Source organism: Cecembia calidifontis (assembly GCF_004216715.1).
GTDB classification, from domain to species: domain Bacteria; phylum Bacteroidota; class Bacteroidia; order Cytophagales; family Cyclobacteriaceae; genus Cecembia_A; species Cecembia_A calidifontis.
The window spans coordinates 2,460,172-2,690,857 of the sequence record NZ_SGXG01000001.1 but is presented as its reverse complement, the minus strand read 5'-3'; the positions used below and the strand labels follow the sequence as shown (position 1 = coordinate 2,690,857).

The 230,686-nt window shown below is 40.7% G+C and carries 188 protein-coding genes, 1 tRNA gene, 1 other RNA gene and 3 pseudogenes (2 of these 193 running past the window's edge); 100 read left to right on the top strand and 93 right to left on the bottom strand.

The window, feature by feature from the left end; genetic code table 11:
- The 6 genes from BC751_RS11615 to BC751_RS11595 form a co-directional block, all read right to left on the bottom strand.
- Window positions 1-192, bottom strand: the beginning of a protein-coding gene (locus BC751_RS11615; RefSeq protein ID WP_130275679.1) for a hypothetical protein. It extends 243 nt beyond the left edge of the window; only the first 192 of its 435 coding nucleotides appear in the window; the start codon lies at window positions 190-192; its stop codon lies beyond the left edge, outside the window.
- An 8-nt stretch (window positions 193-200) separates the two neighbouring features.
- Window positions 201-710, bottom strand: coding sequence for a molybdopterin-dependent oxidoreductase (locus BC751_RS11610; RefSeq protein ID WP_130275678.1), 510 nt, complete (start codon window positions 708-710; stop codon window positions 201-203).
- 8 nt (window positions 711-718) lie between these two features.
- The gene (locus BC751_RS11605; RefSeq protein WP_130275677.1) at window positions 719-1,825 is read right to left on the bottom strand and encodes a cytochrome-c peroxidase; all 1,107 of its coding nucleotides are present in this window, start codon (window positions 1,823-1,825) and stop codon (window positions 719-721) included.
- Between the two features lie 10 nt (window positions 1,826-1,835).
- Window positions 1,836-1,997 (bottom strand): hypothetical protein, encoded by a 162-nt coding sequence (locus BC751_RS21925; RefSeq protein WP_165389828.1) that lies wholly within the window; start codon window positions 1,995-1,997, stop codon window positions 1,836-1,838.
- Between the two features lie 236 nt (window positions 1,998-2,233).
- A complete protein-coding gene (locus BC751_RS11600) occupies window positions 2,234-4,390 on the bottom strand; it encodes an outer membrane protein assembly factor BamB family protein (protein WP_130275676.1) in 2,157 nt (718 codons plus the stop codon).
- 11 nt (window positions 4,391-4,401) lie between these two features.
- Window positions 4,402-5,304 carry a helix-turn-helix domain-containing protein gene (locus BC751_RS11595; protein WP_130275675.1) on the bottom strand — a complete coding sequence of 301 codons (903 nt, stop codon included), beginning with the start codon at window positions 5,302-5,304 and terminating at the stop codon, window positions 4,402-4,404.
- Window positions 5,305-5,456: 152 nt separating this feature from the next.
- Between BC751_RS11595 and BC751_RS11590 the strand changes: the two genes are divergently transcribed.
- The 4 genes and pseudogenes from BC751_RS11590 to BC751_RS22725 all read left to right on the top strand — a co-directional run.
- Window positions 5,457-6,170: a carboxymuconolactone decarboxylase family protein gene (locus BC751_RS11590; protein ID WP_130275674.1), complete on the top strand. Its 714-nt coding sequence runs from the start codon at window positions 5,457-5,459 to the stop codon at window positions 6,168-6,170.
- Between the two features lie 12 nt (window positions 6,171-6,182).
- Complete coding sequence (locus BC751_RS11585; RefSeq protein ID WP_130275673.1) at window positions 6,183-6,659, top strand: cupin domain-containing protein; 477 nt, start codon at window positions 6,183-6,185, stop codon at window positions 6,657-6,659.
- Between the two features lie 394 nt (window positions 6,660-7,053).
- Window positions 7,054-7,533: a nuclear transport factor 2 family protein gene (locus tag BC751_RS11580; protein WP_130275672.1), complete on the top strand. Its 480-nt coding sequence runs from the start codon at window positions 7,054-7,056 to the stop codon at window positions 7,531-7,533.
- Window positions 7,534-7,811: 278 nt separating this feature from the next.
- A pseudogene (locus BC751_RS22725) lies at window positions 7,812-8,182 on the top strand (IS1634 family transposase); the annotation flags it as partial.
- Between the two features lie 276 nt (window positions 8,183-8,458).
- On the opposite strand, the gene BC751_RS11575 reads toward BC751_RS22725, so the two are convergent.
- The 3 genes from BC751_RS11575 to tnpC form a co-directional block, all read right to left on the bottom strand.
- Window positions 8,459-8,872 carry a hypothetical protein gene (locus BC751_RS11575; protein ID WP_130275671.1) on the bottom strand — a complete coding sequence of 138 codons (414 nt, stop codon included), beginning with the start codon at window positions 8,870-8,872 and terminating at the stop codon, window positions 8,459-8,461.
- 152 nt (window positions 8,873-9,024) lie between these two features.
- Entirely contained in the window at window positions 9,025-11,751 is a 2,727-nt protein-coding gene (locus BC751_RS11570; protein ID WP_130275670.1) for a T9SS type A sorting domain-containing protein, read from the bottom strand.
- A 178-nt stretch (window positions 11,752-11,929) separates the two neighbouring features.
- Complete coding sequence (gene tnpC, locus BC751_RS11565; RefSeq protein ID WP_130275669.1) at window positions 11,930-13,288, bottom strand: IS66 family transposase; 1,359 nt, start codon at window positions 13,286-13,288, stop codon at window positions 11,930-11,932.
- Window positions 13,289-13,685: 397 nt separating this feature from the next.
- Between tnpC and BC751_RS22720 the strand changes: the two are divergent.
- Together BC751_RS22720 and BC751_RS11560 are read left to right on the top strand one after the other, a co-directional pair.
- Window positions 13,686-14,057 (top strand): annotated as a pseudogene (locus BC751_RS22720) (IS1634 family transposase); the annotation flags it as partial.
- A gap of 252 nt (window positions 14,058-14,309) precedes the next feature.
- A complete protein-coding gene (locus BC751_RS11560) occupies window positions 14,310-16,553 on the top strand; it encodes a xanthine dehydrogenase family protein molybdopterin-binding subunit (RefSeq protein WP_130275668.1) in 2,244 nt (747 codons plus the stop codon).
- Window positions 16,554-16,925: 372 nt separating this feature from the next.
- Here the strand turns inward: BC751_RS11560 and BC751_RS11555 are convergent, their stop codons facing one another.
- The 3 genes from BC751_RS11555 to BC751_RS22430 all read right to left on the bottom strand — a co-directional run bounded on the left by BC751_RS11555 (window position 16,926) and on the right by BC751_RS22430 (window position 19,391).
- Window positions 16,926-17,513 (bottom strand): hypothetical protein, encoded by a 588-nt coding sequence (locus tag BC751_RS11555; RefSeq protein ID WP_207226875.1) that lies wholly within the window; start codon window positions 17,511-17,513, stop codon window positions 16,926-16,928.
- A gap of 21 nt (window positions 17,514-17,534) precedes the next feature.
- On the bottom strand, window positions 17,535-18,851 hold the full coding sequence (locus BC751_RS11550; RefSeq protein WP_130275667.1) for a T9SS type A sorting domain-containing protein: 1,317 nt from the start codon (window positions 18,849-18,851) through the stop codon (window positions 17,535-17,537).
- Window positions 18,852-19,217: 366 nt separating this feature from the next.
- Complete coding sequence (locus tag BC751_RS22430; protein ID WP_242617450.1) at window positions 19,218-19,391, bottom strand: transposase; 174 nt, start codon at window positions 19,389-19,391, stop codon at window positions 19,218-19,220.
- Window positions 19,392-20,090: 699 nt separating this feature from the next.
- Between BC751_RS22430 and BC751_RS11540 the strand changes: the two genes are divergently transcribed.
- From BC751_RS11540 to BC751_RS11455, 19 genes are all read left to right on the top strand, one after another.
- Window positions 20,091-20,642 carry a Crp/Fnr family transcriptional regulator gene (locus tag BC751_RS11540; protein ID WP_130275666.1) on the top strand — a complete coding sequence of 184 codons (552 nt, stop codon included), beginning with the start codon at window positions 20,091-20,093 and terminating at the stop codon, window positions 20,640-20,642.
- Window positions 20,643-20,750: 108 nt separating this feature from the next.
- Complete coding sequence (locus BC751_RS11535; RefSeq protein ID WP_130275665.1) at window positions 20,751-21,251, top strand: nuclear transport factor 2 family protein; 501 nt, start codon at window positions 20,751-20,753, stop codon at window positions 21,249-21,251.
- A 123-nt stretch (window positions 21,252-21,374) separates the two neighbouring features.
- Entirely contained in the window at window positions 21,375-22,088 is a 714-nt protein-coding gene (locus tag BC751_RS11530; protein WP_130275664.1) for a 3-keto-alpha-glucoside-1,2-lyase-like domain-containing protein, read from the top strand.
- Window positions 22,089-22,233: 145 nt separating this feature from the next.
- Window positions 22,234-22,929 carry a LamG domain-containing protein gene (locus BC751_RS11525; protein WP_207226874.1) on the top strand — a complete coding sequence of 232 codons (696 nt, stop codon included), beginning with the start codon at window positions 22,234-22,236 and terminating at the stop codon, window positions 22,927-22,929.
- 175 nt (window positions 22,930-23,104) lie between these two features.
- Window positions 23,105-23,902: a hypothetical protein gene (locus BC751_RS11520; RefSeq protein ID WP_130275663.1), complete on the top strand. Its 798-nt coding sequence runs from the start codon at window positions 23,105-23,107 to the stop codon at window positions 23,900-23,902.
- Window positions 23,903-23,928: 26 nt separating this feature from the next.
- Window positions 23,929-24,807 (top strand): helix-turn-helix domain-containing protein, encoded by an 879-nt coding sequence (locus tag BC751_RS11515; RefSeq protein ID WP_130275662.1) that lies wholly within the window; start codon window positions 23,929-23,931, stop codon window positions 24,805-24,807.
- Window positions 24,808-24,893: 86 nt separating this feature from the next.
- Entirely contained in the window at window positions 24,894-25,961 is a 1,068-nt protein-coding gene (locus tag BC751_RS11510; protein ID WP_130275661.1) for an alpha/beta hydrolase, read from the top strand.
- Between the two features lie 5 nt (window positions 25,962-25,966).
- The gene (locus tag BC751_RS11505; RefSeq protein ID WP_130275660.1) at window positions 25,967-26,146 is read left to right on the top strand and encodes a hypothetical protein; all 180 of its coding nucleotides are present in this window, start codon (window positions 25,967-25,969) and stop codon (window positions 26,144-26,146) included.
- A 32-nt stretch (window positions 26,147-26,178) separates the two neighbouring features.
- Complete coding sequence (locus BC751_RS11500) at window positions 26,179-27,615, top strand: PQQ-dependent sugar dehydrogenase (RefSeq protein ID WP_130275659.1); 1,437 nt, start codon at window positions 26,179-26,181, stop codon at window positions 27,613-27,615.
- A 137-nt stretch (window positions 27,616-27,752) separates the two neighbouring features.
- Window positions 27,753-28,148 (top strand): cyclophilin-like fold protein, encoded by a 396-nt coding sequence (locus BC751_RS11495; RefSeq protein WP_207226873.1) that lies wholly within the window; start codon window positions 27,753-27,755, stop codon window positions 28,146-28,148.
- Between the two features lie 88 nt (window positions 28,149-28,236).
- Window positions 28,237-30,045, top strand: coding sequence for a CocE/NonD family hydrolase (locus tag BC751_RS11490; RefSeq protein ID WP_130275658.1), 1,809 nt, complete (start codon window positions 28,237-28,239; stop codon window positions 30,043-30,045).
- Window positions 30,046-30,193: 148 nt separating this feature from the next.
- Entirely contained in the window at window positions 30,194-30,703 is a 510-nt protein-coding gene (locus tag BC751_RS22425) for a hypothetical protein (protein ID WP_242617449.1), read from the top strand.
- Complete coding sequence (locus BC751_RS22420) at window positions 30,678-31,064, top strand: hypothetical protein (RefSeq protein WP_242617448.1); 387 nt, start codon at window positions 30,678-30,680, stop codon at window positions 31,062-31,064. Before BC751_RS22425 ends, BC751_RS22420 begins: the two co-directional genes overlap by 26 nt.
- Window positions 31,065-31,308: 244 nt before the next feature.
- Complete coding sequence (locus BC751_RS11480; RefSeq protein WP_130275657.1) at window positions 31,309-32,205, top strand: helix-turn-helix domain-containing protein; 897 nt, start codon at window positions 31,309-31,311, stop codon at window positions 32,203-32,205.
- 205 nt (window positions 32,206-32,410) lie between these two features.
- Window positions 32,411-33,244 carry a carboxymuconolactone decarboxylase family protein gene (locus tag BC751_RS11475; protein WP_130275656.1) on the top strand — a complete coding sequence of 278 codons (834 nt, stop codon included), beginning with the start codon at window positions 32,411-32,413 and terminating at the stop codon, window positions 33,242-33,244.
- Window positions 33,245-34,063: 819 nt separating this feature from the next.
- Window positions 34,064-34,522, top strand: coding sequence for a hypothetical protein (locus tag BC751_RS11470; protein ID WP_130275655.1), 459 nt, complete (start codon window positions 34,064-34,066; stop codon window positions 34,520-34,522).
- 181 nt (window positions 34,523-34,703) lie between these two features.
- The gene (locus BC751_RS11465) at window positions 34,704-37,220 is read left to right on the top strand and encodes a TonB-dependent receptor plug domain-containing protein (protein WP_242617447.1); all 2,517 of its coding nucleotides are present in this window, start codon (window positions 34,704-34,706) and stop codon (window positions 37,218-37,220) included.
- A 120-nt stretch (window positions 37,221-37,340) separates the two neighbouring features.
- Complete coding sequence (locus BC751_RS11460; RefSeq protein WP_130275653.1) at window positions 37,341-37,796, top strand: (2Fe-2S)-binding protein; 456 nt, start codon at window positions 37,341-37,343, stop codon at window positions 37,794-37,796.
- 17 nt (window positions 37,797-37,813) lie between these two features.
- On the top strand, window positions 37,814-40,078 hold the full coding sequence (locus tag BC751_RS11455) for a molybdopterin cofactor-binding domain-containing protein (RefSeq protein ID WP_130275652.1): 2,265 nt from the start codon (window positions 37,814-37,816) through the stop codon (window positions 40,076-40,078).
- A 67-nt stretch (window positions 40,079-40,145) separates the two neighbouring features.
- On the opposite strand, the gene BC751_RS11450 is transcribed toward BC751_RS11455, so the two are convergent.
- The 5 genes from BC751_RS11450 to BC751_RS11430 all read right to left on the bottom strand — a co-directional run bounded on the left by BC751_RS11450 (window position 40,146) and on the right by BC751_RS11430 (window position 45,557).
- Entirely contained in the window at window positions 40,146-40,892 is a 747-nt protein-coding gene (locus tag BC751_RS11450; protein WP_130275651.1) for a TerC family protein, read from the bottom strand.
- A gap of 114 nt (window positions 40,893-41,006) precedes the next feature.
- A complete protein-coding gene (locus BC751_RS11445; protein ID WP_130275650.1) occupies window positions 41,007-43,541 on the bottom strand; it encodes an ATP-dependent Clp protease ATP-binding subunit in 2,535 nt (844 codons plus the stop codon).
- Window positions 43,542-43,626: 85 nt separating this feature from the next.
- Window positions 43,627-44,244: a WbqC family protein gene (locus tag BC751_RS11440; RefSeq protein ID WP_130275649.1), complete on the bottom strand. Its 618-nt coding sequence runs from the start codon at window positions 44,242-44,244 to the stop codon at window positions 43,627-43,629.
- Window positions 44,245-44,265: 21 nt separating this feature from the next.
- Window positions 44,266-44,895 carry an L-threonylcarbamoyladenylate synthase gene (locus BC751_RS11435; protein WP_130275648.1) on the bottom strand — a complete coding sequence of 210 codons (630 nt, stop codon included), beginning with the start codon at window positions 44,893-44,895 and terminating at the stop codon, window positions 44,266-44,268.
- A gap of 248 nt (window positions 44,896-45,143) precedes the next feature.
- Window positions 45,144-45,557 (bottom strand): (deoxy)nucleoside triphosphate pyrophosphohydrolase, encoded by a 414-nt coding sequence (locus BC751_RS11430; protein WP_130275647.1) that lies wholly within the window; start codon window positions 45,555-45,557, stop codon window positions 45,144-45,146.
- Window positions 45,558-45,632: 75 nt separating this feature from the next.
- On the opposite strand from BC751_RS11430, the gene mltG reads away from it, so the two are divergent.
- From mltG to BC751_RS11405, 5 genes are all read left to right on the top strand, one after another.
- Entirely contained in the window at window positions 45,633-46,673 is a 1,041-nt protein-coding gene (gene mltG / locus BC751_RS11425) for an endolytic transglycosylase MltG (RefSeq protein ID WP_130275646.1), read from the top strand.
- Between the two features lie 2 nt (window positions 46,674-46,675).
- The gene (locus BC751_RS11420; RefSeq protein ID WP_130275645.1) at window positions 46,676-47,083 is read left to right on the top strand and encodes an acyl-CoA thioesterase; all 408 of its coding nucleotides are present in this window, start codon (window positions 46,676-46,678) and stop codon (window positions 47,081-47,083) included.
- A gap of 11 nt (window positions 47,084-47,094) precedes the next feature.
- On the top strand, window positions 47,095-48,048 hold the full coding sequence (locus BC751_RS11415) for a YihY/virulence factor BrkB family protein (RefSeq protein ID WP_130275644.1): 954 nt from the start codon (window positions 47,095-47,097) through the stop codon (window positions 48,046-48,048).
- An 84-nt stretch (window positions 48,049-48,132) separates the two neighbouring features.
- On the top strand, window positions 48,133-50,232 hold the full coding sequence (gene pta / locus BC751_RS11410; RefSeq protein ID WP_130275643.1) for a phosphate acetyltransferase: 2,100 nt from the start codon (window positions 48,133-48,135) through the stop codon (window positions 50,230-50,232).
- Between the two features lie 243 nt (window positions 50,233-50,475).
- Window positions 50,476-51,675, top strand: a complete 1,200-nt coding sequence (locus BC751_RS11405; protein WP_130275642.1) for an acetate/propionate family kinase — start codon at window positions 50,476-50,478, stop codon at window positions 51,673-51,675.
- Here the strand turns inward: BC751_RS11405 and BC751_RS11400 are convergent.
- Window positions 51,665-52,780 (bottom strand): diaminopropionate ammonia-lyase, encoded by a 1,116-nt coding sequence (locus BC751_RS11400; protein WP_130275641.1) that lies wholly within the window; start codon window positions 52,778-52,780, stop codon window positions 51,665-51,667. The two genes, BC751_RS11405 and BC751_RS11400, sit on opposite strands and share 11 nt — an antisense overlap.
- Before the next feature lie 129 nt (window positions 52,781-52,909).
- Between BC751_RS11400 and BC751_RS11395 the strand changes: the two genes are divergently transcribed.
- From BC751_RS11395 to BC751_RS11370, 6 genes are all read left to right on the top strand, one after another.
- Window positions 52,910-53,482 carry an RNA polymerase sigma factor gene (locus tag BC751_RS11395; RefSeq protein WP_130275640.1) on the top strand — a complete coding sequence of 191 codons (573 nt, stop codon included), beginning with the start codon at window positions 52,910-52,912 and terminating at the stop codon, window positions 53,480-53,482.
- The gene (locus BC751_RS11390; RefSeq protein ID WP_130275639.1) at window positions 53,475-54,251 is read left to right on the top strand and encodes a hypothetical protein; all 777 of its coding nucleotides are present in this window, start codon (window positions 53,475-53,477) and stop codon (window positions 54,249-54,251) included. Before BC751_RS11395 ends, BC751_RS11390 begins: the two co-directional genes overlap by 8 nt.
- Window positions 54,252-54,270: 19 nt before the next feature.
- Window positions 54,271-55,299 (top strand): outer membrane beta-barrel protein, encoded by a 1,029-nt coding sequence (locus tag BC751_RS11385; protein ID WP_130275638.1) that lies wholly within the window; start codon window positions 54,271-54,273, stop codon window positions 55,297-55,299.
- Window positions 55,300-55,311: 12 nt separating this feature from the next.
- The gene (locus BC751_RS11380; protein ID WP_130275637.1) at window positions 55,312-56,103 is read left to right on the top strand and encodes a hypothetical protein; all 792 of its coding nucleotides are present in this window, start codon (window positions 55,312-55,314) and stop codon (window positions 56,101-56,103) included.
- 13 nt (window positions 56,104-56,116) lie between these two features.
- Window positions 56,117-57,058 carry a DUF4097 family beta strand repeat-containing protein gene (locus tag BC751_RS11375; RefSeq protein ID WP_130275636.1) on the top strand — a complete coding sequence of 314 codons (942 nt, stop codon included), beginning with the start codon at window positions 56,117-56,119 and terminating at the stop codon, window positions 57,056-57,058.
- 199 nt (window positions 57,059-57,257) lie between these two features.
- Window positions 57,258-58,142 (top strand): dienelactone hydrolase family protein, encoded by an 885-nt coding sequence (locus BC751_RS11370; RefSeq protein WP_130275635.1) that lies wholly within the window; start codon window positions 57,258-57,260, stop codon window positions 58,140-58,142.
- Between the two features lie 15 nt (window positions 58,143-58,157).
- Here BC751_RS11370 and BC751_RS11365 read toward each other — a convergent pair whose 3' ends face one another.
- From BC751_RS11365 to BC751_RS11295, 15 genes are all read right to left on the bottom strand, one after another.
- Entirely contained in the window at window positions 58,158-59,042 is an 885-nt protein-coding gene (locus BC751_RS11365; protein ID WP_130275634.1) for a 3-keto-disaccharide hydrolase, read from the bottom strand.
- A 55-nt stretch (window positions 59,043-59,097) separates the two neighbouring features.
- Window positions 59,098-59,883, bottom strand: coding sequence for an endonuclease/exonuclease/phosphatase family protein (locus tag BC751_RS11360; RefSeq protein ID WP_130275633.1), 786 nt, complete (start codon window positions 59,881-59,883; stop codon window positions 59,098-59,100).
- A 155-nt stretch (window positions 59,884-60,038) separates the two neighbouring features.
- Entirely contained in the window at window positions 60,039-61,421 is a 1,383-nt protein-coding gene (locus BC751_RS11355) for a RagB/SusD family nutrient uptake outer membrane protein (RefSeq protein ID WP_130275632.1), read from the bottom strand.
- Window positions 61,422-61,439: 18 nt separating this feature from the next.
- Window positions 61,440-64,421, bottom strand: a complete 2,982-nt coding sequence (locus BC751_RS11350; RefSeq protein ID WP_130275631.1) for a SusC/RagA family TonB-linked outer membrane protein — start codon at window positions 64,419-64,421, stop codon at window positions 61,440-61,442.
- Between the two features lie 375 nt (window positions 64,422-64,796).
- The gene (locus BC751_RS11345; protein ID WP_130275630.1) at window positions 64,797-66,344 is read right to left on the bottom strand and encodes a M20/M25/M40 family metallo-hydrolase; all 1,548 of its coding nucleotides are present in this window, start codon (window positions 66,342-66,344) and stop codon (window positions 64,797-64,799) included.
- Between the two features lie 336 nt (window positions 66,345-66,680).
- Window positions 66,681-67,691, bottom strand: a complete 1,011-nt coding sequence (locus BC751_RS11340; protein WP_130273814.1) for an IS30 family transposase — start codon at window positions 67,689-67,691, stop codon at window positions 66,681-66,683.
- 197 nt (window positions 67,692-67,888) lie between these two features.
- Window positions 67,889-68,593, bottom strand: coding sequence for an SIMPL domain-containing protein (locus BC751_RS11335; RefSeq protein ID WP_130275629.1), 705 nt, complete (start codon window positions 68,591-68,593; stop codon window positions 67,889-67,891).
- Window positions 68,594-68,664: 71 nt separating this feature from the next.
- Window positions 68,665-69,510, bottom strand: a complete 846-nt coding sequence (locus BC751_RS11330) for a prephenate dehydrogenase (RefSeq protein WP_130277561.1) — start codon at window positions 69,508-69,510, stop codon at window positions 68,665-68,667.
- A 31-nt stretch (window positions 69,511-69,541) separates the two neighbouring features.
- Entirely contained in the window at window positions 69,542-70,684 is a 1,143-nt protein-coding gene (locus tag BC751_RS11325; RefSeq protein WP_130277560.1) for a pyridoxal phosphate-dependent aminotransferase, read from the bottom strand.
- Window positions 70,685-70,695: 11 nt separating this feature from the next.
- Window positions 70,696-71,511, bottom strand: coding sequence for a prephenate dehydratase (locus tag BC751_RS11320; RefSeq protein WP_130275628.1), 816 nt, complete (start codon window positions 71,509-71,511; stop codon window positions 70,696-70,698).
- A 3-nt stretch (window positions 71,512-71,514) separates the two neighbouring features.
- Window positions 71,515-71,883 (bottom strand): DMT family protein, encoded by a 369-nt coding sequence (locus tag BC751_RS11315; RefSeq protein ID WP_130275627.1) that lies wholly within the window; start codon window positions 71,881-71,883, stop codon window positions 71,515-71,517.
- A gap of 12 nt (window positions 71,884-71,895) precedes the next feature.
- Complete coding sequence (gene aroA / locus BC751_RS11310; protein ID WP_130275626.1) at window positions 71,896-73,110, bottom strand: 3-phosphoshikimate 1-carboxyvinyltransferase; 1,215 nt, start codon at window positions 73,108-73,110, stop codon at window positions 71,896-71,898.
- Window positions 73,111-73,127: 17 nt separating this feature from the next.
- A complete protein-coding gene (aroB, locus tag BC751_RS11305) occupies window positions 73,128-74,168 on the bottom strand; it encodes a 3-dehydroquinate synthase (RefSeq protein WP_130275625.1) in 1,041 nt (346 codons plus the stop codon).
- A 175-nt stretch (window positions 74,169-74,343) separates the two neighbouring features.
- Complete coding sequence (locus tag BC751_RS11300) at window positions 74,344-75,444, bottom strand: chorismate mutase (protein ID WP_130275624.1); 1,101 nt, start codon at window positions 75,442-75,444, stop codon at window positions 74,344-74,346.
- Between the two features lie 308 nt (window positions 75,445-75,752).
- Window positions 75,753-76,853: a bifunctional 3-deoxy-7-phosphoheptulonate synthase/chorismate mutase type II gene (locus BC751_RS11295; protein ID WP_242617446.1), complete on the bottom strand. Its 1,101-nt coding sequence runs from the start codon at window positions 76,851-76,853 to the stop codon at window positions 75,753-75,755.
- Window positions 76,854-77,510: 657 nt separating this feature from the next.
- On the opposite strand from BC751_RS11295, the gene BC751_RS11290 reads away from it, so the two are divergent.
- Window positions 77,511-78,698, top strand: a complete 1,188-nt coding sequence (locus BC751_RS11290; protein ID WP_130275623.1) for a proline dehydrogenase family protein — start codon at window positions 77,511-77,513, stop codon at window positions 78,696-78,698.
- 121 nt (window positions 78,699-78,819) lie between these two features.
- Complete coding sequence (gene lysS / locus BC751_RS11285; RefSeq protein ID WP_130275622.1) at window positions 78,820-80,541, top strand: lysine--tRNA ligase; 1,722 nt, start codon at window positions 78,820-78,822, stop codon at window positions 80,539-80,541.
- Between the two features lie 18 nt (window positions 80,542-80,559).
- On the opposite strand, the gene BC751_RS11280 is transcribed toward lysS, so the two are convergent.
- The gene (locus BC751_RS11280; protein ID WP_130275621.1) at window positions 80,560-80,751 is read right to left on the bottom strand and encodes a hypothetical protein; all 192 of its coding nucleotides are present in this window, start codon (window positions 80,749-80,751) and stop codon (window positions 80,560-80,562) included.
- Window positions 80,752-80,946: 195 nt separating this feature from the next.
- Between BC751_RS11280 and BC751_RS11275 the strand changes: the two genes are divergently transcribed.
- Complete coding sequence (locus BC751_RS11275) at window positions 80,947-82,161, top strand: arginine deiminase (RefSeq protein WP_130275620.1); 1,215 nt, start codon at window positions 80,947-80,949, stop codon at window positions 82,159-82,161.
- A gap of 67 nt (window positions 82,162-82,228) precedes the next feature.
- Here BC751_RS11275 and BC751_RS11270 read toward each other — a convergent pair whose 3' ends face one another.
- From BC751_RS11270 to BC751_RS11260, 3 genes are all read right to left on the bottom strand, one after another.
- Complete coding sequence (locus tag BC751_RS11270; protein ID WP_130274032.1) at window positions 82,229-83,434, bottom strand: IS256 family transposase; 1,206 nt, start codon at window positions 83,432-83,434, stop codon at window positions 82,229-82,231.
- A gap of 153 nt (window positions 83,435-83,587) precedes the next feature.
- On the bottom strand, window positions 83,588-84,166 hold the full coding sequence (locus tag BC751_RS11265) for a DUF3109 family protein (RefSeq protein ID WP_130275619.1): 579 nt from the start codon (window positions 84,164-84,166) through the stop codon (window positions 83,588-83,590).
- 179 nt (window positions 84,167-84,345) lie between these two features.
- Window positions 84,346-86,781: a TonB-dependent receptor gene (locus BC751_RS11260; RefSeq protein WP_130275618.1), complete on the bottom strand. Its 2,436-nt coding sequence runs from the start codon at window positions 86,779-86,781 to the stop codon at window positions 84,346-84,348.
- A 239-nt stretch (window positions 86,782-87,020) separates the two neighbouring features.
- Between BC751_RS11260 and rnpB the strand changes: the two genes are divergently transcribed.
- An RNA gene (gene rnpB, locus BC751_RS11255) (RNase P RNA component class A) lies at window positions 87,021-87,426 on the top strand.
- Window positions 87,427-87,445: 19 nt separating this feature from the next.
- Window positions 87,446-88,603 carry a sigma-54-dependent transcriptional regulator gene (locus tag BC751_RS11250; protein WP_130275617.1) on the top strand — a complete coding sequence of 386 codons (1,158 nt, stop codon included), beginning with the start codon at window positions 87,446-87,448 and terminating at the stop codon, window positions 88,601-88,603.
- 185 nt (window positions 88,604-88,788) lie between these two features.
- Here BC751_RS11250 and BC751_RS11245 read toward each other — a convergent pair whose 3' ends face one another.
- The gene (locus tag BC751_RS11245) at window positions 88,789-89,784 is read right to left on the bottom strand and encodes an acyl transferase (protein WP_130275616.1); all 996 of its coding nucleotides are present in this window, start codon (window positions 89,782-89,784) and stop codon (window positions 88,789-88,791) included.
- A gap of 72 nt (window positions 89,785-89,856) precedes the next feature.
- On the opposite strand from BC751_RS11245, the gene BC751_RS11240 reads away from it, so the two are divergent.
- Window positions 89,857-90,531, top strand: coding sequence for a hypothetical protein (locus BC751_RS11240; protein WP_130275615.1), 675 nt, complete (start codon window positions 89,857-89,859; stop codon window positions 90,529-90,531).
- Between the two features lie 116 nt (window positions 90,532-90,647).
- On the opposite strand, the gene BC751_RS11235 is transcribed toward BC751_RS11240, so the two are convergent.
- Window positions 90,648-93,062 carry an alpha-ketoacid dehydrogenase subunit alpha/beta gene (locus BC751_RS11235; protein WP_130275614.1) on the bottom strand — a complete coding sequence of 805 codons (2,415 nt, stop codon included), beginning with the start codon at window positions 93,060-93,062 and terminating at the stop codon, window positions 90,648-90,650.
- Between the two features lie 441 nt (window positions 93,063-93,503).
- Here BC751_RS11235 and ald point away from each other — a divergent pair, with 441 nt between their 5' ends.
- Window positions 93,504-94,619, top strand: coding sequence for an alanine dehydrogenase (gene ald / locus BC751_RS11230; RefSeq protein ID WP_130275613.1), 1,116 nt, complete (start codon window positions 93,504-93,506; stop codon window positions 94,617-94,619).
- Window positions 94,620-94,687: 68 nt separating this feature from the next.
- Here ald and BC751_RS11225 read toward each other — a convergent pair whose 3' ends face one another.
- Both BC751_RS11225 and BC751_RS11220 read right to left on the bottom strand, forming a co-directional pair.
- Window positions 94,688-94,921 carry a (2Fe-2S) ferredoxin domain-containing protein gene (locus tag BC751_RS11225; RefSeq protein WP_130275612.1) on the bottom strand — a complete coding sequence of 78 codons (234 nt, stop codon included), beginning with the start codon at window positions 94,919-94,921 and terminating at the stop codon, window positions 94,688-94,690.
- A 200-nt stretch (window positions 94,922-95,121) separates the two neighbouring features.
- Window positions 95,122-98,499 (bottom strand): methylmalonyl-CoA mutase family protein, encoded by a 3,378-nt coding sequence (locus BC751_RS11220; RefSeq protein WP_130275611.1) that lies wholly within the window; start codon window positions 98,497-98,499, stop codon window positions 95,122-95,124.
- Between the two features lie 393 nt (window positions 98,500-98,892).
- On the opposite strand from BC751_RS11220, the gene BC751_RS11215 reads away from it, so the two are divergent.
- The 7 genes from BC751_RS11215 (at window position 98,893) to BC751_RS22405 (ending at window position 107,560) form a co-directional block, all read left to right on the top strand.
- A complete protein-coding gene (locus BC751_RS11215) occupies window positions 98,893-99,972 on the top strand; it encodes a site-2 protease family protein (protein WP_130275610.1) in 1,080 nt (359 codons plus the stop codon).
- Entirely contained in the window at window positions 99,969-100,796 is an 828-nt protein-coding gene (locus BC751_RS22415; RefSeq protein ID WP_242617445.1) for an HAD-IC family P-type ATPase, read from the top strand. The genes BC751_RS11215 and BC751_RS22415 overlap by 4 nt, the downstream gene beginning before the upstream one ends.
- 83 nt (window positions 100,797-100,879) lie before the next feature.
- Entirely contained in the window at window positions 100,880-102,607 is a 1,728-nt protein-coding gene (locus BC751_RS11210; RefSeq protein WP_242617444.1) for a cation-translocating P-type ATPase, read from the top strand.
- On the top strand, window positions 102,604-103,902 hold the full coding sequence (locus tag BC751_RS11205) for an acetyl-CoA hydrolase/transferase family protein (protein WP_130275609.1): 1,299 nt from the start codon (window positions 102,604-102,606) through the stop codon (window positions 103,900-103,902). Before BC751_RS11210 ends, BC751_RS11205 begins: the two co-directional genes overlap by 4 nt.
- Before the next feature lie 112 nt (window positions 103,903-104,014).
- The gene (locus BC751_RS11200) at window positions 104,015-106,726 is read left to right on the top strand and encodes a cation-translocating P-type ATPase (RefSeq protein ID WP_130275608.1); all 2,712 of its coding nucleotides are present in this window, start codon (window positions 104,015-104,017) and stop codon (window positions 106,724-106,726) included.
- Between the two features lie 158 nt (window positions 106,727-106,884).
- Window positions 106,885-107,133: a glycoside hydrolase family 97 N-terminal domain-containing protein gene (locus BC751_RS22410; RefSeq protein WP_242617443.1), complete on the top strand. Its 249-nt coding sequence runs from the start codon at window positions 106,885-106,887 to the stop codon at window positions 107,131-107,133.
- 211 nt (window positions 107,134-107,344) lie between these two features.
- Entirely contained in the window at window positions 107,345-107,560 is a 216-nt protein-coding gene (locus BC751_RS22405; protein WP_242617442.1) for a hypothetical protein, read from the top strand.
- On the opposite strand, the gene BC751_RS11190 is transcribed toward BC751_RS22405, so the two are convergent.
- Entirely contained in the window at window positions 107,553-108,755 is a 1,203-nt protein-coding gene (locus BC751_RS11190) for an IS4 family transposase (protein ID WP_165389808.1), read from the bottom strand. The two genes, BC751_RS22405 and BC751_RS11190, sit on opposite strands and share 8 nt — an antisense overlap.
- A 181-nt stretch (window positions 108,756-108,936) precedes the next feature.
- On the opposite strand from BC751_RS11190, the gene BC751_RS22400 reads away from it, so the two are divergent.
- The gene (locus BC751_RS22400) at window positions 108,937-109,083 is read left to right on the top strand and encodes a glycoside hydrolase family 97 C-terminal domain-containing protein (protein ID WP_341272837.1); all 147 of its coding nucleotides are present in this window, start codon (window positions 108,937-108,939) and stop codon (window positions 109,081-109,083) included.
- Window positions 109,084-109,240: 157 nt separating this feature from the next.
- Here BC751_RS22400 and BC751_RS11180 read toward each other — a convergent pair whose 3' ends face one another.
- Window positions 109,241-110,065 (bottom strand): aminotransferase class IV, encoded by an 825-nt coding sequence (locus BC751_RS11180; protein ID WP_130275607.1) that lies wholly within the window; start codon window positions 110,063-110,065, stop codon window positions 109,241-109,243.
- 166 nt (window positions 110,066-110,231) lie between these two features.
- On the opposite strand from BC751_RS11180, the gene sdaAB reads away from it, so the two are divergent.
- The 3 genes from sdaAB to BC751_RS11165 are packed head-to-tail and all read left to right on the top strand — an operon-like array spanning window position 110,232 to window position 113,575.
- Window positions 110,232-110,909: an L-serine ammonia-lyase, iron-sulfur-dependent subunit beta gene (gene sdaAB / locus BC751_RS11175; protein ID WP_130275606.1), complete on the top strand. Its 678-nt coding sequence runs from the start codon at window positions 110,232-110,234 to the stop codon at window positions 110,907-110,909.
- A gap of 2 nt (window positions 110,910-110,911) precedes the next feature.
- Window positions 110,912-112,255 carry a TolC family protein gene (locus BC751_RS11170; protein WP_130275605.1) on the top strand — a complete coding sequence of 448 codons (1,344 nt, stop codon included), beginning with the start codon at window positions 110,912-110,914 and terminating at the stop codon, window positions 112,253-112,255.
- A 15-nt stretch (window positions 112,256-112,270) separates the two neighbouring features.
- Window positions 112,271-113,575, top strand: a complete 1,305-nt coding sequence (locus BC751_RS11165) for an efflux RND transporter periplasmic adaptor subunit (protein ID WP_130275604.1) — start codon at window positions 112,271-112,273, stop codon at window positions 113,573-113,575.
- A 276-nt stretch (window positions 113,576-113,851) separates the two neighbouring features.
- On the opposite strand, the gene BC751_RS11160 is transcribed toward BC751_RS11165, so the two are convergent.
- From BC751_RS11160 to accC, 3 genes are read right to left on the bottom strand one after another with little or no spacing between them, the layout of a single operon-like run.
- A complete protein-coding gene (locus BC751_RS11160) occupies window positions 113,852-114,427 on the bottom strand; it encodes a Maf family nucleotide pyrophosphatase (RefSeq protein WP_130275603.1) in 576 nt (191 codons plus the stop codon).
- Window positions 114,424-115,725: a DUF1015 domain-containing protein gene (locus BC751_RS11155; RefSeq protein ID WP_130275602.1), complete on the bottom strand. Its 1,302-nt coding sequence runs from the start codon at window positions 115,723-115,725 to the stop codon at window positions 114,424-114,426. The genes BC751_RS11160 and BC751_RS11155 overlap by 4 nt, the downstream gene beginning before the upstream one ends.
- Window positions 115,725-117,227, bottom strand: coding sequence for an acetyl-CoA carboxylase biotin carboxylase subunit (gene accC, locus BC751_RS11150; RefSeq protein ID WP_130275601.1), 1,503 nt, complete (start codon window positions 117,225-117,227; stop codon window positions 115,725-115,727). The genes BC751_RS11155 and accC overlap by 1 nt, the downstream gene beginning before the upstream one ends.
- A 181-nt stretch (window positions 117,228-117,408) precedes the next feature.
- Here accC and BC751_RS11145 point away from each other — a divergent pair, with 181 nt between their 5' ends.
- Window positions 117,409-118,659: an aminotransferase class I/II-fold pyridoxal phosphate-dependent enzyme gene (locus BC751_RS11145; protein WP_130275600.1), complete on the top strand. Its 1,251-nt coding sequence runs from the start codon at window positions 117,409-117,411 to the stop codon at window positions 118,657-118,659.
- Between the two features lie 101 nt (window positions 118,660-118,760).
- Window positions 118,761-118,937 (top strand): histone H1, encoded by a 177-nt coding sequence (locus BC751_RS11140; RefSeq protein WP_130275599.1) that lies wholly within the window; start codon window positions 118,761-118,763, stop codon window positions 118,935-118,937.
- Between the two features lie 685 nt (window positions 118,938-119,622).
- Here the strand turns inward: BC751_RS11140 and BC751_RS11135 are convergent.
- The 25 genes from BC751_RS11135 to BC751_RS11010 form a co-directional block, all read right to left on the bottom strand.
- A complete protein-coding gene (locus BC751_RS11135) occupies window positions 119,623-119,991 on the bottom strand; it encodes a GxxExxY protein (RefSeq protein WP_130275598.1) in 369 nt (122 codons plus the stop codon).
- Between the two features lie 1,606 nt (window positions 119,992-121,597).
- Complete coding sequence (locus tag BC751_RS11130; protein ID WP_130275597.1) at window positions 121,598-123,460, bottom strand: M1 family metallopeptidase; 1,863 nt, start codon at window positions 123,458-123,460, stop codon at window positions 121,598-121,600.
- Window positions 123,461-123,600: 140 nt separating this feature from the next.
- Window positions 123,601-123,948 (bottom strand): type II toxin-antitoxin system PemK/MazF family toxin, encoded by a 348-nt coding sequence (locus BC751_RS11125; protein ID WP_130275596.1) that lies wholly within the window; start codon window positions 123,946-123,948, stop codon window positions 123,601-123,603.
- Window positions 123,938-124,171 (bottom strand): hypothetical protein, encoded by a 234-nt coding sequence (locus BC751_RS11120; RefSeq protein WP_130275595.1) that lies wholly within the window; start codon window positions 124,169-124,171, stop codon window positions 123,938-123,940. The genes BC751_RS11125 and BC751_RS11120 overlap by 11 nt, the downstream gene beginning before the upstream one ends.
- Before the next feature lie 575 nt (window positions 124,172-124,746).
- Window positions 124,747-125,634, bottom strand: coding sequence for a glucose-1-phosphate thymidylyltransferase RfbA (gene rfbA, locus BC751_RS11115; RefSeq protein WP_130275594.1), 888 nt, complete (start codon window positions 125,632-125,634; stop codon window positions 124,747-124,749).
- 6 nt (window positions 125,635-125,640) lie between these two features.
- The gene (locus BC751_RS11110) at window positions 125,641-126,795 is read right to left on the bottom strand and encodes a glycosyltransferase family 4 protein (protein WP_130275593.1); all 1,155 of its coding nucleotides are present in this window, start codon (window positions 126,793-126,795) and stop codon (window positions 125,641-125,643) included.
- 465 nt (window positions 126,796-127,260) lie between these two features.
- The gene (locus tag BC751_RS11105) at window positions 127,261-128,577 is read right to left on the bottom strand and encodes a UDP-glucose dehydrogenase family protein (RefSeq protein ID WP_130275592.1); all 1,317 of its coding nucleotides are present in this window, start codon (window positions 128,575-128,577) and stop codon (window positions 127,261-127,263) included.
- A gap of 54 nt (window positions 128,578-128,631) precedes the next feature.
- Window positions 128,632-130,350: a capsule assembly Wzi family protein gene (locus BC751_RS11100; protein ID WP_130275591.1), complete on the bottom strand. Its 1,719-nt coding sequence runs from the start codon at window positions 130,348-130,350 to the stop codon at window positions 128,632-128,634.
- Complete coding sequence (locus BC751_RS11095) at window positions 130,337-131,554, bottom strand: glycosyltransferase family 4 protein (RefSeq protein ID WP_130275590.1); 1,218 nt, start codon at window positions 131,552-131,554, stop codon at window positions 130,337-130,339. The genes BC751_RS11100 and BC751_RS11095 overlap by 14 nt, the downstream gene beginning before the upstream one ends.
- Complete coding sequence (locus tag BC751_RS11090) at window positions 131,551-132,648, bottom strand: glycosyltransferase (RefSeq protein ID WP_130275589.1); 1,098 nt, start codon at window positions 132,646-132,648, stop codon at window positions 131,551-131,553. The genes BC751_RS11095 and BC751_RS11090 overlap by 4 nt, the downstream gene beginning before the upstream one ends.
- Complete coding sequence (locus BC751_RS11085) at window positions 132,645-133,739, bottom strand: glycosyltransferase (protein ID WP_207226872.1); 1,095 nt, start codon at window positions 133,737-133,739, stop codon at window positions 132,645-132,647. Before BC751_RS11085 ends, BC751_RS11090 begins: the two co-directional genes overlap by 4 nt.
- A gap of 7 nt (window positions 133,740-133,746) precedes the next feature.
- The gene (locus tag BC751_RS11080; RefSeq protein WP_130275587.1) at window positions 133,747-135,120 is read right to left on the bottom strand and encodes an O-antigen polymerase; all 1,374 of its coding nucleotides are present in this window, start codon (window positions 135,118-135,120) and stop codon (window positions 133,747-133,749) included.
- Window positions 135,121-136,560: a hypothetical protein gene (locus BC751_RS11075; protein WP_130275586.1), complete on the bottom strand. Its 1,440-nt coding sequence runs from the start codon at window positions 136,558-136,560 to the stop codon at window positions 135,121-135,123. It abuts the gene before it with no gap.
- Window positions 136,561-136,564: 4 nt separating this feature from the next.
- A complete protein-coding gene (locus tag BC751_RS11070; protein ID WP_130275585.1) occupies window positions 136,565-137,833 on the bottom strand; it encodes a lipopolysaccharide biosynthesis protein in 1,269 nt (422 codons plus the stop codon).
- 61 nt (window positions 137,834-137,894) lie between these two features.
- Window positions 137,895-138,860, bottom strand: a complete 966-nt coding sequence (locus BC751_RS11065) for a Gfo/Idh/MocA family protein (protein WP_130275584.1) — start codon at window positions 138,858-138,860, stop codon at window positions 137,895-137,897.
- Window position 138,861: 1 nt separating this feature from the next.
- The gene (locus BC751_RS11060; RefSeq protein WP_130275583.1) at window positions 138,862-139,437 is read right to left on the bottom strand and encodes an acyltransferase; all 576 of its coding nucleotides are present in this window, start codon (window positions 139,435-139,437) and stop codon (window positions 138,862-138,864) included.
- Complete coding sequence (locus tag BC751_RS11055; protein WP_242617441.1) at window positions 139,434-140,585, bottom strand: DegT/DnrJ/EryC1/StrS family aminotransferase; 1,152 nt, start codon at window positions 140,583-140,585, stop codon at window positions 139,434-139,436. The genes BC751_RS11060 and BC751_RS11055 overlap by 4 nt, the downstream gene beginning before the upstream one ends.
- A complete protein-coding gene (locus tag BC751_RS11050; RefSeq protein ID WP_130275582.1) occupies window positions 140,572-141,882 on the bottom strand; it encodes a nucleotide sugar dehydrogenase in 1,311 nt (436 codons plus the stop codon). Before BC751_RS11050 ends, BC751_RS11055 begins: the two co-directional genes overlap by 14 nt.
- A 136-nt stretch (window positions 141,883-142,018) precedes the next feature.
- Window positions 142,019-143,134 carry a Wzz/FepE/Etk N-terminal domain-containing protein gene (locus tag BC751_RS11045; protein WP_130275581.1) on the bottom strand — a complete coding sequence of 372 codons (1,116 nt, stop codon included), beginning with the start codon at window positions 143,132-143,134 and terminating at the stop codon, window positions 142,019-142,021.
- A gap of 251 nt (window positions 143,135-143,385) precedes the next feature.
- Window positions 143,386-145,980, bottom strand: a complete 2,595-nt coding sequence (locus BC751_RS11040) for an SLBB domain-containing protein (protein WP_130275580.1) — start codon at window positions 145,978-145,980, stop codon at window positions 143,386-143,388.
- 120 nt (window positions 145,981-146,100) lie between these two features.
- A complete protein-coding gene (locus BC751_RS11035; protein WP_130275579.1) occupies window positions 146,101-146,484 on the bottom strand; it encodes a GxxExxY protein in 384 nt (127 codons plus the stop codon).
- Window positions 146,485-146,672: 188 nt separating this feature from the next.
- Window positions 146,673-147,185 (bottom strand): ArsR family transcriptional regulator, encoded by a 513-nt coding sequence (locus BC751_RS11030; RefSeq protein ID WP_130275578.1) that lies wholly within the window; start codon window positions 147,183-147,185, stop codon window positions 146,673-146,675.
- Between the two features lie 977 nt (window positions 147,186-148,162).
- On the bottom strand, window positions 148,163-148,537 hold the full coding sequence (locus BC751_RS11020; protein ID WP_130275577.1) for a hypothetical protein: 375 nt from the start codon (window positions 148,535-148,537) through the stop codon (window positions 148,163-148,165).
- Between the two features lie 3 nt (window positions 148,538-148,540).
- Complete coding sequence (locus BC751_RS11015; RefSeq protein ID WP_130275576.1) at window positions 148,541-150,967, bottom strand: penicillin acylase family protein; 2,427 nt, start codon at window positions 150,965-150,967, stop codon at window positions 148,541-148,543.
- Between the two features lie 762 nt (window positions 150,968-151,729).
- On the bottom strand, window positions 151,730-152,305 hold the full coding sequence (locus BC751_RS11010; protein ID WP_130275575.1) for a DUF2911 domain-containing protein: 576 nt from the start codon (window positions 152,303-152,305) through the stop codon (window positions 151,730-151,732).
- Window positions 152,306-152,432: 127 nt separating this feature from the next.
- Here BC751_RS11010 and BC751_RS11005 point away from each other — a divergent pair, with 127 nt between their 5' ends.
- Window positions 152,433-153,776 (top strand): M24 family metallopeptidase, encoded by a 1,344-nt coding sequence (locus tag BC751_RS11005; RefSeq protein ID WP_130275574.1) that lies wholly within the window; start codon window positions 152,433-152,435, stop codon window positions 153,774-153,776.
- A gap of 237 nt (window positions 153,777-154,013) precedes the next feature.
- Window positions 154,014-155,084 (top strand): endonuclease/exonuclease/phosphatase family protein, encoded by a 1,071-nt coding sequence (locus BC751_RS11000; RefSeq protein ID WP_130275573.1) that lies wholly within the window; start codon window positions 154,014-154,016, stop codon window positions 155,082-155,084.
- On the opposite strand, the gene BC751_RS10995 is transcribed toward BC751_RS11000, so the two are convergent.
- On the bottom strand, window positions 155,074-157,347 hold the full coding sequence (locus tag BC751_RS10995) for an efflux RND transporter permease subunit (RefSeq protein ID WP_242617440.1): 2,274 nt from the start codon (window positions 157,345-157,347) through the stop codon (window positions 155,074-155,076). The two genes, BC751_RS11000 and BC751_RS10995, sit on opposite strands and share 11 nt — an antisense overlap.
- A 122-nt stretch (window positions 157,348-157,469) precedes the next feature.
- Here BC751_RS10995 and BC751_RS10990 point away from each other — a divergent pair, with 122 nt between their 5' ends.
- The 5 genes from BC751_RS10990 to BC751_RS10970 all read left to right on the top strand — a co-directional run bounded on the left by BC751_RS10990 (window position 157,470) and on the right by BC751_RS10970 (window position 164,126).
- Window positions 157,470-158,264 (top strand): thymidylate synthase, encoded by a 795-nt coding sequence (locus BC751_RS10990; RefSeq protein WP_130275572.1) that lies wholly within the window; start codon window positions 157,470-157,472, stop codon window positions 158,262-158,264.
- A 635-nt stretch (window positions 158,265-158,899) separates the two neighbouring features.
- Window positions 158,900-160,396 (top strand): glycoside hydrolase family 32 protein, encoded by a 1,497-nt coding sequence (locus BC751_RS10985; RefSeq protein ID WP_130275571.1) that lies wholly within the window; start codon window positions 158,900-158,902, stop codon window positions 160,394-160,396.
- A gap of 90 nt (window positions 160,397-160,486) precedes the next feature.
- Window positions 160,487-161,830 carry a sugar porter family MFS transporter gene (locus tag BC751_RS10980; RefSeq protein WP_130275570.1) on the top strand — a complete coding sequence of 448 codons (1,344 nt, stop codon included), beginning with the start codon at window positions 160,487-160,489 and terminating at the stop codon, window positions 161,828-161,830.
- Window positions 161,823-162,734, top strand: coding sequence for a carbohydrate kinase family protein (locus tag BC751_RS10975; RefSeq protein WP_130275569.1), 912 nt, complete (start codon window positions 161,823-161,825; stop codon window positions 162,732-162,734). Before BC751_RS10980 ends, BC751_RS10975 begins: the two co-directional genes overlap by 8 nt.
- Before the next feature lie 171 nt (window positions 162,735-162,905).
- On the top strand, window positions 162,906-164,126 hold the full coding sequence (locus tag BC751_RS10970; protein ID WP_242617437.1) for an IS4 family transposase: 1,221 nt from the start codon (window positions 162,906-162,908) through the stop codon (window positions 164,124-164,126).
- Window positions 164,127-164,446: 320 nt separating this feature from the next.
- On the opposite strand, the gene BC751_RS10965 is transcribed toward BC751_RS10970, so the two are convergent.
- Window positions 164,447-165,937: a xylulokinase gene (locus tag BC751_RS10965; RefSeq protein WP_130275568.1), complete on the bottom strand. Its 1,491-nt coding sequence runs from the start codon at window positions 165,935-165,937 to the stop codon at window positions 164,447-164,449.
- 3 nt (window positions 165,938-165,940) lie between these two features.
- The gene (locus tag BC751_RS10960) at window positions 165,941-167,584 is read right to left on the bottom strand and encodes a sodium/sugar symporter (RefSeq protein WP_130275567.1); all 1,644 of its coding nucleotides are present in this window, start codon (window positions 167,582-167,584) and stop codon (window positions 165,941-165,943) included.
- Between the two features lie 152 nt (window positions 167,585-167,736).
- On the opposite strand from BC751_RS10960, the gene BC751_RS10955 reads away from it, so the two are divergent.
- The 4 genes from BC751_RS10955 (at window position 167,737) to BC751_RS10940 (ending at window position 173,691) form a co-directional block, all read left to right on the top strand.
- On the top strand, window positions 167,737-169,878 hold the full coding sequence (locus BC751_RS10955) for an alpha-glucuronidase family glycosyl hydrolase (RefSeq protein WP_130275566.1): 2,142 nt from the start codon (window positions 167,737-167,739) through the stop codon (window positions 169,876-169,878).
- Between the two features lies 1 nt (window position 169,879).
- Window positions 169,880-171,004 (top strand): endo-1,4-beta-xylanase, encoded by a 1,125-nt coding sequence (locus tag BC751_RS10950; protein ID WP_242617439.1) that lies wholly within the window; start codon window positions 169,880-169,882, stop codon window positions 171,002-171,004.
- A gap of 109 nt (window positions 171,005-171,113) precedes the next feature.
- Complete coding sequence (locus BC751_RS10945; RefSeq protein WP_130275564.1) at window positions 171,114-172,787, top strand: formate--tetrahydrofolate ligase; 1,674 nt, start codon at window positions 171,114-171,116, stop codon at window positions 172,785-172,787.
- A gap of 118 nt (window positions 172,788-172,905) precedes the next feature.
- Complete coding sequence (locus tag BC751_RS10940; protein ID WP_130275563.1) at window positions 172,906-173,691, top strand: copper resistance protein NlpE N-terminal domain-containing protein; 786 nt, start codon at window positions 172,906-172,908, stop codon at window positions 173,689-173,691.
- A 167-nt stretch (window positions 173,692-173,858) separates the two neighbouring features.
- Here the strand turns inward: BC751_RS10940 and BC751_RS10935 are convergent, their stop codons facing one another.
- Window positions 173,859-175,166: an IS1380 family transposase gene (locus tag BC751_RS10935; RefSeq protein WP_130273823.1), complete on the bottom strand. Its 1,308-nt coding sequence runs from the start codon at window positions 175,164-175,166 to the stop codon at window positions 173,859-173,861.
- Window positions 175,167-175,475: 309 nt separating this feature from the next.
- Window positions 175,476-175,745: pseudogene (locus tag BC751_RS10930) on the bottom strand (alpha/beta hydrolase family protein); the annotation flags it as partial.
- A 115-nt stretch (window positions 175,746-175,860) separates the two neighbouring features.
- Here BC751_RS10930 and BC751_RS10925 point away from each other — a divergent pair.
- A complete protein-coding gene (locus BC751_RS10925) occupies window positions 175,861-177,372 on the top strand; it encodes an IS1634 family transposase (protein WP_130273763.1) in 1,512 nt (503 codons plus the stop codon).
- Between the two features lie 113 nt (window positions 177,373-177,485).
- Here BC751_RS10925 and BC751_RS10920 read toward each other — a convergent pair whose 3' ends face one another.
- The 3 genes from BC751_RS10920 to BC751_RS22070 all read right to left on the bottom strand — a co-directional run bounded on the left by BC751_RS10920 (window position 177,486) and on the right by BC751_RS22070 (window position 182,994).
- Entirely contained in the window at window positions 177,486-180,323 is a 2,838-nt protein-coding gene (locus tag BC751_RS10920) for a S9 family peptidase (RefSeq protein WP_130275561.1), read from the bottom strand.
- A 144-nt stretch (window positions 180,324-180,467) separates the two neighbouring features.
- Window positions 180,468-182,390, bottom strand: coding sequence for a M14 family metallopeptidase (locus tag BC751_RS10915; RefSeq protein ID WP_130275560.1), 1,923 nt, complete (start codon window positions 182,388-182,390; stop codon window positions 180,468-180,470).
- 118 nt (window positions 182,391-182,508) lie between these two features.
- Window positions 182,509-182,994, bottom strand: a complete 486-nt coding sequence (locus tag BC751_RS22070) for a hypothetical protein (protein WP_207226871.1) — start codon at window positions 182,992-182,994, stop codon at window positions 182,509-182,511.
- 378 nt (window positions 182,995-183,372) lie between these two features.
- Between BC751_RS22070 and BC751_RS10905 the strand changes: the two genes are divergently transcribed.
- The 15 genes from BC751_RS10905 (at window position 183,373) to BC751_RS10835 (ending at window position 198,150) form a co-directional block, all read left to right on the top strand.
- Window positions 183,373-183,840 (top strand): Lrp/AsnC ligand binding domain-containing protein, encoded by a 468-nt coding sequence (locus BC751_RS10905; protein WP_130275559.1) that lies wholly within the window; start codon window positions 183,373-183,375, stop codon window positions 183,838-183,840.
- A 288-nt stretch (window positions 183,841-184,128) separates the two neighbouring features.
- Window positions 184,129-185,574 (top strand): Fe-S cluster assembly protein SufB, encoded by a 1,446-nt coding sequence (sufB, locus tag BC751_RS10900; protein ID WP_130275558.1) that lies wholly within the window; start codon window positions 184,129-184,131, stop codon window positions 185,572-185,574.
- A gap of 92 nt (window positions 185,575-185,666) precedes the next feature.
- A complete protein-coding gene (gene sufC, locus BC751_RS10895) occupies window positions 185,667-186,428 on the top strand; it encodes a Fe-S cluster assembly ATPase SufC (protein WP_130275557.1) in 762 nt (253 codons plus the stop codon).
- Between the two features lie 32 nt (window positions 186,429-186,460).
- Window positions 186,461-187,738 (top strand): Fe-S cluster assembly protein SufD, encoded by a 1,278-nt coding sequence (sufD, locus tag BC751_RS10890; protein WP_130275556.1) that lies wholly within the window; start codon window positions 186,461-186,463, stop codon window positions 187,736-187,738.
- Between the two features lie 9 nt (window positions 187,739-187,747).
- Window positions 187,748-188,971 carry a cysteine desulfurase gene (locus BC751_RS10885; protein ID WP_130275555.1) on the top strand — a complete coding sequence of 408 codons (1,224 nt, stop codon included), beginning with the start codon at window positions 187,748-187,750 and terminating at the stop codon, window positions 188,969-188,971.
- On the top strand, window positions 188,968-189,399 hold the full coding sequence (locus BC751_RS10880; RefSeq protein WP_130275554.1) for a SufE family protein: 432 nt from the start codon (window positions 188,968-188,970) through the stop codon (window positions 189,397-189,399). Before BC751_RS10885 ends, BC751_RS10880 begins: the two co-directional genes overlap by 4 nt.
- 5 nt (window positions 189,400-189,404) lie before the next feature.
- Window positions 189,405-189,749, top strand: coding sequence for a DUF59 domain-containing protein (locus tag BC751_RS10875; RefSeq protein ID WP_130275553.1), 345 nt, complete (start codon window positions 189,405-189,407; stop codon window positions 189,747-189,749).
- 25 nt (window positions 189,750-189,774) lie between these two features.
- Complete coding sequence (locus tag BC751_RS10870; protein WP_130275552.1) at window positions 189,775-190,194, top strand: BrxA/BrxB family bacilliredoxin; 420 nt, start codon at window positions 189,775-189,777, stop codon at window positions 190,192-190,194.
- Window positions 190,195-190,497: 303 nt separating this feature from the next.
- On the top strand, window positions 190,498-191,787 hold the full coding sequence (locus BC751_RS10865) for a citrate synthase (protein ID WP_130275551.1): 1,290 nt from the start codon (window positions 190,498-190,500) through the stop codon (window positions 191,785-191,787).
- Between the two features lie 143 nt (window positions 191,788-191,930).
- Window positions 191,931-193,151, top strand: coding sequence for an IS4 family transposase (locus BC751_RS10860; RefSeq protein WP_242617437.1), 1,221 nt, complete (start codon window positions 191,931-191,933; stop codon window positions 193,149-193,151).
- A gap of 132 nt (window positions 193,152-193,283) precedes the next feature.
- Window positions 193,284-193,544, top strand: coding sequence for an acyl-CoA-binding protein (locus tag BC751_RS10855; protein ID WP_130277556.1), 261 nt, complete (start codon window positions 193,284-193,286; stop codon window positions 193,542-193,544).
- Between the two features lie 252 nt (window positions 193,545-193,796).
- Entirely contained in the window at window positions 193,797-195,527 is a 1,731-nt protein-coding gene (locus BC751_RS10850) for a DEAD/DEAH box helicase (protein ID WP_130275549.1), read from the top strand.
- A gap of 150 nt (window positions 195,528-195,677) precedes the next feature.
- The gene (locus tag BC751_RS10845) at window positions 195,678-196,394 is read left to right on the top strand and encodes a 16S rRNA (uracil(1498)-N(3))-methyltransferase (RefSeq protein ID WP_130275548.1); all 717 of its coding nucleotides are present in this window, start codon (window positions 195,678-195,680) and stop codon (window positions 196,392-196,394) included.
- On the top strand, window positions 196,391-196,882 hold the full coding sequence (locus BC751_RS10840; protein ID WP_130275547.1) for a hypothetical protein: 492 nt from the start codon (window positions 196,391-196,393) through the stop codon (window positions 196,880-196,882). The genes BC751_RS10845 and BC751_RS10840 overlap by 4 nt, the downstream gene beginning before the upstream one ends.
- A gap of 125 nt (window positions 196,883-197,007) precedes the next feature.
- Window positions 197,008-198,150, top strand: coding sequence for an alpha/beta hydrolase (locus BC751_RS10835; protein WP_130277555.1), 1,143 nt, complete (start codon window positions 197,008-197,010; stop codon window positions 198,148-198,150).
- Between the two features lie 51 nt (window positions 198,151-198,201).
- Here the strand turns inward: BC751_RS10835 and ahcY are convergent, their stop codons facing one another.
- A complete protein-coding gene (gene ahcY / locus BC751_RS10830) occupies window positions 198,202-199,521 on the bottom strand; it encodes an adenosylhomocysteinase (protein WP_130275546.1) in 1,320 nt (439 codons plus the stop codon).
- 82 nt (window positions 199,522-199,603) lie between these two features.
- Window positions 199,604-200,359 carry a biotin--[acetyl-CoA-carboxylase] ligase gene (locus BC751_RS10825; RefSeq protein WP_130275545.1) on the bottom strand — a complete coding sequence of 252 codons (756 nt, stop codon included), beginning with the start codon at window positions 200,357-200,359 and terminating at the stop codon, window positions 199,604-199,606.
- Window positions 200,360-200,449: 90 nt separating this feature from the next.
- Between BC751_RS10825 and rsfS the strand changes: the two genes are divergently transcribed.
- From rsfS to BC751_RS10805, 4 genes are all read left to right on the top strand, one after another.
- Complete coding sequence (rsfS, locus tag BC751_RS10820; RefSeq protein WP_130275544.1) at window positions 200,450-200,800, top strand: ribosome silencing factor; 351 nt, start codon at window positions 200,450-200,452, stop codon at window positions 200,798-200,800.
- Window positions 200,801-200,865: 65 nt separating this feature from the next.
- Window positions 200,866-202,932 carry an ATP-dependent zinc metalloprotease FtsH gene (ftsH, locus tag BC751_RS10815; protein WP_130275543.1) on the top strand — a complete coding sequence of 689 codons (2,067 nt, stop codon included), beginning with the start codon at window positions 200,866-200,868 and terminating at the stop codon, window positions 202,930-202,932.
- A gap of 151 nt (window positions 202,933-203,083) precedes the next feature.
- Window positions 203,084-203,845 carry a UDP-2,3-diacylglucosamine diphosphatase gene (locus tag BC751_RS10810; protein ID WP_130275542.1) on the top strand — a complete coding sequence of 254 codons (762 nt, stop codon included), beginning with the start codon at window positions 203,084-203,086 and terminating at the stop codon, window positions 203,843-203,845.
- Window positions 203,842-204,666 carry a hypothetical protein gene (locus BC751_RS10805; protein ID WP_130275541.1) on the top strand — a complete coding sequence of 275 codons (825 nt, stop codon included), beginning with the start codon at window positions 203,842-203,844 and terminating at the stop codon, window positions 204,664-204,666. The genes BC751_RS10810 and BC751_RS10805 overlap by 4 nt, the downstream gene beginning before the upstream one ends.
- Before the next feature lie 56 nt (window positions 204,667-204,722).
- Here the strand turns inward: BC751_RS10805 and BC751_RS10800 are convergent, their stop codons facing one another.
- Entirely contained in the window at window positions 204,723-205,151 is a 429-nt protein-coding gene (locus tag BC751_RS10800; protein ID WP_130275540.1) for an FKBP-type peptidyl-prolyl cis-trans isomerase, read from the bottom strand.
- A gap of 211 nt (window positions 205,152-205,362) precedes the next feature.
- Here BC751_RS10800 and BC751_RS10795 point away from each other — a divergent pair, with 211 nt between their 5' ends.
- Both BC751_RS10795 and BC751_RS10790 read left to right on the top strand, forming a co-directional pair.
- Window positions 205,363-206,745, top strand: coding sequence for a sigma-54-dependent transcriptional regulator (locus BC751_RS10795; protein ID WP_130275539.1), 1,383 nt, complete (start codon window positions 205,363-205,365; stop codon window positions 206,743-206,745).
- On the top strand, window positions 206,735-208,078 hold the full coding sequence (locus BC751_RS10790) for a sensor histidine kinase (RefSeq protein ID WP_130275538.1): 1,344 nt from the start codon (window positions 206,735-206,737) through the stop codon (window positions 208,076-208,078). Before BC751_RS10795 ends, BC751_RS10790 begins: the two co-directional genes overlap by 11 nt.
- Before the next feature lie 52 nt (window positions 208,079-208,130).
- On the opposite strand, the gene BC751_RS10785 is transcribed toward BC751_RS10790, so the two are convergent.
- Window positions 208,131-208,598 (bottom strand): hypothetical protein, encoded by a 468-nt coding sequence (locus tag BC751_RS10785; RefSeq protein WP_130275537.1) that lies wholly within the window; start codon window positions 208,596-208,598, stop codon window positions 208,131-208,133.
- A gap of 269 nt (window positions 208,599-208,867) precedes the next feature.
- Between BC751_RS10785 and BC751_RS10780 the strand changes: the two genes are divergently transcribed.
- The 4 genes from BC751_RS10780 to BC751_RS10765 all read left to right on the top strand — a co-directional run bounded on the left by BC751_RS10780 (window position 208,868) and on the right by BC751_RS10765 (window position 214,340).
- Window positions 208,868-209,728, top strand: a complete 861-nt coding sequence (locus BC751_RS10780; RefSeq protein ID WP_130275536.1) for a UDP-2,3-diacylglucosamine diphosphatase — start codon at window positions 208,868-208,870, stop codon at window positions 209,726-209,728.
- A complete protein-coding gene (locus BC751_RS10775) occupies window positions 209,729-210,868 on the top strand; it encodes a glycosyltransferase family protein (RefSeq protein ID WP_130275535.1) in 1,140 nt (379 codons plus the stop codon).
- A 225-nt stretch (window positions 210,869-211,093) separates the two neighbouring features.
- The gene (locus BC751_RS10770; protein WP_130275534.1) at window positions 211,094-213,766 is read left to right on the top strand and encodes an MGH1-like glycoside hydrolase domain-containing protein; all 2,673 of its coding nucleotides are present in this window, start codon (window positions 211,094-211,096) and stop codon (window positions 213,764-213,766) included.
- On the top strand, window positions 213,741-214,340 hold the full coding sequence (locus tag BC751_RS10765) for a ribonuclease HII (protein WP_130275533.1): 600 nt from the start codon (window positions 213,741-213,743) through the stop codon (window positions 214,338-214,340). The genes BC751_RS10770 and BC751_RS10765 overlap by 26 nt, the downstream gene beginning before the upstream one ends.
- Here BC751_RS10765 and BC751_RS10760 read toward each other — a convergent pair.
- From BC751_RS10760 to lepA, 4 genes are all read right to left on the bottom strand, one after another.
- Window positions 214,337-214,873 (bottom strand): DsrE family protein, encoded by a 537-nt coding sequence (locus BC751_RS10760; protein WP_130275532.1) that lies wholly within the window; start codon window positions 214,871-214,873, stop codon window positions 214,337-214,339. The two genes, BC751_RS10765 and BC751_RS10760, sit on opposite strands and share 4 nt — an antisense overlap.
- A gap of 408 nt (window positions 214,874-215,281) precedes the next feature.
- Window positions 215,282-215,365, bottom strand: a tRNA-Leu gene (locus BC751_RS10755).
- A 71-nt stretch (window positions 215,366-215,436) separates the two neighbouring features.
- A complete protein-coding gene (locus tag BC751_RS10750; RefSeq protein WP_130275531.1) occupies window positions 215,437-216,321 on the bottom strand; it encodes a bifunctional 5,10-methylenetetrahydrofolate dehydrogenase/5,10-methenyltetrahydrofolate cyclohydrolase in 885 nt (294 codons plus the stop codon).
- Between the two features lie 180 nt (window positions 216,322-216,501).
- A complete protein-coding gene (gene lepA / locus BC751_RS10745; protein WP_278043586.1) occupies window positions 216,502-218,289 on the bottom strand; it encodes a translation elongation factor 4 in 1,788 nt (595 codons plus the stop codon).
- A gap of 238 nt (window positions 218,290-218,527) precedes the next feature.
- Here lepA and BC751_RS10740 point away from each other — a divergent pair, with 238 nt between their 5' ends.
- Complete coding sequence (locus tag BC751_RS10740) at window positions 218,528-219,070, top strand: DUF4924 family protein (RefSeq protein ID WP_130275529.1); 543 nt, start codon at window positions 218,528-218,530, stop codon at window positions 219,068-219,070.
- A 1-nt stretch (window position 219,071) separates the two neighbouring features.
- On the opposite strand, the gene BC751_RS10735 is transcribed toward BC751_RS10740, so the two are convergent.
- The gene (locus BC751_RS10735) at window positions 219,072-221,000 is read right to left on the bottom strand and encodes an AAA domain-containing protein (RefSeq protein WP_130275528.1); all 1,929 of its coding nucleotides are present in this window, start codon (window positions 220,998-221,000) and stop codon (window positions 219,072-219,074) included.
- Window positions 221,001-221,065: 65 nt separating this feature from the next.
- Between BC751_RS10735 and BC751_RS10730 the strand changes: the two genes are divergently transcribed.
- Both BC751_RS10730 and BC751_RS10725 read left to right on the top strand, forming a co-directional pair.
- Entirely contained in the window at window positions 221,066-221,671 is a 606-nt protein-coding gene (locus BC751_RS10730; protein WP_130275527.1) for an acyl carrier protein phosphodiesterase, read from the top strand.
- Window positions 221,668-222,153: a hypothetical protein gene (locus tag BC751_RS10725; RefSeq protein ID WP_130275526.1), complete on the top strand. Its 486-nt coding sequence runs from the start codon at window positions 221,668-221,670 to the stop codon at window positions 222,151-222,153. The genes BC751_RS10730 and BC751_RS10725 overlap by 4 nt, the downstream gene beginning before the upstream one ends.
- Here the strand turns inward: BC751_RS10725 and BC751_RS10720 are convergent.
- Together BC751_RS10720 and BC751_RS10715 are read right to left on the bottom strand one after the other, a co-directional pair.
- On the bottom strand, window positions 222,125-223,171 hold the full coding sequence (locus tag BC751_RS10720) for an outer membrane beta-barrel protein (protein WP_130275525.1): 1,047 nt from the start codon (window positions 223,169-223,171) through the stop codon (window positions 222,125-222,127). The two genes, BC751_RS10725 and BC751_RS10720, sit on opposite strands and share 29 nt — an antisense overlap.
- 51 nt (window positions 223,172-223,222) lie before the next feature.
- Complete coding sequence (locus BC751_RS10715; RefSeq protein ID WP_130275524.1) at window positions 223,223-223,762, bottom strand: inorganic diphosphatase; 540 nt, start codon at window positions 223,760-223,762, stop codon at window positions 223,223-223,225.
- A gap of 392 nt (window positions 223,763-224,154) precedes the next feature.
- On the opposite strand from BC751_RS10715, the gene BC751_RS10710 reads away from it, so the two are divergent.
- Window positions 224,155-224,613 (top strand): response regulator, encoded by a 459-nt coding sequence (locus BC751_RS10710; protein ID WP_130275523.1) that lies wholly within the window; start codon window positions 224,155-224,157, stop codon window positions 224,611-224,613.
- Between the two features lie 131 nt (window positions 224,614-224,744).
- Here BC751_RS10710 and BC751_RS10705 read toward each other — a convergent pair whose 3' ends face one another.
- From BC751_RS10705 to porX, 3 genes are read right to left on the bottom strand one after another with little or no spacing between them, the layout of a single operon-like run.
- Complete coding sequence (locus BC751_RS10705; protein WP_130275522.1) at window positions 224,745-225,947, bottom strand: alanine dehydrogenase; 1,203 nt, start codon at window positions 225,945-225,947, stop codon at window positions 224,745-224,747.
- A complete protein-coding gene (tsaE, locus tag BC751_RS10700) occupies window positions 225,940-226,383 on the bottom strand; it encodes a tRNA (adenosine(37)-N6)-threonylcarbamoyltransferase complex ATPase subunit type 1 TsaE (protein WP_130275521.1) in 444 nt (147 codons plus the stop codon). The genes BC751_RS10705 and tsaE overlap by 8 nt, the downstream gene beginning before the upstream one ends.
- Window positions 226,384-226,387: 4 nt before the next feature.
- Window positions 226,388-227,947 carry a T9SS response regulator signal transducer PorX gene (gene porX / locus BC751_RS10695; RefSeq protein WP_130275520.1) on the bottom strand — a complete coding sequence of 520 codons (1,560 nt, stop codon included), beginning with the start codon at window positions 227,945-227,947 and terminating at the stop codon, window positions 226,388-226,390.
- 51 nt (window positions 227,948-227,998) lie between these two features.
- Between porX and BC751_RS10690 the strand changes: the two genes are divergently transcribed.
- The 3 genes in view from BC751_RS10690 to BC751_RS10680 are tightly spaced (at most 36 nt apart) and all read left to right on the top strand, a layout consistent with a single transcriptional unit that may run on beyond the window.
- Window positions 227,999-229,237 carry an HD domain-containing protein gene (locus tag BC751_RS10690; protein WP_207226870.1) on the top strand — a complete coding sequence of 413 codons (1,239 nt, stop codon included), beginning with the start codon at window positions 227,999-228,001 and terminating at the stop codon, window positions 229,235-229,237.
- Window positions 229,238-229,255: 18 nt separating this feature from the next.
- On the top strand, window positions 229,256-230,278 hold the full coding sequence (gene lpxD / locus BC751_RS10685; RefSeq protein ID WP_130275518.1) for a UDP-3-O-(3-hydroxymyristoyl)glucosamine N-acyltransferase: 1,023 nt from the start codon (window positions 229,256-229,258) through the stop codon (window positions 230,276-230,278).
- Window positions 230,279-230,314: 36 nt separating this feature from the next.
- A protein-coding gene (locus BC751_RS10680) for a bifunctional UDP-3-O-[3-hydroxymyristoyl] N-acetylglucosamine deacetylase/3-hydroxyacyl-ACP dehydratase (protein WP_130275517.1) crosses the window boundary here: on the top strand, window positions 230,315-230,686 show its beginning. 1,023 nt of this gene lie beyond the right edge of the window; only the first 372 of its 1,395 coding nucleotides appear in the window; the start codon lies at window positions 230,315-230,317; its stop codon lies off the right edge, out of view.

The window sequence follows — 230,686 nt, the reverse complement described above, 5'->3', positions numbered from 1 at the left end:
GCTTCTCAGAATCCTGTCGGTTTCAAAAAAAGTAGTATTCGCCCTAACCGAAACCCTTCCTACCATAGCCTCACCTTCAGTTACCACGATTTTCAAAACTTTGTCCTGTGAGGTATGAATAAAATCAAACCATTGCATCACAGGGACAACTAACTTACAACTGCCTGTAGTCAAAGCATCTAAATTTCTCACAAAACCCGTCAATCCTTAGGAAAAAGCACTTTGATAGATTGCAGTTCCCGAATCCAACGGGCAGGTCTTTTGTCACTTGGGGCAATGATACGGAAGGGACCTTCTCCCGTTGGCAACGGTTTCCCCTCTTTTTCATAAGCTAGTATCACCACTTCATCAGTGAACTCCGGGTCAATTTCTGCCAGGGAATACAGCACTTCGTATCCGTCTGCCGCAGCCATTAATAAGGATTTGGTCAGGTTTTCTCCTCGCAGATCTCTTCCTAAAGTTACCCCCGCCTGTTCAAGGACATCAACCAATCTCGCACCTTTGAAAGTCTGTTCAACCCCCTGCATTCCGGCTACGCGCACCTCATGGGCCGGCAGTTGCTTAAGGTCTTCTATTGTCAATTTCAGTGGTCGCAAGACTTCCCCTTCTACCCTGACAAAAGCTGTTTCTGAAGATTGGCCAAAGGTCAGAAAGGAAAGAAACACCAAACAGAAAATGAGGAGGAAATGTGAAATTGGCTTTGAATACATAGTTTTTTTCAATTTTTGATGTGGGGATCAGAGAATTTAGGATTGGTAAGGAAGGTAGAATCTGTCAAGGTATGCAGAAAAGCAATGATGGCATTTTTCTCCATTTTGCTTAATTGTAGTGAAGTACCGCCCATTTCATTGGAAACATTCCTCAAAAATGGACTGAGGGTTTCACTGGGCTGAATATGCTCATTATAGTGGTCCAACACCTCTTCCAACGTTTGAAATCTCCCATCATGCATATAAGGCGCGGTGACGGCAATATTGCGTAAGGTGGGTACACGGAATCTTCCCAGGTCGCTTCCCTGTCCGGTGACTTCCATTCTTCCCGGATCATTCGGGATAATGTCCAAACCATTGTTATGAAAAAGCTCCTTGTAAAGTTTCGGCGTGCCATGACAATGGCCGCAGTTGGCACCACGGACTCCGTTCCTAGGATCAGGATTATTCATAAAAAGATTAAGACCCAGTAACTCCATCGCTGTAAGCTCATGGGTTCCATTTAAGTAACGATCATAGGGCGCATCCGCAGATATCAGTGTCCTCTGAAACTGTGCCAATGCTTGGACAATTCGCTTTTCATTGATCTCAGGACTTCCAAAAGCCCGGTAAAAATAATCTTTGTACTCCATTGATTCCTCAAGTTTTTTGACGGACTCTTCCAGGCTTTGTCCCATCTCATGCGGATCAGTCAAAGGAAAAACGGCTTGTTCTTCAAGACTTTTGGATCTTCCGTCCCAAAACAAATTCCTGACCCAGAGCAAATTGGCCAAAGACATGGAATTGCGTTTGGTTACTCCTCCGTCCACCCCATCACTGAAGGACTTCCCGTCCGTAAAAGCAAGCTTTTGTTGATGGCAAGAGGAGCATGAAATCTGATTGTTTTTGGAGAGTTTGGTTTCGTAAAACAGCATTCTGCCAAGCTCCACACCCTCAATAGTAGTGGGATTATCATCAGGAACAGCAATCCTACCCCCAAAATAAGCCGGATAGACCAATAAATAGGGTTCTGGCTGATGGGGCGAATGGGAATCAAATGAAAAAAGAAACAGAGGAAACAGGAAACCTAAGATTCCCCAAACCAATATCCTGTATTTTTTTTTCTTTCTTGGCATTGGTATCAAATCAATAATGTGTAAAGGCCAGGTTCAGAAAATAATTTCTACCGGCCTCTGGAAAACCTTCCATCAGGGCATAGTTCCTATCCAAAAGATTGTTTACCCCTCCTTGGGCAATTAGTTTGAGCTGGGAAAAAACAAAAACAAGCGATAACATGTAAGGCTTCATAGGTTTCCGTTATATACAAGTAAACATATCGAATGAAATCATTCAAAACAAGTCCTTTTGGACATTAAAATGGGCTTTAATGGAATTACATAAAATTGATTTTAAAATAGATTGTCTTCTGCTTTAAAAAACTCTGTTAGAAAGAGACCTGTCGGGTTTTGAATACCTGACAGGTCTTCTAAATGGTCAAATCAAAGAGTGAATTCTCCTAAATTGGATTTTTTCTGTACTCTAAATCATCTAGGCAAAGCAAAAGCCATTACAGACCCTGAAGGATTTTCTTTGGTGCCGCCCACAGTTAGGGCTACATATTGTTTGCCATTGACCTGATAGGAACAGACATTCGCATTATTGGCGGCAGGCAACGTGTACTCCCATACCATTTTGCCTGTTTTGGCATCAAAGGCCCAGATCTTTTTATCCTCTGCACCACTGATAAACACCAAGCCTCCAGCGGTCACCATCGGACCTGACCGGCCCAACAATCCTGTAAGAGGTCCGCCGGGTTCCTGTAATTTTTCATCATTACCTAAAGGGATCTGCCATTCATATTCTCCTGTTGAAAGATTCAAGGCATTCAATGTGCCCCAAGGACCTTTCATGGCCGGATTTCCACTTGGGCCTGACCAGGTTCTGTAGGCGGTGATATTGCCATATCGCACCGGTTTCTCCTCGTTTGAGTTGTCAACAGCACCGTCAGAAGCTTGGTCCACTTTGTCATATAAATAGGCGATAATGGCACTTTGTTCAGCTTCAGTCAATACCCCCGCATAGCCGGGCATGGCACCTCCTCCTATTCTGATTTTTTCAAGGGCAAGGTTTTCGCTCATTTTGTCTTTCAGGTTTGACACATCAGGAAATGTTGGAGGGATTCCTTTTTTATCCTCCCCATGACAAGTGGCGCAATGCTGCATATAAACCACCCTTCCGGATTCAAAAACTGAGTTGTCCCTGGCTGCAAAATGCTTGTCAATATCCACAATGGTCATGATTTCGGGAAGGTTGTTTCCCCGTATATAGAGGTAAGTGGAATTGGGATCAAAAGCAGCCCCACCCCAATTGGCTCCTCCTCTTGTAGCAGGAAGGGATAAAGTGCCTTTCAGATCAGGCGGCGTAAACAAACCCTCATATCGGACAGATCTGAACTGTTGCAGAATTGCCTGATAGTCTTCTTCGGAATAATAGTTCAGGTCTTCTTCCGTCATAAACTGCTTCACAAAGGGTGCAGGTTTCAGCGGAAAGGGTTGGGTAGGCCAGGTCACTTCCCCCGGAATATTGGATTGGGGAACAGGTCTTTCCTCAACTGGAAAAAGCGGCTGACCGGTATCACGATCCAATACAAAAATAAAACCGTGCTTGGTCACTTGCGCCACTGCATCGACATCCTTTCCATCTTTTTTGATCGTCACCAAATTGGGTGGAGATGGCAGGTCATAATCCCAAAGATCATGGTGAACCGTCTGGAAATGCCATTTGTACTGTCCTGTGGCCGCATCCAATGCCAAAACAGAATTCCCGTACAGGTTTTCGCCGGCTCTATCCGCTCCATAAAAATCATAAGAAGGAGAGCCCAGCGCAATGAACACCATCCCTCTTTCGGTATCCACACTCATTCCTGCCCAGCTGTTTGCTCCACCTGCATATTTGTAGGCATCCGGAGGCCAGGTTTCGTAGCCTGGTTCGCCCGGAAGTGGAATGGTGTGAAAAGTCCAGACCAATTCTCCTGTCTTACAATTGTACGCCCTAATGTAACCAGGAGGCGCACCATAAAAATCCGGTAGCCTTGACCCAATGATGATCAGGTCTTTGTAGATCCTTCCAGGGGTGGTCAGGGTAACAGAAATTTTATCAGGGTCATCCCTTACGCCTTCATTAAGGTTCACCCTTCCCTCTTTTCCAAAAGATGGAATCAGCTTCCCTGTTTTGGCATTTATGGCCATCAGGTCATTGCCGGAGGAGTAAAGGATTCTTTTGTCATCGCCGCTTTCCCAATAAGTAACTCCTCTACTGGCTGCACTCGGCATACCTTCTTTCAGGGATTTGAATGACCAGATTTCTTTGCCCGTAGCCGCATCGATGGCATAAACCGTCTGTTTGCCGGAATTGACATACATGACCCCATCCACAATGATCGGGTTACTTTGGCTTGAAACCGGATCAGCACCAGGTTCCAGATCACTCATCTGAAAGATCCAGACATTTTCCAACTGACTGACATTGGATAGGTTGATCTGGTCCAATGGGGAATAGCTGGTACTTTTTGGATCAGCTTTATAAGCACCCCAACCATTATCTATTGTTTCCTTTTGACCACAGGATATAAAGAAAATCAAGAGGACTATAATTGCTATCTGACTTAAGCCAAGTTTATTTTTTCTTTGAATGTTCTTCATTTTACTATACCTTAATTATTTACCCCTGTTCTATATTCTCCCGGTGTCTGTCCGACCTGCTGCTTAAAAAAGCGGGTAAAATGTTGGGGATATTTGAATCCCAATTCGTATGCCACCTCAGAGACAGACTTTTGCACATCAAAAATTCTTTCTTTGGCTTCAGTGATTATCTTGGCCTGAATATATTCTTGAGCTGATTTTCCCGTTTCCTTTTTGACCAAATCTCCTAAATAATTGGCAGATAGATTCAAGACATCAGCACAGTAAGCAACAGAAGGTAAACCCAATTTCCGGGGCTTTTCTGATCTGAAATAATCATTGATCAGGTTTTCCATACGGTGCATGATGCCCTGATGGACATTTTCTCTGGTGATAAACTGACGGTCATAGAAACGGGTACAGTAGTTCAAAAACAGTTCAATATTGGAAGCAATCAGTTTTTTGCTGTGTTTGTCGATAGCCTGCTCAAGTTCATATTGGATTTTGGCGAAGCAATCCAGCACAATTTTTCTTTCTCTTTCAGACAGGTGCAAAGCCTCATGCGATTCATAGCCGAAGAAAGTGTATTGCTGCATCTGACCTGCTAAGGATGTTCCCTGCAATAAATCCGGATGGAATATCAGCGCGGTCCCTTTGGGTTGATATACCTCCCCTGGATTATCCACACGGATAACCTGACCAGGACCTATAAAAGCCAAAGTCCCTTCTTGGTAGTCGTAGGTATTCCTCCCATATCGCAAGTCCCCACATTTGACTTCCTTCAAAAAAACGGTATAAAAACCAAAATACATATTGGAGGCTGACCTTGGATCGGCCTTGGAAACATCCACCACACTGACCAAAGGGTGGAGCGTCTCATTGTTGTTGAATTCATTGTAATCTTGAATTGTTTCAAACCGACGTAAGTTTTCCATGGCTTGATGAATTGTTTCAATCAAATTTAACGATTAATTGCTACGGCTAAATGACTTAATATCCCAATAAGTAATCTTGGTAGTTAAACCTGTAATCCATATACATCTATCTGTTTATATTCATCGTACATTTGTTTAAATCCAATTTGATCATGAAAATCTCAACAACTCTTTTTTGCTCCCTTTTTATGCTTGTTATACAATCCCTGTCTTTAAGTGCCGAAACCACCCATCTGAATGAGCAGCAAAAAAGTATCATTAGGATTGCTTCTCTTACGGCAAAAGGAGATCTGGAAACTTTAAAGCCTGCACTGAATGCGGGGCTTGAATCAGGCCTGACCGTCAATGAAATCAAGGAAGTGCTGGTCCATCTATACGCTTACTGCGGATTTCCTCGAAGCATTAGAGGCATTCAGACTTTTATGGAAGTCTTGGAGGAAAGGAAGGCAAAGGGCATAGAAGATAAAATAGGCCGGGATGCTTCTCCAATCCCATCGGATGATAAGTACCAAAGAGGGAAAAAGAACCTTGAAGCCCTGACTAAAATTCCTCAAAGTGATCAATTGACAGGTTATGGAGCTTTTGCGCCTGTGATAGATACCTTTCTGAAAGAACACCTGTTTGCGGATATTTTCGACAGGGATGTGCTGACTTTTGACCAAAGGCAGTTGGTGACCATTTCGGTGCTGAGCACCATAGGACGTGCGGAACCCATGCTCCGCAGCCATTTGAATATCTGCCTGAATGTGGGGCTCACTCCGGTCCAATTACAGGAATTTACAGAGGTTATTGCAACAACGATTGGTCAAAATGAAGCAACAGCAGCAAATGCGATTTTTAATGAAGTGCTAAAAAACCAAAAATAATCTGATCTGACAATGAAAAAACATCTCCTTTCTTTTTGCTTCCTTTTAATGGTCTTATCAACAGGTTGTCAGGAGCAAAACCACAATCAAGCTGATGGTTCAACCGAACCCATCATATTTCCAAAAGGGGAAAAAATCACCAACGACAATTTCACAGGTACCGCATACCTTCACATGATGATCCAATCTGAATCAGCGAATCAGACATCTGTGGGAAATGTCATCTTTGAACCGGGGGCGAGAACCAAATGGCACCTTCATCCCGGCGGTCAGATCCTCTTGGCCACTGGAGGTGTGGGTTATTATCAGGAAAAAGGGAAACCCAAACAGATACTCCGAAAAGGAGATTACATCAAATGCCCACCCAATATACCCCATTGGCATGGAGCAAGTGCTGATTCGGCTTTCATACAGGTGGCCATCACCAACAACCAATTTGGCCCAACGGTCTGGCTGGAAGAGGTAACGGATGAGGAGTACCACCATTGAAAGGTTTAAAAGAAGGATTTATTTAAAGACTGGATTGATATGGGTTTTTCTTATGATATGAAAAAATTATGGAGGATAAATGGCTTTCGAAATCGGACTGCCCCCTGAGATTTTAAAATTTGCAACTTACAGATCATCAAATAAAAAAACAGCCTCAAAACTGAATAAAACTAAAAAAATAAAGAAATTAAATGCTTCCCATTAACATGGACTCCTTAAGGCTTACCATCCTTATGTATAGCCTGTTCATGGCCTTAAACGTTGCCAAGGGCCAACACATCACCGAAGACTTGGGGTCTATTGTGTTAAAGGCCCAGGGCTAATTTGCTAAAGGAAAAAGGATTGGATCAATAATCAATTACATGGAATCAATAACTCAAAAATCAATACTATCATGAAAAAAAACCTAATTATAATTGCCCTATTGGTCTTTAGTGCCTCCTTTACCTTTGCCCAATCTTCTTTAGAAAAAGAGGTTTTGCAACTCTCCATGGACAAATGGCAATGGATGGCAGACAAAGACATTGCCAAACTCACTCCCCTATTCCATCCACAGGCCAAGTTTGTCCACATGAGCGGTACCTGGACTACCCCAAGGGAACTCGAAATCATTGAAACAGGTAGCATCTGGTACAAGAAAGCCACTGTTCATGATTCTGCAGTAGAAATTGTGGGTAAAACAGCAATCGTCTGGAATCGGATAACCCTCGAATCAGTAGTCCGTGGCAATGATGCCAAAGTGGAATTCACGGTAACTGAGGTGTACCAAAAAAAGGGAAAAAATTGGCAAATGCTGGCCATGACCTTTACCAGTGTAAGAGATACGCATCAGATTGAGAAAAAATCCGGTGTAATCCTGCTAAGTTTGAGTTAAAGAAAGTGAAAGTTTTAACGGGAGCTTAAAAACCAGGCAGATTTTTCCTGTTTTGTGTGGATTCATTTTAGTTGAAAATTAAGTATTTGAATTTCATTAATTTATATTAATTTATTTTGTGTTTCTGGGTCTCCCTGACAATTTTTAGTTCATGTTTGAGATACACAAAAAGAATTCTAGCCGTGGCTCTTGTGTACTGATTATCCAAAAAGTCGCAAGAATCACTAAAGTTGTCAAGTCATTAGGTAGTTCTTTTGACGAATCAGAGCTAATTATTTTTGAAAGGCTATCTGACAAACACGACCATAAAACCGGCTGAAGTCATTGTAGCATACGCAAACCTGCTGCATTTCGAGAAAGCTTCCCGAATAAGGAAAACGATATCTGTATAAGTCCTATTCATCTTCGCATACCGGAAAGGATAGAAACCATATCTGCATCTGCTTTGTGGTTTTTGCGGTCTTCAAAGATCTGGAACGGCTGTTGAAAATCGTCGAAGCAGAGTTTTCTGTAACAAGAGCAATAGTGCTAAAAAATGAACATTTATCAGATAATAGTATTCCTGCCAGAATCAAAAACTTGCTCAACTATACCGCTAAAACCAACCGAGGAACAACAGAAACTTATCCCTATTATCATGAAAATATAGCATGGGTGTCCTATCGCACAAAACAGGAAAGTTGGTACTGATCACCGACCTGAAGTGCAACGCACCGGCAATCATCGTCATCCACAACCATCTGACAGGGAACACGGTTCCTTACGAACTAACATAAAACTGACTTCGCAATTGGAGTAGGTATGCGACCTGCTTGAAATCAAGTTGCTGGACCACATCATGGTGACGGCGGCCAGCTATTTCTAGGTTTGGGATGAAGGACTTTTGTAGGCCTTTTTTACAAAAGGAATTGTATGGGAATATTACCTAATCGGGTTCAGAAACCCTGATATCGAATTTATAGGTTTTTCCTACTAGGAAATGTTCGCAGTTAAAAGGAGAACAATCCGTTAGTGAGATATCAAAAGGAACGGTTTCAGGCCCGTTGTCTGGTAATACCTGGACAGAGAAATTCCTCAATCCCTCCTGGAATGGCACAACCAACCGAAAGCCACCGTCCTGATCTAAGGGAACCGTGAAATTTATGATTGGGTAAGTATAGATGCTGGCAATTCCATGACCTGTAATGTAAACATATACATCTGTTAACGGTACCGCGTTATCGCGTCTGAGGACCTTCCCCTCGAAAACTGTCTGTCTCGGTTCCTGTTCACAGGAAAGGGCAGAGAGGCAAGACGCTATCAATAATGTTGCAAAAAAAGTTCTTGATTGATTTTCCATATCTTTACCTGATTAAAGTACTTTAAATTACTATGTACACGATTGATTTCAAGGATTATTTTAGGCCGAAAGCAAATGGAATCGAGCAGTTAAGTCAATGCCTGTAGGTTAATAATAAAGCATTTACAAATTCAGGAATTATATCTGTTTTTTTATCGAATAATTACTCGTTTTCTAACCACCTGCGAATCCGTTTGAATTTCGATGATATATAATCCAGGCCTTAGGTGACTTACATCATAGGTACCATCTTCAAATACGCTCGACATACTCCCATCCTTCAAGACCGTCCGGTTACTGTGGCTATGGGCAGCAGGAACTATAGAAATCGTATATCTAGTCCCTTCCCGGGCAGCCATGGCGATCCTAATTGTTTCGAATGCCGGGTTTGGCCAGAAACGGATACTGCCCTCATCTATAAGTGCGGTTCCCTGCAAGCTTTCATTGATTTCCAGAAGACTGATTTCCCGATTTCCATCATCCAAAATCCTTTGGATTGGGCCTCCTCCACCGCCACTGCAATAAACTGGATCCGAAGCAGGAAATACCGTGATTACCCTGCTGCTTATTGTGGAGATATTGGAATATGCTCCTCCGGAGTAGCTCCGGATCAAGGTAATGGTATAAGATCCGGGATTGAGATAGCTCAAGGTAAGGTTATCAGAGTTTAGATTGTAGAAGTAGTTGTTTGGCCCCGTGACCTCCCATCTATGTGAATATAGATTGGAAACGGACGAACCGTTGGTGATCCAAAAATTCAGGCTTTGGTTGGGACACATGTACCATTGTGTTGTATTGAATTGGGGAACTGGAGGAGGGGACATCGTCCCTGGATCTAAGGTGCAAAGGGTAGAGGTTATGCCGAATTCATTGCTTAATAAGCTCACCCATTGGGTTGAGATCGATATATTTCTTACATGCATGGTATTGTTATTCGTTCCATAAATTGTCTGGAACGGTGTCCATCCATTGGACTGAAGTTGTGAAACAGTCCGGTTTAGATGCGCCTGGGAAGTTCGTGGCGCAGTTGAAGCCACAGCACTGAAAAGGGGAACAAAGGAAAATTGGGTCCTCCCAAAGTCCTGAAAACTCCCATATGAGATTAAGGGTGTGAAAATAGTGAGAAAATTTTTCCAAGCCGTAGCCAGTAGGTCAGCACTAAAATAGTCCGTGGTTTCTATGTGCCCTCCCGCAGAAATATCATAATTGAATGCGTTGAAACTGAAGGTACGGTCTTTTATGGTTGTAGGTATGGCACCGACAGTGATCCAAATGGACGAAACGGTCGTGGACGCATTGATATTGTTTGTCCTGAGTTTGATAACCGCATTTGCCAATCCGGTGAATAAATCGACCTTGAACATCATGTCCCCTGGGGCAAAATTGTTTACCGGCGACTGCTGGGTCCCGACTGTACTTCCATTGATAATGGCAATTTTTTTTAGATTGTTTTGGGAAGGAAACCCCATTTGGCCAAGCGTATTTTGAAGTGCCGTGAAATCTGCATGTGGGTTTGGGCCCTTATATCGAAGCATCATTTGCCTAGCGGCTGGACTGTTAAGATAGGTAAGGGCTTTATCCAAGTCCGCCTGGGCAATGTTGAAAAGGTTTCTGATGTCCACATCATATACATCCTCGACAAGTTTTTGAATGCCTACCGGCACATTGGCACCTAAGTGGGGGGAGTCATAACTTATGAATTTGTCTACTCCGTGGACAATGCCCTTGGTTTCCATATTTCCTAGGCAATATCTTGCCACCAGACCACCCATACTTTCTCCAATTACTGTTATCGGGTGGCTCCCCACTTTCTTGGATTTGACATCGATTAAAAGCTGCTCCAGTACTGCTGCATTGGTCTGGATGGATGCGCCGCCATTTGAAAAATTCAGATATATCATGTCATAGCCATTTGCCCTGAACCTGTTTTCAACGGGGGTTACATATTTTGCCCGAAGATTGTTCGCATTGAATTCGTTTAAAGGATCAAACCCTTCAACAATAATAACCGGCTTGTCGAAGATCCTGTCACACCCGTTGTAGAGTACGGCGTGACCTCCCGAAAGGGAGAGGATACGGGTTTTGGACGGGTCTGCACCGTCATCTTCCCCACCTCCCAACTCAAAGATATAATCGGGTTCGGTATCATCAAATACGGTCACCATGAATTTGGAAAACACCGAAACCACATTTTTGCCGTGCGTGAATTTAAAGGTGAGCGCCCTCTCGCCCCCGCCGGCGTAGATTGCGGAGAGCCTGTCTCCTTTGGTGATTTTTCTGAACCCTGAGCCGTCCGACAGATCGATTTCCACTGAAACATCTTTGTTCTCGACTATAAACAGTTCCTCAGGTATCTCAAATTCAATTCTGGTTCCAAGACCCTCATGCTGTAAGGGAGCGGCACCAACCAATGTCACCTGTTTGTATTCCTTCGAATTGCTACTACCGGTTTTTACCGCATTGATGTTCTCTTCGATTTCTTCGGGTTCGAGCCATTCACCCTTAGTGAAGACAATCCCAAGAGTAACCTTATTGGAAGCCTTATCCTCATATTTCTCCAATACCATTTCAGGATTTATCTGTGATCTCTCTTGCCCTATACATGATTTCACCACTCCCATATAGAGTGATCTCCACTGCGGTGAATTCATGAAAAGAATTTTGGAATCTTGGTCATTACCATCTAGACCTTTCATTTTGTCCATGAATTGCCCGAAGAAAAATCCTTTGTTTAAAAAATAGTCGGTTCCTAGTGATTCGACACTGACACTGTCAAGACGCTTATGCGTCCGGATAAGCAACTCCTTGTTTTCGATCTGACCCAAACCTATAGTATGAATAGATATTACAGTGACGATTAACAGTAGAAATTTCTTCATGGCATTTGGAAAAGATGGAAACTGTTATGCTTGGGTAGTAGGTCTCTGAAAACTCTAAACATCCAACATTGTCAAAGATAATAGTTGGTGTCTATAAAAAAAATACCCTGTACAGGGAATTTTTCAATCCACCTGTTTTATACGGATTTATTTTAGTTGAAAATTAAGTATTTGGTAACTACTCAGGTTGTAATCTAGCTATATGATTTAGATTTTCCAGTACTTTTTCCGAACGTTTGATCAGGGTGTCCACGACGGATCTTATAACACAGAAGTTTTCGGCGCCGATATCGGATTTGAACTGTCCCGATATCTTTTGTTTCACTTTGACGTTCCGTACGGCCCTTTCCGAGGCATTGTTGTCAGGCGGCACTTTTGGGTGGTAAAGAAAAGTGAGCAGGGACTGCCTGTATTTGAGCAGCCTTTTTTGAAAAGTCACCGCCTCTTCATGTTCGGGGTGTACAGGTAAGCCTAGGAGTTTATCCATCCTTTCCTCCATTGCGGCAATGTTTTTTCCCAAGTCTGCATCCGGCAGGTTTTTCTTCAACAGGATGGCTTCCCCGAACAGTGCCCTGAGGCTCTCGGCCCATTTTGACCTATACCTTTCCACAATATAGTTGAGATCCCTTAGCAGGTGCGCACAGCAGAGCTGGTGCAGGTTTTCGGAATAACTGAAGTAGGCCCTCCATGCGTCATGGCATAACACTGCGTTTCCGAATCCATCGGGAAAGTGTGCCTTCATCGCCTTGAGTCCACGGGATTCGGATATGGCCAACAGGGTGTGTTCCTCTGTCTGGTAAGTCCAGACCCATTGTTTGACCCCGTCCACTTTTGCTCCGGTCTCGTCAGCTCCTATCACCGGACTTTTGGAGACGGCAGACTTTATCATCGCATAGATCGGGGCTGCTTTACGGGCAAATCTGCCGATGATGTTGTCGATGCTGCCCTCACTCAGACCAATGCCGAAGCAGTCCCCGAGAAGTTCCTTCATCCTTATGTAGGGAACATACTGCCTTGCGTACAGATAGCCCACCATGGTCTCGACCCCGCTTCCGTACTGCACTGGGGCATTGATGCCCGCAGGGAATGCAGCCCTGTTTTTTTCTCCGCAGGGACAGCTTTTGACATAGCTCCGGTGCTCTGTACATACCGGTCTGATGACGGGAAGGTCAAAGACCTGTCTTCTGCAGGAAAGTTCCGCAGGGACTTCCGACAGGTCACGGCCGCAGCAGGTACAGAAGGAAGGGATGTGGTTTTCTGTTTTATCGGGGCGGGATGTCATTTCCAGTGTATGGCCCTTGTGTCCCGGCTGACCGCCGGGTTTGCGATCGGTCTCCTCACGGAGGCTCTGGTTCTTTTTGGGGCGGTTTTCATCTTTGGAAGGGGGGACAGAACTGTTGCGGCTGTTTTTGGGATTACGGTACCGGGCAAGTTCCTTTTCGAGTTCAGCCACCCTTCTCTCCAAAAACCTGACCCGCTCCATGAGCTGGAGGTTAATGTTTATGAGCTGCTCAATCTGTTTGTCCCTATGGTCCAAGGTCTGTCTGGAATGTTTGTTGAATATGGGAACTTAATCAAATAATAACCAATGTTTTGCACAGTTTTTCCCCACAAAAACATGTAGATAAACAGGCAATAAAACTGATTTTTGTACATTCACCCAAAAAGATGCGCAACAATCAAACAAAGGCATATAGCACCCTAAAATCTTGAACATCGTTTAATAAAAAAGTACCTGAGTAGTTACAGTATTTGAATTTCATTAATTTATTTTGTGTTTCTGGGTGTCCCTGACAATTTTTAGTTCATGTTTGAGAGACACAAAAAGAATTCTAGCGGTGGCTCTTTCGTACTGATTATCCAAAAAGTCGCAAGAATCACTAAAGTTGTCAAGTCATTAGGTAGTTCTTTTGACTAATCAGAGCTAATTATTTTTGAAAGGCTATCTGACAAACACGACCATGAAACCGGCTGAAGTCATTGTAGCATACGCAAACCTGCTGCCTTTCGAGAAAGCTTCCCGAATAAGGAAAACCGATATCTGAATAAGTCCTATTCATCTTCGCATATCGGAAAGGATAGAAACCATATCTCCATCTGCTTTGTGATTTATGCGGTGTTCAAAGAGCTGGAACGGCTGTTGAAAATCGTCGAAGCAGAGTTTTCTGTAACAAGAGCAATAGTGCTAAAAAATGAACATTTATCAGATAATTGTATTCCTGCCAGAATCAAAAACTTACTCAACTATACCGCTAAAACCAACCGAGGAACAACAGAAACTTATTTCTGTTATCATGAAAATTTAGCATGGGTGTCCCATTGCACAAAACAGGTAACCTTTAGCAGTGTATGAGATACGTATGAAATTCAAAGGTAAGGATTTAAACCTGACAGGTTTAAGTTATCGAAAGTGAAAGTTTTGAACGTGACCTTAAAAACCCGGCAGATTTTTCTCTTATCAAAATCAAAAATAAAATCCTAAGAACCCTCAATCAAAGCTAACTTGACATTGGGGCCATTCCTTAGTAAATTGAAAAGACATTTTATACACTCACTACATGTCAATATCCAAAACCTCCCTCAACCGCCGTTCTTTTCTCAAAGTATCCGCCCTCGCCGGAGGAGGATTGTTTTTAAGCGTGGGTTGGTTGACAGGCTGTAAACCCGGATCCAAAGAAGCTGCACTTGGAATGCCGGAGGAATGGTTCAGAATCAATGGGTTTATCCAAATCGGTGATAACGGATTGGTAACCATTATGTCGCCGAATCCGGAGGGAGGCCAAAATATAAAAACAGGCATGCCTATGATCGTGGCAGAAGAACTGGATGCAGACTGGTCAAAAGTCCTGGTGGAACAGGCGCCTTTGGATACTGATAATTTTACCCGTCAATTTATCGGAGGCTCACAGGCCATCAGAATAGGTTGGAATGTACTGAGACAAGCCGGAGCAACCGCTCGACAACTATTGGTCAATGCTGCTGCCCAAACCTGGGATGTACCTGCCAATGAAATTACCACCGAATCAGGTTATGTCTTCCACACAGCCTCCAAGAAGAAAGCCCACTTTGGAGAAATGGCTTCTTTGGCAGCAACACTTCCTTTGCCTGAGAATGTGCAATTGAAAGATAAAAAGGACTATAAGATCATAGGAACTGCACGCAAGAATGTAGATGCCAAAAAAATCGTGACAGGTAAACCGCTTTTTGGAGTGGATTACAAAAAAGAGGGTATGCTTTATGCCATGATCATTCACCCTCCTGCCCATGGGCTGAAGTTGAAATCATTCGATGCTTCAGAGGCCACAGGCATGCCGGGAATCAAAGATATTTTCCAGATCAAATCCCATCAGGATGATTACGAACGCACCTTTTTTGACACCACAAGTTTTACGGATACCGTTGCCATTGTCGGGAATTCGACCTGGGAAGTGATGAATGCCAAAAAAACGGTCAAAGTGGAATGGGAAGAATTTTCCACTTATGAGGAAAGCAGGGACTGGAATGGCAGAAAAGAAAAGAGAACGATCCCGGCAGGACTGGAAAGCGAATCCGATCAGCAAAGAAAAATGACTGATGCCGCCAAAAAAGCTAGAACGCTCAGAAAAGATGGAAATCCGGAAGCTGCTTTTGCCAATGCAGCCAAAGTCATTGAACGTACTTTCTACGGCCCTTTTATGGCGCACAACTGTATGGAACCCATGAATTTCTTTGCCCATGTGCAGGGAGACAAAGTTGCATGTGCCGGGCCGCTTCAAAAACCGGAATTGACCGAACAAGCACTTTCGTCCCGACTGGGAATACCCATTGAAAATATCCATATCGACATGACCCGATTGGGCGGTGGCTATGGCCGTCGCTCTTATGCCCATTGGTTGATTGAAGCAGCCGTAATTTCCCAGAAAGTCAATGCGCCGATCAAATTGATGTACACCCGTGAAGATGATATGACAGGAGGAATCTATCGTCCCATGTATCAGGCTACCTATCGGGCCGCTTTGGACAAGGACAACAACCTGATAGGGTTTCATGTCAATTCGGGCGGCTTGGTCGAACCCCCATCCCACCCAAACCGGTTCCCTGCCGGAGCGATTGACAACTACCTGGCAGAAGAATGGATTGTCTCCTCCAACATTACCGTGGGTTCTTTTCGGGCACCAAGATCCAATTTTATCGCTGCTGCTGAACAGTCCTTTTTGGATGAGGTGGCTGAAACCATGAGAAAAGATCCCATAGATTTTCGCTTGGAGCTATTGCAAAAAGCCAAACAGAATCCCGTGGGCGAAAACAATGATTATGATCCGGATCGGTATGCTGGCGTATTGAAATTGGTGAAAGATAAATCCAATTGGGGACAAGTTCCTGCCGGTATTTCACGAGGAGTTTCAGCCTACTTCTGCCACAATAGCTACGCTGCACAGGTAGTTGATTTAAAAATCGAAAATGGACGGGTTAAGGTTGAAAAAGTGGTTCAGGCACTGGATTGTGGCTTGGTCATCAACCCTGATGCTGCTAAAAATCTCAGCGAAGGATGCGTGGTGGACGGTATCGGGACAGCCATGTTCGGGGAACTGAAGTTTGAAAAGGGACAACCTGACCGAAGCAATTTTGACCGCTACCGCATGATCAGGATGGCTGAGGCACCAAAGGAAATTGAAACCTATTTTGTGGAGAATGGAGAAGATCCTACCGGATTGGGAGAACCGGGTTACCCGCCTGTGTTTGCGGCTTTGGCCAATGCCCTGTATCGGGCAACCGGAAAGCGGTTGTATAGGCAGCCTTTCGTTCACCAGCTTTCGAATTAGCTTTTGTAAACGCTGTTCTAGATATGTAATCTTGAACCTTAAATGAAAAGGATTATTAATCCTAATCAATCGGGGATTGCAAATTCTTTTAATCTTTCCTCGTAATAGGAAATTTCGAGAAGCATGAAACGCGATCTTTATAAAAATGTTCTGAGTTGTAATACGGTGGCTCCTTTCAAAAGCTACGCAGGGTATGGGGTAGGAAATGGTTTTCGTCAAGTCGAGGAACGCTGCCCCAATAGTCAATTCCTTTAAGGATTTTCCCAATCAGGAGGAATAAAACGGGATGGGGTATATTTTGTGATTGAGGAAGAAAAGCTAGTGGATGTACAGAGGTAGTTAGAGAAATAGATAAAGGAAAATAGAAGATCATCAAAAACTCTTGCCAAAGCTTACTCCTGCAAAAAAAGGTGTAAAAACCCAATTCTCCCTAACTCCAATAGGTGTACTAAAAAAAGGGGTATAGCCAACCCTAAAAAAGAACCCACCTTCGGGTTTTTGGTATCTATATCCGATTCTTAGAGGGATACCGGTATCAAACACTACTTTATCTTTAAAATCCAATGTCTCTGAATCCAAAAGAGAGACAGCGTCTAAATAGGGAATAACCCCAAATCCCATTTCCAAATGATGGTTTGATTTGCCATAAAGGGCTGTCAGTTCTAAAGGAATTGCGGGAAGCCAATATGTCTTTGAATTTGTTGTTTCTCTTATCAATATTGAAAATCCCGCACTGGCATTCAGCTTGAGCTTTCCTTTTTGATGGAAAATTTTGCTGTAGTTAAATGCATAAACTCCAGAACTACCGCCTACCTCCAGATAAACGGCTTTTTTGGCTGTGAAAGGCACTGCTTTAGATTGGGCCATTGCATCGAAGGGTAACAAAGTAGCGAAGACTAAGACTAGCACATATGGTAATTTTGAGAAGTTTTTCATGATTTCATGAATAAATTTTTTCATTTTTTTGAATTAAACACCAAATCAATTTTTAACAATGATTTGTTTTCTAACTACCTGATCCCCTGCATTTATATGCAGGAAATAAGTACCAGTTTGTAAACCTCTCGTATCTACAAATACCTTATTTTCTTTGGACACGCCAGTCCTTACCAGTTTTTCAGTTCGATCAAAAACATTTACTTTAAATACTAAGGTCCTTGGCTTGTTTACCTTATGCAGAGGTTCCACATCTAGCCGTTCCAATGCTCTGTTGTCGTTAACATCATACTCCACAAATAATTCTCCATCGGAAGGATTGGGATATATGATAAAATCCCCCGAGGAATACATGTAACTACAAGGCATAACTGTAATTCCTGTCAAATGAGTGGCTCCACATCCATTGTTGACAGATACTCGAACTGGACCATAAGTATTATTTGATGAAGGAAGGAAAAATGTTATGGTATTATTCGATGTATTCTGAACGGACCATCCAGATGGGTAAGTCCAATTGTAGGTGTACCCACTTTGGTGCCCGGTAGGAACATTGGCTGTGTAGGTATACGAATTCCCATTACAAACCATACCTGAGCCTGATACAGATACCTGTGTTTGATTGAATGGACCTATCTGAACTGAAAAATTTCTTTTTTGACTATACCAAAAATCACTTGAGCTAGGTTTTGGTATCATACCTTGAACAGAAATTATGTAACTTCCCGAGGGAGTTCCAGCGGGAGCAACTATATTAACTGTTTCATTATGCTCAACTATATTGCCACCTCCATTGATAGACCAGCCTTCCGGCGCTTCCCATCGGTAGGGGTAATGATAATAACAATTTCCCCCGACAGGAAAAATAACATTTAAGGTGGGACTTGAGGTATAGGAATAGGACTGTCCAGAGTTACACATTGCCGGGCCTGAGATTGGGCTTGGAATAGGGACACGTGAAGTTGTCGAAACAATTTTTTCTCCTGAATCAAAAAAAATTCCGCATCCATTGGCTACAACCTTGATTTGATAAAGCCCAACATCGGGAAAAGTATATGTGAAATTCACACCAGTTCCCTGACCAACGACTTCATTTCCCTCAAAAACTTGCCAATGTATGCTACAGGAAAAAATTTCAACTCCAAACGTCTCTTCGAATGTTCTCGCTGAATAAGTCACTGATTTACTTGGACAAACAAAAGTGGAAGTTCCCTCGATAACTACATTTACTGCCTGCGCTCTATGAGAAAAAAAGCTTGAGACGACAAGGATGAAAATAAGTACGAATTTTGGTCGTGTGCAGAAGTTGACCAGAAATACCACACCGTGGATCAAGGAAGCGGGGGCGGGAATTGTATTCATTCTAGTATAGGAATTTTTTCGGAAATCAACTAGATAAATCTAAGAATATCTTATTCAAATAACAACAACTTTAGGTGAAAAAATAAAATTTTTCCATTCACTTTTTATTGTCTTGGTCCAGCCTTTCTGAATCAAGACAAACTTACATTTTCCCCTCAACCCCATAGGGGTTGAATTTTTCACCACTGATTAAAAGGAAACCTACAACAAAAACTTCAGATCAAATTCAATTTCATATTCTTTCAAAAGTACTTGGTATTCTTCCAAAAAAGTGGTCTTATAATGATACTCTTCCTGATTTTTGATATATTTGATAAGTCTATTTTTAGCCTTGATAGTTTCAATAAATGCTCCATAACCATCTTGTCATCCTTTGAAATTTGGGAAAATGTTTTCTCTTTTTATAAAATCACTACTTGCCAACTTGATGTCCTTGATTAATGATGAAGGGGCGATTATTGGATGTACAGCATTCAAAATATGTAAATGATCTTCCACTCCATTGATACGGTATAAATAGCAGTTTTTGTTTGTCAGCAAATGATGGATGTAGGCAAAAGCCTTATTTTTTGGTTTTGATCCATTGTTGGTTCTCGGTGTTTTGTTGAAAAAACAAAATGGTAAAGAATCTGCGTGTAGGTGCTCATAAAAGTTTTGGTTAAAAAGTTTAAAAACGATAATGTAATTTCGGTAAAAATGGATTCAAAGTCAATTTTTTTGGAATTCTTGATTTTGAGACCAACTGTTTCTGATCCATTTGAAAAAGGTAAGTGAGTTCGACCCTTTCAGGGTCGGGTGGGGATTGTTTATGGTCCTTTTTTTCCATGGGTTTCACCCGCGGTTATTGAAAGGGTTGACCCCATTCGGGGTCGGAGCAGGTTTCGAGCTGTAAATATCATCATAAGCACTCTTGGTTACTGAAAGATTTGTCTCTTTAGGGGCAACTAATGATAATCGTAATTTTCCAAAGGCAACTTCACAGAAGTTTTAACCCTTCAAAAGACCACTGGGCCAATATTAAATATCTAAAATGACCACGAAGTGGTCTAACCTGTCAATAACCCCAGGTGAAACCTGGGGCCTTGAGCAACTCTAATACGTTACCCTCAACCCCAAGGGGGTTGAACTTTTCAAAACTGCATTCACAATTCACTTCCAAACCAAGCTTTTTAAGCCAATTTGCTTTATTTTGAGGAATTAAAACAGTAGCTTGACCACTACCAGACTTTGAATAATCAAATGATCGAAACCCTCTTCCTTCACCTAGAAAGTTTTATCCCACTTAGTACCCAGGAAAAAGACCTGATCAAAGACAGGTTCTTCACGGTGAGTGCAAAACGAATGCAAAAAATACTTGTGGCAGGAGAGATCTGTAAAACTTACGCTTTTATTGTTGAGGGCTGTTTCAGGATGTTTGGGATGGATGACAAGGGATTCGAACATAATATACAGTTTGCTGCAGAAAATGACTGGATAGCGGATATTGCAAGTTTTTGCACCGCAAAACCAAGCCTGTTAAATATTGAATCCCTCGAAGCAGCCAAACTCCTGCAGGTCAAACAGCAGGATTTGTTTTTTCTTTTTACAGAGATCCCAAAACTGAACAGGATTTTTAAGGTCATGATCGACCACAAATACATCGAACTCCAAAATCGGGTATTGCAGAATTTCAGTTCCACCGCAGAAGAACGTTATGTCAGTTTTTTGGAGCAGTACCCCCATCTTACCAACCGCTTGCCCAACACCCAGATTGCCTCTTATTTGGGCATCACACCGGAATTTTTAAGCTAGGTCCGTAAGGGGCTCCAATCCAAAGGTTGATTTCTTAACCTAGGTTAAGGGTAGAACCGCAATATTGAAGGGAATTTTGTAGCATAAATTCACTTCAATAAAAAGCTCATGAAATTTCCGACTTCTCTATTTCTCTTTCTAATCCTTTTGACAGGATGTAAACCTGATGGAAAGGAATCAAACCAGACAAACCAGGAGGACCTACTATCTATTCAACAAGTGATTGAAGACTACAAGACATCCATCAACCGATTTGATACGCTATTGGCAAAAAACAATTGGCACACTTCCGAGAAGGTGAGTTTTATCCATCCAAGAGGCCATGAAAAAAGCTGGGAAGGAATCAAGACTGGAATCTATGCAATGTTCGGCTCCCGGTTCAGTAGCCGTGATCTTAAAAGTTATGATGAACATATAACCCTTTACGGAGATATGGCAGTTGTTGAATTTTATTGGGTTTTCGATGCAGTATTTTCAGGTGAGCGCCCGGACGCTATGCAGACCAAAGGAAGGGAAACTCAAGTGCTAAAAAAATTTGGAAAAGACTGGAAGCTAGTACATGTACACTATTCCAGCATGCCTCAAACAGGTGAAAGGGAAGGATTCTAAGCCTTACCTGATCTATCCAAATTTCTTAACCTAGGTTAAAGGTTAATACCTGCAGATCTGGAGAAATTTGTATCCATGAACATTTAAAAACATGAAAATGAAAAATATTATATAATCCTTCTATTGGCAATTTTCACATTTAATGCCCACGCCCAAACACTTAAACTTAAAAACCAGGAGTTTGAGTTACACAATGTCACAGGCGAGATCATCAGATTTGATGGTAAAAAGGTCTTGAAAATTGAAAGAGACCTGAATGCTATTCCTTTTGATTCCACCAATATAGAGGCCACTGTGGATGAGCCACATTATGCCCGGTTGTTGGGTTTGGATGACTTCGAAAACGGGACCATTGAAGTCAAAATGTACAGTCAATTGCAAAACCCTGCTACATACGCGGAAATTGCAGGATTTATTGGGGTATTCTTCAGGGTAAAAGAAGATGATTCTGCTTTTGAGAGCATTTACTTGCGGCCAAAAGTGGGAAGATCAGACAATCAGCTGCATAGGAACCATACGGAACAGTATTTTTCTTATCCACACTTCAAATTTGACACCTTTCGGAAAATCGCTCCTTTCAGATACGAAGGTTCGGCACCGGTGGGATTGAATGAGTGGATTACAATGAGGATTGAGGTCAACGGTGAAACTGCCGAGCTATTTATCAACGACATGAAGTATTCTACTTTTATAGTGGATAAAATGCTGGGAGAGAACAAAAAAGGTTTTGTTGGACTTTATGTGGATATCGGTACTATCGGATATTTCAGGGATCTGAAAGTGACTAAAAGGGCTTTGCAAGTAAGGAAAGCAAGCGAAAGGGTGAGTGATATTTAGTGTAAAAATCAAATCAAGGAATGGGTAAGTTTCCCGACAAACCTAAATTTCTTTCCAACAGCTTTTCTAAAGTTCAAAACTTTGGAAAAGTTTGAACCATTCAACATAGCCCAATAAGGTAGAAGCACATTAAACCAATCTAGACATGAACAACTTGAAACTGACACTACATGGCCTTTTCTCAATGATTTATGGAGCCCAGGCCCAAACTATCCTACTTGAAGGGAAAGAATTTGAAATTTCCCATGTAAATGCTTCAGTGGTTCAGTTGAACGGCGAGGAAGTTCTGAGAGTCGTGCGGGATTTGGAATCCTTGCCTTTTGATCCGGATAGGTTGGGGCAGACTGTTGACGAACCCACCTTTGTTAAACTGGCAGGGCTGGATCTGGAAAATGGAACCGTTGAGGTCAAAGTCCTCAGCCGATTATTGCCTGAGGTCCCTGCCTTTGTCCGTGGGTTTATTGACTTGGCTTTTCGGATTAGTCCAGACAATTCAGCATACGAATCCATTTATATCCGACCCACCAACGGAAGGGCAGATGATCAGGTGCGAAGAAACCATTCGGTCCAATACTATGCCTATCCGGATGACAAATTTGATCGATTGCGGAAGGAATTCCCGGAGCTGTACGAAACCTACGCCGATATGGGATTGGATGAGTGGATCACGATGCGGATCGCGTTCAGGGGCAAATCGGCCAAACTCTACCTTAATGACCAAGAGCAGCCTTCCTTTTTGGTCAAGGAAATGCTGGGATCCACCTCTACCGGTTCGATTGGACTTTGGGTGGACATCGGAACGGAAGGTTACTTCAAGGATATTAAGGTCAATTCCAGATAATTGGTTTTATCTTAGCCCCTACCGGATTCTCTGCCCAGGCTTTTGAAAGTTTTGTATAGGGATTAAATTTGCATAAAAAACTGCTATCATTTGATAATATTCAATAATTGTTTGATTTTCTTAATTTATCTGGTTTGGTATTTCGTAGATTTGCACCTGTACTATTCAGATAATTATGATTATCAAAGCATTAAGAACAATTTATCGGTTTTCCTTGGGGATGCTACTCTGTTTGTTTCCCTTAATCATTCAAGCGCAAGAAGAAAATGGCAATCCCAATTATTTTGGAGGTTCGGTCGGAGTCAATAATAATGGAATTGCCTTACTCCCTACTTTTTCACTGAACAAACCGGCAGGTTTTCTCATGCTCAACATGGGAAACAGGTTCACTTTTGAACCGGAATTTCACTTTTCCTTGGAAGGGAAGCCCTGGACCATACTTTTATGGAGCAGATATAAATTAATCCAAGGGGAAAAATTCAAGTTAAATGTGGGTGCACACCCTGGATTGCTCTTTGTCCCACAAGTGTTATCTATGAATGGGGCACCGCCTGCCGATGTCATCACCACGGAACGATACCTGGCAGGTGAAGTTGTACCCAATTATTTTATCACGCCCAATACCAGTATAGGCCTCTACTACCTCAATGGCAATGGATTTTCCGAGAGTTCCGTCAAAAGAACACATTTTATAACACTCAATGCCAATTTCAGGAAACTGCAACTCAACGAACAATTTTACCTTCGTTTTAACCCGCAGATCTATTACCTGAACATGGATCAAAACGAAGGTGTTTTTGTGTCTTCCATTCTTGCGCTTGCCAAAGAGGACTTTCCTCTGGCGTTTCAGGTGTTGACCAACAAAGCCATCCGGACACAATTTCTGGACACATCAGACTGGATGTTCAGTTTCAGCCTGATCTATTCATTTGGCAAAAACTATACACCCACCGCCACGGTATTTAAAAATTAACGATTTGAATTTCTTAACTTATACCTATGAAAAAATCAACAGAAAGGCAATTGTCCCCGTACAATACCGAACTTAAGCTGAAAGGTTTCAATGCCTTTCAGATCGAAGCAGATGGAGCGGCTACTAAGATGTACAGCCGAAAGGATTTTTATAAAATATGTCTGACTACAGGAAAGAGCAAAATCCACTACGCAGACCGTAGTTTTGAGCATGAAGGTACCATTCTGTTTTTTGGCAATCCACATATACCTTATTCCTGGGAGACAATTTCAAGGACTTATGTGGGCTATACCTGCCTTTTTTCAGAAGAATTCTTCAAGGTTTCCGAAAGGTCTGAAAGCATCCTGCAATCCCCTTTGTTCAAATTGGGTGGAACACCCATTTTTGATATAAATGAACAACAAAGGGACACCCTCAATGAAATATTCCGAAAAATGATTGACGAGCAGGAGTCGGAATATCCCTATAAAGATGAATTGATACGGAATTATATCCAACTCATCATTCATGAAGCCATGAAACTGCAGCCTGCCGAGAATGTGGAGGAACCAAAAAATGCTGCCCACAGGTTGACTGCGGTATTTCTGGAATTGCTTGAAAGGCAGTTTCCGATAGAGAGTGCGGATGCGCCGCTTAGCCTTAGAAGTCCTAAGGATTTTGCAGATGCCCTTTCTGTGCATGTCAACCACCTGAACAGGTCTGTCAAGCAAGTGACCGGAAAATCCACCTCGACCCATATTTCGGAGCGCATCGCCAATGAAGCCAAGGCACTGTTGCAATATACCGACTGGAACATCAGTGAAGTGGGCTATTCCCTGGGATTTGAGTACCCGACCTACTTCAACAACTTTTTCAAACGGATTGCCGGCACTACCCCAAAATCCATTCGGGACTTTACTGCTTGATTTTCATACTTTTTGGTTTGGATTTCATTACCTGGTCAGGAGCTTAAGGAAGTAAATTTGTCTTATTGATCCAACTGTCCAACAAGATGAAAAAGACATTTTATTTCCTGGGAGTAATGGTCCTTTCTATAGGAAATACCTACCCACAATATCAAGATTCTCAATCTATCAAAACCAAAAATGCCATGAATACAACCATTATTGAAGATCACTATACCTTTCCTTTGAGTGACCTCGTTATACGGGAAAAGGTAGAATTCAAAAACAGATTTGGGATCACCCTGGTAGGTGACCTGTACATTCCTAAAAATCTATCAAGCCAAACATTTCCTGCCCTTGCATTGAGCGGACCTTTCGGAGCCGTAAAGGAACAGTCCTCCGGGCTTTATGCCCAGCAAATGGCTGAGCAGGGTTTTATTGCCCTGGCTTTTGACCCTTCTTACACCGGAGAAAGTGGCGGTGAAGTCAGAAACATTGCCTCTCCGGATATCAATACAGAGGATTTCAGTGCAGCCATTGACTTTTTGGGACTTTTAGCCCAAGTGGATAGGGAGCGTATAGGAATTATAGGCATCTGTGGGTTTGGGGGATTTGCCTTGAACGCTGCCATTGCAGACAAGAGAATCAAAGCCGTTGCTACCACAAGCATGTATGACATTACCAGGGTTTCTGCCCATGGTTACAATGACCAAATTACAGCAGAAGACCGTGCAAAAATGTTGGCCATGTTAAGCCAAAAAAGATGGGAAGATGCTGAAAAAGGCAATGCTGACTATGGTGCCCAACCCAACAAAGATAAGCTGACCGGTGATGAACCACAGTTTATCAAAGACTATTTTGATTATTACAAAACCCCCAGAGGTTATCATAACCGGTCCATCAATTCCAACGGGGCTTGGGCTACGACCTCAGCTATTTCCTTGATCAATTCGCCCATTTTGAGCCATTTGAAGGACATTTCTCCAACACCTATATTACTGATTGCCGGGGAAAATGCCCATTCCAGGTACATGAGTGAAGATATTTATGCTATGGCAAACCAACCCAAAGAGTTGCTGATCATACCCGGTGCCAGCCATGTCGATCTGTATGACAGGTTGGATGTTATTCCTTTCGAAAAAATGGCGTCCTTTTTCAAGGCCAAACTCAAGTGATCCCCATGACAGGAATCAATTTCTCTTACAGGCTGACCCGGGTCATTTTGATGGCCCTGGTCGGGTTTGCTTGCCAAAATAAAACAGATTTGACGATGAGGGAGCAAGAACAAGAAAGCATCTTCAAGGTAGGTGAACCTGCCTCAGAAGAATATTTTACTGGAAATGTAAAAGCAGCCAATTAAAATAGTCAGGCAGATTCTTGAACAAATTAGATATGATAAATCTCAAGTGCCCAAAGATTTTAGGGCTGGTGCTAATTACTACTATTTCCCTTTCACTTCATGGCTATTCCCAAGATGGTGCCAAGATATATCAAACCTATTGTATGGGTTGTCATGGAGCGGACTTAAAAGGTACCCCTGCTGGTTCCTCTTTATTGACCGAAAACCTAAAGCAGGGTAATGACATGCGTTCCATCTCCCAAGCTATCGAAAAAGGAGTCCCCAATACCACCATGATTGCATGGGGCAATGCTCTGGGGACAAAAGAAATCAACACCCTGACGGAATATATCCTGAATAAAAGAAAAAGTCCCAGCTACAACTCTGCTGCGGAAAAACCTGCGACGTTTAAGACTCAGGATTATGTTTTGAAAATCGAGAAAGTCGTAACTGAAGGTTTAGAAGTTCCATGGGGGATAGAATTTGTTGATACCAATACAGCATTGATCACGGGAAATAAAGGGAACCTTTACTGGGTGAAAAACGGTAAACTTGACCCGGGAAAGATAGCTGGTCTCCCTTTTGTCTATGGTTCGGACATGTTTGGCGGAATGATGGATTTGGCATTGGATCCAAATTATGAAGAAAACGGTTGGGTGTACATTGCTTTTAGCCATAACCCTAAAAATACGGCTGACCAGACCTCTCCTGCCATGACCAAACTGATCAGAGGAAAAGTCAGGGATTACCATTGGATAAAGGAAGAAACCCTTTTTCAGGCTCCAGATTCCATTTTGGTCAGTGGGGGTTTTAGGTGGGGCAGTCGCTTGCTATTTGACAAAGATGGCTTTTTGTTTTTTACCATAGGGGATATGCAGCAATCCATCCAATCCGGAAACAACCCGCAACTCCTATACCGTGCTGAAGGAAAGATTTTCAGGATCCATCCAGATGGGAGCATTCCCAAAGACAATCCTTATTTTGGTCAAGAAGGAAAATTACAGGGGATATATGCCATAGGCACACGAAACGTGCAAGGAATTTCCCAACACCCTGAAACAGGCGAAATTTATTTTACAGACCATGGACCCAGAGGCGGTGATGAAGTCAATCGCCTGAAAAAAGCCGGAAATTACGGATGGCCTATAATCACATATGGAGTAAATTACGATGGGACCACTATTACGAATCTCACTCACCATGAAGGGATGGAACAGCCACTGACTTATTGGGATCCATCCATAGCTGTATGTGCTTCAGAATTTGTTACCGGAGGTCAATTCCCTAAATGGCAGAATAACCTTCTTGTCACCGCCCTGAAAGATCAGGAAATACGAAGACTTGTGTTAGATGGGGATAAAGTGTTAAGCCAGGAAGTAATTCTTAAAGGAATGGGAAGAGTAAGAGACGTGAAATTTGGACCAGATGGGGCACTATACGTCTTGACGAATTCTCCTGATGCTTTGTTAAGGATTTCACCGTTGGAATAAGTAGAATTTGGCTTCAAAAATGGCAAAAACTAATCCTTGAAAAAATGCAGAACATCTCAAAAACATGTATTTTGGTTCTTTTTCTGATTTTCGGATCCATATTTTGCCTGGGCATATCCTGTGAACGCGTCGATGCAATGGACCAATTACCACAAGAATGGAACGATATGGAAAATCAAGGAATAAAAGTAATTGTCAAGGTTGGCAATAAAGAGTTTACTGCATCTCTGTTAGAAACCGAAACTACTGCCAAACTGGTCAGCATGCTTCCTTTGGAGATGGAAATGACTGAGCTGAACAGCAACGAAAAATATTACCGTCTTCCCCAAAATCTTCCGATAAACACCTTTAGCCCAGGCACCATACGGAACGGTGACATTCTTCTATGGGGATCCAATACTTTGGTAATCTTCTATAAAACGTTCAACTCTTCCTACAGCTATACCCGGATCGGAAAAATCGATAATCCCGAAGGTTTGGAAAATGCATTGGGAAAAGGGAATGTCAGGGTGCTGATGGAACTGGAGAAATAGAGGGATGGTAGGGTATTTAAAAATTTGGTTTCAATCCTGACAGGATTAAGTATCTATATAAGCATTCTTTAAAAAAATAGGTTAAGAAATGAAAGAAACTTCGTACTGTAGCTCAACATATTTCAAGCAACTGATTCCGGGAATCCTGTTGTTTTTCACAATCCTTTTTGGCTGCTCCCCAAGCCACACCCATGGCCAATCTGAAATCATCCAAGAAAAGGACATCATGATGCCTACCCGGGATGGCGCAATGCTGGCTACGGATATCTACAGGCTGAAAGATGCTCCCCCATCCCCTGTTTTGGTGGCCCGGACACCTTACAATAAAAACAATACAAGACTTGATTTCGAACGGTATTTGAATGCCGGATATGTAATCGTCATTCAGGATGTGCGTGGCAGGTACGCATCAGAGGGGGATTTTGAATCTTATGTTTATGAAACCAATGATGCCCTTGACCTGTACGATTGGATCAACCAACAACCCTGGTCCAACGGAAAAATCGGGACTTTCGGAGGGTCTTATTTAGGAGGAACACAAACCTTGCCTGCCCGTGAAAATCATCCCGCCGTAAAGACCATGGTTCCTGAAATCACCTTTTCCAATACCCATGAGGGGACTTCTTACCAAGGAGGGGCCAAAGTACTCCATGATTTGCGATGGATCGTCTCTATTTTGCCTGACCTGATGGAAAGAAGGCGGGCAAGAGGCGAGGATGTAGAACCCAGGGAAAGTATCCCGGATGAAATTTCTGTCCTCAATGGCCTCCCCCTCGCAAACCATCCATACATTGCCAAGTATGCCCCATTTTATATCGAATGGCTCAAAAACCCCAATGCCGGTCCTTATTGGGAAGAAAGATCTCCCAATTCGGGTTACCAAAACATGACCATTCCAGCCATGCATATCAGCGGCTGGTATGACATTTTTGTTCGGGGAACCATTGAAATTTATACCTCCATGCGAGACAAAGCAGGATCGGAAATAGCCCGAAAAAACCAACGCTTGATCATGGGGCCTTGGACACACATGAATTTCAGCGGCGAATTTCCCGAAATTTCTTTTGGTCCGGAATCCAGCAGTTCGGCAATTGACATGGATGGAATCAAACTTCGTTGGTATGACCGTTGGGTTAAGGGAGAGAAAAACGGAATAGAGCAAGAGGATCCGGTGATGATATTCACCATGGGTATAAATAAGTGGAGAACCGAAAAAGACTGGCCTATTCCTGGCACTGAATACAAAAACTTCTACCTGAGGAGTGGTGGAAAAGCCAATTCAGTCAAAGGGGATGGGTATTTATCAGAACAAGCCCCTATCGGGGAAAAGCCTGATGTTTTTGTCTATGATCCGATGAATCCTGTGCCAACTTTGGGAGGGCAGGTCATTCTCCCCGGTCCAAATGCTACAGGACCAAGGGATCAGATGGAAGTGGAATTGAGGGATGATGTGTTGGTCTATTCCACACCTGTTTTGGAAAAAGCGATTGAGGTGACAGGAGACATCACCTTGAAGCTCTTTATTTCCTCTTCGGCTCCGGATACAGATTTCACTGCCAAACTTGTGGACGTATTTCCCGATGGACGTGCCATGTTGCTGACTACCGGTATCAAAAGGGTACGGTACCGCAACTCTCTTGAAAAAGAGGAACTGATGGAGCCCGGAAAAGTCTATGAAGTGGAGATTGACCTACAGGCTACCTCCAATGTTTTCCTACCTGGACATCAGATCAGACTAGAGGTTTCCAGCAGCAATTTTCCTCAATTCAACCGCAACAGCAACACCGGCGGAAGCATTTACTTCGAATCGGCCGAAGAATACCAAAAAGCCACCAACAAGGTGTATCATGAGGATGAGTTTCCTTCCGTATTGATTTTGCCGGTGATCGAACGGTGAAATATGCTTTGAAATATTCTATGTCTTTGTGAATCTTAGATGCTTTGGAAAGCATTTTATTGTTTGATTTTTGTAAATATTGATTTGAAAACGGTTAATACTGCTCCTAAAATTTGTTGTAATTTTACAGCACTAAATAACAAGTAACATGTTGAATTATAAGGTTATAACAGAAAACCTCAAAATCGAAAAATCAATTTCCCGTTTTTGTATGGGAACCAGCAAAGGTAAACTTCGTCTGTATTTTGTAAGTGAGGCCTTGGCATTGTTTTTTGTGATTATATCCAACCAAATATTTGCACAAAACCAAAATTCCACTGAATCCAACCATTTTAGGGGCAATATAAGCATTACCAATAATGGCCTTTCCTTGATCCCAGTCTTTTCGCTTAATCGACCTGCTGCTATTTTCGAGCTTTCTCTAGGCGGGGAGAGACTTAGTTTCGATCCTGAATTACGGTTTGCCCTAGATGGAAAGCCTTGGTCATTTATCTTTTGGTGGCAATACAAAATCATCAAATCTGAAAAATTCAGGCTACATATCGGTGCCCATCCAGCCTTTATATTTGAGGATGTCCTTATGGATGATGGCACCGGAACTATGGTAGAAACCATGGAAGTCAAAAGGTTTTTTGCCGGAGAAATTTCCCCAAGTTAAATTTTTCAGTGAACATGCCAGGGTAAGTTTTTTATACCTCCATGGCAGAAACCTTGGAAATGGCCCAAATGCCATCAATCAATTTGTAGCATTGGGATCACATTTCACAAAAATTTCCCTTTCAGAAAAATTATTCTTCAACGCAAGTCAACAGGCTTTCTTTCTGAAAATGAATGAAAAGGAGGGATATTTTGCCAGTACTTCTATAGTCTTGGGAAAAAAAGATTTCCCGCTTGCCTTAGGTTTCATCATCAGCCGTAAAATCGTCTCAGAAATTGAGGTTGACAACTGGATTTGGAACATCAGCTTGATTTACTCTTTCAACAACCAATTTGTCAGAAGGGCGAATCCATTGCTATAAATGATAATTATTGATATCGGATATTGGGGTTGATATTGATTGAAATTCTATATAAATAAAGTTGAAATAAGGTGGAAATAAGGTGGAAATAAAATTCTTGATTAAAGGTGAATTTTTATCGATTCAGGCTTGATGTCAGCATATAATATCTCCGAAGGCAAATATCCTTTTATATCGCTTAGCCTATATCTGATTGATCTGAAATATTCACTAGTAAACAATGAAAGGATTTAAAACAAAAGTTATGGAACGGAGTGAGAGTTTAGAGGAATTTTACAAAAGAAAATTCAATTGGCTTCCAGAGAATATAAGGAATGACATCGGGTATTTTAACATGTTCCGTTTGGAGCCTTATTCCCATGGCAAACTAACTTCTATTCCCTATCGTCGCAGGGATTTTTACAAAATCATGTTGGTCAAAGGCCATGGCACAGTCTATTATGCCGATCAGGTCATTGAGGTAAAGAAGCAGGCTTTATCTTTTTCCAATCCTCTGATACCCTACAAATGGGAACATCATGAGGAACTTCAGGGACAATATTGCATTTTCAACCAACATTTTATGAGCCATTTTGGCAATATAATGCAGTATGAAATTTTCCAGCCAACGGGAAACCATGTTTTTGAATTGACAGATGAGCAGGTTATTGAAATTGAGGAAGTCTTCCAAAAGATGGAAAAGGATTTCAAATCGGATTACAAATACAAATACGACAGCATACGCAACCACATCTTCGAACTGATCCACTATGGGCTCAAGTTGCAGCCCAATACCTTGAATGACCGGCAGCCATTTAATGCTTCCCACAGAATCACCGCCATGTTTACCGAATTGCTGGAAAGACAATTTCCCATAGAGGATAACCACCCGAAGTTGGATATCCGTACTCCATCCGAATTTGCGGAGCACCTCAATGTCCATGTCAACCATCTTAACCGTGCCCTTAAGGAAGTCACCGGAAAAACCACCTCACAGATCATTCAGGACAGGCTTTTACAGGAATCAAAAGTCCTGCTCAAACACAGCAAATGGAACGTGGGGGAAATTGCCTATGCCCTGGGTTTTACGGAAGTGACCCATTTCAACAACTTTTTCAAAAAGCATGTCGATACCAGTCCGATGAGGTTTAGGGAAGAGTAATGCTTTTGAGGTTTTTATAAAACCAAGTAGGATTGATTTAATTATATTGCATCATTGGGGTTCAATAGATGCTCCTGACTTTTCCCCATTCAATGGGGATCCTGAGGAGCTATATGGAAGAATTAATAATCCTGAGCGAATCCGAATTCTGGCTCCCGGAGAGCCCTTTATCCTAAAAGAAATTGATTAAATTTAAAAGACTCTTATGAATATTCAAATCAGATTTTTCTTAACCTTCTTGCTTATCCCGATTTTAACAAATATCCAGGCACAAATCCCTGAAATCAATTCCAGAAAGGAAAGGGCTGAATTGAAGTTTAAGGAACTATTTGCCGGAGAAATGAGCGAAAGTCCTTCTGATCCTGAATTATTACAAAATTTGCGAAATTTCATCTATGGTGAAGTGTTTTACTTTGGAAATCTCGATGATAAAACCAGGGAACTTATAACCATCACGGCTTTGACTACCATGCAAATGCTTCCACAATTGGAATCCCATGCTCACGCTGCTTTGAATATTGGAGTTTCTCCAATAGAAATTCGGGAATCTGTATATCAATTGGCATCATTTATCGGTTATCCAAAAGTATTAAATGCGGTAAATGCGATCAATAATGTTTTTGAGTCTAGAAGTATTACGCTTCCCCTTTCACCCCAAGGGACTGTAAAAGAATCAGAAAGACTGGAGAAGGGAAGTGAAATACAATTTCCCCTTTATGGAGATGGAATGAAGCAAAATATGAAGGACTTGCCAGAGGAATTCTCGGAATTTATTCCCGATATGCTTACCAAAACCTTGTTTGGAGATTATTACACTAGACAGGGACTTGACTTGCAAACACGGGAATTGTTGATTTTGGCGGCATTGACTACAATGGGGGGCACAGAAAGACAGCTGGCTTCCCATGCCATAGGGAATTTAAAAGCCGGAAACAGTAAAGAAACGATGCTATCAGCCATGGTACAGCTATATCCTTACATTGGATTTCCAAGAATTTCCAATGCAATAAAAGTGATCATGGAAACTCCAAATCCATAGAAGTAACAAGAGGGGTATAATAAAGCAAAGTTGCAGATACTCTTTTATGGTGGAACTAAATAAAGCCAAAGAGACAGTCAATCCAAACCAATTAGGTCATACTAACCACAGAGTAAACCCTGATTTTACATTAACCCATTATTAAGTATAAACTGCGTTAAGATTCTTCTCGTGCAGCGTAGCGGATGAACATTTTTTGCTTTCTGTAAAAAAAGTAAACAGTCCCTCAAAATTTACCTAAGCTACCCAAATGCAACATTAATCGCCAACTATTCAATTCATCGACTCCCTAAATACAATATGGTATTCACCGAAGTTTACCAAAAAAAAGAAAGCGGCTGGAAACTGATTGCCTGACATGCGAGTGCAATGTAAGGATTTGATCCAAGGATAATAAGGGTCGAACTTGCTTTCACGTTCGACATTTTTTTCAGACTAAAAAAGGGATTTGCCCCGCTATCATTGAGTTGAACTGGTTCGATTGCATTTAATCGAACTAGTTTTAAGAAAAACAGACCAATAACTAGGTTCAGGAAAACGTAAAGCAGTATTGATTTTGGGAAAATCAATTTAGGTGGACTTCTCTCGGGTCCACTTTGAATAAATACTTGATTTTCGTAGGTAACTGTTTGAAAAATTTAAGGATTCCGGGATTTTCTATAGCAATTTTAAAGAATAATTAAACCAACTAATACTATTAAAATAATCCATCTAAAAATCCTGATATTCGGAGCCATTGCTCTTGCTTCCCTGAAACCAGTTTCCGCACAGTCAAAAATAGACATCTATGGCAGCCAAGATCCTAGGAAAATCAAAAAGATGGCAAACTATTTTCTGGACAAAATAGGCATAGAGGAGGATTTGCATTTGGCAATTAAATTCACCTCAGATCTCCCGGAATACCTTTTAGGGTTTGTCATTCAGTCAGATACAGGATACACCTCAAATCTTCAAAAATTCAAAATATTTATCCAGTCCAATTTGTCTGAGTTTAAGCTCTCTGAAGTTTTGGCACATGAACTGGTCCATGTCAGGCAATATGTCGAAAGAAAGTTGGAGATTGACCAATCTTCAAATATCTCTTGGATGGGAAGAAGGTATTTTTATAATTCAAATTTTCACCGATTTTCTCCATGGGAGAAAGAAGCTCATTCAGAAGGGTTTAATTTGGCTAGGCAGTTATCAAACGATGATTTGGACATGTCGCATTTCATTATTGGACCGAAAAGTAATATTTGTTCTCAATATAAATCTTGGGAGATATGCAGAAGCAATTAATTGGGTAATAATTATCAAAAAGCGTTGGTTCTTTGAATCCTCGCTTTTTTTCATCCCCATTTAATTGATTTATGAGATTCCTTATTTTGATGGCAATTTAACCTGTATCTTTCATTCGAACTTCTATTACATTTTAGAGGTCTCTTTTCCCTTTATGATTTCGAAACCCAACAGGCTTTTTGTGATATTCTTTTTACTCCATGTTCAGGTTTGGGGTCAGGAAAAAACAGTATCGGACACGCTCCCAACCAGGGACCTAGGCGAACTGGTCGTCACTGCCACCCGGCAGCAGGAAAGTATCCTCAAAGCTCCCGTCAGTGTAGAAAAGTTGAATCTACAAGCCATTCAACAATCTGCCCAACCTGGATTTTTTGAGGCGATTCAAAACCTAAAGGGCGTACAGGTCATCACGCCGAGTTTGGGATTCAGGGTTATCAACGCCCGCGGTTTTGCCCATACCACCAATGTACGGTTTGTCCAGCTCGTGGACGGTGTGGACAATCAGGCACCACATATTGGGGCCCCGATTGCCAATTCACTTGGCCCCAACGATTTGGATATACTCTCGGTAGAAATCATCCCTGGATCTGCCTCGGCCCTGTATGGTATGAACGCCATCAACGGGATCGCCCATTTCATTACCAAAAATCCTTTTGACTTTCCTGGGATTTCCATCAATCAGAAAATTGGTATAAACAACATTAATTCCCCGGATTCGGAAAGTACGCCTTTTTATGAAACCAACCTTCGGATAGCCGAGACCTGGAATGCCAAGTGGGGACTGAAATTCAACGGCTCCTGGATGCAAGGTACCGATTGGCACGCCAACAACCAGCAGGACCTCAACCCATTGGCGAATAGGACGACCGGCTTGTCTGCCGACCAAAACCCAGGAGCAGACCGAGTCAACCAATATGGCGATGAAGCATCCAACAGAAGGACGCTGACCCTCGACGGTATCCGCTATGTGGTGAGCCGCACGGGCTATGCCGAAAAGGAAGTGGCCGACTATGGGCTGAAAAACCTCAAGGGCGATGTTTCCTTGTTTTTTAGGCCAAAAGAGCATCTAGAACTCTCCTACACTTTCCGTGCTGCCCATCAAAACAATATCTACCAGCGGACCAATCGCTTTAGGTTAGAGGACTATCGAATCCAACAGCACTCATTGACCTTTCAGTCCCCAAAAATCCAATTCAGGACCTATCTGACCCAGGAAAACACAGGGGATTCTTACAACATCAGATCGATGGCCGAAAACATAGACCGGAGTTTCAAATCAGACAACCAGTGGTTTTCCGATTTTTCCAGACATTACCTTGAAGCTTCAGGAGCTGGCATGGGAGTTGCAGACGCGATGAATCTGGCAAGATCTCTTGCCGACCAAGGAAGGATTCTTCCCAACACGCCTGAAATGGCTGCAAAAATCGAGGAACTCAGAAACATCAACAATTGGGATATTGGAGCTGCACTAAGGGTACAGGCAAGGCTTTTCCACGCCGAATATCAACAGGATATCAGTTCCTGGCTCTTGCCGAGGAATCCCGACCTCCAGGTCATGTATGGCTTGGACTATAGAACCTACATTATCGTGCCGGATGGGAATTATTTTATCAATCCGGCGGAACCAGGCGAAAACCTGAATTATTGGAAAACGGGTGGGTTTATACAAGGAACAAAGACCTTTTGGCAGGACCGGTTCAAGGTCAATGCAGTGCTCCGTTTGGACAAGTACCTTTATTTCGAGCCAAGGCTCAATCCGAGGTTGGCAGCGGTCTATACCCCTTCACCACAGCAAAGTTTTCGCTTTTCGGTACAGAGTGGCTACCGGTTCCCGAGTATTTTCGAGGGCTTTTCCAACATCAACAGCGGTGGCAGAAAGCGGATTGGCGGCTTGCCGATCATGTCGGCGGGTATTTTTGAAAACAGCTTCACCCAAGCCTCCATCACCCAATACCAGCGTGCTGTCCAATCAGACGTGAATACCAATGGCCTTGATCTTGCTGAGGCAATCCGCCGAAACGAAGGCCTGTTGGCAAAAACAGACTACACCTATCTCGAACCCGAGCAGGCAACCAGCCTGGAGGGCGGCTATCGCGCCGAGTTGCTTGGAGGGAAATTTGCCTTAGATGCCGACCTCTACCTGAACAGGTTCCGTAATCTCATCGCCCAATTGGATGCCAACGTGCCCCAAACCTCCAAAAGTGACAGCATCGGTTACTATTTCCTTCAAAACTCCACCCAAGACCTTTACCGCCTTTGGACCAATTCCAAGACGGTAAGTTTGAATTATGGAGGTAGCCTTGGCCTCAGCTACAACTTTTTTAAGGGATTTCGGCTCGGTGGCAACTTCACCTACGCAAGACTCTCCCGACAAACTAGGGGTGATGGTTTGGAAGATGGATTCAACACGCCGGAATGGAATTACAACCTGTCTTTGGGAAACCCCAATTTGTACAAGTCCCTGGGATTTCAGTTCAACTTCCGGCAGCAGGCAGGCTTTCTCTGGGAATCCGCCTTGGCCACGGGATGGGTAGAGGGCTATTCTACGCTGGATGCACAGCTTACTGTGGGGATATTCAAAAACCTTGGAAGTGTCAAGTTGGGTGCTACAAATGCTCTCAACAGGTATTATTATTCCTTTTTGGGTGGCCCCAAGATTGGAGGGTTTTACTACACGAGTCTGACTTTTGGGTTTTGAATTGATAGGTATCCCAATTACTTACTACCTAAAGAGAATAATCGATTTAAGTAAGGATCTGTTTGATTTTCGTAAGGCATTCCTTTTCAAAAACAGTAACTTTATCAAAAAACTAGAATTATGGCAACATTCAATCTCAATATCAACGGGAAATCCCAATCAGTGGATGTGGATCCTTCAACTCCGATTCTTTGGGTTTTGAGAGACCATTTGGATCTTGTAGGCACCAAATACGGTTGTGGAGTGGCAGCTTGCGGAGCCTGCACCATACTGATGAACAGAAATGCCATCAGATCTTGTGTGACTCCTGTTTCGGCTGCCGAAGGTGCTAAAATCACCACGATAGAAGGTTTGTCCGAAAACGGTGACCATCCGGTACAAAAAGCCTGGCTGGAGCACGATGTGCCACAATGCGGTTATTGTCAGGCAGGACAGATCATGAGTGCAGTGGCTTTACTGGATAGCAATCCCAGTCCAAGTGACGAGGACATTGACAATGCGATGAACGGAAATATCTGCCGTTGCGGCACTTATGTACGGATAAAGAAAGCGATCAAAACTGCTGCAAAATCCTAACCCAAAAGCCAAAGACCATGACAATTGTAAAGACAAAACTCAATAGAAGATCATTTCTCAAGGCCTCTGCCCTGGCAGGTGGCGGCATGATGCTGAGCTTTAGCTGGCTGGCGGGATGTAAGCCTAGCCCCAAGGAAGTTGCCCTTGGTTTGCCTGATGAATGGTTTGAACTGAACAGTTATATCAAAATTGGAGAAAACGGGGCAATTTCTTTGATGTCACCAAATCCCGAATTCGGTTCCAACGTCAAAACCTCCATGCCGATGATCCTGGCAGATGAACTGGATATGGACTGGAAAAATGTATTTGTAGAGCAGGCTGATTTTTATCCGGAACGGTATGACAGGCAGTTTACAGGAGGAAGTCAGGGCATTCGGCAAGGTTGGAAACCACTGCGCACAGCAGGTGCTACTGCCAGATTGATGCTTGTCCAGGCAGCAGCCCAGACATGGGATGTTTCCCCCAATGAAATTACGACCGAAGCGGGAATGATCCATCATAAAGGCAGCGGTAAAAAAGCAGGATATGGAGAAATGGCCTCTTTGGCCGCAACCCTGCCCATCCCGGAAGAAGTGGAACTGAAGGCTATCAAAGACTTTAGCATCATCGGCACCTCCAGGAAAAATGTGGATGCCGGAAAAATTGTAACAGGTAAACCATTGTTTACCATGGATTTCAAAAAGGAGGGCATGCTGATTGCCATGGTAGCGCTGCCTCCGGCTTTTGGCATGAAAGTAAAATCCTTCAATGCCGAATCGGTTAAATCCATGCCGGGTATTAAAGATGTATTCAGCTTTCAAGTCCATAAAGAGGATTACGAACAGAATATGTTTGATACCACCACCCATCCTGAGCTTATTGCCATAGTCGGAAATTCTACTTGGGAAGTGATGCAGGCCAAAAAGCAATTACAGGCGGAATGGGAAAAAGCCCCTGAAAGAAAATTTATCATGAGCGGATGGGGGGGAAATAAATCAACTGTAAGAGTTCCTGCCGGATTGGAAAGTACAGATGGTCACCTGGCGAAAATGGAGGAATACTCCAAAAAGCCCGGAAACATCCTTCGTCGGGATGGCGATCCTGAATCCGCCTTTAAAAAAGCCAGCAAAATCCTGGAACGTAGCTACAATGCTCCCTACCTGGCTCATAACTGTATGGAACCGGTCAATTGCTATGCCCATGTCACGGCAGACCATGCGGAAGTATATGGCCCCATACAGGCACCTGAGTCCATCATGAATGCATTGACCCATAGATTGGGACTACCAAAGGATAAAATCCAGATCAATCTGGCAAGAATGGGAGGCGGATTTGGTCAAAGAGCCTACGGACACCATTTGGTCGAGGCCGCTGTCATATCACAAAAAGTGGGGGCACCCATCAAATTGATGTACACCCGGGAAGATGACATGAGCTATGGTATCTACCGGCCTACCTATACCGCTACTTATAGGGCTGCCTTGGATGAAAACAACAACCTTCTTGCATTCCATGTAAAAGCAGGAGGAATCCCTGAGAGTCCCATTTATCCCAACAGGTTCCCCGCAGGTGCCATTGACAATTACTTAGCGGAGAGTTGGCAAATCGAATCCAATATTACCATTGGGGCATTTAGGGCACCAAGATCCAATTTTATGGCTGCGGCTGAACAAGCATTTCTGGATGAACTTGCGGAAGTGATGGGCAAAGACCCCATTGATTTCAGATTGGAACTCTTAGAAAGGGCCAAAAATAATCCGGTCGGTTCGAATAATGATTACGATCCCGAAAGATATGCCGGTGTCTTGAAATTGGTCAGGGAAAAATCCGACTGGGACAATCCAAAACCAGGAGTTCACCGAGGGGTGTCCGCTTATTTCTGTCACAATTCCTATGTGGCAGAAGTAATTGACCTAAAATTGGAAGGTAATAAACCCATAGTCGAAAATGTATTTGCTGCAGCTGATTGCGGTATTGTCATCAACCCTGATGCTGCTATCAATATGGGGGAAGGCGCCATCGTCGACGGTATTGGAAATGCCTTCTTTGGAGAACTCACCTTCAAAGATGGTGTACCTCAAAAGAACAACTTCACCAATTACCGAATGATCCGCATGCCAGAAGCACCCAAAAAGGTAGAAGTCCATTTTGCAAAAAATGAACATGACCCTACAGGACTAGGGGAACCCTTCTTCCCTCCTGTATTTGCGGCTGTTTCCAATGCGCTTTATAAAGCAACCGGAAGAAGGCTGTACAACCAACCTTATTTGAAGGAACTGGAGTCAGGGATCACCAGGATGTAAGCTAAAAGAGGCTGTCGCATAAGTGGACAGCCTCTTTTTTTTTCTAATATCGGAATAAAAAGAAGTATTATTTCTGCTTGATTCTTGGATTGAGTTTTACTGTCTTTCCCTCCACATTCCGTCTCATCCGCATATTGATAAGTTCCACTCCCAGAGAGAAGAAAACTGCAAAGTAGATATATCCTTTGGGTACTTCAAAATGGAAGCCCTCCACCAACAACATAAATCCGATCAAGATCAGGAAAGATAGCGCTAAGATCTGAAGTGTAGGGTGCTTGTTGATGAATTTGCTGATTTTCCCGGCAAACAACATCATGACTATCATGGAAATAATCACAGCAATGATCATTACGACCACCTCCTTTACCAGACCCACTGCGGTAAGAATACTGTCAAATGAAAATATCACATCCAATAAAATAATCTGAAATATCACTTGGGATAAACTGCTGGCCGAGTTGGATTTGACTTCCTCCGGAATCCCTTCCATCTTGTGATGGATCTCCAAGGTCGATTTGAACAATAAAAACAATCCTCCAAAGGCCAAAATCATATCTTTCCCGCTTAAACTGAAATCAAAAACTGTAACCAGAGGATCATTGAATTTGATAATGTAAGAAATTCCAAGTAATAAGCCCACTCTGAAAAGCATAGCAAAAGCCAAGCCTAATATTCTTGCTTTCTCCTGCTGATCTTCCGGGAGTTTGTTTGATATAATTGAGATAAAGATAATGTTATCAACTCCGAGGACAATTTCCAGGAATGTAAGGGTAGCCAATGCTATCCATGTTTCAGTCGCGAGAAAGATTTCCATAACTTGTTTTTTAGTGCTAAAGGTTTTAATATTTAGGGAAAACGGGCATAATCAAAAAAAGCTGTTACATTTCTGTAACAGCTCTTTGGTATTCATAGGTGATACACAACTTTTTTACTCAGCTTTTTCTTTTTTATTGACTGTGATGGTAAGTTCATCCCCTTCACCGGAATAATCCGCAAGGATAACATCACCTTCACTGAGATCTCCTTTCAATATCTCCTCGGCTAAAGCGTCCTCGAGGTATTTTTGGATGGCCCTGTTCAGGGGTCTTGCACCATATTGCTGGTCGTAACCTTTTTCAGCCAAGAAATCCTTCGCCTTGTCTGTCAATTGAATTTTATAACCCAGATCAGTGATTCGGGTAAAGAGTTTTTTCAGACTGATATCAATGATCTTATGAATATGCTCCTTATCCAGAGAGTTGAATACAACAACATCATCCAATCTATTGAGGAACTCAGGGCTAAAGGCTTTTTTCAGTGCGCTTTGGATGGTAGATTTCATGACGTCATCCATGCTCTGTTGTTTAGCTTTGGAAGCAAACCCGATACCTGCACCAAAATCCTTAAGATCCCTGACTCCGATATTTGAAGTCATGATGATGATGGTATTTCTGAAATCCACTCTTCTGCCCAGACCATCCGTAAGGATTCCATCGTCCAAGACCTGAAGCAGGATATTGAACACATCTGGGTGTGCTTTTTCAATTTCATCCAAAAGCACCACAGAATAAGGCTTTCTTCTTACCTTTTCAGTCAGTTGGCCGCCTTCTTCATATCCGACATAACCTGGAGGCGCTCCAACCAATCTGGACACGCTGAATTTCTCCATGTATTCGGACATATCAATTCTTACCAAGGCATCTTCCTTGTCGAAGAGATAAGTTGCCAAAGTTTTGGCCAACTCAGTTTTACCAACTCCGGTTGGTCCAAGGAAGATAAATGAACCAATGGGTTTTTTAGGATCTTTCAAGCCCACTCTGGTTCTTTGGATAGCCTTGACTAATTTCTTGATGGCTTCATCCTGACCAATTACTTTGCTTTTCAATTCCTCTGCCATATTGAGCAACTTGGCTCCTTCGTTCTGAGCAATACGTTTGGCAGGAATTCCGGTCATCATAGCAATAACTTCTGCTACATTGTCTTCATCGACCACGTAACGCTTCGTCTTGCTTTCCTCTTCCCATTTTAACTTAGCATTCTCCAATTGCTCAAGCAATTTTTTCTCCTTATCCCTCAACTGGGCAGCCTCTTCATACTTTTGGCTTTTCACTACCCTGTTTTTCTCAACCTTGATCTTTTCGACCTCTTCCTCCAGCTTCAGAATTTCTTCCGGAACATGGATATTGTTGATATGCACACGGGCACCGGCCTCATCCAAGATATCTATGGCCTTATCAGGAAGGAATCTATCAGAAATATACCTGTCTGACAATTTCACGCAGGCCTCAATAGCCTCAGGAGTATAAATCACATTGTGGTGATCTTCGTACTTATCCTTAATATTGTTCAGAATCTGAATAGTCTCTTCAGGAGAGGTAGCATCTACCATGACCATCTGGAATCTTCTGGCCAAGGCACCATCTTTTTCGATATATTGCCTGTATTCATCCAAAGTGGTAGCACCAATACATTGGATTTCTCCTCTTGCAAGCGCAGGCTTAAACATGTTGGAAGCATCCAAAGAGCCACTGGCTCCTCCTGCCCCTACAATGGTATGCAGCTCATCTATAAACAGGATAACATTAGGTGATTTTTCCAGCTCGTTCATCACAGCCTTCATTCTCTCCTCGAATTGTCCTCTGTATTTGGTACCTGCTACCAAAGAAGCCAAATCCAGGGTAACTACCCTTTTATTGAACAACACACGGGAAACTTTCTTCTGAACGATTCTCAGGGCCAATCCTTCTGCAATGGCAGTTTTACCTACTCCCGGCTCACCGATCAATATAGGGTTGTTCTTCTTTCTACGGGAAAGAATCTGGGCTACTCGCTCAATTTCCTTTTCCCTACCAATAATGGGATCCAATTTGTCCTCTTCAGCCATTTTAGTAAGATCCCTACCGAAATTATCCAACACGGGTGTCCTGGACTTCTCGGCAGAACCTTTGGATGCAGCACCTGAGGAACCACTACCGGAAGAAGAACCGAATAATTTTGAGCTATCCTCATCCGGATCATCCGCCTCAGCTTTAGATCTTGGTCCGCTGTTGGTCTGGAATTCTAACATTTCCTTAACGGCATCATAATTGGCATCGAACTTATGCAGGATCTGGGTAGCAATATTGTCTTCATCCCTTAAAATGGAAAGGAGTAAATGCTCCGTTCCTATTAGTTGACTTTTGAATATTTTTGCTTCCAGATAAGTAATTTTCAATACCTTTTCGGACTGCCTGGTCAATGGAATATTTGCCAGATTTTTGACATTATGGTTTGCTGTACCCTTTACCGCTCTTTCAATAGAATTTCTGAGTTCATCCAAAGGAACTCCCAACTTTTTCAGTATGGAAACAGCCACTCCTTCCCCCTCACGAATCATTCCCAACAAGAGGTGTTCCGTTCCAATGTAATCATGTCCCAACCGCAGTGCTTCTTCGCGGCTGAGGGAGATCACCTCTTTGACTCTGTTTGAAAATTTTGCTTCCATGTATATCCTTTCTGATCTTATTTTAAATCTGTACTAATGTTACCGAATTTGTTTTAAAAACACAATCCTTTTAACGATTGTTCAATCATTTTTTTTGAGAAGCCTGTAGTACTTTTTTTGACGCCGGACCTTCACAAAAAAGCAGATCAACAACACTTAGGTTAGGGACAAAGTTTACGCCAAATAATTGAGAATATGCCTCAGATTGGTAGAATGATCTGGTCTCAAATCCCTTTTTGGCATTTAAAAGGCCTCTAATATCATTCCCAACGGCTTTTTCACCTATATTTCCCATTACGGAAAGTTTGACATCCAGTTGCAGGAGTTTAAGACAAACTGTCAGTAATTCTAAATTCAGGTCAAAAAGATATGTCAGGTTCTTTTGATAAATATTTTCAAAATACGGATAAAAATACTCAAAAAATGGCGCTTTTCCATACCCCGACTGAATTCCTCTCAAATGAACGTTTTTCCACTTTTGACCATAATCAATTTTAACTTCCTTGTAAGGAAGCCTCTTGTTGCCTCCTAATACAGGAATAGACAAAACCTCCACCTTATTCGCCAGCATAATTGAAGTCCTGTTCCTGTAAGTTTGCTTGTGATACTTCTCCGTATCGTCCAAAATAATCTCTTCACTCCCCAATACCGCCGTGAAATATTCCAGTGAAGGAAGGTAAAATAATTCAGTCAATGCAACCATCCAATAAGCTCTACACGCATACTACAGAATTTCATCCACAGGCCCCAATCCCTCTCTGACTACTTCGATTTCATCTCCAGTACAATCCAAAATTGTGGAAGCCACATTATTGCCATATCCTCCATCAATGACCACATCTACCAGGTCTTTGTACTTTTCATAAATCAACTCAGGATCCGTGCTGTATTCGATGACATCATCCTCATCATGTATGGAAGTGGTCAGGATGGGAGATCCCAACTCCTTAACCAAGAGCCTTGGGATCGAATGGTCAGGAACTCGGATACCCACCGTCTTTTTGTTGCTGTTAAGAATTTTGGGAACTGAATTGTTCGCCTCTAAAATAAAAGTATATGGACCAGGCAGCGCCTTTTTCATCACCTTAAAGACAGGGGTACTCAAGGCCCTAGTATATTCCGAAATATTGCTCAGATCGTAACAAATAAAGGAAAAATTGTGCTTTTTGGGCTTAATACCTTTGATCTGAGCAATTCTTTCTACTGCCCTTTGGTTGTGGATGTCACAACCCATACCATATACTGTATCCGTGGGATAAATGATTACACCCCCATCCCTGAGAATATCCACGATTTTTTGGATTTTTCTCATCTCCGGATTTTCAGCATGTAGTTTAATGAATTCAGCAGCCATTTTTTCAGTATTTTGTCCTAAGAATTCGACCTGTTGTTTACAAGAAACCAATATTCTTAAAGTCTTCGGCATTAAATATGCCCCACTTCTTATTATCGAAGTTAGGTCGACTTAAGCTCAAGTCAAAATTTTAGCTGTTTTTAGTTTGTGTTAAAAAATTAAACACTATTCAATTATTTGAAAATGAATAATATACAGAAATAGAGTTGATGCAATTAAATGGGTAACCCTGTACCAATTTACCCTTCTTAAGCTTGGAATCTATCCAAAAACCACGTAACAAAACCTTCCACAATTGGAATATCGGCCTCTGCCCAATCCAGGCTTCGTAACTCCTCTACTCCTTTCCAAAGTATTTGTGTATGTTCTTTCAAAATCAGATCACCTCCCCGAAGTTTGGCTAAAAATGGAATAAGTTCGACAACTTTTCCATTGCCATAATCATGCTTATTGACTGGAAAAGCCATTACAATTTCAATATCCAAGTTGAGTTCTTCCTTAATTTCTCTCAATAAACATTGCTCTGGGGTCTCTCCTTTTTCAATCTTGCCTCCGGGAAATTCCCACTTCCAGGGAAGAGCCATATTTCCACTTCTTTGAGCACATAAAACTTTTTGATCCTGAAGGATAAGGGCGCATGTTACCTGGATAGATGAGGGCATTGTTTCAATTTTAGATTAGCCTGGTGAACAAAAATCTCTATTTTTGCCGTTATTCTTCTGTTTGAAGCAAAAATTATGTTTGAAGATAAAAAAACAAAAATATACCTCATTGCCATCATCACCTTCTCAGTGATGTTGACTTCTCTGTCTTTCTATTTTTACCAGGCCTTTTTTAGCCCCAATGCCCTGGTAGATAAAGAAGAACCCTATTTATTAAAGATCCCAAGCAACGCCACATTTAAACAGGTTTCTGACAGCTTGTACAACAATGGAGTCATCAATGACATCATCACTTTCAGTTTTGTGGCCAAAGTGATGGATTATCAGGAATCGGTCAAACCAGGTTTATTCACTATCCCTCCCCGAACAAATAACCTCAATTTAATCCGGATTCTCCGTGGAAGCCAAACTCCTGTCAAGGTTACTTTCAATAATATAAGGACAAAAGAAGACCTGGCAGAAAGGTTGACCAAAAACCTTGAAATGGAACCTGAACAGTTTCTGGACCTTTTGAATGATTCCGTGTACATCTCAAAGTTTGGTTTTACTAAAGAAACGGTGATGTCCATGTTCATCCCAAATACTTATGAACTTTGGTGGAATACCAGCCCGGAAAATCTCTTTGACAGGATGTACAGAGAATATGACAAGTTTTGGACAGAAGAAAGGAAGCAAAAAGCCAGAAAGATTGGACTTAGTCCAATAGAAGTATCCACCTTGGCTTCTATTGTTCAAGCAGAAACCCAAAAAGCCGATGAAAGGCCCAGAGTGGCTGGAGTTTACATGAACAGATTAAGAATTAATATGCCCCTTCAGGCTGACCCTACGCTGGTGTTTGCTGCCGGAGACTTTTCTATAAGGAGGGTGTTAAATACCCATAAAGAAATTGATAGCCCGTACAATACCTACAAATACACCGGACTTCCTCCTGGGCCTATCAACCTTCCGGAAATTTCAGCTTTGGATGCCGTGCTAAATTATGAAAACCACGATTACCTCTATTTTTGCGCCAAGGATGATTTCTCAGGCTATCATGCTTTCGCGAAAAATTTCAACGATCACCTGATCAACGCAAGGAAATACCAAGTGGCATTAAACAAAGCAAATATTTACTGATTATGTTCCAGGCAGAGACCCAAGTAAGAGTTAGATATGCGGAAACAGACCAGATGGCCTATGTTTATTATGGGAATTATGCCATGTATTTTGAGGTGGCAAGGGTAGAAGCCCTTCGCTCGGCAGGGTTTTCCTACAGGCAAATGGAGGAGGAGGGCATCATGATGCCTGTTCTGGAACTCCACACCCAATTCCTGAAACCTGGAAAATATGACGAGCTTTTGACCATCAAAACCAGGATTCCGGAAATGCCTGGGATCAGGATAAAATTTGAATATGAGGTTTTTAATGAGGAAAAAGAACTCATTACAAAAGGATGGACCACTTTGACCTTTTTGAAAAAAGACAGCCACAAACCCTGTAGACCTCCACAATATTTGTTAGATTTATTGCAGCCTTATTTTGAATAATCCATTTTTAAGTGAAAAAAAGGATACGTTTATTATCTATTAAGTTTACCCGTAAAGCAAAGCTCCTTAGGAAATTCCATTTGGGAAATCCTGACCAAAACCTGTATGATGTTGGTAGAATATTCCTTGAGCAGCTTAGAAAAGATGACCTCAATGAAAGGGCCGGTGCTATGGCTTTTAGCTTTACGGTTGCCATGTTCCCCTTGCTGCTTTTTCTACTCAACATGATCCCTTACATCGGTTATTTCTTTCCCAATGTAACCACTCAAAATATCCTTTTATTCATCGGAGACCTGATTCCCGCAAGTATCTACCAGGAAGCTGAATCGACCATCATGGATATAGTTAGTAAACCGAGGCAAAGTTTGCTTTCTATCGGTTTTTTTCTGGCCCTATTCCTTTCAACCAACGGGGTTGTCTCCATGATGAATGCCTTTAATGCGGTGTACAGAACAAAAGAAAACCGTTCATTCTTGACCACAAGGCTAATTGCTGTCAGTATTGTGATGGTCTTGGTCCTGGCGATCTGCGGTGCGGTAGTGGTGATGATCCTTGGGAGCAGTATCCTATACAATATCTCAGAGTGGAAAATTGTATCCAGCAACCTTTACTATTACTTATTGACCATTTTCAGGTTTATTGTGTTATTGGGACTTTTTACCCTGGCGACCGCATATATTTTCCGCTTTGCCCCAGCCGTCCATGACAAATGGAAGTTCTTCTCAGCAGGCTCAATCACAGCAGGTTTTCTGATCAACTTCAGTTTTTATTTGTTCACCTTCTATTTGAATAATTTTGGAACCTACAACAAACTTTATGGGTCAATTGGAGCCATGATCGCCGTGATGCTATGGCTTTTTATCACTTCCCTGATCATTTTGATCTGCTTTGAAATTAATGTCAGTTTGGATAAGGCAGCCGAAAGACGGGTAGTTTCTGCTAAACTTGCAAATAATTTAACATGATTTATGTCATGTTTGCTGACCAATTTCATCAAGATTGGGGTTGGGTAACTTTTATAATTTTGTCCATCATTAACTGACAGTACAATGGAAACCAAGAAGAGTATTTTTATAGCTACCGCACAGCCTTATTCTGGCAAATCTACCGTAGCATTGGGAATCGTAGATATGCTTTTAGCCAAAACCCAGAAAGTTGGATACTTCAAGCCCATCATCAATGAAAAACCGGAAGTAAAAAGAGATGCGCAGATTGATACTTTGATCGAGTATTTCAAGCTTCCCATTCAATATGAAAAAGCCTATGCCTACACCAGAGAAGAAGCCAATCTGTTGGCAGAGTCTGGTTTGCAGGGGGAAATTATTGATACCATCATCAGCAAATACAAGAAACTGGAAGAAGCATATGACTTCACTATCATTGAAGGAAGTGATTTTTTAGGCGAGGGCACGGCTTTTGAATTTGATGCCAACGCCACCATCGCAAAGAATTTGGGCACTCCTGTCATGATAGTTACCTCCGGTGCTGGAAAAACTGTGCAACAGATTACCAATGCGGTAAATGTCACCATCAATAATTTTCTGGAAAGAAAAGTAAAGGTTCTTGGCGTGGTGGTCAATAAAGTGGAAGCGGACGAGCTGGAAGTGGTAAAATCACAATTAAAAGCCCATCTTAAAAAAGACATTTTGGTCACTGTCATTCCGAATATCATTGAACTGAAAAGCCCAAGCATGAAAGAAGTGAAAGAATTACTGAATGCCGAAGTGCTGTTTGGCAAAGAATATCTTTCCAACAGGGCAGATCATTTCATTTTCGGTGCCATGCAGATTGGCAACTTCCTCAATCATATCAAGCAAAATGTCCTGATAGTGACACCAGGGGACAGGGCAGACATTATCATGGCTTCACTCCAGGCCAATCTTTCCAAAAATTACCCCAAGATTTCAGGCATCGTCCTGACAGGAGGCTTTGAAATTGCCGATTCCGTGCTCCGTCTAATGGAAGGCTCCAATATTTCAGTCCCTATCCTAAGGGTCGAGGAACCTTCTTTTTATGCCGCCACGAAAGTCGCCGGTATTCATTCCAAGATTACGCCTGACAATCCTGACAAAATCCATGTTGCCATCAATACCTTTCGAAAATTCATGGACATGGAAGCTTTGGAGAAAGAAATTGCCGCCTTCAGACCTGTTGGCATGACCCCCAGGATGTTCCAGTACCAATTGGTCAGTTGGGCAAAAAGTAAGAAAAAGCACATCGTACTTCCAGAAGGTAAAGATGAAAGAATCTTAAAAGCAGCTGACCGATTGGTCAGGCAGGGAATTGTAAATATTACCTTGTTGGGAGATGTCAATGAAATTTCGGAAAGCATAGCCAGACTGGGACTTTGCATCAATCAGGAGAACTGTCAGATTATCAACCCTCAGGAATCTTTCTATTATGATGATTACGTCAATACCTTGTATGAATTAAGGAAAGGGAAAAATATGCCCCTGGAGGTGGCGAGGGATTTAATGACCGATGTGGCTTATTACGGCACCATGATGGTGTACAAAGGCCATGCAGATGGAATGGTTTCAGGTGCCATCCATACCACAGCACATACCATACGTCCTGCTTTACAGTTTATCAAAACAAAACCTGGCATATCCCTCGTTTCCTCTGTTTTCTTCATGTGTCTACCTGACAGGGTAACCATTTTTGGAGACTGCGCCATCAATATCAACCCTACTGCTGAGGAACTCGCGGAGATTGCTATTTCCTCTGCAGATACCAGTACTAAATTTGGCATTGAACCCAGAGTGGCCATGTTGTCCTATTCATCGGGAGATTCAGGGACCGGGGAAGATGTGGAAAAAGTAAGAAAAGCGACCGAAATCGTTAAATCCAGAAGGCCTGACATCAAGGTGGAGGGACCAATTCAATATGATGCAGCAGTAGATCCAGATACCGGAAAACAAAAAATGCCCGGATCTGAAGTAGCAGGCAATGCTTCCGTCCTAATTTTCCCTGATCTCAATACCGGTAATAATACCTATAAAGCTGTGCAAAGGGAAACGGGCGCCATCGCCATCGGGCCTATCCTTCAAGGGCTCAACAAGCCGGTCAATGACCTCAGCAGAGGCTGTACAGTGGACGATATTTTCAATACGGTTGTCATTACGGCGATACAGGCTCAAGAGGACTGAGGTAAGGAGATGGTACAAGGTACCATGTACAATGTCCCAAGTATTATGTACCAAGACGAGAGAAAGGAAATTTCGGAATGGGAAAGTCAAAAATAGGATTTACGGTCGTAACGTTGAGAAATCAGCTCTTTGGCTGCTTAGATTGTCAAGAGTTTTCAATGCAAAACCAATGAATGCTGAGTTGATAAACTCTTTATCCGCAAATTCCGGCCACCATGACCACAGATAAAGCAAAAGAATGCGATGAAAATACTTGTACTGAATTCAGGAAGTAGCTCTTTGAAATACCAGCTTTTTGAGATGCCAAATGAGCAACCGATTTGTTCGGGTTTGGTGGACAGGATAGGTCTTGAGCAATCGACCATTACCCATAAAAACTTTAAATCAGGCAAAGAGGAAAAATTCCTGATCGAAGCTCCCATACCCAATCATGAATCCGGACTCCTTCAGGTCACCGAACTCCTTAAAGACCCTGAAAAAGGGTCGATTTCCGACAATTCCGAAATTGAAGCCATAGGTCACCGGGTAGTCCATGGTGGCGAGCAATTTGCATCTACCACTTTGATAACTGAAGAAGTTAAGGCCAAAATCAAAGAACTTTTTGCGCTGGCTCCTCTTCACAATCCCCCAAATTATTTGGGGATTACTGTAGCTGAACGTGTATTTCCAAAAGCCAAGCAAGTAGCCGTTTTTGATACTGCCTTTCACCAGACAATGCCTCCACTGGCTTACCGATTTGCCTTACCCAAGTCCATGTACACGGAACTTGGTATCAGGGCATATGGATTCCACGGTACCAGTCATCAATACGTCTCCAAAAAGGCCATTTCCTACCTGAACAATCCCAAGGCTAAAATCATCACCATCCACCTCGGAAATGGGTGCAGTATGACTGCCATTGATTCAGGGAAATCTATCGATACCAGTATGGGTCTGGGCCCCATGGCAGGACTGATCATGGGTACAAGGGCAGGTGACATTGACCCTTCCATTATTTTTCACCTTATCAATGAAAGGGGATATACAGCTCAGGAAGTCAATGACATTTTGAATAAGAAAAGCGGACTCTTAGGGCTTTCCGGATTCAGTGACATGAGGGATGTCAAAAATGCAATTAAAGAAGGGAATCAGGACGCTGCCTTGGCCTATGAACTATATGCTTATCGCATTCAAAAATACCTGGGAGCCTATATTGCTGTACTCAAAGGCCTGGATGCCATAGTATTCACAGCAGGAATCGGTGAAAATGATCCGGATATGCGGGAGGCTGTCTGCAGAGGAATGGAATTTTTCGGCATTAACTTAGATCCTGTGCTCAACAGCCAAAAAAGCCAATCCATAAGGGAAGTTAACTTCAAAGATTCACAGGTCAAAATATTTGTCATTCCCACCAATGAAGAATTGGAAATTGGCAAACAAGCCTATGAACTGGTCAGGAAATGATCCTTTTGAATCTTTCCTGATCTGTATCTCCTTCTGTATTGAATACCAATATCCGGCTCTGGGGCCCCAATCTGAGATGCTTTTTGACGGGTTCAAATCGGGAATCCTGCAGGATGGCCAACAATCCGGCAAACCCGGCGGCTCCGGATTCCCCGGAAATAACCCTTTGGTCCTTTCCTTTTGGATGATACAATAAGCGCATGGCCTCTGTAGCCCGTTCATCTGGAATGCTAACAGCTATGCTTACTGCATTTTTCAGAAGACTCCAGCCTGAAATTGAAGGGATTCCACAACTCAGTCCTGCCATGATAGTATGTGCTGGGTTTTCCGGGATTGTTCTTTCCTGTTTTTTAAAGGAATCAAGAAGACCTGAAGAACCCTCTGGTTCTACCGTTACCAAGAGAGGACTTTGGGAACCATATCTCTGCATGTAATAAAAGGCTGCCGCTCCGGCCCAACTGCCCACTCCAACCTGGAGAAAAACAACATCCACTTCAGGCAATCCCAAAGTGTGTACCTCATTTTCCATTTCTCTAAAATGGGTCAGGTATCCAGCCATGATTAATGCCGGGATAGTCTCATATCCCTCCCAAGCAGTATCCTGTACCAATTCCCAATTGTTCAATTTGCTGGCCTCTTCCGCATGGGCACAGGTGTCATCGTAATTTTTATTCAGCTGAATTACGGTGGCTCCTTCTTTCTCTATGGCTTTGATGCGGTTTAAAGTCGTATCTGAGGGAACAAACACCACTGATTTTTTTCCAAATTTTTTGGCGGCCCAGGCCACAGCCTTTCCATGATTGCCGTCTGTTGCTGTACAAAAGACCTCCACTTGAGGGTTTTCCTGAATTATTTGATGGATGGCAAAGGAAGCCCCTAGTCCTTTGAAGGCGTTTAGACCAAACCTCTTGGATTCATCTTTTACATAGACCATTCCAACTCCTAATTGTTGTGCTAAATCCGGCAAAGGAATCAATGGGGTTGGCTGATATTCTTCTAATGACCGGTGGAACCCAAGGGCATCTTTTTCCTTCAAGATGGAAACTGTAGTATTACCAGGAAGGATGAAATCGGGCTGGTTGATGTAAAAGGATTTATTGGACATCGAAATGGGGGACAGAAATGAAGGTTTAATAAAGATAAGTGAGGGAAATAAAAAAAATTAAAATTTTTTATGAAGCCAGTGCAACCTATTTTTATCAGGCTGTATCTACATCAATGAAAGCCAAACCTAATGCTATTTAGAAAAACTTTTACCACGGAACAGGAGATCATCAAAGCCTGCTTGAAAAATGACCGAAAGGCTCAGGAGCAGCTTTATCAAACCTATTCCAGAAAGTTTTTAGCCATCTGTATCCGTTATGTAAAAGACCGGGAGTTGGCGGAAGATGTGCTGATGGAAGGCTTTATGAAGATCTTTGAAAAATTGCCCCAATTCGAGTCCAAGGGGAGTTTTGAAGGATGGATGAAACGGATCATAGTAACCCAATCCCTCTTGACATTAAGGAACTCCCGCCACTTAAACATGGAAGTTGTACAAGTGGAAACCCATTTGGAAGTACAGGAAAACAGTTATGAGCTGAACCATTTGGAAGCTGCTGACTTGATGGAACTGATCCAGGAATTACCGGTAGGGTACAGAACTGTTTTCAACCTTTATGCGGTGGAAGGATATAGTCATTCAGAGATTGGGGATCTGTTGGGAATTACGGAATCAACTTCCAAATCCCAACTCAATAGAGCAAGAAATTTATTGAAACAAAAAATAGCCGATATACAAACCAAAGAAAGGAGGATCAATGGCTAATGAAGAAAATAAACTGGATCAGTATTTCCGTGAAAAACTGTCCGCTCATGAAGAAAAGCCTTCCCAATTGGTCTGGGAAAGACTGGATCAACAATTGTCCGGGAAAAAGCCTGCCTTCAGCCCTTTGCTAAAGGCAGCAGCTGCTGTTCTGATCATAATGGGCTTCGGATTTATCTTATGGCAGATTGCCAATTCAGAATACCCATCCCCTGTTCAATTCGCTGAACAGAGAGAAGTCATCACATCTGAAGAAAGTGAAAAAACTACATTAAATCAGGAACCTGGCGAGATAGCATCCCTTGAAATTGAGGGAACTGGAATTCAGGAGCCGGCGATAGGCAAAGTTTCTGAACAGAGAAACCCTATCCCAATTCAACAACAAAAGACTGGAAAGAAATCAAATGAAACAGCAACTCCTTTATTGGCACTAAATGAACCTGGTATCGACAAAAACAGAATAGATGAAAGTATCCTTCAGGGCTCAGATTTATCACTTCCTGAATTGAAAATAGACCAAACCATTGCTTTGAATTTGGATAATGAAGAAAAAATCGAAGTACAGGAAGAAGCAGTAAGCTATAGGATCATTATCAAATCCAACGGGCTGAAGGATGAGCCAAAGAAACAGAATATCATTGAAGGAATAGAAAATAACGTCAATAAAATCGGGGCATTTTTGGGCAAAGTAGAACAGGGTTTTGCAGACCTGCAGGATGCAAAAGAAAATCTATTTGCCAGCAATACTCCAAGAAAAGAGAGAAGTAAATAAAATTTTAGAAAACAAAACCATGAAAAAATATCTGCTACTGTTTTGCCTGCTGGGTTTTGTTCAGCTGGCTTTTGGAAAAGACTTCGGGAATTACCCTGTAGAAAAAGATACCATTATTGTCGAGTTTGGGAAGTCAGGTAAAATTGTCATGATCGTAGACAACAAAGAGGATTTTGAAAAACTCAAAAACATGAACGTCAACCAGATCATCAGTGAACTCGACCTGAAAGTAGACGAGCAGACCGGGGAATTGGTAGTCGTGGAAGTTGCTGGAAAAAAAGGTTCCAAAGAAATTGTCAAGGTAACAGAAGAATGGAACAAGACAGAGGTGACGGTGGGTGGAGTAAGGATATTGGTAGATGAAACCGATCCACTCAATACAAAAGTGAAAGTAGAAACAGGAGGAAGAAAAAAAAGTGATCCTCCATTCAGAACTTACTTCAACCTTGATCTGGGCATCAACAATTACCTGGATGGAAACGGCAACTTCCCTGGAAGCAGTTCTCCTTACGCAGTCAGGGGCTGGGGAAGCTGGAATGTGGGCTTTAACTGGATGGCCAGCCAAAGAATCAGTAAGGGCTTCAATTGGGATCTTGGACTGGGTGTACAATGGTATAATTTCAAATTCGAAAACCGGGATTTCCAGGCTGTTCGTGGTGACGGGGAAATTGATTTCATCCAAAGATCGGATGTCAATGGATTTAAGAGCAAAATTTCGGCTTCCTACCTTACTGCTATGTCCCTTTTCAGATTGGACTTTGGCAAAATGAATGATCAAGGAAGAAAAGGATTTAGAATAGCAGCGGGTCCCTATGCCGGTTACCGGTTAGGGGGAACCAGTAAATTTGTATACAGACCTTCAGATGGCGGTGGACGAAGAAAAGAGCATCAGAATACAGGAATCTACCTCAACAACTTTAGATATGGTTTACGGGGTGAAGTGGGCGTAGGCAGGTTCAATTTCTTCACCACCTACGATCTCAACACCTTATTCGAAAAAGGTGCAGGCCCTGAATTGAATGCCCTGACTTTTGGCGTGATTTTCTGATCAAGAATTTATATGAAACAACCCACTATTATTTTACTGGCAATGCTGTTTTCCACTTGGTCATTGGGCCAAGTGGAAGAAACAGCGCCCCAAACAAAGACCACTGTTTTTTCGATTTTTGATACCAAAATAGAAAAAACCGACCACGGGGATGGAAGAAAAACCTGGGAGTTCAGTCCCAAAAAGAGAACCTATGAAGAATCTCAAAAAGAGGAAAAAAACAACAAACATTCAGGAGACCTGAGTTTTGACATTGGTATTAATACCTGGGTACCATCTGGCGAGGCCCCAAAAGTAAGACCTTGGGGAAGCTGGAATCCGGCTATCAACCTGAGACATACTTACCAGCCTAATAAAAATTTCGGATTAAGTACTTTACTCGGTGTTTCCTGGTACAATTTCAAATTTGAAGACAGAAATCTTCAGGCGTTGAGGACAAGTCAAGGCATTACCTTTGAAGAGTTTGATGGTCAAGGTATTAAATCAAAAATAACCGCCTCTTATTTAAATCTTGCGATTGTTCCATCCATAGCATCCAACAATGGAAAATTCCGCTTTGGAGCTGGTCCTTATGCAGGCTACAGATTAGGTGGCCGGGGAAAATTTGTATACAATGATGACAATGGCAACAGAAATAAGGTTTTCGAAAGAGCCAATATGTTTGCCAATAATTTCCGGTACGGGGGCAGACTTGAAATCGGTGTAGGTGAAATAGACCTATTTGTGAATTACGACCTCAACAATTATTTCCAAAAAGACAAAGACCCAAAAGTCAATGCTTTAAGCTTTGGGCTGATCCTTTAAAAATCCAAAAACTATGAAAAATACACTTAGATTGTCATTACTTTCCCTTTTTCTACTTTTATTGATTGGTCCTCAACAGGGTTTTGCCCAAATGAAAACCTTGGTTGATGTCAATAAAAAATTCTCGGGTATCACCAAAATTGAAGTCTCAGGTGGATCTCTGGAAGTGGAATATATTGGTAACAAAGGCTCCGAGGTCAATGTAGATGCATTTCTTGAATCCAATCAGCCTAATCAGGACATCGTTTTTGTAACGGTAGGCAATGTTCTGAAAATCAACCATCAGGTAAGTTCTACAAAAGTTACCATTGGTAATATGAGAACCAAAGGGCATATAAAAATCCAGGGGCCTCAAAACATGGAACTTGACATCAAAGGAGGTTCAGGCTCAATCCATGTTGAAAATGTACATTCAGAAAAAACCAAGTTAACCGTAGGTTCCGGCAGAATATCCGGCAGCAATATCCATAGTAACATCCAAGCAAGTGCAGGATCAGGTTCCATCAAACTGTCTGGAATAACGGGAAACATCAAAGGAATGGTAGGTTCGGGCTCATCCGAATTTGAAAAAGTTAAAGGCGATCTGGAATACTCCTCCAGCAGTGGCGGAATGAGGGCAACTTCAATTGACGGAACTGCCCATGTCAGTCTTACTTCAGGAAATGCCAAATTGGAAAACGTCGCAGAACTTGGAGATTTGAAACTCACTTCAGGCAATTTCAATGCGACCAATTCTGGCCTTGGAGAGCAAACAAGAATCAGCGGCACTTCGGGTAATTTTAAAATCCAAACCCCTTCCAATCTCAATGAATTCAATTATTTTCTAAGTGCTACATCAGGTAATATCACTGTGGGAAATTCAAGAGCAGGCCGTAACCTGAATATTGATAACGGATCCTCCAAAACTATCAGAGGCAGCATTACCTCGGGAAACATCACGATAGTCAATCAGTAAAGAAGCAATTATTTTCATTCAAACTCTTGCAAAGCAGGCCAAATGCACATTATTTGGTATGTCTTTACAAGAGTTTTTGTTTTGGTAAACTCTTCCACTTTTACATAAGCGGTACTTCCTTTTGGCCGGATACATTACAAAAAGACGTAATTTAGAAGCTAAAGAAACAGACCAGAACTTATCAGCAAAAATATTCAGCATGGAACCTATCAAAAAAGAAGATCTTGACCAGGAGATTTTTGACATGTATGATTACTATGTACATGGAAAAATCTCCAGAAGGGAATTTACAGACAGACTTTCCAAATATGCAGTTGGTGGTCTGACAGTGGCTGCTTTACTATCTTTTTTAATGCCGAATTACGCCCAAGCCAAAAGGTTTGAAGAAAATGATCCAAGAATAGTCTGTAAATATGTCACTTACAATTCCCCAAAAGGTGCCGGTACCATGAAAGGCTTACTTTGCATGCCCAAAGATAAAAAAGGGAAACTTTCGGGAATTGTGGTGGTTCATGAAAACAGAGGACTTAACCCATATATAGAAGATGTAGCCAAGCAAGCAGCTTTAGATGGATTTATTGCCTTTGCCCCTGATGCACTGACTCCTTTTGGCGGATATCCTGGCACTGATGATGAAGGCAGAACCTTACAGGCCCAAAGGAACAGAGATGAAATGCTCGAAGATTTCATCGCTGCTTATGAATTTCTAAAAACCCATCAGGATTGCAATGGCAAGGTCGGAGTAGTTGGTTTTTGCTTTGGAGGCTGGATATCAAATATGATGGCGGTGAGGATTCCCGATCTTAAAGCTGCTGTTCCCTATTATGGTGGGCAAGCACCTTCCGAAGATGTACCTTCCATCCAAGCGCCCCTCCTCATCCATTACGCCGAATTGGATACACGTGTCAATGAAGGTTGGCCTGCTTATGAAGAGGCCCTAAAAGCAAACCAAAAAACCTATACCACCTATTTCTATCCTGGAGTCAATCATGGTTTCCATAACCATTCCACACCAAGATATGACAAAGATGCTGCTGAACTCTCCTGGAAGCGTACCATTGAGTTTTTCAGGAAATATCTTTAAAAGAAATTTGGGCTTTTATTTCCCATTGGAACTAAAAGCCCCATAACCTTCCTTCCAAAGAATTGAATCCAAATCCTCGGGTGAATTAACCCATTTGGAAAGATCAAGGATTTCCACCTTTCTAAAATCTATGGGATGGCTTTCACTTTGAAGGGAGATATACCCTCCTTTCAGTGGAGTGCCGTCCTTTTTTATTTCAGGGTCATAGTTGGAAACATTTCCTCCACCGATCTGGGGCAGGGAATAGGTAAGTACAGCTTTACCTTCCATGATATGATAAACAATAGAGTCTCCCAACACCAAATATTCAGCAGTAACCCAATCATCCCCATGGTATGTTTTTGAACTTGAGTTGACACAATGTGGGGTAAACAAATCCCCGTTCATGACTACATGCGTGCCAGGAGTACAAAGGTTATTTGTTGTTCTTTCATTGACCCCATCCCCTCCAAGAAGCTGTCCCTCAATGGAGATAGGAAAATCCTGATCTTTAAGCATGGTATAGGGATCTTGTCCATGAAGCATGGCTCCTGAATTTCTGAAAGCCCAGCCTTCTCCCCCGGGAGCCTGATCTCCTACAAAGCGGTATTCAACTTTTAGCAAGTAATGCGAAAAAGGCTTTTTGTAAAAAATATGCCCATATTGATAATCAAAGTTTTCATAGCCATCATACCGAACCTTCATCAGGCCATCTTCTACCCGAAATGTATTCGCAAAATTTTCCCCTGTCTCATGTTTGGCAATTTTTACAATCCAGTCATCCAAGTCCTGACCATTGAACAATTGTTCCCATTGGATTTCCTCTATTTCATTTTGCCTATGCTGGGGCGAACAGGAAAATAAATAGAATCCAAAAAGCGCTTCTAAATAAAAGGCCAAAGTCAAATGATTTGTCTTCATGTGTCGGGAGTTTATTATGGTATATTACAGATATTTTAAGTCTAAAGGAATAAAATTAATTCAAAGTGACAACCGCAAATACAGGTAAATGATCAGAATATTTGATTTCTTCCATTACTTGGAAAAGATCAATTTCCCAAGAACCATTTTTCATTAACCAAACGTAATCAATACGGATTGCCGGAAAATCTGTAGGATATGTATTTCTTGCCTGTCCGGTAACTTTTGCGGCATCCACAAAAGCCTCTTCCATTAAAGAATATCCCTTTTCCGAAGATTCAAAATTAAAATCCCCCACTACAATCACCGGATGGGTAAAATCCTTAAAATGGTCCACAATTGCTTTAACCTGTGCACTTCGGTTTTCTTCAAATTCATGACAGAGATGTGTCCCGGCAAAAGTAATCTTTGCCCCATCATTCAATCGCACATGTGCTATGGCCATGCTTCTCCCCTCCCCTCCTTTTGGCAAAGGCAAGTTCACTGATTCAAATTCAGCCGGAAACCGGGATAAAACGGCCTCCCCATAGCCACCCTCACTGAAATCAATTGCTTTGGCGAAAAATCCCTTCATGCCGGTTTTTTCTGACCAGATTTTTGTCAAATCCAGTTTAAAACCTGCAAAGGATTCTGTCCGAACTGTCATACTATCTACCTCTTGTAGGGCCACCAAATCCGGACTAAGGGAATGGATGAATTCACCAACCTGCTCTGTAATGGATTCTCCTTTGTGGTAGGGATTCTCCCCATGGTAGATATTGTAAGTCAAAATCCTGAATTGATGCTGTGCCATTACCTCAGTAAATTGAATGAATAATAATATCAATAAAAAGTTTCTCATAATTGCACCTACGTTTTTTTTGCTCTTACCAATCGTGGGGTTATTCTAATCTTTGATTCGCCAAAACCGTTACTTCTTTTTCAAATTAACTATTTCCTTTCAAAAAAAAAGAGCTGTCACAGAATTGGACAGCTCCTTTTAGATAAAACCGGAATTTAATTACCTACATAATTATCCCAATTGACTTCAGCTTGAGGATGCGGGAATTGTGTAAAAACAGTCCCCCCATCAAAAGATGTATCTATTTCGTTTAGCTTATTATATCTTCTGGCATCTATCCATCTATGTCCCCAAGGTTCTAACCAAAGTGAATACCTCCTTTGATAGAGTATTTCATTGATCAAAGCATCTTGGGTGGTAGCTCCTGAATAATCACCGATTCCTGCTGCATTTCTGATAATGTTGATGGCCTCAACTGCCTGAGCAGTCTGTCCAAGGTTAGCATGGGCCTCTGCCTTTAGAAGGATCAGCTCTTCGTTTCTGATAAACGGAATTGCCGCAGTATTGGTGGCCCATCTTCTATCCTGATGGGTACCTACCAAAGGTCCAACATCTGTGGTCACAGTAACCGGAGGTGCTGTTCTTTGCAAAAACTTGTTAGTAACCCTTAGGTCTCCAGGAGTGGCATCCCTTAGTACAGATGGATGCACCACAATCATGGTTGTCACCAAGGCATTGGGAACATAGAAGATAGGGTTGAATTGATCAGGTGGCGCACCATAAGGATGGGCAGGCCCTGCATTAAGATCGCCGTTGAGATTCATGAAAGAACCTTCTAGGGCAGATAAGACCCCCGTCCAATCTTTTCTGTAGGCATTTAACCTTGCTGTGATGGCACGGTTAACCTGTCTCAAAGCTGCATTGGTATTAAAACCGGCAAAGCCTGGTGTTAGTCTCAAAGGAAAGTTACCTGCACCAGCTGCAGCAAGGTCCTGATCCCCTTCATCCAAAACAGATTTGATGTGGTCCAAGGCTTGCTCATAAGTCACAAAAGGACCTGGATTGAGCGGATTGCTTATATCTATTCTTATCCCATTTTGATAAACAAAGTTAGCAGGAATCATAAACTGATACCCCTTGATGGTCTTTGCAAATCCGGCAACGGCTCTTTTTTCTGCGTCACTGAGAGTGGCTGCATTTTGTGCCGAAGCAATCAAAACGTCTGCTTGCTTAATGGCCTGAAAAGGTGAAGCCCAAGAGCCTCCTCCCGTTACACCAAATCCAAAATAAGCACGGTCAGGAACTCTTCCCCCTTGTCCCAACCAGTCTGTTTGGAACCGGGGATCAGAAGCATTCAGGTACCAAACTTCCCTTCCGAAAGTACCCCAGGCTGCGGTTACGTTAAAAACATAATCCCTGTGTCTGGATTCTAAGCCGGTCACCAAAAACTGGATCTGCTCCCTGGAAGCATTGTTGCTCACACTTTGAACAGAGGGGTTGTTGGGATCGATAATTTCATCTAATTGAAGCGGATTACAAGCAAACAAACTTATTGCTGCCAAAGCCGCTGTTCCGATATATTTATGTAATTTTTTCATGATTTTCATCTTTGGTGATTAGAAATCAATAGTTATGTGGAAGAATACCCTTCTTGGTGTAGGATACGGCGTGATATCCACGTTGTTAGCCACTGCCTGCGCACCAAAGGTGGACGTTTCAGGATCATATCCCTGATAGTTTGTAAATAAGAAGGCATTGTTCATAGAAGCTCCAACTCTTATATTCTCTACGCTTCTACCAAAGGTTTCGGTAATTGTAGTTTTTGGAATGGAGTAATAAAGACCAATTTCCCTGATTTTCAGGAAGGTAGCATCCTGAACCCACCTTCCGGCATTATTGAAAGGTGCCGGCGGTCTTTGTCTACCATTAGGTATTCCATCCCCATTGTCATCATCAAACCAGCCCTTGGTGGTACCACCGGCGTCAGTTAGGAATTGTGACAAGTTGATGTTATCGCCACCTTTTCTATATTCCATCAGGAAAGAAAATTCAAAATTCTTAGCAAAGGTGAAATTGTTGATCATGGACATATTGAACTTTGGCTGAGCATTACCCCAGATGGTAAATCCTCCCGGGTTATTTGGATCAGCTGGAGTTCCTACAATGGTAGTAGGGGGGAATCCTTGTGCATACAAGAAGGTACCCAAAGCTGCACCGAAACCTCCCGCTACATAGGTAGGTATACCCAACCTTCTCATGTTCAGCCTATTTTGCCAATACATCAACCTTGAATTCCACCTGAAATTAGGCTTATCGATTACTGTACCAAACAAGGCCAATTCAATACCTTTATTCTCCAATTCGGCTTCATTACTTGGCGTAGAAGTCACACCAGTAGATGGGGAAAGGCTAAGACTTTGGATATTGTTCTGCGTATTTTTGATGTAATAGGTTGCTTCCAGGCCCAGTTTATTATTAAAGAAACCGGCATCTATACCAAATTCCAATTCGGTGGCAGTTTCAGGTAGTATTTGTGTGTTACCGATTTGAGTAGAAACAACAGAACCCAAAAGACCACCAATATTTGCTCCACCAAGTGGCGTGAAGGTTGCACCGAAAGCAACCGGACCGGCAGTTTCACCATAAGCGATACGCGGCTTCAAAGCTGAGAAGGTATTCTTGGATCCCCAGAAATCAAAGTTTGCCAAGTTTACGGCAACTGAAGCTCTAGGGAATGCATAAAACTGATTAGGATCCCCATTCAAAGTGGATTTGTCCCATCTCACACCCACTGTACCGATGATTTTGTCATCAAAGTTGGCTTCTTGTTGTAAGAATATACCCGCTTCCTGTACTTCTGAGAAGAACTGCTGGTCAATTTGCTGAACAGTTGCTTGTTGTAAATTAGTTTGGCCCGGAGCTAGACCTCTACCTCTATTGAACAAGGCGTCGTTTTTAAAGTCCAATCTCACTAAACCAGCTTGGGAGTTCATGTTTACCCTTCCAAGGTTCCAGTTGTAGACCAAAACACCTTGAATATTGGTATTGAAACTTTCTTGCTTTCCCCAAAGTGCATCACCAGGGTTAGCCTGACCTCTTTGGAACTGTAGGAATTCTGGCAAATAAACCAAAGTAGTATTTTGTAAGAAGTCCAGACCACCGGCCAATTGGAACCTCAAGAAGCTGTTGGCTGATTTATAAATATCCGCATCCAATGTAAATGACTGGATAAATCTGTTTACTACGGAATTGTTGATACCATGATCGGTAACAGCTACTGGATTCTCGGAGAAGTAAGGGTTGATGGGATAAGTCCCGTCTGCATTCCTTCGCAGGTCATAATAGTTAGGTACATAAGCGATGTTATAACCAATACTTGCACCGGTATTATTTTGGTTACCTGTAAAACCTCTGTCAGTATTGCTTCGGATATAATTGGAAGAAACACCCAATCTGATTACATCAGAAATCTTATGGTCCACATTTGCTCTCAAAGAATACCTTTCAAAACCTGTATTTCTTACAGTACCGTCTTCAGCGGTAATATTACCACTGATAAAGAATTTGGTCTTGTCATTTCCACCATTGACGGTCAATCTGGTGTTGGAAAGGATAGCCCTATTGTTATAGAAGTAATCTTCATAATCTACAAAAGTATTGGTGGCAACTGCCTGCCTGAACCTTTCCAATTCAATTGGCCTCCTGGCCTCCGGGAAGAAGAAGTTGATTTTTTCTTCGCTCCAGTTATCCACTCCTAACAATCTCAAAGGCTCTGCGAATCCGATATCCTGGGAAAGAGAAACTTGGGTTTTGCCTGAGGAACCTCTTTTTGTAGTGATGATGATTACACCGGCATTGGCACGGGTACCATAGATAGCCGCCGCAGAAGGTCCTTTCAATACCTCAATGGACTCAATATCATTAGGGTTCAAGTCTGCTAAGCGGTTGGCACCATCATCTTGGTTAGATGCACCAGCACCTGTTACCGAGGCACGGCCAGTTCTTTGGAAAGAGTTGTTGATATAAACCCCATCTAAGATAATTAGGGGTTGGGATGCTCCGGTCAAACTGGAAATACCACGAAGCTGAATGGAAACACCTCCACCCGGTGCGCCGGAATTCATCCTGATATTAGCCCCTGCGATCTTTCCATACAGGGCGCCATCCGTTGTTTGAATGGTAGTGGTTCCGACGAGCTCCTTACCTGAAACGGAAGAAACTGCATTGGCAAGGTTACTTCTTTTGACATTTGAAGCCAAACCTGTAATTACAACCTCTTCCAGGTTGGTGGCATCTTCCCTTAACCTCACCTGAACTGATGTTAAACTCGGGCTGACATTCACATTTTGGCTGACATAACCCAATGATGACACCACCAATAATGCTGCCTGATTTCCAGGGACAGTAATGCTAAATCTACCATCCAGGTCAGTAACTGCACCTGAAGTGGTGTTCCTGACGAGAATGGTTGCCCCTATCAAAGGCTCTCCTGTCCGCTCATCGGCAACAGTACCTGAAACGGTGTACTGTGCCCAGCTCCATCCTGCCGTAAGCAGAATGAGGATGAGGGTAGTGCTGAATCTGTAAAATTTTTTCATAAATTTTTGTTTATAGAACAGTATTTACTTCTAGATAAATATACTAAAAACCAACTTAATCATTATCCTACAAATCCATAAAAGGCAAAAATAAAATTTGGCTGAAAACCAAATTTTACAAAATAGAAATGCTTCCATTGGATTTCAACCAGATTACTAACTGTTAAACAATTATTTATAGTTATACTTAATAATTGAGACACGACAGTTATTTAATCGGCCCATTTACTAAATCCCAAAAATATCTGATCAATGGCGATTCGTATAAAAAAACACCGTTTCCTCCAGGTTGGGGAAGAATAAAAAAAACCGGCAAAACCTCGTCTTGCCGGTAATATTTTTCCACCTTACTAAGGTTAAAGATCCGATTTAGCTTTATTTTTTGTCTATTTTCAATTCACTCAATGGCTCTGTAAAAATAGCCAAGGCCGTTTTGATACCTTCCTTGAAATTCCCTATCCTGATATTTTCGTTTGGCCCATGTTGGTTGTTGTCAAAATTGACAGTCACCACAGTGACAGCAGGAATATTGTCCAAGGCTTCCACAAACGGAGCTATGGGTAAAGAACCTCCACTGATTCTATTCCGAATAGGTTCATTTCCAAATGCCCTAACATAAGCTTTATTGAGCCAAATCCCTGGTTCGGAATCCATTGGGGTTCTAAAGGCTTGGTAAGAAATACTTCCTTCCCATTTGATCAGTTTGGGATATTTTGCCCTTTCTTCATCAGTGGGATCTTTATCCAAAATATAATAACCCTGATCTTCAATATGCTTTCTGATAAGTGCAAATAATCTTTCTGGGTCAGATTCAGGAACCAAGCGGACATCAATTTCAGCAACTGCTATAGCCGGTACGATAGTCCTTGCCTCATTTCCTACCGAGCCGGAAGACAATCCTCTGATATTGAGAGAAGGATATTGCAAAGATTCCTGGTAGGTTTCACCAACATTATCTGTAATCCCGATACCGATCTTCCTCATAATATCTTCATCATCATCCGGAACCATGGCAAGGATATCTTTCTCAGCCTGGGTCAGCCTGATACCATCATAAAACCCTGGAATGACAACCCTCCCTCTTTCATCTTTCATAGAAGCCAACAATTGGGACATCCTCAATGCAGGATTGGGAGCATAATTCCCATAATGACCACTATGAAGATCTACCCGTGGCCCGTAAGTAGTCAAGGTAATCTGGGAAATACCCCTGGCACCAAAGCTAAGAGTCGGCATATTGCTCACATGTCTTGGACCATCCATAATGAGCATCATATCTGCCTTAAGGTCGTTTTTGTATTTGGTGACGGCAGCTGCCAGGTTTGGAGAACCGATTTCTTCTTCAAAATCTAAAATAACTTTAACATTGTAATCCGGCATCAAACCTTTTGAAACCATGGCATCCCAAGCCGCCAGGAACATGGCAAAAGGTCCCTTATCATCTGAAGCGGAACGTGCAAAAACCCTCCATTCGGGATCATAGTCATTTTGAAGGGTTTCCATGGGAATGATTTCCCACTTTCCATCCTTATTTTTTTTCTTTAATACAGGTTTGAATGGGTCCGGTTGCTCCCATTGCTTTGGATCAACAGACTGACCATCAATATGAAAGTAAAAAAGCACCGTTTTTTTGGCGTTTGGCACTGCTTTCTGACCTAAAACCAAAGGGACACTTGAAGTTTCAAGTCTTTTGGTAAGCCATCCCCTTTCCTTTAAATTGGCTTCACACCATTCTATGTTAAGGATAAGCTGTTCCGGATAATGTGAATCATTGGGAATGGAAAGCAAAGAATTTAAAATATCAACTCCATGCAAAAAGTAGGAATCGGTAACCTCTTCCAGGTCAATTTTTACGCTCCGCTGTGCATAAGACAGGGAAAATAGTAAGGAATATCCTACTACCAATAGGTACAATTTTTTCATAATCATTGGATTTTGGATTAAGAAATTTAACGGAAAGAAAAAAGAAAGAAAAACCAATTTGATGGACGGTGGAAGCACTACGAAAAGGGAAGCAACGGGATGTAGGCACGAAAATTTCAAAAGGATATAAGTACTCACCCATTTTAATCATAAAAAAACAGGGGCAAAAAATTCAAAATTTAAAACCCTGTTTAGTTACAAATGTCTTCGTAAAAAATTGTTTGAAAAGTCGCTTAATCACCCACTTCAAATATAGGAATTTCAGAAATACGAACCTATCCCCTGTACAGGGTATTTTTTGAAATCAAAATGGTATTTTTTAATGCATTGCCATGTTCAAGTCATAAATGCAACGCCTAATTTTTTCATTAGACATTCGATAGGACTAAGATAATTAAACTTTCTTATTGGCCTGTTATTGATTTTGGTTTCTATATTTTGGATCTGTTCCCGAGAGATTTGATTGAGGTCAGTACCCTTTGGCAGGAAAGCCCTGATAAGTCCGATTCTGTTTTCCACTGTTCCTTTATCCTGTGAAGTGTATGGTCTTGTAAAGAATGTTGGGATATTGAATTTATCTCTGATTTTATAATGGTTTGCGAATGCCATATCATTATCGAAAGTGATTGATTTGAAGAACGAAGCACCAATTCTCTGTATTCTCTTTGCTATTTTCTGTTCAATGATATCTGCATTTTTACCATCAAGTTTCTCTATGGTAGTAACCAAGGTTGCCCTGTCCACCAGTACCAAAAGAGCTGATTTGTGGTTTTTCCCCATCATAAGGTCTACTTCAATATCTCCTATCCTTTGTCTTTTTTCAACTACAGGAGGCCTTTGGTCAATTGGAACTCTCTCCCTGATAATTCCTCTGGTATGCCTGTAATTACCTCTCTTACGCTTTCTTTTACCATGCCGGAGATTCTTGTAAAGCTCCCTGTCCCTTCGGTATCTCCAATGGCTACTTTTTTTGGCAGTAAATATCCAGTTGTAGAGTGTCTCATGACAAACCCCTTCTTTACCTTGTTTCTTCCAGGTGACCGATATTAGCTCTGGGCTCAATTTGTCAACAACAAGGAATTTGCGGGCCTCTTCTTTAAGGGACTCGGTAAATTTGATTCGCTTTCTCTTGAGTCTATGTCTTTCGTCTGTACGGTTCTGGGCAACTGCAGCCTTATATTCACCGCTATAACGGCCCCTCTTGCCGGTATTTCTTTGAAGTTCTCTGGATACAGTACTTTTGTTGACACCGATAATCGCAGCGATTTTGGTCTGGGAAGTTCCGTTTCTAAATAAAGCCTCTATTTGGTACCTTTGTTCCTGGCTGAGATGTTTAAATTTATTCATGACAACACTAAATTAATATTTTCAGCCTAAGGGAAGGAACCTAGGTTCCTTCCCTTAAACCCTTAGTGTTGCATTTATGACTTGAATATAGGATTTTTAAACTTTTCTAATTCAAATTAAATTTTTACGATATTTTATTAAACAAAAAATCCCGAAACTTTCATTTCGGGATTTGAATTTTTAAAGGTTTCGGATATTTAATTCACGAAACTAAAAATGACAATTACCTTATCTGTCAGCTTTTGTTCTTCGGGCATGAAGACAGGCGCTTCTCTGATTTCGTTCATATCGGCCATGGCCATTTTGGCTTCCCTCATTATTGGAAAGTACACATTGCCCTGCGGGGTGTATTGGACTTTATGAACTTTAATTTTTTCAATCTTAAGGGCTTTTGCTATGGTTTCGGCTTTTTGCTCGGCGTCCTTAATCGCCATCTCGAGGAGTTTTGTTTGAGACTCTTTCTTTAATTTATCGGAGACCTGCATAGAAAGACTAAAACCCATGTTGCCGGATTGATGGACAGCTTCTGTGATTTTCACCAATTCATTTTCAAGATCAGTAATCCTAACTCTAACATTTTGAGAGGCTACATAACCGCTATCCTTGGCAGTTCCTTTGGTGTAGATCCTATTGACATATACATTATAATTGTCCACATAGAATTCATAATTCTTAGCACCGGATTTTTTTATGGCATCTTCCAAAGCCTTTGTTTTCTTGTTCAGCCTATTAGTGGCATCAGATACTTTAAGGGCTTTTTCTGACAACTGAATAAACAGGATGGCTTCATCAGGCAGGATACTGATTTCACTTACTCCTTCTACTTCAATGCTGGGTATTTGCTGTGCCAACACGGAGAAGTAAAGAAAGAATACTGGCAAGGTAAAGATCAATTTTTTCATCATTTTGGGGTTTAGGTTCAAAAGATCCAATCAAAAAACAGACCGTAAAGCGTTTACTTAAAATAATTTAACTATTCCAGGTCTAAAATATCTCTGATCTTATTGATTTTTTCCATTTCATGGAAAATCCCATCATAATCATCAGCCAGTATTTTATCCCTGAATTTGGAAAGGTTCGCTATATACATGCTCAAGGCCTCAAGAATATTTTTCTTGTTTTCTTTTATAATCGGCGCCCACATCGCCGGTGAACTCTTGGCCAATCTCACCGTTGAGGCAAAACCAGATCCTGCCATATCAAAAATGTTTTTGTCATCTTCCATTTTATCCAATACCGTTTTCCCCAGCATAAAAGAGGAAATGTGCGAAAGGTGGGAAACAAAGGCAAGCTGACTATCATGTTCCTCAGGGTCCATAAAGCGCAGTTTCATATTTAAAGCCTCAAGAACCTCATAAGCTTTGCTTTTTAAATGGAGATCTGTCTTTTCCATTTCGCAAACAATAAAAACTTTCCTGTCCAATAAGTCAGCTTTTGCGGCTTTTGGACCGGAATATTCTGTGCCTGCTATAGGGTGGCCTGCTAGGTAATGGGCCCGCTTCGGGTGTTCTGCTATTTTAGCACATAAATTGGCTTTTGTAGAACCAAAATCCATAACGAGGGTCTCAGCTCCGATTTTATCCAATACATCTTCCAAAAGCAGAGGAAGGGTATCAGCAGGGGTTGCCAATATTATGATATCCGTATCCTGATCTGCTTCGGGTTTGGCCTCATCTATGATGCCTAAAGTAAGGGCATCAATCTGGTTTTGGGGATTAATGTCATATCCGGTAAATTTAATTTCAGGCCTTATCTTTTTCAGGGCCAAGGCAAAGGAACCCCCTAAAAGGCCTAAACCAACAATATGTATCTTTTTCATCATCAATTATTTGAACTCAACTTTAAATATTTTAAATCCTTCCAATTGCTTCTTTAATTTTTTCCTGACTGACGCAAAGTGAAAACCTTACCCACCCTTTACCATTTTGACCAAAAATATCGCCTGGAGTGACGAAAATATTTTTGTCATACAGTAAATCATCTACGAATTTTCTGGCTTCATGCTGAGCGTCTAACTTAGCCCATACAAACATACCCGATGTTTCCTTTTGATAGCTTAACCCCAATTTTTCGACCAATTCCCAAACCAAAGCCCTCCTTTGGGCATATTCCAAATTAAGCTTATCATACCAATTTTTGTCCAATTCCAAGGCGGCTACAGCTCCTTTTTGTAAACCTAAAAACATACCTGAGTCCACATTGCTCTTCACCTTGATGATGGCATCAATAAAGTCCTTTTTCCCAATCACCGCCCCGATCCTCCATCCGGCCATATTTGATGTTTTGCTTAAGGAATTCAATTCCAAAGCAACTTCTTTTGCACCTTCAATCTGGAAAATGCTTTTCGGATGATCCTCCAAAATAAAACTGTATGGATTATCATGGACCAAAAGTATCTGATGCCTCATCGCAAAGTCAACTAAATTCTGAAAAACGGAAAAGTCTGCCTTTGCCCCGGTAGGCATATGGGGATAATTTGTCCACATTATTTTAACCGTTTTCAGATCCATTTTTTCAAGCTGCTCAAAATCAGGCTTCCAATTATTTCCCTCAGTAAGTTCATAAGGAAGACAATGGAGGTCTAACATCTTGCTGACGGAGGTATAAGTAGGATAACCTGGATCAGGTATCAGCACAGAATCTCCGGGATTGGTAAAAGCCATGGAAATAAAAAGAATGCCTTCCTTCGACCCCAAAAGCGGCAACACCTCATCTGACCCAAAACCTCCCACCTGATAATGGTCGAAATAAAATTTCAAAAAGGCCTGCCTCAGTTCCGGAATCCCCTGATAACTTTGATAGCCATGGGCTTCAGGTAGCCTGGCAGTTTCATTCAATGCATTGATTACGGCAGGCGAAGGCGGAAGATCCGGGCTACCTATCCCCATATTGATGACAGGCTTGCCTGCAACTTGCATGCTTTTTACTTCCTTCAGCTTCTGGGAGAAGTAATATTCCTGAATATTGTTTAACCTACGGGAAAAGCTGATCATCATTTTTATTTTTAGCGGCCCTTATGGTATTCTCCAAAAATCCTGACTTCTCCCCCTTTTTCCTCAATCGCTTTTAATGCGATTTTGTATTTCTCATAATCATCAAATTCGGTATCGATGAAGAAAGCATAATTCCAGGGTTTTTCCATTACAGGAATAGACTGGATCTTGGTGAGATTCAAATCAAAATCGCTCATGAGTGTCAGAAGCTTGGCTAAACTCCCTTTCTCGTTACTGATGATTATTTTTAAGGATGCTTTTTCGGGAACCTCTTTCAGTCCTGGAAAATCCTTTTGAAGCAAAATAAACCTTGTAAAGTTGTCCTTTACAGTCTGAATATCTGTGGCCAAAATTTCCAGATGATAAATTTCAGCGGCCGTTTTGCTGGCTATGGCAGCCACTCCTTTTATTTTTTCCTCTGAAATCCGTTTGGCTACACTCGCCGTATCCACATCATCTTGGAGGAGGATACCCGGATATTGCTGAAAAAACTTCTTACACTGAAGAATGGCCATGGGATGGGATCTTACCTCCTTGATGTCTTCAATTTGCTGACCTGGAAGAGCCATAAGATGATGTGATATGGGAAGATAATACTCCGCAAAAATGTACAGCCCATATCGGTCAATCAGCTCATAATTGGGCAGAATAGCTCCTGCAATGGAATTTTCTATGGCCATCACCGCATAATCAACTTTGCCGGAAGCTACAGCTCCTGCCACCTCCTCAAAAGTCCTGTAGGGAGCCACTTCTGTTTGTGGGCCAAAATAATTCAAAGCCACCTGATGGTGAAAAGAACCCGGAATCCCTTGTATTGCCACCTTCATAGCTTATTTTTTAAAAATAAAATAGACTGCAAGCACCAAAAAGAAAAAACCGATAATGTGATTGGCCTTTATGCTTTCATTTTTAAAAAAAATGAAAGTAAAAGCCATAAACACCACCAAAGTAATTACCTCTTGCAAAACCTTTAATTCTACCAGGGAAAAAGGCCCTCCGTTTTCCCTAAAACCAATTCTATTGGCCGGAACTTGAAAGATATATTCAAAGAAGGCTATTCCCCAACTGATCAGGACTATGGAAACTATCCCTAAATTCTCAAACCAGCGCATTTCCTTGAATTTCAAATGCCCATACCATGCAAAAGTCATGAAGGTATTGGACAGGACGAGCAACATGATGGTAAGTACTCCTTTCATCAGAATATGAAATTAAATTTTGGGGCTTAATAATTCCAGATGTTTCCAAAAACTTGGATATGATTTATTGACAACTTCAGGATCCTCTATGATTACCCTTGTTTTGGTCATCAAAGGCATAAATGCCATGGCCATCCTGTGGTCATCATAGGTATGGATCCTGACCTGGTTGGGCATATTGACACTTGGGATTAAGGTAAACACATCCTTTTCTGTCTCCACAAAATCCGCATTGAACTTGGCAAGTTCTTGTTGTAAAGCAAAAATCCTATCCGTTTCTTTGATCCTAAGACTCTCAATCCCTGTAAATTCTGTTTTCTGACCAACGATGGCACAGGTAACGGCAACTGTTTGGGCTATATCAGGGCAATGGGTAAAATCGAAAGCTTCAAAACCTTTGATGGCCTGCTTGGTAAGTCGGACCCCTCCAGCTTTAAATTCGCTTTTTACCCCCAAGCGATCCATAATTTCCACAATTTTGGAATCTCCTTGCAGGCTATTTTCTTTTAATCCTTCCAAGAACAACTCCCCTTCATCAGCACAGGCCACCAAACTGAACCAGTAACTGGCACCTGACCAATCGCTTTCTACAGAAAAAGTTGTTGGCTTATAATTTTGTGGTGCTACGGAAATCGTATTTCCATCCCAAATTACCTCTACCCCAAATGATTTCATCAATTGAATGGTCATTTCAATATAAGTCCTTGACCCCACTTTCCCTTCTAATTCCAGCTTGAGCCCATGGGGAAGTCTGGGGGCAATCATCAAAAGCGCTGAAATATATTGGCTACTGACATCACCTCTAATCTTAACTTGATCTGATTTTTGTTCTTGAAGGCCATGGACAGCCAAAGGTGGGAACCCCTCCCTGTTAAGGTAATGGATTTCAGCTCCTATTTCCCTTAGTGCATCTACCAAAATCCCGATCGGTCTTTCACACATCCTGGCAGTACCAGTCATCACTTTGTTCTGATTGGTGACGGCGGCATAAGCCGTCAAAAAACGCATGGTTGTACCAGCATCAAGCACATCATAGACCGGAGGATTTTCCTTTAAAAGCCTGATCATGGTTTGTGTATCCCTGGCCTCTGCAAGATTGAGCAAGTGATTTTCTCCTTCTGTCAAGGCATCTATTACAAGGGCCCTATTACTTTCACTTTTGGATGAAGGCAAGGGTATGATGCATGGCTGAAAGGAAGGCAATTGGTTTAAGACTAGTGTTTTCAAGGTATCAATAGGTTCTTTCAAAGCTTTAATGATCTGTAATGTTGAATAGATTCATGGATTTCTTGGGCCGTAACAGGAATCTGATAATCACATTCCCCTATCCTCCTCAAAAGCGAAAAATAAAGGGTGTTGGCTTCGTTCTTTTTATCCTGGGCACAGAGTTGAATAATTTGAGGAATGTCATTTTCTGAAAATTCAACATGACCGAAAACACTTAAAAGGGATTTTTCTATTTCCTCCATTTCATCTTTTGAAAGACTGCATTTTTTAGCTGAAAGGAAAGCTTCACAAATCATTCCTATAGCTATAGCTTCCCCATGCAACAAATGCTTATCGGTTCCCAAAAAGAAAGATTCAAATGCATGCCCAATGGTGTGCCCAAAATTCAGAATTTTTCTTAGCCCCGATTCCTTGGGGTCCTTTTCTACAACATCCTTTTTGATACTGACAGATTTTTCGATGATTTCCTGCCAAGCTTGATCTTGCCAGTTTTCATTTTTCAAACTTCGAAAATAATCTGCATTACGGATCAGCCCATGTTTGAGTACTTCAGCAAATCCTGATCTAAATTCTCTTTGAGGTAGGGTTTTTAGAAATTCTACTGCAATTATTACTGCTTCTGGTTGGGTAAATACTCCTATATGGTTTTTGAAGCCCTGGAAATCTATTCCCAACTTCCCCCCCACGCTGGCATCTACCTGTGACAACAGCGTAGTTGGAATATTGATAAATTTTATACCTCTTTTGTAGGTAGCTGCGCAAAATCCACCCATATCACCCGTGACTCCACCTCCCAGGTTGATGATCAATGTCTTGCGGTCAAATCCCTCCCGGGTCATCCACTCCCATATATGTACACAGGTTTCCAGGTTTTTTTGGTTTTCCCCGGCAGGAAAGGAAAATGTTTTGGCAGATTCGGGCAAAATCTCCTCAATCAGTGGCAAACAAAATTTTTGGGTGTTGTCATCCATTATTATCCCCAAAGAGGAAAAATCTAAATGGCCCAAAAATTTCTTTAGGTCATTGGCTATTTGACCGGAAAATAAAACTGTCTCCAAAACTCTTTTTTTATTACAAAACTAAGGAATTGTGCATCTGAAAAAAGACCGCACTTTCCCAAATTGTCATGAAAGATAAATTAATTCAGGGTAGCTGAAAGAAGATAAACCGGGGATTGATAATTCCCCGGATTTTTTACTTCCCTCATGCAACATCAGGAACAGGTATCAATTCTTAACTTTTCTTGACAGGTTCTGCTTCCCTCAATTGTTTTTCCTGCCTTTTCACTGACTCTTCATGGATGCAGTAAAGCAGTTCTTTCATGAATTTTTCGCTGAGGTTTTTCTGAATCCCCTTTTGTGTTCTGGACTCCATTACAAACTTCCATCTGTCAGATTGAAATACCGCAAGGTTATGTTCTCTTTTGTAAGCTCCTACCTGATCAATCAGGGAGAACCTCTCCTGCAAAATATCCAATAACTGATCATCCAGGTGATCAATTGCATTTCGAAGATCATTTAACCTTTCACTTGGGCTTTCCTCTCCCAAGGTGTTTTTGAAGTCTATCTGGGAAAGGATCTGCTTCAGTCTGGCAGGAGTTACCTGTTGTTTGGCATCAGACCAAGCATTGTCCGGATCGTGGTGGGTTTCTATCATCAAACCATCCAAGCCAAAATTGATCGCCCTCTGGGCAGTTTCAAGGATCCCCTCCCTATTCCCTACAATATGGCTGGGGTCATTGATCACTTCCATTCCTTTCCATTCCCTTTTCAGGTGAATCGGCATAGACCAATTGGGTTTGTTCCTGAATCTTTTATCATAGGAATCAGAAAAACCCCTATGGATAGCTGCCAATTTGTTGATTCCCACTGCATGGAATCTTTCCAAGGCCCCTATCCAAAGTTGTAAATCAGGATTCATGGGGTTTTTCACCATTACAGGAATATCGACTCCACGAAGCGCTTCGGCCAGTTCCTGTACAGCAAATGGATTGACTGTGGTCCTTGCACCTACCCAAAGAACATCCACGTTATGCTTTAAGGCGCTTTCCACATGAGCGGCATTGCCCACCTCTGTAGTAATCGGAATATTCAGGTGATGTCTCACAATTTCCATCCATTTCAATCCATCTTCTCCAATCCCCTCAAAAGATCCCGGCCTTGTTCTAGGCTTCCATATTCCTGCACGGAACATATCAGGAACCATGTTTTCTTTTTTCATATCGAGACAGACTTTCTCAATTTGTTCCGGTGTCTCTGCACTGCATGGGCCCGCGATGATGGTGTGGCCTTTTAGCCCTAATCCCCAATCTTTGGTTTGTAAATGATCTTGCATGATTGTTAAGGTTTAAATGAAAAGAGCCCGATTCTTTCGAACCGGGCTCTCTTTTTTGGTTTATTTTTTTTTTAATTTTTCACCATACAATAAGCAGCTCCGATTCGACCTTTGGGACGAAAGTAAAAGTAAAAGAAGGTAAAATATGCGAGAGCTGCGATTAACATGTTTCAAATTTAAGGCCTTATTTTTTAATAACAAATCAACATTTGAATATTTTTTTATTTTTTTTTCAACACCCGGTCAAAAGATTGAAAATTCAGAAAATGTATTATTTTTTTGACAATAAAACAGAATAAAATTCCGCATCAATCATCCCTTAGGGCATCATCAAGCTTCCCTTCCATAATTTCCTCCTGCTTTTTGATGGACTCGGTGTGAATGATATTAAATAATTCTTTGACAAATTCAGGATTGATCTGAAGTGCCTTCGCCCATTCTGGCCTGGTTTCAAAAACCTTTTTCCATCTTTCCATCTGGAAAATGGCCACATTGTTCAATCTCTTATATTCTCCGGCTTTTTCGACGAGCTTCATCCTTCTGCTCAGCACTTCCAACAATTCCCTATCTACTTCATCTATGTGTCCACGGATGATTTCCAATTGAGACTCCAATAAAGGATTATCCACAGCAGGTATTCTAGTCTGAAGTTGACGAATCAAATCATTCAAAGCTGTTGGCTTAAGTTGTTGTGCACTGTCGGACCAAGCTTTATCCGGATCAATGTGTGATTCTATGATAAACCCATCAAAATTCAGATCAAGGGCCATTTGGGAAACCGGTAAAATCAGATCCCTTCTTCCTGAAATATGACTGGGGTCATTGATCAAGGGGATATCAGGGTATCGTGTTTTTAATTCCAAAGGAATTTGCCAAGTAGGGCTGTTCCTGTAAACTTTGTCATTGAAATTGGAAAATCCCCTATGAATCGCACCCAACCTTTTGATTCCAGCCTGATTGATTCTTTCCAATGCCCCAATCCACAGAGCGAGGTCGGGATTTACCGGATTTTTTACAAACACAGGTACGTCCAGGCCACGGAGGCTATTAGCAATTTCCTGAACGGTGAATGGATTGACCGTTGACCTGGCGCCAATCCAGAATATACCAATTCCGTGTTCAAGTGCTTGCTCCACATGATAAGGACTGGCCACCTCAATGGCAAACTGCACGTTGTATTTTAACTGAAGGTCCTGAATCCAAGGCAGGGCAATACTTCCCAGGCCTTCAAAGGAATTGGGACGGGTTCTGGGTTTCCATACCCCTCCCCTGATAATTTTGAATCCCAGTTTTGCCAATTCACCCACCGTACTATCCAATTGCTCAGGAGTCTCTACACTACATGGGCCAGCTATAAATAGGGGATAACTATCAAAAATCCCCCAATCCGTTATTTTTTTGATTTCCAATTTTGCAGCATTTATTGGTTACATTCTTAACAGCAAGGAAAAGGCTAAAGTTTTCATTTCCTAATAATCGAATAACCTAAAGTCCATTCGAAGAAATCTGCCTTCGCCTTGTGCGCCTTGATATTTAAGCGTGCAAAGATACCATTAGAAAAACGGTAACCCATACCTATACGCTGATAATACCATTGGAAACCGGCACAATTTAGAATAGGTACTTTCAGAATCCTTTTGAAAACCCAATTTCAAGTCTAATCCATAATACTTTGAGTTTTGCACCAATACCTTTCCATCCCCTGACAAAGTATTTAAGATAGGGCCTGACTCCAGGTTAAACATCAGGTATTTGATAAACATTGGATCTTCTAAACTTTTTAATCCCGATGATTGGGGAAAAATCTCCTCAATGGAAAAATAAAGCAGGGTAAATAAAAGAATTTTTCTCATTTTCCTTTGACCTGAATTCTTAATACTAATCACTAAAAAATTAACCAAAATATGATTTGATTGTAATTTTTGAGACCAAAAGAACAAACCCATCCCCTCCAAAGTAGTTTGAACAAAGACTTTGAAATCCTTTTTTTTAAACAAGGTTTTTAACCAAACAAAGCCTATCCTCTTGCAGTTTTTTTGATATATTTGCAGCCTGATTTGACCCCTATGTCTGTTAAACCCAAAATTTCTTTCGAGAATTTAGAAGTTGCCTTTGCATCCAAATCGGATGCAGAACTCAAAAAGATGTACTACATCTTTGCCACGATAAACAATAATCTGGCTGTTAGCCTCGGAATCAAGCTGGCTAATTTGGCATTTGCATTGAAGTTGCCCATCAATGGCATCATGAAAAGAACCATGTTCGGTCATTTCTGTGGTGGTGAAAGCATTGAAGACTGCGAAAAATCAATAAAAAAACTGGCTGAATATGGAGTAAAGACGATTTTGGATTACTCGGTGGAAGGAAAGGGTGATGAGAATAGTTTTGAGGCCACAAAAAACGAAATTCTCAGAACCATTGAAAGATCAGCTGAAGATCCAAATATTCCTTTTGCTGTATTTAAGGTCACCGGACTTGGTGACTACCAAATTATGACAAAAATACAGGAGGGGAAAAAACTCAGCAATGAAGAAGAAGAAGCTTTCCAAAGACTGGAAAAACGGGTAGATGAGCTGTGTGAAGCGGCATATAAAGTAGGCACCAAAATCCTGATAGATGCGGAAGATTCCTGGTATCAGGATATTTTGGACAAACTGGTCTACCGTGCCATGGAAAAGTATAACAAAACATCCTGCGTGGTGTACAATACTTATCAAATGTACAGGCATGATATGCTTCAAAGACTAAAAGACGCCCATAAAACAGCCTTAGAAAAAGGATATTTGCTGGGCGCTAAACTGGTAAGGGGAGCTTACATGGAAAAAGAAAGGGAAAGAGCGTTGAAAAATGGTTATCCAAGTCCTATCCAACCGGATAAAGCTTCAACGGACAGGGATTATAATGCAGCAGTAAAATATTGTGTTGACAATATTCAGACCATCAATCTGGTATCCGGATCACACAACGAACAAAGCAACCTTCTTCTGACAGAGCTTATAGGTGAATATGGCTTGGCAGAAAATGACGAAAGGGTCTACTTTGCCCAACTTTACGGCATGAGTGACAATATATCTTTCAATCTGGCAGATGCCGGATATAATGTGGTCAAATATGTGCCTTATGGGCCTGTTGAAAAAGTAATGCCCTACCTATCAAGGAGGGCTGAAGAAAACACTTCTGTAGCCGGACAAAGCAGCAGGGAATTTGAACTGATCAAAAAAGAATTGAACCGGAGAAGGGGAAATAAAAATTAATCCACTTCTCTAAAAAGGACCTTGATCCCATGAAGGATCAATTCCATATTACTAAAACAGAGACCCGGAAAACTGATTGATCCGGATATCGATTAAATAGATCTCAAACCAATTACAGGCAATGCAATTACTAAGCGAACAGGAATTAGAGAGAAGAAAAGACCGTGAAGAATTAATGAAATTGGGGATTAACCCTTATCCCGCGGAAACCTTCCCTATCAATGTAACAGCAGAAGATATTCATAGAAATTACGAAAACCGTAAAAACGATTACAAAAATATCTCTATAGCAGGAAGACTGATGAGCAGAAGGATCATGGGTTCTGCGTCATTTGCAGAAATCCAGGATTCCACGGGAAGACTTCAGATTTATGTAAGAAGAGATGACATCTGTCCGGGCGAGGACAAAACTTTTTACAATACAGTATTTAAGAAATTACTGGGTATAGGGGATTTCATTGGGGTAAAAGGATATATCTTCACCACCCAAACAGGGGAGATTTCTCTTCATGTAACAGACTTAAAAATACTTTCCAAATCTGTAAAACCACTTCCAGTGGTGAAAAGAGACGACCAAGGAAACGTCTATGACGGCTTTACAGATCCGGAATTGAGATACAGACAAAGATATGTAGACCTGACGGTTAATCCTGAGGTGAAAGAAGTGTTCCTGACCAGGTCCAAGATTATCACCAATATGCGTAAGTATTTTGATGACCACGGTTGGCTTGAAGTAGAAACCCCGATATTGCAGCCGGTACATGGTGGTGCTGCTGCGAGGCCTTTTCAAACCCATCACAACACGCTTGACATGCCGCTTTTCCTTAGGATAGCGAATGAATTGTATCTAAAAAGGCTCATCGTGGGAGGTTTTGATGGGGTCTATGAATTCGGAAAAATGTTCAGGAACGAAGGCATGGACAGGACCCACAATCCAGAATTTACTTCTTTGGAAATTTATGTGGCTTACAAAGATTATATCTGGATGATGGAGATGGTAGAAGAACTTATCGAAAAAGTCACCGAATCCATTCATGGCACCACTGTGGTAAAAGTTGGAGATAAAGAGATCGACTTTGCAGGCCCATATAGAAGACTGACCATGTTTGATGCCATCAAAGAATATGCTGGAGTGGATGTGAGTGATATGGATGAAAGTGCCCTGAGAAAAACCTGTTTAGATCTTGGTATTGAAATCGATGACAGCATGGGCAAAGGAAAATTGATCGATGAGATTTTCGGTGCAAAAGTGGAAGACCATCTCATCCAACCTACCTATATTACGGATTACCCTGTGGAAATGACTCCCCTTGCCAAAAAGCACAGAAGCAAGGAAGGACTGGTAGAAAGATTTGAACTATTTGTCAATGGCAAAGAAATCGCCAATGCCTATTCAGAACTGAACGACCCTATTGATCAAAGAGAACGATTTGAAGATCAGTTGAAGTTGGCTGCAAGAGGAGATGATGAGGCCATGGCAATGGATGAGGACTTCCTAAGAGCACTGGAGTATGGTATGCCTCCAACCGCTGGCCTTGGCATAGGTATAGACAGATTGACCATGCTGTTGACCAATAAATCAACAATTCAGGAAGTACTTTTCTTTCCTCAGATGCGTCCTGAAAAGAAGGTCAAAATTGCTTCCGATGAGGACTTTATGGCATTAGGGATTCCTGCAGGACTGATCCCTGCCATTAGGGACCTGAACATCCATACCATTGAACAATTAAAGGAGCAGGATGTCAACAAATTATTCAATGATGTCTGCGGTAGAAGAAAAAAATTAAAATTGGAAGCGCCAAATCCTACCAAAGAAGAGGTTGAGAGCTGGCTTGCTTTTTAAGGATAAAAAAAACCGGGTTCAAGAAGCCCGGTTTTTTTGTTTCATGATCAAGTAAATGATACCTATACCCGTCCAAAAAATGGTCCAAGGCATACTATATCCCACTATATAGGATGTATCTTTAACATTTATGGTGAAATTATAGGGCTTGATGATAAAGAATACCAATACCCCAATTGCCAGGTAAATCAGAAATTGATTTGTTTTCATGACTGGAAATTATAAAAATTCACCGAAAAAAAACCATTCTTTTCAATAGATCGCTGATTTTGAACAAGGACAAAGATTACTTCCAATAAGCCCCTCTGTTAATATTTTATTGAAAAACAGGATAAATAATTGTTAATTTTTAAATAAATTTTCCGATATTTTACAAAGTTTTTAAAACAAACACTTTTTTCAATCATGAATCTCAGACTCAATTCAGAATTTGGAACATTGAAGGCCGTACTGATGCATAGGCCTGGCAAGGAAATCGATAGGCTTACACCCTATAACAAGAATTATCTACTTTTTGAAGATGTTCCCTACTTAGAGGCCATGCAAAAAGAACATGATTTTTTTACCGATCTGATCAAGCAAACGACAGGAGCTCAGGTTTACAGATTGAATGAGCTATTGATGCAGACCTTGTCAAAAAGAGAACTCCTGGAAAGGCTGCTTGAAGATGCCTTAAAAAGCAACCGGCTTACCCATTTCAAAGAATATATATTGGAAAGATTTTCCACAGCAGAATGTGCTTTGGCCTTGACCGCAGGCATTAAGGTTCACGAACTAAAAAGAAAAATACCTAACCTGCCTAAAACGGAACTGATGGATTATGCCTTTGTGATTACTCCCTGTCCCAACCTTTACTTCCAGAGGGACCCGATGGCCATCACTCCTGGAGGAATAATTTTTTCAAGCATGAAAATGGAAGGCCGGCAAAGAGAGGCCAATCTTTTAAGAACTATCTTCGAAAATCATCCTGAATTCCATGAACATGTAAACCGTCTGTATCCCATCAACGGCCATGAAAATCCCCCCAGTATCGAAGGAGGCGATGTGATAGTACTCTCCAAAAAAGCTGTTGCAATTGGAAACTCAGAAAGGACAGAAGAAAAAGCCATTTACCATGCAGCCAAGGCCTTGTTGGCAGAGGGCACCGTTGAAAGGGTGTATGAAGTGCATCTTCCCAAAAAACGGCAATACATGCATTTAGACACCGTGTTTACAATCCTGGATGAGAACCTGGTATTGACCTATCCGGATGCTTTGAATGCGGTACTTCAAACTTCTCTCTACACACTCAAAGAAAAAGATGGGGACAAAGTACATATCAAAAGACAAGTCCTGAACGAATCTCTCCTTACTGTCTTGGAAAAGGAAATCCCTCATTTGGAAATACTCTCTACTGCAGATGGCAATCCCGACTATTCTATGAGAGAGCAGTGGTTTGATGGAGCAAATGTTTTTGCCATTGGGCCCAGAAGGGTAATTTCATACAACAGAAATATCCATACCAATAGGGCCTTGAGAAATATGGGGGTTGAAGTACTGGAAATTCCCTCCTCAGAACTATCAAGGGGTTTGGGCGGTCCAAGATGCATGACCCTGCCATTGAGCAGATCAAGGGTTTAGTCTAATCGTTTTCTATTTCGCGACACTATCCCGATAAGTGTGTAAACTTCAAATTATGGTTTTATTGTCAGGTATCAAGAAGCCTGACCCTATCACCAAATATAAGCAGGAAACTGTTAAGAATAGCTCCCCAGTCTCTGATAGGCATAGTCCATTTTTTCGATGCTTCTCTTGCAGCCAGGAAAACAGACTTCATTACGGCATCATCTGTCGGGAAAGAGAGCTTGTTTTTGGTGTATTTTCTGATCTTTCCATTGAGATTTTCAATCAGGTTGGTGGTATAGATGATTTTACGGATTTCAGCCGGGTAATCGAAGAAAACGGTGAGTTCATCCCAGTTGTCCCTCCAGCTTTTGATGGCATAAGCGTATTTGGATTCCCATTTTTTGGCAAAATCGTTCAGGGCAGCCCAAGCAGCATCTTTTGTAGGGGCGGTATAAATTTCCTTCATATCCCTTGTAAACGCCCTGCGGTCTTTCCATGCGACATATCTACATGCGTTTCTGATCTGGTGGACGACACATATCTGAGTGACTGATTGGGGGAATGAAGCTTTTATCGTATCAGTAAACCCGTTCAGGTTGTCAGTTGCCGTTATGAGAATATCTTCAACCCCTCTGGCTTTCAGGTCGGTGAGTACCCCCATCCAGAAAGCCGAAGATTCATTCTTGCCAAGCCAAAGGCCTAGGATCTCTTTAAGGCCGTTAGTTCTGAGGCCAACGGCAATATAAACGGTCTTGTTGACCACTTTGGAGTTCTCCCTGACTTTGAAGGATATACCATCCATCCAAACGATCAGGTATACAGGGTCAAGCGGCCTGTTTCTCCATGCAACAATATCCTCCGCTACGGCACCGGTAACCCTTGAGATGGTGGAGGAGGAAACATTGATGTCATAAAGCTCCCGGATCTGTTCTTCGATGTCCTGGTTTGACATTCCCTTGGCATACATGGAAATGATCACGTTTTCAACGCCCTCCGCCATGCTTCTGCGTTTGGGCACAAGGGCAGGCTCAAAGCTGCCGTCCCTGTCTCTTGGGACTCTGATTTCAGCTTCCCCAAATGTGTTTTTTATTGTTTTGGTGGAATAGCCGTTCCTTGAATTGGGATTATCGGAATTCTGATGCTTTTCATAGCCAAGATGGGCATCCAGCTCGCCTTCAAGCATTTTCTCAACGGCTCTTTTCTGAAGCTGTTGAAGGAAGGAATTAAGCTCCCCGGCAGTCCTGAACTGCTTGAGGAAGTCATCATTTAGGAGATCTTCTTTTTTCATTTTTGTAATCTGTGTGTTATAAAGGTAAGAAATTGTCCACACACAGACCGGGGGGCGCCTACCGCGGGTTCCTCAAATTCCCTGTGCGATTTCTTCTAAATCACACAGAGAATTTCGAGGTTTAACTTTAACTTCGTAAGTAGTGAAACCAACTTACACAGTTTGTGTCATAGTCCCTATTTCGCGGACCAACTCATCATACCAACTCTGTCCATACTTTCTGATAAGGGCATCTTTTAGGAATTTGTAAATGGGCACTCCCAGCTTACTCCCTAAAGTACAGGCAGGACTACAGATGTGCCAGCGATCGTAATTCAGTGCATCAAATTGATCATATTTGGTAATCCTGATTGGATACAAATGGCAACTTATCGGTTTTTTGAAGTCGATCTTCCCATCTAAATAGGCCTGTTCGATCCCACATTTCAAAATTCCCTTATCATCATATAGCGCGTAGGCACATTCCCTATTTTCCCCAATGGTAGGGGTACATTTATCCCCATCTTTATCAATCACCCAGGTACCCTGGCTTTCGATCACCTTTCTTCCCTCCTCCGTGATATATTCTTTAACTATAGGGTATATATTTTCTAAAATCCCAGTCTCTTCATTTTCCAGTGGAGCCCCTGAGTCTCCCTCCACACAACAGGCCCCTTTACACTTCTCCAAGTCACAGACAAAAAACTGTTCCTTGATATCATCACTGATGACTGCATTTCCTATGAGTATCATGCTCTAATTATTGAACTGTAAATTTACGGAGATTTGGCTATATCTATATACCCTAAAAAAAGAACCGTTCTGATTTCTCAGAACGGCTCAACCCAGCACTATGAAGAAAAGCTTTTAAAGCCTTCAATCTTTAAACTGAAGTGGATTTAATTTTGTTTAAAAATTTTTTAACATTTTTATCAGAAAGTGAACTGATACCCTACCGTAATCAATCTTGGAATACCCACTCTAATTCCCTGAGGCCTTCTTGAAGAAATATACCTCTCGTCGGTGAGGTTCTTGATGGATAAATTGAATCTGGAATTCCATTTTTGGATTCGGTAAAAAACCATGGCGTCAAATACCTTGTAGGCAGGAATTATTCCAATTCGTCCATCTGCAGATGGCTCAATGGTGTTCAGCTCATCACTAAATTGTTTTCCGATAAAATTCCCGACCAATCTCAGACCCAATCCAGATGATGTTTCGAAAGTTAAGGCCGAGTTAATAAACCAATCAGGAGCATAAGGAGTCCTGTTTCCTTTTATATTTACATCATTTTGGAACCTATCTTCTGAGAATGTAGCCCGCAAAAAAGTAGCGTTCACATCATAAACCAACCTGGTTTTATTAAATCCAAAAAGATGACTTAAATCCATCACCAAGGCGGTTTCAACACCTCTATTTAACGTGGCCCCACCATTTACTAACCCAAAGCCTATTCCTCCTGAAGACTCAGAAACGGGGATAATTTGATTGCTGAAATTCATCACAAAGCTTGTTGCCTCAAGAAATAACCACTTCACAGGCTCAGCCCTAAGTCCCAGTTCATAATTAACACTTTGCTCTGCTTCCAAATCCAAAACGTCTCCCAGAGAGGTAATAGCATCTTTTGTCCTTGGTGGAGCATATCCTTTATGGATGCCACCAAAAACATTTAAAGTTTGCATGGGCCTATAATTAAATCCTATACCAGGTATCAGCGTATTGATTTCATTTCCCGATACCAACACTGTATCTCTTACACCTACACCCGGAAAGCTTCTTCTTCTAATGTCTCTTTCATAATCAAAGTTTTCAAATCTCAATCCAGCATTCAAATCTAAATTGGAGCTCACATTGATTTTATTTTGTATATATGCCGCAAGCGCATATCCGGTTCTTACCTCATCTTCCACCAAATCCCCACTTTTTACTCCAGCTCTGGTACCATTTACCCGTTGTTCAAAAGCCCTCTCATAAAGATATCTTGCGCCGATTATAAGTTCATTTTTTAAATCCAGAACCTTATAATCCACCTCGAGCCTGGGCTCTATCCCTGCAACTTCGAATTGCCTGTCCCTGTTACCCGTACTGTTTCTCATGAAAATTGCCCCTCCCGGAATCTCTACATCTCCCCAAACTACGCCTGTCCAATTTGATGGGGGCGTATTAGCGTTATTCACATTAAAATCCTGCCTACTCCAATTTCTCGTAGTTGTATAACCATAAGCAATGGTATTCAATCGGACATTTTTGTTGAATCGATATTTATGGCTAAAGCTTAAAGAATACCTTCTGACATCCAATCTGTCATCGGGAGCCAGCCTAACAAAATCCTCAGAACTACCTCTATCAAACATTACCTGATTGATCCCTATATAGGTAGCATTCGAGCTTTCATTGTAAATTCCCAACTTCATACCCAGCTCAGATTTCTCATTGAGGTTGAACAGGAATTTGGTATTGAAATCTGTAATATCAAATTCAGTGGGACCTATATTATCTGCTCTTTTTCTTAACAAACTGGCCTGAATTCCAGTATTTCCAAAAGTATTCCCATAATTCATCAAAGCCGAGAATAAACCTCCCTGTCCCCCTTGAACATAAATGGAGCCTTCCTCTTCTTGAGGCGGATTGGCAGTGATGTAATTGATAACTCCTCCAATTGTCTGCGGGCCAAACAAAATCTGACCAGAACCTTTCAATATTTCAACTCCAGACATCCTATCCATGACAGGGGTGTAGTACATTTCAGGCTCTCCATATGGAGCCAAAGCAACTGGTATACCGTCTTCCAAAACCAACACACTTCTACTTCTGTCAGGATCAAGACCCCTTATTCCAATATTTACACGCATGCCAAGACCTTCCTCATCTACCACATGAACTCCCGGTGATCTTCTCAATACTTCGTTGCCACTTAAAGGATTGACAGCCTGGATTTCTTTGGCATCCAAATACGTAACAGAGCCTGGCACCCTACTGAAAACCCTATCTTTTGATGCGATGATTGTTACTTGGGGCATTTCTACTCCTCTTTCTTCAAAAACGAGGTCCAATTCATGAACAGTACCTTTTTTTACTTGTATTGTTCTTGTGAATGATTTATACCCGACTGCGGAAACTTTAATGGTATACTCTCCATCTTCAAGGTCATAAATCTCAAAAGTCCCATCCAAATTTGTAAAGGCCCCTTTTACCGTTCCTAAAACAAGAATATTGGCAAAAGGAATAATTTCACCTTCTGGTGATTTAACCTGCCCGGACATGGTCAAGGATTTCCCATCTTTATTTTCACCTATAACCGCATAACCCTGACCAATAAGTATTATTGATAGTACCCAAATCATCAAGCTATTTCTGAAAACTTTCATTATATGAATAATTTATATTTAGATTAAGTTTAATTTATGTAGCAATAATATTTCTTATTTAAACTTAATCCAAATAAACAAATTTCATTTTTGATGAATTTTTTTTATGGGTATCGGGACAGGATAGATTTCGTCAATAATCCCCTCTCTTAATAAGTATTGCTACTTTCTTTTAAGATTTTGCACTTTTTGGCAAAATTTTCGTTAGCCATATAGGGATTATTTACCTTTATTTGCAAAGTGCAAGCTGACTTGTCGCTGTCCTGACCCCGACAACAATCGGGAAGGGAGAGAGGAAAGTCCGGGCAACAAAGAGCGCCATACTTCCTAACGGGAAGGGGCCTTGCTGGTGACGGCAAGGTTACAGACAGTGCCACAGAAAATATACCGTCCGCCGCGGCGGATAAGGGTGAAAAGGTGGGGTAAGAGCCCACCGCCCCTTCAGTAATGAAGGGGGCAGGGTAAACCTTATGGGTTGAAAGATCAAATAGGTTCCGCCTTGGGTTTGACTCAAAAAGGGCTGCTCGTCCTTATGCGGAATGGGTAGATCGATGGAGCCCTGATGTGAATCAGGGCCTAGATAAATGACAAGTTAGTCTCCCATTTGGAGATGAACAGAACCCGGCTTATAGGCTTGCACTTTTTTAAACCAACCAACATCTTTATGCCTAAAATCCTTATTATCGATGACGAAAAAGTCATCAGATCTACCTTAAAAGAAATTCTGGAGTACGAAAATTATCAGGTATCAGAAGCCCAGGATGGGGAACAAGGATTGAAAAAGATCCAGGAAGAAGAATTTGACCTGGTTCTTTGTGATGTCAAAATGCCTAAAATGGATGGGCTTGAAGTTCTGGAAAAGGTTGCTGAGCTTGATAAACAACCTCAGTTTATCATGATTTCCGCACACGGCAGTATAGAAACTGCAGTGGAAGCCACAAAAAAGGGTGCCTTTGACTTCATACCCAAACCTCCGGATCTCAACCGCTTACTCCTGACTGTCCGCAATGCTTTGGACAAAAAGAACTTGGTGTCTGAAACTAAAGTACTTCGGAAAAAACTCTCCCAAAAATTAGACATGGTAGGAGAATCTCCAGCCATCAAACAGGTCAAAGAAACCATAGAGAAAGTTGCCCCAACGGATGCCAGGGTATTGATCACAGGTCCAAATGGAACAGGCAAAGAGTTAGTTGCACATTGGCTTCACCAAAAAAGCAACAGGTCGGAAGCTCCTTTTATCGCTGTAAACTGCGCCGCAATACCCGCCGAATTGATTGAAAGTGAGCTTTTTGGCCATGAAAAAGGATCATTTACCTCTGCTGTGAAACAGAGAATCGGGAAGTTTGAACAAGCTGACGGAGGGACTTTATTCTTGGATGAAATCGGAGACATGAGCCTTTCAGCTCAATCAAAGGTATTGAGGGCACTTCAAGAACATAAAATCACCAGAGTAGGTGGTGACAAGGACATAAAAGTCGATGTCAGGGTTCTTGCGGCCACAAACAAAGACCTAAAAAAAGAAATTGAGGAAGGGAAGTTCAGAGAAGACCTTTATCACAGACTCAGTGTGATTCTCATACAGGTTCCTGCTCTAAAAGACAGAAAAGAAGACATACCCTTACTGGTCGATAAATTCTTGGAAGATATCGCTAAAGAATACGGCACAGCAAAGAAAGAAATCAGCAAAGAGGCTATTGCAAAATTGCAGGAATTTCCTTGGACAGGAAATATCCGTGAGCTACGCAATGTGGTGGAAAGATTGGTAATCCTGGGTGATAAAACAATCAGTCTCGATGATGTCAAAAAATATGCTGACTACTAAGTCAGCATATTTTTTATCCTTTGATTTCTTTGTTATCTACTGCTTTGGCGTAAGCAGGACATGGTTTGCTAGAAGCACAAGCACCAAGGGCCAAAAGTCCAAGAGCCATTACAACTACTGCTAATTTTTTCATGCTTTTCAAGTTTTAAAAACCAAATATGTTTAATTATTAAAGGAATACAAAATTAATTGACCATTAAATTACAGCCCCTAACCTCGCTGTTATCAAATCTCCCCAACACCTCTAAATTGCCAAAATCATCAAATTTCCCCAAGTCTTGGGTTTCTATAAATGCACAGGAATGAAAATTGGCCAGATCTATGACATTTATACCTCCTTGTTTTCTGGAACTAAGCGAAAAGGGGTCATTGATATCCCTCAATATAACGCGCATGGTGAAAGGTAAATTGTATTTGCCCTCTCCTTTTGAATAAGCTTGAGAAAGCAGTTCCGTCATACCATACTCAGAGTGTATCCGGGTCTGAAAAAATGCGGATTTAAGCTTATCATGAACTTCCTCTCTGATCATTTCTTTTCTTCTACCTTTCATCCCCCCTGTCTCCATAACAATCAGGTTTTCCATTTTGGGTATCTTTAATTTACTTTCAGCCAAATCCAATAATGCAAAAGTGACCCCTAAAAGCAGGACTTTTTTCGAATCATTTTTCAGTTGCCGCAGTACATTGACAAGATCCTTATGGTTGTACAGATAAAAACCAGAATAACCGGAACCTGATTTTTTGATGAAATAATCCGCCATGCTCACCAAAGAACTCCCTTTCCTTTCCAAATATGCGGGCAAAAGGGCTAGCACATGGAAATCCTGAATAGAACCATATTCATTTTCAAATAAATTTAAGGCATGATTCAGGTAAAACTCCTCCGACCAAAAATAATGTCTACTGGTAACAGCTCCTGTCGTCCCACTACTGGAATAATACCCCTCATACTGGGAGACATCAGCAGATACAACTTCAAAATCTTTAAAAAAACGGATCGGGAGAAAAGGGATTTGAAGAATATCCTTCACATCCCGGGGATTGACTCCCCTAGCTTCTAAGTAGGATTTATAAACCGGATTATTTTCTGCCTGAAAATAAAAAAGCTCAAGTGCCTTTTCTTCAAAGTTTTGAATGTTAAAATTGAGTATATCCTCCTTAAAACTTTTGAAATAATTCATCGTTTTATAATTTGTATACGGAAAATTGAGCAATTTTACCTTGATGCCGATTTCTTGTAAATTTATGCCAGCATGAGCAGTGTAAAAAATTATCTGTACATATTATTTCTGTTGCCGCTTTCCTATTCCTGTATTTCTCCGCCGGATAATTTCCCAACTGTTCCGGAAATTTCATTTGAGGATATGAGGTTTGTAAATACAGCTGGGGCAGATTCTTTGATTATATCCATTAAGTTTAAAGATGCTGAGGGAGATTTAGGCCTGAATCCTACAGATATAGACCCTCCTTTCCAACCCTTGAACTTCAGGAGAAATGCTGCAGGCTCATTGATTACCTATTCCAACAGACCTCCTGAAGCTCCCAGCTTTAATCCCTTAGACTGGGCTATCAATCCGCTTGTGAATAATACCGTGATAAGAGACACTGTATGGGTAGAACAAAACCCGGATCACAACAATATTTTCGTGAAATTCTTTATCAAAAGAAATGGGGTTTTCAACGAATTCAGATGGCAGGATCCCCCTTTCTTTACAACCTTTAATGGTAGGTTTCCAAGAATTTTTAACGGTAATGATGGAAGGGCCGTAGAAGGAAGCATACAGTATGCCATGCTTTCTTTTGGCTGGCAGTCTATTTTCAGAAATGACACCATTAGGATTGATATCCAAATCCAGGATAGGGCATTGAACAAAAGCAACATTGCTTCCAGTCCGGAAGTTACCCTGAATCAGATTAGTAGGCGGTAATCATATTTATTTAAAAAATATAAAATCCTTAGTCTGTTTTTTAGACATAAAATTAAATGCCGCAGCGTTTTCAAAACCTGCGGCATTTATCTTCATATTGTCTTTAGCATATATATTTAGAGCTGAGGATATCTTTTCGGATCGGCTTCATGCATCATAGCGTAAACCTTTTCGACTACATCCTCCACTGATGGCTTTGAAAAATAGTCTCCATCAGAAGAATATGCTGGCCTATGGGCCTTTCCAGCTAAGGTGGCAGGCTCACTATCCAAGTAATAATAAGCTCCCTGCTCTTCGACTACTTTTTGCATCATATAGGCCGAAGCACCGCCAGGGACGTCCTCGTCCGCGAACAAGACCCTGTTGGTTTTTTTGACAGATTCCAGAATGCTATGATTCACATCAAAAGGCAAGAGGGTCTGCACATCAATGATCTCTATGTCTATACCCATTTCAGCAAGATCTTTTGCAGCATCTTCCACTATCCTGCACATAGACCCATAAGTCACCACGGTAATATCCTTACCTTCTTTTAGTACTTCAGGTTGTCCAAGCTGAACCCTGAATTCGCCAATATTGGCTGGCATTTTTTCTTTCAGCCTGTACCCGTTCAAGCATTCAATTACAAGAGCCGGTTCGTCAGCCTGCATCAGGGTATTGTACATTCCTGCTGCCTGGGTCATGTTTCTGGGAACACAGATCAACATTCCTCTTAGCGAGTGAAGCAACATACCTATGGGGGAACCTGCATGCCATACACCCTCGAGCCTATGACCTCTTGTCCTCACAATCAACGGAGCCTTTTGACCTCCTTTAGTTCTGTAATGCAAACAAGCCAGGTCATCAGACAGGGTCATCAAGGCGTAATGAATATAATCCAGGTACTGGATTTCTGCCATAGGCCTAAGCCCTCTCAAAGCAGTACCTATACCCTGGCCTATTATAGTCACTTCCCTGATGCTGGTATCGGTTACCCGCAATTCACCATGCTTTGCCTGAAGTCCCGCAAAAGCTTGGTTTACATCACCAATTTTACCAACATCTTCCCCAAAGGCAAAAAACCTGGGATCGGTTGACAATAAGTTATCAAAACAAGCCTGCAGCACTTCCCTACCATCCACTAAAGGTGCATCATCTTCGTAACGGACAGGAACCGGAACAACCTTATCGGAAGAAAATTCTGATTGGCTGTATAAATGACTGCTATATCTATCTTCGTTGAGAACCTGCTGATCAGCGTACCACTTTTTAAGCGCTGTCTTGCCGTAATTTTCTTCTGTCCGCAACAGCCATAATGCCCTTCTAACTGTGCTGATTACATCCTTCCGGATCGGATTGATTATTTTGGAAAGATCATCTGCCAAAGCTTCTAACTCCTGCCTGAAAGAAGATTGTTCAGCAGCTTGTTTGATCAATTGGACAGCCTCTTTCAGTTCATTTTTAATTTCACCTGCAAAGGCATTCCAGGCAGCATCTCTTTCTTTTTTGGCAAATGCCTTCGCTTCTTGTTCAATTTGGTCTAGTTCTTCTTCTGTTGCAACACCATTTTCAATGATGTATTTTTTGAACTGGAGAAGGCAATCATATTCTTTCTCCCATTCTAGTCTTTCTTTGGACTTGTAGCGTTCATGAGATCCAGATGTAGAGTGTCCCTGTGGCTGGGTCATTTCTATAACATGAATCATGACCGGAACATGTTCTTCCCTTGCTATTCTGGCTGCATTTTCATAAGCCCTATCCAAGCCCTCGTAATCCCAGCCTTTTACAACAAATATTTCAAATCCCTTTTGGTCATCATTTCGCTGCAGCCCTTTCAAAATCTCAGAGATACTTTCTTTGGTAGTGTGGTATTTATTGGGCACGGAAATGCCATAACCATCATCCCAAATGGAGATAACCATCGGAACTTGTAAAACCCCCGCAGCATTCACCGCTTCAAAAAACATCCCTTCAGAGGTTGAGGCATTTCCTATAGTTCCCCAAGCCACTTCATTTCCATCCTTACTAAATTGCCTCAGTTCTTTCAAACCGGGATTCTGACGGTACAATTTTGAAGCATAAGCCAAACCTAACAATTTTGGCATCTGACCAGCAGTCGGAGAAATGTCAGCAGAAGAGTTTTTCATCGCTGTCAGATTTTTCCATGTACCGTCATCATTTAAAGAACGCGTTGCAAAATGACCGTTCATCAAACGCCCAGCTGAAGCAGGATCTGCTTCTACTGATGTATGCGCATATAATTGGGCAAAGTATTCCCTTATAGTCAATTGACCGATGGCCATCATAAAAGTCTGGTCCCTGTAATATCCGGCTCGGAAATCCCCATTTTGAAAATATCTTGCCATGGCAATCTGAGCTAACTCTTTCCCGTCACCAAAAATGCCGAATTTCGCTTTCCCCATAAAGACTTCCTTCCTCCCCATCAGTGAAGCATGACGGCTTTCCCAGCCTAATCTGTAGTCTTTTAAAAGCTGCTCTTTGTCAAGAACTTTTGATTTTTTGTTTTTTGAAAATGTTGCCACTTTAGTCATATTGTAATCTCTAATCGTTATTTTGGGTATAAATGGCTTTGACCAAGTATTCCAAAAATAGGGAAATTTGTTATTTTTACAAACTTGCAAACAGAATAATCGCAAAAAAATTCGATAAAAAATTCCGAATATTCGACATATTTTTATTTTTGACAAAATATTATTTTTTTCAAATCCCTGAACCCAATTTTTACGATAAGCAAAGCAGCCAAAATGCCATACAAAAATTAGCTAAAAATGAATTTTAAAGATTCTCGGAATTTTTAATTTTTTTAATCAGATTTTTGAAATTTTGTTAAGTAAAACAATCGTTTATGAAATTTAATTTTGAAAAGACATTGTTAATTTTGCTAAATCAAAATAATTGATTTGATTTTGTTCCAATTACATGTTCCCTTATTATCTTTGCGCAACCGTTTTAAAAACCCAAATTGTAACGATATGATCATAGGTGTTCCAAAGGAAATCAAAAACAATGAAAACAGGGTGGCACTTACTCCTGCCGGCGCGAAGGAATTGGTGAAAAGAGGCCATCAGGTTTACGTTCAGCATACAGCCGGACAAGGCAGTGGTTTTTCTGATGATGAATATACTGCAGCAGGTGCTGCCATTTTACCAACAATTGAGGATGTATATGGCATTGCAGAAATGATAATCAAGGTTAAAGAACCAATTGAACCTGAATACAAGCTTATCAAAGAAGGCCAACTTTTATTTACCTATTTCCATTTTGCTTCTTATGAGCCCCTGACCAAAGCCATGGTTGAAAGTAAGGCGGTTTGTTTGGCTTACGAAACTGTTGAAAAGGCAGACAGAAGTCTTCCCCTTTTGGTACCGATGTCAGAAGTAGCAGGTAGAATGGCTATTCAAAAAGGCGCGAATTATCTTGAGAAACCACTTAAAGGCAGAGGCATTCTATTGGGAGGCGTACCGGGAGTACTTCCTGCCAAGGTATTGATCTTAGGTGGTGGTGTAGTAGGAACACAGGCTGCATGGATGGCTGCAGGATTGGGTGCTGATGTGACAATTATGGATGTATCCCTTCCGAGAATGAGGTATCTGGCTGACGTCATGCCTGCCAATGTGAAGACCATGATGTCCAATGAATACAACATCAGGGAAATGATCAAGCATGCTGACCTGATTGTAGGTGCTGTCTTGATTCCTGGTGCCAAAGCCCCTCACCTTATCACCAAAGACATGCTCAAAGACATGAAACCGGGCACCGTTTTGGTGGATGTAGCGGTAGATCAAGGAGGTTGTATCGAAACCTGCAAACCAACTACGCATGAAAACCCAACTTACATCATTGACGATGTGGTGCATTACTGCGTGGCCAATATGCCCGGTGCAGTACCTTACACTTCTACACTGGCTTTGACAAATGCCACACTTCCTTATGCCATTCAATTGGCTGACAAAGGATGGAAAAAAGCTGCTCAGGAAAACCCTGAACTGGTGCCTGGCCTCAATGTTATCAATGGTGATATTGTATACAAAGCTGTGGCTGAGGCATTCAACATGGATTATGTACCGGTAGAAAAATACTTGTCCTAATTCCTAATCAAACATATAAACAAAAAAACCTCTCTGATCCGAGAGGTTTTTTTGTGACTACGAATAACTCAAAGTTTTTTTTTGACAACTGATAATTCCGCCCTTTTAAGGACTTCATTATTGATCACCACCAAGGGAGCGGATTTACAAAAATCCATACACTTGGTTTTAATCAATTTGTATTTACCCTTATGTTCGTGCGATTGGACAAGATGTTTGATCTCAGATTGCAGTTTTTTACATCCTGCCTTCTTGCAGTCAGAACCATAACAAATGAAAATAAATTTTCGGTAAGGAGGCATCAGTCTACGAAGTTTTGAAGATGGTTCTATAATTTAATGAAGATATATCAATTCTGGAAGCTGACAAGTTTATAAAAAAGAAACTTGGCCATGGTAGACCAAGTTTCCAAATATATTCAAAATCCAATTCCCAAGTCTTACTTATTGCGTCTTGTTTCTTGAGCTTTACATCTAGCTTCTCTATTCTCTCGCTTCTCACATCACATATTCCTCCTATATTGGCCTCCCACCTCATACAATGCGTGGGTAATCTGACCCAAAGAACAATACTTGGTCACTTCCATTAATTTTTCGAAGATATTCCCGTTTTGTACGGCCACATGTTGAAGTTCGGCAAGCTCTTTCGCAGCTCTGTTTTTATACCTTTCATGCAGATGGTTGAGAGTTTCTATCTGGGCCTCTTTCTCCTCTTTGGTTGCCCTGATCACCTCACCGGGAATAACGGTTGGTGAACCTTCAGAAGAAAGGAAAGTATTGACCCCAATAATCGGATACTCTCCTGTATGCTTCAACATTTCATAATGCAAGCTTTCCTCTTGTATCTTACCTCTTTGGTACATGGTCTCCATGGCTCCCAAAACCCCTCCTCTTTCGGTTATCCTATCAAACTCCTCATAAACAGCTTCTTCTACCAAATCCGTCAATTCCTCAATGATAAAGGCTCCTTGAATCGGATTTTCATTTTTAGCAAGACCAAGCTCTTTATTGATGATCAATTGGATTGCCATAGCCCTTCTCACAGAAGCCTCAGTCGGTGTGGTTATGGCTTCATCATATGCATTGGTATGCAGGGAATTACAATTATCATAAATCGCATAAAGCGCCTGCAAAGTAGTACGGATATCGTTGAAGTCAATTTCCTGGGCATGCAGAGACCTGCCAGAAGTCTGGATATGGTACTTCAACATTTGGGAGCGCTCATTGGCACCATATTTTAATTTCATTGCCTTTGCCCAAATTCTTCTGGCCACCCTACCTATTACAGCATATTCCGGATCGATTCCATTGGAGAAAAAGAAGGAAAGGTTAGGGGCAAATTTATTGATATCCATTCCCCTGGAAACATAATACTCTACATAGGTAAAGCCATTGGACAAAGTCAGCGCCAATTGTGTAATGGGATTGGCTCCGGCTTCAGCTATGTGATACCCTGAAATAGATACAGAATAAAAGTTCCTGACATTATGGTTGATGAAATACTGCTGAACATCTCCCATCAACCTCAAAGAAAATTCCGTAGAGAAAATGCAGGTATTTTGTGCCTGATCTTCTTTAAGGATATCCGCTTGTACAGTTCCTCTTACCGTGGCCAAAGTTTTAGCTTTGATTTGCTGATAAATATCCGCCGGCAATACCTGATCCCCTGTAACCCCCAAAAGCATTAAGCCTAAACCATCATTCCCATCAGGAATTGTCCCATTATATGTTGGCCTTGGGAGACCTTTCTCTTTATAAATGGCTTCAATTTTTGCATTTACCTCATCTTCCAGGCCATTTTCCCTGATATACAATTCACACTGCTGATCAATAGCAGCATTCATGAAAAAAGCTGTCATGGTAGCCGCAGGACCATTGATGGTCATGGATACGGAAGTCAAAGGATCAGCCAGGTTAAAACCTGAATACAACTTCTTGGCATCATCCAAGCAGCAGACGTTTACACCTGAATTCCCTATTTTTCCATAAATATCCGGACGGTAATCAGGATCTTCTCCATACAATGTCACCGAATCAAATGCCGTAGAAAGCCTTTTGGCAGGCATGTCCTTGGACACATAATGAAACCTTTTATTGGTTCTTTCCGGTCCACCTTCACCTGCAAACATCCTCGTTGGGTCTTCTCCTTCCCTCTTGAACGGAAACACCCCCGAAGTGTAAGGAAACTCTCCAGGGACATTTTCTTTCAATCCCCATTTCAACAAATCTCCCCATGCTTCATATTTAGGAAGCGATACTTTTGGGATCCTGGATTGGGACAATGAAGTATGATAGGTCTTTACTTTGAGCTCTTTGTCCCTGACTTTAAACACATAGTAATCATCTGCATAATGCTGCACCTTCTGTGGCCATTCTTCGAGCCATTTTTTGTTTTTTGGATCAAGCTCTAATTCAAGTTGCTCATATACCTCCTGAAGCTCTTTGACTAGCCTATCTTGATCAGCCACCCGCGCTGATTTTATGGCCTCAATTGATTTTTGAATACTGTATAATTTTTGAGCAACGTTTTTTTGTTCCTCTACCCACTTGTCATAATTACGGTTATTCTCAGATATTTCCGATAGGTAACGGGTTCTTGAAGGTGGGATAATGTAGATTTTCTCGGACATTTCTTTGGTCACTTCAAATGAGGTCACCAAATCCGCTCCGGTTTTCTCTACAAGCTTATGCATGATGGCTTTGTAGAGGTTATTCATACCGGGATCATTAAATTGGGAGGCAATCGTTCCAAAAACAGGTATGTCCTCCTCTGCAATGTCCCAAAGATTGTGGTTTCTTTTGTATTGCTTTTTAACATCACGAAGGGCATCCTGAGCACCTCGTTTGTCAAATTTGTTGAGTGCAATCACATCGGCAAAATCTAACATGTCAATTTTTTCAAGCTGCGTGGCGGCCCCATATTCTGGAGTCATCACATACAAGGACATATCAGAATGCTCGATAATCTCTGTATCAGATTGCCCGATACCGGAAGTCTCCAAAATAATCAGGTCAAAATTTGCGGCTTTGACCACGTCTACCGCATCCTGCACATATTTTGAAAGTGCCAGATTGGATTGCCTTGTGGCCAAAGACCTCATATATACCCTCGGATGGTTGATGGAATTCATCCTGATCCTGTCTCCTAAAAGGGCTCCACCGGTCTTTCTTTTGGAGGGATCTACAGAAATGATAGCAATATGCTTCTCTTTGAAATCCAACAAAAACCTCCTAACCAACTCATCTACCAAAGATGATTTACCGGCCCCTCCGGTCCCTGTTATACCCAAAACCGGGGTTTTACTGGATGCAGAAGCCTTCCTTATACCTTCTAATATTGACTTGCTTTCTTCTGGGAAATTTTCAGCCGCTGAAATACACTTGGCAATGCTGGATTTGTCCGATTTATCAATTGAGGAAAATTGAACGTTTTGCCCAACAGGAAAATCTGACTTTTGGACCAGATCATTGATCATGCCCTGTAAGCCCATGGCCCTACCATCATCAGGAGAATAAATCCTGCATATACCGTACTCGTGGAGTTCCTGAATCTCTTCCGGAAGGATAGTCCCCCCTCCTCCACCAAAAATTTTGATATGTCCCGCTCCTCTCTCTTTCAAAAGGTCATACATATATTTAAAAAATTCAACATGCCCCCCTTGATACGAGGTTATCGCAATAGCTTGAACATCCTCCTGAATGGCACAGTCCACAATTTCCTGTACAGATCGGTTGTGTCCAAGGTGAATCACCTCACAGCCTGTTGACTGAATGATCCTCCTCATGATATTAATAGCAGCATCATGGCCGTCAAACAAAGAGGCAGCGGTTACTATCCGAATGTGGTTTTTGGGTTTATATATATCCTGAGAGTAAGACATTATAAATGGGTTTTTATTCTTAAAAGGAATTCAAATCCAACTGTTCTGAAAAGTTCCAGAATCCAGAATGATACTTGCTTGCGAATATAGCAAAAAAGGCACTTTATCAAACTCAATTTTATTAGAATAGCGGAATAAAATTTTGAAACTGAACACAACCCACACGTAATTAAAATTTTTTTCTTTAGTTATACCAAATAGCCAAACATGTTTGATGTTTTTCTGAGAAATCTTAAAAAATTCCCAAACTTTGATTTTTTCGTTATTGGCAAAATATTGAAATATAATTTTCAAAAATGATTTTCATCATGCTTTTCCAAATTAAATCATCCGAATTTTATGCTATTGAAGTTTTAAACCTTTAAATTAAAGGACATATTAAAAGCTTAGACCATGAAGTTCTCCCTTTACTTAGGAAGTTATAAGAACGTCAAAGTTTTCATACATTGGACGTTTTCCTTGTTGTTGCTATGGATCATCATCTCTAATCTTAGGCAAGGAATACCTATGATGGACATTCTTTGGGTAATCCTATTTGTCTTGGCATTATTTGCCTGTGTGGTCATGCATGAATTTGGTCATGCCCTGGCTGCGCAGCGGTATGGCATTCAGACCAAAGACATAGTCTTGTATCCCATTGGCGGAGTGGCAAGACTTGAAAAATTACCGGAAGATCCCAAACAGGAATTATGGGTTGCTTTTGCCGGTCCTTTGGTGAATATAGCCCTATTTATTATTCTATCTACCATTTTAAGTTTTACAGGATTCAATATCGAAAGCCTAGAGGAACTTAAAATACGCCCCAATACCATATTGCTTTATATAACTTCTGCCAATTTGATTTTGGCCCTGTTTAATTTACTGCCGGCATTTCCAATGGATGGGGGGAGGGTATTAAGGGCCTTTTTATCTATCAAACTTCCGAGGGCAAAAGCTACCCAGATTGCCGGGGGAATAGGTCAGTTTTTGGCTATTTTCTTTGTTTTCTTTGGGTTGTTCAATAATCCTATCCTGGTATTGATCGGCATTTTCATTTTTCTTGGAGCAGGTGCAGAGGTGGCACATACCCAACAGGAAAGTTTCTTAAAAGGCTTCAAGGTTAAGGATGCTTTGATGAGTCATTTTCAAATTCTTGGCTACAATGCACCACTTTCCAAAGCTGTTGAAAAGCTACTCAACTCTCAGGCTACTCATTTTGTGGTAGTCAAAGATGATGTTGCTGTGGGTACAATCAGCAGGAACGAAATCATCAAAGGGCTGGAGACGGACGGTGAACAGGCTTATATCGAGAAATTTGCAGATTTCAATCCCATCAAATTGGAAATCGACTCAGCTCTTGACGATGCATGGAAGCTTATGTTGAGCCAAAACAAAAAAGTTGCTTTTATCATTGAAAATGGACATTTCCTTGGCATACTTGACCAGGAAAATATCAGCGAGCTGATTTTGGTAAAAACCGCGCTCAATCAATGAAAAGTTTCCTGAAGGCTCCGCATGCACTTTCTGCCAAAGAAGTACTGCTACAACTAGGAAGCAGGGAAAACGGGCTTGAGCCTTCAGAGGTTTTGGACAAACTCCATCAATTTGGAAAAAATGAGATACCCGAGCCAGGAAAAAAGCCCGTTTGGAAGATCATCCTTAAGCAATTCAACAATTTGTTGGTTTACATCCTCATGTTGGCGGTTGTTATTTCATTTTTGACACACCATTATGTTGATGTTTATGTAATCCTGGCCGTTATCCTCATCAATGCCCTCATAGGCTTAGTACAAGAATACCGTGCCGAGGGTGCTTTGAAAGCCCTGAAAAATTTATTGGTCCAGAGATGTAAAGTTATCCGTTCAGGCTTTCTCCAGACGGTAAATGCTTTGGATCTCGTCCCGGGAGACATTATTGTTTTGGAAGAAGGAGACAATGTCCCTGCGGACGCCCGGGTGATTTATGCCAAAAATGCACGGGTAACCGAATCTTCTCTGACAGGTGAGGCCGTACCGGTGGAAAAATTTGACGTTGTCCATCCAGAAGAAATTGCCTTAGGGGATAAGTCCAACATGGTTTTGAAAAGCACTTTTGTCACTTCCGGATCCATCAAAGCTGTGGTGACCACGACAGGAAGCCAAACGCTCATTGGGGAAATTGCCAGTTCGCTTAAGGAAATCAAAAGAGAAAAATCAAATTTTCAAAAGAAGACCGATAAACTAGCCAAGCAAATGGCCCTGATCGCAATGGCTACCGCAATGTTCTATTTGTGGTCACCAGGCTTTTTCAGGATATCCCTTTATCGGAGTCTTTTTTAATTTCTTTGGCCGCTCTTGTTGCCACCATCCCGGAAGGTCTACCTGCTGTACTTTCGATCGTTTTGGCTGTAGGGTCATAACGAATGTCCAAGAAAAATGCCATTATCAGGGAAATGACTGCTACGGAAAGTTTGGGCTCCGTGGACACTATTATCACCGACAAAACCGGGACGCTCACCCAAAACACGATGACTATCACCAGACTTTGGATGCCCGAAACAAGTGATGTCAAAGTGACCGGTGAAGGTTGGGAAAGCATTGGGCAATTCCATGGTAGTGAAGAGGACATTCTTACAATTGAACAACTTTTTGAAATTGCTGCCCATTGCCACAATTCATCCATAGAAATCAACGGAAAAGGTCAGTATCAGATTACCGGAGACCCTTCGGAAGCTGCTTTTTTGGTCTTGGGCAACAAAGCGGGAAAAACCAAAGAACTTGAAATTTTAGAAGATGTGGCCTTCAATTCTGACCTTAAGTACCGGTCAACCCTTGTACTCAAAGAAGGCAAAAAGCTCAGATTTTATTTGGGCGCTCCTGAAGCCATAATGTCCATTTGTACAATGACCCGGAACAAGGATGGCCAAAGGATCCCGCTCACAGATAAGACCCTGATTGAAGATAAAATCCACCTTTGGTCAACTGAAAGTCTTCGGGTTCTGGCACTGGCCAAAAAGGAAGAAGAAGATTCAATAGAAGGCAAAGACCTGGAGTTTGTTGGACTGGCCGGGATGATAGATCCTCCAAGACCAGGAGTTCATGAAGCTTTGAAATCCTGTCACCAAGCCGGAATAAGGGTAATCATGGCCACAGGGGATCATGCCTCCACAGCACTATCCATAGGAAAGGAAGTTGGAATTGTAAGAGCGGGCAGAGAAAAAGTATTATCGGAACTTGAACTTGCCAAAATGAATGACGATGAATTTGATCGAGCCGTGCAAGAAGTGGATGTTTTCTCAAGACTTACCCCAATGATGAAGTTGAAAATCGCCAAATCTCTTCAGAAAAACGGCTCACTCATAGCCATGACCGGAGATGGGGTCAATGATGCCCCTGCCCTCAAACAGGCAGATATTGGGATTTCCATGGGGATAATGGGAACCGATGTGGCCAAAGATGCGTCCATGATGGTTTTGGCCGATGATAATTTTGCTACTATTGTCAAAGCTGTGGAACAGGGAAGGATAGTCTTCAACAATGCCAGGAGAACTTCTTTCTTTTTGATTACCACCAACTTTGCCGAAATTTTCACACTGATTTTGACAGTATTGTTTGGATTACCCATACCATTAACTGCCACTCAGATTTTATGGATCAACATCGTCACAGATGGTTTTTGTGACAAAGCCCTTGCTACTGAAAAGGGAAAAGGGAACGAATTAACCTACCCTCCTATTGCCCCCAATGAAAACATCATCAACAAGAGCATAGTCCCCTTTTTGATCATCAGTACGTTAATCATGACCTCCTTGGCCATTTTTGCATTTTGGTGGTATTTACCAGAAGGGATAGAAAAAGCAAGGACTTTGACATTTATTTCATTGGCATTCAGTCAGCTGTTCAACGCACTCAATATGAGAAACTTGAATGGCTCCGTTTTATCACTTGGAATTTTCTCTAACAAATGGTTGAATTATGCCCTGATTATTTCTATATTGATTACTATATTAATCATTGAAATCCCAGTACTTTCTTACGCCTTCAAATTCCAGCCTATTTCTTTTTGGGAATTCTTATTGTGGGCCAGCCTTTCATCCTTGGTATTCTGGGCCACTGAAATCTTTAAGTATTATAAATTCCGCGTTTCATGAAAAATTATTCCTTTACATCAGCCTCAAATGCTTTAGACCTTATTGAAAGCAATCAGCGGGTTTTTGTCCATGGAAGTGCCGCTACACCAACTTTCATTCTTGAAGAGCTGGCAAAAAGAAAAGAAACGCTCAGTAATGTGGAGTTGGTTAGCATTTCCACTTTTGGGCCTATGCCCTTAGCAGATGAGGACTATGCAGGAAGTTTTTTCTTTAACTCTTTCTTTGTGTCCAGCAATATACGTGCTGCAGTTAACACAGAACGGGGAGATTATATACCACTTTTCTTAAGTGAAATAGGACAACTCTTTAGAAAAAAAATCATGCCCTTGGATGTAGCTATAGTCCATGTCTCAGAACCTGACGCCCATGGTTTTTGCTCCTTGGGTGTGTCTGTGAACATAGCAAAAGCGGCGGTGGAATCAGCCAAGAAGGTAATCGCACAAGTAAATCCCAATATGCCCAGAACCCATGGAGATGGACATATTCATTTCAGTAAATTCAACGCAGCAGTTTATACCGATCAAGCGCTGCATGAAATCAATTATTTAGAAAAAGTCACAAATGTTGAGAGGCAGATCGGCATATACATTTCTGAACTGATTGAAGATAGGTCTACACTTCAGTTAGGGGTTGGGGCAATTCCTGATGCGGTATTGGCTGCCTTAAAAAATCACAAAGATTTGGGTGTCCACACCGAAATGTTCTCGAATGGCATTCTTGATTTGTTGGAATCTGGCACCATCACCAATGCCTACAAAAAGAAGCACAAGGGAAAAGTCCTGACATCATTTGCAGCCGGAACCAAAAGGCTCTACGATACCATTCATGACAATCCATTATTTACCTTTCAAGAAGCAGAATATGCCAATGATTCCGCAATTATCAGAAAAAACCCAAAAATGGTGGCGATCAATAGCTGTCTTGAAATTGACCTAACAGGTCAGGTTTGTGCGGACTCCATCGGAAGCTACCAATATTCCGGTGTAGGCGGTCAGATGGATTTTATGCGTGGCGCAGCACTATCGGAAGGAGGGAAACCCATTTTGGCATTGCGGTCAACCAAAAGAAATGGAGAAAGCAAAATTGTGCCCTTTTTGAAAGAAGGGGCTGGGGTAGTAACCACACGGGCTCACGTTCATTATGTGGTTACTGAATTCGGTGTCGCTTATCTGTATGGAAAAAATCTGAGACAAAGAGCTGAAGCCCTTAGGGATATCGCTCACCCTGATCACAGGGAAAATCTTGAAAAAGCCATCTTCGAAAGGTTTGGAAGAAAATTAAAAACAGTATCTTAGTTATTCCAAGCTTAAAGAGAGTAGTTTTTGATATTAACCTAACGGAAGGATCCTTAAAAAATTGATGGGTTCAGCGTATCATTGATTTGAACTATATAAAACAGATAAAGCCATGATTGAAAAATCTTCCATATCGGATAAAAAATGGCATTCCATTGAAAAGGAGGAAGTTTTTGAGCTACTCAAGACGTCTCCTGAAGGACTTGACAGTGCAGCCGTAAAAGAACGATTTGCGTCCTTTGGCCCCAACAAACTCCCCGAGAAACATAAAATCAGTATTTGGAAGATAATTATCAGCCAACTAATCAACCCCCTGATATTTATCCTGATTGCTGCAGCTATAGCATCAATACTCATTGGTGAAGGGGAAGATGCCATTTTCATTTTTTTGGTTATCCTGATCAATACAGCTATCGGGGCTTATCAGGAGTTCAATGCCGAGAAAAGTGCTGCAAGTCTGCAAAAATTACTTAGGATCCGATCAAAAGTGAAAAGAGATGGAGCGGAAAAGTATTTGGATTCAGAGGAACTGGTTCCAGGAGATCTTGTTTTCCTTGAATCAGGAAATAAAGTCCCGGCGGATTTAAGGATGATTGAAGTCCAAGGTCTCGAAATTGATGAAAGTTTCCTGACCGGTGAGTCTCAGGCTGTCATAAAAAACACCGAAGTGGTAAAAAAAGAAACTGTAGTAGCCGACAGAAAAAATATAGCCTATGCTGGTTCTACGGTCATGTCTGGGCGAGGAATAGGTATTTGTATCGGGACAGGATTGGATACAGAAGTGGGAAAAATAGCCCAGCATGTCTCAGAAGGGGAATCAGCTAAACCACCTCTGATCCACAGGATGGAAAAATTCACAAAAAAAATTGCTTACATCGTTATTGTACTGAGCGTAATTCTGGCGGTTTTGTTACGTATTCAGGGGATGGATATGGCCGCTATCTTCTTTTTTGTGGTGGCTTTGGCCGTATCAGCTATTCCTGAAGGTTTACCTGTATCGCTCACAGTAGCTCTTGCAGTGGCTACAAAAAGAATGGCCAAAAGAAATGTAATAGTGAGAAAACTTACTTCAGTGGAAAGTTTAGGAAGCTGTACGGTAATCGCCAGCGACAAGACAGGAACACTTACTGTAAACCAACAAACTGTCAAAAAGATTTTATTAGCCAATGGGGAATCCTTCCATGTTTCAGGAGAAGGTTATAACGGTGAGGGGCAAATATACCTTGAAGAAAAAAATGAGCTTCTATCAGATTTAGAAAAACATTCAGATCTGAGAAAAATTATTGAAGTTTCCATGTTGGCCAATGAAGCCGGACTGAAGTTTAAAGAAGGACAATGGGAGCACCATGGTGATGCCATGGATGTGGCTTTATTGGGATTGGGTTACAAGGCCCATATGAACCCTACTGAAATCAGAAATACTTTTAAACTGAAAGGCAAAATCCCCTATGAATCTGAGAAAAAATTTGCTGCAGCTTTTTACCAAAGGGGAACAAAAACTTTCTGTGGATTAAAAGGTGCCGTCGAAACAGTCTTGGAGTTTTGTTCATTTCCTGAAAACACTCCTTCCACTAAGGAAAAAATACATCAACAGGCGGATGATTTGGCCGCAAACGGGTACAGGGTGCTTGCATTTGCAGAAGGGCTAGTTTCAAATTTTAAAAATTCAGAAACTGACCTGGAAAATCAAATCCCTTCACTTGATTTCATTGGATTGATATGTTTCATTGACCCATTGAGAGCAGAAGCCAAGACAGCTGTTGAAAAATGTAAAAAAGCAGGAATCAAGGTAATTATGATAACAGGGGACCACCCCGCAACAGCTGCCAATATCGCAACAGAACTTGGTATACAGGAAAACAATCACACAGTGGTTACAGGAAAAATGCTAAGCCGGTCAGGAAACCCTGAAAATCAAAAATTTAAAGATTTGGTATTGTCTACTTCTGTTTTTGCAAGGGTCTCTCCACAGCAAAAATTGGAAATCGTGGATTCACTGATCAAAGCGGGTGAATTTGTTGCAGTTACCGGTGATGGTGTCAATGATGCCCCTGCCCTCAGGCGGGCCAATATAGGAGTGGCCATGGGTTCCGGCACCGATGTTGCCAAGGATGTAGGTGCTATGATCGTGGTTGATGACAATTTTTCTTCGATCGTTGCAGGCGTTGAAGAAGGAAGATTTGCTTATGACAATGTGAGGAAAGTAATCTATTTATTGGTTTCTACTGGGGCAGCAGAAGTCTTCATGTTTCTGATGGCAATCATAGCAGGCCTTCCGCTTCCTTTGCTGGCTGTACAGCTGCTTTGGCTCAACCTAGTGACCAACGGCATTCAGGACAAAGCGCTCGCCTTTGAAGCCGGCGAACCTGAAACCATGGGAAGAAAGCCCAGAAAACCCAGCGAAGGTATCTTTAACCAGATTATGAGCAAGCAAATCCTCATTTCAGGGTTCTTTATTGGGGCCATTGCCTTTGGATATTGGTTTTACTTGATCAATTACCAGAATATGGAAGAACAATATGCCCGAAACTTGGTCTTGTTGCTCATGGTTTTCCTACAAAACTTCCATATTTTCAACTGTAGATCCGAAAGAAAATCCACGTTTAGGATCCCTTTGTTAAAAAATATATGGCTTATAATTTTAGTACTTGCTGCTCAGGGTGTTCATATTGCAAGTATGCATATTCCATTTATGCAAGGTCTACTCAGAATCCATCCAATAACTTTAAGGGAATGGGGTATCATTTTGTCCCTTGCATTACCCATCATCCTGATCATGGAGGTTTTCAAAATATTTTATAATAAACTAAACCCACAATCATGATTCTTAGACGGTTTTTCCCTCTTCTCTTTCTTCCTCTTATTCCCTTGCTCGTCTGGTCACATACAATTCAATCCCCTTACGGATTACTTCAATTTGGATTTGAATTACAGGAGGGAGCATCAACGTATGCTTTATCCTAAAAAGGAAAACCGGTCATTTTGACCAGTAAATTGGGTTTGGAATTGAAAAATAAACCTTCACTTTTAGATGGTTTCAATATTCTTGAGGTAAAGCATCAGCGGTTTGATGAAATTTGGGAGCCAGTATGGGGAGAAGAATCCCAAATCAGGAACCATTACCATGAAATGGCAGTCTTCTTGAACCATGCATCAACTGACCGTCAGCTCATCATACGCTTCCGCCTATTTGACGAGGGATTAGGTTTTCGATACGAGTTTCCGGTCTAGGCTAATCTTGCCCACTTTATTCTGAAAGAAGAAAGGGACCAATTTTAAATGTCAGGAGATTATATGTCTTTTTGGATTGAAGGAGATTATGTAACCCATGAGTATATATAGTGAATCGAGTCTTTTCGAAATCAGAGGACTAAGGGAATCCTCTTTCACATAGAAAATTTCCCAAACTTCTTTTTCTCCGACAAGCGTTCAAACAGCATTGATGATGAGAACTGATGATGGGCTGTATATCAACCTGCATGAAGCCGGATTGATCAATTATTCTACCATGCACCACCACCAGGATGATAAAAAAATGATTTTTGAATCTTGGCATTTGGAAATAGAACCTGAGTATTACCTGACTATTGCCAGAAAAGCAAAAGGAAAACAGGAATGGTATATTAATGCCGTTAAGTTAAGGAATGTGATTAAATAGATTTGTAATTCATTGAGTATTTCAGTTTAGCTCTGAATTTCCGCTTGAATACCTGGTTTCTTTTTGAATATTCTATTTTGGAAGCGATTTTCTTTACATATTTCTGGATAATCTGCTCCAATTCACCAATTAAATCTCTGATTTTAAGAATCAGGGATTTTGTTTTTGACAATGCATAAGTTTTATTGATTATCAAGGTCCTTGCTGACTTTGATGTCCGTCCTGTTTTGGTTTTTGGCTCCACATCATAGCAAAGAATATTGCAGAGTGATATGATCAGGGTCTTAGCATAGAAGTCCTGCTGGACCGCCCATGCTGTTTTGCCGGAAAAATCAGATACTTCAAGTCTTGATTTGATCAGTTTATATGCTTCTTCTATTCCCCATCTCTGTTTGTACAGGTTTATTAGAGAGGAGGCTGTATATTTTTTCCTGTCCAACAGCGAAGTCGCATATATTGAAATCTTACCCTTCTTATTCTTTTTCTTGATCAGTCTTACGGTCATGGTTTGGGATAACGAGGGATACTTTTCAAGCAGCCATCTGTATTTTGGAGGGAGTATTAATGTATATTCCGCATCAGAGGAACTACTTCGGGAAAAATCTTCGACACATTTCCACCAATTGTCTTTCATCCTGAAAAGAAAGTCGGCCCCTTTTCCTTTCAATTCGAAAAAAAGTCTCAGTGATGCATAATACCTGTCGCACACAAGAAGATCCCCTTCTTTAATATGTCCAAGATGGGCATGACATAGGGTGGCTTCCGAAGTGGTGTAGCTTTCCATACCGGCATCCAGTACAAGGCCGTTGTAAACATCATACAGGTAAGATATCCTGCTCATGTAATGTCCCGCATCCGCATTGGGCCCAAAACCATGATAGCTGAACTTCTCTGACATGGAGGGATGATCCGGGAGTTCAAGTGTTGAACCATCAACAGAAAGCACCCTATGCCCCTTCCATTTCTTGAACTTTGCATGTTGGTAAAAAAGACTGCAGATCAAACCGTTAAGCTTTTTAAAAACTGTATAGCACAGTTTTTTCCTGGCCTGGGTAAATGCACTTTTAGTGGGCGATAAGGAAGATTCCCCAAAAAACTCTTCAAGGCAGATATTAAGTCCTTTGTTGCTCTTTGACAAAATAAAAAGCACAAGAACTTCAAAGGAAAAGAAACGGTCACGAAGAAAATCTTTCACCGAAGTCCTACTTTCGATGATAAATTTTTCATAACTTAGTTTTAACTTGAATTCATTTACAATTAAAGTTTTAAGGCTTCCAGCACTCCCTGCTTTCGGAAGCCTTATTTTATACCTCTAATATAATGAATTTCAGTTAATTAACCACTAACTAAACGGCATTAAATGGTATATAGGAAATGTGAATGGAAATGAATCCAGGGTGTCAAACATTGGCTTTGATTTCCTGGAACCGAAAAAAACTTACATAGCCACTATCTATGCAGATGCTAAGGATGCACATTACTTAAAAAAACCCAAGCCTATACCATCAGAAAAGTATTGGTAAACAACAAATCTAAACTTTCCCAATTATCAGCACCCGTGGGAGGATATGCAATTCGTATTTTCAAATGACAAAAAAAGAAGCTACCAAAAGATTAAAGATATTGAAATTGTTCCAAGACTAAAAAAACTGTAGCAATAAATCACTAATAGTTAAGTTTTTAATTCACTCCCTCAAAAACCGATTCTATCCAAGGATCTGGTGTGGTATCAAATTTTATATCTCCTATCTTGTAAATGTAGCTGATGCCCGTCACATTGGTAGTAAAAACCTTCTCTGCTTCCGAAAGGTCATTTTCCATAAACTCTCCCTCTATGATTGCTTTCCCCAAGTCCTTCAATCTTTGAATCACACGGTTTCTTCCCACTCCTGCAATGCAGGAGCAGGATAAAGAAGGGGTATAATAAATTCCATTTTTGATCCAAAAAATATTTGAAGCACCTGCTTCGGAAATAAAGCCTTTTGAGTTCTTCAAAATCACCTCATCCATATCCAAAAAATCCCTTTCCTGAGCCGCCATTACATAAGGTAGGGCAGATAAAGTTTTACATTGAATCCAAGGTAAGTCCGGAAGACGGATAGTAGTACTGATGTACGCATTGAATTTCACCGAAGGCGCTTTTTGGAAGGGTTGAATCATCAATGTCTCAGAGGAGAAATTTTCCTCAGGGGTATATTTTCCTATCCCAGACCTAAAAACATTCCATCTGATTCTCAAAGTTTTAGCATTCAAAGCCAATTCACTGATTTTTTCTTCTACCTCCGATAACTTCGACAGCCTGTCTTTATCTATACCTAGTTGATCCAGTCCATGATTTAGTCTCTCAAGATGCTGTTCTGCAAACCTAATTTTCCCATGATTAAAAACCATGGTTTCAAAGAGCCCATCTCCAAACAAAAAACCCCGGTTATGCCATAAAATCGGGTCTGATGTCCAATCTCCGTCTTCTTGCTTGTAAAGATAAATTGTATCAAAATCGCTCACAGGAATGTTCATTTTTGAACAAAACGTACAAAACTCACTAACACTGACAATAAAATTAATAAAAAATAGCACCAATTTACTTCAAAAAATTATGCTTTATGTATAAAACAAACTACAAGACTGAAAAACTTTTTACATTAGCACGTTAATTGAAACCAGTTTAGAAATGGGCAATAAAAGTAGCGTTTTTGACATGATCGGACCTGTGATGATCGGTCCTTCTTCCTCTCACACGGCAGGGGTCGTTAGGATAGCTAGAGCGGCTATCCGTGTATTGGGTGGAACACCCGACGAAGCGATCATCACCTTTTACAATTCCTTTGCCCGAACCTATGAAGGGCATGGAAGTGACCGCGCGATCTTAGGCGGCCTTTTGGACCTCAAAACAGATGATCCCGGCATCAAGACTTCCTTCGAATTGGCCAAAGAAAAGGGATTGAACTATACGTTCAAATCCATAGGAAATGCTTCAATATACCACCCAAATACCATCAAGCTCAATCTTAAAAAAGAAGATCAAAAAATTGAGTTGGTCGGTGAAAGTTTAGGCGGAGGAGTGATTAATATTGCTGAAGTCGATGGTTTCAATGCCAATTTTTCAGCACAAATGCACACGCTTATCATCAAGGCAGATGATATCTCAGGTGCAATTGCCTTTATTTCTTCTGTTATAGCGCAAGAAAAAACCAATATTGCCACCATGTCTGTATCCAGAAAAGGTAAAAATGATCTGGCATGTCATGTGATAGAAATGGATTCCGGTATCAGACCTATGACCATTGAATATCTGAAAAGTTTACCCTGGATTAAACAATTAATTTACATTCCGGATATTGATCTTTAATTATGAAAATATTTTACAGCTTTTCTTTCTTACTATTACTCCTATTCACGGTCAAGAGTAACGCCCAGGGGGTTAACATCCAAAATCTGGATCTTCAGACAGCCATAGACATTGCTATGGAAAATAACCTGAATTTGCAAAGAAGTCAGGTAAATCTTGCTACACAAGAGGCTAACTTAATTGGAAATCAGGGACAAAGAATCCCAACTTTATCGACCGGTGCAAGCACGGGATATAGATGGGGTCGTTCCATCAACCCCGTGACCAACCTCTTTGAAAACAATAGAATTGGGAACATCAACGTTTTTGGCAACTCCAACATGACCCTGTTTGCGGGTCAGCAAATCACCAATTCTGTAAAACAGAGTAAAACTGATATTGAGGCTGCCAAATACAATGTCCAAGCCACAGAAAACAACATCACATTAAATGTGATTAACCTTTTTATCAATGTAGTTTTTGCTAAGGAGCAATTGAAAATTGCTGAAAACCAATTGACCACTACCAAAGAACAGCTGACTGTGACCACAAAACTGGTAGATGCAGGTGCCCTACCATTGGCCAATAAATTAGATATCCAGGCACAAAATGCCACCAATGAACTGGAAGTAATCAATGCATCCAACAATTTAAGAATTGCCAAATTGAATTTGGCCCAGGCCATGCAAATCCCTTTTGACAACCGGCTGGATGTGATTGCGCCTGATTTGGATCCTGAAAATTATCTTTTGACACAAAAGGAAGTGGATGAGATATTTGAAATTGCTTTGGATCTGATGCCTGAGATAAAAGCAGCAGAACTGGGCATTGAAAGTGCCGATTTAGGTGTTAAAATCGCGAGAGGGGGATATATGCCGACCCTTGGTATTGGCGCCAGTGCATTTTCCAACTATGTTGACCAATTTTTTATGGGAGAAAGACTGGATTTTAGAACCCAGATGAGGAATAACTTTTCCAACTCAGCCAACATGCAGTTAAACATCCCTATTTTATCCAATTTCAGAAACAGGGCCAATTTGCAAAGAGCAAGGTTACAAAAAAGATTGAGTGAAATCCAGGAAGCAGAAACCAGAAATCAGCTTAGACAGGACATAGAAAGTGCCTATACCAACGCTTACGCAGCAAGACAATCTTATCAGGCTTCCCAAGTAAGGGTATCTTCATTGGCGGAAGCATTTAGGATTGCACAACAGCGCTTTGATGCAGGAGCTATCAATTTTGCAGACTATCAATTGGCCCAAAACAACTACTTCAATGCCCAGGCGGATTTAGTAACATCAAAATATACATACATATTTAGGGTCAAAGTTCTTGACTTTTACTTAGGAAACCCACTAAAACTATAACTATAGCAAATCGAGATGGCTAAGAAAAAATCCAACAAACTGATTTATATCCTTTTAGGCACTTTAGGTGTAATTATTCTTTTCGCCATAATTGGAAAGTCTGCCGGCTGGATCGGTGGTGAAAAGGAGATTTCGGTAGAAACTTCAAAAGCTCAGAAAACTTCCATTACGGAAAAAGTGAGTGCTTCCGGAGTAGTTGAACCGGAAATTGAAGTCAAGCTCAGCCCAGATGTGGCAGGTGAAATTATTGAGCTGAATGTGATTGAAGGAGATTCGGTCAAAGTAGGTGACTTACTGGTAAAAATAAGACCCGATAATTTCATTTCTGCATTGGATAGGGCCAGGGCAAACCTAAACCAAAACCAGGCAAACCTTGCCCAGGCAAATGCAAACCTGAAGAGGGCTGAGGCCCAATTTATCAGAGCGGAACTAGAGTACAAAAGAAATGAGAAACTCTACAAGGATAAAGTGATCTCTGATGCCGATTGGGAGCAGGTTCAGGCCACTTTTCTTACCTCCAAAAATGACCTGGATGCTGCGAAACAGTCTGTGTTGGCCGCTGAATACATTGTAAAGTCTTCACAGGCCACCGTAAATGAGGCTGCTGAAAACCTGAGATTGACAAATGTTTACTCACCTGTGAATGGTATAGTTTCCAAACTTTTGGTTGAAAAAGGTGAAAGGGTGGTAGGAACCCAGCAAATGGCCGGTACTGAAATGCTGCGGTTGGCAGACCTTTCCAGAATGGAAGTGCGTGTCAATGTCAATGAAAATGATATTATCAGAATCAGCATGGGCGACACCACGATCATTGATGTAGATTCTTATTCATCTACAGGTAAAAAGTTCAAAGGGATTGTAACCTCTATAGCCAATTCAGCCAATACCAAAGCCAGTGCGGACGCAGTTACTGAATTTGAGGTCAAAATCAGGATCCTCAATGAGTCCTACGCAGATCTAATAACAGAACGAAACAAATTCCCTTTCAGACCGGGAATGACCGCGAGTGTGGATATTATCACCCAGAAAAAGGACAATGTACTGGCAGTTCCTTTAGCTGCGGTTACCACCCGTGAAGACCAGACCACTCAAAATCAAGATGGATCTACAAAATCAAAAGAATTGATTTTTGTGGTTGAAAATGGTAAAGCGAAAATGGTGGAAATCAAAACCGGAATTTCCGATTTTGACAATATTGAAATACTTGAAGGCGTAACCGAGGGCCAGGAAATCATATCAGGACCTTACTTTGTGGTCAGCAGACAGCTTAAGGATGGAGATCCCATAAAAATCAATAACCCTGTCAAAAAAGAAAAATAAGAAATCGATGTTGAAATTGAATGAGGCCTGAAATGGCCTCATTTTTTTGCCATTTAAGTTTTAAATTCAATTGAAACATGATCTTGTCACGAGCTTGTGGCGCGGCACCATTGCATCCAGAGCCTCGGAACTTTGATAGAATAAAGCTAATTTGATGGTCCAAGTACTATCAACCCGTGTTATAAAAAACAGGACAACGCAAACGCTCACCATTCCATCAAAAACTTAGTTCAATAGTCTGAAATTATAAAAGAGGGTAAATGTCATTTGCGAAAATTACCATTCATTCAATACTTTATACACCAAATGAACAGGCAAACCCATGACTGTATAAAATGATCCTTCGAGTTTTTGAACCCCTATAAACCCAATCCAATCCTGAATACCATAAGCCCCTGCTTTATCAAAGGGCTGGAAATGGGTGATATAATAATTAATTTCTTCTTCAGTGAGGACCTTGAAAGTCACTTTGGCTATATCCTGTTGGGTTACACACTTTAGTGGGGATAACAGCGTAATACTGGTCATGACTTCATGTACTTTTCCTGAGAGAGAAAACAACATCTGTTTTGCTTCCTCTGAATCAGCAGGTTTGTTCAGGATTTTACCTTCTAAAACCACCACGGTATCTGATGCCAAGACCACTTCGTCTGCCTTAAGTTCAGATTCAAAGGCCCTGGCTTTCTTTTCTGATAAAAAAGGGGCCACCTGATTTGCAGGCATGTTTATAGGAAAATCTTCCTCCGTTTCTTTGATTCTGATCTCAAAGTCAAGATGAAGGCCTTTAAGTAGCTCCTGTCTCCTAGGAGACCTCGAAGCAAGTATCAATTGTTTTCCTTTGAGGTCAATCATGGCAGAAAAGCTTCATAGGGAAATTTGAACTCTGACTCCTCAATGGATGCAAAAAGCAAACCCGATAAAGTTTTCGGGTAGAAATAGGTAGATTTTTGAGGCATGGTATAACCACTTTTACAGACATCTAATACCTGGTTCATGGAAATATCCTTGGTGATCACTGCAAATGAAGCATTTCCTGTCTCTACCTTCTGCAGACACCGATGCAGGTTCCTTTCATAGTCAATATGTTCTGAAAACCGCTGTTCGGTCATTGGTATTTCCAGAACCTTATCTATAAAAAAATAATGCAAGACCACCAAGTCTACGGTTCGGAGCACTTCAGGCACCTGCTCATCAAATTCCTTAATCCTTTCAGGAATTAGGCTTATTTTATAAGCATTTTCCGGAAAAACAAGCCCAAATGCCCACTTCCTTTGAAGGATAAGTTCCATGATTTCATCCACCTCATTAAGTCTCCTGACAACGAACCAATTTTCAAGACGGCTGATGATTTCTTCCTCTTTCAGCGTAATATCCTTGAATAGCCTGTGTGTAGGTAAAATCCTTAGGTTTTTAGAAAGCGCATTGGTAAAATACATCATATGGTAATTATACCCTTCCTTGCCGGTATGGAGTGGGTTAAGGCTCTCCATTTCCTTTTTGTAGGTAATGGCTCCTTCAAAACGGTGATGACCATCTGCCAAAATGATCTTTTTATTGGCGATTACCTCAATGAATTTTTTGATCAATCTTACATCCTGAATGACAGCAAGCACTTCTCTTACTCCTTGATAATCTTCTAATTCATAAATAGGATCTTCAATAGCGGCATCCATATAAGGCTCCAAAAGGTGCAAAGGATCTTCATAAAGTCCATGTGTTGGACTTGATTGGAATTGGGTTGCTCTCAGCAATTCTATCCTGTCATTTACCGCTTTGGCTATCGTATTTTCATGGCGGAGAACTACCCCTTCCTCCCAATCATATGCCCTGATTTGGGCTATAAAACCCTTTCTCACAGACTCTTCTTCCTGCCCTGGAAATTTGAAATACTGGTAATAAACGTAAATGCCCGGTATTTTATCTTGCCGTATGATTTCATTTTGTTTCCACTCTTCCAATAACAGCTGTGCCCTTTGGGCAGGATTTTCCCCTAAAGGAACAGATAGATGGATACTGTTATATGGATTTCCATATAGCACCTGCCTTTGTTTTGGTGAAACCACATCAAACAAAGGCGAGGTATATTCTTCTATATTAGCAGCAAAACGCTCGTGATATCTCCAGGCTTTAATGGGTAGGATTTCTGCCATCAAATCAATCTGTTTTTCCAGTTGGTCCTTGGAATTCCGTTTCCGCTTTGTCCGGACACCCGCTTCAGATTGGTTTTCTGCTTCTCAAAAACCTCCACTGCCAAAGAGGCCAATAATTCTAACTCTTCATCTTTCCATTTAATTTCCAAGTTCTCTGGACTGAAATACTTTTCAACGAATTTAGTATCAAAATTCCCAGAGGTGAAGGCCTCATGCTCCAGTACAAAGCGGCAAAAACCAAGGGTTGTCTCAATACCTGTAATCTGGTAATCATCTATTGCCCGGATCATTCTTTTAATAGCTTTCTCCCTGGTTTCGTCATGAATGATCAATTTGGCAATCATTGGGTCATAATAAATGGGGATATCCATTCCTTGCTCAAATCCATCATCTACCCTGACACCAGGACCTTGGGGACGGATATAGGTCATCAGGTTACCAATATCGGGAAGGAAATTGTTTTTCGGGTCTTCAGCATAAACCCTGATTTCGATGGAATGGCCATTGATTTTAAGGTCTTCCTGGGTAAAACTTAGTGGATTCCCCTCTGCAATCAGAATTTGTTCTTTGACCAGGTCTTTTCCTGTGATCATTTCCGTAACAGGATGTTCTACCTGCAGGCGGGTATTCATTTCCAGAAAATAAAAGTTAAGGTTTTCATCAACTATAAATTCCACTGTCCCTGCTCCATAATAATGGCAGGCTTTGGCTACCTTTACGGCTGCCTCGCCCATGGCTTTTCTCATTTCCGGAGATACTATTGGGGAAGGTGCTTCCTCTATCACTTTTTGATGCCTCCTCTGAACAGAACACTCTCGTTCGAATAAATACACAATATTTCCGTGCACATCACCCAATACCTGTATCTCAATATGTCTTGGCGAAGTGATGTATTTTTCGATAAATACGGCTCCATCCCCAAAAGCAGACTGTGCTTCCGAAATGGCGCGCTGCATTTGTTCCTCAAATTCAGCTTCATATTTCACTATCCTCATCCCTTTTCCTCCTCCTCCCGCACTGGCTTTGATCAAGATTGGATAACCGATTTCTTCGGCTCTTAATTTGGCGGCTTGAATATCTGAAATGGCTTCTTCGGTACCCGGAACCATGGGGATACCATACTTGGCAACTGCATTTTTGGCTGCCAACTTACTGCCCATAACTTCAATGGATTCAGGTGAGGGTCCTACAAAAATGATCCCCGCGTCCGTCACCATTTTTGCAAAAGAGGCATTTTCTGATAAAAAGCCGTAACCCGGATGGATGGCATCTACATTTAATGATTTGCAAGCTTCGATGATCTTATCCGTCAAAAGATAAGATTGGTTGGAAGGTGGAGGTCCAAGACAAACAGCTTCGTCGGCAAATTTCACATGAGGGGAGTTTCTATCTGCTTCGCTGTAAACAGCTACCGTCTTGATTCCCATTTCTTTAGCTGTCCTCATGATCCTCAAACTGATCTCACCACGGTTGGCAACCAAAAGCTTCTTGATTTTTTGCATATTCAGGGTTTATTTCTGACAAAAAGGCTTAACCCACGAAATAAATAAAATAAAACGAGTTAGAGAAAGAAAATTTGAAAAGCACCCTGATTTTTGCAAGGATGGACAATTTATATTACTTTTGGCCGATTTTAAGGTATGAACCTTAAGACAGAATTGTACCATTAAACAGTATAAGACATTGGACTTATTCGACAAACTACACACCAATCTTGGCCCATTGGGCAAGCATTCGGATCTTTCTGAGGGATACTTTATGTTCCCTAAACTGGAAGGAGAAATCGCTCCAAGAATGAAATTTAAAGGCAAGGAAGTGTTGACCTGGAGCTTAAACAACTACCTGGGGCTGGCCAATCACCCTGAAGTAAGAAAGACCGACGCTGAGGCGGCGGCTAAGTGGGGTGCTGCTTATCCTATGGGAGCAAGAATGATGTCCGGTCAGACTGATCTTCACGAGCAATTGGAACGCGAATTGGCAGAATTTGTGGGCAAGGAAAGTGCTTACCTTTTGAACTATGGCTACCAAGGGATTATGTCTGCCATCGATGCCCTATTGGACAGAAAAGATGTGGTGGTATATGATAGTGAGTGCCATGCCTGTATCATCGATGCATTGAGGATGCACTTAGGTAAAAGGTATGTATTTCCTCATAATGATATTGAAAACTGTGAAAAGCAGCTTCAAAGAGCTACCAAGTTGGCTGAAGAAACAGGTGGTGGCATCTTGGTCATCACTGAAGGTGTATTTGGCATGACCGGTGACCAGGGAAAATTGGCTGAGATCGTAAAGCTAAAAGAAAAATATCAGTTCAGGTTATTGGTGGATGATGCCCATGGTTTTGGCACTATGGGAAAAACAGGAGCTGGAACTGGAGAAGAACAAGGTGTACAGGATCAAATCGACCTGTACTTCTCAACTTTTGCCAAATCTATGGCTTCAATTGGTGCATTTATTGCCGGGGATGCCAATGTTATCCGATACCTGAAATACAACATGCGATCCCAGATATTTGCCAAATCCCTACCTATGTTGTTGGTAGAAGGAGCGTTAAAGAGATTGGAGCTATTGAGGTCACAACCTGAACTTAAAGATAACCTATGGAAAATTGTCAATGCGCTGAAAAGTGGGCTTCAGGAAAAAGGCTTCAGCACAGGAAAATCCAATTCGCCAGTTACTCCTGTTGTATTGAACGGTACTGTAGGTGAAGCTGCGACCTTGAGTAAGGATTTAAGAGAAAACTATAATATATTCTGTTCCGTGGTGATTTATCCCGTGGTACCAAAAGGTATGATCATTTTGAGATTGATTCCAACTGCCGTCCATACTTTGGAAGATGTAGCTGAAACAATCGCTGCTTTTGAGGCAGTTAAGGATAAGCTGACCAGCGGATATTACAGATCCACCGAATTGGCCATGTCATTTGGTGAATAAAAAAAAGCGAAAAAATGGGTCAGATTGTTGTTTTATAAACATTTTGACTATATTGAACAAAAAATTAAACTAATCATCAACCTAAAAATTAACTTTTGATTATGAGCAGATTTGAAGAAATTAAAAATCTTGTGATGGGTTTGGAGGCTGACTTCGAAAAGTTCTACAGCAAAGGCAACCAAGCTGCTGGAACCCGAGTAAGAAAAGGTATGCAAGACCTTAAGACTTTGGCACAGGAAATTCGTAAAGAAGTTCAGGAAAAGAAAAACGCTGGGTGATTTTCATGAAATCTACATAAAAAAGGTGGTCTTAATAGACCACCTTTTTTGTTTAATTGGTTATTGATAATAACCCCAAAATACTTTACTTGATTTCTTTGAATAAACTAATTCGTGAAAATCCATTCAATTCCTGCTTGGAGCAGGTGGGCGTGGACCAATATTCTTTGTCCACGAATTACACTAATTACACAAATGTGAGTTGTACTTTTCTCAAGATCTGCCATTTCATTATCCCCGTGGTTATAGAAAAAAATTAAAGCGAATCAAAGACTCCGCCTTAATTTGACTTTCACCGACCGTAACACCAAGCGCCAGCTTTAATTCGCTAAAATCATCACTCCTGTTTACTTTCTGACTTTATTTTCCAGAAAGCCATCTTTTCGTGGAAATATGTGCAATTCGTGGACCAAATTTTCTTGTCCACGAATTACACGGATTACACGAATGTGAGCTGTACTTTTCACAAGATCTGCCATTTCATTATCCCCGTGGTTATAGAAAAAAATTAAAGCGAATCAAAGACTCCGCCTTAATGTGACCATCACCGACCGTATCGCCAAGCGCCAGCTTTAATTCGCTAAAATCATCACCCCTGTTTACTTTCTCACTTTATATTACCGAAAGCCATCTTTTCGTGGAAATCCGTGTAATTCGTGGACAAGAATAAGCTTCACTTCAACAATCAAAGAACTATCCTTTTGAATTCCAAAGAATTGGAACCAAAATTTATAAGTATACCCAACTTCATTTTGGTTGCTTTTAAATAATTAATTACTTGAGCAGTGTGTTCTGGACTTAGCTCAGAAATAGCTTTTATTTCCAAAATGATTTTATCAAAACAAACGAAATCAGCTGAATAAACTATTGGCAACTTATTTTCCTTATAGTAAATTGGTAATTTTTGCTCTTTCACAAATTCGATATTTCTATTTAAAAGTTCGATTTCTAGGGCTTCATGATACACCTTTTCTAGAAAGCCATGTCCAAGCTCTTTATGAACTTCCATTGCAGCTCCAACTATTTGAAAAGATTCATTTTTATAATAGATCATCTCGGTCTTTGAAAGAATTCAACTATAAAATATAAGAAAGAAATTATAAATATAATTTAAAAAGGTGAAAAACTTCAATCCTAAATTTCATAACCACTTTTGGTTCTACTCTATAAATTTATGGATAATTTATTCCCTGGTACATTCCGTGTATTTCGCGGACGATATCTTTCTGTCCACGAATTTCACTAATTACACGAATGTGAGTTGTACTTTTCTCAAGATCTGCCATTTCATTATCCCCGTGGTTATAGAAAAAAATTAAAGCGAATCAAAGACTTCGTCTTCATGTGACTTTCACCGACCGTAACACCAGGCGCCAGCTTTAATTCGCAAAAATCATCACCTCTGTTTTCTTTCTGACTTTATTTTACCAAAAGCTATCTTTTCGTGGAACTATGTGCAATTCGTGGACCACTATTTTGTCCACGAATTTCACTAATTACACGAATGTGAGTTGTACTTTTCTCAAGATCTGCCATTTCATTATCCCCGTGGTTATAGAAAAAAATTAAAGCGAATTAAAGACTCCGCCTTAATGAGACCATCACCGACCGTATCACCAAGCGCCAGCTTTAATTCGCTAAAATCATCACTCCTGTTTACTTTCTGACTTTATTTTCCAGAAAGCCATCTTTTCGTGGAAATCCGTGTAATTCGTGGACAAAATTTTTCTATCCACGAATTACACTTATTACACAAATTTGAGTTGTACTTTTTACAATATCTGCCATTTCATTATATCCCCGAGGTTGTAGAAATAAATTAAAGCGAATCAAAGACTCCGCCTTAATGTGACTTTCACCGACCGTAACACCAAGCGCCAGCTTTAATTCGCTAAAATCATCACCCCTGTTTACTTTCTCACTTTATATTACCGAAAGCCATCTTTTCGTGGAAATCCGTGTAATTCGTGGACCAATATTCTTTGTCCACGAATTACACTTATTACACAAATTTGAGTTGTACTTTTTACAAGATCTGCCATTTCATTATCCCTGAGGTTGTAGAAATAAATTAAAGCGAATCAAAGACTCCGCCTTAATTTGACTTTCACCGACCGTAACACCAAGCGCCAGCTTTAATTCGCTAAAATCATCACCCCTGTTTACTTTCTCACTTTATATTACCGAAAGCCATCTTTTCGTGGAAATCCGTGTAATTCGTGGACCAATATTCTTTGTCCACGAATTTCACTAATTACACGAATGTGAGTTGTACTTTTCACAAGAACTTCCACTTCATTATCCCTGAGGTTGTAGAAAAAAATTAAAGCGAATCAAAGACTTCGTCTTTATGTGACTTTCACCGACCGTAACACCAAGCGCCAGCTTTAATTCGCAAAAATCATCACCTCTGTTTACTTTCTGACTTTATTTTACCAAAAGCTATCTTTTCGTGGAAATATGTGTAATTCGTGGACAAAATTTTTCTATCCACGGATTACACCAATTGCACGAATTTGAAAAACTGAACCATAGCATATTTATGATTCAAAAAAAAAACTTTTAGAATAAACAAAAGACTCATTAGGGAAAAGCAAGAATCTCAAAAAAAAAGCCCCCTAATTCGATTTAGGGGGCCTTGATCATCTGATTTGATTAAATTACTTCGAAGGCAAAACAATGCTTACCTCAAATTTATTGTTACTTCTGTTGACATCAGCTAATCTGTAACTCGGATCTATTTCCACAGACCTAATATCTGAAATGGGTCTTGCCAGGACTACATCTTTGGTATAACTGGTCCAAGGCCATTTTTGGGTCAACACCCTTTTGGGCATTCCTGCTTCTTCTGGCTTTTCTCCCCTCATGATTACCAAAGGAAGATAAATGCTTTCCTGAGATCCATCTTGGTAGGTAACCACCAAATCTAAAGGCATAGGCATCTGACCAACCCTTTCCAAAGATATTTTGGTATTTTGTCCATCCGGCTCCACTGACTTGACTCCGTAATCAATGGTTTTGGTTGACGCTACAAAATAATCCAGGTACCAATCCAATTCCAATCCAGAAACTTTTTCCATAACCCGGATAACATCATTGCCATTAGGATGCTTAAATTGCCAATCATTCCAAAGCCTTAACATGGCCTTGTTGAAATTCTCCTTCCCGATGACATAAGCCAATTGCTCCACAAAAACAGCTCCTTTGGTATAGGTACCTGCGCCATAAGCCGAATTCCGGTCATAATGATCCGCATGGGTAGTCAATGGCTCTTCAAATCCGGATTCCACCAACCTGAAATAAGAACGGTAATTACCTTCCTGAATAAATCCTGGCTCCTTTTCGAAAACAGCATCCATCACTACGTTAGTACCCCAAGTTGTAAAACCTTCATCCAACCAAGGCTCTGAGGACTCATTGAAGCCCAAGACCCCATAGTACCACATGTGAATGAGTTCATGGATTGTGACACCCGCCAAACTTCTCATATTCCTGTGACCTGTGATCAGGGTAGCCATGGGATATTCCATGCCTCCATCACCTCCTTGGATGACTGAAAACTGATTATAAGGATATTTCCCAAAATTGTCACTCATATACTGAATGGCATCCACCGTATATCCCTTCAATTTAGACCAGTTTTCCTGGGTTTTATCATTTTTTACATAAAGAAAATGTACCATGGGGCCATTTTCCATCTGGACTTTTTCATGTGTATAATTGGGGTCAGCAGCCCACATAAAATCGTGGACATTAGGTGCGAAAAAATGCCAGGTAAGTGTATTTCCCTTTGGCTGGGGGACTTTAACTCCGGCATCCTCGTAGCCATGACCAATTTCATTGGCATTCTGTAAATAGCCTGTTCCTCCTAGGATATAATTTTTATCGATAGTGATTTTAACGTCAAAATCCCCAAAATTGCCATAAAACTCCCTACCTATATATGGATTAGCATGCCAGCCTCTGATATCGTAGGCAGCCATTTTGGGATACCACTGCGCCATGGAATAGCGGATGCCTTCCGCATTATCCCTTCCTGCCCTTCTGATCTGCAAAGGCACCTGCGATTCAAACTCCATGTCGAATACCACAGTTTGACCTGGTAAGATGGGTTCAGGTAAGTCAACCTCCAAAATGGTTTCTTCATGAACAAAATTGGTGGGTTTACCATCCATGGTCAATACATTTACCTTTACGTATCCGATCTCATTTGGACTTAGATTAAAAATCCTGTTACCTACCCTTCTATCCGGATCTGCAATGGTCCTGGAGCGCACATCCATCATGCTATTGGGCTGGAAGGCATTGTAATAAAGGTGGTAAAATGCCCTTGTCAGGGTATCCGGGGAGTTGTTGGTATAATGCAATTTTTGGGTACCACGGTATTGATTGGTCAGTACATCCATGGTTACATCCATTTCGTATTTGACCTTTTGTTGCCAGCGCTCCACTTGGGCTTCAACTTGTCCAAAGCTGAGGAACAGCAAACAGAAGCCAATGCTCAACTTAAATCTCTTTAGCATATTTTGGTTAATTGTTTCCGACCTGAAAAATAGAATAAAAACCCATTCTGCCCAAACCAGTAGTGGAAAAAAGCTTTTGATTGAGAATTGAGAGTGAAGAATTAGGAATGGAAGGAATTTCGGAAATCGGAAGACGGATTTCAGTCGTTTAAATCGAGAACAATTTTTATATTTTCTTTAACCTTTTTGATACTTGAAGTTGGTAGTTTACCAAGTTTCTTTATCAATCTTTTATTATCGATTGCCCTGAGCTGATCGATCATAATATCACAATTTTCTTTTACTGTTGCTGTTCCTTTTTTTAAGTGCACTCTAAGAATTTTACTTTCGAGTTGGACATTTGTTGTGATTGGACATATCAAGGTAGAAGGGTGAACATCATTAAGGGCATCCGTTTGTACGATTAAAACTGGCCTAGTTTTCCCTGCCTCTGTCCCAAATCTTGGATCTAAATTAGCTAACCAAATTTCATACTGTTTAGCTTTCATCTTCGTCTAGATTTTCAAATTCCTTTAATACAGAAATAGATTCTTCACCTACAAGGCTAGACTCAAAAGCTAATTGTTTTTTTTGGATTTTCTTTTTTTGAATGTTGTTGTAGAAGTTAAGAGCCTCGTTGATGTAGCGATTCCTAGGCATCTTGATTTGTTCTAGCAGTTGTTCTGTTTCTTCAAAAACAACTTCATCAAGTTTTAGAGATAAGGTTTTCATAATCAAATGGCATATATACCAAAAGTATATACTTTAAGTCACATAAAAAAGTTTGACTTATTCGGTGGGAAATAGAGAATTTACTCTTAAAAATTTAAAATTTTGAAAATGCTAATCGCATACGCATTAGTCCAAAGACTAAATTTAAGTATTCTGAAGATTGGAAAGCAAGCGGGGCTTACTACTATTTTCTTTTGTCCACGAATTGCACCAATTACACGAAATAAATTTCCCTGAAAAAGACATCAACCGAACAGCTGTTATCAAAGGCTATAGCATAAAAATTACTGCGAATGAAAGACTTCGTCTTAATTACATCCATCGAACGTATCATCAGGGGTCAGCTTCAATTCGCTGAAATCTATTTTCTGTGAAAATTAGTGTAATTCGTGTACCAATAAGTGATTCGTGGACAATGCAGTCCAAAGACTTTAGTTTTTCGTTTGAAAACTGCTCATATTAAGGTCCAAGTCTGAATACTCAACCATTGTAAACCCTACTTTTTCTTTTTCCCTCGTTCCTCAATTTTTCGAAATCTCCCTTCCGATATCCACCTTCCGATATCCCAATTACCCCTACCCTCTTTTCTTCGCTTTTGCCCTTTTGATCAGGTATTGGCCGTATTCATTTTTCTTAAGTTGTTCAGCAAGAGCCATCAATTGTTTGTCATCAATATAACCAAGATCGAAAGCGATTTCCTCCAGACAGGCTACTTTCAAACCCTGACGTTTTTCTATAGTATGGATAAAATTAGCCGCTTCCAACATGGATTCATGGGTTCCTGTATCCAACCAAGCATAACCTCTGCCCATCAATTCCACTTTCAATTCCCCTCTATTTAGATATTCCTGGTTCACAGAGGTTATTTCAAGTTCACCCCGGGCGCTTGGTTTTACATTTTTGGCTATTTCTACCACTGAGTTGGGATAAAAATACAAGCCTACCACAGCATAATTGCTTTTGGGTTCCAACGGTTTCTCCTCTATGCTCAATACCTGGTTATTCCCATTAAACTCCACCACCCCATAGCGCTCTGGGTCATTGACGTAATAACCAAAGATTGTTGCCTGTCCTTGTTCTTCTACATTATTTCTGGATTGACGTAGGAGTTCAGTAAGTCCATGACCATAAAATATATTGTCCCCAAGGACCAAGCACACGGAATCATCCCCGATAAATTCCTCCCCTATGATAAAGGCTTGGGCCAGACCATCAGGACTTGGTTGTACGGCATAAGACAGCTCCAGTCCTATCTCCGAGCCATCTCCCATCAATTTTTGAAAATTAGGCAGGTCTTCTGGTGTGGAAATCACCAAAATCTCTCTTATCCCTGCCAACATCAAAACAGAGAGGGGATAATAGATCATGGGTTTGTCGTAAACAGACAATAACTGTTTTGAAGTTCCCTTTGTAATAGGATACAAACGGGTCCCGGAGCCTCCGGCGAGGATGATACCTTTCATAAACACTTAATTTTCAGACAGATTTATTTCTTCAGGAAATTTCTTCAACAAACCAGTTTTTGAAGAAAGGGAACTTACGGATCTCAATGCCAATACTGGAGGTGATTTTTTAGCTAAATACCTAACTCTGCTCAAGGTAAAAGCATCCAACCTAAGACCTAATAATATACAAGTTCCAACAACTATTGGGATCATCCATTCATCAGAGAGTGATGTAGCCGAAATGATAATCCCGAAAAATAATAATTTAACAGATCCCAACACGAGTACAACTTGCCCATGACTGAAACCTGATCTCATCAAAAAGTGGTGAACATGACTTTTATCGGGACTAAAAGGTGATTTTTTTCTCCTTATCCTTTTTATAAAAACCCTCGAAGTATCATAAATCGGAACAATCATTAAAGCAATTCCAGAAGCTATTGGCGCATTAAATTTCCAAGGATGAGTTTCAGAAAGTTTGCCATTGCTATCAATAAATAATACGGTTAAAACAGCCAACATAAAACCAATACTCAAAGATCCTGTATCTCCCATAAAAATTTTAGCTGGCTGCCAATTAAAAACCAAAAAAGCGAGTACTGCTCCTAGAAACACCACACATAATTTACTATAAGGTTCATTGTCGGTGACCATAAACCACCAAGCTAAAAAAGAAAAGTTCAAGAAACTCAAAGTTCCTGCCAAGCCGTCTAATCCGTCAACAAGGTTTAATGCATTAGTCAAAGCAATGATGACAACAAAAGTAAGAGAATAAGATAACCACAAGGGTATTTCCTCAATTCCAAGGAAACCATAAAAACCTGATATTCTTATATCGGCAAAGAAAATAATCAAAAGGCTAGCAATAAACTGAGCTGCTAATTTCTGAGGGGGGGTCAAAGTTGTCAAATCATCACTTAGTCCAGTGAAAAACAACAATGTAAATGCTGCCAAAACATACCTTAATTCTTCTATTTCAAAAAAATATGCTCCGAATAAAAAAGCAACCATGGAAGCGAGGTAAATGACAATTCCTCCCATGGAAGGGGTTTGTTTTTTATGGATTTTTCTCCCCCCCGGAGTATCAGTCACTTTCATTTTAAGAAAAATCCTGATCAATATTGGCATGGTTAATAGGCCTATGATCAAGGCTATTAAAAATAATGTGATAGCGCTCATAACAATCAAAATATACACAAATAAAATAGATTGTTTTCTTACAAAAAACTAAAACCCCAAAAATCCTCGCAATTGTCTGAATACAAAAAAATGGTCCAAGCTTGCCCGTCTGTGGCGGGACAATTCTTGAACCATTCACAACCAATCGAGTCTTATTTCTTGGTTCCCCGATTTTCGGGACAAGCTTTGCTTCTGGACTCTAGTGCAGGAATCAAGTCTAATCTCTCGCTTCTCGCTTCTAATTTCAAGACACAAGACGCTAGACATAAGACATTAGACCGGAATTACCTTCGCTAATGCCTACTGACCTCCCAATCAAGTCCCACAACCGATCTAGTCTATTTGTTGGCTCCAATAGGGCAATCTTCATAGCAAGGATAACCGAGTCTAATCTCCCTCTTCTCGCTTCTAGTTTCTACCACAGGAATCGAGTCTAATCTCTCGTCTCTCGCTTCTGGCCTCTCCTCAGACTCCTATCCCATAATACGTAAAACCCAATTCCTCCAAATACCCACGGTCATAGATGTTCCTGCCATCGAAGACCACCTTGTTTTTTAGAATTTTGGCGAGCACCTCCCAACTTGGGATACGGAACTCAGACCACTCTGTCACCAATAAAAGGGCATCAGCGTCCACACAGGCATCGTAAGCATCCTTGGCATAGGTAATTTTGTCCCCCACATAGATATGCTGGGCTTCTTTCATGGCTACGGGGTCGTAACCCTTTACCTTAGCCCCCATAGCCAAGAGTTCGTCGATGATCACTATTGCAGGCGCCTCCCTCATGTCGTCTGTATTAGGCTTGAAACTCAAACCCCATAGTGCAAAGGTTTTTCCGCTCAGTTCACTGCCGAAATGTTGTTTTACCTTTTCCACCAGCACATGTTTCTGGGCATCGTTTACCTCTTCCACGGCCTGAAGCACCTTCAGGTCATAACCATATTGCTTACCTGTCTTGATAATGGCTTTCACATCTTTGGGGAAGCAGGAACCTCCGTAACCTACACCAGGGTAGATGAATTTATTTCCAATTCTGGGGTCTGTCCCTATCCCTCTTCTAACCATGCTAACATTCGCCCCTAACCTTTCGCAAAGGTTGGCGATATCGTTCATAAAAGAAATCTTCGTGGCCAACATGGCATTGGCGGCATACTTGGTCATCTCCGCTGAGCGGATATCCATAAAGATGATACGGTCAGAGTTCAACTGGAAAGGCTTATATAAGCGCTTCATGATGGCTTCTGCTCTTTCATCTTCTACCCCGATCACTATACGGTCCGGCTTCATAAAATCCTCCACAGCAGCCCCTTCCTTCAGGAATTCAGGATTGGATGCTACCGCAAAAGGAATATCCGTCCCCCTCTTTTCCAGGGCGGCTTGGATGCTGGCCTTAACCTTGTCTCCAGTGGTCACAGGAACGGTACTCTTGGTGGCCACTACCAGGAAGTCCTTCATATTGCGTCCAATTTCATCTGCTACGGCCAAAACATACTTCAGGTCTGCGGAACCATCTTCCCCTGGAGGGGTTCCAACAGCTATAAAGACTACTTCGGAACCCTGTATGGCTTCAGAAAGATTGGTACTAAAGTCCAACCTTCCTGAGGCATAATTTCTTTTGACTATTTCTTCCAAGCCAGGTTCATAGATGGGCATGATTCCCCTTTTTAGGCCTTCAATCTTCTTCTGGTCCACATCCACGCAGACCACATGGATACCCACTTCGGCAAAACATGCACCGGAAACCAATCCCACATATCCGGTACCAACAACGGTAATTTTCATAAAATTAAATAAAATTAAACTTCTATAAGGTCGCTGATATTAATAAGCCAGCAACTAATTCGATAAATTCTTTTGCCAACGCTTCAACCCCTTGGGAAAATAAATCAAACTTACCTGACTATGAACAGAAAACAGGTTTTGACCACGGGGAAATTCGGGAGTACTATTGGGATGGAGCTGCCATTGGTAATTCAATGAATTGACAAAATTCAAATTAGAACTTACAATCAGGTTATTCCATTGCCAATCGGCTAAAAGCCTAGCTGATAAATCTACCCACCTTCCTTGCTCAGAGGGATCGGGAAATCTTTTTTGATAGATGTCCTGATGTCTATTCAAGCGTTCTAATCTGATTCCAAGTTTTTTGAAGCCTTGCACCCAGGCAACCTCCATAGTTTGCACATTGCTACTTGGACCAACTCCTGGACCTAGCATTTGACCGCGGTGGGTGAAACCATGTGTAACTGGTGAATGACCTGCCCAATTACTACCTCCACCAATTCCCGGATATCGAATTATTATGTTTATAGATTCTTGCTGTTGAAGGACCTCTCCTCTGATCTGAACATTAGCTTCACCTGAAACTTGAAATAATTTAGTGAAGCCAAATAAATAAGCCCTTGCATGCTCTGGATTCAAAATTGCCTCTCTCCAGTTTAAAGAATGATCTCTCCTACCATATTCAAAGTATAATTCTGCATTGGCTTTTCTGTTAAAATACCTTACAAATCCTGTTAGTTGTTGATCTCTACCCTCTTGATTAAATTCTTGTGAACTGCCTCCATTCTGATACAACCTTTCCTTTTGGAAAAACTCAAAAATTGGGAAATAATCTCTGAAAGATTTCCCTCTAAATGACTCATATTGTTGAAAAACTCTTGATGCACCAATAAATAAACCCGGAGTCCATTTTGGTTGATAGTTGATAGTAATACCATTCAAATATCTCCAATCATTAAGTAGATTGTTAACATTAGTTGTTGACAGATTTGAACCCTCCAATCTTCCTACAAGTAATTGTCCTTCAAAACTGCCTAAAAAGGTTTTTGCAGGTCGTCTGGTATTGAAGGTTAGATGTTCAAACCCAAAAGCATTGTTTGAAAATAAGAGAGAATTGAACTGCCCTGGTCCCCACCAAATATTTTCTGTAGATGCTCCAATTGAAAAAGAACCAAAATTCAATTTGATATTACTTTGGCCAGGTAAAACCCTAAAATAACCACCCTCACCAAATTGTTCTAAATACTCAGTATATATTGATTTGGATACTCCGTAATCATATACCGAATTTTGCGCAAAGATTGCTTCTGGCTGAATCTGAAAACTTAACGGACCAATTTCGCCAAAGACTCCTCCTGTAAGGTAGGTCTGAAACCCTTTCGAATTTATCAATTGTGATACTTCAGGATAGGGGGAGCCAGAATGAATTTGGTTTTTTGAAAAGAGGGGCAAGAAAGAAAGATTGAAATGTATTTTTTTTGATGAATGGATAGTGGTGTCATTCTTTAACAAATCATTTGTGTTTTTCCAGAAATATTCATCATTTAATAATTTGACATCTAAAGGTCTGATATTAAATGAAAAATCCTGGTTTACATTCCCTAACAGTTGATTTCTCCTAACATATTCTTCAATTACAGGAATCCCAACCTGTAAAGATTGTCCAATCACTGTTGAAGATAAAAGAAAAAGAATGGTAATAAGAAGAAAAGTAACAAGTGCATTTAATGCATTTTGAGTTCTTTGAAGAAAAGAGAAATTAAAATAATTCATTTTCAATAGTTTTTGCTAAAGAATCATACCGTAAATATTGATGCGCAAAATTTAACCCATTCTTACCCATTACATCTCTTTCACTTTTAGCCATTCTTAACAATTTAAGTATAGCTGAAATTATTTCTTGAGAATTCTCAGCCTCTATCGTTATTCCTGCTTCTGCAATTGAAACAATATCTTTTTTACCAGAATATGAATGAATAATTGGCTTGCCTGATGAAAGATATTCTGGTAATTTATTTGAGCCTATACCAAATTCATACAATTCGTGTTTTCTCCAACCAAGATAGCAAACATCAAATCGGGACAACAAAGAATGAATTTGTTCTTTAGGTATAGGATCTACGAAAATTATATTTTGGTTTCCATCTACCATGGAAATAAGGTTTTGCTTTTCCTTACCAGATCCAACTATTACAAAAAAGATATCAGGACTACCTTTAAGTTGTATACTAGCCTGAATGAAAAATTCAAGTGCGTTTGCTGCTCCTAAAGTCCCAGAATAACCAACAATAAATTTATTTTTGGGGATTAGTTCATTAATATGAGGATTTAAAGGAATGGATTTGTTAATTTCTGATATTGAAATACCGTTCGGAATCCATAAAAATTTTTCCTCCTTTAATCCAAATTTCCTCAAATAATGAAATGCATTTGATAGATTTGAAATTATTTTATCAGATTTTCTATAGGCCAATTTTTCAATCCAAGACATAAACACAATAAAAGGATTGAAATTGCCATACCCCCCGATTTCTTTAAGGGTCAATGGCCATATATCACGAATTTCAAAAATTAAATTAGCTTTAGATTTCCTTTTCAATTTTAATGCTCCTAAAAACCCAATTAATGGAGGTGATGAGTAAATAATGACATCAGGTTTATTAGGGATGTGATTCAATAATTTTGAGATTTTAAAAGCAAATAGAAACCAATTTAGAATTCTTTTTTTACTATGGGCATTTCCGTATTTTGGTAATTTAATCCAAACAAAATCAAATTTAGAAAATGGTTTTATTTCAACCTCATTTTGAATATCTGGAGAAATAAAATGTAAATGGGAATACCCACCTGCAATTAAGTAAACTTTATGCCCAAGGTTTGACAGTTCTTCCGATAAATAATAACTACGCCCTGCGTATCCTGTTTCAGGAGTTGTTGCGTCTTGGTTAATAATCCAAACAGTTTTTTTCTTACTCATACTGCCTTATCTTCTAAAATCTTTTCATAGATTTTTAGCATATCCAATAAGTTTTTATCCCAATCATAGAGTTTTTCTACTCTTTTTCTACCCTCTTCCCCCATTTTCTTTCTTAAAGAATGGTCTAAAAACAACTTTTCTATAGCTTCAGCAGCCCTTTTTGGATCCTTTTGAGGAACAACAATTCCTGTAATATTATCTTTTACAACTTCGGGTAGGCCTCCAACATTAGAAACTATTACAGGTCTCATGGATGCTGACGCCTCAATAGCCGAAACCCCAAAACTTTCACTATTTGAAAGGCAAATACAAATATCTAACTGTTGATGGAAAAAAGGCACTTTATCATATTTAACATTACCCACAAATTCACAAGCTTGGCTTAATCCTAATTCATTCGCCTGCTTTTGTAACTGAATTTTGAGAGAGCCATCCCCAACAATAACCAACTTTAGTGTTTCATTCGGATATCTATTTTTAAAGATAGCGAAAGCATCAATCAACTGATCAATCCCATATTTCTCCTCTAGTGTTTTAATAGTTCCAACTGTAAAAATAGTATCTTCAGATTTAGGGACAGGTTTAAAAAGTCTTAAATCAATTCCAAATGGGGTTATATAAAAATCTTTATTTGTATACTTTGATGCTTCTTTTGCCATAGCTTTACTTGTAGACAAAAGAAAATCTGCTTTTTTTAAGTTATATCTTAAAATTCTTGCAAAAAGAATATTTTGGTTTGGAAAATCATATACATCACTTCCCCAAATTGATAAGACAAAAGGCTTAAATCCAGATAATGCTCCTAAAAGTCCAAAACTTGATGCATAATGTGCATGTAAAAGATCAGGTTTAAAATCTAGGATACACTTCTTAACTAAATTAAGCAATGAAAGGTATTTCAATTTTGAAATCAATCCGAACCTCTCTTGCTTTATACTTGAATGATATATTTTAATTCCTTTACAATCGTCATACAACCCTTCATCTGGTTTATTAATAGACCAAAGACCAATTGTGACTCCCAATGAATTCAGTCCTCTAACCCACCTTACAGTATGGATAGAATTGGCATCACTTAAAATTAAAACTCTCATTTAAAATTCTTTAAACAATTAGCAACATAATTAGCTCTACTTTCCCAGGTATTTGCTTGAGCATCTTTTGCGAGATTATCAGTTAAAATATTATAATCTAATTCATTATGAATAATTTTTTTAAAAAAAACACTTAGTTGATCAGCATCATAATCAATTGCCCAGCCTATGTTTTTTTCCTTGACATAATTTCCAACTGAAGTATTTTTTACTGCTATTATTGGTTTTTCGAAAGCAATATATTCAAATAACTTGACTGGCATTGCGAATTCCCAATATTGACTTGGCTTGACAAAAAGGCAACACATGTCACTAGTTCTATACAGATTTTTAAGCTCCTCACCCCCAGCATGGACCAAATTTATATTTTCAAATTCAAGATATTGATCATACATTTCTTTGACCAATTCATAATCTGTCTTTCTTGTACAGATTGTAAATTGAATGTTTTTATTTTTCAATTTTGTTAGAGTGATCAAAAATAGCTCAAGATTGTAAAGATCTCCTAAACCACCTACATAAAGGATTTTTAAATCATTCTTTTTCTTTGGTACACCAATTTCAAAATTTGGTTTTTCACTTCCCGGAGGTAAAGAAAGAATTTTTAAGGAATTTAATTCTAAAATGTATTCCTTCATTTCAATTGAAGGAAGAAATATAACATCTACTAGTTTCTTATATAAAAATAGATCCAATTTATAAAATAAAGTTGAAACAGATTTCTTAAAAAAACTTACGTTGTAATGTTTAAACTTCCAATGTATATCTCTATAAAATAGCCCAATTGGAATTTTATTTTTTTTAAGAAAATAAAAAAAACCAAAGTCCAAAAAAGGATAAGTCGGTAAATGGTGCGACTCTGTTAGCATTGTTGGCATAGTAGAACTTTCCGAATATAAAAAGTCAAATTTTTCACCGTTTAATATCCTTTTTTTGATGTGCTTAATTTGATCTTTTCTAGTTTTAGCCGATCCAATTACCAAGGCTACTTCATAACCAACATTTTGAAAAGCATTAATCATTTTATAAGGCCTGATTTGACTTGCTGACAATCGAGTTTTATCAGGTTCAAAAGGCAAATGGAAAATCATCTTCATCTTAGTTGTTTGGGACTTTTAAGGTTCTTGTCACTTTCTTACTAAAGAAAGTCTTAAAATATGAAGCATTTAAAAAAAGAATACTTATTACACCAATTAGTATTAATAACCCCGAATTATATATATATTCATTAAATCCCCCACTAACTCCTCCTTTATAGGAAAAATATGCAAAAAGACCTAAGAATACAGGCGTTTTTCTGGATTTTAAGAAAAACACATACATAGTCTGGATTAAAAAGCCAACATAAGAAGGCGCTAATGCCAAGCCTAACCAACCAAAATTCGCGAAAGATTCTGCTATAAAAAGAGTATTCAATACTCCTGCTGTACCTTCCTCAACTCTACTTGAAAAATATCTTTCCATTAACAACCTTGATGAACGTTCTGAAGGTTGAATACCAAAAACTGAGACATAGTCGGAAAAACTACTGATTCCCAAATATTCATGAAAATTAGGGAAGGTATCAAAGGTAAGATATACAGCAGCACTTTGGCTGAAAAGAATCCTTCCTGGAATCCCAAATCTTAGACCGAATAGTAAGTTTAACTCTGTGGTGCTCAAGAAGGAATAGAATATAAGCAAGAGAACTAATATTCCACTTACTCCTAATATCAAAACCATCTTATTAACTTTACCTTTTTCTAATACCCGAAAAAAAATAAACCCAAGGAAATAAAGAACTATAGGAGCTTTGGATATATTATAAGTAACTATAAGAATAGAAAAAACAAATAATATCAAAAACCAAAAAAAATCAAACTTTCCTTTGGTCATTTTATAATAACTAAATGCAATATAGGAAAGGATTGGTGTCAAGGTAATTCCAAACACATTCCTTATAAAAAAATTTCCTTGAAATCCTCTTCCGGCTTCTTCTCTGGCTATTGCTAAATCAACTGTTGAATTACCTGAAAACATACTAAAAAGAGGTATCTCTTTCATTATGTAAAATGTATATAAAACTGCTGAAACACTGATTAACGTTAAAAAATAGAGGGGCAATCTTAAAAAAGAGTCTTTTTTACTATAAAAAGGTTTAATTTCTTTTTTGACATACCTGTCAAAAAGTTCTTTAGGTTTAGCTTTCCAAACAAAATTTGCCAAAACCATTCCCAATGGAAAAAAAATCATCGTGTACATAATCGCCCAATAGCCTAGCGACCTAGCTGTGGAATCATAAACTTTCCCAATTAAATAATGCTCATCAATTTCATATATTACAAAAAGAGAGGAAATAAAATATTGTATAATTAATTCAAAATAAAAAATCCAAGATATCATGTTGAGCCTTAAAGGGGACAAGGTCCCTGACGCTTTTTGAAAAAGTAAAAAAGAAAAAACTAAAACAAATAAACTTATAATTAAGTACATCTATTTATTTTTGATGGGATTGTTGTAATCAAAAAAATTTACGAAAACTTTTAGATGACTCCCCGCCATTAATGGCCCAAAAACAAGCGTTGTCATATTATTATGAACATCATACACTTTTAATTGGTCACCTTCCTTTATTTCAAGGTCTTCAAACACCCCGTCTTTAATTGAATTTTGATCTAATTGACAAATTTTAAAATCTTTAATCTCGCTTCCAACAACATTAATAAAAACTACATTATCTTCCTTTCGAACATACAATTTAGGGGGAAGATGTTTTAGATCTTTATTTCTTTTATGATTTGAATAATAATTTTCAGGTAGTGATTGTAAATTATCCCATCGAGGAGTAAGATCTAAAATCTGAAAATCCGTAAACTTAGTTTTTACAAACTCCATCCATTGTTTAGCACGTTGGGAAGGAAGCCCGGCTGCATAAAATGCGGGGATTCTTGAAAATAAATTAAAAGCTGTAAACTGATCGAAATGATAGTCTGGTAAATCATCTTTTGTATTCCATGGCCTCGATTCATTAAAAGACTTTTCAAGCCATATTCCAACCCTCTTCAAAATATCAATAAAATCAGGGTCAGCCCATATTTGCGCTAATTCATATAAGACAATCGTTGACAAACCCGCATAATTGGAATCCCCTACATTTATTGCATGCTGATTTAAAGGGAAAAAACCATTTTCTCTAACAAGACTTAAGCCAGCTTTTATTTCATTCAAAGCAGATTCCTTAATAAAATCGTTCATATAAAATTTACTTTTTTCATTAAAGTAAAGCTTCGAAAAAACTAACCCCATTTGTAAATTTTGATTCGGGTTTATCTCTGAGCTTCTTGCATTTTTTAACTTTGAACTGTAAGGATAAATTTTAAATCCTTTAACATTTGACTTTTCGTTTGTTCCTATCCAAAGATTTGTTTGCTCTTCAATTATCCCCAAAACAGCCAAATCATTAGTGTAAGAATAAGCATCTAATAAAAGTCGCATATTTCGAGCAAAAGTTTCTCTATACCAATGACCTTCGAGTACTTCTCTTTCTGTCATAATCACTCCATCAACTGAATATTCATTTTTTACAAAACGAAGTGCTTCTTGAAAAATCCTTAAAATTTTGGGGTTTTCAGTGTAAAAAGAATATTTAGCCCAAGTTGAAAAAAAATAACCCCAATAATTTTCTTTCTCAAATATATCATTAAAAAGTATCTTTTTTGATTCTTGGCTTAAATCATCCCATTCTCTATATATCCTTCTTACACTTCCAGGTAATTCTTCAATTTTTAACAATTCCACTTGATAATAATCATCAGATGTGAATTCAATAGATTTATTCAATTCAGAAATTTCTTCAATTTGAATACTTTTATTACCTCTGCATTCAGAAGTTTTCAATAAAAGAATTATTGGAAATATCTTTATAAAGTTCATGTAACTATTGTTTTGATGCTCTAAAAACCCCCGCAAATAACGCTCCAAGAAACAGATGTGTCAAATAATAACAAACATAGGTGATTGATATATTGGAAATTACTTGATAATGATCATCTGAAAAATAAAAACTTACAAACACCCCTAAAGCTAGACCAATCATAGTTACAAGATTCCAAATCTGTTTTTCAGCTATGTAAATCATAAAACTTAATGGGTTTGCGATAAAACGAATGCTTAAAGCAGGTATCATAATTTTAGAATACTCTCCAGCTATTTCCCAATCAGCCCCAAAAATCCATGAGAATAAATCTTGTATTGTAAAAAACAGAATTATAGAAGGTACAATTGATATGATCAAAAGCCATTTAAATGTTTTTAAAAAAATCGATTTGGCTTGACCTGAATTTCGATATGTTTTAGATGCCTCTTCTTTAAAAACATCTAAAACAGATGTCGAAATTAAGGTAATCGGAGCTTGTAATACTCTCTGAGTAAGGTAATAAAACCCAGCATATGAACCTGAAAAAAAAGAACTGAACAAAATATTAGGGGCATGCATAGCGCCAACATTTAGCAATGTTGTGGGAACATCAAACTTAGGAAAATTAATAAACCTTTTTGCTAAACCAATAATTTTTACTAATTCAAAATCTTGAAAATATCCAAAGTCAAAGGTAAGAATCTTTTTTACAAGTGAACCAAGAGTCAATGCTTGACCCAAAAGAGTTCCAAATAAAAGCCCAAATCCACCTGCCTGTAAAATCCCTAAAGAAGTTTGGCTAAAACCTGTAATTGAGCTTTGCATGACTCGGTTTTTTGCTAATCTTTTAAAATCTTTTTTTCTGTTGAACCAATAATTTAAACTTTGATATGACCCATTTACAAATAGACTTATCGGGAGAAGAAATAACCAAAAATGAATTTCCTCATTACCTAGGAGAATAGAAATTTCCTTGCCAAAAAATATAATAACAACAAAAGTTATAAAACTAAAAATAAAGGCAAGTAAAGTTGATAATTTTACAATATCCGCAGCTTCTGATTCCTTTTCAGGAAGCATAATAGCCAATTCATATCTGCCTGTTGAAATCACAATTAAAACAGATGCCAAACCCATGTATAATGCAAATAATCCAAAGTCTTCAGGCGAATATATTCGAGTTAGTATTGGACTTAGAGCTATTGGAATTGCTTGTGCAATACTGGTACCCGTCATTAGGGTTATTACATTTTTAACAAATTGATTTTTCGATTTGGAGAACAAACTCATAATAAAAAAATGAGCAGACTAAAAATTAATTTGTCTGCCCACTTATGAAATTCAAATTAAATTATAAACTAAATGGATGCTTCCCTAATTTACCTGCAGCTAGTGGATGATAATCACCATTCAATCCTATCGGATCCATGTGCCTGATGTCATGTACAATTTGAATGGAATTTCTGGCCTCTTCCAAACCAAAGCCATGACCATCCAAAATATGTTGGTAACTATGGGTATGAAGTTCTGTGAAACCATCGCTAAATTCAATTTCTTCCCCTTCTATCGTCAAAGACCTGTAAGTTCTTCCTCCCTTGGCTTTAACATTCTCTGGTAAAGTATCTGCATTGATACTTAAAAACCATCTAACTCTGGCTTTTTCCAATTCAAAATAACCGGCAGCCCTATCATGAGTATGGATATGAACAACATTCTTTTTTACACTTCCAAAAATCCATGTCAGCATATCATAAAAATGCACACCAATATTAGTTGCTATTCCTCCAGACTTGGTTACATCCCCTTTCCAGGATGTGTAATACCAATGACCCCTGCTCGTAATATACGCCAAGTCTATATCATACACTTTATCTTTAGGTCCTTCTTCAATTTTCTTTTTCAAAGCTATAATTGAAGGATGAAGCCTTAACTGAAGTATATTATATACCTTTTTACCATGTTCTTTCTCAACTTCCTTTAAAGCATCAATATTCCATGGGTTCAAAACCAATGGCTTTTCACAAATCACATCAGCACCAACTCTCAAACCAAATCTAATATGAGCATCATGCAAATAATTTGGTGAACAAATACTCACATAATCTATTTTATGATTTTGTCTTTTCAATTTTTCAACATGCCTATCAAACCTTTCGAATTCAACAAAAAAATCGGCGTCAGGAAAGTGGCTATCCATCACACCAACAGAATCAAATTTATCATAGGCCGCCAAAAGTGTATTCCCAGTATCCTTAATCGCTCTCATATGTCTAGGAGCTATATATCCGGCTGCTCCAATCAATGCAAAATTCTTCATCTTATTGTATTTTTATGACTTGATTATTTTTTAACAAATATTTTTCTCCACTTTCCTTACAAACAGCAATTCCTTCTTCATTAAAACTTAGTTTATGACCATATTCACTCATCCAGCCTATCTGTTTTGAAGGATTCCCAACAACCAGTGCATAATCAGGGACATTCTTAGTTACTACAGCACCAGCACCAATAAATGCAAATTTGCCTATATCATGCCCACAAACAATGGTAGCATTAGCCCCAATTGAAGCACCTTTGCCAACATGGGTTTTTAAATATTCTGATCTTCTATTTACCGCTGATCTAGGATTAATAACATTGGTAAAGACCATTGAAGGACCTAAAAAAACATCATCATCACAAGTCACACCTGTGTAAATAGATACATTGTTTTGAACCTTTACATTATTTCCCAAGACAACCTCCGGTGAGACCACTACATTTTGCCCTAGATTACAATTTTCCCCAATCTTACAATTGGACATAATATGAGAAAAATGCCAGATTTTGGTTCCCTCTCCAATTTCACAGCCCTCATCAATTACGGCTGTTTCATGTGCAAAAAAAGTTTTCATTTGAAATAATTTAAAATTTGTTCAATAATATAATCTTGTTGTTCTTGTTCCATCTCAGTGTGGATTGGGAATGAAATCACCTGATTGCATAATTTTTCAGAAATGGGGAATTGCCCTTCCATTCCCCCATATTCCAAATATGCTTTCTGTAAATGAAGAGGTAAAGGATAATAAACCATTGATGGCACCCCTTTTTCAGCTAAATAGGATTTAAATGAATCTCTATTGATGCTTTCACTCAATCTAACTGTATATTGATGAAAAACATGTGTTGAATTTTTGACTCTTGCAGGTTTAGTGATTTTTGGATGATTTTGAAATGCTTCATCATACCTTTCAGCGACCTTATTCCTTGCTTTAGAATATTTATCCAAATATTTTAGTTTAATACTTAAAATAGCAGCCTGTAATGTGTCTAGCCTAGAATTGACACCAATGGAATCATGATAGTACTTCCTTTTTTGTCCATGATTGGCAATTATTTGGATTTTTTCAGCTAACTCAGAATTATTGGTGAAAATTGCCCCACCATCTCCATAGCATCCTAAATTCTTTGAAGGGAAAAAAGATGTAGTACCAATATCACCCATGGTACCCGCTTGCATTTTTTTTCCATCTGAAAAAGTGTAGACTGCACCTATTGCCTGAGCTGTATCTTCAATGACTTTTAGGTTATGCTTTGAAGCAAAATTTAATATCACTTCCATATTAGAACATTGGCCATATAAATGTACGGTAACAATACCAACTGTCTTATCCGTAACCTTAGATTCTAATTGGGTAGTATCTAGTTCGAAAGTATCTTCAGTAACATCTATAAATACAGGTTTTAACCCAAGTAAAGCTATTACTTCTACAGTAGCTACATAGGTAAAAGCAGGAACGATTACTTCATCACCTGGCTTAAAATTTAAAGCCATCATAGCAATTTGAAGAGCATCTGTTCCATTGGCACATGGAATCACATATCCAGCTCCAGTGTACTCTTTTAATTCTGCTGCAAATTTCTTTACCTGTGGACCATTAATAAAAGCTGTTTGATTTAAAACCTCTTGGATAGCACTATTAACTTCTTCTTTGATATTCTCATATTGGGTCTTAAGATCGACCATTTGAATGTTTTCCATAATATTTTCAAAGTCTTGCATCAACATTTTTTTTTGGTAAAGCAGCCTTCACATCAAAAATCACTTGTTCATTTGATTTCTTTAAATCCCAAGATTTAAATTCTTTGTGTGCTACTGCTAAGATGATGGCAGAATATTGGTTGAGATTTGCTTTGGTATTGCCATTGACGATTTGAATTCCATATTCATGCATCACTTCAGCAGGATCTGCCCAAGGGTCATAAACATCAACCTCCATATCGAAGGATTTGAGCTCTTGGTAGATGTCAATCACTCGGGTGTTTCTCACATCAGGGCAATCTTCTTTGAAGGTAAAACCAAGGATTAGGACTTTTGCATCTATTACCTTGAGATCTTTTCTCATCATGTGCTTGATAGTCTCTGTCGCCACATGCTTGCCCATGGAGTCATTAAGCCTTCTCCCCGCCAAGATAATCTCGGGATGGTATCCTACTTCCTGTGCCTTTTGAGCTAAGTAGAAAGGATCTACACCAATACAATGGCCTCCAACTAATCCTGGTTTGAAAGGGAGGAAGTTCCATTTGGTTCCTGCTGCTTCCAAGACTTCTTGAGTATCGATATTGAGTAGGTTGAAAATTTTAGAAAGCTCATTGACAAAGGCGATATTGATGTCCCTTTGGGAATTTTCGATTACCTTGGCAGCTTCAGCCACTTTGATGGAGGAAGCCTTGTGCGTTCCTGCTATAATCACTGACCTATACAAGTCATCCACATAAGTGGCTACCTCAGGTGTAGAGCCCGAAGTTACTTTAAGGATTTTGGTGACTGTGTGTTCCTTATCCCCTGGATTGATGCGCTCCGGGGAGTAACCCGCGAAAAAGTCTTCGTTATATTTTAAACCTGAAATCTTTTCCAAAACCGGAACGCACTCCTCTTCAGTCACGCCGGGATACACTGTAGATTCATAGATAACCACGTCTCCCTTCTTTAAAACCCTACCAATGGCCTCCGAAGCTTTGAGCATGGGAGTAAGAATCGGTCGGTTGTGTTTGTCTGTGGGTGTAGGAACAGTGACAATATAAATATTGCATGAAGAAATGGGTAGTACCGCATCTGTTATTTGTAATCCCTTTCCTTTTTCTTCCAGCTCCACAGGAGTTTTGACCAAAACTTTTTGGAGTTCTTGATCTTCAACCTCCAAAGTTCTATCATGCCCTTTTTGAAGTTCTTCTACTCGTTTGGAGTCGATATCATAGCCTATGGTTTTGTATTTTTCAGCAAAAGCAACCGCCAAAGGTAAGCCCACGTAGCCAAGCCCTATAATTGCAATTTTAGATTCAAGAATTGGTTTAATCATGGTTGTTTATTAAAATTTCTTACACTACATAAAAATTTAAACTAACTCATTTTTATGGTAATTAATTGAAAACAAAACAGTTTATTATTAATTTGATTCTTTTGTAATTCCTAAGTTTCATTCTTGTGGATATTTTCTAAACATTAACCCACTGTTCTTTCACACCCTTAAAAAACTCCACACCAAATACATAACCAATAGCCATAATACCTCCCAAAATAATAAATATGACCAAAATCAAAGGCCGCTTGGGTGCTGACTTTTCTACAGGAACAGTTACCGGCTGAATTACAGAAAACACAGGAGTATCCTTAGCTACCTGTATTCTTGCATGCTCCAGTTGTTTAGCCAATTCTGTGTAGATGCTAAAAGCAAAATTATACTCCGCTTCCAAGCGCTGCTGTTGATTTAATACAGCCGCAGAAGCAATATTTTGATTGCGGTCTCTAAAATTTGCAAGCTTCGATTGGATCTCCTCAAATTCTTTTTTCTTTTCCTCAAATCGCCCTTCTGTAAACTTCAACTGTTCTTGCGCATTGGAGATTTTATAGGCTATCACTTGTTCTTGTAATAAGTCTTGCGCAAAACGAGCCATCTGAGCAGCCATTAGTGGTTCTGGTAAAACAAAAGACAATGAAACAAAACCTTCCTTATCGTTGGGGGTAACTGAAACCTGATTATCCAGTCTTTTAAAATGTTCAAAGTCTTCTTGGGTAACCCGAATCAATTGATCATTGGTATCTTTTACTATATGCTCTGAATCACCCTTTAAACTCCTTAAAATTAAACCCGGTAATCCCAAACTGTATTGTTTGAGATAGCCGAATATCCCGGGGTTGTATATAGACTCATAGTATTCTCTGTAAGAAACAGGTTTTTCTAGTCCTTCCACCGTTATTGGTGCATCCAAAAGGGCCAGTTTAAAATTCACGGATGATACAATCTTAGGATACAAGCTGGGAGGGATTTCAGAACCTCCACCCATGGAACCTAAGTTAATCCCAGCTAAAGAAGCCAAGCCACCTAAAGAACCTCCCCCACGATTGGACTCTCCTACTTGCGGAACAAAAACAGAAGTAGCAGTAAATTCTTTTGGGGAAAGTATGGCTACTAACAAGCCTAAAACCACGAAGACACTTGTAATCCCTATAATAGTCTTGCGTTTCATCCAAAGGGTTTTAGCTAAGGCTAGCAGATCTATTTCGTCTTCGTTGACGGTGGGTTGTTGCGATGGGGTATTTTTATCTGTCATTTATTTTGGTAGGAAAAAGGTGCGAGGGAAAAGGCGAAAGGGCAAAGCTGAACCTCTCCTGCTTGCGGTAAGCAATAATTGACACTAAATCTTACTTTTTTGAACAAGTTTTTTATGTCTCACTTCTAGCGCCTAGTACCTAATTTTTGGGCTCGTAAAACTCTCAATTAACAGGATTTAATGGATGCTTATAAAAAGTTAGGGAGAAATATTTCTATTTTCTTACTTCTTGTTTCTTCCTTGCAGCAGGCCTATCTTGTTAAATTATTAATTAATAAAGCTAAAGTGGCCATTGAAGTTGCTAAGCCAATCCACGCCTGTGCAGATAAGGGTTCTCTTTCTGGTTTCGCAGGAACAATGATTTCTGCTCCAGGTTCTATTGCTGGATAATTATTGATGAATAAAAACTTTGTAGTCCGCTTTACATCTCCGTTGGCATAAACAACGTATGAGCGTCCTCTTCTAGACTTTTCTGTGAATCCACCTGCCTTAGAAATATAGGACTTGAATGTGGCATTTTCACGGAAACGAGCTGTATTCGGGTAAAGGACTTCCCCTCTCATTCGAACTGTTTGCAACTCTTTAGGTATCGATAAGACATCCCCTTCCTGTAAAATCAAATCATTTCTTCCACCGGGATTGGTTAAAATAGCCAATAAATCGATGCCTACCATCTCCTGCGTTCGAATATTCACTTGTTCATTAAGGCCTTGTTCTGTGATTTCTTCAATGGTTTCCTTTCTAAAATCATCGGATATTAATCCACCTCTTTTGTTGGCTTGATCACCACCTTTTTCATTGATCTTTTTATCTATTCTTGAAAGCAAGATTTTTTCAGCTTCTGTGTCGTTCTTGGTGTCTTTGATGGCATTATTCTTTACTTCCGTCAATGTTTGTGCTTTCCGCTCATTCTCACTTGGAGCACTGTAAAACTCATTTCTTCGAATCAATGTTGCCCCTTTGGCGTAAGCGAACTGATTTAACCCTCCTGCTCTATTTAACAAATCTGAAATACGCTCATTTGCATTAGCAATAGCATATTCACCTGGAAAAAACACTTCACCTTCTACACGAACCATTTTCTCCCGCTGAAAACCAGGGCTTCTTCTTACAATCACATGATCAAAAGGCTTTAAGACCAGATCTTTCCCTTCTCCACTGATCCTTAAATCTTTATCAATATCAATGCGTATGATTTCCGCTAGTTTCCCGGAAATATCATTTTTTACTCTTCTAGCGATTTCAATTTGTGAAGCCGTTGCAGATTCTTTAAAACCACCTGCTTTCAGGACTAAGTCCGCTACGGTCATATTTTCACCAAAAGCAAAAGCCCCAGGATTATTCACTTCCCCAGAAATTTTGACATAATATTCCTCTCTAAGGTCATAGATACTCGGAACGTTAAGTACATCTTCCCTTCTCAGTACAATGTCCTCTGCCTCTCCGTTAATGATGGCTTTGATGTCCACAGGAACAATTTCAAGTGAAAAATCCCCCCTGGTCCTGTACAAAGTAGCCCTATTTAAAAAAGCATCCTCTCTCAATCCATCTGCTTTTTCAACCAAATCCCTGATGCCCATTCCCGGCGTGAGTGCAAACACCCCAGGTCTCATCAAGGCCCCGGTAACCTGAACCCTGTTTTGAAATCTGTCCAGAATCTCCCCAACCCTAACTACGTCTCCATCCTTTGGATAAAATGCTTGAAAATTGCCAGCATCAACATCCTCCACACGTAGTTCTGTACCAGTCTTTCTGGTCACTGTTAATCGCTCCCTATAAGCCTGACTACTAAATCCTCCTGCAAAATTAATCAATTGATCCACTGTCTCTCCAGGCTTGATTTCAAACAGCCCTTCTCTTCTAACAGGTCCCTGAATCTCTACTCTTGAACGTACAGGAGGTACTATGATCACATCGTTATCCCTTAAGGTAATAGGAGAAGTAAAGTCACCTTTGACTAAAAATTCATAAACATCTATTTCGGTCAAAAGCTTGCTGTCCCTGTAAACCTGAATATGCCTAAAAGAACCGTTTTCATTAGGTCCACCTGCTGCAAACAAGGCATTAAAAGGTGAAGCAAAGGAAGGCAAGGTATAAGTCCCCGGGCGAACCAGCTCTCCGACTAAGGAAATGGAAACAGTCCTTATGTTACCCAATCGAACATCCAAAAATGTACTGGGATTGCTGCTTCCCAAGCCTGAATAGATGCGTGTCAAAGCGGTCCTTATCCTACTCGTCGCGGAAGCAATTGTGGCCCCTCCTACTTGAATCGGACCTACATTTGGAATAAAAATCCTTCCATCAGGATTGACGGTTACATCATAGGATTGTTGGGAAGCACCATAAACATCTATAAGCAACTGATCTCCTGCCCCAACGGTATAACCTTGAGGAGTAGGCACATTCAAGCTTGGATTAAAAGTAAGGTTGCGATTATGAAAAAGTTTATATCCGAAAATTTTCTTTTGAGTTGGACTTAAATCATAATAAGGATCTGACTTCCTTAATGAGTCAAAAATGTCTTCTTGGGTCCCAAATCCTTGTACTTGTCGCAATTGGTCTGCTCTCCCACTTCCTTGTTGCTGTTGCAAACTTGCCCCACCACTACGTAAAGAATTAATTCTCTGTCTTAATTTTGCAATTTCTCCAGCTGGCATCCCTCTCTCTGCTGCCATATTGAGCATTTGCTGTTCATTCATGCCTGAAGCCTCTGCCCTTTTAATCAATTGCTCGATCTGTGCGTCGGACAGGTTGTCGACTTTGATATTCTGAATATCGGAAAGGGACTGCCCCTGGGCCACAAATTGAACTGTAAAAAGAAATAAAACGAAAAGAAGTTTTTTCATGGAGAGAATGAAATTTAACCGCGAAATGCTAGAAGGTTATTTTAACCGCTAATTACGCGAATTACACTATTTTTTTCTATGAATTTAGGACTATCTGCGAGAGACTTCAACCGCTTATTATTAACTTCTACTATTAGGGTCTAAAATCACTCTTTTAAATTCAAGAGACTTTGGACCGAAGTTTAACAAAAGCCCTAGAGGTTTTTTAGTTGCTTTTAGGTAATTGATAACTTGGGTATAGTGCTCATCCGATATAGCAGCGGAGGATTTCAACTCAACCAATATATCGGTGTAACAAACAAAGTCGGCTATGAAGTATTTGGAAAGTAAATTGCCTTTATACTGAATTTGCAGTTTTACTTCTTTTTCAAATGGAATATTATGATCAAGCAATTCAATTCCAAAAGCTTCTTGATATACACTTTCCACAAATCCACCACCCAACTCTTTATGAACAATCATTGCCACCCCAACAATATCATATGTCTCCTTCTTAAAAATCATTTAGATAGTCTTTGCTATCACCTTAAATAATTTTGACTTAATTCTTATTTGTGAAATTCGTGAAATTCGTGGTTTAATTAAATTCGTGGTTAAGGCATTCGTGGTTACAGCTTCGCCCTCTCAGTCACATTTTCATGTGCTTAGCAGGGAGGAATTAAAAAAGAAACCCAAATTTCCTACTGACGGAATCAGCAGGATTTTTGGTACAAAAACAAGGCTTCAGGATGGGTGATCTGATCGGTCACCTGAAACTCCACCTCATTGTCAATCAATTCTTTGATACGCTCAGAAAGCCTCTCCAAATATTCCCCATTCACTTCCTCTCCGGCTATCTGAACCTTGAGTCTTCCGGTATGGAGCCCTCTGGCATAATCCCCTACCAAAGCCACCTCATTCACATCCCCCATTCTCTCCAATACTGTAGCTAATAGCTTGTCAAAACCCAAATATTTTTGGATCAGGTCATGCAAATTTGAAAATAACGGATGTTCTGTATTGGCTTTATAATCTATCTTGTTGTTATCGGCTATCTTCAACAACAAACCTGCCTCTGACAGGTGATTCAGCTCTTTCCTGATGGAATTGGTTGACTCACCAAATTCTTCCGCCAATCCACGCAGGTGTCCCTGATTTTTAGGATTGCTAAAAAACTTGATCAAAAGTCTGAGTCTGGTCTTGGATGTAATTAAATAATCCAGCATGAAAAAGCCTTGCCTAACTGAGCAACAAAAGTACTCGCTTAGATAAAATATGCAAAGGGTTTTAACATATTTTTTTCTCTTTTTTTAAACTGCAATTATTCAGGATCCGGGATAACAAGGTGGGGGTAAAAAACAAACGCCAAAAGAATTTCCCCCACATTTTTCTATGAAAAGCTGACTTTAAAAAGTTGTTTGAATCACCCATTACAAATTTAAAAAGAGGGGAATTACTTGTAAATACCCTAAACAGGGTATTTTTTGAAAACCGATACCCCTCAAACAGCAACTCATCTTCGAAATCCAAATTTCGAAATCCCACTTTTTTGCCTTTTTCTTTTCCCTCTTCTTATTTTGTCCCTTATCTTCCGCGTGGGACAATTCATTTTTTCAGCAGATATGTGCGCCGATTCGGTGGACATGATGATCACCTAACACCCTAAGCCTTCACCCCCGAAAAGCCATATCTTTAGAGCCCGGGCAATTGAAAGTTCAGCCCCTACTAGGCTGGTTTCGTTCATTTTCCAAATCTTAATCTTCGAGTGACCAAAAGTGCAGCTTTTATCGGCGTTCATCCTCATTCATCTGTGGTTCCTTCAAAAAGCGAAGTTTTTTGTCTGCGACTATCAGCCAAATCTGCGTCATCAGCGTTCCATCCTGCCCTTCATCCTGGCCCCCCACTAAAAAGATCTACAAGATCTTTTCTTAACGCTCGATCCTAAAAGCTCCGCGCCTAATTTCATTAACTCATGCAGGTATGATTACAGAAAAAAATCTAGATCCCTAACAAATTTAAAAGCTTGTTAATTAGTGAAATTCGCGTAATTAGCGCTTCAAAAAATCCTCCTCGTCAACAAAACCAGACACCCAAACTCACTGAGCCAAATCCTCCTTTTTCCTTTTTACTTTTGCATTGGCCCCTCCTTCTTTGATCTTCTCCCCGAAATCCCACTTTCGAAATCTCACTTTTCATTTCCCAATCACCTCCTATACACCCCCTCATATTTTTTTTCAAAGAGCTTTTTGAACAAGGAGCCTGTCATGCCTGAAAAACCCCCAATTAAAAAACCAAGCAGAGCCGTGGCAAACCATAAAAGGTTATCATTTTTCAAACCCATCAAATCCGCCATTTGCTGAGGCAATGCCGAACTGGTCACAACCAAAATCCTGATCACCATCAGAAACCACACCAGTGCAAAAGAAAAACCACATGCTAAAAAGGAAGAACCTGCTCCAGCACCTACAAAAAAGGCTATCAAAGCCAAAGCCAACATCAGACCCCAATAAGGCAGGAAACCTCCCAAAACATAGACTACCAAAGCAGTGAGTACGAATAAAATCAAAAACTTTTGCATAATTTAATTAGTGAATGTGGATACAAATAGTACTTCTTGGTTATCTGTGGTTTTTCTCAAATTGAAATTGACATAATCCCCATTTGCCCAGATCTTGATAAAATTATCATAATATTTGCTTCCAGGATTCCCGGACTGCCCACCAGGATAAATCCCAAAAGCAGTAATCTTGTCCCCCATTTCCACTACATACCTCCAACTGGCCCCGTGCCGTTCACTTGTCGCATTTAAAATTCCGCTGTAGCCTCCTGTGTAAATATTTCTCCTACTGAAAGATTCAAAATTTGGTACCAGATGCATGATCCTGGTACCCTTAAAGGCTGCCCAATCGTAACTCCCTTTATTCTCTTCCCAATCTTTGATCTCTTTGACCATTTCTCCGAAACTTTGTCTGACCAAATCCATCGCCACTTCTGTTTTCGGAGTATTAGGCATGTCAAACAGTTGACTTTCTGGTTCATTATAAAGCAACTTAACTGTTTGGTATTTATTCGGGAGTACTACCGGAATAGAATCATTTTCCCATTGGGACCAAATCAATTTATACAAATGCTTCCACCATGTCTGAAACAAAGCGGGTTCCTCCTGATTGGGAAAGGTATAATAATTCCATTGGATCAGTTGTTCCAAATATTTACCCCCTTCTTCTCCAAAATCTTCTACACCCCCACTTTTCTCCAACAAGTGCAACATGACCGGCAATGCCTCGGAGGCATGTAGATGAAATTGGTCAAACTGCAACCGCTTCATATCATCTATGGTAATATTTTCAGATTCCCTCAGAATATTATTCAGCCTTCTGTTACGGTAATGCTCAAAGCTATCATCGAACATGTAATACGGGTAGCTGGGCGATGTACTGTGCTGATTGGCAGAGGAAACAAATCCACGTTCAGGATTAAATGTGGACGGGTTCTGCTCAAAAGGAATGTAACCCTGCCACTCAAAAGCCGGATTGTTACCATCCATCAAAAACTTGCCTTGTCCTTCCCACTTTAATGGAAATCTCCCCTGCACCTTCATGGCTATATCACCTGTGCGGGAAGCAAATACAAAATTCTGGGCCGGCGAAGTAAAGAAATTTAGGGCAGAAAGATAATCATCGTGGTTTTTCCCTTTATTCAACAAGAGGAATGTCTTCTGTTCATTGGATTCCAAATGAGCTGTCCACTTCAATGCAAAATTGATATCCTGACGATCTCCCCTAAAGGTCCTGTCAAAAACTACAGGACCATGGTGGGTATAGACCACGGTGTCCATAAAAGACGGTTTTCCTTTCACTTTGATTTCTTCCACACGGAAGGTACTCTGGATCCATCTGTCGTTATAGAGGTATTCGGTTCGGCTTTCATCTTTGAATTGGATGGAATACCAATCCCTTGTATCCCGGGTGGCATTGGTAACACCCCAGGCGATATTTTCATTGAAACCCGATATAATGCCCAAAGCCCCAGGAAGGGTTGCTCCTTTGACTGTATGTTGCGGGGTTGAAAGCTGCATGGCATACCATAAGGATGGCAAGTTGAGACTCAGGTGAGGATCATTTGCCAAAATAGCTGCACCATTTCTGGTCTTCCCAGGAGCCACCGCCCAGTTATTGGATCCGACTCCTGGTTCAGGTTGAGGAAGGGTCTTAAGGAGAATTTTATCATCCGGATAAGTGATTCCCTCCGGTTTTTTAACGGGAATGGGTTCAAAATCCCACACCCTTTCCGCTTCAATAACGGGATCATTATCTTCAGGAAACAAAGGATATAACTTGTCCAACAAGGTATCCCCTATCGTTTGCCGCATATTGGTATATTCCAGATCCTTATCCCCCACAAGCATGTCCGCCATATATTTGAGCAAAAGAAGTGACTTATAAACTGACCAATTTTCCGGCCTATAGGCCAAAATCTTGTACTCGAGGGGAAGTCTTGCGCTGGATAAGCCATCGATGTATTGATTCACCCCATCCGTATAGGCCTCAATCAAGGTATAAATTTCAGGATCTGTGTTTTTGATATATTGAACTGCCTGCTCTGCACTGTAAGCTAATCCTTTTCTCCTGGTCATTCTATCCAATTCAATGGCAACCGGACCGACAATCTCAGAAATCCTTCCAGCTGCCGCCATGGTTTGAAATTCCATCTGCCATAACCTGTGCTGGGCAGTAACATAGCCCTGAACCCTGTAAAGATCTACTTCATTTTGAGCAAAAACATGGGGTATCAGGTGCTCATCGTACACTACCCGAACTGGCTCTTTAAGGTTATTCAGTTTGATAGTTTCTTTGGCAATCATATCTTCACTGTAGGCATTCTGCCAAAAGCCATGATTGGGATCCAATAAAAGGCCCAACGGAGGTACTGTTCCTACCTGAATGGAAAGCAGAACTGCCAAACCGACCGTGATGATCAGACTCAAAAAGAAAGCAATGTATCTCATAGGTGATTCGAAGTGGAAATAGGTGCCGTCAATTTAGATGTAAATAGTTAAAATTCACATATTATAGGTACTAAAAATTCCAATAAACCGAACTGTTTTATTTGACTGTTAATTATTAGTAGGTTTAATTATTCTGATGATTGGAAAATAGGCGGAAATGACCAATTTATTTTTTTGTCCACGAATTACACCAATTACACGAAGGAGAGCCGTGCTTTCCCCATAATCTGCAATGTTATTATCCCTGAGGTTGTTGAAAAAAGATTAAAGCGAATTTAAGACTCCGCCTTAATTTCCGAGACATACCGTAGCATTAAGTGCCAGCTTTAATTCGCTAAAATTATCACCTCTGTTTACTTTCCTCATGAATTTTATCAGAAGGCAACTTTCGTGGAAATCTGTGAAATCCCTGCCCGGAGCAGGCGGGCGTGGACAATTTTTTTAGGAGACTCTTCCTACGTCAAGGTGACGGTTTCTAGGATCAAGTCATTGGTGCTTTGATATTAAAATAAGTTATTCTTGCCATTTTAAAAACAAACCCATCCAAACTTTACCATTTCCGTAAATATTATCATTTATCCGATTAGAATTTTATTGATCATTCAACAGTTCCTAAATTGGCCAATGATAGAATTGTTTTTAGCACTTTGTGACCAACCTGTCATATTTGAATGAAAAAATAGAAAAGGAGAGGTTAATTTTTTAAACAAAAAAGGCTGTTCGTGTAAACGGACAGCCTCTTTTTTAAAAGTTCCAGGTGAATTACTCTATTACAATTGGCAGAACCAATTTCTCCCATCTTACCACAATTCCTGGACTTTCAATAGCAATACTGAGTTGCTCTTGGCTTTCTCCCACCCATTGAGGAGTAGATTCCACCCTAAGTACATCATTCTCCTGCTTGTACTGAAAATGACCATGTTCCAGATTCCATTCAGAATTGAAAATTACTGTCCATTTTCCGGATGACCTGGGGATGGTAAACAGGGAGTACCTTCCTGCCTTCAATGGCCTGCCTTCCACGGTAACATCAGAGTCAAAATCAACATAAGTCGATTCATTGGCGCCTGTCCTCCAAACTTCATTGTAAGGTACCAGGTCTCCCCAAATTACCCTACCCTTTACAGAAGGGGCACCATATTGAATTAAAACATTTGTGTCTCCAATCTTCCCTTCCAATGAGCGAAGCGGACTGGCTCTTTGATCCCGGGCTGGAGTCTCTTCCATTTCGGAAGTTTCTGTTTCAACAGTTTCAGCTTTTTTACCCCCACCACAGCCAAAGAAAAACATGGTACCGGCAATGATTACCGCCAACATCAAAATGTTTGTTTTTTTCATAGTTTGGTCTTTTATCAAATTCGAAGATAGACAATTTCCCAATATTCCTAAAATTTAGCTTTTTTTAATAAAACCTATTTACTTACTTTTCATGGAATTTAACTCATATCAGACATTTCAACAACCTATGAAAACTATTTTCACTTTATTTAAACCGGGTATTTTGGGTTTCATTTTGATCCTTCTGATAGCTTCCTGTCAACAAGCAGAAGAAAAAAAGAAAACAATTGAAAATCCTTTTTCAGGACCTAGTCCTTGGCCGGAAATCAGAAAAGAAAGAATACAAAAGCTACTTCCTGAAGCCATGAAGGCTGCTGGGGTAGATGCTTGGATTATTATCTGTAGGGAAAACAATAACGACCCGATCGCTCACCATATCGGTGGTGAAAATGCCGGCGGTACTGCCCTATTTCTTTTTTTCTTGGAAAATGATAGGGTTAGGTCACTGGCTTACTCTCCTGTAGGTGAAGCCACTGCCTTAGCGGATCTAAAAATACATGATGAGGTGATACCTGTAGAAAGAGGTGGTTCGGCTATAGGTGATGCTTCTATGTTTATTTTTGCGAAGAACTTCAATAAAATCGCCGTGAATTTTTCCAATGACAATGCCCTGGCAGATGGACTAAGCTATACCCAAAAACTCGAACTGGAAAGGGCTTTAGGACCACAAGCCAGCAGATTGGTTTCCGCAGACGAACTCATTTATGAATGGCTATCTGTGAAGTTGCCTGCTGAAGTTGATATCATGACCAAGGCGGCTGAACTTACCTCCCAATGGCAATATGAAGCCTATGCCCAAGTCAAACCGGGAATAAGCACTGATGCGGATATCGCAAAATTTCTGAAAAAGAAAATGGAAGAATATGGAGTCAAAGACGCCTGGCATCCTGACCAAAATCCAAATGTCAACTCCGGACAGGACAGAGGACATTCCCATGCGACAGACAAGGTAATCATGCCCGGAGATGTCATCCAAATTGATTTCGGAATCCGCGTTTGGGATATGTGGGTTTCTGACATCCAAAGATTTGCTTATGTTCTGAGAGAAGGGGAAACACAAACCCCTGACTCTGTACAATATTATTTTGAATCTTCTATTGGTGGTAATAGGATTGCTTTAGCTGCCATGAAGCCGGGAGTATTGGGTTACCAGGTAGATAAAGCCCAAAGAGACTGGATGGCTGAAAGAGGTTCCGAACCTGTAATGTGGAGTACCGGACATCCGGTAGGATATGTCGCCCATGACATAGGACCAAACCTTGGAGGAGGACTCTTACCTGATCCAAGTGTAAGACCCACTGCTGTAAAACCACTGAAAGAAGGAATGCTCTTTGCTTTTGATGGATTTCATGCCTGGAAATTGCCCAATGGAGGCACTAAGACCATGTCCGTCGAAGAGACTGCTGTGGTGACCAAAGATGGAGCAAGATACCTGATCGAGCCACAGGAGGAATTGATACTGATCAAATAATTTTTTATAACCCATTTTATGCATGAAAAACACCTGCCGGGTTGCTACTCAGGATTCATTCAATTTCTTGGAAATTCGAGATTCGTCCCTAAAAATACTCGGCAGGTTTTGTGTATAACTAATCATAACTGATCTCAGGGGAAAAGATGGAAAATTTCGGTTTATTTTAATTGGTTTCTTTCAAAAACTTGCATTCAGCGTGTTTTAAAGATACTTTCGAATTCTCAAAGGTATTTCATGATCCGGTTCATTACAGTTCTCCTATTTTTGGTCTCTTTGGCATTATTTTATAGTGTCTACATATCCCCTGAATTTTTCCCCTATGTCGGGTTGATTACCCTTACCATTCCTTTGTTATTATTGATCAACGGGCTTTTCTTCATCCTGCTCCTTTTAGCTAGAAGAAAATTGGCAATAGTCCCATTATTGGCCATTATTATAGGCTGGAAATTTATTGGAATAACCTATCAGTTTCCAAAAAAAGCAGATGACCAGGAAGGATTATCTGTTCTAAGTTACAATGTGGCCTTATTCGCCTATGACAAAAACGGAGACTGGCGGGAAAACAATAAAAACATCATCAAATGGCTTCAGGAAAATCCCTCAGACATCAAATGTTTTCAGGAGTTTTATCAGGATCCTACAACCCCTTCCAGAAACACCACAAAACTTTTGGGCACCGAATTGGGCTATGAATACAGCTATCAGATCATCGAGGGTAAACCCAGGTCCAGATCCTATGGTATGGCCATTTTCAGCCGCTATCCCATAATCAATGAAGGAAAGGTCTTTGATACCCAACGCAACAACGGGGTCATTTTCGCAGACATCAAAATCGACAAAGACACTATTCGGATCTACAATGCGCATTTGGAGTCAATGAGCATAGAATCTGAAAATCTCAACAATCTGGATGGAATCAAAGAGAATTACCGTCAAACCCTCAGGAAATTGAAAAGAGGACAGGTTACAAGGGCGTCACAACTCGGGATACTGGAAGAACACATGCGCAATAGCCCCTATGTCAATATACTGGTGGGCGACTTCAATGACATGCCTTATAGCTACACCTACTTCAACCTAAGGAAAAACATGAAAAATGCCTTTGAAGAAGCAGGAAGAGGTTTTGGCTTTACTTATAATAAAGTGTTATTCTTTCTAAGGATAGACAATATTTTCTTTGATGAACCTTTGAAAATTCTACAATTTAAAACCCATAAAGAAGTAGATTATTCAGATCACTATCCCATCTCCGCTGTATTCACTTGGGATAAGCCGCTTAGAAAAAAGCAAGAAGTCAATGATTAGTTTTCGGTTTTTTCTTTTCCCAAATTTTACCCAATCGTATCAATAATACAGGCAAGAGCAATAAATCAGCCATTAAGGCAAAAACCAAGGCTGTGCTGATCAAAAGCCCCGCGTAAAAGGTTACGCCAAACTGACTGAATATCAATACTGCAAATCCGGCAGAAAGAATCAAAGTGGTAAGAATAATAGCTTTACCGGTATCAATGAAAGTCCGCTTCAGTGCATAAAGCCACTTCCTTCCCTTGTCCAATTCAATTCTTAACTTGGACATAAAATGAATACTGTCATCCACCGCAATTCCAAATGCCACTGTAAATAATATGGCCGTGGTCAATTTGAGCTCAATCCCCAAAAGCCACATCAAACCGCACATCCATAGCAAAGGTATAATATTAGGAATAAGCACGATAACAGCAATCCTCCAGGATCGGAATAAAAATCCAGCAATGATAGCTACTATCAAAAAGGCTACAACCAATCCCTTCATCATCTGCCGGCTTACACTTTCATGGGAAATATCAATGAGATGGGAGGTACCCGTAATGCTTACTTTCAATAAATCCGGATCAATTTCTTGCTCAAGAAACTGGTCCAAATGGTTTTTCAATGCAACAGATCGAAGACTACCTATATCTTCCATCCGGGTAGAAATCCTTGCGGATTTTTGGTCATCGGATAAAATTTTGGTAGGCAGCTCCTGATAAGCCCTTTCCAAATAGGGCTCCATCCTTTTCCATTGTCCTTGACTTGGCATGACAAAGGCTTTACCATTCCCTGAATTCAAAGCTTGATTCAAACTTTTTACCACAGCAACTGGTGAAATGATGGGACCGGTTTCAAAACTGGAATGGATAAATTCCTCCAACTTATCCAACTCCCTCAACACATCCCATTCGATCAGACTTCCTGCCTGTGGCCCCTTTTCAATCCAAAACTCCAATGGCTTAGAACCTCCAAATTCCCGATCAAAAAAACTGAATTCCCTTATCAGTTCGTGTTCTCTGGGCAAATTGTCCAAAATATAGCCATTCACCTTGAGTCCGGTCAGTGCCCAAACTGAAAACAGGGATGTAACAGTGAAAAACCAAATGATCAATTGCTGTCTTTTGATAATCCCCAAAAAACCAATTCTCATACTTTTTCTCCAAAAGGCTGCTTGATCTGACTCCTGAACTTTCCCTAATGGTGGAATTAGATAAAGCAAACCCGGGGTAATCAACACAATTGCAAAAAAGACAATCAGAACTCCTAAGCCAGTATATAACCCAAAAAACTTTAAGGTAGGAACGGAAGTAAAATAAAGGGACATAAATCCCAAAGAAGTAGTCATGCAAGTCAAAAAAACTGCAATAGTAATTTCCGAAAAAGACTTTTGGATTGCTTCATCTTTGGAATAATCATGCCTTAGGTAATTAAGGTAGTGATTGAAATAATGCACCAAAGCCGCTAATGCAATGATAGATAAAATGGTGGGCTGCATTACAGACATCACATCCAAAGCTTTCCCAAAATACAAACCTAAAGCCAAGGACCAGATCAATGCAATGGCAATAACCAGCATGGCTGTCAAGACCGTCCACCACGACCTGAAAATCAAAAAAAGAATCAAGATGATCAGGACAAAAGAAATCCCAAGAAAAAAAGAAAATTCTTCCTGCATAAGCCTTACGAACTCACCTTGGGCCTTGATTTTTCCTGCGGTGTAAACCTTTTCAAAATCATAGCCTTCCAGCAATTCTACAATTTGTCCATAAAGAACATCTCCGACTTCTTTGGAAATCTGCTGTTGGTTGTGCGCAATCAAAAGCAAAAAATCCCCATTTGCACTGATCAGGTTTCCTTTCCATCTTTCAGAGCCCAAAATTTTCCTTTTTGACTGCTCCAAACTCCCTTCATCAGACCAATCCAACAACTTTTTTCTTTGGATACCAAATGGATTGATGACCACATCTTCTACGTCCAAAAGCGAATACACCCGCTCAATTTGCTCCAATTCACCCAATTGAGACTTAAAAGATTGAAAGTCTTCCAGAAATCCCGCATCAAAAACATCTTTGTGCCCTAGGGCTATCAGCAGGTAATCATTGTCATTTTCAAACTCTTCCCTGAATTCCTGATAAAAGGCCAAATCTGCATCATCCTGGGGAAAAAAACTCTCAAAATCATAATCAAAAAATACCTTTGGCGGAAAAATAGCCATCATCAAAAGAATAATGGAGGCTATCAACAGTCCAAAGTAACTTTGCTTTTTTATAAACATCATGATCAGAAAATATACTGCAAAGTTTGGAAATTGTTTTGGAAATAATATCCTAAAATCCTTTTCACATTTTCTATTTTTAAAGGATTTCCTAACTTGCTGCACATAATTAAATCCCTAGAATCATGAAGCAATACCACGACCTGATGCAGCACATTTTGGATAATGGTGTAAAAAAAGAAGACCGCACAGGCACCGGGACCCTTAGCGTATTTGGTTATCAGATGCGCTTCAATCTGGAAGATGGTTTCCCTTTGGTAACTACCAAAAAACTGCATTTGAGGTCCATCATTCATGAATTGCTCTGGTTTTTGAAGGGAGAAAGCAACATCAAATACCTGAAGGAAAACAAAGTGTCGATTTGGGATGAATGGGCGGATGAAAACGGGGACCTGGGGCCTGTTTACGGCTATCAATGGAGACATTGGCCCGACGGAAAAGGTGGAGAAATCGATCAGATCAAAAACCTGATCCATCAGATCAAAACCAAACCCGACAGCAGAAGACACATCGTCAGCGCATGGAATGTGGCCGATGTAGACCATATGGCCTTGCCCCCCTGCCATACCCTGTTTCAATTTTATGTAGCAGAAGGCAAACTCTCCTGTCAATTGTACCAAAGAAGTGCGGATGTCTTTTTGGGTGTTCCTTTCAATATTGCCTCTTATGCACTCTTCACCATGATGGTGGCCCAGGTGTGCAATTTGGGTTTGGGAGACTTTGTTCACACTTTTGGCGATGCCCACTTATACAGCAATCACTTAGACCAGGCAAGGTTACAATTAAGCAGGGAACTTAGACCCTTGCCGACCATGAAAATCAATCCGGATGTCAAGGATATTTTTGAATTTAAATTTGAGGACTTCGAACTCTTGAATTACGATCCCCATCCTCATATCAAAGCAGAGGTTGCGGTATAGCGTCATACTTGGCGGTTACATAATGAACAGAAAGCCCCAAATTCAATGGTCACAAGGTGAAATAGCGTGACCCCGCTTCTCGAAATTTGCAATTTCGAGAAGCGATATAGCGGATTGTTAATCTACCACAATATTTATCCAGTTATACTAACATGATTTTTTGAAATAGCCCCTATATTAAAATAAAAACCAAACTTATGGGCTATTCTTATCAAATTAGGGATTAATCTACACCGCATTTTGTTACGTTTACAGTCCGAAAACGGGTCGATGTTTTTACAAGAAAGTGTTTTAGAAAAAGTAAAATCGATTTGGAGGATATTTGATGTTTTGAGGATTACAAATCCTCAGTATCGCTCTTCGGGATTGCAAATCCCAAAGAGTGGTTCCGCTTCTCGAAATTTGCAATTTCGAGAAGGGATAAAATGGATTTCAAATCCATGATACCCAGGTTCGGTATTATAAATCCCAAACAGCGAAGTTTGGAATCTATAATACCGAACAGCTTGAAGAGCGAAGATTCTCCCATCTACATTTTTTTAATTCCACCGCAAACCATTGATTTTTCCAATCATTGATTTTTTGAATTGCTAACAAATTACTTTTTATCTTTAAGTACCTGTAAAACCAAAATCATGAAAAACCCCTTTCTCCTTTTCATCGCATTTTTCATCCTTTTTATATCCTGCAAAGAAAATTATAAAGAAACAAACCAAGAGGAATTGGTATTTAATGAACCCTTCCGTCCCCAATACCATTTTTCCCCTCCCAGCCAATGGATGAATGATCCAAATGGGATGGTGTATTGGGATGGGGAATACCACCTTTTCTATCAGTACTATCCTGACAGCAATGTGTGGGGCCCCATGCACTGGGGACATGCTGTCTCCAAAGACCTGGTATATTGGGAACATCTACCTGTAGCCCTCTATCCTGACGAAAATGGATGGATTTTTTCAGGATCAGCTGTGATCGACCATCAAAATACCAGTGGTTTGGGAACCAAGGAAAACCCTGCCATGGTAGCCATTTTTACCTTTCATGACCCTGTAGGTGAAAAAAATGGCAGGGATGATTTTCAGACCCAAGGCATTGCTTACAGCACTGATAAAGGAAGAACTTGGACCATGTACGAAGGCAACCCTGTATTAAAAGGTCCAGGAATTAAGGATTTCAGAGACCCCAAAGTTTTCTGGCATACTGAGAGTAATCTCTGGATCATGTCCTTAGCTGTAAAAGATAAAATAAGTTTTTATGCCTCTCCTAACCTGATCGACTGGACCTATTTAAGTGATTTTAATCCAGCATGGGCTGCTTATGGAGGCGTCTGGGAATGCCCTGATCTTTTTCCATTGACTACTGAGGATGGTGAAACCAAATGGATTCTATTTGTCAGCATTAATCCTGGCGGTCCTCAGGGTGGTTCCGCCACCCAATATTTCATAGGTGATTTCGACGGCACTACTTTTAAAACAACCACGCAATCTGTCAAGTGGCTGGATTGGGGCGCCGACAATTATGCAGGTGTAACCTGGTCCAATGTGCCCGAAACGGATGGAAGAAGATTATTTATCGGTTGGATGGGCAATTGGAATTATGCCCAGGTAGTACCTACCCATCCTTGGAGATCGGCCATGACTGTGCCGCGCTCCCTTCATCTTTCCAAAAAAGGTGATGATTACCTATTGTTATCAAGACCTATTGAAGAACTGAAAAAATTAAGGGCCAGTCAAGCTGAAATAAAAGGTGAGAAAATCCAGCTGGAAAATGAATTGATGGAACTGGATTTACGGACTAAATCGTCTGATTTCCGCCTGGAACTTGCCAATGCTTTTGGGGAAAAACTGGTATTAACTGGGGATAAAGAAAACCTGAGGCTGGACAGGAGCCAATCAGGGATCATAGATTTTGAGAAAGGCTTTGCCAATGCACAAATTGCCTCCTTAAACGAAATAGCGGTTGAGACCCTGACCATTTACCTGGACAGGTCCTCGATCGAGGTTTTTGTCAACGGGGGAGAACTGGTCCTGACATCCATACAATTTCCCAAACAGCCTTATGATAAACTGAGGCTGGAAGGTTTTGAACCGTCCAATCGTGCCTATTCACTCAAAAGCATTTGGAGAAAATAAACCTTGTTAAAGAAGTTTTTGACAAAAATATGGGCAAACCGATAAGTTATTGTATTTTGATTTCCCAAAAACACAAACCACTTCACCTGTATGCAAAGTAAAAATTATGTGCTTTTTCTGTCTATTACTGCCGCATTGGGCGGCTTTTTGTTTGGATTTGATACCGCAGTGATATCCGGGGCAGAAAGAGACATTCAGGAACTCTGGGACTTAAGTGACTGGAGCCATGGCTTGGCAGTGGCCATGGCCCTCTATGGCACTGTCATAGGGGCCCTCTTTGGCGGAATCCCTGCTGATAGATATGGCAGAAAAGCATCCCTACTCTGGATAGGAATTTTTTATCTGGTATCTGCCCTGGGCTCTGCGCTGGCCAATGATGTCAACACTTTTATGTTTTTCAGGTTTTTGGGAGGGCTGGGTGTAGGGGCTTCTTCAGTGGTGGCACCCATGTATATCTCCGAAATCGCACCAGCTTCCCGCAGAGGGCAATTGGTGGCCTTATACCAATTCAATATCGTATTTGGAATTCTGATGGCCTATTTCTCTAATTACCTGATAGGGACAGCCAACCTGAATGAAGCCTGGAGGTGGATGCTGGGTGTAGAAGCCATTCCGGCTTTATTGTATGCTGTGCTGATTATGAAAGTACCTAGAAGTCCAAGATGGCTGATTGCCAAAAGAGGGGATTTCGATGCAGCAAGGGAAATCCTCAGCAAAACTGATCCAGAAGGTGTGGATGCTGCCATGCAACTGGCCATTGCCGAAAGCAAAGAAACTAAAGGCAAAGTAGCTGTCACAGCCTTGTTTGACCCCAGATTTCGGAAAATCTCTTTTTTCGCATTTTTGATGGCCTTCTTTAACCAGATGTCCGGGATCAACGCCATTATCTATTTTGCCCCTAGAATATTTGAATCAGCTGGAATAGCCACTGAAGATGCACTACTGTCCACCATTGGTATCGGCGTTATCAATTTGGTGGCCACCATGTTGGGGCTGTACTTTATTGACAAACTGGGCAGAAGAAAACTTATGTATATAGGTTCGGTGGGTTATATCATATCGCTTTCCCTGATGGCCTACAGTTATTTTGGCGGTGCAGTAAGCAATGTGCTTCTTCCTTACTTCGTATTTATTTTCATCGCTTCTCATGCCATAGGCCAGGGATCAGTGATATGGGTATTTATTGCGGAGATTTTCCCCAATGAATTGAGGGCCTTTGGACAATCTTTGGGGTCTTTTACCCATTGGATTTTGGCCGCACTGATCGCCAATGTATTCCCTTTCTTTGCCAATACGTTTGGAGCTGGAAACATCTTTGCTTTTTTTGCATTGATGATGGTTCTGCAATTGATATGGGTAGCCTTCCGTATGCCGGAAACCAAAGGAAAATCACTGGAAGAAATTCAAAAAGATTTACGGAAAAATCATGTCTAAAAAAGTTGTTTGTTATGGGGAAATGCTCTGGGATTGTTTTCCAGAGCATGAAATACCAGGTGGGGCTCCCATGAATGTAGCCCTACATTTATGCCAATTGGGTTTGGATGTTCAAATGATCTCCAGAATTGGACTTGATGCGCATGGGGAAAAATTATTGGACTTCACTTCTTCCTTTGGACTTGACCCAACCTGTATCCAAAAGGATGAAATACATCCAACGGGAAAAGTCATCGTGGACAACAAGGATCCCGAAAACATCAAATACGACATTGTCTCTCCTGCAGCTTGGGATTACATAGCCTTAACCAATGAAGCCCTGAAAGCGGTAAAAGGTGCTGATGCTTTTATATTCGGTTCTTTATCTGTAAGAAACCAAGTGAGTTGGGAAACACTTTACCACCTGCTGCACGAACCTGTCCTTAAGATTTTTGACATCAATCTCAGGGCACCTTTCTATGATTTTGAGCAGATAGAAATCATCCTTGGCTATACGGACATTTTAAAAATCAACGAACACGAGCTGCTCATAGTGGCCGACTACTTTGATATTGATTTGCCCGAGAAATCCACACATCTGGAAAAGTCCAAAATGGTCTGTGCTTATTTGACAGAACACTTCCCCATTTCGATGGTCTGCATCACCTTGGGGGACAAAGGGGCTATGATCTATCAGGAAGGTAACATCACCTCCCATCCCGGATACAGCGTAAAAGTAGAAGATACAGTAGGTTCAGGGGATGCATTTCTCAGTGGTTTTGTCAAGACATATCTGGAAGGAAAAAGACCTCAAGATATTTTGGATTTTGCCTGTGCGATGGGAGCCTATGTCGCTACCCAAAAGGGAGGCACACCAAGGTATGAGATAGAAGATGTGTTGAGGGTGAAAGAGGCTGCAAAGTGACAATCATTTTGCATCATCTTGATCTAAAAAAATCATGAAATTAACCACAAAAGGAGATAAGAGTCACAAAAGTATGATTATAAGCCCATCATCAAAAGCACGGGCACTTATATTTTGTGGTTCACAATAGCGTCCTAAATAAAAAATGAGAGGTCTGAATTTTTGCCCAAAATGTGTATTTTGGGTTTGCACCAAAAACAAAGACCTCTCATGTGTAATATTACATTGTTTTCACAGATTATTAAAAAGATTGACCGTTCAACTTTCAAAAAACTGGTTCAAGATAAGCAGACAGATAAAGGTTGTAAAGGTTTTGATAGCTGGACACATCTAGTATCAATGCTTTTCTGTCATTTTGCAAAAAGCACATCGGTAAGAGATATATCCAATGGTCTTCGTTCAGCTACGGGGAACCTAAACCATCTTGGGATTTCAAAGGCTCCTTCCAAGTCAAGTATCAGCTATCAGAACAAGCGGAGAGATGCTGATCTTTTTAAAGACCTTTATTATTCTCTTTTGGGAAGTTTAGGACAGCAGGCATCACTCAGGCGTGTCAAACTTAAAATCAAGGTGCCAGTATATCTTTTAGATGCAACAGTCATAAGCCTTTGCCTTTCTGTCTTCGACTGGGCCACATTCCGCACTAAAAAGGGCGCTGTTAAGATGCATACCCTGTTAGATTATGATGGTAAACTTCCTGCTTATGTGAACATTACAGAAGGAAGCGTAGCGGATAATAAAGGTGCTTACAATATACCTTTGGAAAAAGGTTCTGTTATCGTCGCAGACAGGTACTACAATGACTTTCCGATGCTAAATATTTGGGACAGCAAAGGGGTATTCTTTGTCATAAGGCATAAGGACAACCTGGCTTACACCGTGATCAGCGAACGGGAACTGCCAGAAAAAATGGCACAGCATGTTCTAATTGACCAAGAAATAGAACTGACCAACCCACAGTCTAAGACTAAGTATCCTAAAAAACTCAGAAGAGTGGCAGTCTGGGACGAGAAAAACCAACAGACCATAGAAATCATCACCAACAACTTCACCTGGGCAGCACAGACAATCGGAGACCTTTATAAATCAAGGTGGGAAATTGAAGTTTTTTTCAGGGATATTAAGCAGCTACTCCACATTAAGACATTCATTGGAACTTCAAAAAACGCAGTAATGATACAGATATGGACTGCCTTGATTACAATTTTACTGTTAAAAGCAATGAAAGCATCCGCAAAATACGGATGGCATCTGTCAAATCTAGTAGCATTTATCAGATTGAATATTTTCGTCAAAATTGAATTGCAAAATTGGCTGGACAGACCTTTTGAAGATCATGACAAACCCCCAAAATATAACCCACAGGGGGTTCTTTTTCCAGATTATAAATAAATCACTTCACAATTACCTCTAAGCTAATATTCTTAGAGAAGAAAAAATTATTTAGGACAGCATTGTGTGGTTCAGAAATAAATTAACAGAGGCTGTCTTATAAATTGACCTTTAGATTTGTTGCCAAAACAAATTTCTGTTTAAAATCAATACCTTTGTGACTTTGTGGCAAAAAAAATGCCACGAAGTCTCTAAGACACAAAGCCCCACTAATAAAATACCAAATATAATTTGGATAATGTTTTAATGCATTGACTTATGAGACAGCCTCTGTTTCCTTTTGTCACTATTGTGGTCCAAAAAGAAAGACCTGAAACTGTTTACATCACCTTGGAAAGTGCAGCTTTCCACTGCCCATATACCTCAGTGTATGCCGCTACCTTCTCTTTCTCCGGTTCAAACACGGACAAACGCTCCAGACCGGCAAAGGCTTCCTTCGCATCCGCATAAATACCGGCACCTATTCCAGCCCCCCTGGCAGCTCCCTGGGAACCATCGGTATCGTATAACTCCAAACTCACTTGGTTCATATTGACAAATGCTTCTCTAAACAAAGGACTGAGAAACATATTGGCCTTACCGGCTTTCACGGTATTCAGGTTCAATCCCATGGCTTTCATAATATCAAAACCATACTTAAGGGAAGAAACAATGCCTTCTTGGACCGCCCTGAGCACATGCCTTCTGTCATGCTGCAGCAAATTCAGCCCAATCATATGTGCACCTACCGGCTTGTTCTGCATGATCCTTTCCACACCGTTGCCAAAAGGAATAAAACTTAACCCCTCTGCCCCAATGGCCGTTTCACTCGCCAAATCATTCATTTGAGGATAAGTGATGGCCTCCCCTCCTATCAACCGCTTAATCCAACTGTTCAAAATCCCCGTTCCATTGATACAGAGCAGTACACCGTATCGCGGATCTTTTTGGCTATGATTGACGTGAACAAAGGTATTGACCCTGGATTGGGGATCGTAAACGGGTGAATTGCTTACCCCATAGACCGTCCCTGAAGTCCCTGCCGTAGTAGCCAGTTCTCCTTCTTCCAATACATTCAAAGAAAAAGCATTATTGGGCTGATCTCCTGCCCGATAAGTAATAGGTACTCCCGCATCTATTCCTAATATATCCGCTGCTTGTGAGGTGACAGTACCTTGATGGCTGAATGAGGGCACCACTTCTGCCAGAAGGCTGGAGTCAATTTTATAATAATCCAATAATTTTTTAGAAACGCCATTTTCTTTGAAATCCCAAAAGATCCCCTCTGACAAACCTGTCTCCGAAGTTTTGATCTCACTGCTCAGCTTCATGGCTATGTAGTCCCCAGGAAGCATGATTTTATGGATTTTCGCATAAAGCTCTGGCTCATTTTCCTGCACCCACCTGAGTTTGGAAGCTGTGAAATTGCCTGGAGAATTCAAGAGATTAGACAAACAATATCCTTCTCCCAAAACCTCAAAGGCTTTATTGCCAATGGCTACTGCCCTGCTGTCACACCAAATGATAGATGGACGTAACACTTTCCCTTCTTTGTCCACACACACCAACCCATGCATCTGATAGGAAATCCCAATGGCCTTCAGCTCTCCCGATTTCACTTGGGCCTGCCGAGTAACTGCTTGGGTGGTTTCAACGATGTATTTCCACCACATTTCAGGATCCTGCTCGGCCCAGTCTTTTTGGGGTGCAGCGATCGGCATTTCTACTTTTGGAAGACCTTCTGATGCGACCACTTTCCCTGTATCTGCGTCCAACAGCGTGGCCTTTACCGAGGAGCTCCCTATATCGTAACCTAATAATAATCTTCTCATCTCTTACCAAAATATAATGTATAAAACTGCAATGATGGCGGCAATGACAATAGCGCCTATCTTAAAAGTCATGCTTGTTTTGAATAGCTCTTTATTGATTTCAATGCTCTTAGGATGATCTTTGCCTTTTCCTTCAAACAAGCTGATTGCAACGATTAAGGCTGCAATAATCAAAAATACTACTCCCATTCTGTCAAGAAAGGGAAGATCAGGCATGCCAAATTTGAGCACCGTGGACAGAGGAATCGTAAGCACAGCTGCGGTCAATGCAGCATTGGAAGTGGTCTTTTTCCAGAACACCCCAAAGAAGAATATGGCAAATACACCAGGAGAAACAAAACCAGTATATTCCTGAATAAACTGGAAAGCCTGATCCAAAGTACCCAATGCAGGGGCCACTAAAGCAGCCACCAAAAACGCTACAAATGCTGCAATCCTTCCTACCCGAACCTGCTTCACTTCTGTGGCATCTTTATCAATATACTGCTTATAGATATCCATCGTGAAAATTGTCGAAGTACTGTTAGCCATGGATGCCAATGAAGAAACGATAGCGGCTGTCAAAGCTGCAAATGCCAATCCTTTTAATCCGGCGGGCAATAGTTGAAGCAAAGTGGGATATGCCCTATCCGACTTGATCAATCCGGAAACCGGATCTGTCATGGACTGTATAAATGATCCATCACCACCTTTATTGACAATTACCAAAGCAGCAATTCCGGGAATCACCACGATCAACGGCATCAATAATTTCAAAAATCCAGCAAATATCACTCCTAATTGGGCTTCATTGAGATCCTTGGCAGCCAATGCCCTCTGGGTGATGTATTGATTGAAGCCCCAATAACTCAGGTTCACAATCCACATCCCTCCTACCAGGACACTTAAACCCGGAAGCAGAGAATAAGCATCTTCGACTCCTCCTTTTCCGTCCGAAATCATCATTTCTCCCTTATCCAAAATCATGGAAAAATGGCCAGGTACTTCCTTTCTCAAAAGGCCTAATCCCTCCCAGGCATTTCCATCTCCTACAATGTTCAAAGCCAAATAGGTGGTTGCCAAACCACCTGCGACAAGGAAAAACACCTGTACTACATCTGTCCAAGCTACTGCTTTTAAACCTCCATATATGGAATAGACCATGGCAAACATAGCCAAGCCGATAATCCCATAAGTCATGGGGACATCCAAAATCGTATTCAAGCTTAATGCACCTAGATAAAGTACAGAAGTGAGGTTGACCAAGACATACAATAAAATCCAAAAAACTGCCATAGTAGTCCTTACCCTGGCATCATACCTGTCCAGCAAAAATCCGGGCATGGTATAAATACCTTTTTTGATATAAACCGGCAGGAAAAATATAGCAACAACCAAAAGTGTGGCAGCTGCCATCCATTCATAAGTCGCAATGGCCAGTCCTAACGCAAATCCTGATCCCGACATCCCGATAAACTGCTCAGCTGAAATATTGGAAGCAATCAGTGATGCCCCCACAGCCCACCATGGAAGCGCCTTGGATGCTAAAAAATAATCTTTGGAATCTTTGACATGGCCTTTCTTCTCCCTGGAAACAAACAAGCCAAGTCCAATAATGAGACAACCATAGCCGATAAAGACAATGAGGTCAAGTGGTTCTAATAGCATAAGTTATGGTTTATTGTAAAGGTTTGAGTTCGAAACTATTATTTGGATTCTACTTCATTTTTAAATAGAAATATCTCCAAATATAATGTTTTCAATCAATCTGCTAAGTGTTTTTGTATATTTATGGCAACCTGTTGAAACCAAAAATACCAATGAAAAAACTTTTCCTGATTTACATCCTTTTGTTGCTTCCTGTTTTTGTTTTTGCAAATGACGGATACAAATTATGGCTCCAATATTTACCTTTTGAAAATAAGGCAATTACAGAATACTATGGAGATTACTTGGACAATACTGTTCTTCTGGGGAAATCCCCCACGCATGACGTCATCCAAAAAGAATTGGAACTAGCCTATTCAGGTTTTTTTGACAAAAATCCGGGGAATATTTCCCGAACGAGTGTGGGGTCGGGTTTATTATGGATCGCAAAATTCGGAGATTTGCCCAAAGAAATCCGGGAAACAATAACAGATCATGCCCAATCCCTCAATGATGAGGGGTATTTATTGCATTATTTGAAAGGCAAACTAATCGTCAGTTCCAAAACTGATATTGGATTGCTTTATGGAACTTTTGCTTTATTAAAAAAAATCCAGACCAGGCAAAAGCTGGAAGATTTGCACGAAATCAGTAATCCGAAAATCCAGAAAAGACTATTGAATCACTGGGATAACCTTAACCGGACTGTAGAAAGAGGTTTTGCGGGATTCAGCATCTGGAACTGGCACAGGCTTCCTCAGCACATTGACCAACAGTACATTGATTATGCCAGGGCCAATGCCTCCATCGGCATCAATGGCACCTCAATAACCAATGTAAATGCCAATGCTTTGGTTTTGACACCAGAATATTTGGAAAAAGCTGCTGCCTTAGCAGATGCTTTTAGACCTTATGGTATAAAAGTCTATCTCACCGCAAGGTTCAATGCCCCCATGGTCTTAGACAATCTGCCGACCGCAGATCCGCTTGACCCGAAGGTACAACAGTGGTGGAAAGATAAAACCAAAGAAATTTATAACTATATACCAGATTTTGGCGGTTTTTTGGTCAAAGCCGACTCAGAAGGACAGCCGGGCCCTCACAATTATGGGAGGACCCAAGCCGATGGCGCCAATATGCTGGCAGATGCGGTCAAACCTTTTGGCGGCATTGTCATGTGGCGTGCTTTTGTTTATAATGAACATACCCCCACAGACAGAATTAGACAGGCCTATGACGAGTTCAAGCCATTGGATGGAAAATTCAGGGATAATGTCATTGTACAGGTAAAAAACGGGCCCTTGGATTTTCAACCCAGAGAGCCTTTTCATCCGCTTTTTGGGGCTATGCCTGAAACACCTTTGATGATGGAATTTCAGATCACTAAAGAGTACCTGGGACAGGATACCCACTGGGTAAATCTGGCCACAATGTGGGAAGAGGTATTAAAATCCGATACCTATGCCAAAGGGCCAGGAAGCCCGGTCAGCAAGGTGGTGGATGGAAGCCTTCATAATTATAAGTTGACAGGCATAGCTGGAGTATCCAACATTGGAACGGACAGGAATTGGACAGGACATCATACGGCACAGGCAGACTGGTTTGCATTTGGCCAACTTGCATGGAATCCAGAACAAAATATTGATAACATTGGGGAGGACTGGATCAGAATGACTTTTAGCAATGATACGGAAGTGATCAAAACGATAAAAGGGATCATGATGAACTCCTATGAAATTTTAGTCAACTACATGACCCCGTTGGGTTTGCACCACATCATGGCCCGAAGCCACCACTGGGGACCTGGTCCATGGGTAACAGGAGGAGGTCGGGATGACTGGACTGCTACCTATTATCATAAAGCCAACAGCGACAGCATTGGCTTTGACCGCACTGAGAAGGGCAGCAATGCTTTGGCGCAATATGCTCCTGAGTGGAAAGAAACATGGGGCGATGCGGAAAGCATCCCCTTGGAGTTTTTGCTTTGGTTTCACCGGGTGCCATGGGATAAAAAACTTTCTACTGGAAACACCCTTTGGAATGAAATGGCCCTTCGCTATCAAAAAGGAGTGGAAGGCGCCCGATGGATGCAAAAGGAATGGAGTAAATTAGAAGGCAGTATTGACCCTGAAAGGTTCAGTCATATTGCTTCATTTCTCAACATCCAGGTAAATGAGGCTGAATGGTGGAGAGATGCTTGCCTTTTGTATTTTGGTCAATATTCCAAAATGCCACTCCCGGCAGGGGTTGAAGCTCCAAAGCACGATCTGACCTATTATTTAAATTTCAAAAGAAACTTTGTCCCGGGAATATAATATGAAGGCCTCATTCAAATTCTTCGTAATCCTTGCAGGCATTTTCATAAGCCGACCTGTATCCAGCCAAGAAAACGAACTAGTGTTAAAGGACATGTTCAAAGATGCATTTTATATTGGTACTGCCATCAGCTACAGACAAGCCTCCGGGGAAGAACAGCAAGCTTTACCCTTATTGGAAAAGCATTTCAACAGCATCACTTCTGAAAATATGATGAAATGGGGACCTATTCATCCAGAACCCGACAGGTACAACTTTGTATCCGCAGACCATTTTGTCCAGCTTGGAAAAAAATTGAATGCGTTTATTATTGGTCATACTTTGGTTTGGCACCAGCAAACGCCCAAATGGGTGTATCAAAATACACAGGGAGAAATGCTGAGCAAAGCGGGATTATTGGAAAGATTGGAAAACCACATTGGAACCTTGGTCGGACGTTACAAAGGACAGGTACATGGCTGGGATGTAGTCAATGAAGTTTTTGAGGATGATGGGACTTACAGGGAGTCGGAATGGTATCAGATTACCGGAAAGGATTTCATTTTCCACGCATTTCAAAAAGCCCATGCTATGGATCCGGAGGCAGAATTGTATTACAATGATTACAACTTATGGAAACCGGAAAAAAGAGAGGCAGCGATTGCCTTGGCCAAAGAATTAAGAGAAAAGGGGTTGAGGGTCGATGGAATCGGCATGCAGGGGCATTATATGCTGGACTCGCCTCCGGTAGAAATGATTGAGGCTTCCATCATTGCGATATCAAATGCCGGTTTTAAAGTGATGGTAACAGAAATGGATGTGGATGTACTTCCCAGACCCAGGGCAAGCGAGGGAGCCGACCTGAATAAAAATTATGCTTTGGATGAAAAATTCAACCCTTACAAAGAGGGTTTGCCTGAAGATGTTGCGGAAAAATTCGCCAAAAGGTATGCAGAGATTTTTTCAGTTTTCTACAAACACCGAGATAAAATTGAAAGGGTTACACTTTGGGGATTACATGATGGAGCTTCCTGGCTGAACAATTGGCCTGTGCGCGGACGCACCAATTACCCATTACTTTTGGACAGGAATTACAAGGAGAAAATGGAGGTATTCAAGGCCATTTCAATTCAAGTTTACAATTAATACCCTCCACGATTTTTTAAAAAAATCATAATCATCCAAAACCCTGTCAAAAGTCAGGTTTTAGGTAGACAGACTTTTCTATTTTAGCAAAACCCAAATATTTTAACCCATGCACCTAAGCGATCAAGAAATTGCCAGGGCCTCCAAAATGCGCCCCATAGTCCAAATAGCCGAAAAACTTGGCATACCTGAAGAAGATATTAGACCCTATGGAAAATATGTGGCCAAGCTTCCGCTGAAACTGATAAATGAAGAAAAAATCAAAGGTAAGAAACTCATCTTGGTCACTGCCATAACTCCTACCAAAGCTGGGGAAGGCAAAACCACAGCAAGCATAGGGCTGGCCGAAGGTTTAAATAAAATCGGCGTCAAAACAGCCGTTGTAATAAGAGAACCCTCTCTAGGGCCTGTTTTCGGAATGAAAGGTGGCGCTGCCGGTGGGGGCTATGCCCAAGTACTACCTATGGAATCCATCAACCTCCACTTCACAGGGGATTTTGCGGCGATAGAAAAGGCCCATAATTTACTGGCAGCCCTTTTGGACAACCATATCCATAACCAGAAAAACACCCTCAACATTGACCCCAGGAAGATTGTATGGAAACGGGTCATGGACATGAACGAAAGGGCACTGAGGGATGTGGTGATTGGATTGGGCGGTTCAGCGCAGGGTGTCCCGCGGGAATCAGGTTTTGATATCACTGCAGCCTCAGAGGTAATGGCTGCACTTTGCCTCTCCAAGGACCTGATGGACCTGAAAGAAAAACTGGGAAATATTATCGTCGGATTCACTTATCAGGATGAACCGGTAAGGGCCCATCAATTAAAAGCACAGGGTGCGATGGCTGCGTTGCTGAAACACACCATTATGCCCAATTTAGTCCAAACCATAGAAGGAAACCCTGCCATTATTCATGGCGGTCCCTTTGCCAATATCGCCCAAGGCTCCAATTCCATAATTGCAACCAAAATGGGGCTTTCTCTTGCAGATTATGTGGTCACGGAAGCAGGCTTTGCCTCAGACCTGGGAGGAGAAAAATTTCTGGATCTGAAATGTCAATACGGAAAACTCAAACCCAATGCGGTGGTGATCGTGGCTACCATCAGGGCATTGAAAAGTCATGCAGGGATACCTTTTGACGATTTGAAAATCCCAAATCCGGAAGCTGTCCGTGCCGGATTGCCCAATCTGGAAAAGCACATCGAAAACATGAAGCACTTCATGTTGGTCCCGGTCATTGCCATCAACCGTTTTGCTACTGACTCCGGGGAAGAAATTGAGGAGGTCCGAAAATTCTGCCAAGGTTTAAGGGTAAAAGCAGCACTTTGTGATGCCTGGGAACGAGGCGGCGAAGGAGCAATTGAACTGGCTGAAACAGTAAAAGAGGCAGCAGAATCAGGGAAAAGTAATTTTACCCCACTTTATGATTTTGATTGGGGCATTGAACAAAAAATCGAAACAGTGGCCAGAAAAATATATGGTGCTGCTGATGTCGAGTATTCTGTCAAAGCCAAACAGCAGCTTAAACTTTTTAGAAAAATAGGTCTGGACAAGCTTCCTGTTTGTATTGCCAAAACCCAATATTCCTTATCAGATGATCCCAATCTGATCAACAGACCTTCAGGGTTTACTATAAAAATCAGAGAGTTCGATATTGCTGCAGGGGCAGGGTTTATTATTCCTATAGCAGGGACCATCATGAGAATGCCTGGCTTGCCTTCTAAGCCTGCTGCTGAAAACATTGACATTGATGCTGATGGGAACATTACAGGCTTATTTTAGGCAAAGCCAAGCCGGGTTTTGAAAGGCAAATTTCTGAATTCAAAAAATTTGGTTAAATTCACTATCAAATAGTTAGCGAAAAAATACAAATCTCACACATCAACCAACCATCTGTTTTATGAAAACTTTTTCAAGTACACATTATCTATTTGTACTCCTTCTATTGGGAGGAATAGTGGCTTGCGGAGGCAAGAAAGAAAAAGCTGAATCTTCAGAAATGTCTGAACCAGCAAGCTTAACAGTTCCGGACATGGCGCACAATAGCCGAAACAGTCTGGATTGGTATGGGGTTTACAAAGGTACAACCCCCTGCGCCGATTGTGAAGGCATCGAAACGACCATCACACTCAAAAGGGATGGGACATTCAAAAGATCACTCAAATATTTGGGGAAAGAAGAAAACTCTTTTTTTGATGAAGGTCAATTCCAATGGAATGATCAGGGCAGCAAAGTCACCTTGATGGGAGAAGCCGGTAGAAACCAAATGTACCAAGTGGGTGAAAATGTACTTTTTCATCTGGATCAGGAAGGTAACCTTATTACGGGTGAACTGGCCGAAATGTACCGATTGAACAAAAACCTTACAGACCCCAGACTGGAGAACAAAAAATGGGTTTTGATAGAGCTAATGGGAAAACCCATTGATAAAAAAGAAGGAAAAGGAGAAGGCTTTATTGAGTTTGATATGGAAACAGGCATGTTTTCGGGCAAAAACACCTGCAATAATTTCTTTGGTCAGTATGAATTATTGGAAGGAGATAGGATTAAATTTGGCCAGGCAGGAAGTACATTAATGGCTTGTCCGGACATGGAGACCGAAAAAGCCTTTATGGAAGTACCTAAAATCCGCAGGATTTTAGTTTGGAGATTTGAATCTGCTTGTTTGTGTTCATTTTTGGTCTAGTTCGGGAATTTCTTCCCTTTGATTGAAGAGTGTTCATAGTTTTGAGACAATGGATTTTAGGTTTGAGGATAAAATGGACGGTTTTTTTCCTCAATTTTAATGGAAAAGGCATACCTCTTCCCTGTAAATCTTTATTTTTTGAGCTCCTGAGGGGTTTTTATCTGAATTTAGTTCAAAATCGGCTTGTAATCCTTACTCGTGAACAGTTTGAGCACTTCTCTTCTTCCCGTTCTTATCCACTTGGCTGAAACAGTGATAAATCTGAAGATAAACTTCTTGAGCCTGTCGGTAGGCTTAAGCCAATCAACTTTTCTGGAATACTCTCCAATGATATAGGTGTAAAAATTGGCATACATAGCCGTCATAAGCATAAAGGAGGTATTCTCTGCAAGGAACGAACAGGGCAACTTAGACCAGCCAAAGTCATTGTTGAGTACATCAAACAAGCGTTCGCTTGCACCCCGGGCGTTATAAAACCTTACAACAGCTTCATTGGACGATGTATGTTCATTGGTCAGAATAGCCCTGTAAGTAAATGCATCTCCACTAAACACATCTGCCTGCCCGTCTTTACGCCTGATTCTGGTAATGACCAGCCTGTAAGACCTGTCTTTACCGAAAGGTTTGTAGTCGGATAGGTCAGTAACTTCCATTTCCTGTACACCCAAACGTATTTTCTGCCACTTCTCAGGGGCTATACTTCCAAGGATATTATCCAGTTTGGCACATCTGTTTGCCCGTATATAAAAGCTTTCGGTATGTGCTTCCAGTGTGCGGAGAACTTCTTCCTGATAGGATGCTGAATCGGCTCTGAACCTTCCGATACGGATATTTTCATTGGTAAGCTGCCCAAACATGCGTGTAAGTGTATCAGCCTGCAAATATTTGGCCTGACTGTTGCCATTTCTGCCCTCTACGTACACAGGAATGGCCTGTGAAAATTCAGGATGTGCTATGGAAGCTACACCTGGCTGATATCCATAGACGTGTTTATATGTCTTTTTTGAATCGTACTTTTCAGTTGGAATGACGGTGTTGTCATAATCGAGGTCGTAAGCAACACCTGACTTGAGTAATCCGGTCTTACAAGCTGATTTTAACAACAAGCTGTTGAGTTTTCCATTGATATTAAATTCATGGCTTACTCCACTGGACGGATTTATAAAGAGTTCTGTATCAACAGCAAGCTCTTTGATACCTCTCAGAATTGTATCGGCACTGCATACTGAAAATGAAGGGACCTGTTCAAGTGCGTCTCTCAAGTGAACATTGATATCTTCAGTACAGTCGCCACCATTAAAGAAAATAGCCATATGATTGGCGAAAATGTCACTGTATGAAAACCCTCCCCTTAAGGCTCTAACCCCCAATTGATTATCAATGAGTTCTGGGAGACCAGAATTTTTGAAAGAGTTAAAAACAAAATTAAAACCTCCGAAAGGTGTGATTTTTTCTGTCGAATTCGTAATTTTCATACCGCTTATCAAGGATGTGTGGTAACACCTAAATAAGTGAAAAAAAAACGAGCCGGAAAAGCCTGAATTGAATAAATTCAGCCACTTTTTCGGCTTTTTTTAAATCCGCCCTGCGGATTTAAGGGAAGTACTAAAAATGGCCGATAATTACAATGTAGTGGACGGTATTTTTAGCCTTAACAGGGCGAAAATGGCTCCATTGGCACGGTTTGAATTGGCAAAAGAAGATTGACCCGATTTTACGCCAACCGATAAGTGCCTAGAATAGCCTAAAAAAAAATCCCGGTTCAAGTCCGGGATTTTTTGTTTTCAATAATCTACAGCTTCCAGTTCGTATTTAAGCGTCCGACCTTTTTCTACAGCTGGCAGTCCCTCTGTCATCCAAAGAGGTGCAGGTGCACCTTTAAGGTAATGGTCAAAGAACTGGGACATTCTGATAGAAAGATCTTTTCTGTTTTTTCTAAGGCGAAGATTATGGTCTTCACCATTGTATTGAAGAAGCCAAGCAGGCTTATTCAGTCGTTTTAGTGCCATAAACATTTCAATACCTTGATACCATGGTACTGCGCCATCATCATCACCTGACTTCGACAGTCGTCAGTCCCATTTTTACATAAAGTATTGAAATATAGATCATTATAATTTTCAGATTCTCAATTTGGGTGTCCCGGGGTGGTTTTTTGTACTTTTAGGCATGTTTGTTCGGAGAAAACCCAATAAAAGTGGCAAGATCAGTGTTCAGGTAATTGAGAAGATCAAAGGTAAAAGCAAGGTTGTAAAAACGATCGGAAGCAGTTCTGATCGATCTGAGGTTGAAAGACTTTTTATTCTTGGGGAGGAATGGATAAAAAACCATAAAGGAGCACTTGAAATCCCCTTCAGTGATGAAGAACGGATTGCCGATTCTGTTCTGGAAAGTGTTGAAAACATCACTGTTTCAGGTACCGAGCTGCTTTTGGACAGGATTTTCAATGATATTGGGTTCAGCGCAATCCAAGATGATATCTTCAGGTGGCTGGTATATTCCAGGATCTGTTTTCCTGCCAGCAAGCTGAAAACCTGTGATTACCTGCTCACCTACCACGGCCTCGAATTCCAGGTTCAGGACCTTTACAGGTACATGGACAAGCTTTACAACAACTATAAGGAAACGGTCCAGCTGATCAGCTTTGAACATACCAAGAGAATACTCGGAGGGAGTATCAATATCGTTTTCTATGATGTTACTACGCTTTATTTTGAAGTGGATCATGAAGATGATCTTAGAAAGAGTGGTTTTTCCAAGGAGGGAAAGCATCAAAATCCACAGATTGTTTTGGGTCTGCTGGTTGGACTAGAGGGATATCCTCTGGCTTATGAGATTTTTGAGGGAAACAAGTTTGAAGGGCATACGATGATCCCTGTGATAGAAGCTTTTAGAAAGAAGTATAGCTTACCTGCTCCGATTGTTGTTGCCGATTCAGGTTTACTGTCAAAAAGCAATGTAAAAGAGTTACGGGACAACGGTTACGAGTTTATTCTGGGAGCAAGGCTGAAAGCTTCCCCTGATAAAAGTAAAGAGAGGATATTGGCTTTTGAACTTGAAAACGGCGAGAGCAGGCTGCTGGATTGGGAGGACGGGCTCAGAATGGTTGTCAGTTATTCAGACAGAAGAGCCAAAAAAGACAGGATCAACAGGGAGAAAGGTCTTAAAAAGCTCGAGAAACAGTTAAAATCAGGAAAGCTCAACAAAAGCCACATCAACAACAGGGGCTATAACAAGTATCTTAAAATGGAAGGGGAGGTAAAGATTGCACTTGATATTGAAAAGTTTGAACAGGATGGGAAATGGGACGGTCTCAAAGGGTATATTACCAACACAAACCTTGACAAAGACGAGGTCATTGAGAATTACAACAACCTTTGGAAAATAGAAAAGGCCTTCAGGATAACAAAAAATGAAATCAAAGTCAGGCCTGTTTTCCATTATAAACAACGCAGGATCGAAGCACATATAAGCATCGCATTCGTCGCTTACAAAGTGTTTAAGGAACTGGAAAGGCAGTTATTGGAAAAAGGATCAAAACTTTCTCCTCAGAAAGCCATAGAAATAGCAAAAGGGATTTACACTGTTGAAATACAGCTCAAATCTTCAGGTAAAAAGCTGAGAAAGACCCTGCTTTTGAACGAAAGTCAACAAAAACTCGCAAAAATGTTCGGTTTTTGATTTTGGGTGTCCCAGTGTCGAAGTCAGGAAGATTGACCCGATTTTACGCCAACCGATAAGTGCCTAGAATAGCCTAAAAAAAAATCCCGGTTCAAGTCCGGGATTTTTTGTTTTCAATAATCTACAGCTTCCAGTTCGTATTTAAGCGTCCGACCTTTTTCTACAGCTGGCAGTCCCTCTGTCATCCAAAGAGGTGCAGGTGCACCTTTAAGGTAATGGTCAAAGAACTGGGACATTCTGATAGAAAGATCTTTTCTGTTTTTTCTAAGGCGAAGATTATGGTCTTCACCATTGTATTGAAGAAGCCAAGCAGGCTTATTCAGTCGTTTTAGTGCCATAAACATTTCAATACCTTGATACCATGGTACTGCGCCATCATCATCATTATGCATGATCAGAACCGGGGTATTGACCCTGTCCATAAAGAACAATGGTGAGTTTTCTATATAATACAATGGCTTATCCCAAAGTGTACCACCGATACGGGACTGGGTCTGTTCATATTGGAACATCCTGCTCATGCCAGTACCCCACCGGATTCCTCCATAGGCAGATGTCATGTTGACTACAGGAGCGCCTGCGCCTGCTGCTTTGAACATATTGGTCCTGGTAATCAGATAAGCCACCTGATACCCTCCCCAGCTTTGTCCTTGAATCGCCATACTTTCTTTATCAACATAGCCCCTTGCCACAATGGATTGTACACCTGGAATGATGCAGTTATAGGCACTTGGCCCTGGTAAGCCAAGATCATATTTAATGTCGGGAACAAAGACCAGGTAATCATTGGAAACAAAATAGGGAATGTTGATGGTTGAAGCACTCGGTGCCGGTGTCCTATAAAGGTGCAAGCCATCAGAGTTCCTCTCATAAAAATACACCATCAAGGGATATTTCTTTTCCGGATCAAAGTCTTCCGGTTTGAACAAGAGACCCTGAAGGGGTGTCCCGTCATTAGCGAGGTAATTGACAAGTTCTACAGTTCCCCATTTCACCTCCTTCTGTTGAGGGTTTGCCGAAGAAAGCCTTGAAAGATTTTGCATTACAAGATCAGTAGCATACACATCTGGAAAATCCTGATAAGTTGACCTTCTTAGAATGATATTGGCTGAATTTTCCGCCTTAGAAAGCCCTAAGTAGCGGTGGTCGGAAAAGAGTAAAACTTTAGGCTGAACCCTGCCTGAATAATCTGTAATAGCATATCCACTCTTTTTATTTTCTTCATGAAACAAGGAAAGCATTAAAGGCTGTGAGGAATCTATACTTTCTTCTTCAGGATCCAACCGTTCTCTCCTATACACTATATTTTGTTTCCTCCCTTCACCCTGCGTCACATTGATAGGACGCGTTTTTCCTGTTGGATCTATCTTCCAAATATCAAATTTATCATAAACCAAAAAGGCGACATCATCCTTGAGCCAGCCCGCTGACCCATAACTTCCGGGCAGAGAAGGTGAATCATGTTGTTCATTGTAGAAGTTGACTTTCAAACCTTTGGTTAAATTTCTGGTCAATTTGGTCTGCACTTCGTAACTCACCCAAGAACTGTCCCTACTGTCATACCAGTAAACATACTTTCCAGCAGGAGACAATTGAGGATTACCAGGAACATCCTTCCTTACTAAGGTCCTGGTTCCGGTTTCTAAGTCTATCAGGTAAACATCTTTCCCTATCTGAATATCCCAGCTGTAATTTCTCCTGTAGGCACTATCATCAAATCCCAAGGCATATTTAAGCCTTCTCTTCCTATCCATGCTTACCTGTGGCACCTTTTCATCAGATAAAGTGACAATGCGCCTACTCTTCAGATTATAACTAGCCAGGTAGGACCGCCTTTCTTCATTGGTTTTATTCCTTAGCTGCATGGGCTGAATCTCAGCGTCCTGCCAGCCCCATATGTCCAACTTCACCCTGTCCTCGTCAAGAATAGTGGTATCTTCTTCATAGGCATACCTTACATAATCCGGTGCAGTTCCAAAATAAAGCCTACTGTCATCTTGGGAAAAAGACAATTTTCCGTTTTTGCTTACCATTCCTTGCATTCCAAGTGTTCCTTTGGATGCGATTTTTTGATTTTGTTCTTTCAAAATATCATACAAAAAAAGGTCATAATAGGGCCTTTTTGCTTTAGCTGAATCCTCTGTACTCAGGTAAGCCAAAAACTTGGAAGATTCCGAAAATGCAGGATTGAGGTATTCTGTTTTGCGGACATCAATGATTTTGGAAATTCCGGTTTGCAAGTCCAACAAAAATATCCCAGTATTCTTTAAAGTATCCTCGTGGGCTTTGACATAATACAAGTGCGTGCCGTTTTCAGAAAAACCATACTCCTTGACCCTATGATACTCAAATTGCTTGGATCCATCAAAAGTCCTTACAATCAATTGGGTGCCGTCGGTTTTCCTTGGCTTTGGTATTGAACTTTCCACCATAGTGGTGTCTTTCTCTTCTTTTTTTAATTCTTTCCCAGGAAGTTCTTTTTCAAAATGAATGGCAAGCCAATTGCCTGCTTTTTCAGGCACTGCATAGGATTTGACCCTGGCATATTTTTCAATATTTCCTTTTTCCAAATGGACAATAAATAAGCTGTCCTTGGGCATATCTTCCGGCTTGGTTTTTTTCAGCTTTAAAAGTCTTACAGCTTCAAATTCAGGGCTGATTTTCCCAACACCAAATCTACTGTCATGGGAAAATGCCCAACTTGTCCCTCTTGGTATAACAATTCTTTGATTTGGATTGCCATGGGATACAATTTCAAGCCTCCCGTCTCCTTCTTGAGGACTGATTTCAAATCCCACCCAAGATCCATCCTTTGAAATTTTGTCTGAATTCAATGACTCCCAAGCATCGTAGTCTGCATGTGTCAAGGATCGTTTTTGCTGCGCTTCAAGTTTACCCGCGAAAACCAATAACACCAGTAAAATCGCAGATCTGAAAATTTCCCTTTTCATTCTTATTTTATACTTATTTAATACAAAATAAGAATTGGCATCTTTTTTAGCGTGTCACTTTTATTCCAACGGGTGTTTAATTATATGAAAAGAAAAAGCCGCAGCTATTTTTTATCATTGCTGCGGCTTATTTTCAGGAAAAAATTATTTGCCCAAAGTAATTTCCCTTTCTACATAACCGCCTCTGGTGGAAAGCAATTTCAGTTTTGCCTTCACTGGTTCATTTTGATTGACTTTTACTTTGAAGATGGCTTCTTTGGTTTCCCCTGCATCTGTATAGCCGGCATAAATGGTCTTATCGAAAGTTTCAGGAGAAGTAAGTATCACTTTGGCATTCTCAAATCCTTTGGTCAATTCTTTGTCAAATTCAAGCATCAACCTGTCTTCCTGCACAATCTTCACCCTCTTGGCCTGATCCAAAGCCACAGGAAGTTTTCCTGTGTTGGCCCAAGTAACTTTTACCTCATATTCTTCACCGACCTTATTAACTTTGATGTCTTTGATTTCAATCTGCGGAAGATCTAAAGCCATGGCCAGGTTGAATAATGACTGCTTACTGATCCATCTTTCCAACTGCCATGGAGGTCCGTTTTGTGAGAAAAATTTCGGATGGAAACCACCGATTTCAACTTCACCTAATTGGGGATGATCAAACTTCTCCCAAGGTTTAAATCCCTTGGAACCATTTTCCTCATCATCCCACATCAGTCCATCATAGTCGTCCAAAAGCCCATCTCCATCATAATCTTTCATGGCGCCATTGTTCCAGAGTTCATCTCCATACCATATGGCTCCATAATAGAAATATCCAAAATCAGGTCCGTGACCGAACAATGGATTGGGTTTGAGAGGATCTCCGGTCAACCGGTTATAGCCTCCTCTGGTGCTGTAAGTCCCATACACATCCCCTGCCCAAGGGTAGCCGGTGATGGTCATACCCAAACTGTCATAATATTCATACAACAACCTGTCTTTTTCAAACATGGATTCTGCAGATGAAGAAGTTGAAGGCGGTCTCAAATGCATAGGAACCCTTGTATCCAGGGAATTGACGACAGAAATATTAGGATGGCTCATCAACCAAAGAAATGTAGAACGGGTCTCAATTTCACTCAAGGGGTATTCCCCAGCGCCAAATTGAGTATACCCCCTGCCTGTAGCATCACCACCTGTATCTGGTCTCCAATTTTCAGGGTAATTCCTGTGAAGATCCAAACCTCCAATCCCATCTTCGTTAAATTTGCCATCCCCATCATTGTCTATTCCTTCAGTGTACATCAGGTAATCTCCTTGTCCATCCAAAACCCGCTTCATCAATCTGCCCTTGGGATCCCTCGGATCAATAATATAATTGGCTTTTTCTTTTTCTTCGGGAGTTACTGCTTTTTTACGCATCATATGAATGACTCCGTCACCGTTAAGGTCTTCTTCGGGATCTTCATCAAATAATCCATCCCTGTCCACATCGTGCGGTCTTACGGTACTTCTGTTCCTTTGCTCAGAAAAAAGGTACATGTTTGTTCCATCGGGATTATTTTGAGGCCGGACATAAATGGTTTTGGTATCGATCAGCTTGGTAATGGCCGGGTCTTTGCCATAATTTTCAAGCAAATGATTGGTTAGCCAAAAAACAGCTTCCGAAGCGGTAACTTCTCCCCCATGTCTTCCTCCTTCAAAATAGGCTGCCGGCTTATCGGTATGCTTTCCAGTTTTCTTATTGGTAATGGTCATCTGTAGTATGGGCCTCCCTTCAAAAGATCTTGCCACTTCATAAAGTTCAGTGATATCGGGATACTTTTCTGCCCATAGCCTGTACCAATGGTACATCACATCCGGTGTGTGATAAATATCAAAGGTCAATTTGCTTTTTGGTTCATATTCCACCTCAGGAAATGCATGTTTTTTAAAAAAAGACTGACCATGTCTTTCTCCCGAAACAGTATAAAACTTCGAATTCTTATCCTGCTCAGGCCATTTTTTTTGGTAAATGGAGGAATTTCCCTGTGCTATCGCTGATGAGCTACAAAGCAAAAAGACTCCTGCCATGAGAAGTAAATTTCTATTCATAGTGATTCTGATTGATTTTGTATAAAAATAATTGAGATGAATCAATCCTTGATTACCATTCAAAAAAAATCCCTGGCCAAATGACCAGGGATTTAAAAATTCAAATGCTCAATTTTATTTATTTTCTTATCACCAACTCAAATTCCATAGGGGAATAATCATTAAAACCTGGAACAGGGGTTGCCTGAGGTAATTTCCTGACCACATGCCCTACTCTTTCGATCAATCCCTTATCTGCATCTTCATTGACAACTTCATATCCGGAGATTTTTCCTTTGGCATTGATGTTTATTATAACCTTTAACTCCTCGATTTCAGCACTCTTTTTAGTCCTGAATATAAAAGGAGTGTAGCTATCTACCATATCTAAAGTATGCACCGGAAATACCCAAGGAGATATAGCGTTAATGGATGCTTCCGCTATCAATTCATCCAAATTAAGAATAACAGGCCTCAAAGCTGCTTTATAAGGATTATTCACTGCAATAGGCTTATTACCAGAGTTTATTTCTTCTTCTGTGTTTACCACAAAAGCCATTACATTGCTTGAAATCAACATCCCTGTCAGAATCAACACATTAATATGTTTAAAAATGATTTTCATAGCTGTCTATTTGATTGATACAAATATACAGAATAAATATTTTCAAATGCAAATTTTTGCAGTTTAAATTTTTTCATAGCAACAAAAAAGTCTTGCCATAAGCAAGACCCTTTTCAGAATATAAACCCAAATATAACTTTAGAGATTAAAAGTTTCAGTTTCAATAATTTAAGATTTATCATGCATTTTCTACTTCTGCAAAGTTTTATGCAAACTTTAAATCATTACGCAGAATAAAATTAATGCATCTAAACTGTGGTTCAAAATAAAAGTATTTTGGCCAATTTTACAAATTGAAAAATTTATTTTGGTAATTTTTAAGTATTTTATAATTTGTTCGCGCTTTCATTAACATAGATTCAAAACGACCTAAAAAAAATGGACAAAAATTTAGATATTGACAATATCGATTTAAAAATCATCTCATTATTAAATGATGATGCGAAGACACCCTACACGGAAATAGCCAAAAAAGTATTTGTATCTTCTGGAACAGTCCATGTACGGATGCGGAAACTTGAAGATATGGGTATTGTAAAAAGTGCTACCTTGAATATAGATTTTTCCAAACTAGGGTATGATATTTCGGCATTTTTGGGAATTTATCTGGAAAAAAGCTCCTTATATGACAATGTCATAGAAAAGCTGAAAGGAATTCCAGAAGTCATCAATGCCTATTATACTACAGGCAATTATTCTATTTTCGCGAAAATCATCTGTAAGGACACGAATCACTTAAGAACTGTCTTGGATAATATTCAAAAAGTAGAGGGAATTGACCGCACCGAAACGCTGATCGTTCTGGAAGAAAGCATTAACAGACCCATTCAGTTTTTTGACAAATAACATGACAAAAATCATATTGTATTTCAGTAAATTTTACTAAAAAAAATTATTTAGATTAAATCTAAATAAATAATTTTTATCACTAATCCAATATTTAATTGAACCAACTCTTCTTTGCCGGACATCTCTGCTCCGGCATTTCTTTTTTTTTAATTTATTGTTTTTCAGTGCGTTAAGCGACACTAATCTTTTTCATAAACAAATTTTAGCATGCGAATGAACAATAAAATTTACTTTAATGTTGTATCTTCGCAATGTAGAATATAATTAGTCTAAATAACTCACCTCATGAGCAAGGACAATCAGATTTTAGAAGAATTTACCTCCAAAGAATACGAACATGGCTGGTCTGTAAATCTTGAGACCGAAGAAGCTCCTCCTGGATTAAATGAGGACATCATCAGATGGATCTCCGCCAAAAAAGAAGAGCCAGAATGGCTTTTGGAATGGAGATTGAAAGCATTTTCCATCTGGCAAAACATGAAAGAGCCAGAGTGGGCTAACGTAAAATATCCTAAGGTTGATTTTCAGGCTATCAAATATTATTCTGCACCGAAGCAGAAGAATAAGCCAAAAAACCTTGACGAGGTGGATCCTGAGTTATTACAGATCTATGAAAGGTTAGGCATTTCCCTCAATGAACAAAAAAGACTTCAGGGAATTGCCGTGGATGCAGTCCTTGATTCTGTTTCGGTTGGCACTACTTTTAAAGAAACGCTCTCCAAACTAGGCATCATTTTCTGCTCTTTCAGTGAAGCGGTTAAAGAACACCCTGAATTGGTTAAAAAATACCTGGGCTCTGTAGTTCCTATCAATGACAATTACTATGCAGCTTTGAATTCTGCCGTGTTCTCTGATGGCTCATTCTGCTATATTCCAAAGGGGGTAAGATGTCCAATGGAGCTTTCCACCTATTTCAGGATCAATGCAGCCAATACAGGTCAATTTGAAAGAACCTTGATTGTTGCAGAGGAATCATCCTATGTTTCTTATCTGGAAGGTTGCACAGCTCCCCAAAGAGATGAAAATCAGCTACATGCCGCTGTTGTTGAAATCTATGCAGAAAAACATGCCGAGGTAAAATATTCTACAGTACAAAACTGGTTCCCCGGAGACAAGGAAGGAAAAGGAGGTATTTACAACTTTGTAACCAAACGAGGCATCTGTGCCGGAGATCACTCGAAAATTTCCTGGACACAGGTAGAAACAGGTTCTGCAGTCACCTGGAAATACCCTTCCTGTATTTTGAAGGGGGATTATTCAGTAGGTGAGTTCTACTCTGTTGCTGTTACCAATAATTATCAGCAAGCGGATACAGGAACCAAAATGATCCACATTGGCAAAAACACCAAATCAAGGATTGTATCAAAAGGTATATCTGCCGGACACTCCCAAAACTCTTACAGAGGCCAGGTTCATGTAATGAAAAGGGCCACAAATGCCAGGAACTTCTCCCAGTGTGATTCACTGCTCATGGGGGATAAATGTGGTGCACATACTTTTCCTTACATAGATATACAAAACTCGACCGCCAAAGTGGAGCATGAAGCAACTACCTCAAAAATCGGTGAAGATCAAATCTTCTACTGCAATCAGAGGGGTATCGATACAGAAGATGCAGTGGCATTGATCGTCAATGGTTATGCGAAGGAAGTTCTAAACCAATTGCCGATGGAATTTGCCGTAGAAGCACAAAAACTTCTTGCACTTACTCTAGAAGGCTCTGTTGGTTGATTAATCCCAATAAGGTAAGCAGCTGAATTTAAGTATGGGGTAAATATCGACACCTAACCCTATTTGTTTATCCAATTTGAAAATTTACGACAATGTTATCCATAAAAAATCTACATGCTTCAATTGAAGGCAACGAAATCCTAAGAGGAATCAATCTGGAAGTTAAGGCAGGTGAGGTACATGCCATCATGGGACCAAACGGTTCCGGTAAATCAACCCTTGCCTCAGTATTGGCAGGAAGAGAAGAATATGAAGTTACAGAAGGAGAAGTGATCTTTCAGGGAAAAAACCTATTGGAACTTTCCCCTGAAGACCGTGCCAGAGAGGGAGTTTTCCTTGCATTCCAATATCCTGTAGAAATCCCGGGCGTAAGTACCACAAACTTTCTGCGTACTGCAGTCAACCAAGTAAGAGAATACCGTGGATTGGAGCCCTTGGATGCCGTTAAATTCCTTTCAGTAATGAAAGAAAAAATGAAATTGGTTGAAATTGACCAAAAACTTTTAAGCCGTTCACTCAACGAGGGTTTTTCAGGAGGTGAGAAAAAGAGGAATGAGATTTTCCAAATGGCAATGTTGGAGCCTACCTTGTCTATCTTGGACGAAACCGACTCCGGTTTGGATATTGATGCCTTGAGAATTGTATCCAATGGGGTGAATAAACTGAAATCTCCGAACAATGCAACTATTGTTGTGACCCATTACCAGAGACTTTTGGATTACATTGTCCCGGATTATGTGCACGTGTTGTACAAGGGAAGAATTGTAAAATCAGGTTCTAAGGAACTGGCCCTTGAATTGGAAGAAAAAGGATACGATTGGATCAAGGAAGAAGCTGAATCAGCTTCTGTCTAACATTCAGTAAACCTTTTAATTGATTTCATCCCATGACAACATTGACTAAAAATAAAATTGCAGATCAGATAGTTTCTGAGCATGGCTTGCTTCAGAATTTTGATTCTCTCCGTGAAAAAGCGATTGCTTTTTTAACCGAAAAAGGCCTGCCTGCTCCGAAAGAAGAGGAATATAAATTTACTGCGATTACCAAAAAACTTGAACAATCCATTCAGCATTACTCGCCTGCTAAACCAATTGATTTGACTGAGAAAGATGTTCAAAGAAACATTTTCGGGAGGTTTGATGGGGATGTGTTGGTTTTTAATAATGGCCAATTTTCTCAGGAATTATCCAGGCTTTCAGGACAGGATTACCAATTGTCTTTACTTAGCCAAAACACCCCTTCGGAGTTTGGAAAAATTGCCAAATTGGAAAAAGACCCATTTGTGGCATTGAATACTGCCACTTTCCAAGATGGTGTACATATCCAAGTGGGAAGAAACAAGAAGATAGAAAAGCCAATTTTCTTTCTTTTTTTCAACAAAGCCAATGAAGGACAGGTAATTACTTCCAGGCTTCATATTGTAGTGGAAGACAATGCAGAAGTTACTTTCCTTGGAAACTCGGTCTCTATGGATGAAAATGCCTACTTCTCCAATGCAGTCACCGAAATCAAGGTAGCACAAAATGCCCATGTGCATTTTAGCAGGTTGCAGAACGAAAATAAGAAAGCGGTAGTAGTGGATAATTTTGAAACAGATATCCACCGTGATGCTACTTTTACTTCCACAGTAATCTCATTGTCAGGAGATATGGTAAGAAACAACCTAAGCCTTAATCTTTTGGATTCTGGCTGTGAGGGCAACATGTTTGGTTTGTACCTGCTTAATGGAAAAACCCATGTCGATAACCACACCAATGTGGACCATACCAAGCCACATGCTGAATCAAACGAACTCTATAAAGGTATACTAGCCGACCAATCCAGGGGAGTTTTCAATGGGAAAATCTTTGTAAGACAAGATGCCCAGAAAACCAATGCCTTTCAGCAAAACAACAACATCTTGCTTTCTGAGGATGCCACGGTGAATACCAAACCACAACTTGAAATTTGGGCTGATGATGTAAAATGCTCTCACGGATGTACTACAGGACAATTGGATGAAGAAGCCTTATTTTACCTTCAGGCCAGAGGTTTGGGTAAAGAGCAAGCCAAAGGTCTTTTGTTGTATGCATTTGCAGGAGAAGTACTCGACAAAATTTCCGATGAACATTTCAGAGACTATGTTACTGAAATTGTCCAGGAAAGGTTGGGGGGAAATCAATAAAACCAGCGTATGTCAATAAATATTGATCAGATCAGGTCCTTGTTTCCTGTCCTTCACCAAGAGGTGCATGGCAAGCCCTTGATTTATTTTGACAATGCTGCTACGACACAAAAGCCAACAAGTGTCATTGAGGCCCTTGCCAAATATTATGAGCATGACAACTCCAACATTCACCGTGGAGCACATACCTTAGCGGATCGGGCCACCAGGTATTTCGAAAAATCCAGGGAGGCGGTAAAGGACTTTATCAGGGCAAAAGAAGAAGCTGAAATCATCTTTACAAAAGGTACAACTGATGGCATCAATCTGGTAGCTGCCACCTTTGGCAGAAAATTCATCAATAAAGGAGATGAAATCCTGATATCCACCATGGAGCATCACTCCAATATTGTTCCTTGGCAGATGCTTTGCGAAGAAAAGGAAGCCGTGCTCAAGGTAATTCCCATTACGGATGAAGGAGAAATAATATGGGAAGCCTTTTTAAACCTGCTTTCTGAAAAAACCAAATTGGTATCCATTGTACATGCATCCAACGCCTTGGGCACAATCAATCCTGTAAAGGATATCATTGCAAAAGCGCATGAAGTTGGTGCAAAAGTCCTGGTAGATGCTGCCCAGTCCACCAGTCATCTTGAAATTGATGTACAAGATTTAGACTGTGATTTCCTTGTTTTTTCTGCACACAAGCTTTACGGTCCCACGGGCCTAGGCGTCCTGTATGGCAAAAGGGAAATTTTGGAGGCCATGCCGCCCTATCAGGGAGGTGGAGAAATGATCAAAGAAGTCAGTTTCGCCAAAACCACTTTTAATGAAATCCCTTTCAAATTTGAAGCTGGGACACCGAATATTGGGGATGTGATCGCTTTTAAAAAATCCTTGGATTTCATCAACGAATTAGGAAAAAAAAGGATCAAGGCACATGAAGATGAGCTTTTAGCCTATGCAACATCAGGGTTAAATGAAATTAAAGGTTTTGTCCCTGTAGGAACCGCCAAAGAAAAGGTAAGTGTCATTTCCTTCAATATTAATGGAATGCACCCCTTTGATGTCGGAATGATGCTTGACGCAAAGGGAATAGCAGTCCGGACAGGTCACCACTGCACCCAGCCTTTGATGCAAAGATTTGGAATTGAGGGAACAGTTAGAGCTTCTTTTGCTGTTTATAACAACAAATCAGAAATAGACCAACTGGTAGAATCTGTTGCCAGAATAGCTAAAATCAAAAATAAATGAGCAGCATCGTAGATATTCAAAATGAGATAATTTCCGAATTCAGCATCCTGGGAGATGATAAGGAATCCACTATATTCTATATCATGGAATTGGGTGGACAACTGCCTGAATACCCGGAATCTGAAAAAACGGACGAGAATATCATCAAAGGCTGCCAATCAAAAGTCTGGTTAACTGCCAGAGAAAATGGTGACAAAATTGAATTTCTCGCTGATTCCAATACAGATATCACTAAAGGGCTAATAAGCCTATTGATCAGGGTACTTTCCGGAAGAAGTCCAGAAGAAATTTTAAATGCAGACCTTTTCTTTATTGACAAAATAGGAATGGGCAATATTATAGGGTCCCAAAGGTCCAATGGTCTTGCTTCCATGATCAAACAGATGAAATTGTATGCATTGGCTTTTCAAACTAAACAAAATGCCTGATAGACATGTCAGAAACAACTGAAAACAACATTCCAGAAATACCACAACAAGAACTCAAGGAGAAAGTCATCAATGCCATCAAGCAAGTGTATGACCCTGAAATCCCAGTTGACGTCTATGAGCTTGGACTGATCTATGAAATTACTGTCTACCCCGTAAACAATGTTTACATCCTCATGACCTTGACTTCACCGAACTGTCCTTCAGCTGAGTTTATCCCATCTGAAATAAAAGACAAAATCCAACAGATTCAGGGGGTCAACCATGTGGAACTTGAACTAACATTTGATCCTCCTTACTCACAGGATATGATGTCAGAAGCAGCAAAATTAGAACTTGGATTTCTTTAACAGTAAAAATAAAATCACAACGAATATGTACCCAGAAAATTTAATCGCTCCAATGAGACAAGAGCTTACTGACGTAGGCTTTCAGGAATTCAGGACAGCAGAGCAGGTGGAAGACCATCTAGCAGATCATAAAGGAACCACTTTTATTGTTATCAATTCTGTTTGTGGCTGTGCAGCAGGTGCTGCAAGACCTGGTGTTAGGTATGCCCTCGAAAACAGCAGCGTAAAACCTGATGTTCTTGCCACCGTTTTTGCAGGAAATGACGTGGAAGCTGTGGCCAAAGTTAGAGAATTGCATCTACCCTACCCTCCTTCCTCTCCTTCTATGGCATTGTTCAAAGACGGTGAATTGGTACACTTTATAGAAAGACACCACATTGAAGGTAGAAATGCCAAAATGATCGGAGATCATTTGGTAGAGGTATTTGAGCATTTCTGCAAATAAAAATCAGCCCTTCGGGGCTTTTTTCTTGCTAAAAAAATATAGCAGGCAAAAATTGCTGAAACCAAACAATATTTGGGCACGTTTATCATGCCAACACACCTGAAGCTTAAATTCTATGTTGTAATTAGGAATTCAACTTTTATTTGATTTAAATCCAATTACAACATGTTGACAAAAGTCATACTTCAAATGGAGTAGTTTGTATAAATAATCATGTAAAAAATACATGTTTTTACTAACTTATGCCGCCTTTATAGAGTTAAACATTTTAAACAATAAACTGGAATATAAAACACACAACTTATGTCCGAAATCGCTAAGTTATCGTACGGAGGAAAGGATTTTGAACTCCCCATCATTGAGGGTACTGAAAATGAAAAGGCAATTGATATTGCCAAATTGAGGGCCCAAACCGGTTTAATCACCTTAGACCCAGGTTACAAAAATACAGGTTCCACTACCAGTTCTATCACCTTTTTGGATGGCGAGCAGGGCGTCCTGAGATACAGAGGTTACCGTATTGAGGATTTGGCCGAAAAATCATCTTTTTTGGAAGTTGCCTACCTATTGATTTATGGAGAACTACCTACCCAGCAACAATACGAAAAATTCACAAGAGAAATAACTACCCATACATTGGTGCATGAGGATATTAAAAAAATCCTGGATGGATTCCCATCCAATGCACATCCAATGGGTGTTCTTTCTTCCCTTGTTTGTTCCCTGACTGCATTTTACCCTGAATCTTTGGACCCAACCAGGGACGAAGCGGATGTAAATCTTTCCATCGTCAGGTTACTAGCAAAAATGCCAACTTTCGCAGCTTGGGCTTACAAAAATGAAGTCGGACATCCGGTAAACTATCCTGATAACAGTCTGGATTATTGCTCCAACTTCTTAAAAATGATGTTTGCATTGCCTGCAGAAAGGTATGAAGTAGATCCGGTTGTTGCCAAAGCCCTTGACCAATTGTTGATCTTACATGCTGATCATGAACAGAACTGTTCTACCTCCACTGTCCGCATCGTGGGTTCTTCCCAGGCCAGCATTTATGCTTCCATCTCTGCTGGCATCAATGCCCTTTGGGGACCGCTTCACGGCGGTGCCAATCAGGCGGTAATTGAAATGTTGGAAGCCATCAAAGCCGATGGTGGTGATACCAAAAAATTCATCAACAAAGCCAAAGACAAGGACGATCCTTTCAGATTGATGGGCTTTGGGCACAGGGTTTACAAAAACTTTGACCCAAGAGCGACTATCATTAAAAAAGCAGCAGATGATGTGCTTGGCAAACTTGGAATCAACGACCCGGTATTGGATATCGCAAAAGAACTTGAACATGCAGCTTTGAATGACCAATACTTTGTAGATAGAAAACTTTATCCTAACGTGGATTTCTACTCCGGTATCATTTACAGAGCCATGGGAATCCCAACCGAGATGTTTACTGTTCTGTTCGCCTTGGGAAGACTTCCGGGATGGATAGCTCAATGGAAAGAAATGAGACATAATGCAGAACCTATCGGAAGACCCCGCCAGATTTATACTGGGGAAAAAGAAAGGGATTATGTTTCCATGAACAGAAGAGGTTAATCAAATCACGGATTAAAAACTTCAACTCCTGGTTCTGATAAACCAGGAGTTTTTTTATACCTCATAAACGGAATCTAAAAAAGATTGAAAACAAGTCAATAGCGTCCTAAATAAAAAATGAGAGGTCTGAATTTTTGCCCAAAATGTGTATTTTGGGTTTGCACCAAAAACAAAGACCTCTCATGTGTAATATTACATTGTTTTCACAGATTATTAAAAAGATTGACCGTTCAACTTTCAAAAAACTGGTTCAAGATAAGCAGACAGATAAAGGTTGTAAAGGTTTTGATAGCTGGACACATCTAGTATCAATGCTTTTCTGTCATTTTGCAAAAAGCACATCGGTAAGAGATATATCCAATGGTCTTCGTTCAGCTACGGGGAACCTAAACCATCTTGGGATTTCAAAGGCTCCTTCCAAGTCAAGTATCAGCTATCAGAACAAGCGGAGAGATGCTGATCTTTTTAAAGACCTTTATTATTCTCTTTTGGGAAGTTTAGGACAGCAGGCATCACTCAGGCGTGTCAAACTTAAAATCAAGGTGCCAGTATATCTTTTAGATGCAACAGTCATAAGCCTTTGCCTTTCTGTCTTCGACTGGGCCACATTCCGCACTAAAAAGGGCGCTGTTAAGATGCATACCCTGTTAGATTATGATGGTAAACTTCCTGCTTATGTGAACATTACAGAAGGAAGCGTAGCGGATAATAAAGGTGCTTACAATATACCTTTGGAAAAAGGTTCTGTTATCGTCGCAGACAGGTACTACAATGACTTTCCGATGCTAAATATTTGGGACAGCAAAGGGGTATTCTTTGTCATAAGGCATAAGGACAACCTGGCTTACACCGTGATCAGCGAACGGGAACTGCCAGAAAAAATGGCACAGCATGTTCTAATTGACCAAGAAATAGAACTGACCAACCCACAGTCTAAGACTAAGTATCCTAAAAAACTCAGAAGAGTGGCAGTCTGGGACGAGAAAAACCAACAGACCATAGAAATCATCACCAACAACTTCACCTGGGCAGCACAGACAATCGGAGACCTTTATAAATCAAGGTGGGAAATTGAAGTTTTTTTCAGGGATATTAAGCAGCTACTCCACATTAAGACATTCATTGGAACTTCAAAAAACGCAGTAATGATACAGATATGGACTGCCTTGATTACAATTTTACTGTTAAAAGCAATGAAAGCATCCGCAAAATACGGATGGCATCTGTCAAATCTAGTAGCATTTATCAGATTGAATATTTTCGTCAAAATTGAATTGCAAAATTGGCTGGACAGACCTTTTGAAGATCATGACAAACCCCCAAAATATAACCCACAGGGGGTTCTTTTTCCAGATTATAAATAAATCACTTCACAATTACCTCTAAGCTAATATTCTTAGAGAAGAAAAAATTATTTAGGACAGCATTGAAAACAAGTTTCTTATTCGGAGAGTTTTATATATTTGGAAACTGAAATCAATATTTTGAGTTTACCTATGAAAGCGCACAATCTGGAGGAAGCCTTTGCTCTCACCAAAAAATTTACAAGTAAACCTAACAATGAGGATTTACTAAAATTATACAGTCTTTACAAACAAGCCACGGAAGGAGACAACAATGAAGAACGCCCGGGTGGTTTTGATTTTGTAGCAGCAGCAAAATATAATGCCTGGGCAAATCTAAAAGGTATGTCCAAAGAAGAGGCATCCCAAGCATATGTAGATTTGGTCAACGACTTGTCTGAAAAACACATGTAACCCGAATTCTCAAGAAATGCCGGGATTATCAATCATCCCGGCATTCAACTCGAAATTATTTTTTACATACTTCGATTTTTTCTCTAAAATATTTTAATACACCTACAAACCAACTTGCTTTTCCAAATAATACTTCATACCTTTGCAGCCGTATTAATTAAAAACATTTTTCTAACCGTGGGTTTCCTTTCTGTCGCTTGACTTGGGTTACTTCTAGGAGGACATGGTTGAGAAAAAGCAAGGAAACATTTCATGGAAAAAGAATTATTATTCTCAGACCTTGGGATTTCAAATGAAATTCTAAGGGCAGTGGAAGACATGGGCTATACCCATCCTTCCCCGATTCAAGCAAAATCAATCCCTTTATTGCTTCAAGGCAGAGATGTCATAGGTCAGGCGCAGACCGGGACCGGAAAGACAGCTTCATTTGCTATTCCTATCATCGATCAGGTGGATGTGGAATTCAACAAGCCTCAGGCATTGATCCTTTGCCCTACCCGCGAATTGGCAGTGCAAGTGGAAGGGGAAATTGTTAAACTTTCAAAATATAAAAGAGGATTGAGTTCAACCTGCATTTATGGAGGTGAATCAATTGACCGTCAAATAAAAAGCCTTAAAAAGGGTGTTCAGATTGTAGTGGGTACACCGGGTAGGATTATGGACCATATGGACAGGGGCACACTAAAACTGGACCATGTGGGCATCATTGTATTGGATGAAGCTGACGAAATGCTCGACATGGGATTCAGGGAGGACATTGAAAATATCCTAAGCGAATGCCCTGAAGAGAGACAGACTGTGTTCTTCTCTGCTACCATGCCTAAACCTATCCTCGATCTGACAAAGAAATTCCAGGACAATCCTGAAATAGTAAAAGTTCTCAGGAAAGAACTAACAGTTGAAAATATCTCTCAGGTTTATTATGAGGTAAAGCCCTCTCTGAAAATTGAACTGATGTCCAGGCTGATGAATTTGAATCAGTTTGCACTAAGTGTGGTTTTCTGTAACACCAAAAAGACTACGGATGAGGTTACTGAGGAGCTATTGGCGCGCGGTATACAGGCAGAAGCCTTGCACGGTGATCTTTCCCAGGCCCAGCGTACTAAGGTAATGGGTAAATTCAGAAAAGGACATGTGTCCGTACTTGTAGCCACCGATGTAGCGGCAAGAGGTATCGACGTAGACAATGTAGAAGCTGTTTTCAACTTTGACCTTCCATTGGATGAGGAAAATTACGTTCACCGTATCGGGCGAACCGGCCGTGCCGGCAAATCAGGAACTGCTATCAGCTTCGTTACTGGAAGAAAAGATATGTACAGGTTGAAAGACCTGGAAAAATTCATCAAGACTTCCATCAATAAAATGGCCCCTCCTTCTGTAGCTGACCTGATTGAGTTGAAAAAACAACAGCTCATCAAAGACATCTACAGACAATTAAGTAAGGAAGAAAACAATTCCTTTTACGAAGATACTATTGGACAAATGTTGACCGAAGGCTTAAGCCTTGATCAAATTGTCTTAGGGCTTACAAAAATACAACTTGCTGAAGCCGTTCATGAAATGGAAGAGCAAAATTTCAGCTTGGATCTCGGAAGAGATAGAGAGCGTGAAAGAGGCGGAAGAGATAGAGACAGAGACCGTGATGGTGGAAGAGGCAGAGAGCGTGACAGGGGAAGAAGCAGAGAGCGTGACAGAGGAGTAAAAGGCGAAAAGAGGGGATCAAAAGAAAAAGGTGTTAGAGAACCTGGAATGGCGAGACTTTTCATTAACCTTGGTAAAAAAGACAGAGTAAGACCTAATGATATTGTGGGTGCCATTGCCGGTGAGACCGGTGTGCCCGGCAGAAGTATCGGAGGTATTGACATATTTGACAACTTCTCATTTGTGGATGTACCCTCCAAAGATGCAGACCACATCATCAAGGTAATGAAAAACAACACCATAAAGGGAAAATCTGTCAATATGGAGATCTCAAAAGGTTAAGAATTCATAATTGGTTAATTAGTTTATAAAGGTTAGTGGTTTTAAAGCGCAGTCTCCAAGAGATTGCGCTTTTTTTGTGGATATTGTACAAAAATCCATACTTTTTAATCCTTAATGGCTATTTTTGACAAAAAGCGAATCCCATTAAAAATGCAGCTGTTTTATTACCAGAACACTTTCGAAAATACCTTTCACTTGGATCAGGATGAATCCAAGCATCTGATCAGGGTTTTGAGGAAATCTAAAGGTGATAAAGTTCATTTTACCGATGGTAACGGTTGCTTGCTGACCTGTACTATTATTGACGACAATCCCAAAAAAGCCCTGCTTCGAGTCACCGAAAGACAGTATAGCCCACAAAGTGATTACTATATCCATTTGGCTATCTGTCCTACCAAAAACCTGGAAAGAATGGAATGGATGGTCGAAAAAGCTACTGAAATTGGAGTGGATGAAATCACTTTTATGGTTTCTGAACATTCAGAAAGACCAAACCTTAAAATGGACAGGCTGGAGAAAAAAATGATCGCTGCATGCAAACAAAGTCTCAAAACCAGGTTCCCCAAACTTAACCCAATCAGACAAATGTCAGAATTGGTGATAGACAAAACTTTTGATGCTTACCAAAGGTTTATTGCTTATGTGGACAAAGAAAATGACAGGCATTTGTTTGACAAAGCGGAAACGGACAGGGCCTACATTATTTTAATAGGTCCGGAGGGAGATTTCTCACAACAGGAACTTCAACTCGCTTTTGACCACCATTTCCTTCCCTGTTCTTTGGGGAAAAGCAGACTGAGAAGCGAAACTGCAGGCGTGATCGCAGTGCATACTTTACAACTCAAAAACAATTTAAAAATCATATGAAAAAAGTGCTTTTTATAATTTCCCTATCCTATTTGACCTTTTCCTGCCAAACCCAACAGGAGGAAAAATCCAGCGCTGTGGGCTTGGATGGTTGGCTAGAAGGGACTACTGAAGAAAAATTTGAAGAAGTAGCCCATCAATTGGGGGGATTTAGCCGCACTATGGTGGAAGTAGGTTACCGGTATTCTGAACTGTACTGGGCTGCCATGGATGAAAATTGGGGTTACGCAGACCATCAAATTGAACATATTATCGAAGCCATGGAAGATGGACTCAAAAGAAGGCCGGTCCGGGCTGCCTCAGCGGAGGATTTTATGAAAGAAACACTCCCTTATATGGAAGAATTGGTCAAAAAAGAAGACAAAGAAGAGTTTCTCAAAGGATTTCAGATGTTGACTTCTGCCTGCAATGCCTGCCACGCCAAAGAAGGGGAGTCATATGTGGTTATCCAAATCCCACTCAACCGAACTTCACCGGTAAGATTTTAAGAAAGTAATTTGATGAGGGCTTGATAAAAAAAGCCCTTTATTTCCATTCATTATTTTTTCCCAAAATTTCAAAGCCCTATTTTTACAGGCTTCCTTAAATGAAAAACAAAAGGTTATTGCAGCAGATGGATTGCGAAGAAAAAACGGACACCTTAATTGATCAAACCGAATCACCCAAAGGTTTGACCATTCTTTTGAAAACTGATGAGGATGACCACAGGCCTGTTTATTTATCAGGAAATTTCAATGATTGGGCAACCCAGGATAAACGGTATATGCTCCACAAAATAGGAGAAGGGAAATACAGTTTTACCTTTCCTGAAAGTTTTGACTACCCTGAAGAGCTTATCTATAAATTCACCAAGGGCGATTGGTCAGAGGTAGAGATTGACCGCTATGGCAACAAAACACCCAACAGACATTGTCAAAAAAAACAGGGGATCCAGGAAGAATTTGTGCCCCGTTGGAGAAAAAACTGGCTTCCCTACAGACCCAGCCAATTACCTCAGGTACACTTAATCTCCGAAGAATTTGAAATACCGCAGCTCAACAAGAAAAGGAAAGTCTGGGCACTATTGCCTCATGATTATGACACTTCTGAGGAGCATTACCCTGTACTTTATCTTCAGGATGCCCAAAACCTTTTCAATGAAAATTCCCCTTTTGGCAACTGGCAGATTGACAAAAAACTTGCTGTAATGTCTGATTATGGGATCGGTAAAATAATCATTATTGCCATAGAGCATGCGGAGAAAGAAAGACTATTGGAGTACAATGTCGGCAAAACCTTGTTGGGAGAAGGACAGGGCAAAAAATACATCAGATTTGTTACCGATACTCTCAAACCTTTTGTGGACAAAAATTTCAGGACCAAACCTGAGCGGGAGTTCACAGGCATTGGCGGAAGCTCCATGGGCGGATTGGTCAGTATCTTTAGCGGTTTGATGTATCCGGAAGTCTATGGCAAACTCATGATCTTTTCACCGTCCTTATGGGTAATCCCCAAAATCAAATTTTCGTTCCTTGATTTTTTTGAACCCATGGAGACAAAAATTTACCTCTATGCGGGAGGTGATGAAAGCGAAACAATGGTCAAACATGTCAAAAAATTTAAAAAGAGACTATTGAAGAGAGAAGGCATCCGTAAAAAAATGAAAGTGAACCTCAGCATCAATATGGAAGGCAAGCACAATGAAACATACTGGAGCGATGAGTTCCCCAAAGCAATAGAATGGCTCTTTTTCAGCGATCGTGAAGGAACCCTATAAAAAAAGAGGCTGTCTAAAAAACAGCCTCTTTTTTTTATTTTTCTTCAAGTATCAATACCTGTAATATTCAGGCTTGAATGGTCCTTCCACTGTCACACCAATGTAAGCAGCCTGTTCGGGAGTCAAAGTATCTAACTCTACACCCAATTTGGCAAGATGCAAAGCAGCTACTTTCTCATCCAAATGCTTTGGCAACACATAGACCCCGGGTTCATACTTATCCGAATTGGTCCAAAGCTCCAACTGTGCCAATGTCTGATTGGTGAAGGAGTTGGACATTACGAAAGAAGGATGGCCTGTAGCACAACCCAAATTCACCAACCTACCTTCCGCTAAGACAATGATCTGCTTACCTTCGATGGTATACAGGTCCACCTGAGGCTTAATCACGTCTTTGGTATGACCATAGTTTTTATTCAACCATGCCATGTCGATCTCATTGTCAAAGTGACCGATATTGCAGACAATTGCTTTATCTTTCATCGCCCTGAAATGCTTCTCTGTGATGATGTCCTTGTTTCCGGTAGCAGTAACCACAATATCCGCTTCCTTCACGGCATCAACCATTTTCTTCACTGCAAAACCATCCATGGCTGCCTGAAGGGCACAAATAGGATCAATCTCCGTGACAATCACTCTGGCGCCAGCTCCTCTAAGAGACGCCGCAGAACCTTTGCCCACATCACCGTATCCCGCTACAACAGCCACTTTACCCGCCATCATCACATCTGTTGCCCTTCTGATCGCATCCACCAAAGATTCTTTACAACCGTATTTATTGTCAAATTTTGATTTGGTCACGGAATCATTTACGTTGATAGCAGGCATAGGCAAAGTGCCATTTTTCATCCTTTCATAAAGCCTGTGCACACCGGTGGTAGTTTCTTCTGATAGACCTTTGATGCCGGCAACCAGCTCAGGATAATTGTCCAACACCATATTGGTGAGGTCACCTCCATCATCCAAGATCATGTTCAAAGGCTTTCTATCTTCACCAAAGAACAAAGTCTGCTCAATGCACCAGTCAAACTCCTCGGCCGTCATGCCTTTCCAGGCATAGACTGAAATACCAGCAGCAGCAATGGCTGCAGCAGCATGATCTTGGGTAGAGAAAATATTACAGGATGACCAGGTAACTTCCGCACCTAAGGCCACTAAAGTCTCTATCAAAACAGCAGTTTGGATGGTCATATGAAGACATCCGGCAATCCTCGCCCCCTTCAATGGCTGTGAAGGACCAAATTCTTCCCTTAGAGCCATCAAACCTGGCATTTCCGCCTCTGCCAACGTAATCTCTTTTCTTCCCCATTCTGCCAGGGAAATATCTTTCACCTTATATTGGATGAATTTGTCAGACTTAATTTCAGACATATGATAAAATTATTTAATGAATTGATTTTCAATTTAGAGAGTTCAAATTTAAGGCATTTCGCCCACAAAATAAAATTTCGATTTACAGGTACTTAACCTCTTTGAAGCTGTAAAAGTTAATTGAACCGTCATTTTTTTTTATAATCAGTTTCCCAAACTGGTCTATCCCAAGGATTTCTCCTTCAAAAACCTCCCCATCGTCAAATTTGTGATTTTCATACACCCGGTAAAGACATTCCAGATATTTCTGCCTCAGTTGCTTTTTCTCTGCCTTTTTAAGCAAAACGTAATTTTTCTCGATTTTTGCAATCAGTAATTTGAAAATCTCCCATCTGTCCCACTCTTTGCCCGTAAGATCCCATAAAGAGGTAGCGAAGGGGATTTCTTTCATAGCTTGGTTGATATTCAACCCAATTCCCACTACGGCATACTCTATTCCCTTATGGCTGAGTATGTTTTCGATCAGAATACCGCCTAATTTTCCCTTTTCAAGATGCAGAATATCATTGGGCCACTTGACTACAATCCCCGGAAAATATTCCGACAGAGTCTCTGCCGCAGCGAGAGAGACAGCAATATTAAGTTCAAATTGCTCGGATGGATCCAGAAAATACGGTTGAAGGACCAGAGAAAAAGTCAGATTCTTGTTAGGCTCTGACCACCACCTGTTACCTCGCTGTCCCCTGCCCTTAGTTTGTGAATCAGTCAATATGATACTGCCTTCTGCCAATTCCCTTTTCCGTATTTTTTCGAGTGCGAGGTCATTGGTAGAATGACACTCTGTCAGGAAATGAATATCTTTTCCAAGAAAAACCGTATTGGCAAGGATTTTATGCATTCTTTTATTAGTTAATTTGTGGGGCAATAAGGATATTTAAGCCTTCAATTAAAGTCAATATAATAAAGGGCAAAATTAGTATATTAAAACATGACAGCAGAAGAGCTGAGTAAAGTAATTGTAAAAGGCATGGAAGAAAAAAAGGCTTCCGATATTGTGGTGATGGACTTAAGAGGGGTGAAAAATTCTTTTACCGATTTTTTTGTGATCTGCTCGGGAAACTCCGACACACAAATTGAAGCCATTTCGGATTCTGTTGAAGCTGAAGTGATCAAAACCAATAAAGAAAGGCCATTCCGCAGTGAGGGTAAGAACAACAAACAATGGATCCTGATGGATTATGTGGACGTGGTAGCCCATATCTTCTTAAAAGACAAAAGGTCATTTTATGGCCTGGAAGAACTTTGGGGGGATGCAAAAATCACCAGAATCGAGTCCTGAAAGTTTTGAACTTTCATGTCCCAAAAACGTTTTAAATTGAGTTCAAGTCAGTATAGCATAAAAGGATGAGCGAAAACAATAAGAATAATAAAAACTTCATTCCGAAAACACCTCAGAAGCCTAATTTTCAGCTTTGGCTGATCATTACAGCTGTAATTGTCCTGATCGGTCTCACTTGGTTTAACCAAAGGAACACCGTCATTGACATTACACTGAAGAAGTTTGAAGATATGTATCTGGCCAATGATGTGGCCAAAGTGGTAGTCATTTACAACCAAAACCTGGTAGAGGTCAGCCTAAAACCAGAGGCTTTACAGAATAAAAAATACAAAGACGAGCTGGAAGCCAACAGCCCGTTTTTTACACCAAACGGACCTCATTATCAGGTAAAGATAGCTTCAGTTGATAAATTCATTGAGGATTTTCAAAAACTCGAAAGTACAAAGCCGGACAGTGAAAGAATTGGGTATACAGCAAAAACCCAGGAATCCTGGACGAATTGGTTTTCCAGCTTTGGATTCCTGATCCTGTTGTTCCTGTTTTTCTGGATCATGATGAGAAGGATGGCAGGACCCAGTGGACCAGGTGGTCAGATATTTAATGTTGGAAAATCAAGGGCCCAGCTGTTTGATGCCGAAAACAAAGTAAAAATCACCTTTGACAATGTAGCCGGATTGGATGAAGCCAAAGAAGAAATTCAGGAAATCGTTGAGTTCTTGAAAAACCCTTCCAAATTCACTAAGCTTGGCGGAAAAATCCCAAAGGGGGCCCTCCTTGTCGGCCCTCCTGGAACCGGTAAGACCTTGCTTGCAAAAGCAGTGGCCGGTGAGGCTGGCGTACCTTTCTTTACCTTATCAGGCTCAGATTTCGTGGAAATGTTTGTAGGGGTAGGAGCTGCAAGGGTGAGGGACTTGTTTAAGCAAGCCAAAGAAAAAGCACCTTGTATTATATTCATTGACGAAATTGACGCGATCGGTAGATCAAGAGGTAAAGGCCAAATGCCAGGCTCTAATGACGAAAGGGAAAACACACTCAACTCCCTGTTAGTGGAAATGGACGGTTTTGGAACAGACTCTGGAGTCATTGTCCTTGCTGCTACCAACAGACCTGATGTTTTGGACTCCGCCTTGTTGAGGCCAGGACGTTTTGATAGACAGATATCTGTAGACAAACCGGATATCTTGGGTAGAGAGGCCATCTTCAAGGTTCACCTCAAGCCTATCAAAACCACTGATAATGTAGATGCCAAAAAGTTAGCTGCCCAAACACCTGGTTTTGCAGGAGCTGAAATAGCCAACGTATGTAATGAAGCAGCCCTAATCGCCGCCAGAAGGAATAAATCAGCGGTAGATATGCAGGATTTCCAAGACGCGATTGACAGGGTGATTGGAGGATTGGAGAAGAAGAACAAAATCATATCTCCAGAAGAAAAACAAATCGTGGCATACCATGAAGCTGGTCATGCTGTAGCGGGTTGGTTCTTGGAACACGCCGATCCATTGGTGAAAGTAAGTATTGTGCCAAGAGGGGTTGCTGCCCTGGGTTACGCCCAATACCTACCAAAAGAGCAATTTCTCTATCAAACCGAGCAATTATTGGATGAAATGTGTATGACCCTCGGAGGTAGGGCAGCGGAAGAAATTGTGTTTGGAAAAATATCCACTGGAGCCCTTAGTGATCTGGAACGGGTAACTAAGATGGCCTACTCCATGGTTTCCATCTACGGTATGAACGATAAAATAGGCAACGTGTCATTCTACGACAGTAAAGGAAACGATTACAGGATGACCAAGCCTTATTCTGAAACAACCGCAGAAACCATTGATGAAGAGGTCAGAAAATTGATTTCCACAGCTTATGAAAGGACAAAAGACCTGCTGAGAAGCAAAAGGAATGAATTAGAAACCCTTGCCAAAGAATTGCTTGAAAAGGAAATCCTTTTCCAAACAGATTTGGAAAGACTGATTGGAAAAAGGCCTTTCGCTAAGGAAACTACCTATGAGGCCTATACCAAAAAATCCGAAGAGAAAGAAAAATCTGAACTGGCCAAAACTCAAGCTGAAAACAAAACTGAAAATAAGACTGAGGATACTCCTAAAGAAGAACCTCAGGTAGAAGAAAATAAAGGTTAAGCTTAACTTCAAATTCGAAATAGCCTTTCTTTAAGAGGGGCTATTTTTTTTTTATCCTGCTGTTTGTCTTTTGCAATTTAAACCAATGACAGGAACATACTTTTCCTGTTTAAGACCTAATCCTTATCTTTGAGGTTCCTATATTGACATCATGAATATTTCCCTTCACGAAAAGAAAGTTTTTTTTGCATCAGATTTCCATTTGGGCGCTCCCGATGAAATAAGCAGTAAGGAAAGAGAAAGAAAAATAATCAAATGGCTGGACAGCGTAGAAAAGGAAGCAGAAGCCATCTTTTTGGTAGGTGATATTTTTGATTTTTGGTTTGAATATGACAAAGTAATACCAAAGGGCTTCATCCGTTTTATTGCCAAAATTGCTGATCTGAGAGATAAAAACATACCTGTTTTTTTCTTTACCGGAAACCATGACCTTTGGATGAAGGATTATTTTACTCAGGAACTCGGAGTCCCTGTTTACCATAACCCAATTGAAATAACCATAGAAGGAAAAAAATTCCTCATTGGTCATGGGGATGGATTAGGGCCAGGAGATGAAACCTACAAGGTTTTAAAAAAAATATTTACTAATCCATTTTGCCAATTGCTGTTCAAATGGCTCCATCCGGATATAGGCGTCAGGTTTGCGCATAAATGGTCCAAAAACAGCAGAATCACCAACCTGAAAAAAAATGAGGGAGAATTTAAAGGGGATGATGAATGGTTATGGGCCTACTGCAAGCAGCTAATTAAAAGCAAACATTTCGATTATTTTGTGTTTGGACATAGACACCTTCCCTTAGACCTTCCGGTGGGGAATAAGTCAAGGTATTATAATCTGGGTGAGTGGGTCAACTATTGCACTTATGGTGTATTTGATGGCCAAAAATTTGAGGTGAAAAAATTCGAAGAATGAAACGAATCCTGACTTTCATATTGCCCTTCCTTTTCCTCAACGTCTCCTTTGCACAGGAAAGTTGGGAATTGGAAAGCAACATTGATTTTCCAAGGTTAGGATTGATTTCCTTGGATAATCAGGGTTTTATCTTTATAGCTGATCTCGAAGGGAATATTTACCAATATGATAGGACAGGAAAAGAAGTTAATAATTTTTCCCCACCCCGTCAAGGCGCCCTCATTTCATTAGAGGCCGCCCGAACAGCAAATATTTTCACCTTCTCCATAGACCTTCAAGAATACAGGATTTTGGATAGGTTTATCAACCCAATAGCAGAAAACCGCGTGCCATTGGACCAAATCACGCTAGCGAAATCTGCGACCTTGGGCAATAATAATATCATTTGGTTTTTTGACGAAGCGGATCTGTCTCTCAAGCAATTTGACTTCAGGATCAGAAAGGTACAGCAGCAGCAACCTTTGAATTTAATTCTTAACCAATCCTCATTGGATATCAGGGACATGAGAGAATATCAGAACCTTTTATTTTTGAACATAAGGAATGAAGGAATCTATATCCTTGACAATCAGGCAAATATGATCAAACACCTACCTGTAATGCTTGAACAGAAATTCTCCTTCTGGAAGAATTTTCTTGTTTATGTAAGCGATGGAAATATCAATTTGCAAAACTTCATGACCGGAAAAATGGAAACAGTTCCACTGCCGGAAAATATTACTGTAAAGGAAGTTTTGATTAATCAATACAATGTGATTTTAAGTGACGGGAGAAATATTTTTATATACCCCAAGTCCAAAAGTCCCTTAAAAGATTTTTAAAAATAAAAATCCCAGCCACTGACTGGGATCTATGTTGAACTCAGGATTTCCAGTTATTAGGAGATTTCAACCAAAGTGATATCAAAAATCAAATCTTTCCCAGCCAAAGGATGATTGGCATCTAATGTGATTTTAGCTTCATCTACGTAAGTTACTTTAACAGGAACGGGCTGTCCAGCCTGGTTTTGAAGAGACAACTCCATGCCCACCTCTGGTTTAATATGAGGAGGAACTTGCTCCATAGGTATATCCAACATCATATCTTCCCTTTTTTCGCCATAAGCCTCCGCACAGGGAATCGTTACACTTTTTTCCTCCCCAATTTGCATTCCATGTACGGCTGCGTCAAATCCTTTGATCATATTGCCATCACCCAGCACAAACTGAAGTGGTTCTCTATTTGCCGAACTGTCAAACACAGTCCCATCTTCAAGCCTTCCTGTATAGTGGACTTTCACCGCATTGCCTTTGCTTGCTACTGCCATAATTATGTTTTTGAATTGATAAGTTACAAAGGTAACACTTTTGAAGCCTAATAAAAAGCCAGTCCGCTTTCATCACACCAACTGTCCGCTTTTTATAAGCAAATGTTCGTTTTTGAACACTTTAATATTTATATTTGATGAATAGGGGCAAAAAATGCTGGTTTTTAAAATGGCATCATTTTGTCTTTACAACCTACAAAAATTCGGCACCATGGAAAATCCACAATTAGGAAAAATATTGATCATAGATGACAACGAGGACTTGTTGTTTGCGGCAAAAATGCTTTTGAAAAAATATGCCAAAGAAGTGACCATAGAAAAAGACCCCAGAAGAATTCCTTTTTTGGTCAATAACAACAGCTATGATGTCATTTTATTGGACATGAATTTCACAGAGGATACCACTTCCGGAAAAGAAGGTTTCCATTGGTTGAAACAAATCAAAGAAATCGACCCGAAAGCCGTTGTAATCTTGATCACTGCTTTTGGGGATGTGGAAATGGCAGTAAAGGCGCTCAAAGAAGGTGCTACTGATTTTATTCTGAAACCATGGCAAAACGAAAAACTCCTTGCCACTTTAACAGCTGCCAGCAGGTTGAAAGAAAGTTATGACGAGGTAGACAAGCTTTCCAAAAAGCAGAAACAGCTACAATCCGACGCCAAAAAACCATACACTGACATCATTGGCTATAGCGCCTCGATGAAGAACATCTTCTCTATCATTGACAAAGTGGCCCAAACCGATGCCAATGTCCTGATTCTTGGCGAAAATGGTACGGGTAAGGAATTGATTGCACGCGCCATCCATGACAGGTCGTTACGGAAAGATGAAATTTTCGTCGGTGTAGATATGGGGGCCATTACCGAGACCCTATTTGAAAGCGAACTGTTCGGGCATAAGCGTGGAGCTTTTACAGACGCCAAAGAAGACAGGGCGGGAAGATTTGAGATTGCAGACAAGGGCACGTTGTTCTTGGATGAAATCGGTAATTTGAGCATGCCTTTACAATCCAAATTATTAACTGTTCTCCAAAAAAGAGAAGTAACTCGTATCGGCACCAACAAACCTATACCGGTAGATATCCGGCTGATCTGTGCCACTAATATGCCGGTCCATGACATGGTACTGGACAATACTTTCAGACAAGATTTACTTTATCGGATCAATACCGTTGAAATATTCCTGCCTCCATTGAGAGAAAGACAGGATGATATTCCCTTATTGGCAGAGCATTTCCTAAAAATATACAGCCAAAAATACCGTAAAACATTCAAAGGCTTTACGCCTTCAGCCATGCAATTGCTCCAAAGGTACAACTGGCCCGGAAATATCCGGGAATTGCAGCATGCCATAGAAAGGGCCATCATCATGGCTGACGGGGAAGATTTGGACAGCAGGGATTTCTTCTTCCTTTCGGCCAAACCTACCAATGAAAAAATTGCAACTCCTGCAACTTTCAACCTGGATGAAGTCGAAAAAACTACCATTCAGAGAGTTATTGATAAGAACGGAGGAAATATTTCTAAAGCCGCAAAAGAGCTGGGATTAACCCGTGCTTCTTTGTACAGAAGATTGGAAAAATATGGATTATAAAGTTGGCCTGCTCGGAAGAATTGCTCTTTTGGCAGTTTCTCTATTTTTACTCTCCTATTTCATGATCAATGGATCAGGAGTATTCATCATTTCACTTTTCATCATCCTGGTATTGGCACAGGTGATTCTACTGCTTCGGTATTCAGAAAATTCCTTCAAAAAAGTCAGGCAATTTTTAGATAACATCAAACAGGACGATTACACGAATGTCTACCCCGTGAAATTTGACGGCACAGAGACAGACGACCTCCACATTGAGTTCAATGCTATCTTAGCCAAACTGCAGGAAGATCAGGCAGAAAAAGAGGCCAATTACCAATATTTCCGCTCAGTCTTCCAGCACCTCAGCATAGGATTGATCACCTTTGATGAGGAAGGGAAAGTGCAGATTGTCAACACAGCGGCAAAACGAATGCTCAACATCCAAAACCTGGTCAATATCCATGAAGTCGAAAAAATCAACAAAGAACTTCACCATGCCATACACCACCTGAGAACCGGAGGAAGCGAATTGATTAAAATAGCCCATCCTGATGGCATTATGCAGCTTTCAGTCTATGTCATAGAGTTGATATTGCGTGAAACCAAATTCAAATTGGTTTCTCTCCAAAATATTCAAAGCGAGCTGGAAGAGAAGGAAATGGAAGCATGGCAGAACCTGGTCCGGGTACTTACCCACGAAATCATGAACAGTATTGCACCAATTTCTTCCCTGGCCGCCACTGTCAAAGGAGATATTGAACAAAAACTGGATATGAATGTCGCTGTGACACATTCAGACATGGAAGACTATCTTATGGCCCTGGGAACCATAGAAAAACGCAGCGAGGGAATGATCAATTTTGTAAGTGACTTTAGAAGTTTAGCCCATATTCCTACTCCAAAATTCCAGACCATTCAGTTAAAAAAACTGTTTGCACAACTGGAAACCTTACTGCAACACCAATTCGATAACCATCAGATCATCCTTAGAACCAATATTGAACCTGATGAGCTCATCCTATTTGGAGATCAAAACCTGATAGAACAGGTTCTGATCAATCTGATCCAAAATGCCATTCATGCGGTGGAGGATGCTGTCATGCGCATCATCACCTTAAGTGCCTATATTGATGAATCAGGCAAAATCATCATAGAAGTTAGCGACAGCGGAAAAGGCATTGAAGAAGAAGCGCTTTCAAAAATTTTCATCCCCTTCTTTACTACCAAAAAATCCGGATCCGGCATTGGCCTAAGCCTTTCCAAACAAATCATGAGAAGACATAAAGGCAATATCCAGGTAAAATCAACATTGGGGGAAGGCACCACTTTCAAACTGATTTTCAATGCCTAAAAATGACCTGCAAAAAGGTTTTGATCATCAAGTAGATTGAATGGGGGAAGCTTTATTTACCCTTGGTATAGATATAAGATGGCCCATCACAAGCCGACCAAGAGTTATTGATCAACTTTCTATCTTTGGTTACAAATAATGTTTCTTTAGGACCTTCTCCGCAGTTAGCCGCCATATTGACATTGGTATCATAGCTAAGCTGCAACACAAATAGCATTGTATCATCCTGTCCCTGAAGAGCATCAAATGTATACACCCCTAAGGCCTGACTTGGGACCTGAAGCTTTTCTCCCATTCCTTTAGGCTTGTTAGAAAACTTGATGAAAGTGCCATCATGGTTAAAAATGTATTTCTCATCGAAATCAACCTGCTCTTCCTCTATCCCAAGTATCTGCCAGGCCGGCACCATCAGCGACAAATTCCAATACCCATTAATAGTAAATTCAGGCTCCTTGTCATCCTGGTTGCAGGAAGCCAATACAATAAAAAGGAATGGAACAAAGAAGAAAATTTTTTTCATGACCTGATCAACTCTGGAATAAAACGATACTTTTAATATAATGTTTGGACCATCTTTGACAATGTAGTTAAACATTTGCAATAAACCTCTTGGGAGGCCCTGAAACTCCATTTTTTCACCCTGAAGATAAGCAAATACGCAATTTTAACACTTCATTAACAATCAATTCACAATCAGCACCTAAGAGTTTAAAAACTTCTTGAAAGCATAATATCCTATTCATCATCAGTTGATGTACCGGCTGTAACTTGCATACAAAACTGATAGTGTTGAAAACCCATTTCAAAACCATTGTAATCTCCGATGTCCATCTGGGCACACGGGGAGCCAAAGCAAAAGAAGTAGCAAGATTCCTCAAGCAGTACAGCTGTGAAAACCTCATCCTTAATGGTGATATCATAGACGGCTGGCAGCTTAAAAAATCAGGATCCTGGAAGAGAAAACATACCCGGTTTTTCAACAGGGTGCTAAAAATGATCGAACAGGAAAATACAAAAGTTTTTTACCTTAGAGGAAACCACGATGATTTTTTGGATCAGATCCTTCCCTTACAAATCGGTAACCTGTCTATTCTCAACGACATGGTTTATGAAAGCCATGGCAAAAAATATTTCATTACCCATGGGGATATTTTTGACAGTGTCACCACCAACTTCCGATGGATTGCCCATCTGGGAGATATTGGTTATACCTTCCTGCTTTGGCTCAACAGACAGGTCAATTACCATAGGAGAAAAAAAGGACTCCCTTATTTCTCCCTTTCCCAATATGTCAAAGGCAAAGTTAAATCCGCCGTATCTTACATAGACCAATATGAGGAAGAACTGGCAAAAATGGCAAAGGCTAAGGGCTGTGACGGAATTATCTGTGGACACATCCATAAGGCCGAAAACCGGGTAATAGACGGTGTTGTTTACTTAAATTCAGGAGACTGGGTAGAAACCATGAGTGCACTGGCCGAAGACCACGAAGGCAACTGGCAATTGATTTATTACAACCAGATTTCATTCAAAAAATCTTCTGAGGATAAGGAAATGGACAAAATTGTCAACTTCCCGGTTACTGATTATAAAACTGTGGCTTTCGGAAAGCTGCCTGATGCATTGGATCCCAAAAAATTCTTTTTGTAAATGAAGTTTCTGTTCATTGTTCAAGGAGAAGGCAGGGGCCATATGACACAGGCCATTTCACTTTTCCAATTGCTTCAATCTTCCGGGCATGAAGTGGTAAGTGTCTGCATTGGAAAAAGCTCCAGAAGAGAAATTCCCGATTTTGTAAAAAACTCCTTGAAATGTCCCATCCATACTTTTGAAAGCCCCAACTTCATTACTGACAAAAAGGGAAAGGGAATTCTTTTAAGAAAAACCATTTCACATAATTTGAAGCTAATAGCTTCATTTCGTAAAAGCTTAGGCAGCCTTCACGATATCATCACTGAAGCCAAACCTGATGTAATCCTTAATTTTTATGATATACTTGGTGGTCTATATAATTTTATTTATAGACCGGAAAGTGAGTTTTGGGTCATTGGCCATCAATACTTGATTTACCATCCTGAATTCCCCTTTGCCCCCAATCAAAGGCTTCAAAAATGGCTTTTTAAAATCAATACCGCTGTCACGGGCTTGCTTGCCCATAAAAAACTGGCACTTTCCTTTCGCCCATTGGGACCAAGTCAGAATAAAAATCTATTTGTCCTTCCTCCATTGCTTAGAAAAGAAGTCAAATCAATTCCTTCGCAAGAAGGGGATTTCTACCTTGCTTATATGGTCAATGCAGGTTATAGTGAAGAAGTCATGGCTTTTGGGAAAAATAATCCTGATCTAAAAATTGAGGCTTTTTGGGATCAAAAAGATGCTGCTAAAAAATTTCAACCCCTGCCCAATATCACCTTCCATCAAGTCAACGACCGTTTATTTTTGGAAAAAATGGCAGCCTGCAAAGGGTTGGTCTGTACAGCCGGTTTTGAATCGGTGTGTGAAGCCATGTATTTTGGAAAACAGGTAATGGTAGTGCCTGTTCAGGGGCAATATGAACAGGCTTGTAATGCGATTGATGCTGAACTTTCAGGGGCAGGTATCCAACATACCAGCTTTGATTTCAAGTATTTTGATGATTTCCTCAAGCAAAAAGAGAGAAAAAACGCTTCCGCCAAAGAATGGATTGATAGCTTTCCAATTGTTTTTGGGGAAATCATTGCCCCTCCCACTACCTTAAATACCAACGAGGATATGTCCAGGTTAGACGATCTTCAAATGGCAACAGCTTGATTTTTTTTCACTTTCATTTAAACTTATACCCAAATAAACTGGTTTAGTACTCGGTTTCCATTCACTCAATTACCGGGTTTTTTCCGGGCAATTAAGGCTGTGGAGGACAATTATATTAACCGGCCTTGACTTCCAATTAAAAAAAATTGGGCCTTTATAGAATTCCATTACCTGGACAATTCAAAAAATGGTAATTTCAAGGCTGCTTATTTGGATAGAAGATTCATGAATATAGAAAAACAAAGGCTTCAGGAAGACAGGGAATGGAAGAAGCATTGGAAAAAGTGGGGGCCTTACCTGACTGAAAGACAGTGGGGAACTGTGAGAGAGGATTATAGCCCAAATGGAGCCGCTTGGGACAATGTCACCCATGAGGAAGCTAGGAGCAAAGCCTACAGATGGGGAGAGGAAGGAATCGGTGGGATATCAGACTTTAAACAGAAATTATGTATTGCCTGGGCTTTCTGGAACGGAAAGGATCCCATGATCAAAGAGAGACTTTTTGGACTGACAGGTCCTCAGGGCAATCACGGGGAAGATGTAAAGGAATTGTATTACTACCTCGATTCTACTCCTACCCACAGCTATATGAAAATGCTGTACAAATACCCCCAAAATGAATTCCCTTACAAACAACTTTTGGAGGAAAATAGGAGGAGGACCAAAAATGACCCTGAGTTTGAAATTTTGGACACAGGGATATTTGATGATGATGCCTATTTTGACATTTTTATTGAATATGCTAAGAATGACATTGAAGATATAGCTGCTTTTGCCACTATTCACAATAGGGGAAAAGAAGATGCTGAAATCTGGGTTATGCCCACCATCTGGTTCAGAAAGGTTTGGTTTACAGGCCATGAACCTTTTTTACCCAAATTGTCCAAATGGGATGACAAAGTCATCAAAGCCTACAGCCCAAAGAGCGGAAATTATTTTTTCACATTTGATGGCAACCCGGAATTCAAGTTCTGCGACAATGAAACCAACAGGGAAAAGCTTTACCATATTCCCAATGAGAAAAAGTACCTCAAAGACGCCATCAATGACTATGTGGTCCATAAATATTCCCATCACCTGAATCCGGATGATTATGGGACCAAGATGGCTGCTATCTATAAAATTACCATTCCGGCAGGACAGAGCCATGTGGTGAAATTTAGAATGACCCATCAGATCATAGGGGATTGCCTGACTCCTTGTGAAGATATCCTGATACAAAGGAAAAAAGAAGCAGATGAATTTTATGGGGAAATACAGGAAAGGGTCAAGGATGAAGATATGAGAAACATCCAAAGACAGGCCTTTGCAGGAATGATGTGGGGGAAACAGTTTTACTACTACGACGTGGAACGATGGCTGGAAGGAGATCCCGGAAGGTATTCTCCACCCAAAGAAAGAAAAAAGGGCAGAAACCACCAATGGAGACATCTCCACAATTACGACATCATTTCCATGCCGGACAAATGGGAATATCCATGGTATGCCGCTTGGGACCTGGCATTTCACTGTATTCCTATTGCGAGAATAGATCCGGATTTTGCCAAGAATCAACTGGTATTGCTGCTGAATGACTGGTACATGCATCCCAATGGGCAAATTCCTGCCTATGAGTGGAATTTCAGCGATGTCAATCCACCTGTACACGCCTATGCGGTACTGCGTGTGTACCAAATAGACAAAAAAATGAACGGAGGCAAGGGAGATCAGGCCTTTCTGGAAAGGTGTTTCCACAAATTGATGATCAATTTTACCTGGTGGGTCAATCAAAAGGACAGCGATGGTAAAAATATCTTCGAGGGTGGATTCCTGGGACTGGATAATATTTCGGTGATTGACAGAAGCCATGCCCATCATTACAGCGGCAAACTGGAACAGGCAGATGCCACATCCTGGATGGCCATGTTCTCTTTGAACATGCTCAGGATTTCCTTGGACCTCTGCGAATTCAATAAAAACTATCAATATACCGCCGGAAAATTCCTGGAGCATTTCCTTTACATCGCCGGAGCTATGAACAATATCTCAGGTGAAAGCATCAGCCTTTGGAATGATGAGGAGAACTTCTTTTTTGACCTGTTTCATCTTCCCGGGAAGGAGCCACAGGTGATGAAAGTTAAATCCATTGTAGGCATTATACCGCTATTTGCGGTAGAATCCATCAGAGTGGATATGTTCGATAGTCTGCCGGATTTTAAGAAGCGGATGGAGTTTTTCTTAAAGGAAAAACCAAAATTAGCTGCGCTGGTATCCAGCTGGATCAAACCGGGATTTGAAAAAAGAAGACTGTTCTCTCTGCTGAGGGGACACAGGATGAAAAGTATCCTGAACAAAATGTTGGACCCTGAGGAATTCCTCAGTGACTTTGGCATCAGGTCCCTTTCCAAATACCATGAAAAACATCCCTATAGCCTGAGGATCAACGGAGATGTGATGACAGTAAAATATACTCCCGGAGAATCGGATTCGTTGATGTTTGGAGGAAATTCCAATTGGCGAGGGCCTATTTGGTTCCCCATCAACCACTTGATCATAGAATCTTTACGCAAATTTGATTATTACTACGGGGGTGAGTTTTCCATAGAATACCCTACAGGTTCCGGCAATTTCCTGACCATGGACCTTATCGCTAAAGAACTCTCCCTAAGGTGCATCAAAATCTTCCTGAAAGACGAAAATGGTCAGAGGCCGGTATATGGAAAGCACAAAAAAATGCAGGAAGACCCACACTTCAAGGACTACATCTTATTTTATGAGTACTTCCATGGAGACAATGGGGCAGGATTGGGAGCCTCCCATCAGACGGGTTGGACGGGATTGGTAGCTGAAATGATCCATAAATATTACAAACCCAAAAAAGAATACGAAGAGAATGCTGAGGCCATATTTAGAATCTGACAGGATAGAGGCCGGATGTGATGAGGTGGGAAGGGGCTGCCTTTCAGGGCCTGTAGTAGCTGCGGCGGTTATCCTGCCCGGAGATTATGCCAATGAGTTTATCAATGATTCAAAAAAACTCAGCAAATCCAACAGAAATTCGCTTGTGGAGGAAATCAAATCAACCGCCATTGCTTGGGCCATAGCTGAGGCAAGTGTAGAGGAAATTGATCGAATCAATATTCTGAACGCTTCCTTTCTGGCAATGACCCGCGCTGTGGAAAAATTGGGGCAAAGACCTGATCATTTGCTGATAGATGGCAACAGGTTCAAGACACGTTTGACCATTCCTTATTCCTGTATCGTGAAAGGGGATTCAAAATTTGCCAGTATAGCCGCTGCCTCCATCCTGGCAAAAGTGTACCGCGACGGTTTGATGGAAAGAATGGCACTGGAATACCCTGGCTATGGTTGGGAAAAAAATGCAGGATATCCAACAAAGACGCATCGTGAAGGAATCATCAGATTAGGCTTGACACCCATTCATAGAAAATCCTTCAGGCATCTTCCTGAGCAAATAAAATTGGATTTTTAAAACCGCATCAACATATAGCCTTGAGGCACATATTTGGTCAATGTAGTCAGCATAGATAAGGCAATTTCCGTTCCTCCCCACACATCCGAAGTTTTCATATCCCTGGCTATAAGTGACTGGCCGCATACATAAAATTCAACGCCCGCAGCCTTCAAAGCTTCATACACAGGAAGGTTCGGGTTCTTGACCCCAAATAACTTTTCATAGAAAGCATCATTTAAGATACTGTAAACAGCTCCTCCGTGCACGGCAACCTTGACCTTCAGGTTCTCTCTTGGTACTCCCCCCAAACCGTGAAGATTTATCATTCGGGCGATATTTTCCACCATTCGGTTAACCTGCTTTGGGTTTTCTGCTCCGGAAACCAAATCGATGATTATTTTAAATTCACCATTTGGGTCAGGCATTTCTGTGGCTTCGGAGATGGCATAGATTCCACCAAAACCTTTAACAATAGGAAATTGAGCTTCTTGGGCAAATGCAGCTTGAGAATACCCAAATATCAATAAAACCAATAGGGCTAAATACTTCAAGTTATAAATTGATTAGATATCATTGATTACAGTGGTTCTGACAATCACCCCTGAAGCACAAACTCAAACCTCAATTTTACGGATAATGAACTCAGCTTGATTGACTCTGACTCCTTTAGGTATTGTCAATCCAAAAATTACATATTTATTTTCGTACCAATGTAAAAATTTTGAAGAAGGAAAAGAATTTTAGATAGATATCCAAAACTTTACCTGAGATGGTCTGTGTATATAAGGAATCTGTAAAGAAGAAAAAATCAGACAAAACAAGAAAATTAAATACACCTTTCTCCCGCAATATAAAACTTTATAGTTCTTCATGACGGAAAGTGCAAAAAAATAAGTTGCAAAGTTTTTAAACCCTGTAATTCTGTAAAAAATTAAAGCCCCGGAGATTCCGGGACTTTGTGCGCACGAGAAGAGTCGAACTTCCACGCCCGAACGGGCACTACCCCCTCAAAGTAGCGTGTCTACCAATTTCACCACGTGCGCTTTTGAGGTCTGCAAAAGTAGAAAGCTTTACTGTTCGTTGCAAGTCAAAACTTCAACTTTCAAATAAAATTTTATTGGAACACCTTTCTTTCCGCCGCCAATAAAGTATTGTACAACAATGAAGCAATAGTCATAGGGCCAACCCCACCCGGCACAGGGGTAATAGCCGAGGCTTTTGCTGCCACTTCATCAAACTTCACGTCACCGATCAATCTAAAGCCGGACTTCTTGGCAGGATCATCTATTCTATGGATTCCCACATCAATTACCACAGCACCTTCCTTGACCATATCTGCTGTGACAAATTCAGGCTTGCCTATGGCCACAATCAGGATATCGGCAGTTCGGGTAATTTCCGGAAGGTTTTTGGTCCGACTATGGGTCAAGGTAACTGTACAGTTACCCGGATAATCGTTCCTTGCCATCAAGATACTCATCGGAGAGCCAACAATATGGCTCCTACCAATAACCACACAATGCTTTCCTGAGGTCTCTATGTTGTACCGTTTCAACAATTCCACTATACCATAAGGAGTAGCGGCCACATAAGCAGGCCAACCCAAGGTCATACGGCCCACATTGGCCGGGGTGAAGCCATCCACGTCCTTTTCAGGTTTAATCTTGTCCGTTACTTTTTCGACAGCAATATGTTTGGGAAGTGGAAGCTGAACAATCAAACCATCAATAGCAGGGTTCTGATTGATATCCTCCACCACTTTCAACAATTCCTCTTCAGACACCGTCTCTTCCAATCTCACCAATGTAGAATCAAAGCCTACCTGTTCACAAGCCTTCACCTTAGCCCCCACATACGTTTGACTGGCACCATCGTTTCCTACAAGCACAGCTGCCAAATGCGGTATTTTTCCGCCTTCAGCCTTAATCTCTGCTACCCTTGCAGCAATTTCTGACTTGATTTGATCCGAGGTCTTTTTACCGTCTATGATTGTTGGCATGATGGAAGAAGGGTTAATAGAGATTGGTAATTTGTTAAGTTTTAAGTGTTACATGTTAATAGGCTATCGGATTCAAAATCCGCAATATAGCATCAGGAAATTGCAAATTTCGAGAAGTTTCCAAAATCCGCCTTCCGACATCCGAAATTCAGTCTAATTTCTCGCTTCTCGCCTCTCCTCTTAATCCAACTTCAACACCGCCATAAATGCTTCCTGCGGCACTTCCACATTTCCTACCTGCCTCATTCTCTTCTTACCTTTCTTCTGCTTTTCGAGGAGTTTACGCTTTCGGGAGATATCACCACCATAACACTTGGCCAAAACGTTTTTCCTCAAGGCTTTGATGGTCTCGCGGGCAATGATTTTGGTACCAATGGCAGCCTGGATCGCAATTTCAAACATCTGTCTTGGAACAAGCTCTTTCAATTTTTCACAGAGTCTCTTGCCCCATTCGTATGCCTTGTCTCTATGGACAATAGCAGATAGTGCATCTACCACCTCTCCATTCAACATCACATCCAACCTCACCATATTAGACTCTCTGAATCCTATCAGTTCATAATCCAAGGAGGCATAACCCCTGGAGATGGTTTTTAGCTTATCAAAGAAATCAAATACGATTTCAGCGAGTGGCATATCAAAAGTAAGCTCCACCCTATCGGAAGTCAAGTAAACCTGGTTTTTGATCTGACCCCGCTTCTCCATGCAAAGCTGGATAACAGGGCCTACGTATTCGGAAGCAGTAATGATAGTCGCCTTTACAAAAGGTTCTTCGATATGCTTGAATTTGTTGGGATCCGGCATATCAGAAGGCGCATTGATGATCTTATATTCATTGTTGTTCATCAATGCCCTGAACTGTACCGATGGAACGGTAGTGATTACCGTCATATCAAATTCACGCTCCAGACGCTCCTGGATAATCTCCATGTGAAGCATGCCCAAGAATCCGCACCGGAATCCAAAACCTAAGGCCGCAGAAGTTTCAGGTTCCCATACCAGGGAAGCATCATTCAGCTGCAACTTTTCCATGGAAGCCCTAAGCTCTTCAAACTCGGTGGTGTCCACCGGATAAATACCGGCAAAAACCATTGGTTTTACGTTTTCAAATCCCTTAACAGCTGCAGCACAGGGCCTTTTCACGTGGGTGATGGTATCCCCCACTTTTACCTCTTTGGCCACTTTGATACCTGAAATCAGGTAACCTACGTTACCGGCAGATAAGGTTTGCTGAGGAATCTGGTTGATTCCGAGGATCCCGATCTCATCAGCATCATATTCTCTGCCTGTATTGACGAATTTGATCTTATCTCCTTTATTGATGGTGCCGTTAAAAATCCTGAAAATAACTTCAACCCCACGGAAAGAATTGTAGACGGAATCAAAAATCATTGCCTGTAAGGGAGCTTCCGGGTCACCCTCAGGCGCCGGTATTCTTTCCACCACTGCATTAAGAATATCTTCAATTCCAATACCTTCTTTTCCTGAAGCAAGTATGATGTCTTCTCTTTTACAACCGATAAGTTCGATCACTTCATCGGCCACTACCTCAGGATCTGCCCCCGGCAAGTCGATCTTGTTCAATACCGGAATGATCTCCAGATCATGTCCTATGGCAAGATACAGATTGGATATGGTCTGGGCTTCGATTCCTTGGGAAGCATCCACAATCAACAGGGCCCCTTCACAAGCAGCGATAGAACGGGAAACCTCATAAGAAAAATCCACGTGTCCCGGGGTATCAATCAGGTTCAGGATATATTCTTCCCCTTTGTAATTATATTTCATCTGGATAGCGTGGGACTTGATGGTAATCCCTCTTTCACGCTCCAAATCCATATTGTCCAACAACTGGTCCTGCATCTCGCGCTCACTTACCGTATTGGTAAACTGCAGCAAGCGGTCTGCCAATGTACTCTTCCCATGATCAATATGGGCGATGATACAGAAGTTTCTAATTCTTTGCATATTCATACTGGCCGCAAAAATAGATAAAATTGTGGGTATTATTGATATTCCTTCAATCAGTATCACGTATATTTTAATGAGACATTGATGAAGGCATGCCTAATACCCCATAAACGGAACTGTTGAAACATTTTGTTTGGGAAAATAGACTAAATCTATTGACTAGATCGGCCGACATGCTTCCTCAGATTACTTTTTCTAAAACAGAATTGTTTTCTTTGTGCCCAAACAAAGCCCCATGAAAGCAGTAGCAGAAAAGAAAAGAAGGCAGAACATAGCTGAATATATCATTTACATGTATCAAATGGAGGACCTGCTCCGGGCCTATCAGTTCAACATGGAAGATATCAGTAAATATGTGGTGAGCCATTATCCGGTTTCGACCCAAGAAAAAGAAGAAACTTTTTCCTGGTTCCGGAATCTGGCTGAAGCGATGCTTGCGGAAAAATTAGAAAAAGGCGGGCATTTAAAAGAGACCCAGTGCTTAGTGGAAAATTTGGCAAAGCTGCACTGGGAACTACTCAAAAAGGACAAAACCTATTTTGAAATCTACCGGCAAGCTAAACCTCACCTGATTCACTTGATGGCCGAAGCAAAAGATGATTTCCCTTCAAATGAAGTTCAGCTTTTCTTGAATACCGTATATGGTAGATTGCTGGCAAGACTTCGTGGCAGGGATATCCCTCAGGACATCCTGGAAGCGACAGAGGCCTTTGGAAATGTATTGAGTTACCTTAACTGGGCTTTTTTGTCAGCGACGGAAAATCCAGAAAACACCTGATTCAGTAAAGCCATTCGTACACACTTTTATAACATCCCTTTTCCTCGATATAATCAAGAAACGCCTGATAAAATGGATGATGGCTCAAGGTTGCGCTGTCCCCCAATACAACAAGCTTTCTTTTGGCTCTGGTCAAGGCAACATTCATCCTCCTGGTATCGGAAAGAAAGCCTATCTCCCCTTTGGAATTGGATCTCACGAGAGAAATGAACATGATATCCCTCTCCTGCCCCTGAAAACCATCGATGGAGTCGATAGTCAACAATTCTGAAAAAGAACGCAAATTGGGATAGTCATAAGTTTCGAAAAGCAGTTCATTGAATTTCCTCACCTGAGCGCGATAAGGAGCCACCAATCCAATATTCCATTGATGGGTCTTTATTTTGGCAATCCCAACCCTTTTGATCATTTCCTCCAAATACCTCAGGGCAAATCTGGCTTCTTCAGTATTGAAAGTACTCAATGATTCCTCTTCAACCTGCTCGGTAAATCCACTGCCTGCGGTATCAATAAATTCCAAAACAGGTTCATCTTCTGAAAGAAAATGGTTTTGTGTATTCTCTGCTGCCTGCAATTCATTCCCGTAGAAAACCCTATTTGAAAAACCCATGATCAATTCCGGCATCCTATATTGGAGCTTAAGCATTTTTGAAGCCGAAGGTTGTCTTTTGATCACCTTTTCAAATAAGGTTTCGCTTAATCCTTTTCTGGCAGCCTCAAATGACTTAATGGTGGGTGGCAGCTGAAAATGATCTCCTGCCATCACAACCCTATCGGACTTTTGGATCGGTATCCAAGTGGCCGCCTCAAGCCCTTGCCCTGCCTCATCTATAAAAACAACAGGAAATCTCATCCCTTTCAGCGCAGCATTGGATGCCCCCACCAAAGTGGATGCAAACACCTTCGTCTGCTGAAACACATCATAGACAATGTATTCTTCCAAGTGTTCCGCTTCATCTTTGAACCTATTGGCCTCATCAAAAAGCCGTCTCCGCCGCATCCTTTCCTCTGGACCAAAGCTTCTTTTATATTTCTGGCCGAGTTTTCGGTATTCATCTGCTTTCTTCTTTAGCTTTTTCAGGTCTTTGTAGCTGTCATGCAAGGCAATTTTCGCTTCCAAAGTCTGGGAAAGGATATGTTCCTCCACTCTGGCCGGATGGCCTATTCTTAATGTGGAAACACCGGCTTCCTGAAGCTTTTCCACCAATAAGTCCACGGCAGCATTGCTTGGAGCACAGACCAATACCTGCTTATAAGTTTCCAAGCTACTTTGGATACCTTTGACCAAAGTGGTGGTCTTCCCCGTCCCGGGAGGGCCATGGATTATGGCCACATCTTTTGCAGCAGCCACAAGACCCAAAGCTTCCAGCTGACTTTCATTTAACCTGGAATCTTCAAGCTTATGGAATGCTCCAAAACTTGCAGCATTTTCTCCCAATAAAATATATTTCAGTTCAGCTAAGCGGCTCTTCTCCGCTTTGATTACAGCCTTCAAAGCTGACTCCATCTCCCTGTAACTTGCTTCGTCAAACAAAAGATCAATCCCTATTTTACCTTTGCTTAACCAATCCGGCAGTTCCTCCACCTGTAAGGTTACAGTCATCACATCTTTTTTCACCTGATTGATCACCCCGTTTATCCTCAAATCGGGAGAAATGTGGTTTTGTTGGTTGGAAAAAATGGACACAGATTTACCTGATTGGAACAAATGGCTTTGATTGGTATCGAATCTTTCAAGATCTACAATCCATCTTTCCCCAAAACCGATTTTTGATTTTTTCAATTGGACAGGATACCAACAAATACCTTCTTCCTTCTTGTCTGATATTGAGGTATATAAAAATTTCTTTTTGAACTGCTGTAAATCTTCCTCCCACTCCTGCTTCAAAAGTTTCAAAGAATTTTGTAATTCCTCCTGAATTTTTGACATATTTGACTAAATTTAGCACAAATCTAAGATTTAAAAACAAGCATTTTATCACCGTTTAGAAAAACGTGAATTATCTAGCACATGCATACCTGTCCTTTGGGGAGCCAAAGGTTTTGGTGGGAAATTTTATAGGTGATTTTGTCCGGGGATCTATCGAAAAATCCTACGAGAAAGAAATAGTCATTGGGGTCAAACTCCATTGGGCCATCGATAAATTCACAGACAATCACCCTGTGGTAAAGGAAGCCCAGGAAATTCTAAAACCTGAATATGGCCGATACTCTACAGTGATTACCGATATGTATTTTGATTATTTCCTCGCCAAGTATTGGAACAATTACCACCACCTCCCCCTTCAGGATTTTGTACAGGATGTCTATGAAACCATAGACAGTTTCAGAAATGTTGTCCCTGACAAATTCATGAAAACTTTTGCCTACATGCGTTATTACAATTGGCTTGGAGGATATGGGGAATTGGATGGCATCAGAAGGGCAATGACCGGGATGGCAAAAAAGACAAAATTTCAGTCTAATTTAGACACTGCACATATATTCCTCGACGAGCATCACGAATTTCTAAGGGTTCACTTCGGGGATTTTTTCGAAGACCTCGTAAGTCACTCTAAGAATAGACTATACGAACTCAAGTCAGAATTGAGTCCAGCATGATACATTGTAAACCAAGAACCAATACCTATCTGGCCCTAGTGCTTGTACTGCTCATTTTGGTCAGTGGCCTGATTTACATTCTCAACCACTTCGCTACCCAAAGAACATTCGGATTGGCCTTTTATCTGATAGCCTCAGTGATTCTGACCTTGGTAATCCTGCTTTTACTGATAAAAATGATGGCTGCTTTTAAATTTATCTCAGCAGGAAAAGAAAAAATCATCACCAGCTTGCCTTTAAGGGGTAAAACCATTTCATATGACCTCAATCAGGTCATGGTGTGGGATGAGGAAAAGATGATTTCAAACAAGCGGGAATTCAAACAATTGACCATTGCCTTTGACGACAATACTTCTTTTACCATCAGCAACCATGAACATGTCAACTATGATGATTTTGTCCAATACCTCCAAAAGAAAGTCCCAAAGAAAAAAGTAAGCGCTTTGAAAAAAATCAAAAACGAACAGCAAAAGAAGCCGTAACCGCAGTGTTGCCCTTACTGAACCTGCCCCCTGGAAGTGAAAAATCAGCAGTTGGGCTGATAAACTGCCTGGCCTCAAGCCGAAATAACGTATTTTCACGAAAAGGATAATCCAAATTTGCCGATAACCCGGATACTTTCATGCCATTATTCAGAATGACAGCATTTGGATCGGAATAATACTCTGCTCTACCTGCCAAGATAAATTTTTCCCAAATTGTTTTTTTGACCGACGCGGTTACTCCATACCATTGCCTGACGCCAACAAAAGTTACTTCCTGAACACCATAATCAGTACCAAGGGTAGCTCCCCAATTCTCATTTCCATACTGAATGTAAAAATTGTTAAAGAATCTCCAAGCTTGCACAGGATCCAGGCCTTCGTTGCCTACATAATTAGCATAATGGAGGACCAGGCCTTTATATGGCCTATGGTTAAGTCCAAAACCTAAACCAAGTCCCCGACTCCTGTCCTGTCTTTGGACATTCTGCCAACCGTTGGTAGCCCAAAGGACAAAATCCCAGTTGGGGTTGGACTCATACGAAAGCCTTGCTCCAGTTAAAAAATACGGGGAGTTTTCCGCCATAAGACTCCTGCTTAAATGCCAGCAATCCATCCCATACCAACTTTCAAACCCAATATGAGAAGGCATAATCCCTACATCCAACCAAACCTTTCTGTGAAGCTTCACTCCTACTGAGGCCTCATTTACAAATTGCGCCCAAGTTGGCTCATTTTGAAGGTTATATTGGGCATAATTTCCTGCCATCAATGCAAAACTGGACCGGATATTCTCATCCTCATAAGCTACTTTGAGTAAGGCAAGGTTAAAACTAAACTCGTTATGCCTTGCGAAATTATATAAGAAATCAGGTCTTCTGTTATCATCCGGCTGGTTGAAATCATAGGAATAATAGGATTCCAGGTAACCGGAAAAAATTAGATTATTAAACTCCTTTTGTTGAGAAAATACCCAAGTGGGGCATATAGAAAGAAAGAATACCAGCAAAAACCTCATTAAGAAATTTAAATAAAAAAGCCTGGATTCATATACCCAGGCCAGATTTTGTTACTTTCTTGTACGGAAGTTTTTATCGTACAATTCGATACTTTCTCTAATGATCCTAAAGGCTTCCTCTTTGCCTAAGAAGTCTTCTACTTTTACCTCTTTATTTTCAAGTTTTTTGTAATCCTCAAAAAACCTGTGGACTTCTTTCATAAGATGAGGAGGTAACTCATCAATGTCACTGATATAGTTCACAGATTGATCATCAGCTGCTACTGCTATTATTTTATCATCTGCTTCACCTCCATCTACCATTCGCATTACCCCAATTACTTTTGCCTTTACCAAGGTCATGGAAGGAATATCAATCTGCGAAATGATCAAAATATCCAAGGGGTCCTTGTCATCACAAAAGGTCTGGGGAATAAAACCATAATTCGCGGGGTAATGCACAGCAGAAAACAAAACCCTATCCAGCAGCAGCATACCTGTCTTCTTATCCAATTCATATTTTCCTTTGCTACCTTTTGGAATTTCAATGACTCCCATGACATATTCGGGAGCTTCTTTTCCTATTTGCACATCGTGCCATGGATTTATCATAATGAAAAACTTTTTAAAATTTAAATTTGGACGCAAATTACGCCCAAATCACCTTATTACAAAGTTTGACTGGGCTTTTTAAGTGCTGAACTGAAATTAAATAATGCCAAAAAATCGATTAGAAAACAGTACAAAACAGCCTTTTACGCCTTAAAAGAAATATTGATCAATTTCCATTTTTCCCAATTCTGCTTTTTGAAAGAGCCCTTCACAAGTGGTTATAAATAAGACTTAAAATAAAAAATTGAAAAACCCGAAAAAAACAACCAACTAAAAACTAAAAAAAAACTTCATAAATTCGGAATTATTTCGATATTTGAAGATGTATGCTCGGGCAATCCTGGCACTTGCTGAGAGTAAAAGCTAACCAACAAAAAACCTGATAAGCCACAATGTCGAATATCAAAGAAGAAAAAATCAAAGTTCTTTATATAGATGATGAAGAAATCAATCTTCAGGCATTCAAAACCACTTTCAAATATGATTTTGACGTTCAGCTGACTGCCTCAACCAAAGAAGCCCGACATATATTGAGTACCCAACCCGTCGATATCATCATTTCGGATCAAAGAATGCCATCTGAAACTGGCCTTGATTTTTTTACCTCTATCATGACGGAATATCCAGAACCTATCAGGATTCTTTTAAGTGCCTATTCAGATATCCAACTTGTACAAGAAGCCATCAACAAAGGAGTCATTTACCATTACCTGACAAAACCTTGGGATGAAGAGTACTTCAAGAACATCATCCGTAATGCTTTTGAAACTTACAGCTTGAGAAAGGAAGTCAAAAACCTTCAAAAAGAAATTCAAGGTCTCAAAAAAGATCTTGAAATCACATCGGAATAAGCATATCCCATTTTTCAGTTAAGAAATCAGGGGAAATAACCAGCCAAGTTTCTTAGTGCTAAATTGGTTTTTGATGCCATTATGTCAAAACAATGGAGATCGACCATTTCAATTTAGAGTGGCAAGCGAGATCAATATCTTGCAGCTAGTAACAATTGGAGTTCTTTGTGCGTCATTGCAAATTTCCTTGCCAAATAGGCATTGGTAAGGCTTCCCCTATAGGTATATACCCCTTTCATAAACCATTTATAATTGAAGATCATCTCTTCTGCCCCTCTCAAGTCAGCCATCTGAAGTAAAATAGGGGTAAAAATATTGCTCAAAGCAGCCGAAGCTGTCCTTGCCACTCTAGAGGCTATGTTGGGCACACAATAATGGATTACTCCATGTTTCACATAAGTCGGGTTTTCGTGGGAAGTCATTTCAGCAGTCTCTATACACCCTCCTTGGTCGATACTTACATCAATGATAATACTCCCTTCCATCATTGCAGCAACCATTTCCTCACTGACCACGATTTTATTTTTACCCTTTTCAGTCCTTAATGCTCCTATGACCACGTCTGCTTCTTTGAGAGCCTGGCCGAGTGTGTAATTATCAATGGTAGAGGTATAAACTTGCTGGCCTAAGAGCTGCTTGATCCTTCTGAGTTTATAGATATGGTTATCAAAAACTTTAATACTTGCCCCCAATCCTAAGGCTGTCCTCGCTGCATACTCAGCTACTGTTCCCGCACCCACTATTACCACCTCCGTAGGAGGGACACCGGTGATACCTCCCAATATCAGTCCCTTACCATCATTAACACTGCTCAGGTACTCGGCGGCTATAAGCATCACCGTACTCCCTGCAATTTCACTCATGGCCCTTACCACAGGCATACCGCCCACTTTATCTTCCAAATGCTCAAAAGCTACAGCAGTTATCCTTTTTCTGTTAAGCGCATGGATAAAATCAGCATGTTGTTTCCCCAATTGCAGCGCAGAAATCAAACATGATCCTGCACGCATATATTCAATTTCTTCGGTGGTGGGCGGCTCCACCTTTAAAATGACTTCTGCATCAAAAGCCTCTTTTGCCGAATACACCACTTTGGCACCTGCATCTGAGTAATCTTTGTCAGTAAACTTGGCAAGGAGACCCGCATTGGTTTCAACGACCACCTGTTGCCCATTATTTACCAAGAGCGCTACCGCTTCCGGCGTAAGAACCACTCTTTTTTCCTGAGCGGCAGTTTCCCTTGGTATTCCAATTACCAAAGAATTTTTTGCCGTTTTAACTTTTGCCGCTGCCTCTTTGGGATATAAACCTATGCTCTCTGTTAACTCAACCATCTATTTCGCTATTTAAGACCCTTTGTAAACTGATAATCCTTTCTCCTCGGTCGCCTATTTCAATCTTAATAAACACAAAATCTGAAGGGACATATTCCGGAATTTTCTCTGCCCATTCCAACCAACAGATATTCCCACTGTAGAAATACTCATCAATTCCAATTTCCAAGACTTCTTCAGGGTCTTCGATTCTGTAAAAGTCAAAATGGTAAAATACTTGACCTTTCGGGTTTCTGTATTCATTGACGATAGAAAATGTTGGGGAAGAAACCACATCTTCGATTCCAAAACATTTGGAAATTGCCTTAATCAATGTGGTTTTTCCAGCTCCCATCTGACCTTTGAAGACCCAGATTTTGTCTTTCCCACAAAATCTGATCACCTGCTCAGCTGTTTCTTCCAACTGATCTAAATTTTCACAATGGATAATTTTCAAACCCTTAACTATTCTTTGGGACTAAATGAGCTATTGGAATAATCATTTCCTCCAGAGACACCCCTCCATGTTGAAAGGTATCTTTGTAGTAATTTACATAATAATTGTAATTGTTTGGATATGCAAAGAAATAATCTTCTACGGCAAAAACATAACTCGTAGAAACATTAAATTTAGGCAGTTTGGCCTCTTCAGGTTTTAAGATCTCAAACACCTTCCCGCTTTCATAATTGAGATTTTTTCCCTGCTTGTACCTCAAATTGGTGGTTACAGTTTTATCGCCAATGATTTTGTAAGGCTTATGTACCCGCTTGGTCCCATGATCCGTAGTGACAATTACTTCTGCGCCTACATCATTGATTTTCTTAAATAATTCGAAAAGAGTGGAATGCTCAAACCAGCTTTTGGTCAAAGATCTATATGCAGACTCATTGGGAGCCAGCTCCCGGATCATTTTCATATCCGTACGGGCATGGGACATCATATCCACAAAATTGTAAACCAAAACGTTGAGGTCATTATTCAATAGGTTTTGGAACTGATCCAACACCAGCTTGCCTTGGTGTGCCTGTAGGATCTTATTGTAACTGAATTTGACATTCATCCTGTTCCTGTGCAGATTTTCCCCCAAAAACTCCTCCTCATTATTATTTTTCCCTTCATCCGAATCTTCCCCTTCCCACAGTTCTGGATGAAACCTAGCCATTTCTGAAGGCATCAATCCGCTAAAAAGCGCGTTCCTGGCATAGGCTGTAGTGGTAGGCAAAATACTGTAATAAGTACTTTCTTCCTCAATATTAAAATAAGTTGTAATCAAGGGTTTCAGTACCTCCCATTGGTCCAATCTAAGGTTATCAATCACCACAAAAAACAAGGGGTTTCCCTGGCGGATAGAAGGAAAAACCCTTTCTTTCATCAGTTTATGGGACAATATAGGGGCATCCGAACGGGAATCATTCAGCCAATTCAGGTAATTAGATTTAATAAATTTAGCAAAAAGGGAATTGGCCTCGGTTTTTTGGGTTTCCAAGACCTCCTGCATGCTTTTGTTTTCGGTTTTATCAATTTCGAGTTCCCAATATGTCAGCCTTTTATAAATATCCGTCCATTCCTGATGGCTTGAGGCATCATTGCAGGCCATGCTGATGTTCATAAAATCCTGACGGTAGGAAAGATTGGTCCGTTCAGAAATCAGCTGCTTGTTCTGAAGGATTTTTTTGACAGATAACAGTATCTGATTGGGGTTGATCGGCTTGATAAGGTAATCTGCAATTTGTCCCCCTATGGCGTCATCCATAATCTGCTCTTCCTCGCTTTTGGTGATCATGACCACCGGAATCTGGGGCTTTACCATTTTGATCTGCTGCAAAGTTTCCAAACCAGTCATCCCGGGCATCATTTCATCCAAAAAGATCACATCGAAATTCTGATCCTCCACCATATCGATTGCATCCAACCCACTGTTCACAGTAATAATGTCATAGCCTCTTTGTTGAAGAAAGAGAATATGGGGTTTTAGCAGGTCTATTTCGTCATCTGCCCAAAGGATTTTAGACTTTTGCATATAATGCCGTTTATTTCTTTTAAAATTATAATTACTTTTGGAACCAATCAAATGTCTGGGACATTGAAAAGTCGTAAAATTCTGAATGATCCTGTTTACGGATTTATAACTATCCCAAGTGAACTTATTTTTTCAATCATTGACCACCCTTACTTCCAAAGGTTACGTCGGATTAAGCAACTTGGTTTAACTGATTTCGTCTACCCCGGGGCACTCCATACCCGCTTCCATCATGCCATTGGTGCCATGCACCTCATGAGTATCACTTTGGATAACCTCCGCCATAAAGGCAATGAAATCTCAGATGAGGAATATGAGGCAGCTCTGATCGCTATTTTGTTGCATGATATTGGTCATGGGCCTTTTTCTCACGCCCTGGAATTTTCATTATTGCAAAATATCCCTCATGAGTCCATTTCTCTTTTGGTCATTGAGGAATTGAACAGAGAGTTTGACGGACAGCTGGATTTGGCAATTCAAATTTTCAAAGATCAGTATGAAAGAAAATTCTTTCATCAGTTGGTTTCCAGCCAATTGGATATTGACAGATTGGATTACCTTCAAAGGGACTGCTTTTTTACGGGAGTGTCTGAAGGAACCATCGGGGCAGACCGGATCATCAAAATGATGGATATCAAAAATGACCAATTGGTCGTAGAGGAGAAAGGACTGTACAGTATCGAAAACTTCCTCAGTGCCAGAAGGCTCATGTACTGGCAGGTTTATCTGCACAAAACCACCGTCTCTGCTGAAAAAATGCTCATCAACCTAATTACAAGGGCCAAAGAGATTCAGCAGACAAGGGGTAAGTTGAAAGCCACGGATGAGTTACTCCATTTTTTGGAAAATGACTTCAGGTTATATGACTTCAAAAACTCCCCTGATTTGTTAAAAATATTTCTAGGCCTGGATGATTATGATATATGGGGCGCAGTGAAATTGTGGAAAAATGAATCGGACTATATTTTAAGGAACATTTCAGAAATGTTCCTCAGAAGGAAGTTGTTTAAAATAACCCTAAGAAATGAAGAATTCGGTGAAGAAGAGCTTGAAGTTCTGAAAAAGAAAACCATGAAGAAGCTTGAAATTCCTTTGAATGATCTTCATTACTTTTTCACTCATGGATCAATAAGCAATTATGCCTATTTGACCAAAGAAAGAATATATATCCTGACCAAAAAAGGACAGATCATTGATGTTGCCCAGGCCGCAGACCTGCCAAATATCAAAGCTATGAGCAAAATAGTCAAGAAGCATTACGTATGCCAAGCCAAAAGTTTAATTTTGTAGCCAAATTCGAACATACCAATGGAATTTTCCTTAGACCAGATTGCAGCTCTCATCAACGGTAAAGTTGAAGGTGACGGAAGCCTCAAGGTCAACCGCCTGGATAAGATTCAGGAAGGCAAACCTGGAGGGATCGCGTTTCTTTCCAATGAAAAATACGAACAATTCATCTATCAAACCGAAGCTACAGCGGTGATCGTTTCAGAAAATTTTAAACCTTCAAGACCGCTGAAATGTAATCTCATCAGGGTAAAAAATGCCTATACGGGCTTTACCCAGCTCTTGGAAGCCTACTCCAATATGACCAAAATGGGCAAAGTGGGTGTGGAACAGCCCTCCTATTTTGACCCTTCAAGCGTACAGGGAGAGGCAGGATACAGAGGCGCCTTCTCCTATGTGGGAAAAAACTGCAAAATTGGAAATGGTGTAAAAATCCACCCTCATGCCTATGTAGGTGACAATGTTCGGATTGGTGATCATACAATCATCCATGCAGGAGTCAAAATTTGCAATGATACCGTCATTGGCAGCCACTGTGAAATCCATCCCGGAGCGGTCATTGGGTCTGATGGTTTTGGGTTTGCTCCACAAGAAGATGGCACTTATAAGACAATCCCCCAAATCGGCAATGTTATCATTGAAGACCATGTAAGCATAGGGGCCAATACCACGATAGACTGTGCTACTATGGGAAGTACCCTGATCAAAAAAGGAGCTAAAATAGACAATCTAGTACAGATAGCACATAATGTTATTATTGGAGAAAATACCGTAATTGCATCGCAAACAGGCATTTCAGGTTCTGCCGAAATCGGAAAAAACTGTGTAATTGCAGGACAGGTAGGCATCGTTGGTCATATAAAAATTGCGGATAAAACAACAGTTGGGGCAAAAACAGGAGTTTCCAAGAACATCAACGAGCCGGGAAAAACGCTTTTTGGTTTCGTGGGTTTTGACATCAAAGACTTCCTTAAATCCTATTCCATTTTCAAAAATCTTCCCAGTCTTCAGGACAGAATTAAAGAACTGGAAAAAAAACAATAACTTTACGGCCTTATTAGCAAAGTACTACATAATCCGATGAGGGTAAAACAACATACTATTAAAAAGCAAGTCACCGTATCAGGTGTGGGACTTCATACAGGAGTAATATCCAATCTCACTTTTTTGCCAGCACCTCCGAACCATGGTTTCAAATTCCAAAGAATAGACCTGGAAGGAATGCCGATCATTGATGCGGATGTTGACAATGTGGTGGATGTATCAAGAGGTACTACACTGGAACAAAGCGGGGCAAGGATATTTACCGTAGAACATGTTTTGGCTGCATTGGTCGGGCTTGAAATTGACAATGTATTGATGCAGATTGACGGACCTGAACCTCCGATCATGGATGGATCTTCAATCCAATTTGTTGAAATTTTAGAATCTGCAGGAGTAGAGGAGCAAAAT

Excerpts from the sequence above, each read along its gene's own strand:
- BC751_RS11320 (WP_130275628.1), bottom strand. The coding sequence starts at position 71,511 with ATGAAGGTGGCAATACAAGGGATTCCGGGTTCTTTTCACCATCAGGTG.
- BC751_RS10935 (WP_130273823.1), bottom strand. The coding sequence starts at position 175,166 with ATGAAAATTACGAATTCGACAGAAAAAATCACACCTTTCGGAGGTTTT.
- BC751_RS10905 (WP_130275559.1), top strand. The coding sequence starts at position 183,373 with ATGGACAAAAATTTAGATATTGACAATATCGATTTAAAAATCATCTCA.
- BC751_RS11360 (WP_130275633.1), bottom strand. The coding sequence starts at position 59,883 with ATGAGAAACTTTTTATTGATATTATTATTCATTCAATTTACTGAGGTA.
- BC751_RS10805 (WP_130275541.1), top strand. The coding sequence starts at position 203,842 with ATGAAACGAATCCTGACTTTCATATTGCCCTTCCTTTTCCTCAACGTC.
- BC751_RS11420 (WP_130275645.1), top strand. The coding sequence starts at position 46,676 with ATGTTCCAGGCAGAGACCCAAGTAAGAGTTAGATATGCGGAAACAGAC.
- BC751_RS11470 (WP_130275655.1), top strand. The coding sequence starts at position 34,064 with ATGGCAAACTATTTTCTGGACAAAATAGGCATAGAGGAGGATTTGCAT.
- BC751_RS11125 (WP_130275596.1), bottom strand. The coding sequence starts at position 123,948 with ATGAAAGCTAAACAGTATGAAATTTGGTTAGCTAATTTAGATCCAAGA.
- BC751_RS11140 (WP_130275599.1), top strand. The coding sequence starts at position 118,761 with ATGAGCAGATTTGAAGAAATTAAAAATCTTGTGATGGGTTTGGAGGCT.
- lepA (WP_278043586.1), bottom strand. The coding sequence starts at position 218,289 with ATGCAAAGAATTAGAAACTTCTGTATCATCGCCCATATTGATCATGGG.
- BC751_RS11580 (WP_130275672.1), top strand. The coding sequence starts at position 7,054 with ATGAAAAAAAACCTAATTATAATTGCCCTATTGGTCTTTAGTGCCTCC.
- BC751_RS10995 (WP_242617440.1), bottom strand. The coding sequence starts at position 157,347 with ATGATGTTTATAAAAAAGCAAAGTTACTTTGGACTGTTGATAGCCTCC.
- BC751_RS11430 (WP_130275647.1), bottom strand. The coding sequence starts at position 45,557 with ATGCCCTCATCTATCCAGGTAACATGCGCCCTTATCCTTCAGGATCAA.
- BC751_RS10800 (WP_130275540.1), bottom strand. The coding sequence starts at position 205,151 with ATGGCAGTAGCAAGCAAAGGCAATGCGGTGAAAGTCCACTATACAGGA.
- BC751_RS11455 (WP_130275652.1), top strand. The coding sequence starts at position 37,814 with ATGACAATTGTAAAGACAAAACTCAATAGAAGATCATTTCTCAAGGCC.
- BC751_RS11060 (WP_130275583.1), bottom strand. The coding sequence starts at position 139,437 with ATGAAAACTTTTTTTGCACATGAAACAGCCGTAATTGATGAGGGCTGT.
- ahcY (WP_130275546.1), bottom strand. The coding sequence starts at position 199,521 with ATGTCTGAAATTAAGTCTGACAAATTCATCCAATATAAGGTGAAAGAT.
- BC751_RS11355 (WP_130275632.1), bottom strand. The coding sequence starts at position 61,421 with ATGAAAAAATTACATAAATATATCGGAACAGCGGCTTTGGCAGCAATA.
- BC751_RS11365 (WP_130275634.1), bottom strand. The coding sequence starts at position 59,042 with ATGAAGACAAATCATTTGACTTTGGCCTTTTATTTAGAAGCGCTTTTT.
- BC751_RS11260 (WP_130275618.1), bottom strand. The coding sequence starts at position 86,781 with ATGAAAGTTTTCAGAAATAGCTTGATGATTTGGGTACTATCAATAATA.
- BC751_RS11400 (WP_130275641.1), bottom strand. The coding sequence starts at position 52,780 with ATGTCCAATAAATCCTTTTACATCAACCAGCCCGATTTCATCCTTCCT.
- BC751_RS11460 (WP_130275653.1), top strand. The coding sequence starts at position 37,341 with ATGGCAACATTCAATCTCAATATCAACGGGAAATCCCAATCAGTGGAT.
- BC751_RS10870 (WP_130275552.1), top strand. The coding sequence starts at position 189,775 with ATGTACCCAGAAAATTTAATCGCTCCAATGAGACAAGAGCTTACTGAC.
- BC751_RS11225 (WP_130275612.1), bottom strand. The coding sequence starts at position 94,921 with ATGCCTCCTTACCGAAAATTTATTTTCATTTGTTATGGTTCTGACTGC.
- BC751_RS10810 (WP_130275542.1), top strand. The coding sequence starts at position 203,084 with ATGAATATTTCCCTTCACGAAAAGAAAGTTTTTTTTGCATCAGATTTC.
- BC751_RS11045 (WP_130275581.1), bottom strand. The coding sequence starts at position 143,134 with ATGACAGATAAAAATACCCCATCGCAACAACCCACCGTCAACGAAGAC.
- BC751_RS10785 (WP_130275537.1), bottom strand. The coding sequence starts at position 208,598 with ATGAAAAAAATTTTCTTCTTTGTTCCATTCCTTTTTATTGTATTGGCT.
- BC751_RS11560 (WP_130275668.1), top strand. The coding sequence starts at position 14,310 with ATGTCAATATCCAAAACCTCCCTCAACCGCCGTTCTTTTCTCAAAGTA.
- BC751_RS10970 (WP_242617437.1), top strand. The coding sequence starts at position 162,906 with ATGTGTATTTTGGGTTTGCACCAAAAACAAAGACCTCTCATGTGTAAT.
- BC751_RS10790 (WP_130275538.1), top strand. The coding sequence starts at position 206,735 with ATGGATTATAAAGTTGGCCTGCTCGGAAGAATTGCTCTTTTGGCAGTT.
- BC751_RS10770 (WP_130275534.1), top strand. The coding sequence starts at position 211,094 with ATGAATATAGAAAAACAAAGGCTTCAGGAAGACAGGGAATGGAAGAAG.
- porX (WP_130275520.1), bottom strand. The coding sequence starts at position 227,947 with ATGCAAAAGTCTAAAATCCTTTGGGCAGATGACGAAATAGACCTGCTA.
- BC751_RS10750 (WP_130275531.1), bottom strand. The coding sequence starts at position 216,321 with ATGCCAACAATCATAGACGGTAAAAAGACCTCGGATCAAATCAAGTCA.
- BC751_RS11050 (WP_130275582.1), bottom strand. The coding sequence starts at position 141,882 with ATGATTAAACCAATTCTTGAATCTAAAATTGCAATTATAGGGCTTGGC.
- BC751_RS11370 (WP_130275635.1), top strand. The coding sequence starts at position 57,258 with ATGGAACCTATCAAAAAAGAAGATCTTGACCAGGAGATTTTTGACATG.
- BC751_RS11080 (WP_130275587.1), bottom strand. The coding sequence starts at position 135,120 with ATGTACTTAATTATAAGTTTATTTGTTTTAGTTTTTTCTTTTTTACTT.
- BC751_RS10865 (WP_130275551.1), top strand. The coding sequence starts at position 190,498 with ATGTCCGAAATCGCTAAGTTATCGTACGGAGGAAAGGATTTTGAACTC.
- BC751_RS11555 (WP_207226875.1), bottom strand. The coding sequence starts at position 17,513 with ATGAAAAAATTTATTCATGAAATCATGAAAAACTTCTCAAAATTACCA.
- BC751_RS11330 (WP_130277561.1), bottom strand. The coding sequence starts at position 69,510 with ATGAAAAAGATACATATTGTTGGTTTAGGCCTTTTAGGGGGTTCCTTT.
- mltG (WP_130275646.1), top strand. The coding sequence starts at position 45,633 with ATGTTTGAAGATAAAAAAACAAAAATATACCTCATTGCCATCATCACC.
- BC751_RS10945 (WP_130275564.1), top strand. The coding sequence starts at position 171,114 with ATGCACCTAAGCGATCAAGAAATTGCCAGGGCCTCCAAAATGCGCCCC.
- BC751_RS10740 (WP_130275529.1), top strand. The coding sequence starts at position 218,528 with ATGAAAGCAGTAGCAGAAAAGAAAAGAAGGCAGAACATAGCTGAATAT.
- BC751_RS10735 (WP_130275528.1), bottom strand. The coding sequence starts at position 221,000 with ATGTCAAAAATTCAGGAGGAATTACAAAATTCTTTGAAACTTTTGAAG.
- BC751_RS11590 (WP_130275674.1), top strand. The coding sequence starts at position 5,457 with ATGAAAATCTCAACAACTCTTTTTTGCTCCCTTTTTATGCTTGTTATA.
- lysS (WP_130275622.1), top strand. The coding sequence starts at position 78,820 with ATGCAATTACTAAGCGAACAGGAATTAGAGAGAAGAAAAGACCGTGAA.
- BC751_RS11020 (WP_130275577.1), bottom strand. The coding sequence starts at position 148,537 with ATGCAAAAGTTTTTGATTTTATTCGTACTCACTGCTTTGGTAGTCTAT.
- BC751_RS11290 (WP_130275623.1), top strand. The coding sequence starts at position 77,511 with ATGTCTGTTAAACCCAAAATTTCTTTCGAGAATTTAGAAGTTGCCTTT.
- lpxD (WP_130275518.1), top strand. The coding sequence starts at position 229,256 with ATGGAATTTTCCTTAGACCAGATTGCAGCTCTCATCAACGGTAAAGTT.
- BC751_RS11055 (WP_242617441.1), bottom strand. The coding sequence starts at position 140,585 with ATGCAAGACTTTGAAAATATTATGGAAAACATTCAAATGGTCGATCTT.
- BC751_RS11345 (WP_130275630.1), bottom strand. The coding sequence starts at position 66,344 with ATGAAAAAATTGTACCTATTGGTAGTAGGATATTCCTTACTATTTTCC.
- BC751_RS11280 (WP_130275621.1), bottom strand. The coding sequence starts at position 80,751 with ATGAAAACAAATCAATTTCTGATTTACCTGGCAATTGGGGTATTGGTA.
- BC751_RS10880 (WP_130275554.1), top strand. The coding sequence starts at position 188,968 with ATGAGCAGCATCGTAGATATTCAAAATGAGATAATTTCCGAATTCAGC.
- BC751_RS11135 (WP_130275598.1), bottom strand. The coding sequence starts at position 119,991 with ATGATCTATTATAAAAATGAATCTTTTCAAATAGTTGGAGCTGCAATG.
- sufC (WP_130275557.1), top strand. The coding sequence starts at position 185,667 with ATGTTATCCATAAAAAATCTACATGCTTCAATTGAAGGCAACGAAATC.
- BC751_RS11085 (WP_207226872.1), bottom strand. The coding sequence starts at position 133,739 with ATGATTTTCCATTTGCCTTTTGAACCTGATAAAACTCGATTGTCAGCA.
- BC751_RS11030 (WP_130275578.1), bottom strand. The coding sequence starts at position 147,185 with ATGCTGGATTATTTAATTACATCCAAGACCAGACTCAGACTTTTGATC.
- BC751_RS11525 (WP_207226874.1), top strand. The coding sequence starts at position 22,234 with ATGAACAACTTGAAACTGACACTACATGGCCTTTTCTCAATGATTTAT.
- BC751_RS11505 (WP_130275660.1), top strand. The coding sequence starts at position 25,967 with ATGACAGGAATCAATTTCTCTTACAGGCTGACCCGGGTCATTTTGATG.
- BC751_RS11215 (WP_130275610.1), top strand. The coding sequence starts at position 98,893 with ATGAAGTTCTCCCTTTACTTAGGAAGTTATAAGAACGTCAAAGTTTTC.
- rsfS (WP_130275544.1), top strand. The coding sequence starts at position 200,450 with ATGACAGCAGAAGAGCTGAGTAAAGTAATTGTAAAAGGCATGGAAGAA.
- BC751_RS22425 (WP_242617449.1), top strand. The coding sequence starts at position 30,194 with ATGTTGAATTATAAGGTTATAACAGAAAACCTCAAAATCGAAAAATCA.
- BC751_RS22415 (WP_242617445.1), top strand. The coding sequence starts at position 99,969 with ATGAAAAGTTTCCTGAAGGCTCCGCATGCACTTTCTGCCAAAGAAGTA.
- BC751_RS10835 (WP_130277555.1), top strand. The coding sequence starts at position 197,008 with ATGGATTGCGAAGAAAAAACGGACACCTTAATTGATCAAACCGAATCA.
- BC751_RS22405 (WP_242617442.1), top strand. The coding sequence starts at position 107,345 with ATGATGAGAACTGATGATGGGCTGTATATCAACCTGCATGAAGCCGGA.
- BC751_RS11015 (WP_130275576.1), bottom strand. The coding sequence starts at position 150,967 with ATGAGATACATTGCTTTCTTTTTGAGTCTGATCATCACGGTCGGTTTG.
- BC751_RS11535 (WP_130275665.1), top strand. The coding sequence starts at position 20,751 with ATGAAATTTCCGACTTCTCTATTTCTCTTTCTAATCCTTTTGACAGGA.
- BC751_RS11275 (WP_130275620.1), top strand. The coding sequence starts at position 80,947 with ATGAATCTCAGACTCAATTCAGAATTTGGAACATTGAAGGCCGTACTG.
- BC751_RS11575 (WP_130275671.1), bottom strand. The coding sequence starts at position 8,872 with ATGGAAAATCAATCAAGAACTTTTTTTGCAACATTATTGATAGCGTCT.
- BC751_RS11385 (WP_130275638.1), top strand. The coding sequence starts at position 54,271 with ATGAAAAAATATCTGCTACTGTTTTGCCTGCTGGGTTTTGTTCAGCTG.
- BC751_RS10915 (WP_130275560.1), bottom strand. The coding sequence starts at position 182,390 with ATGAATAGAAATTTACTTCTCATGGCAGGAGTCTTTTTGCTTTGTAGC.
- BC751_RS11600 (WP_130275676.1), bottom strand. The coding sequence starts at position 4,390 with ATGAAGAACATTCAAAGAAAAAATAAACTTGGCTTAAGTCAGATAGCA.
- BC751_RS11245 (WP_130275616.1), bottom strand. The coding sequence starts at position 89,784 with ATGAATTATTTCAAAAGTTTTAAGGAGGATATACTCAATTTTAACATT.
- BC751_RS11070 (WP_130275585.1), bottom strand. The coding sequence starts at position 137,833 with ATGAGTTTGTTCTCCAAATCGAAAAATCAATTTGTTAAAAATGTAATA.
- BC751_RS10980 (WP_130275570.1), top strand. The coding sequence starts at position 160,487 with ATGCAAAGTAAAAATTATGTGCTTTTTCTGTCTATTACTGCCGCATTG.
- BC751_RS10940 (WP_130275563.1), top strand. The coding sequence starts at position 172,906 with ATGAAAACTTTTTCAAGTACACATTATCTATTTGTACTCCTTCTATTG.
- BC751_RS11270 (WP_130274032.1), bottom strand. The coding sequence starts at position 83,434 with ATGAAAAAAGAAGATCTCCTAAATGATGACTTCCTCAAGCAGTTCAGG.
- BC751_RS11520 (WP_130275663.1), top strand. The coding sequence starts at position 23,105 with ATGATTATCAAAGCATTAAGAACAATTTATCGGTTTTCCTTGGGGATG.
- BC751_RS11445 (WP_130275650.1), bottom strand. The coding sequence starts at position 43,541 with ATGGAAGCAAAATTTTCAAACAGAGTCAAAGAGGTGATCTCCCTCAGC.
- BC751_RS11210 (WP_242617444.1), top strand. The coding sequence starts at position 100,880 with ATGTCCAAGAAAAATGCCATTATCAGGGAAATGACTGCTACGGAAAGT.
- accC (WP_130275601.1), bottom strand. The coding sequence starts at position 117,227 with ATGCAAAAAATCAAGAAGCTTTTGGTTGCCAACCGTGGTGAGATCAGT.
- sufB (WP_130275558.1), top strand. The coding sequence starts at position 184,129 with ATGAGCAAGGACAATCAGATTTTAGAAGAATTTACCTCCAAAGAATAC.
- BC751_RS11375 (WP_130275636.1), top strand. The coding sequence starts at position 56,117 with ATGAAAAATACACTTAGATTGTCATTACTTTCCCTTTTTCTACTTTTA.
- BC751_RS11240 (WP_130275615.1), top strand. The coding sequence starts at position 89,857 with ATGAGCAGTGTAAAAAATTATCTGTACATATTATTTCTGTTGCCGCTT.
- BC751_RS11035 (WP_130275579.1), bottom strand. The coding sequence starts at position 146,484 with ATGATTTTTAAGAAGGAGACATATGATATTGTTGGGGTGGCAATGATT.
- BC751_RS10965 (WP_130275568.1), bottom strand. The coding sequence starts at position 165,937 with ATGAGAAGATTATTATTAGGTTACGATATAGGGAGCTCCTCGGTAAAG.
- BC751_RS11540 (WP_130275666.1), top strand. The coding sequence starts at position 20,091 with ATGATCGAAACCCTCTTCCTTCACCTAGAAAGTTTTATCCCACTTAGT.
- BC751_RS10920 (WP_130275561.1), bottom strand. The coding sequence starts at position 180,323 with ATGAAAAGGGAAATTTTCAGATCTGCGATTTTACTGGTGTTATTGGTT.
- BC751_RS11595 (WP_130275675.1), bottom strand. The coding sequence starts at position 5,304 with ATGGAAAACTTACGTCGGTTTGAAACAATTCAAGATTACAATGAATTC.
- rfbA (WP_130275594.1), bottom strand. The coding sequence starts at position 125,634 with ATGAAAGGTATCATCCTCGCCGGAGGCTCCGGGACCCGTTTGTATCCT.
- BC751_RS11110 (WP_130275593.1), bottom strand. The coding sequence starts at position 126,795 with ATGAGCGCTATCACATTATTTTTAATAGCCTTGATCATAGGCCTATTA.
- BC751_RS10705 (WP_130275522.1), bottom strand. The coding sequence starts at position 225,947 with ATGGTTGAGTTAACAGAGAGCATAGGTTTATATCCCAAAGAGGCAGCG.
- BC751_RS10850 (WP_130275549.1), top strand. The coding sequence starts at position 193,797 with ATGGAAAAAGAATTATTATTCTCAGACCTTGGGATTTCAAATGAAATT.
- BC751_RS11075 (WP_130275586.1), bottom strand. The coding sequence starts at position 136,560 with ATGAACTTTATAAAGATATTTCCAATAATTCTTTTATTGAAAACTTCT.
- BC751_RS11100 (WP_130275591.1), bottom strand. The coding sequence starts at position 130,350 with ATGAATTATTTTAATTTCTCTTTTCTTCAAAGAACTCAAAATGCATTA.
- BC751_RS11010 (WP_130275575.1), bottom strand. The coding sequence starts at position 152,305 with ATGAAAAAAACAAACATTTTGATGTTGGCGGTAATCATTGCCGGTACC.
- BC751_RS11130 (WP_130275597.1), bottom strand. The coding sequence starts at position 123,460 with ATGCTAAAGAGATTTAAGTTGAGCATTGGCTTCTGTTTGCTGTTCCTC.
- BC751_RS11550 (WP_130275667.1), bottom strand. The coding sequence starts at position 18,851 with ATGAATACAATTCCCGCCCCCGCTTCCTTGATCCACGGTGTGGTATTT.
- BC751_RS11570 (WP_130275670.1), bottom strand. The coding sequence starts at position 11,751 with ATGAAGAAATTTCTACTGTTAATCGTCACTGTAATATCTATTCATACT.
- BC751_RS11350 (WP_130275631.1), bottom strand. The coding sequence starts at position 64,421 with ATGAAAAAATTTTACAGATTCAGCACTACCCTCATCCTCATTCTGCTT.
- BC751_RS11120 (WP_130275595.1), bottom strand. The coding sequence starts at position 124,171 with ATGAAAACCTTATCTCTAAAACTTGATGAAGTTGTTTTTGAAGAAACA.
- BC751_RS10825 (WP_130275545.1), bottom strand. The coding sequence starts at position 200,359 with ATGCATAAAATCCTTGCCAATACGGTTTTTCTTGGAAAAGATATTCAT.
- BC751_RS11610 (WP_130275678.1), bottom strand. The coding sequence starts at position 710 with ATGTATTCAAAGCCAATTTCACATTTCCTCCTCATTTTCTGTTTGGTG.
- BC751_RS10885 (WP_130275555.1), top strand. The coding sequence starts at position 187,748 with ATGTCAATAAATATTGATCAGATCAGGTCCTTGTTTCCTGTCCTTCAC.
- BC751_RS11605 (WP_130275677.1), bottom strand. The coding sequence starts at position 1,825 with ATGCCAAGAAAGAAAAAAAAATACAGGATATTGGTTTGGGGAATCTTA.
- BC751_RS11220 (WP_130275611.1), bottom strand. The coding sequence starts at position 98,499 with ATGTCTTACTCTCAGGATATATATAAACCCAAAAACCACATTCGGATA.
- BC751_RS11380 (WP_130275637.1), top strand. The coding sequence starts at position 55,312 with ATGAAACAACCCACTATTATTTTACTGGCAATGCTGTTTTCCACTTGG.
- BC751_RS11005 (WP_130275574.1), top strand. The coding sequence starts at position 152,433 with ATGAAAACTATTTTCACTTTATTTAAACCGGGTATTTTGGGTTTCATT.
- BC751_RS11300 (WP_130275624.1), bottom strand. The coding sequence starts at position 75,444 with ATGCAAGATCATTTACAAACCAAAGATTGGGGATTAGGGCTAAAAGGC.
- BC751_RS10875 (WP_130275553.1), top strand. The coding sequence starts at position 189,405 with ATGTCAGAAACAACTGAAAACAACATTCCAGAAATACCACAACAAGAA.
- BC751_RS10840 (WP_130275547.1), top strand. The coding sequence starts at position 196,391 with ATGAAAAAAGTGCTTTTTATAATTTCCCTATCCTATTTGACCTTTTCC.
- BC751_RS11585 (WP_130275673.1), top strand. The coding sequence starts at position 6,183 with ATGAAAAAACATCTCCTTTCTTTTTGCTTCCTTTTAATGGTCTTATCA.
- BC751_RS11235 (WP_130275614.1), bottom strand. The coding sequence starts at position 93,062 with ATGACTAAAGTGGCAACATTTTCAAAAAACAAAAAATCAAAAGTTCTT.
- BC751_RS11340 (WP_130273814.1), bottom strand. The coding sequence starts at position 67,691 with ATGAATAAATTTAAACATCTCAGCCAGGAACAAAGGTACCAAATAGAG.
- BC751_RS11500 (WP_130275659.1), top strand. The coding sequence starts at position 26,179 with ATGATAAATCTCAAGTGCCCAAAGATTTTAGGGCTGGTGCTAATTACT.
- BC751_RS11065 (WP_130275584.1), bottom strand. The coding sequence starts at position 138,860 with ATGAAGAATTTTGCATTGATTGGAGCAGCCGGATATATAGCTCCTAGA.
- BC751_RS10795 (WP_130275539.1), top strand. The coding sequence starts at position 205,363 with ATGGAAAATCCACAATTAGGAAAAATATTGATCATAGATGACAACGAG.
- BC751_RS11490 (WP_130275658.1), top strand. The coding sequence starts at position 28,237 with ATGAAAGAAACTTCGTACTGTAGCTCAACATATTTCAAGCAACTGATT.
- BC751_RS10710 (WP_130275523.1), top strand. The coding sequence starts at position 224,155 with ATGTCGAATATCAAAGAAGAAAAAATCAAAGTTCTTTATATAGATGAT.
- BC751_RS11495 (WP_207226873.1), top strand. The coding sequence starts at position 27,753 with ATGGACCAATTACCACAAGAATGGAACGATATGGAAAATCAAGGAATA.
- BC751_RS11335 (WP_130275629.1), bottom strand. The coding sequence starts at position 68,593 with ATGAAAAAATTGATCTTTACCTTGCCAGTATTCTTTCTTTACTTCTCC.
- BC751_RS11200 (WP_130275608.1), top strand. The coding sequence starts at position 104,015 with ATGATTGAAAAATCTTCCATATCGGATAAAAAATGGCATTCCATTGAA.
- BC751_RS11155 (WP_130275602.1), bottom strand. The coding sequence starts at position 115,725 with ATGGCAGAAATCCTACCCATTAAAGCCTGGAGATATCACGAGCGTTTT.
- sdaAB (WP_130275606.1), top strand. The coding sequence starts at position 110,232 with ATGGGCAATAAAAGTAGCGTTTTTGACATGATCGGACCTGTGATGATC.
- BC751_RS11405 (WP_130275642.1), top strand. The coding sequence starts at position 50,476 with ATGAAAATACTTGTACTGAATTCAGGAAGTAGCTCTTTGAAATACCAG.
- BC751_RS11040 (WP_130275580.1), bottom strand. The coding sequence starts at position 145,980 with ATGAAAAAACTTCTTTTCGTTTTATTTCTTTTTACAGTTCAATTTGTG.
- BC751_RS10950 (WP_242617439.1), top strand. The coding sequence starts at position 169,880 with ATGAAGGCCTCATTCAAATTCTTCGTAATCCTTGCAGGCATTTTCATA.
- BC751_RS21925 (WP_165389828.1), bottom strand. The coding sequence starts at position 1,997 with ATGAAGCCTTACATGTTATCGCTTGTTTTTGTTTTTTCCCAGCTCAAA.
- sufD (WP_130275556.1), top strand. The coding sequence starts at position 186,461 with ATGACAACATTGACTAAAAATAAAATTGCAGATCAGATAGTTTCTGAG.
- BC751_RS10725 (WP_130275526.1), top strand. The coding sequence starts at position 221,668 with ATGATACATTGTAAACCAAGAACCAATACCTATCTGGCCCTAGTGCTT.
- BC751_RS10720 (WP_130275525.1), bottom strand. The coding sequence starts at position 223,171 with ATGAGGTTTTTGCTGGTATTCTTTCTTTCTATATGCCCCACTTGGGTA.
- BC751_RS10690 (WP_207226870.1), top strand. The coding sequence starts at position 227,999 with ATGTCTGGGACATTGAAAAGTCGTAAAATTCTGAATGATCCTGTTTAC.
- BC751_RS10985 (WP_130275571.1), top strand. The coding sequence starts at position 158,900 with ATGAAAAACCCCTTTCTCCTTTTCATCGCATTTTTCATCCTTTTTATA.
- BC751_RS11515 (WP_130275662.1), top strand. The coding sequence starts at position 23,929 with ATGAAAAAATCAACAGAAAGGCAATTGTCCCCGTACAATACCGAACTT.
- BC751_RS11265 (WP_130275619.1), bottom strand. The coding sequence starts at position 84,166 with ATGATACTCATAGGAAATGCAGTCATCAGTGATGATATCAAGGAACAG.
- BC751_RS11480 (WP_130275657.1), top strand. The coding sequence starts at position 31,309 with ATGGAACGGAGTGAGAGTTTAGAGGAATTTTACAAAAGAAAATTCAAT.
- BC751_RS11170 (WP_130275605.1), top strand. The coding sequence starts at position 110,912 with ATGAAAATATTTTACAGCTTTTCTTTCTTACTATTACTCCTATTCACG.
- BC751_RS10765 (WP_130275533.1), top strand. The coding sequence starts at position 213,741 with ATGCTGAGGCCATATTTAGAATCTGACAGGATAGAGGCCGGATGTGAT.
- BC751_RS10975 (WP_130275569.1), top strand. The coding sequence starts at position 161,823 with ATGTCTAAAAAAGTTGTTTGTTATGGGGAAATGCTCTGGGATTGTTTT.
- BC751_RS10845 (WP_130275548.1), top strand. The coding sequence starts at position 195,678 with ATGCAGCTGTTTTATTACCAGAACACTTTCGAAAATACCTTTCACTTG.
- BC751_RS10955 (WP_130275566.1), top strand. The coding sequence starts at position 167,737 with ATGAAAAAACTTTTCCTGATTTACATCCTTTTGTTGCTTCCTGTTTTT.
- BC751_RS11105 (WP_130275592.1), bottom strand. The coding sequence starts at position 128,577 with ATGAAAATTACCGTTGTTGGTACCGGATATGTGGGATTGGTTTCCGGT.
- BC751_RS11165 (WP_130275604.1), top strand. The coding sequence starts at position 112,271 with ATGGCTAAGAAAAAATCCAACAAACTGATTTATATCCTTTTAGGCACT.
- pta (WP_130275643.1), top strand. The coding sequence starts at position 48,133 with ATGGAAACCAAGAAGAGTATTTTTATAGCTACCGCACAGCCTTATTCT.
- BC751_RS10960 (WP_130275567.1), bottom strand. The coding sequence starts at position 167,584 with ATGCTATTAGAACCACTTGACCTCATTGTCTTTATCGGCTATGGTTGT.
- BC751_RS10860 (WP_242617437.1), top strand. The coding sequence starts at position 191,931 with ATGTGTATTTTGGGTTTGCACCAAAAACAAAGACCTCTCATGTGTAAT.
- BC751_RS11510 (WP_130275661.1), top strand. The coding sequence starts at position 24,894 with ATGAAAAAGACATTTTATTTCCTGGGAGTAATGGTCCTTTCTATAGGA.
- BC751_RS11450 (WP_130275651.1), bottom strand. The coding sequence starts at position 40,892 with ATGGAAATCTTTCTCGCGACTGAAACATGGATAGCATTGGCTACCCTT.
- BC751_RS11395 (WP_130275640.1), top strand. The coding sequence starts at position 52,910 with ATGCTATTTAGAAAAACTTTTACCACGGAACAGGAGATCATCAAAGCC.
- BC751_RS10925 (WP_130273763.1), top strand. The coding sequence starts at position 175,861 with ATGTTTGTTCGGAGAAAACCCAATAAAAGTGGCAAGATCAGTGTTCAG.
- BC751_RS11095 (WP_130275590.1), bottom strand. The coding sequence starts at position 131,554 with ATGAGTAAGAAAAAAACTGTTTGGATTATTAACCAAGACGCAACAACT.
- BC751_RS11250 (WP_130275617.1), top strand. The coding sequence starts at position 87,446 with ATGCCTAAAATCCTTATTATCGATGACGAAAAAGTCATCAGATCTACC.
- ftsH (WP_130275543.1), top strand. The coding sequence starts at position 200,866 with ATGAGCGAAAACAATAAGAATAATAAAAACTTCATTCCGAAAACACCT.
- BC751_RS11205 (WP_130275609.1), top strand. The coding sequence starts at position 102,604 with ATGAAAAATTATTCCTTTACATCAGCCTCAAATGCTTTAGACCTTATT.
- BC751_RS10715 (WP_130275524.1), bottom strand. The coding sequence starts at position 223,762 with ATGATAAATCCATGGCACGATGTGCAAATAGGAAAAGAAGCTCCCGAA.
- BC751_RS11390 (WP_130275639.1), top strand. The coding sequence starts at position 53,475 with ATGGCTAATGAAGAAAATAAACTGGATCAGTATTTCCGTGAAAAACTG.
- ald (WP_130275613.1), top strand. The coding sequence starts at position 93,504 with ATGATCATAGGTGTTCCAAAGGAAATCAAAAACAATGAAAACAGGGTG.
- BC751_RS11475 (WP_130275656.1), top strand. The coding sequence starts at position 32,411 with ATGAATATTCAAATCAGATTTTTCTTAACCTTCTTGCTTATCCCGATT.
- BC751_RS11325 (WP_130277560.1), bottom strand. The coding sequence starts at position 70,684 with ATGATCAGCTTTTCCCGTAGGTTAAACAATATTCAGGAATATTACTTC.
- BC751_RS10855 (WP_130277556.1), top strand. The coding sequence starts at position 193,284 with ATGAAAGCGCACAATCTGGAGGAAGCCTTTGCTCTCACCAAAAAATTT.
- BC751_RS10775 (WP_130275535.1), top strand. The coding sequence starts at position 209,729 with ATGAAGTTTCTGTTCATTGTTCAAGGAGAAGGCAGGGGCCATATGACA.
- BC751_RS11000 (WP_130275573.1), top strand. The coding sequence starts at position 154,014 with ATGATCCGGTTCATTACAGTTCTCCTATTTTTGGTCTCTTTGGCATTA.
- BC751_RS11090 (WP_130275589.1), bottom strand. The coding sequence starts at position 132,648 with ATGAGAGTTTTAATTTTAAGTGATGCCAATTCTATCCATACTGTAAGG.
- BC751_RS10990 (WP_130275572.1), top strand. The coding sequence starts at position 157,470 with ATGAAGCAATACCACGACCTGATGCAGCACATTTTGGATAATGGTGTA.
- BC751_RS11160 (WP_130275603.1), bottom strand. The coding sequence starts at position 114,427 with ATGATTGACCTCAAAGGAAAACAATTGATACTTGCTTCGAGGTCTCCT.
- BC751_RS11315 (WP_130275627.1), bottom strand. The coding sequence starts at position 71,883 with ATGAAAGGAGTACTTACCATCATGTTGCTCGTCCTGTCCAATACCTTC.
- BC751_RS22070 (WP_207226871.1), bottom strand. The coding sequence starts at position 182,994 with ATGAAAATCATTTTTAAACATATTAATGTGTTGATTCTGACAGGGATG.
- BC751_RS11435 (WP_130275648.1), bottom strand. The coding sequence starts at position 44,895 with ATGGCTGCTGAATTCATTAAACTACATGCTGAAAATCCGGAGATGAGA.
- BC751_RS11440 (WP_130275649.1), bottom strand. The coding sequence starts at position 44,244 with ATGGTTGCATTGACTGAATTATTTTACCTTCCTTCACTGGAATATTTC.